This window comes from Microbacterium sp. CSI-V, assembly GCF_001984105.1.
In the GTDB taxonomy this organism is placed as follows: Bacteria; Actinomycetota; Actinomycetes; order Actinomycetales; family Microbacteriaceae; genus Microbacterium.
On record NZ_MTQM01000005.1, the window covers coordinates 115206 to 297987 of the forward strand.

166 protein-coding genes, 1 pseudogene and 2 riboswitches (1 of these 169 running past the window's edge) are annotated in these 182782 nt (G+C 71.3%); of the genes and pseudogenes, 68 read left to right on the top strand and 99 right to left on the bottom strand.

The genetic code is table 11. The features are described 5' to 3' along the window. Both CSIV_RS01705 and pgm read left to right on the top strand, forming a co-directional pair. On the top strand, positions 1 to 536 hold the 3' portion of the coding sequence (locus tag CSIV_RS01705; protein ID WP_077049697.1) for a LysR family transcriptional regulator. 382 nt of this gene lie to the left of the window's left edge; the window shows 536 of its 918 coding nt (coding positions 383-918); its start codon lies off the left edge, out of view; it ends in the stop codon at positions 534 to 536. A gap of 94 nt (positions 537 to 630) precedes the next feature. Beyond that, on the top strand, positions 631 to 2274 hold the full coding sequence (gene pgm / locus CSIV_RS01710) for a phosphoglucomutase (alpha-D-glucose-1,6-bisphosphate-dependent) (RefSeq protein WP_077049698.1): 1644 nt from the start codon (positions 631 to 633) through the stop codon (positions 2272 to 2274). 314 nt (positions 2275 to 2588) lie between these two features. On the opposite strand, the gene CSIV_RS01715 is transcribed toward pgm, so the two are convergent. The 3 genes from CSIV_RS01715 to CSIV_RS01725 form a co-directional block, all read right to left on the bottom strand. Beyond that, positions 2589 to 3629, bottom strand: a complete 1041-nt coding sequence (locus CSIV_RS01715; RefSeq protein WP_077049699.1) for an NAD(P)-dependent alcohol dehydrogenase — start codon at positions 3627 to 3629, stop codon at positions 2589 to 2591. A gap of 189 nt (positions 3630 to 3818) precedes the next feature. After that, positions 3819 to 7667 carry an RICIN domain-containing protein gene (locus CSIV_RS01720; RefSeq protein ID WP_237488766.1) on the bottom strand — a complete coding sequence of 1283 codons (3849 nt, stop codon included), beginning with the start codon at positions 7665 to 7667 and terminating at the stop codon, positions 3819 to 3821. Positions 7668 to 8048: 381 nt separating this feature from the next. Then, a complete protein-coding gene (locus CSIV_RS01725) occupies positions 8049 to 9032 on the bottom strand; it encodes a LacI family DNA-binding transcriptional regulator (RefSeq protein WP_139340583.1) in 984 nt (327 codons plus the stop codon). A gap of 174 nt (positions 9033 to 9206) precedes the next feature. Between CSIV_RS01725 and CSIV_RS01730 the strand changes: the two genes are divergently transcribed. The 5 genes from CSIV_RS01730 to CSIV_RS01750 all read left to right on the top strand — a co-directional run bounded on the left by CSIV_RS01730 (position 9207) and on the right by CSIV_RS01750 (position 15817). Beyond that, positions 9207 to 10130, top strand: coding sequence for a carbohydrate ABC transporter permease (locus CSIV_RS01730; protein ID WP_077049701.1), 924 nt, complete (start codon positions 9207 to 9209; stop codon positions 10128 to 10130). Further along, entirely contained in the window at positions 10127 to 11062 is a 936-nt protein-coding gene (locus CSIV_RS01735) for a carbohydrate ABC transporter permease (RefSeq protein WP_202400988.1), read from the top strand. The genes CSIV_RS01730 and CSIV_RS01735 overlap by 4 nt, the downstream gene beginning before the upstream one ends. Before the next feature lie 82 nt (positions 11063 to 11144). Then, positions 11145 to 12497 (top strand): ABC transporter substrate-binding protein, encoded by a 1353-nt coding sequence (locus tag CSIV_RS01740; RefSeq protein ID WP_139340572.1) that lies wholly within the window; start codon positions 11145 to 11147, stop codon positions 12495 to 12497. Positions 12498 to 12570: 73 nt separating this feature from the next. Next, complete coding sequence (locus CSIV_RS01745; protein ID WP_077049702.1) at positions 12571 to 14088, top strand: alpha-N-arabinofuranosidase; 1518 nt, start codon at positions 12571 to 12573, stop codon at positions 14086 to 14088. A 13-nt stretch (positions 14089 to 14101) separates the two neighbouring features. Next, positions 14102 to 15817 carry a glycoside hydrolase family 35 protein gene (locus tag CSIV_RS01750; RefSeq protein ID WP_077049703.1) on the top strand — a complete coding sequence of 572 codons (1716 nt, stop codon included), beginning with the start codon at positions 14102 to 14104 and terminating at the stop codon, positions 15815 to 15817. A 126-nt stretch (positions 15818 to 15943) separates the two neighbouring features. Here CSIV_RS01750 and CSIV_RS01755 read toward each other — a convergent pair whose 3' ends face one another. Continuing rightward, positions 15944 to 16900 (bottom strand): LacI family DNA-binding transcriptional regulator, encoded by a 957-nt coding sequence (locus tag CSIV_RS01755; protein WP_139340573.1) that lies wholly within the window; start codon positions 16898 to 16900, stop codon positions 15944 to 15946. 50 nt (positions 16901 to 16950) lie between these two features. On the opposite strand from CSIV_RS01755, the gene galT reads away from it, so the two are divergent. The 4 genes from galT to CSIV_RS01775 all read left to right on the top strand — a co-directional run bounded on the left by galT (position 16951) and on the right by CSIV_RS01775 (position 22025). Beyond that, positions 16951 to 18126: a galactose-1-phosphate uridylyltransferase gene (galT, locus tag CSIV_RS01760; protein ID WP_077049705.1), complete on the top strand. Its 1176-nt coding sequence runs from the start codon at positions 16951 to 16953 to the stop codon at positions 18124 to 18126. After that, positions 18123 to 19286, top strand: coding sequence for a galactokinase (gene galK, locus CSIV_RS01765; protein ID WP_077049706.1), 1164 nt, complete (start codon positions 18123 to 18125; stop codon positions 19284 to 19286). Before galT ends, galK begins: the two co-directional genes overlap by 4 nt. Before the next feature lie 243 nt (positions 19287 to 19529). Beyond that, the gene (locus CSIV_RS01770; RefSeq protein WP_077049707.1) at positions 19530 to 20483 is read left to right on the top strand and encodes a squalene cyclase; all 954 of its coding nucleotides are present in this window, start codon (positions 19530 to 19532) and stop codon (positions 20481 to 20483) included. Between the two features lie 81 nt (positions 20484 to 20564). Further along, complete coding sequence (locus CSIV_RS01775) at positions 20565 to 22025, top strand: carboxylesterase/lipase family protein (RefSeq protein WP_077049708.1); 1461 nt, start codon at positions 20565 to 20567, stop codon at positions 22023 to 22025. A 24-nt stretch (positions 22026 to 22049) separates the two neighbouring features. On the opposite strand, the gene CSIV_RS01780 is transcribed toward CSIV_RS01775, so the two are convergent. From CSIV_RS01780 to CSIV_RS01805, 6 genes are read right to left on the bottom strand one after another with little or no spacing between them, the layout of a single operon-like run. Continuing rightward, positions 22050 to 23036 (bottom strand): LLM class F420-dependent oxidoreductase, encoded by a 987-nt coding sequence (locus tag CSIV_RS01780; RefSeq protein ID WP_077049709.1) that lies wholly within the window; start codon positions 23034 to 23036, stop codon positions 22050 to 22052. A gap of 10 nt (positions 23037 to 23046) precedes the next feature. Next, positions 23047 to 24282, bottom strand: coding sequence for a hypothetical protein (locus CSIV_RS01785; protein WP_139340574.1), 1236 nt, complete (start codon positions 24280 to 24282; stop codon positions 23047 to 23049). Continuing rightward, the gene (locus tag CSIV_RS01790) at positions 24279 to 25415 is read right to left on the bottom strand and encodes a hypothetical protein (RefSeq protein WP_077049711.1); all 1137 of its coding nucleotides are present in this window, start codon (positions 25413 to 25415) and stop codon (positions 24279 to 24281) included. The genes CSIV_RS01785 and CSIV_RS01790 overlap by 4 nt, the downstream gene beginning before the upstream one ends. Next, positions 25412 to 26215 (bottom strand): heme ABC transporter ATP-binding protein, encoded by an 804-nt coding sequence (locus CSIV_RS01795; RefSeq protein ID WP_139340575.1) that lies wholly within the window; start codon positions 26213 to 26215, stop codon positions 25412 to 25414. Before CSIV_RS01795 ends, CSIV_RS01790 begins: the two co-directional genes overlap by 4 nt. Next, a complete protein-coding gene (locus tag CSIV_RS01800; protein ID WP_083734938.1) occupies positions 26212 to 27327 on the bottom strand; it encodes a FecCD family ABC transporter permease in 1116 nt (371 codons plus the stop codon). The genes CSIV_RS01795 and CSIV_RS01800 overlap by 4 nt, the downstream gene beginning before the upstream one ends. Continuing rightward, the gene (locus CSIV_RS01805) at positions 27324 to 28418 is read right to left on the bottom strand and encodes a heme/hemin ABC transporter substrate-binding protein (RefSeq protein WP_077049713.1); all 1095 of its coding nucleotides are present in this window, start codon (positions 28416 to 28418) and stop codon (positions 27324 to 27326) included. Before CSIV_RS01805 ends, CSIV_RS01800 begins: the two co-directional genes overlap by 4 nt. A gap of 152 nt (positions 28419 to 28570) precedes the next feature. Between CSIV_RS01805 and CSIV_RS01810 the strand changes: the two genes are divergently transcribed. Beyond that, positions 28571 to 30388, top strand: coding sequence for a hypothetical protein (locus CSIV_RS01810; RefSeq protein ID WP_077049714.1), 1818 nt, complete (start codon positions 28571 to 28573; stop codon positions 30386 to 30388). Positions 30389 to 30453: 65 nt separating this feature from the next. Then, positions 30454 to 31458 (top strand): hypothetical protein, encoded by a 1005-nt coding sequence (locus CSIV_RS01815; protein WP_083734939.1) that lies wholly within the window; start codon positions 30454 to 30456, stop codon positions 31456 to 31458. Here CSIV_RS01815 and CSIV_RS01820 read toward each other — a convergent pair. The 5 genes from CSIV_RS01820 to CSIV_RS01840 all read right to left on the bottom strand — a co-directional run bounded on the left by CSIV_RS01820 (position 31446) and on the right by CSIV_RS01840 (position 35529). Further along, positions 31446 to 32099, bottom strand: coding sequence for a biliverdin-producing heme oxygenase (locus tag CSIV_RS01820; protein WP_077049715.1), 654 nt, complete (start codon positions 32097 to 32099; stop codon positions 31446 to 31448). The genes CSIV_RS01815 and CSIV_RS01820 overlap by 13 nt on opposite strands. A 49-nt stretch (positions 32100 to 32148) precedes the next feature. Next, positions 32149 to 32448 carry a DUF2470 domain-containing protein gene (locus tag CSIV_RS01825; RefSeq protein ID WP_077049716.1) on the bottom strand — a complete coding sequence of 100 codons (300 nt, stop codon included), beginning with the start codon at positions 32446 to 32448 and terminating at the stop codon, positions 32149 to 32151. Positions 32449 to 32504: 56 nt separating this feature from the next. Then, complete coding sequence (locus CSIV_RS01830) at positions 32505 to 33464, bottom strand: DNA-methyltransferase (protein ID WP_139340576.1); 960 nt, start codon at positions 33462 to 33464, stop codon at positions 32505 to 32507. After that, positions 33461 to 34510, bottom strand: coding sequence for a lipoate--protein ligase family protein (locus tag CSIV_RS01835; protein ID WP_077049717.1), 1050 nt, complete (start codon positions 34508 to 34510; stop codon positions 33461 to 33463). Before CSIV_RS01835 ends, CSIV_RS01830 begins: the two co-directional genes overlap by 4 nt. 170 nt (positions 34511 to 34680) lie before the next feature. Continuing rightward, positions 34681 to 35529 (bottom strand): alpha/beta fold hydrolase, encoded by an 849-nt coding sequence (locus CSIV_RS01840; RefSeq protein WP_077049718.1) that lies wholly within the window; start codon positions 35527 to 35529, stop codon positions 34681 to 34683. An 88-nt stretch (positions 35530 to 35617) separates the two neighbouring features. Between CSIV_RS01840 and CSIV_RS01845 the strand changes: the two genes are divergently transcribed. Both CSIV_RS01845 and CSIV_RS01850 read left to right on the top strand, forming a co-directional pair. Beyond that, on the top strand, positions 35618 to 36079 hold the full coding sequence (locus tag CSIV_RS01845) for a MarR family transcriptional regulator (RefSeq protein ID WP_083734940.1): 462 nt from the start codon (positions 35618 to 35620) through the stop codon (positions 36077 to 36079). Further along, positions 36076 to 37488 (top strand): MFS transporter, encoded by a 1413-nt coding sequence (locus tag CSIV_RS01850; RefSeq protein WP_077049719.1) that lies wholly within the window; start codon positions 36076 to 36078, stop codon positions 37486 to 37488. The genes CSIV_RS01845 and CSIV_RS01850 overlap by 4 nt, the downstream gene beginning before the upstream one ends. Before the next feature lie 14 nt (positions 37489 to 37502). Here CSIV_RS01850 and CSIV_RS01855 read toward each other — a convergent pair whose 3' ends face one another. Beyond that, the gene (locus tag CSIV_RS01855; RefSeq protein ID WP_077049720.1) at positions 37503 to 38936 is read right to left on the bottom strand and encodes a helix-turn-helix transcriptional regulator; all 1434 of its coding nucleotides are present in this window, start codon (positions 38934 to 38936) and stop codon (positions 37503 to 37505) included. 107 nt (positions 38937 to 39043) lie between these two features. On the opposite strand from CSIV_RS01855, the gene CSIV_RS01860 reads away from it, so the two are divergent. Then, positions 39044 to 40657, top strand: coding sequence for an MFS transporter (locus CSIV_RS01860; protein WP_237488765.1), 1614 nt, complete (start codon positions 39044 to 39046; stop codon positions 40655 to 40657). Positions 40658 to 40754: 97 nt separating this feature from the next. Here the strand turns inward: CSIV_RS01860 and CSIV_RS01865 are convergent, their stop codons facing one another. From CSIV_RS01865 to rhaI, 4 genes are all read right to left on the bottom strand, one after another. Beyond that, the gene (locus tag CSIV_RS01865) at positions 40755 to 42008 is read right to left on the bottom strand and encodes an alpha-hydroxy acid oxidase (protein WP_077049395.1); all 1254 of its coding nucleotides are present in this window, start codon (positions 42006 to 42008) and stop codon (positions 40755 to 40757) included. 32 nt (positions 42009 to 42040) lie between these two features. Next, positions 42041 to 43492, bottom strand: a complete 1452-nt coding sequence (locus CSIV_RS01870; protein ID WP_077049722.1) for a rhamnulokinase — start codon at positions 43490 to 43492, stop codon at positions 42041 to 42043. After that, entirely contained in the window at positions 43489 to 45525 is a 2037-nt protein-coding gene (locus CSIV_RS01875; RefSeq protein WP_077049723.1) for a bifunctional rhamnulose-1-phosphate aldolase/short-chain dehydrogenase, read from the bottom strand. Before CSIV_RS01875 ends, CSIV_RS01870 begins: the two co-directional genes overlap by 4 nt. A gap of 121 nt (positions 45526 to 45646) precedes the next feature. Then, complete coding sequence (gene rhaI / locus CSIV_RS01880; protein ID WP_077049724.1) at positions 45647 to 46813, bottom strand: L-rhamnose isomerase; 1167 nt, start codon at positions 46811 to 46813, stop codon at positions 45647 to 45649. 115 nt (positions 46814 to 46928) lie between these two features. Here rhaI and CSIV_RS01885 point away from each other — a divergent pair, with 115 nt between their 5' ends. Next, positions 46929 to 47924 carry a LacI family DNA-binding transcriptional regulator gene (locus CSIV_RS01885; protein ID WP_077049725.1) on the top strand — a complete coding sequence of 332 codons (996 nt, stop codon included), beginning with the start codon at positions 46929 to 46931 and terminating at the stop codon, positions 47922 to 47924. Positions 47925 to 47929: 5 nt separating this feature from the next. Here CSIV_RS01885 and CSIV_RS01890 read toward each other — a convergent pair whose 3' ends face one another. Continuing rightward, complete coding sequence (locus CSIV_RS01890) at positions 47930 to 49372, bottom strand: L-fucose/L-arabinose isomerase family protein (RefSeq protein WP_077049726.1); 1443 nt, start codon at positions 49370 to 49372, stop codon at positions 47930 to 47932. A 127-nt stretch (positions 49373 to 49499) separates the two neighbouring features. Between CSIV_RS01890 and CSIV_RS01895 the strand changes: the two genes are divergently transcribed. Beyond that, positions 49500 to 50495 (top strand): LacI family DNA-binding transcriptional regulator, encoded by a 996-nt coding sequence (locus CSIV_RS01895; RefSeq protein ID WP_077049727.1) that lies wholly within the window; start codon positions 49500 to 49502, stop codon positions 50493 to 50495. A gap of 138 nt (positions 50496 to 50633) precedes the next feature. Here CSIV_RS01895 and CSIV_RS01900 read toward each other — a convergent pair whose 3' ends face one another. From CSIV_RS01900 to CSIV_RS01910, 3 genes are read right to left on the bottom strand one after another with little or no spacing between them, the layout of a single operon-like run. Next, the gene (locus CSIV_RS01900; protein WP_077049728.1) at positions 50634 to 51479 is read right to left on the bottom strand and encodes a transglutaminase family protein; all 846 of its coding nucleotides are present in this window, start codon (positions 51477 to 51479) and stop codon (positions 50634 to 50636) included. Next, positions 51476 to 52408, bottom strand: a complete 933-nt coding sequence (locus CSIV_RS01905; RefSeq protein WP_077049729.1) for an alpha-E domain-containing protein — start codon at positions 52406 to 52408, stop codon at positions 51476 to 51478. The genes CSIV_RS01900 and CSIV_RS01905 overlap by 4 nt, the downstream gene beginning before the upstream one ends. Further along, positions 52402 to 54126, bottom strand: a complete 1725-nt coding sequence (locus tag CSIV_RS01910) for a circularly permuted type 2 ATP-grasp protein (RefSeq protein ID WP_077049730.1) — start codon at positions 54124 to 54126, stop codon at positions 52402 to 52404. The genes CSIV_RS01905 and CSIV_RS01910 overlap by 7 nt, the downstream gene beginning before the upstream one ends. A 104-nt stretch (positions 54127 to 54230) precedes the next feature. Between CSIV_RS01910 and CSIV_RS01915 the strand changes: the two genes are divergently transcribed. Then, the gene (locus CSIV_RS01915; protein WP_077049731.1) at positions 54231 to 55454 is read left to right on the top strand and encodes a carbamoyl-phosphate synthase large subunit; all 1224 of its coding nucleotides are present in this window, start codon (positions 54231 to 54233) and stop codon (positions 55452 to 55454) included. Positions 55455 to 55527: 73 nt separating this feature from the next. On the opposite strand, the gene CSIV_RS01920 is transcribed toward CSIV_RS01915, so the two are convergent. The 3 genes from CSIV_RS01920 to CSIV_RS01930 all read right to left on the bottom strand — a co-directional run bounded on the left by CSIV_RS01920 (position 55528) and on the right by CSIV_RS01930 (position 58917). Continuing rightward, positions 55528 to 56703 (bottom strand): alcohol dehydrogenase catalytic domain-containing protein, encoded by a 1176-nt coding sequence (locus CSIV_RS01920; RefSeq protein ID WP_077049732.1) that lies wholly within the window; start codon positions 56701 to 56703, stop codon positions 55528 to 55530. A 114-nt stretch (positions 56704 to 56817) separates the two neighbouring features. Then, positions 56818 to 57975, bottom strand: a complete 1158-nt coding sequence (locus CSIV_RS01925; RefSeq protein WP_077049733.1) for an alpha/beta fold hydrolase — start codon at positions 57973 to 57975, stop codon at positions 56818 to 56820. A gap of 102 nt (positions 57976 to 58077) precedes the next feature. Continuing rightward, entirely contained in the window at positions 58078 to 58917 is an 840-nt protein-coding gene (locus CSIV_RS01930) for a helix-turn-helix transcriptional regulator (protein WP_077049734.1), read from the bottom strand. Between the two features lie 150 nt (positions 58918 to 59067). Between CSIV_RS01930 and CSIV_RS01935 the strand changes: the two genes are divergently transcribed. Continuing rightward, entirely contained in the window at positions 59068 to 60000 is a 933-nt protein-coding gene (locus CSIV_RS01935; protein ID WP_077049735.1) for an SDR family oxidoreductase, read from the top strand. 140 nt (positions 60001 to 60140) lie between these two features. Beyond that, positions 60141 to 61703, top strand: coding sequence for a molybdopterin-dependent oxidoreductase (locus tag CSIV_RS01940; RefSeq protein ID WP_083734941.1), 1563 nt, complete (start codon positions 60141 to 60143; stop codon positions 61701 to 61703). 63 nt (positions 61704 to 61766) lie between these two features. Here CSIV_RS01940 and rocD read toward each other — a convergent pair whose 3' ends face one another. The 4 genes from rocD to CSIV_RS01960 form a co-directional block, all read right to left on the bottom strand. Continuing rightward, entirely contained in the window at positions 61767 to 62981 is a 1215-nt protein-coding gene (gene rocD / locus CSIV_RS01945) for an ornithine--oxo-acid transaminase (RefSeq protein ID WP_077049736.1), read from the bottom strand. Beyond that, positions 62978 to 63862 carry a dimethylargininase gene (ddaH, locus tag CSIV_RS01950; RefSeq protein ID WP_077049737.1) on the bottom strand — a complete coding sequence of 295 codons (885 nt, stop codon included), beginning with the start codon at positions 63860 to 63862 and terminating at the stop codon, positions 62978 to 62980. The genes rocD and ddaH overlap by 4 nt, the downstream gene beginning before the upstream one ends. A 284-nt stretch (positions 63863 to 64146) precedes the next feature. Then, positions 64147 to 64881 (bottom strand): CPBP family intramembrane glutamic endopeptidase, encoded by a 735-nt coding sequence (locus tag CSIV_RS01955; RefSeq protein WP_077049738.1) that lies wholly within the window; start codon positions 64879 to 64881, stop codon positions 64147 to 64149. After that, positions 64878 to 65702 (bottom strand): Clp protease N-terminal domain-containing protein, encoded by an 825-nt coding sequence (locus CSIV_RS01960; RefSeq protein WP_160897502.1) that lies wholly within the window; start codon positions 65700 to 65702, stop codon positions 64878 to 64880. The genes CSIV_RS01955 and CSIV_RS01960 overlap by 4 nt, the downstream gene beginning before the upstream one ends. 245 nt (positions 65703 to 65947) lie before the next feature. Here CSIV_RS01960 and CSIV_RS01965 point away from each other — a divergent pair, with 245 nt between their 5' ends. Genes CSIV_RS01965 through mtnB form a run of 3 tightly spaced genes read left to right on the top strand, consistent with a single transcriptional unit; the run spans position 65948 to position 68444 of the window. After that, complete coding sequence (locus CSIV_RS01965) at positions 65948 to 67117, top strand: hypothetical protein (protein WP_077049740.1); 1170 nt, start codon at positions 65948 to 65950, stop codon at positions 67115 to 67117. Then, on the top strand, positions 67114 to 67815 hold the full coding sequence (mtnC, locus tag CSIV_RS01970) for an acireductone synthase (RefSeq protein ID WP_077049741.1): 702 nt from the start codon (positions 67114 to 67116) through the stop codon (positions 67813 to 67815). The genes CSIV_RS01965 and mtnC overlap by 4 nt, the downstream gene beginning before the upstream one ends. Further along, a complete protein-coding gene (gene mtnB, locus CSIV_RS01975) occupies positions 67812 to 68444 on the top strand; it encodes a methylthioribulose 1-phosphate dehydratase (RefSeq protein WP_238592319.1) in 633 nt (210 codons plus the stop codon). The genes mtnC and mtnB overlap by 4 nt, the downstream gene beginning before the upstream one ends. 176 nt (positions 68445 to 68620) lie before the next feature. On the opposite strand, the gene mtnK is transcribed toward mtnB, so the two are convergent. Genes mtnK through CSIV_RS01995 form a run of 4 tightly spaced genes read right to left on the bottom strand, consistent with a single transcriptional unit; the run spans position 68621 to position 73507 of the window. Then, the gene (mtnK, locus tag CSIV_RS01980) at positions 68621 to 69817 is read right to left on the bottom strand and encodes an S-methyl-5-thioribose kinase (protein ID WP_077049742.1); all 1197 of its coding nucleotides are present in this window, start codon (positions 69815 to 69817) and stop codon (positions 68621 to 68623) included. Beyond that, positions 69814 to 70860 (bottom strand): ABC transporter permease, encoded by a 1047-nt coding sequence (locus tag CSIV_RS01985; RefSeq protein WP_077049743.1) that lies wholly within the window; start codon positions 70858 to 70860, stop codon positions 69814 to 69816. Before CSIV_RS01985 ends, mtnK begins: the two co-directional genes overlap by 4 nt. Further along, positions 70857 to 72416 carry a sugar ABC transporter ATP-binding protein gene (locus tag CSIV_RS01990; RefSeq protein ID WP_077049744.1) on the bottom strand — a complete coding sequence of 520 codons (1560 nt, stop codon included), beginning with the start codon at positions 72414 to 72416 and terminating at the stop codon, positions 70857 to 70859. The genes CSIV_RS01985 and CSIV_RS01990 overlap by 4 nt, the downstream gene beginning before the upstream one ends. Then, positions 72413 to 73507: a substrate-binding domain-containing protein gene (locus CSIV_RS01995; protein WP_077049745.1), complete on the bottom strand. Its 1095-nt coding sequence runs from the start codon at positions 73505 to 73507 to the stop codon at positions 72413 to 72415. The genes CSIV_RS01990 and CSIV_RS01995 overlap by 4 nt, the downstream gene beginning before the upstream one ends. Positions 73508 to 73713: 206 nt before the next feature. Between CSIV_RS01995 and CSIV_RS02000 the strand changes: the two genes are divergently transcribed. After that, entirely contained in the window at positions 73714 to 74295 is a 582-nt protein-coding gene (locus CSIV_RS02000) for a 1,2-dihydroxy-3-keto-5-methylthiopentene dioxygenase (RefSeq protein WP_077049746.1), read from the top strand. Between the two features lie 67 nt (positions 74296 to 74362). Here the strand turns inward: CSIV_RS02000 and arfA are convergent, their stop codons facing one another. The 3 genes from arfA to CSIV_RS02020 all read right to left on the bottom strand — a co-directional run bounded on the left by arfA (position 74363) and on the right by CSIV_RS02020 (position 77875). Beyond that, positions 74363 to 75883: an arabinosylfuranosidase ArfA gene (arfA, locus tag CSIV_RS02005; protein WP_077049747.1), complete on the bottom strand. Its 1521-nt coding sequence runs from the start codon at positions 75881 to 75883 to the stop codon at positions 74363 to 74365. Positions 75884 to 76082: 199 nt separating this feature from the next. After that, positions 76083 to 76928 (bottom strand): carbohydrate ABC transporter permease, encoded by an 846-nt coding sequence (locus CSIV_RS02015; RefSeq protein ID WP_077049749.1) that lies wholly within the window; start codon positions 76926 to 76928, stop codon positions 76083 to 76085. Next, entirely contained in the window at positions 76928 to 77875 is a 948-nt protein-coding gene (locus tag CSIV_RS02020) for a carbohydrate ABC transporter permease (RefSeq protein ID WP_077049750.1), read from the bottom strand. Before CSIV_RS02020 ends, CSIV_RS02015 begins: the two co-directional genes overlap by 1 nt. 234 nt (positions 77876 to 78109) lie before the next feature. Between CSIV_RS02020 and CSIV_RS02025 the strand changes: the two genes are divergently transcribed. The 3 genes from CSIV_RS02025 to CSIV_RS02035 all read left to right on the top strand — a co-directional run bounded on the left by CSIV_RS02025 (position 78110) and on the right by CSIV_RS02035 (position 83000). Further along, positions 78110 to 79363 (top strand): ABC transporter substrate-binding protein, encoded by a 1254-nt coding sequence (locus CSIV_RS02025; protein WP_077049751.1) that lies wholly within the window; start codon positions 78110 to 78112, stop codon positions 79361 to 79363. A gap of 104 nt (positions 79364 to 79467) precedes the next feature. Beyond that, positions 79468 to 80706 (top strand): family 1 glycosylhydrolase, encoded by a 1239-nt coding sequence (locus CSIV_RS02030; RefSeq protein ID WP_077049752.1) that lies wholly within the window; start codon positions 79468 to 79470, stop codon positions 80704 to 80706. A gap of 86 nt (positions 80707 to 80792) precedes the next feature. Next, positions 80793 to 83000, top strand: a complete 2208-nt coding sequence (locus CSIV_RS02035; protein WP_083734959.1) for an RICIN domain-containing protein — start codon at positions 80793 to 80795, stop codon at positions 82998 to 83000. A 55-nt stretch (positions 83001 to 83055) separates the two neighbouring features. Here the strand turns inward: CSIV_RS02035 and CSIV_RS02040 are convergent, their stop codons facing one another. The 3 genes from CSIV_RS02040 to CSIV_RS02050 form a co-directional block, all read right to left on the bottom strand. After that, entirely contained in the window at positions 83056 to 84069 is a 1014-nt protein-coding gene (locus CSIV_RS02040) for a LacI family DNA-binding transcriptional regulator (RefSeq protein WP_077049753.1), read from the bottom strand. Between the two features lie 106 nt (positions 84070 to 84175). Further along, positions 84176 to 85186: a LacI family DNA-binding transcriptional regulator gene (locus CSIV_RS02045; RefSeq protein WP_077049754.1), complete on the bottom strand. Its 1011-nt coding sequence runs from the start codon at positions 85184 to 85186 to the stop codon at positions 84176 to 84178. Between the two features lie 503 nt (positions 85187 to 85689). After that, on the bottom strand, positions 85690 to 89301 hold the full coding sequence (locus CSIV_RS02050) for a proline dehydrogenase family protein (protein WP_077049755.1): 3612 nt from the start codon (positions 89299 to 89301) through the stop codon (positions 85690 to 85692). 194 nt (positions 89302 to 89495) lie between these two features. Between CSIV_RS02050 and CSIV_RS02055 the strand changes: the two genes are divergently transcribed. Beyond that, positions 89496 to 90491 carry an acetylxylan esterase gene (locus CSIV_RS02055; protein ID WP_077049756.1) on the top strand — a complete coding sequence of 332 codons (996 nt, stop codon included), beginning with the start codon at positions 89496 to 89498 and terminating at the stop codon, positions 90489 to 90491. 68 nt (positions 90492 to 90559) lie between these two features. Here CSIV_RS02055 and CSIV_RS02060 read toward each other — a convergent pair whose 3' ends face one another. Both CSIV_RS02060 and CSIV_RS02065 read right to left on the bottom strand, forming a co-directional pair. Continuing rightward, positions 90560 to 91120 carry an acyl-CoA thioesterase gene (locus CSIV_RS02060; protein WP_077049757.1) on the bottom strand — a complete coding sequence of 187 codons (561 nt, stop codon included), beginning with the start codon at positions 91118 to 91120 and terminating at the stop codon, positions 90560 to 90562. 23 nt (positions 91121 to 91143) lie between these two features. After that, complete coding sequence (locus tag CSIV_RS02065) at positions 91144 to 92043, bottom strand: DUF817 domain-containing protein (protein ID WP_077049758.1); 900 nt, start codon at positions 92041 to 92043, stop codon at positions 91144 to 91146. 108 nt (positions 92044 to 92151) lie between these two features. Here CSIV_RS02065 and CSIV_RS02070 point away from each other — a divergent pair, with 108 nt between their 5' ends. Together CSIV_RS02070 and cofE are read left to right on the top strand one after the other, a co-directional pair. Beyond that, positions 92152 to 92658, top strand: a complete 507-nt coding sequence (locus CSIV_RS02070) for a GNAT family N-acetyltransferase (RefSeq protein ID WP_077049759.1) — start codon at positions 92152 to 92154, stop codon at positions 92656 to 92658. A gap of 1 nt (position 92659) precedes the next feature. Next, a complete protein-coding gene (gene cofE / locus CSIV_RS02075; RefSeq protein WP_077049760.1) occupies positions 92660 to 93439 on the top strand; it encodes a coenzyme F420-0:L-glutamate ligase in 780 nt (259 codons plus the stop codon). Positions 93440 to 93772: 333 nt separating this feature from the next. Here cofE and CSIV_RS02080 read toward each other — a convergent pair whose 3' ends face one another. From CSIV_RS02080 to CSIV_RS02100, 5 genes are read right to left on the bottom strand one after another with little or no spacing between them, the layout of a single operon-like run. Continuing rightward, positions 93773 to 94369 (bottom strand): energy-coupling factor transporter transmembrane component T family protein, encoded by a 597-nt coding sequence (locus CSIV_RS02080; RefSeq protein ID WP_077049761.1) that lies wholly within the window; start codon positions 94367 to 94369, stop codon positions 93773 to 93775. After that, a complete protein-coding gene (locus CSIV_RS02085; protein ID WP_077049762.1) occupies positions 94363 to 95052 on the bottom strand; it encodes an energy-coupling factor ABC transporter ATP-binding protein in 690 nt (229 codons plus the stop codon). The genes CSIV_RS02080 and CSIV_RS02085 overlap by 7 nt, the downstream gene beginning before the upstream one ends. After that, positions 95049 to 96149, bottom strand: coding sequence for a thiolase family protein (locus CSIV_RS02090; RefSeq protein WP_077049763.1), 1101 nt, complete (start codon positions 96147 to 96149; stop codon positions 95049 to 95051). The genes CSIV_RS02085 and CSIV_RS02090 overlap by 4 nt, the downstream gene beginning before the upstream one ends. Further along, positions 96142 to 97260, bottom strand: coding sequence for a class I adenylate-forming enzyme family protein (locus tag CSIV_RS02095; RefSeq protein ID WP_077049855.1), 1119 nt, complete (start codon positions 97258 to 97260; stop codon positions 96142 to 96144). Before CSIV_RS02095 ends, CSIV_RS02090 begins: the two co-directional genes overlap by 8 nt. Next, a complete protein-coding gene (locus CSIV_RS02100) occupies positions 97257 to 97856 on the bottom strand; it encodes a biotin transporter BioY (protein WP_077049764.1) in 600 nt (199 codons plus the stop codon). The genes CSIV_RS02095 and CSIV_RS02100 overlap by 4 nt, the downstream gene beginning before the upstream one ends. Positions 97857 to 97911: 55 nt before the next feature. Between CSIV_RS02100 and CSIV_RS02105 the strand changes: the two genes are divergently transcribed. Further along, positions 97912 to 98487 carry a TetR/AcrR family transcriptional regulator C-terminal domain-containing protein gene (locus CSIV_RS02105; protein WP_077049765.1) on the top strand — a complete coding sequence of 192 codons (576 nt, stop codon included), beginning with the start codon at positions 97912 to 97914 and terminating at the stop codon, positions 98485 to 98487. A gap of 243 nt (positions 98488 to 98730) precedes the next feature. Here CSIV_RS02105 and CSIV_RS02110 read toward each other — a convergent pair whose 3' ends face one another. Then, positions 98731 to 99696, bottom strand: a complete 966-nt coding sequence (locus CSIV_RS02110; RefSeq protein WP_083734943.1) for a cytochrome b/b6 domain-containing protein — start codon at positions 99694 to 99696, stop codon at positions 98731 to 98733. 136 nt (positions 99697 to 99832) lie between these two features. On the opposite strand from CSIV_RS02110, the gene CSIV_RS02115 reads away from it, so the two are divergent. Further along, on the top strand, positions 99833 to 100360 hold the full coding sequence (locus CSIV_RS02115; RefSeq protein ID WP_077049766.1) for a MarR family winged helix-turn-helix transcriptional regulator: 528 nt from the start codon (positions 99833 to 99835) through the stop codon (positions 100358 to 100360). Positions 100361 to 100366: 6 nt separating this feature from the next. On the opposite strand, the gene CSIV_RS02120 is transcribed toward CSIV_RS02115, so the two are convergent. From CSIV_RS02120 to CSIV_RS02130, 3 genes are all read right to left on the bottom strand, one after another. After that, complete coding sequence (locus CSIV_RS02120; protein ID WP_077049767.1) at positions 100367 to 101155, bottom strand: enoyl-CoA hydratase-related protein; 789 nt, start codon at positions 101153 to 101155, stop codon at positions 100367 to 100369. A 70-nt stretch (positions 101156 to 101225) separates the two neighbouring features. Beyond that, positions 101226 to 102389, bottom strand: a complete 1164-nt coding sequence (locus CSIV_RS02125; RefSeq protein WP_077049768.1) for an acyl-CoA dehydrogenase family protein — start codon at positions 102387 to 102389, stop codon at positions 101226 to 101228. An 81-nt stretch (positions 102390 to 102470) separates the two neighbouring features. Further along, on the bottom strand, positions 102471 to 103193 hold the full coding sequence (locus tag CSIV_RS02130) for a VIT1/CCC1 transporter family protein (RefSeq protein WP_077049769.1): 723 nt from the start codon (positions 103191 to 103193) through the stop codon (positions 102471 to 102473). A gap of 168 nt (positions 103194 to 103361) precedes the next feature. On the opposite strand from CSIV_RS02130, the pseudogene CSIV_RS18770 reads away from it, so the two are divergent. Both CSIV_RS18770 and CSIV_RS18775 read left to right on the top strand, forming a co-directional pair. Further along, positions 103362 to 105692: pseudogene (locus tag CSIV_RS18770) on the top strand (choice-of-anchor I family protein); the annotation flags it as partial. Between the two features lie 249 nt (positions 105693 to 105941). Continuing rightward, a complete protein-coding gene (locus CSIV_RS18775; RefSeq protein ID WP_443189829.1) occupies positions 105942 to 106853 on the top strand; it encodes a bifunctional metallophosphatase/5'-nucleotidase in 912 nt (303 codons plus the stop codon). A gap of 128 nt (positions 106854 to 106981) precedes the next feature. Here the strand turns inward: CSIV_RS18775 and CSIV_RS02140 are convergent, their stop codons facing one another. Beyond that, entirely contained in the window at positions 106982 to 108172 is a 1191-nt protein-coding gene (locus tag CSIV_RS02140) for a thiolase family protein (RefSeq protein WP_077049770.1), read from the bottom strand. A 65-nt stretch (positions 108173 to 108237) separates the two neighbouring features. Between CSIV_RS02140 and CSIV_RS02145 the strand changes: the two genes are divergently transcribed. Next, on the top strand, positions 108238 to 109131 hold the full coding sequence (locus CSIV_RS02145) for an ABC transporter ATP-binding protein (RefSeq protein ID WP_175627538.1): 894 nt from the start codon (positions 108238 to 108240) through the stop codon (positions 109129 to 109131). Continuing rightward, positions 109128 to 110750, top strand: a complete 1623-nt coding sequence (locus CSIV_RS02150; RefSeq protein ID WP_077049771.1) for an ABC transporter permease — start codon at positions 109128 to 109130, stop codon at positions 110748 to 110750. Before CSIV_RS02145 ends, CSIV_RS02150 begins: the two co-directional genes overlap by 4 nt. 4 nt (positions 110751 to 110754) lie before the next feature. Here the strand turns inward: CSIV_RS02150 and CSIV_RS02155 are convergent, their stop codons facing one another. Further along, positions 110755 to 111333, bottom strand: a complete 579-nt coding sequence (locus CSIV_RS02155) for a TetR/AcrR family transcriptional regulator (protein ID WP_077049772.1) — start codon at positions 111331 to 111333, stop codon at positions 110755 to 110757. Positions 111334 to 111402: 69 nt separating this feature from the next. On the opposite strand from CSIV_RS02155, the gene CSIV_RS02160 reads away from it, so the two are divergent. Then, the gene (locus CSIV_RS02160) at positions 111403 to 112377 is read left to right on the top strand and encodes a zinc-binding dehydrogenase (protein ID WP_077049773.1); all 975 of its coding nucleotides are present in this window, start codon (positions 111403 to 111405) and stop codon (positions 112375 to 112377) included. A gap of 103 nt (positions 112378 to 112480) precedes the next feature. Here CSIV_RS02160 and CSIV_RS02165 read toward each other — a convergent pair whose 3' ends face one another. The 6 genes from CSIV_RS02165 to rlmN all read right to left on the bottom strand — a co-directional run bounded on the left by CSIV_RS02165 (position 112481) and on the right by rlmN (position 117812). Beyond that, entirely contained in the window at positions 112481 to 112945 is a 465-nt protein-coding gene (locus CSIV_RS02165) for an NUDIX domain-containing protein (protein ID WP_077049774.1), read from the bottom strand. After that, positions 112945 to 114615: a DUF4407 domain-containing protein gene (locus CSIV_RS02170; protein WP_077049775.1), complete on the bottom strand. Its 1671-nt coding sequence runs from the start codon at positions 114613 to 114615 to the stop codon at positions 112945 to 112947. The genes CSIV_RS02165 and CSIV_RS02170 overlap by 1 nt, the downstream gene beginning before the upstream one ends. A gap of 78 nt (positions 114616 to 114693) precedes the next feature. Next, positions 114694 to 115707: an aldo/keto reductase family protein gene (locus CSIV_RS02175; protein ID WP_077049776.1), complete on the bottom strand. Its 1014-nt coding sequence runs from the start codon at positions 115705 to 115707 to the stop codon at positions 114694 to 114696. A gap of 61 nt (positions 115708 to 115768) precedes the next feature. Further along, entirely contained in the window at positions 115769 to 116290 is a 522-nt protein-coding gene (locus CSIV_RS02180; protein WP_077049777.1) for a hypothetical protein, read from the bottom strand. Next, entirely contained in the window at positions 116287 to 116514 is a 228-nt protein-coding gene (locus tag CSIV_RS02185; protein ID WP_077049778.1) for a hypothetical protein, read from the bottom strand. The genes CSIV_RS02180 and CSIV_RS02185 overlap by 4 nt, the downstream gene beginning before the upstream one ends. After that, a complete protein-coding gene (gene rlmN / locus CSIV_RS02190; protein ID WP_175627539.1) occupies positions 116514 to 117812 on the bottom strand; it encodes a 23S rRNA (adenine(2503)-C(2))-methyltransferase RlmN in 1299 nt (432 codons plus the stop codon). The genes CSIV_RS02185 and rlmN overlap by 1 nt, the downstream gene beginning before the upstream one ends. Before the next feature lie 172 nt (positions 117813 to 117984). On the opposite strand from rlmN, the gene CSIV_RS02195 reads away from it, so the two are divergent. The 4 genes from CSIV_RS02195 (at position 117985) to CSIV_RS02210 (ending at position 123280) form a co-directional block, all read left to right on the top strand. Continuing rightward, complete coding sequence (locus CSIV_RS02195) at positions 117985 to 118893, top strand: PRD domain-containing protein (protein ID WP_077049779.1); 909 nt, start codon at positions 117985 to 117987, stop codon at positions 118891 to 118893. A 190-nt stretch (positions 118894 to 119083) separates the two neighbouring features. After that, complete coding sequence (locus CSIV_RS02200; RefSeq protein ID WP_077049780.1) at positions 119084 to 120940, top strand: beta-glucoside-specific PTS transporter subunit IIABC; 1857 nt, start codon at positions 119084 to 119086, stop codon at positions 120938 to 120940. A 19-nt stretch (positions 120941 to 120959) separates the two neighbouring features. Further along, positions 120960 to 122375 (top strand): glycoside hydrolase family 1 protein, encoded by a 1416-nt coding sequence (locus CSIV_RS02205; protein WP_077049781.1) that lies wholly within the window; start codon positions 120960 to 120962, stop codon positions 122373 to 122375. Between the two features lie 59 nt (positions 122376 to 122434). Then, the gene (locus CSIV_RS02210; protein WP_077049782.1) at positions 122435 to 123280 is read left to right on the top strand and encodes a Cof-type HAD-IIB family hydrolase; all 846 of its coding nucleotides are present in this window, start codon (positions 122435 to 122437) and stop codon (positions 123278 to 123280) included. 128 nt (positions 123281 to 123408) lie between these two features. Here CSIV_RS02210 and CSIV_RS02215 read toward each other — a convergent pair whose 3' ends face one another. Genes CSIV_RS02215 through CSIV_RS02230 form a run of 4 tightly spaced genes read right to left on the bottom strand, consistent with a single transcriptional unit; the run spans position 123409 to position 126787 of the window. Next, the gene (locus CSIV_RS02215) at positions 123409 to 124242 is read right to left on the bottom strand and encodes an SDR family oxidoreductase (protein ID WP_077049783.1); all 834 of its coding nucleotides are present in this window, start codon (positions 124240 to 124242) and stop codon (positions 123409 to 123411) included. Beyond that, positions 124239 to 125015, bottom strand: a complete 777-nt coding sequence (locus CSIV_RS02220) for an enoyl-CoA hydratase/isomerase family protein (RefSeq protein WP_077049784.1) — start codon at positions 125013 to 125015, stop codon at positions 124239 to 124241. The genes CSIV_RS02215 and CSIV_RS02220 overlap by 4 nt, the downstream gene beginning before the upstream one ends. Further along, entirely contained in the window at positions 125012 to 125773 is a 762-nt protein-coding gene (locus CSIV_RS02225) for an SDR family NAD(P)-dependent oxidoreductase (RefSeq protein WP_077049785.1), read from the bottom strand. The genes CSIV_RS02220 and CSIV_RS02225 overlap by 4 nt, the downstream gene beginning before the upstream one ends. Positions 125774 to 125818: 45 nt before the next feature. Further along, positions 125819 to 126787, bottom strand: a complete 969-nt coding sequence (locus CSIV_RS02230) for a hypothetical protein (protein WP_139340577.1) — start codon at positions 126785 to 126787, stop codon at positions 125819 to 125821. Between the two features lie 133 nt (positions 126788 to 126920). Here CSIV_RS02230 and CSIV_RS02235 point away from each other — a divergent pair, with 133 nt between their 5' ends. After that, positions 126921 to 127406, top strand: coding sequence for a GNAT family N-acetyltransferase (locus CSIV_RS02235; RefSeq protein WP_077049787.1), 486 nt, complete (start codon positions 126921 to 126923; stop codon positions 127404 to 127406). A 40-nt stretch (positions 127407 to 127446) separates the two neighbouring features. Here CSIV_RS02235 and CSIV_RS02240 read toward each other — a convergent pair whose 3' ends face one another. Genes CSIV_RS02240 through CSIV_RS02260 form a run of 5 tightly spaced genes read right to left on the bottom strand, consistent with a single transcriptional unit; the run spans position 127447 to position 132807 of the window. Next, on the bottom strand, positions 127447 to 128328 hold the full coding sequence (locus CSIV_RS02240; RefSeq protein WP_077049788.1) for a 1-phosphofructokinase family hexose kinase: 882 nt from the start codon (positions 128326 to 128328) through the stop codon (positions 127447 to 127449). Further along, complete coding sequence (locus CSIV_RS18210) at positions 128325 to 128771, bottom strand: hypothetical protein (protein WP_175627540.1); 447 nt, start codon at positions 128769 to 128771, stop codon at positions 128325 to 128327. Before CSIV_RS18210 ends, CSIV_RS02240 begins: the two co-directional genes overlap by 4 nt. 25 nt (positions 128772 to 128796) lie before the next feature. Continuing rightward, positions 128797 to 130575, bottom strand: a complete 1779-nt coding sequence (locus tag CSIV_RS02250) for an IlvD/Edd family dehydratase (RefSeq protein WP_238592322.1) — start codon at positions 130573 to 130575, stop codon at positions 128797 to 128799. Then, complete coding sequence (locus CSIV_RS02255; protein WP_077049790.1) at positions 130572 to 131936, bottom strand: family 4 glycosyl hydrolase; 1365 nt, start codon at positions 131934 to 131936, stop codon at positions 130572 to 130574. The genes CSIV_RS02250 and CSIV_RS02255 overlap by 4 nt, the downstream gene beginning before the upstream one ends. A 28-nt stretch (positions 131937 to 131964) precedes the next feature. After that, entirely contained in the window at positions 131965 to 132807 is an 843-nt protein-coding gene (locus tag CSIV_RS02260; protein ID WP_077049791.1) for a fumarylacetoacetate hydrolase family protein, read from the bottom strand. Positions 132808 to 132873: 66 nt separating this feature from the next. Between CSIV_RS02260 and CSIV_RS02265 the strand changes: the two genes are divergently transcribed. Beyond that, the gene (locus CSIV_RS02265) at positions 132874 to 133569 is read left to right on the top strand and encodes a hypothetical protein (protein WP_077049792.1); all 696 of its coding nucleotides are present in this window, start codon (positions 132874 to 132876) and stop codon (positions 133567 to 133569) included. Between the two features lie 15 nt (positions 133570 to 133584). Here the strand turns inward: CSIV_RS02265 and CSIV_RS02270 are convergent, their stop codons facing one another. Genes CSIV_RS02270 through CSIV_RS02305 form a run of 8 tightly spaced genes read right to left on the bottom strand, consistent with a single transcriptional unit; the run spans position 133585 to position 140437 of the window. After that, a complete protein-coding gene (locus CSIV_RS02270; protein ID WP_077049793.1) occupies positions 133585 to 134265 on the bottom strand; it encodes a polysaccharide deacetylase family protein in 681 nt (226 codons plus the stop codon). 1 nt (position 134266) lies between these two features. Further along, positions 134267 to 134638, bottom strand: coding sequence for a hypothetical protein (locus CSIV_RS02275; protein ID WP_077049794.1), 372 nt, complete (start codon positions 134636 to 134638; stop codon positions 134267 to 134269). An 8-nt stretch (positions 134639 to 134646) separates the two neighbouring features. Then, positions 134647 to 135489: a class II fructose-bisphosphate aldolase gene (locus tag CSIV_RS02280; RefSeq protein WP_077049795.1), complete on the bottom strand. Its 843-nt coding sequence runs from the start codon at positions 135487 to 135489 to the stop codon at positions 134647 to 134649. After that, a complete protein-coding gene (locus tag CSIV_RS02285; protein ID WP_077049796.1) occupies positions 135483 to 136241 on the bottom strand; it encodes a DeoR/GlpR family DNA-binding transcription regulator in 759 nt (252 codons plus the stop codon). The genes CSIV_RS02280 and CSIV_RS02285 overlap by 7 nt, the downstream gene beginning before the upstream one ends. Before the next feature lie 4 nt (positions 136242 to 136245). Continuing rightward, positions 136246 to 137271 (bottom strand): D-2-hydroxyacid dehydrogenase, encoded by a 1026-nt coding sequence (locus CSIV_RS02290; RefSeq protein WP_077049797.1) that lies wholly within the window; start codon positions 137269 to 137271, stop codon positions 136246 to 136248. Beyond that, positions 137268 to 138179: a carbohydrate ABC transporter permease gene (locus CSIV_RS02295; RefSeq protein WP_083734947.1), complete on the bottom strand. Its 912-nt coding sequence runs from the start codon at positions 138177 to 138179 to the stop codon at positions 137268 to 137270. Before CSIV_RS02295 ends, CSIV_RS02290 begins: the two co-directional genes overlap by 4 nt. A gap of 3 nt (positions 138180 to 138182) precedes the next feature. Next, positions 138183 to 139130, bottom strand: coding sequence for a carbohydrate ABC transporter permease (locus CSIV_RS02300; protein ID WP_077049798.1), 948 nt, complete (start codon positions 139128 to 139130; stop codon positions 138183 to 138185). Continuing rightward, a complete protein-coding gene (locus CSIV_RS02305) occupies positions 139127 to 140437 on the bottom strand; it encodes an ABC transporter substrate-binding protein (RefSeq protein WP_077049799.1) in 1311 nt (436 codons plus the stop codon). The genes CSIV_RS02300 and CSIV_RS02305 overlap by 4 nt, the downstream gene beginning before the upstream one ends. A 173-nt stretch (positions 140438 to 140610) precedes the next feature. Between CSIV_RS02305 and CSIV_RS02310 the strand changes: the two genes are divergently transcribed. Genes CSIV_RS02310 through CSIV_RS02320 form a run of 3 tightly spaced genes read left to right on the top strand, consistent with a single transcriptional unit; the run spans position 140611 to position 142813 of the window. Continuing rightward, on the top strand, positions 140611 to 141516 hold the full coding sequence (locus CSIV_RS02310) for an SIS domain-containing protein (protein ID WP_077049800.1): 906 nt from the start codon (positions 140611 to 140613) through the stop codon (positions 141514 to 141516). Then, on the top strand, positions 141516 to 141854 hold the full coding sequence (locus tag CSIV_RS18215; protein ID WP_077049801.1) for a hypothetical protein: 339 nt from the start codon (positions 141516 to 141518) through the stop codon (positions 141852 to 141854). Before CSIV_RS02310 ends, CSIV_RS18215 begins: the two co-directional genes overlap by 1 nt. After that, positions 141833 to 142813: a carbohydrate kinase family protein gene (locus tag CSIV_RS02320; RefSeq protein WP_077049802.1), complete on the top strand. Its 981-nt coding sequence runs from the start codon at positions 141833 to 141835 to the stop codon at positions 142811 to 142813. Before CSIV_RS18215 ends, CSIV_RS02320 begins: the two co-directional genes overlap by 22 nt. A 7-nt stretch (positions 142814 to 142820) precedes the next feature. On the opposite strand, the gene CSIV_RS02325 is transcribed toward CSIV_RS02320, so the two are convergent. The 3 genes from CSIV_RS02325 to CSIV_RS02335 all read right to left on the bottom strand — a co-directional run bounded on the left by CSIV_RS02325 (position 142821) and on the right by CSIV_RS02335 (position 145686). After that, positions 142821 to 143609 carry an energy-coupling factor transporter transmembrane component T family protein gene (locus CSIV_RS02325; protein WP_077049803.1) on the bottom strand — a complete coding sequence of 263 codons (789 nt, stop codon included), beginning with the start codon at positions 143607 to 143609 and terminating at the stop codon, positions 142821 to 142823. Further along, positions 143606 to 145057: an ABC transporter ATP-binding protein gene (locus tag CSIV_RS02330; RefSeq protein ID WP_077049804.1), complete on the bottom strand. Its 1452-nt coding sequence runs from the start codon at positions 145055 to 145057 to the stop codon at positions 143606 to 143608. The genes CSIV_RS02325 and CSIV_RS02330 overlap by 4 nt, the downstream gene beginning before the upstream one ends. Further along, positions 145057 to 145686 carry an ECF transporter S component gene (locus CSIV_RS02335; protein ID WP_077049805.1) on the bottom strand — a complete coding sequence of 210 codons (630 nt, stop codon included), beginning with the start codon at positions 145684 to 145686 and terminating at the stop codon, positions 145057 to 145059. The genes CSIV_RS02330 and CSIV_RS02335 overlap by 1 nt, the downstream gene beginning before the upstream one ends. After that, positions 145677 to 145788: riboswitch (TPP riboswitch) on the bottom strand. It overlaps the preceding gene by 10 nt. 37 nt (positions 145789 to 145825) lie before the next feature. Between CSIV_RS02335 and CSIV_RS02340 the strand changes: the two genes are divergently transcribed. The 6 genes from CSIV_RS02340 to thiD all read left to right on the top strand — a co-directional run bounded on the left by CSIV_RS02340 (position 145826) and on the right by thiD (position 152572). Then, positions 145826 to 147355 carry a D-alanyl-D-alanine carboxypeptidase family protein gene (locus CSIV_RS02340; RefSeq protein ID WP_077049806.1) on the top strand — a complete coding sequence of 510 codons (1530 nt, stop codon included), beginning with the start codon at positions 145826 to 145828 and terminating at the stop codon, positions 147353 to 147355. Positions 147356 to 147497: 142 nt separating this feature from the next. Next, positions 147498 to 148835 carry an HNH endonuclease gene (locus CSIV_RS02345; RefSeq protein WP_077049807.1) on the top strand — a complete coding sequence of 446 codons (1338 nt, stop codon included), beginning with the start codon at positions 147498 to 147500 and terminating at the stop codon, positions 148833 to 148835. Positions 148836 to 148904: 69 nt separating this feature from the next. Then, a complete protein-coding gene (locus CSIV_RS02350) occupies positions 148905 to 149570 on the top strand; it encodes an SDR family oxidoreductase (protein ID WP_077049808.1) in 666 nt (221 codons plus the stop codon). A 38-nt stretch (positions 149571 to 149608) separates the two neighbouring features. Next, positions 149609 to 149700, top strand: a riboswitch (TPP riboswitch). Then, positions 149692 to 150474 (top strand): hydroxyethylthiazole kinase, encoded by a 783-nt coding sequence (thiM, locus tag CSIV_RS02355; RefSeq protein WP_077049809.1) that lies wholly within the window; start codon positions 149692 to 149694, stop codon positions 150472 to 150474. It overlaps the preceding riboswitch by 9 nt. Further along, positions 150471 to 151112, top strand: coding sequence for a thiamine phosphate synthase (gene thiE / locus CSIV_RS02360; protein WP_238592323.1), 642 nt, complete (start codon positions 150471 to 150473; stop codon positions 151110 to 151112). The genes thiM and thiE overlap by 4 nt, the downstream gene beginning before the upstream one ends. After that, entirely contained in the window at positions 151109 to 152572 is a 1464-nt protein-coding gene (thiD, locus tag CSIV_RS02365; protein WP_077049861.1) for a bifunctional hydroxymethylpyrimidine kinase/phosphomethylpyrimidine kinase, read from the top strand. Before thiE ends, thiD begins: the two co-directional genes overlap by 4 nt. Before the next feature lie 77 nt (positions 152573 to 152649). Here the strand turns inward: thiD and CSIV_RS02370 are convergent, their stop codons facing one another. The 6 genes from CSIV_RS02370 to CSIV_RS02395 form a co-directional block, all read right to left on the bottom strand. Then, on the bottom strand, positions 152650 to 152832 hold the full coding sequence (locus tag CSIV_RS02370; protein ID WP_076493352.1) for a DUF5302 domain-containing protein: 183 nt from the start codon (positions 152830 to 152832) through the stop codon (positions 152650 to 152652). 56 nt (positions 152833 to 152888) lie between these two features. Next, entirely contained in the window at positions 152889 to 154406 is a 1518-nt protein-coding gene (locus CSIV_RS02375) for an SPFH domain-containing protein (RefSeq protein WP_238592324.1), read from the bottom strand. Between the two features lie 103 nt (positions 154407 to 154509). Further along, complete coding sequence (locus CSIV_RS02380) at positions 154510 to 155433, bottom strand: DnaJ domain-containing protein (protein WP_077049863.1); 924 nt, start codon at positions 155431 to 155433, stop codon at positions 154510 to 154512. A 112-nt stretch (positions 155434 to 155545) separates the two neighbouring features. After that, the gene (locus CSIV_RS02385) at positions 155546 to 156067 is read right to left on the bottom strand and encodes a hypothetical protein (RefSeq protein WP_077049810.1); all 522 of its coding nucleotides are present in this window, start codon (positions 156065 to 156067) and stop codon (positions 155546 to 155548) included. After that, complete coding sequence (locus tag CSIV_RS02390) at positions 156064 to 156906, bottom strand: LssY C-terminal domain-containing protein (RefSeq protein ID WP_077049811.1); 843 nt, start codon at positions 156904 to 156906, stop codon at positions 156064 to 156066. The genes CSIV_RS02385 and CSIV_RS02390 overlap by 4 nt, the downstream gene beginning before the upstream one ends. Positions 156907 to 156913: 7 nt before the next feature. Continuing rightward, complete coding sequence (locus tag CSIV_RS02395; protein WP_077049812.1) at positions 156914 to 157978, bottom strand: enoyl-CoA hydratase/isomerase family protein; 1065 nt, start codon at positions 157976 to 157978, stop codon at positions 156914 to 156916. An 87-nt stretch (positions 157979 to 158065) separates the two neighbouring features. On the opposite strand from CSIV_RS02395, the gene CSIV_RS02400 reads away from it, so the two are divergent. Both CSIV_RS02400 and CSIV_RS02405 read left to right on the top strand, forming a co-directional pair. Further along, positions 158066 to 159229 (top strand): ABC transporter ATP-binding protein, encoded by a 1164-nt coding sequence (locus tag CSIV_RS02400; protein WP_077049813.1) that lies wholly within the window; start codon positions 158066 to 158068, stop codon positions 159227 to 159229. Then, a complete protein-coding gene (locus CSIV_RS02405) occupies positions 159226 to 160044 on the top strand; it encodes an ABC transporter permease (protein ID WP_077049814.1) in 819 nt (272 codons plus the stop codon). The genes CSIV_RS02400 and CSIV_RS02405 overlap by 4 nt, the downstream gene beginning before the upstream one ends. A 21-nt stretch (positions 160045 to 160065) precedes the next feature. Here the strand turns inward: CSIV_RS02405 and CSIV_RS02410 are convergent, their stop codons facing one another. Further along, positions 160066 to 160455, bottom strand: coding sequence for a hypothetical protein (locus CSIV_RS02410; RefSeq protein ID WP_077049815.1), 390 nt, complete (start codon positions 160453 to 160455; stop codon positions 160066 to 160068). A gap of 117 nt (positions 160456 to 160572) precedes the next feature. Here CSIV_RS02410 and cofG point away from each other — a divergent pair, with 117 nt between their 5' ends. From cofG to CSIV_RS02440, 6 genes are all read left to right on the top strand, one after another. After that, on the top strand, positions 160573 to 163065 hold the full coding sequence (gene cofG / locus CSIV_RS02415) for a 7,8-didemethyl-8-hydroxy-5-deazariboflavin synthase CofG (RefSeq protein WP_083734951.1): 2493 nt from the start codon (positions 160573 to 160575) through the stop codon (positions 163063 to 163065). After that, a complete protein-coding gene (locus CSIV_RS02420; RefSeq protein WP_139340579.1) occupies positions 163062 to 164552 on the top strand; it encodes a flavin-containing monooxygenase in 1491 nt (496 codons plus the stop codon). Before cofG ends, CSIV_RS02420 begins: the two co-directional genes overlap by 4 nt. Further along, the gene (gene fgd / locus CSIV_RS02425) at positions 164549 to 165559 is read left to right on the top strand and encodes a glucose-6-phosphate dehydrogenase (coenzyme-F420) (protein ID WP_077049816.1); all 1011 of its coding nucleotides are present in this window, start codon (positions 164549 to 164551) and stop codon (positions 165557 to 165559) included. The genes CSIV_RS02420 and fgd overlap by 4 nt, the downstream gene beginning before the upstream one ends. 115 nt (positions 165560 to 165674) lie before the next feature. Further along, a complete protein-coding gene (gene cofC, locus CSIV_RS02430; protein ID WP_077049817.1) occupies positions 165675 to 166313 on the top strand; it encodes a 2-phospho-L-lactate guanylyltransferase in 639 nt (212 codons plus the stop codon). Between the two features lie 79 nt (positions 166314 to 166392). Continuing rightward, complete coding sequence (locus CSIV_RS02435) at positions 166393 to 166974, top strand: RNA polymerase sigma factor (RefSeq protein WP_238592325.1); 582 nt, start codon at positions 166393 to 166395, stop codon at positions 166972 to 166974. Continuing rightward, the gene (locus tag CSIV_RS02440; protein WP_077049818.1) at positions 166967 to 168034 is read left to right on the top strand and encodes a CU044_5270 family protein; all 1068 of its coding nucleotides are present in this window, start codon (positions 166967 to 166969) and stop codon (positions 168032 to 168034) included. Before CSIV_RS02435 ends, CSIV_RS02440 begins: the two co-directional genes overlap by 8 nt. Before the next feature lie 58 nt (positions 168035 to 168092). Here CSIV_RS02440 and cofD read toward each other — a convergent pair whose 3' ends face one another. The 12 genes from cofD to hemE all read right to left on the bottom strand — a co-directional run bounded on the left by cofD (position 168093) and on the right by hemE (position 178813). Then, complete coding sequence (gene cofD / locus CSIV_RS02445) at positions 168093 to 169058, bottom strand: 2-phospho-L-lactate transferase (RefSeq protein ID WP_077049819.1); 966 nt, start codon at positions 169056 to 169058, stop codon at positions 168093 to 168095. Positions 169059 to 169096: 38 nt separating this feature from the next. After that, positions 169097 to 169573, bottom strand: a complete 477-nt coding sequence (locus tag CSIV_RS02450; RefSeq protein ID WP_077049820.1) for a DUF2231 domain-containing protein — start codon at positions 169571 to 169573, stop codon at positions 169097 to 169099. Between the two features lie 263 nt (positions 169574 to 169836). Next, entirely contained in the window at positions 169837 to 171177 is a 1341-nt protein-coding gene (gene hemL, locus CSIV_RS02455) for a glutamate-1-semialdehyde 2,1-aminomutase (RefSeq protein WP_077049821.1), read from the bottom strand. Positions 171178 to 171317: 140 nt separating this feature from the next. Beyond that, positions 171318 to 172301 (bottom strand): porphobilinogen synthase, encoded by a 984-nt coding sequence (gene hemB, locus CSIV_RS02460; protein ID WP_077049822.1) that lies wholly within the window; start codon positions 172299 to 172301, stop codon positions 171318 to 171320. After that, positions 172298 to 173101, bottom strand: coding sequence for a uroporphyrinogen-III synthase (locus tag CSIV_RS02465; protein WP_077049823.1), 804 nt, complete (start codon positions 173099 to 173101; stop codon positions 172298 to 172300). The genes hemB and CSIV_RS02465 overlap by 4 nt, the downstream gene beginning before the upstream one ends. Further along, a complete protein-coding gene (hemC, locus tag CSIV_RS02470; protein WP_077049824.1) occupies positions 173098 to 174096 on the bottom strand; it encodes a hydroxymethylbilane synthase in 999 nt (332 codons plus the stop codon). The genes CSIV_RS02465 and hemC overlap by 4 nt, the downstream gene beginning before the upstream one ends. Further along, complete coding sequence (hemQ, locus tag CSIV_RS02475; RefSeq protein WP_077049825.1) at positions 174093 to 174764, bottom strand: hydrogen peroxide-dependent heme synthase; 672 nt, start codon at positions 174762 to 174764, stop codon at positions 174093 to 174095. The genes hemC and hemQ overlap by 4 nt, the downstream gene beginning before the upstream one ends. Positions 174765 to 175072: 308 nt before the next feature. Beyond that, on the bottom strand, positions 175073 to 175351 hold the full coding sequence (locus CSIV_RS02480) for a hypothetical protein (RefSeq protein WP_077049826.1): 279 nt from the start codon (positions 175349 to 175351) through the stop codon (positions 175073 to 175075). After that, a complete protein-coding gene (locus CSIV_RS02485; protein ID WP_077049827.1) occupies positions 175341 to 175751 on the bottom strand; it encodes a phage holin family protein in 411 nt (136 codons plus the stop codon). The genes CSIV_RS02480 and CSIV_RS02485 overlap by 11 nt, the downstream gene beginning before the upstream one ends. Before the next feature lie 3 nt (positions 175752 to 175754). Next, entirely contained in the window at positions 175755 to 176156 is a 402-nt protein-coding gene (locus CSIV_RS02490; RefSeq protein WP_077049828.1) for a hypothetical protein, read from the bottom strand. Between the two features lie 117 nt (positions 176157 to 176273). After that, on the bottom strand, positions 176274 to 177779 hold the full coding sequence (gene hemG / locus CSIV_RS02495; RefSeq protein WP_077049829.1) for a protoporphyrinogen oxidase: 1506 nt from the start codon (positions 177777 to 177779) through the stop codon (positions 176274 to 176276). Beyond that, complete coding sequence (gene hemE, locus CSIV_RS02500) at positions 177776 to 178813, bottom strand: uroporphyrinogen decarboxylase (protein ID WP_083734953.1); 1038 nt, start codon at positions 178811 to 178813, stop codon at positions 177776 to 177778. The genes hemG and hemE overlap by 4 nt, the downstream gene beginning before the upstream one ends. Before the next feature lie 100 nt (positions 178814 to 178913). On the opposite strand from hemE, the gene CSIV_RS02505 reads away from it, so the two are divergent. The 7 genes from CSIV_RS02505 to CSIV_RS02535 form a co-directional block, all read left to right on the top strand. Beyond that, complete coding sequence (locus CSIV_RS02505) at positions 178914 to 180236, top strand: glutamyl-tRNA reductase (RefSeq protein ID WP_077049831.1); 1323 nt, start codon at positions 178914 to 178916, stop codon at positions 180234 to 180236. A gap of 190 nt (positions 180237 to 180426) precedes the next feature. Beyond that, entirely contained in the window at positions 180427 to 180708 is a 282-nt protein-coding gene (locus tag CSIV_RS02510) for a hypothetical protein (protein WP_077049832.1), read from the top strand. 19 nt (positions 180709 to 180727) lie between these two features. Beyond that, positions 180728 to 181300 carry an HhH-GPD-type base excision DNA repair protein gene (locus tag CSIV_RS02515; protein WP_077049833.1) on the top strand — a complete coding sequence of 191 codons (573 nt, stop codon included), beginning with the start codon at positions 180728 to 180730 and terminating at the stop codon, positions 181298 to 181300. A gap of 122 nt (positions 181301 to 181422) precedes the next feature. After that, positions 181423 to 181755 carry a hypothetical protein gene (locus CSIV_RS02520; RefSeq protein WP_077049834.1) on the top strand — a complete coding sequence of 111 codons (333 nt, stop codon included), beginning with the start codon at positions 181423 to 181425 and terminating at the stop codon, positions 181753 to 181755. Positions 181756 to 181775: 20 nt separating this feature from the next. Continuing rightward, positions 181776 to 182087, top strand: a complete 312-nt coding sequence (locus tag CSIV_RS02525; RefSeq protein ID WP_076493299.1) for a pore-forming ESAT-6 family protein — start codon at positions 181776 to 181778, stop codon at positions 182085 to 182087. A gap of 96 nt (positions 182088 to 182183) precedes the next feature. Then, positions 182184 to 182528, top strand: coding sequence for a DUF6507 family protein (locus CSIV_RS02530; RefSeq protein ID WP_077049835.1), 345 nt, complete (start codon positions 182184 to 182186; stop codon positions 182526 to 182528). After that, on the top strand, positions 182528 to 182782 hold a 255-nt coding region (locus CSIV_RS02535), incomplete at its 3' end, for a hypothetical protein (protein WP_139340580.1). The genes CSIV_RS02530 and CSIV_RS02535, both read left to right, overlap by 1 nt.

Consider the following 182782-nt stretch of genomic DNA (forward strand, 5'->3'; position numbering starts at 1 on the left):
TCCGGGAGAGCGAGCCGTGGGAGACGGTCGCACTGATCGCCTCGGGACAACGCGACCTCGGCATCGCCCACCAGTGGGGCGGGGTCGCGCTCGCGATCCCCGAGAACCTCGTCGTCACCCCGCTGTTCACCGACGTCGCCGACATCATCGTGCACCGCGACCACCCGCTCGCCGGCCGCGACGTCCTGCATCCGCGCGACCTCGCCGACGAGGCGTGGGTCGCGACCTTCGAGACCACCATCTGCCGGCAGTGGCTGCGCCGCCTGTTCGACGGGGTCGGCAACGCGCCGCGGGTCGTGTACGAATCGATGGAGTTCGAGAACCACCTGGAACTCGCCCGCACGGGCGCCGTCGTCGCGCTCGTCCCACGGCTGGGGCGCGCGGCACTCGGTCCCGATCTGGTCGCGATACCGACGATCGACCCCGCCTCCATCCGGGACGTCGTCGCGGTCCACCGGCGCTCGCGGACCGACTCGCCCGCGCTCCGCGCGACGCTGACCGCGCTTCGGGAGCGCGGCGGAGCCCTGCAGACCTGATCGAGTCGACCTCTGGGGAGATTCGCGGGATGTTCTTCGCCCCGAATGCGTCCGTGCGCATGCACGACGGCTCTGCAGCGGGCAGACTGTCGGCATGAGCAGTCGCGCAGGACAGCCCGCCGAGGCATCCGATCTCATCGACATCGACGAACTGATCTCCGCCTACTACGACCGCAAACCGGATGCCGCGGTGCCCGAGCAGCGCGTCGCCTTCGGCACCAGCGGCCACCGCGGATCCTCGCTGAGCACGAGCTTCAACGAGGACCACATCCTCGCCACCACGCAGGCCATCGTCGACTACCGCGCGGCGCAGGGCATCACCGGCCCGCTGTTCCTCGGGCGCGACACGCACGGTCTCTCGCTGCCGGCCGAGCGCAGCGCCATCGAGGTGCTCGTCGCGAACGGCGTCGACGTGCGCGTCGACTCCCGCGACTCGTGGGTGCCGACCCCCGCCCTCAGCCACGCGATCCTCACCTACAACCGCGACCGCGGCGCGGACGACCCCGGTCGCGCCGACGGCATCGTCGTGACGCCGTCGCACAACCCGCCCCGCGACGGTGGCTTCAAGTACAACCCGCCGCACGGCGGTCCCGCCGACACCGACGCGACGGGCTGGATCGCCGACCGCGCGAACGAGCTCATCGCCGCGGGCCTTTCCGGCGTGCAGCGCACGCGTCACGCCGACATCGACCTCGACACCCTGGGCCAGTACGACTTCCGTGACGTGTACGTGCGGGATCTGGCATCCATCATCGACGTCGACGCGATCAAGAACGCCGGCGTCCGCATCGGCGCCGACCCGCTGGGCGGCGCCTCGGTGGAGTACTGGGCGCTCATCGCCGAGGTGTACGGGCTCGACCTCACCGTCGTGAACCCCGAGGTCGACCCGACGTGGAAGTTCATGACGCTCGACTGGGACGAGAAGATCCGCATGGATCCGTCGTCGCCGTCGGCGATGGCCTCGCTCGTCGCCGCGCGCGCCGACTACGACATCCTCACCGGCAACGACGCCGACGCCGACCGCCACGGCATCGTCACCCCCGACGCGGGCCTGATGAACCCCAACCACTACCTGGCCGTCGCGATCGACTATCTCTTCTCGCACCGCGAGGGGTGGCCGACGGATGCCGCGATCGGCAAGACCCTGGTCTCGTCGATGATCATCGACCGGGTGGCATCCGCTCTCGGCAAGACCCTGCTCGAGGTGCCGGTGGGCTTCAAGTGGTTCGTCCCGGGCCTGCTCGACGGCTCGGTCGCGTTCGGCGGCGAGGAGTCGGCCGGCGCCTCGTTCCTGCGCAAGGACGGCACCGTCTGGACCACCGACAAGGACGGCATCCTGCTGTGTCTGCTCGCCGCGGAGATCCTCGCCGTGACCGGCAAGACGCCGTCGCAGCGCTACGCCGAGCTCGAGACCGAGTTCGGCGCGTCGGCCTACCAGCGCGTCGACGCCCCCGCGACGCCCGCGCAGAAGGCGATGCTGTCGAAGCTCTCGCCGGATGCCGTGACCGCCACCGAACTCGCGGGTGAGCCGATCATCGCGAAGCTGTCGCACGCGCCGGGCAACGGCGCCGCGATCGGCGGCCTCAAGGTGCAGACGGAGTCGGCGTGGTTCGCCGCCCGCCCCTCGGGCACCGAAGACGTCTACAAGCTGTACGCCGAGTCGCTCCGCGGCGAGGAGCACCTGCGCGCCGTGCAGGAAGAGGCCCGCGCGGTCGTCTCCGCCGCCCTCGGCGAGTAACGCCTCCGCCCCAGCGGCGCCGCTCCCTCGGGGCGGCGCCGCTGTCGCGTGCGGGGCCGGGTGACGGTTGCGGCGGGGCCGATGTCGCGTGCGGGGCCGGCGGCTGCGGCAGCTGCGGCGGCGGGGCGCGGCATCCATAAACACGATCCGCGCGCATAAACGCGGTGACAGCGCGTTTATGCGCGCAGATCGCGTTTATGCCTGGGGTCGGCGGGATGCCGCGTCCCCGGCGCTCCGGAGAACGGCAGACCGCGCGGGCCGGACATGCCGCGGCCCCGGCGCTCCGGAGAACGTCGGGGCCGTGGCATCCGGGATCAGGCGAAGGTCGCGGCGTCGATGACGAAGCGGTAGCGCACGTCGCTCTTGAGCACGCGCTCGTAGGCCTCATTGATCTTGTCGGCCGAGATGAGCTCGATCTCGGGCGCGATGCCGTTCTCGGCGCAGAAGTCGAGCATCTCCTGGGTCTCGCGGATGCCGCCGATGCCCGAGCCCGCGAACGAGCGGCGATTGGCGAACAGGGTGAAGACCTCGATGGGCAGTGGCTCGGGCGGGGCTCCGACGTTAACCATCGTGCCGTTGCGGGCGAGCAGTCCCAGGTACTTCTTGAGCGCGAGCGGGGCGCTGACGGTGTTGACGATGAGGTCGAACGTGTTCTTCAGCGTCGAGAACGTCTCGTCGTCCTTCGTCGCGTAGTAGTGGTCGGCGCCCATCGCGAGGCCGTCGTCCTTCTTGCTGAGGGTCTGCGACAGCACGGTGACCTCGGCACCCATGGCGTGGGCGATCTTGACGGCCATGTGGCCGAGCCCGCCGAGGCCGACGATCGCGACCTTCTTTCCGGGACCGGCGTTCCAGTGGTTCAGCGGCGAGTAGGTGGTGATGCCGGCGCACAGCAACGGCGCCGCCTTCTCGTATGGGATCGACTCCGGCACCCGCAGCACGAAGTCCTGGTCGACGACGATCTTCTCGCTGTAGCCGCCCTGGGTGATCGTGCCGTCGACGTCCTTCGCGCCGTACGTGCCGATGTTGCCCTTGAGGCAGTACTGCTCCTCGCCGGCCAGGCAGTTCTCGCACTCGCGGCAGGAGTTGACCATGCAGCCGACGCCGACACGGTCACCCACCTTGTGCTTCGTGACGTCAGCGCCGACCTCGGCGACCGTGCCGACGATCTCGTGGCCGACGGTCAGCGGGTAGGGCACCTCGCCCCACTCACCACGGATGGTGTGGATGTCGGAGTGGCAGATGCCGGCGTAGGCGATGTCGATCAGGACGTCCTTCGGGCCGACATCGCGGCGCTCGATGGTCGTCGGTTCAAGGGGCGAGGTCGCGGACGACGCCGCGTAGGCGTTGACGTGCATGGGTCTCCTCGGGGAGGGGGAATCGAACTGGTCAATCATTCCGCGCCGCCGGGCGGGTGAGGGCGGGGTTGCACGGATGTGCGTTTCGGATTTGCGGATGCCGAGGGCGCCCACCCTCGAGTCCCGCTCGGACGACGCGGCCGCGCCGACGCCCGAAGGCGATCGACGCGGCCGCGTGATCTCGAAGGGTCAGCCCTCGGTCGAGCCCGCCCCGCGGCGCCGGCGCCAGAGAACCAGGCCGCCGAGGAGGAGCAGCAGACCGGCACCGGCCCCGAGGACGGCGATGCCTTCCGACTGCAGACCCGTCGTCGCGAGGTCGCGCGCCGAGGAGCTCGTGGACGAGCTCGTCGACGAACCGCTCGAGCCCGAACCGGTCGACGATCCCGAACCGGTGTGTCCGGTGCCCGAACCGCTTCCGCCGGTGCCGGAGCCGTTCCCGCTCCCCGATCCGTCGCCACCGCCGGTGCCCGGGTCGACCGGGGCGGCTGCGGGGACGATGGCCGCGGAGCGTGCCGATCCCGCGGTGAAGCCCTCCGCGGACGCGGTGACCTCGACGGAGATCTCCCGACCCTCGTCGGCGGCGGTCAGCGCGTAGGCGTCGGCCGTGGCATCCGGGATCGGTGAACCGTCGCGCAGCCACACGAACGTCTGCGCGGCGTCGGCGGGATCGGTCGTCGCCGTCGCCCGCACCGTCGAACCGACGCGCGGCTCACCCGCGAGGGTCGGCGTGTCGACCCCCACCGTGCGCTCGATCGTCACGGTGTAGGTCTGCTCGGTGCCGTCGGGGGCGGTGACCCGCACCGACCCGGTGTCTCCGGCAGCGCGGGCCGCCTCGGACCCTGCACCCGGCTGCGTGATCTGGACCGTGGCATCCTCGTCGACCGCGACCGCGTGCAGTTCCGGCCACGCGGACCCCGTCGACGCGACGGTGTACTCGAACGTCTGCGGGTCGAAACCGACGACGGGCGCGTCACCCACGGTCAGCCGCGCGAGATCGGCGATGCCCGCGGGTGACGCGGAAGCCGCGTAGATCAGCACTTCCGAGACGATCATGTGCGTCTGCGAGCGGGCGTTCAACACGACCCTCACCTCGTCGGCCGTACCCGTCACCGGCACGTCGACCAGGGGCGCGCCGCTGGACGGCGTCGGCACGGTGATGAGGTCGCCCTGCACCCATTCGCCGCCGCTCACCCGGTGATCGACGCGCATCGTCGCCGGCCAGCTCAGGCTGCCGCCGTCCTTGTAGAACTGCACCGCGACGTGCGTCAGCGTCTCGCGCTTTGCCAGCACGTAGCTGAGGGTGTCCTGGTCGTTCTTGGTGCCGCCCCGCCAGTTCGACCACCCCTTGTCGGTGGTGATGCCGTTGATGGTGTTGACGACGGGGTAGCCCGACTCGGTGTAGGTCGCCGAGGGCGCGCTCTGCGGGGCGACGTTGTTCTCCGCCGCCGCTGTGACGATGACCGTCAGCTTCGCGTCGAGACGCTCGCCGGCGGGGCCCGTCGCGACACCGGGGACCGAGACGGTTCCCGGCGCGGCGAACGCGGCGTCCGTCAGGTCGCTCCACGTCCACTCCACCGGCACCCAGTAGCCGCCGCCCGAGGGCGTCAGCTCGGCCTGGACGTCGCGGTCGGCGAGGTCCTTCACGACATCCAGGGCGCTGCCCGCCGGAACCGTCACCGACGCCGGCCGCGTCGCGGTGAACGCACCGACTTCGACCGTCGCCGTGGCCTCGAACTCCGTGCCGAAGAGATCGGTACCCGTGCCGCGCACCTGCACCGTGCCGGGACGCGACCAGTCGACGCCGTCGAGCTGCCAAGTGACGTCAGCGGCGCGCAGCGTTTTGCCTGCATAGCGGATCACGGCCTTGGCCGGCAGCTGCGGGGTGACGTCGACCGCGGTGGCCACCGACACGGGCTCCGTGCCCAGGATGCTCGTCGTCGCGATGCGCCACTGCTGGTTGCCACCGCCGTTGGACGTCCACAGCCCCACGGTCGCGCCGGGGGTCGTGCTGGCCTGATTCACGTCGAGGACGCGCTCGGCGGCCACGTTCAGCAGCGAGTAGTACTCACCGTCCGTGGTCGACGCCATCCACTGCGTCGCAGGGTTGCTCGCGGCCGTGGCGGGATCGGCGTCGACGAGAGCGGTACCCCCGTTGTCGGATGCCAGGAATTGGCCCGATCCGTTCTGGAGCGTGAAGCGGTGGCGGTTGGTGCCCTCGCCGTCGATGGTGCGCACGGTCCAGGTCTGCGCGCGGGCGGCGTCGGCCGTCGTCGCGCTGGGGCGGATCGCGAGGCCTGACGAGGCGTCGAGGGTGAGACCGCTCTGCACCCCGGAGAGCTGCACCTTCTCACCGTCGCGGAACGCGGCGGCATCCTGCGAGACGCCCGAGACGCCGTCGATGACGAACGTCGTGACCGACTTCGCCGGGACGGTCACCGTGGCGGTCTTGGATGCCGCGTCCACGGCGACCTTCGCGCCCTCCTGCAGCGCGTTGACCGTCGGCTGATCGACCGTCGACTGGGTGGTCACGATCGGGGTGACCGTGGCACCGGGGGCGATCGTGCCGAAGTCGCTCAGGTCGATCTGCACGGTCTTCTCGGACGTGTCGGAGTTGACGTGCACGATCGTCGCACCCTGACCGTCGGCGTCGATGGCCGCCGTGGACTGGGCGTTGTCGGTCGACATCAGGCGGTCACCCGGGTGGATGTAGTGCGTGAAGTTCCGGACGGTGTTGTACTTCTCGTTGGTCAGCACCTTGCACGAGGGGTCGGATTCACCGTCGGCGATGCGACGGAGCGACTTGCCCTCGGCGTTGCAGTCGAAGTCGATGTAGACGCTGCCCCAGTTGAGGTTCTCGACCTTCTGCATGTTGTACAGGTCTTCGACGGGCTGCCAGAACACCCAGGCGGTCGGCTCGAGCTCGCGGAGGTCGCCGACGATGTGCTCGGCCATTCCGATGCCGTTGTTGATGTCGTTGGTCGTGAAGCCACCGGCGGTCCAGTTGCCCTCGACCTCGCTCATCCACAGGGGCTTGTCGGCTGCTTTGGCGATGTCGCGCACGACCTGGCGTCCGCCGGTGCCGTACGTGTGGACGTTGAGCTGGTCGACGAGGCTCTTCGACTCCGCCGACCAGGTGTTCCAGTTCGTGGCGAAGATCCCGGGGTTCGTTTCGTCCATCGCCGAGATGACGGCGTCGGTGGTGGTGCTCGGCTGCGCGAGGCGGGCCGCGAGCGCCTTGACCATGGCATCCTGCGCCTGCGGGCCGATGTGCGCACCCTCCTGGCGCCCGCCGGTGGGCCACTGGGCGCCGTTGGGGATCTGCGTCTGCCAGTAGTTCGTGTTCGGCTCGTTGAACGGGTCGATCGTGTCGAAGGTGATGCCGTGCGCCTTCTCGAGCTCGTCGACGACGTTCACGAGGTAGCCGGCGAACTTGTCCATGTCGGCGGGAGCGAGCTGCTCGCTCGTGGCGTTGTTGATGCCGCCCGAGACGTAGCCGCTCTGGGTGAGGAAGTAGGGCGGGGAGTTGCTGAACGCCTCCCAGTGGGTGACCTTTCCCTTGAGCGCGTCGATCCACCACCGCTGGGCGGAGTCGGCGTCGAAGTCGTACGCGTTCGGGTCGTCGGGGTTCCACGCGGCCTTGTACCGGTTGCGGTCGGCGTAGTTCGACGTGATCGCCCCCTGGGAGTCGGTCGCGCCGAGGTCGGGGTTCCAGAACCCGGGGACCGCACCGCCGGGCCGCAGGTACGCCGGCACGTCGGAGGCGTTGCCGCCGCCGATGTTGTACCGGGCGATGTTGAGGTTGAGGCCGTCCTCGCCGAACACGGCGTCGAAGAGCTTCTGACGCACATCCGCGGGGTAGTTGCCGGTGGCGTTGGCGAACCACACCAGGCTCGTGCCCCATCCCTCGAAGGGCTCCGCCGCCGAGGCGGGGTTGGGGGTGATGCGCACCGTGGCGGTGGGCGCGGCAGCGGCGGGCGCTGCGGCGGTGGCGGTCGTCGCCGCGATCCCGCCGGCGGCCAGGGCGACAGCACAGGTCATCGACAACAGTCGAGCTGACTTCATCGTCATTCCGATCCGACCGCGTCGGTGCGGTCTCGTGGGTGGAGATGTTGACGTCAACATGTTGACGTCAACATCGAACCTAGCGGAGGAGGGGACCGCGGCACAACGTCCGGCACGGGCCGCCCTCAGCCCTCAGCCCGCTCTCGAGCGGAGGAGATTGGGCAGAGGGAGGACGGATGCCACGGCTTCGGTCCTCCGCCCGGCGATTCCCCTCCGCTCGGCACGGCGAGCCGCGGGCGCACATCTCCAGTCGGCGCGGCGAGCCGCGCGGGCACAGCTCCACTCGGCGCAGCGAGCCGCGGGCGCACAGCGGCACTCGGCGCAGCGAGCCGCGAGCCAACCACCCGCCAGCGGGGCTCAGGCGCGCGGGCCGGAGCTCTCGCGCACCACGAGGGAGGTGGGGACCAGCGTGCGCGCGTGCTCTCCGCCGGCGCCCTCGATGTCGGCGATCAGAGCGCTCATCGCCTCTTCGCCGACACGCTCGAAGCGCTGTCGCACGGTCGTCAACGGGGGCCAGAAGTTCGCCGACTCGGGCATGTCGTCGTACCCGACGACGCTGACGTCACCGGGGACCGCGCGTCCGGCCTCGTGCAGCGCCCGGATGACCCCGAGCGCCATCTGGTCGTTGGCCGCGAAGACGGCCGTCACGCTCGGATCTTCCGCGAGCGTCGCACCGATGCGGTGCCCCGACTCGGCGGTCCAGTCGCCGATCTGCAGCGGCGGCACGCGGCATCCGCGTTCCTCGAGGGCGGCGCGCCACGCGTCGCGGCGGCGCTCGGCGGCGAAGGACTCGGGCGGACCCGACACGTGCCAGACGGTCTCGTGGCCGAGGTCGAGCAGGTGCTCGGTGGCCAGGCGCGCCCCCTGCGCCTGGTCGTTGTCGACGACGGCGTAGGGGTAGTCGGCGCTGGAGTCGACGACGACGACCGGCAGCCCCGAGGGGATGGACAGTTCGTTCTCGCCGAGGCGGTGCGTCTCGATGAGGATCACGATCCCGTCGACGGCGTGCTCGTGGAGCCGGAGGAAGGCACCCGACACGTCGGACTGCGAGGCGGACTGCACCGTGATGAGGGTGATGGAGTACCCGGATGCCGCGGCCACCGACGCGAGCGCATCGAGCGTGCGGGTGTTGCCGTAGGAACTCAGCGAGAACATGATCACGCCGATGCTGCGGAAGCGTCCGGAGCGGAGGGCCCGTGCGGCGCTGTTCGGTCGGTAGCCGAGGGAGGCCATCGCGTCGAGAACGCGGCGGCGCGTGTCAGGATCGACGTTGGAGCGGTCGTTCGCCACGCGCGACACCGTCTGCCCCGAGACCCCCGCCGCCGCAGCGACATCGGCCATCGACACCTCGCGGCGCCGTGCGCGGCCCCCCGCCGCGGCCGACACCGTCGTCGTCTCGCTCACGTCTGCCTCCTCGGGTGTTGACGTTGACATGCTAACGGGGTGGGAGCTATGTTTACGTCAACATCGCGGCGACCCGCCCGCGTTGCGCACCAATGAAGAGGCATCCGGACGATGACGACCACCGCGGCACCCCCGCCCGCTCTGCGCCCCCCGCGCCGTAAGCGACGCGCCCGTATCGACGACCGCGGCTGGCTGTTCGTCGCCCCGTTCGCCGTCGTGTTCGCGCTGGTCTTCCTCGCGCCCCTCGCGTACTCGCTCTACCTCAGCGTCTTCCGCGACCAGCTGGTCGGCGGCAACGCGTTCGTCGGCTTCGCCAACTACATCGCCGTCTTCGGCGACGGGAAGTTCTGGGACGGCCTCGGCCGCGTCTCGCTCTTCCTCGTCGTGCAGGTGCCCGTCATGCTCCTCCTGGCGCTCGCGGCCGCCCTCGCGATCGACAGCGCGCGCCTGCACGCCGCCGGCTTCTACCGCATCGTGATCTTCCTCCCCTACGCCGTTCCGGCCGTCGTGGCGGTGCTCATGTGGGGGTACATCTACGGCGATCAGTTCGGCCTCACCCGCAACCTCAACGACCTGCTCGGCGGCACCTTCGTGCAGCCGTTCGTGCCCGAGTGGATGCTGGTCTCGATCGGCAACATCGTCACGTGGCAGTTCGTCGGCTACAACATGCTGATCTTCTACTCCTCGCTGAAGACGATCCCCGGCGAACTGTACGAAGCGGCATCCATCGACGGCGCCGGGGCGTGGCGCACGATCTTCTCGATCAAGATCCCCGCGGTGCGCGGCGCGGTCGTCATCGCGACGATCTTCTCGATCATCGGCAGCTTCCAGCTCTTCAACGAGCCCAACATCCTCAAGCCCCTGGCGCCGAACACCATCACGACGTTCTTCACGCCGAACATGTACGCCTACAACCTCTCGTTCGCGGGCCAGCAGTACAACTACGCGGCCACGGTCGCCATCATCATGGGCGTCATCACCGCCGTCATCGCCTACGTCGTGCAGCTGCGCGGCTCACGTCAGGAGGCGCGATGACCACCGCGACCGCACCCCGCACCGACACCGTGGCCGTGACCACCTCCCGCTCGCGCTCGCGCCGCGGCTTCGCCCGCACCTCGCCGACGCAGAGCAAGAAGTCGATCGTCCTCAGCATCGTCATGGCGCTGTACCTCCTGTACACGCTGGTGCCGCTGTTCTGGCTCGTCATCAACGCGACCAAGACCCAGCCCGACCTGTTCTCGACGTTCGGTCTGTGGTTCGGCGACAGCTTCGCCCTGGGCGACAACATCGTCCAGACGCTGACCTACCGCGATGGGATCTTCCTGCGCTGGCTCGGCAACACCCTGCTGTACGTCGTCGTCGGCGCCGGAGGGGCGACCCTGCTGGCGACGCTGGCCGGGTACGGCCTGGCCAAGTACAACTTCCGCGGGCGCAAGGCCGTGTTCGCCGTCGTGCTCGGCGCCATCGCGGTGCCGGGAACGGCCCTCGCCGTGCCGACCTTCCTGCTCTTCAGCCAGCTCGGTCTCACGAACACCCCCTGGGCGATCATCATCCCGTCGCTCATCAGCCCGTTCGGCCTGTACCTCATCTGGGTGTACGCGACGGATGCCATCCCCACCGAGCTGCTGGAGGCCGCCCGGATGGACGGGGCGGGCGAGTTCCGCACGTTCTTCACCATCTCGATCCGGCTCCTCACACCGGGCATCGTGACGGTGCTGCTGTTCGCGGTCGTCGCGACCTGGAACAACTACTTCCTCCCGCTCATCATGCTCAGCGACCCGGCCTGGTACCCCCTGACCGTCGGCCTGAACCAGTGGAACGCGCAGGCGACCGGCGTCGGCGCCCAGCCGATCTACAACCTCGTGATCACCGGCGCGCTCCTCTCGATCATCCCGATCGTCGCCGCGTTCCTCGTCCTGCAGCGCTTCTGGCAGTCCGGTCTGAGTGCCGGAAGCGTCAAGCAGTGATCCTCGACTCCCTCCCGAACCCGGAGCGTCCTGCCCCGGAATCCCGCAACACAATCCACAACAACGAAGTGAAGGAATCCCGATGACATTCATGCGCAAGGGCACCGCCGTGCGGCGGACCGTCTTCGCTCTGGCGGCCACCGCGCTCACGGTGGGCGCGCTGACCGCCTGCTCCGGCGGCAGCACGGGCGGCGGCAGCAACGGCGGCAGTGCCGACGACATCGAGAAGGCGCTCCAGGAGGGTGGCGAGATCACGTACTGGTCGTGGACGCCCTCGGCCGAGGCGCAGGTCGCGGCCTTCCAGAAGAAGTACCCGAACGTGAAGGTCAACCTCGTCAACGCGGGCACCAACACCGAGGAGTACACCAAGCTCCAGAACGCGATCAAGGCCGGCTCGGGCGCCCCCGACGTCGTGCAGATCGAGTACTACGCCTTCCCGCAGTTCGCCCTGTCGGACTCGCTGCTCGACCTCGCGCCGTACGGCTTCGGCGACCTCGAAAGCGCCTACGCGACCGGCCCGTGGGGTGCGGTCGACTTCGACGGCAAGATCTACGGCCTGCCGCAGGACTCGGGCCCCATGGCGCTGTTCTACAACAAGTCCGTCTTCGACGAGTACGGCATCGCCGTCCCGACGACGTGGGACGAGTACTACGCGGCCGCGCAGAAGCTGCACGCCGCCGACCCGACGAAGTACATCACCGCCGACACCGGCGACTCCGGCTTCACCACCAGCATGATCTGGCAGGCCGGCGGCACCCCGTTCAAGGCCGACGGCACGAACGTCACGATCGACCTGCAGGATGCCGGCTCGAAGAAGTTCGCCGACAACTGGAACCGCCTCATCGACGGCGGCCTGCTCTCGGACACCCCGAGCTGGAGCGACGAGTGGTTCAAGGGCCTCGGTGACGGCTCGATCGCCTCGCTCGTCATCGGCGCCTGGATGCCGGGTGTCCTCGAGTCGTCCGTGGAGGACGGCGCGGGCAAGTGGGCCGTCGCCCCGATCCCGACGTACGACGGCAAGGCCGCGACGGCCGAGAACGGCGGCGGCGGACAGGCCGTGACCAAGCAGAGCAAGAACCCGGCTCTGGCCGCGGGCTTCCTCAAGTGGCTGAACAACGACGACGAGAGCCTCACGATCTTCGCGGAGTCGGGCGGCTTCCCCTCGACCACGGCGCAGCTGAGCGACCCCGCCTTCGTCGACAAGAAGTCGGACTACTTCGGCGGCCAGCAGATCAACCAGGTCCTCACGCAGGCGTCGAGCGACGTCGTGAAGGGCTGGAGCTACCTGCCCTTCCAGGTGTACGCCAACAGCATCTTCGGCGACACCGTGGGCCAGGCCTACGCCACCCAGGGCGACCTGAACGAGGGTCTGTCGACGTGGCAGGACCAGCTGGTCCAGTACGGCAACGACCAGGGCTTCAGCGTCAACAAGTAAGCCGATGATCGGGGGCGGGTCGCGCGCACGAGCGAGCGACCCGCCCCTTCCCTTCCCGCTCCAGGAGAGCCGCATGACCTCCCCCACCCGCATCACGCTGGACCCCCGCCGCCCCGGAGCCGAGGTTCCGCGTCGCCTCTTCGGCACGTTCGTCGAGCACATGGGCCGCTGCGTGTACGACGGCATCCATTCGCCCGGACACGCCAGCGCCGACGGGTCCGGCTTCCGCGCCGACGTGCTCGCCCTGGTGCGCGAGCTCGGTGCGACGGTCGTGCGCTATCCCGGCGGCAACTTCGTCTCGGGCTACCGCTGGGAGGACGGCGTGGGACCGCGCGCCGACCGTCCGGTGCGACTGGATGCCGCGTGGCACAGCACCGAGACCAACCAGGTGGGTCTGCACGAGTTCGCCGAGTGGGCGGATGCCGCGGGGCTCGAGGTCATGGAGGCCGTGAACCTCGGCACGCGCGGCGTCGCGGAGGCCGCCGACCTGCTCGAGTACGCCAACCACCCCGCCGGCACCGCGCTGAGCGATCGCCGCCGCGCGAACGGACGCGACGAGCCCTTCGGCATCCGCCTGTGGTGCCTCGGCAACGAGATGGACGGCCCGTGGCAGATCGGGCACAAGACCGCCGACGAGTACGGGCGCCTCGCCGCCGAGACCGCACGCATGATGCGGTTCATCGACCCCACCGTCGAGCTCGTGGCCGCGGGCAGCTCCAACCACGAGATGCCCACGTTCGGCGACTGGGAGCGCACCGTGCTGCGGCACACCGCGGGCCTCGTCGATCACATCTCGGTGCACGCGTACTACGAGGAAGACCCCACCGACCCGCAGAGCTTCCTCGCCAGCGGCGCGGCTCTCGACCGCTACATCGGCGAGGTCGTCGACATCATCGACGAGGTCGACGCCCGCACCCCCCACGGCGCCCCGGTCGGCATCAGCGTCGACGAATGGAACGTCTGGAACCAGACGCGCTGGAACGAGGTCGACAAGCCCCGCGTCTTCACGGGCGACTGGCCGATCGCGCCGCGCCTCATCGAGGACGACTACACCGTCACCGACGCCGTCGTCGTCGGATCGCTCCTCATCACGCTGCTGCGCCGCGCGGACCGCGTCTCCATGGCGAACCTCGCGCAGCTCGTCAACGTCATCGCCCCCATCCGCACCGAGCCCGATGGCGGGCCCGCGTGGCGGCAGACGACGTTCCACCCCTTCCGCCTCACGGCCGAGGCCGCGACCGGGCGGGTCGTCCCCGTCGCGGTCGACGGCGAACGCATCCCCACCGCCCGCCACGGCGAGGTCGACGCGGTGGACGCGATCGCCACCGTCGACGGCGACACCGCCCACGTCTTCCTGGCCCATCGCTCGCTCGACACCGCGACCGAGGTCGAGCTCGACCTCGGGGCCGTGGCATCCGCCGAGGCCGTCGTCATCACCATCCCCGAGGGCGGCGACCGCGACACCACGAATTCCGCCGACGCCGAACCGGTGGCTCCGTCGGACCTGGCCGTCGACGTGGTGGACGGCATCCTGCGCTTCACCCTCCCCCCGCTCGCGTGGGCCCGCGTGCGCGTCCAGCTGGCCTCCTGACCCGAGAGAGAACGTGACCACCTTCACCATCGGCGAGACCGATTTCCTCCTGGACGGCGAACCGTTCCAGGTCATCTCCGGGACTCTGCACTACTTCCGCATCCACCCCGAGCACTGGGCCGACCGCATCCGCACGGCCAAGGCGATGGGCCTCAACACCATCGAGACCTACGTCGCGTGGAACGCGCACGAGCCGGTGCGGGGCGAATGGGATGCCACGGGCTGGAACGACCTCGGCCGCTTCCTCGACCTCGTGGCCGCCGAGGGGCTGCACGCGATCGTGCGTCCGGGACCCTACATCTGCGCCGAGTGGCACAACGGCGGGCTCCCCGTCTGGCTGACGTCCACTCCGGGCATCGGCCTGCGCCGGTCGGAGCCGCAGTACCTCGCCGCCGTCACGGAGTACCTCGAGCGCGTGTACGAGATCGTCGTCCCGCGGCAGATCGACCGCGGCGGCAACGTCGTGCTCGTGCAGATCGAGAACGAGTACGGCGCCTACGGATCCGACAAGGACTACCTGCGCGAACTCGTGCGGATCACCCGCGACGCCGGCATCACCGTGCCGCTGACGACCGTGGATCAGCCGATGCCGTGGATGCTCGAGAACGGCAGCCTGCCCGGCCTCCACCTCACCGGCTCGTTCGGCTCCCGCTCGGAAGAACGCCTCGCGACCCTGCGCGAGCACCAGCCCACCGGTCCGCTCATGTGCTCGGAGTTCTGGGACGGCTGGTTCGACTGGTGGGGCAGCATCCACCACACGACCGACCCCGCCGCCTCCGCCCACGACCTCGACGTGCTGCTCGCGGCGGGCGCGTCCGTGAACATCTACATGGTCCACGGCGGCACGAACTTCGGCACGACGAACGGCGCGAACGACAAGGGCCGCTTCGACCCCATCGTCACCTCGTACGACTACGACGCCCCCATCGACGAGGCGGGGCACCCGACCGCGAAGTTCCACGCCTTCCGCGAGGTGATCGCGAAGTACGCCCCCGTGCCCGACCTCGAGCCCGCGCCGCGGCCGGATGCGCCGGTGTTCGAGGTGCCGCTCTCGGGCGAGGGCGAGTGGATGCCGGCATCCACCGGTTCCGTCTCGGACGACCCCGCGACGTTCGAGGAGCTCGGACACCTCGGGCCCCTCCTCCGGTACGACGTCGACCTGCCCGCGAACGCTCCCGCCGTGCTCGCGTTCGGCGAGGTCCGCGACCTCGCGTGGGTGCACGTCGACGGCACGTTCGTCGGGCGCCTCTCCCGCACGCTGCACGAGCGCGCGCTCGCGATCCCCGCGGGCTCGCGCCTCACGGTGCTCGTCGAAGATCAGGGTCGCGTGAACTACGGCCACCGGCTCGGTGAGGAGAAAGGCCTGATCGGCGACGCGACGCTCGACGGCGCCCCGCTGACCGGCTGGACGGCGACGCCTATCGACCTCGCCGCCGCCGCCGGTGCGGGCGCCGGCACCCTCGGCCGCGCGCTGCTCCGCGGCACGTTCGAGATCGACGCGGCCACCGACCTGTTCCTGGACACCTCGGCGTGGGGCAAGGGCTTCGCCTTCGTCAACGGCTTCTTCCTCGGCCGGTACTGGCGGAACGTTCCGCAGGAGACGCTGTACGTCCCCGCACCGGTCCTGCGTGCGGGCGCGAACGAGATCGTCGCGCTCGAACTGGAGCAGGCCCTGGCCCCGGTCGCGCGGTTCGTCGCGCAGCCGTCGTTGGGGCAGCTCGAGGAGTAGACCGCGTCGGCGTCCTGTCCGGTTTGGGGCGTGTTCTTGCGTTTGGGGCGTGAATACGACGCCCCAAACAGCGAAATGCGCCCCAAACCCGGCAATGGCGGGGGCAGGGGCGGGGGCAGCGAGAACTCAGCGCGCGCTGTCGCGGACGACGAGGGGCGCCGGCACCGTCTCGGCGACGTGCGTGCCGCCCTCGATCGCGGCGACGAGGGCCTCGACGGTCCGCGCGCCGAGAACGTCGAAATCCTGGCGCACGGTCGTGAGGGGCGGGCGGTACTCGGCGGCATCCACGATGTCGTCGAATCCGACGACCGCCACATCCTCGGGGACGCGACGACCGGCGTCGGCGAACGCGCGCAGCGCGCCGAGCGCCATCTGGTCGTTCGCCACGAACACCGCCGTCGCATCGGTCAAGGCCGAGACGGCGGCGTGACCGGATGCCGATGTCCAGTCGCCGCGCACGGGCTCGGGCACGCGCCGACCGGCGTCGGCGAGCGTGGCACGCCAGGCCCGCTCGCGCTCAGCCGCGGCGAAGGAACGCGCGGGACCCGCGACGTGGTGCACCGTGTCGTGGCCGAGCCCGAGCAGGTGCTCGACGGCCGCGCGGGCGCCACCGGCGTGGTCGGTCTGCACGATCGAGAAGCGCTCGTCGGGCGGTGAGTCGACGACGACGAGGTGAAGATCCGCCGGCGGGGCGTCACGCACCAGCTCGGTCGCCTCGTTGAGCACCACGGCACCGTCGACCCCCTGCGAGCGAAGGCGGGCGAAGGCCTCGCGGATGCCGCGCTCCCCCACCGTGACCACGGCGAGGGCGTAGTCGCGCGCGGCGGCCGCCTCGGAGATCGCCTGCAGCATGCGGGAGTTGCCGACGGTTGCCAGCGTCGACACGACCAGCCCGATCGTGGAGGTCTGTCCGGTGCGGAGCGCGCGGGCGGCGCGGTGCATGCGGTACCCGAGGTCGCCCATCGCCTTCTCGACGCGGGCGCGGGTGGTGGGATCGACCCGGGGACTCCCGTTCGCGACGCGCGAGACCGTCTGGGCCGAAACCCCGGCCGCCGCGGCCACATCGGCCATCGATACGCGCATGCCACCCCCTCGGTGTTGACGATATCACGGCTGATCTGTAGCGTGTTATCGTGAACACGGACAGCCCCACCGCAGTGGCCCTCGGCGCCGGAGTCGTCAAGCGCCCCACGCGCCTGGCCGACGGCCGCGAACTGATCTACTTCGACGACGCCGGCACGGCGCTCGGCCCCGAGCGCGCGATCGACGCCCGCGAGCTCGACCCCCGCCCCGCCACCGCGACCATGCGACAGGACGTCCTCACGGGCGACTGGATCACCGTGGCATCCAATCGCCAGAACCGGGCGTTCCTGCCCCCCGCGCACCTCGATCCGCTCGCCCCGCAGACGCCGACCAACCCGTCGGAGATCCCGTCGCGCTACGACGTCGCGGTGTTCGAGAACAAGTCGCCGTCCTTCGGTCCCGCGCTCGACGTCGCCCACGGCGACGCCCCCGCCGCCGTCGACCCGCCGCGCGGCGACGACGACCTCGAACACCTCGGACTCGGCCGCACCCGCACCTCCGTCGGGCGCTGCGAGGTCGTCTGCTTCAGCCCCGAGCACGAGGGATCCTTCGGCACGCTGTCGCGCACCCGCGCCCGCACCGTCATCGAAGCGTGGGCCGACCGCACGGCCGCACTGTCGGCCCTCCCCGGCATCCGTCAGGTGTTCCCGTTCGAGAACCGCGGGCAGGAGATCGGCGTCACCCTCCCCCACCCGCACGGGCAGATCTACGCCTACCCGTACGTCACCCCGCGGACGCAGCGCCTGCTCGACACCGTCTCGCGCACCTCGCCCGACCTGTTCGCGCGGATCCTCGAGTTCGAGGCATCCGGCCCCCGCGTGGTGCTGCGCGGCGAGCACTGGACGGCGTTCGTGCCGTTCGCGGCGCGCTGGCCGATCGAGGTGCACGTGCTGCCGCACCGTCACGTCGCCGACCTCGCCGAGACGACGGATGCCGAGCGCGACGAGCTCGCCCCGTTCTACCTGCGGTTGCTGCGCGGCATCGACGCGCTCTACGACACGCCCACGCCGTACATCGCCGCGTGGCACCAGGCGCCCGTCGCCCGGGCCCGCGACAGCGTGCGACTCAACCTGCAGATCACGTCGCCGCGCCGCGCGGCCGACAAGCTCAAGTACCTCGCCGGGTCCGAAGCCGCCATGGGCGCCTGGATCGGCGACGTCACCCCCGAGTCGCAGGCCGAACGCCTGCGCGCCGCCCTCGACACCGTTCCGGAGGTGACGGCATGACCGCCGTCGACGACGCCCGCGCCCTGCTCACCACCCTGACCGACGCGCCCGCCGCGGGGGTGTGGTCCGCCCCCGGCCGCGCCAACCTCATCGGCGAGCACACCGACTACAACGAGGGCTTCGTCCTGCCGTTCGCGATCGCGCAGCGCACCGCCGCCGCCGTCACGCTGCGCGACGACGACGTGATCCGCGTGCGTTCCACCTTCTCCGACGACGCGGTCGAGGTATCGCTCGCCGACCTCGACGCCCGCATCGCCGCCGGCGGCCTCGACTGGGCCGGATACCCGCTGGGCGTGGCGTGGGCGCTGCGCGCGGCGGCCCCGGATGCCACACCTCGAGGGGTCGACATCGCCCTGGCGTCGGAGGTGCCGGTGGGAGCGGGCCTCTCGTCGTCCGCCGCGATCGAGGGGGCCGTGGCCTCCGCCCTCAACGACGTGTGGGGCGCCGGGCTCGACAAGGTCGCCCTCGCGCGCGTCGGTCGCACCGCCGAGAACGACGCGGTCGGGGCGCCCACCGGGATCATGGACCAGATGGCATCCATGTTGGGCGAGGCCGATGCCGCGACCTTCCTGGACTGCCGCACGCTCGAGACACGACCGGTCGCCCTGGGCTTCGCGGAGGCCGGCCTCGCGATCCTCGTCGTGGACACGCTCGTCGAGCACGCGCACTCCTCGGGCGGGTACCGCGAGCGCCGCGCCTCGTGCGAGAAGGGCGCCGCGGCCTTCGGCGTGCCGGCGCTGCGCGACCTCACCGTCGACGACCTGCCCCGCGCCGCGGAGATCCTCGACGACGTGACCTTCCGCCGTGTGCGGCACATCGTGACCGAGAACCAGCGCGTCCTCGACACCGTCGCCGCCCTCGACACCGACGGGCCCCGCGCGATCGGCGACCTGCTGACCGCGTCGCACGCGTCGATGCGCGACGACTTCGAGATCTCGGTGCCCGAGCTCGACCTCGCCGTCGAGACGGCCCTGGCCGCGGGAGCGCTCGGCGCCCGGATGACCGGCGGCGGCTTCGGCGGCGCCGCGATCGCGCTCATCCCCACGGAGCTGGTGCCGGCGGCGACCGAGGCCGTGCACGCCGCGTTCGCGGCATCCGGATTCCGCGCCCCGAACGTGTTCACGGTGACGCCGTCGGAGGGTGCGCGCCGCGACGCGTGACGCTGCCGGCCGGGCCGAGCCGCCCGCAGCCCCGAGGGCGCCGATGCTGCGCATCCTCCCCGATAAACGCGATTCGCGACGAGAAACGCCATGTCACCCCGTTTCTCGCCGCCGATCGCGTTTATCGGTGTGACAGCACCGCGGGCGTGACGCCGCGGAGTGACAGCACCGTGGGCGGGACGCCGCGGAGTGACAGCACCGCGGGCGCTGTACGGGGCGACCGTGGGCGCGTAGCGTGCGGGAATGGCATCCGACGACGGCGTCCTCGACTGGCTGCACGACAGCGACCCCGCGCTGCGGTGGAAGGTCGAGCGCGATCTGCTCGACGCACCCGCCGCCGAGTGGCAGGCGACCCGCGCCCGGGTCGCGCGCGAGGGCTTCGGCGCGCAGCTACTCGCCCGGCAGGACCCGGACGGGCAGTGGGCCGGCGGCGCGCACTTCCCCGCCGACTTCGACGGCAACGACCCGCAGCCCTGGACGGCCACGTCGTGGTCGCTCATGGCGCTGCGCGAATGGGGCGTGGATGCCACGGCCCTCCGCCCCGACACCGCGGGGCTCCTCGAGCGCCACGCCCGCTGGGAGTACGAGGATCTTCCGTTCTGGGACGGCGAAGTGGATGCCTGCATCAACTCCTTCACCCTCGCGAGCGGTGCGTGGCTCGGGGCCGACGTGAGTGGCATCCGGGGCTGGTTCGTCGAGCACCGCCTGCCCGACGGCGGCTGGAACTGCGAGTGGGTGGAGGGTTCGACGCGGTCGTCGTTCCACTCGACCCTGAACTCGGTGATCGGGATCCTCGACGACGAGTGGCGCACGGGCGGCACCCCCGCCCTGCACGACGCCCGGCGCGGGGCCGAGGAGTACCTGCTCGAGCGGCGGTTGCTGTTCCGCCTCTCCACCGGCGAGAAGCACCGGTGGGCGGACCACCTGGGGTACCCGTTCCGGTTCCGCTACAGCGCGCTCCGCGCCCTCGACCACTTCCGCGCGGCCGCCCTGCACGACGGAACCGCTCCCGATCCGCGGCTCGCCGAGGCGATCGAGCGGGTGCGCGCGACCCGCGACCCCGACGGCACGTGGCATCAGGCCTACCCGCCCGAGGGCCGCGAGTGGTTCCCGGTGGACGTCCCGGCGGGCGAGCCGTCGCGGTGGCTGACGTTCTTCGCGCTGCGCGTCCTGCGGTGGTGGGACACCCCCGCGTGAGTCGCCAGGATTTGTCGCCGTGAGCGCCCGCCAGGCGACAAATCCTGGCGACTCGCCCGGGTGGGACGACAGGATGGGGCGATGGATGCCACGGAACCCGTCGTCGCCACCACCCGCGGCCGCGTGCGCGGGTTCACCCGCGGAGGGACGGCGGTGTTCCTCGGCATCCCGTTCGCGCAGGCACCCGTCGGACGGTTGCGGTTCGCCACCCCGGAACCCCCGGAGCCGTGGGAGGGCGAGCGCGCCTCGACGACCTACGGTGCGACCGCACAGCGCGGTGACACCGGGATCACGCTCATCCCCGAACCGAGCGTGCCCGGCGACGCCACGCTGAACGTCAACGTCTTCGCGCCGCGGGACGCGACCCCGGATGCCGCCCTCCCGGTGCTCGTCTGGATCCACGGCGGCGGATTCGTGTCGGGGTCGCCCGCGAGCCGCTGGTACGACGGCGACGCGTTCGCGCGCGACGGCGTGGTGACGGTGGTGATCTCGTACCGGCTGGGGTTCGACGGCTTCGGCGCGATCGACGGCGTCCCGTCGAACCGCGGGCTCCGCGACCAGATCGCCGCGCTCGAGTGGGTGCGCGACGAGATCCGCGCCTTCGGGGGCGATCCCGGCCGCGTGACGATCGCGGGCCAGTCGGCGGGCGGCGGATCCGTGCTCGCGCTGCTGGCGAGCCCCGCGGCATCCGGTCTGTTCCAGCGCGCCATGGCCCTGTCGCCCGCGCTGGGGGCCGTCGCCGCGCCCGACGCGCGCCGGTTCGCCGACCGTCTCGCGGCCCTCGCGGGCGTGCGCCCCGACCGCGACGGCTTCACCACCCTGCCCGAGGAGCGTGTGCTCGAGCTGCAGCGGCAGGCGCAGAAGCCCGAACGTCGCGCCCGGCTCGCCGGACTCACCGCGCTGCTCGACGACGGCCTGCCGCTCGGGCCGGTGGTGGACGGGGAGCTGCTCCTGCGACCGCCGCTCGACGCCCTCGCCGACGGGGCGTCGGCCGACATCCCCCTGGTGGTGGGCGCGACCGACGACGAGTTCACGATGGTCACGGCCCGCCGGCGGAAGCCGCTGCGGCTGGTCCCGGTCGCGCTCGCCCTCGCCGTCCTGGGGCTCGGTCGCTCCCGGCGGCGGGCCTACCTCGCGCGGTCCCGACGGCGGGGTGCTGCCGCCCGGCTCGGCGGCTACGTCTCGGACCGGATCATCCGCTCCGTCGTGCTGCGCACCGCCCGCGCCCGCGGTGGCGACGCGACGTGGGTGTACCGCTTCGCGTGGCCGTCCCCGCCGATCGGGTTCGCGTGCCACTGCCTCGACGTGTCGTTCTGGTTCGACCACCTCGACGCCGACGGCGTCACCGCGATCGCCGGCGACGCGCCACCCACCGACCTCGCCGGCGAGATGCATGCCGCCGCGGTCGGTTTCATCCGGGACGGCGACCCGGGATGGCCGACCTGGGATGCCACGACCCGCCGCGGGCGCGTGTTCGGCGCCCCGGCATCCACCCCGCCCGTCGAGCCCGACACGTACGCCGAGGTCGCCCCGCTGGTCTGAGCGGCCGCGCGTGAGGGGCGGAGCTCACGCGAGCGCGGGAACCACCTCGCGCTCGAACAGCGTGAGGCCCGAGGTGTCGTACGCGGCCTCGGGGAAGTAGTGGATGGCGTAGCCGAGGCCGTGCTCGGCGCGGGCGCGCAGGCGCTCGACGATCTGCTCGGGGGTGCCGAACGCGTCGGAGGCGCGGTAGTCGGCCTCGATGGCATCCGCCCGCTCGTCGCCCACGTGGGGCCGGAGACGCGCCACGACAGCGGCGAGACGCTCGTCGGCCTCGGCCTCGGTGGCCGCGACGATCGTGTTGAAGTTCGTGGACCGCGTGATCTCGCCGAAATTGCGGCCCTGTGCCTCGCAGTGCCCGCGCAGCACGTCGGACTTGTGGTCGAACTCCTCGAGCGAACCGCCGAAGTTCGTGTACGAGGCGTAGGTCGCGGCGATCTTGAGCGTGACCTTCTCGCCGCCGCCGGCGATCCACAGCGGGATGCCGCCGGGCTGCAGTGGCTGCGGCTGCACGATCGCGCCGTCGACCTCGTAGTACTTCCCGGCGAGCGTTGCCGAACCGGTGGTCCACGCCTGGTGCATGATCTCGACGCCCTCGCGGAGGCGCCCGAGACGCTCGGCGATCGGCGGGAACCCGTAGCCGTACGCGCGCCACTCGTGCTCGTACCAGCCGCCGCCGATGCCCATCTCGGCGCGACCGCCCGAGATGAGGTCGACCGTCGCCGCGACCTTCGCGAGGTAGGCCGGGTTGCGGTAGCCCATGCACGTGCACATCTGCCCGAGGCGCACCCGGTCGGTGACGGCGGCGAAGGCGGCCATGAGCGTCCACGCCTCGTGCGTCGCCTCGGTGCTCGGCACCGGGGTGGTGTGGAAGTGGTCGTAGACCCAGATGGACGACCACGGCCCCTCGTCAGCGCTCTGGGCGAGCGAGCTCATCGCCCGCCACTGCTCGGCGGGGTCGATGCCCACCAGATCGAAGCGCCAACCCTGCGGGACGAAGATGCCGAATTCCATGGGCTTCACCTTAGGCCCGAGCGACCCGCGACGGGCCGGTCGAGGGCGAGCTGCTCTGCCAGGGCAGGGCCTGCATCATGCTCAGGACGGCGACGATCGCGATGCCGAGCGCCGCGGCGGAGCCGAGCAGGGGCAGCACCACCGGCGAGAGCGCGCGGCTCACCTCGGGGACCAGACCCGCGGCCTGCGGCTGGGTCGTGATCGGGGCGTTCGCGGCGAAGAACGCGCGCGCCGACTCCGCCGGGTCGATCTCGGCAGGCGCTCGGCGCAGCGCATTCACCGGCGCGGCGGCGGCGGCTGAACCGCCCCCGGTGGCGACCGGCACCGTGACCGGCGCTGCGGCCGAGTAGCTCACCGTGAGCGGCGACGCCGGCTTGGCGGCATCCCGGACTCCGCCGGTCGTGAGCCAGTACCCCTGCTGCCCCGTCTGACGGTGGAAGTCGACGAAGGACTGCGGGAACGACCCCCAGAACGCCTGGGTGGTGGCGGTGCGGGCCGCCTGGCCCCCGCCCGTGGTCGTCACGCCGAGATACCGCGGCGTGACCATGAAGCCACCGACGCCGGCGACGTCCGCGCCGTCGATGTCGGCCAGCACGACGGTCTGCGGCGCGATCGGGTTCCACGTCGTCGTATCGTCCATCGAGGTGCCGTATCCGCTCGCGGTGCCCACGAGCCGCCCGTCACCGGAGGCGTCGAGGGTCAGTCGCGGGTCGGACACGCTCCAGTACGTCATCCCGCCGTAGAAGACGACCGTGAACGATCCCGACCACGAGATCTCGACGACCCCGTCGCGGCGGGTGCCCGTCCCTCCGTCGATCACGACCTGGTTGCCCGAGGCGCTCGCGGTCGACGACACCGACACCGGGGCACCCGTCGGGTCCTGGCACTTCGTCGCCCAGGATGCCGTGGTCCAGCCGCCGTCCGCGGTCGGCTTCTCGATCCGCACGTTCGCGTCCTGCGCGCGGTACAGCCCGTCGCCCTCCGTCCACACCCGGGAGCCCCCGGCATCGCCGGCGGCGCCGGCGCTGAGGAAGTTGCATCCCCCGGCGAACGCTCCCCCGCCCGCCTCTGCGTTGAGTCCCCACCGCAGCTGAGCGTCAGTGATCTCGCCGTCGAATCCGGCGTCGCCTGCGCCCGGGACGGTCACCACGATGTCGTCCGGACCGGCGGCCGCCGCGGGTGCGGCGGCGAGTCCGAGCACGACGGCCAGCGCGAGACCCGCCCGCAGCAGCACCCCGGGCCTCACGAGGACACCCCCGCCGTCGCCCGCTCGACCACGGGAGTCGCGGATCGCTCGGGCACAGGAGTCACGGCCGCAGCGGTCTCCGCCTTCCGCGCCTGTCGGCGCGACCGGGCGCGCACGACCGCGGTAACGAGGCTCGTCACCACCAGCGCGGCCGCCAGCGCGACGCAGACCAGCAGCAGCACGAGCACCCAGGTGGGCGCGCTCGACCCATCGGAGACGGATGCCGCGACGCTGCCGCCGCTCACCGTGACCTCGGCCTCGGCCACCGCCCCGGAACCCGCGCCGCGCAACGTGAGCAGGTGCGTGCCGTCGCGGATCTCGCGCGGGACGGGCAGCGCCGCCGCCACCTCGCCCTGCGCGCCCGCGGTGAGCGGGCCGACGGCCGTCAGGCCGTCGTCGAGCGAGGCCACGACCTGCTCGCCGGGGGTGAACCCCTGCCCGGTGAAGACGATCGAGGTGCCGGCGGCGACCGATGCCGACTCGACTCCCACCCGGACGGCCCCGGCGGATCCTTCGGTCGAAGCAGAGGCCGGCGTCGATGCGGCCGGCGCGGCGGCCCCCGCGAACGACACGGGGGTGAACGTCTCGTTGTTCGCGTTCTTCACGCCGTGCGCCCCGATGGTGATGATCCCGCAGGTCACCGTGCGGCAGTCGACCTCCGAGACCCGTCCGTCGCGGTCGTGGCTCTCGAACACGGCTCCCGGGATCACCATGCTCACCGACCACGACCCGTCCGCGCCGAGGACGCCGTTCGCGGCGCTCTCGGTCTGACCGCCCGGGAACGCCAAAAAGCGCTGATACCCGTTGTTCTCGGCCGACTCCGCGTCGGGCACGTACCGGTAGTCCTCGCCGACGACGCCCCCGGCGCTCGGTCGCCACGAGCCGCCCTCGGGGTCGTCGACCCAGCCGAAGAGCACGTAGACGCCGCCGAAGCCGTTCGGGATCGCCTGGAAGCCCGACCCCGACACGGTCACGTCGGTGGCGTACTCGGCATCCGCGGATGCCGTGCCCTGGGGACCGGTGACCGTCACGGTTCCGGCGGCCCACGCCGGGGCCGCGGCGACCACCGCACCGGCGGCGGTCAGGGCGAGGACGACCGCGGCGGCGGACAGGCGGAGGGACAGACGTTTCATGCGAGGGCTCCGGGGGTGGGGGATGTCGACGGGGCGGGGTCGGCGACGACGAGCAGCGTTCCGCGGGGTCCGTCGACGACGGCGATCGGATGCCGATAGACCCGCGTGAGCACCTCGGGGTTGAGGACGCGGCGCGGAGGACCGACGGCCACCAGACGGCCGCCCTCGAGGAGGGCGATGCGGTCCGCGTACGCGGCGGCGAGCCCGAGGTCGTGCAGGACCACGACGGCGGCTCCCCCGGCATCCACCCGCTCTCGTGTCCTGGCGAGCACACGGTGCTGATGTCGGATGTCGAGGCTCGCGGTGGGTTCGTCGAGCAGTGCGATCGCGCACTCCTGCGCGTACGCGCGCGCGAACGCGGTACGGGCCCGTTCGCCGCCCGACAACCCCGTGACCGGGCGATCGGCGAACGCGTGCACCTCGCCGGCCGCGAGCGCCTCGGCCACCGCGACGTCATCGCGGGACGCCTCCGGATGCCGCCGCCACGGCGCGCGGCCCATCCGCACGACATCGCGGACGACGAAGGGGAACGACACCTCGTTGCTCTGCGTGAGAACCGACCGACGTCGGGCGCGCTCGGCGACGGGTCGGGAATCCAGGACCGCGCCGTCGAGCTCGACGACGCCGGCCGCGGGAACACGGTCGCCCGCGAGCACCGACAGCAGCGTCGACTTGCCCGCCCCGTTGGGTCCGACGAGCACGACCAGCTCGCCCGCGGCGAGATCGAGGTCGACCGCGTCGAGCACGCGCCGACCCGCGACGTCGACGGAGATCCCGCGGGCGCGGAGCACCACCGTCATCCCCATCCTCCCGACCGACGACGCGTGCGGCGCAGGAGCCAGAAGAAGAACGGTCCGCCGATGAGGGCGGTGAGCATGCCGATCGGCAGTTCCGAGCCCGACACCGCGGTGCGCGCGGCCAGGTCGGCGGCGAGCAGCAGCACCGCACCCCCGAGCGCACTGGCGGGGAGCAGCAGCCGGTGTCCCGGCCCGAGCACCATGCGCATGAGGTGGGGCACGACGAGTCCGACGAAACCGATGATCCCACAGAAGGCCACGGCCGCGCACGTGAGCAGGGCGATCACGACGATCGCGACGACGCGGAGCCGCTCCACCCGCACTCCCAGGTGCTCCGCCTGCCGCTCCCCGAGCGCGAGGAGGTCGAGGCTGCCGGCGAAGAAGAGGCACACGGCGATGCCGACGACGGCCAACGGCGCCACGACGGCGAGGTCGTCCCAGCGCGTGCCGTTGAGCGACCCGAGCTGCCAGAAGACGATCTGCTCCCGCTGCTGCGTCGACCCGAGGTACGTGAACAGCGCGATCGCCGCCCCGCCGACCGCGTTGACCGCGATGCCCGTGAGCACGAGGGTCACGACCTCTGTGCGTCCGTCCGACCGCGCGGAGACGTAGACGATCACGGTGGCGGCGAGCCCGCCCGCGAAGGCGAGCGCGGGGAGGGTGAGGGGCCCGAGGAAGCCGAGCCCGAAGACGATGGATGCCGATGCCCCCACCGCCGCACCCGAGGAGACGCCGATGACACCCGGCTCGGCGAGCGGATTGCGGAACACCCCCTGCATGACGACCCCGGCCGTGGCGAGCGTCGCCCCGACGAGGACCGCCATCAGGATCCGGGGCAGACGGATGAGCCATAGCGTCGCCTCGCCGTTGACGTGCTCCATGGCAGCGCCCGGCGCGACGGACAGGAAGCCCACGCCCAGGGCGCGCACCGCGTCGTTCCACGCCCGCGCGAACGCCCCCAGCACCTGATCGGGCGGGATCGACAGCTGCCCACTGCCGGCCGACACGACCGCGAGCACCACGAGCGCGACGGCGAGCGACGAGAACACGGCCGGGACGCGGATCGAGACCCGGGACCGCGGCGCCGCGACCGGCGCGGCCGCGACGGCCGTCATCCGGCGGCCTCGGGCCCGTACACGGCGACGGCGAGCGCGTCGAGCACGTCGGCCGCGGCAGGGCCGAAGCTCAGCACCGTGGTGTCGGACATGTCGACGATGCGGCGGTGGCGTCCGGCATCCGTCTGGGCGACCGCGGGGAGGTGCTCGACGAGCCCGTCCACCCCGCCGACGGACTCGAGGCCCTTCGTCATCATGATGAGCAGGTCGGGGTTCGCGTCGACGAGGGCCTCGTCGGTGATCGGCCGCATTCCCGTCCAGCCGATCTCTCCGGCCACGTCGACGCCCCCGAGCGCCTCGATCAGGCTGTCGGCGCCGGACTCCTCGCCGAACAGGTAGTACACCCCCGACTGGCCGCGGACGTAGAGGAACATCATGCGCACCTTGCGCGCGGGGTCGGTCGGTGCGACGTCGGCGATCTGCGCGATCTTGGCGTCCACCGCCGCGGTGGTGCGCGCGGCGAGCGCGGCGGCGCGCGAGGGGACACCGAGGGCCGCGCCGACCTGTTCGATGAGCGACCCGATGTTCTCGAGCGAGCGGTGCGAATCGACGACCACGACGGGGATGCCGGCATCCCGCATCTGCAGGATGGTGTCCCACGGTCCGAGGCTCGTGTCGGTCAGGATCACCGTGGGGGCGGCGTCGAGGATCGCCTCGGCGTTGAGGTCGTGGCCGTTCTCGGTGACCACGGGCAGGTGGGCGGCCTCGGGGAAATCGGTGGAGACGTCGCGCGCCACGACCTGGTCGCCCAGGCCGAGCTCGAAGACGATGCGCGAGAGCGATCCGTAGATGTCGAGCGTGAGGATGCGCGTGGTGTCGGTGATCGTCACGGCGGTGCCCTGCGAGTCGGTGAGCGTCACGGGCAGCGTCTGGGCCCCGTCGGTGACGGGCGTCACGGGCGCCGCGGCCGCGATCGCCGTCGACGGACCCTCCCACGCCAACGGGTCGGCGAGGGGTGTCACCTCGGCCAACGGCGGCGTGGCCGCGGCGGTCTCCCCGTGTCCGGGGGCGGCGGTGCAGGCGCTCAGGCCGAGCGCCACGGTCAGCGCGAGCGCGAGCGCGGCGGGGCCGCGCGTCGTTCGACGGATCATGAAACGAACCTCCAAGTAAGGTAAGCCTACCCTTAACATTGCCTGAGATCCGACTTCATGGTTAGGTAACCCTAACCTGCCTTCCAGCACCTCACCGGGGTGCGCCGCGGCCTGCCCGCGGGACTCGTCGGAGGGCGGAGAAGGGAACGAACGTGGACTCCTCCACGCACAGATACCGGTTCGCCCGCGTCACCGCCGCCAGCCTCGCGGCGGCGGCGCTGGCCCTCGGCGGCGCGCTCGTCGCCGCCCCCGCGCACGCCGTCGGGACGACCATCGACGACGCCGTCTTCCGCTGGGGACTGAACGCCGAGGCGAACGCGGCCGCGTTCGCCCCCGGGACGGTCAACCTGCTGTCGGCCGGAATCGTCACCGCCGACTCGTCGGCCGACCGCGTCACGGCGACGAACTGGAAGCAGAGCGACGGCAACACGCGGATCCTGAAGCTGCAGGCCGACGGCAGCTACGCCGCCGCCACCTTCGCGGGCCTGCGCACCGACGCGAACGGCACCACCCTCACCACCGGCAACGGCCTGAACTCGGGGCACATCGCCGAGATCACCGGCGGCACCGGGACGGTCGACGTGGATGCCCGCACCGCCGAGATCCAGTGGACCGGGTCGTTCACCTCGGCGTTCTACTCGGGCATGACCCGTTCGTGGATCACCGACCCGAAGCTGACCGTCGCGAGCGACGGCACCGGCACCGTCACCGCCACGCTCGGCGGCTACGGCACCTCGATGGACGACCCCGACAAGTTCGAGGCGCTGACCCCGGTGGCGAACGTGGTCATCGCGACCCTCACGGGCGTGGATGTCACACCGACCGGCTTCACCGTGACCCCCGACTACCTCGGTCGCACCGTCACCCTGCCGGCCGGATCGGTCGCGCAGGTGACCACGGGCACCACCGCCGGCGCGTTCCCGCAGTCGTTCGTCGACTTCCAGATCGCGACCGGCCAGGGCTCGTACTGGTACTCCTCGGGCGGGTCCGCCGACTCGCGCAAGCCCGCGAGCGCGCTCTCGGTCGCCTATGCGGCAGCGCCCGCGGCATCCACGCCCACCGTCACCGTGTCGAAGACCACAGGAATCGCTCAGGGCGAGACCGTCACCGTCACGGGAAGCGGGTTCCTCCCGTCGGGCACCGCCACTAACGGGGTGCGCCCGCCCCTGGCCGGACAGTTCAGCGGCACGTACGTCGTGTTCGGCAAGTTCGCCGACACGCGGCAGCCCTCGGCCGGGGCCGCGTCGTCGGCGCGTTCCGTGATCGCGCAGAAGTGGGCGGTCCCCGCCGCGAGCATGGCCACGATCGGCGGCGCCGGCAGCGGAGCGATCGAGCTGACGGCCGACGGCACGTTCTCGGTCGACCTCGCCCTCACCACCACCGAGGCGCAGAACCTCGCCGCGGGACGCTTCGGCATCTACACGTATGCCGGCAGCGGCACCGTGTACGCCCCGTTCGAGACGTTCACGCCGATCTCGTTCGCGTCCTCCTCCGACGTGATCGTCGAGGTGCCGGCGTGGGTCGACGCCCCGACCGGCTCGTTCGGCTGGGCGTTCGACGGCTCCTCCCCGGCCAGCCTCGGCACGGCGGTGCAGGACGGCGAGAACTTCACGGCATCCGGGACGCTGACGAACATCGTCGTGACCGACACGCGCGCCGGAGGCACCGCCCCGTACTCGTGGAGCATCTCGGGGCAGGTCGGCGACTTCGCCTCCCCCGCGGGCGACTCGTTCGCCGGTGACCTGCTCGGGTGGAAGCCCAAGGTCGTGACGGCCGGACAGAGCGTCGCCGCCGGCGCAGAGATCGCGTCGACCCGCCTCGGCGGCACGGGCCTCGGAGCGTCGCGCGTGCTCGCGTCGTCGACCGCGGCAGCCAGCGCCACCATCGGAGCCGACCTGACGCTCGTGATCCCCGGCACGACCCCCGCGGGCGACTACACCGCGAAGCTCACCATCACCGCCCTGCAGTGACCCTCACGACGGGGACTCCGGCACGCGCCGGCGTCCCCGTCGTCCGTTCCCGAGAAAGCCCGCCCGTGCTCCGACGCCTCCCCCTTCCCGCCGCCCTCATCGGCACCCTGCTGCTCGGCCTCGCGTTCGCCGGGCCGACGCCCGCGACCGCTGCCGCCGGCGGCGTCGCCTGGACCGTCCAGACCGCCGACAACGACCACGGCACGGGCCGCGCGAACTTCACGTACGACGCCGTCGACCCCGGAACCGTGATCTCCGACGCCATGACCGTGGTCAACACCGGCACCGAGCCCCTCCCCCTCGCCGTGTACGCGGCCGACGCCTTCACGGCATCCACGGGCGAGATCGACGTCCTCGTCGACGGGCAGCCGTCGCGCGACGCGGGGACGTGGGTGTCGGTCGACGCGAGTTCGCTCTCCCTGTCCCCGGGCGAGTCCGCGGTGGTGCCTTTCACCATCGCGGTGCCCGCCGACGCGCGCCCCGGCGATCACGCCGCGGGCATCGTCACCTCGCTCACGAGCACCGACCCCGCGTCGACCCTGTCCGTCGACCGGCGTCTCGGGACCCGCATCAACCTCCGCGTCACCGGTGAGCTGGCCCCCGCGGCGGTGGTGTCAGCGGCGTCCGCGCGGTACAAGGCCTCCTGGAACCCGTTCGAATCGGGCCGCCTCGTGGTCGAGTACACCCTCGAGAACACCGGCAACACGCGGCTGACGGGCTCGGAGACGATCGCGACGGCGGGCCTGTTCGGGGCCCGCAGCGCTCCGGCCCAGCTGACCGAAGTGCTCCCCGGATCGACCGTGGAGATCGCCCGCGAGATCCCGGTGTTCTCCCTCGGGTGGGTCGGCGGCTCGGTCGAGCTGACGCCCGAGGCGGTCGGCCTCGGCGCCGCTTCGCTCGCTCCGGTGACGGCCGCGTTCTCGGCCGCCGCCCCGCCGTGGAGCCTCTACGCGCTGCTGGCCGCGATCCTCGCCGCCGCGCTCACGACCGTGCTCATCGTGCGGCGACGGCGGAACGCGGCGGGGAGCGCCGCGGTGTCCGTGGGCGACGCGCCGGCTCAGGCCGACTGAGCCGCCTTCGCGCGCGACAGGTCGACGAAGAGCTCGGTGTTGAACCGGTAGGCCACGAGCACTTCGTCGATGACGCGTTCCTTCTCGGCCGCGTCCCAGGGCGCGGCATCCAGCTGCTCGCGGTAGACGTTCTTGAAGGCCTCGGGGTCGGCGATGTCGCCGAACAGGTAGAACCCGACGCCGTTCGTGCCGAAGCCGAAGCGGCGCTGCATGAGCCGGCCGATGAACTGCCCGCCGGAGAGGTCGCCGAGGTACCGCGTGTAGTGGTGCGCCACGAATCCGCCCGGCCACGTGACGGCGACTCGGCGGATCCGCGCGACGTACGCCTGGGTCGTCGGCAGCGGCAAGATGCGCTCGCGCCAGTCGGCGCCGATGAGGAACTCCAGGTCGGCCTCGAGCGCGGGGAGGCGCGTGAGCTTGTCGCTGAGGAACACGGATGCCACCGGGTCGACACGCATGCGCTCGGTGGCCGCTTCGAGCGCCTCGTAGATGAACCAGTGCTGGGCGACGAGGGCGACGTAGTCCTCTCGCGTGCCCGAGCCGTTCATGAGGTCCGTCATGAAATCCGCACCCTCGCTCGAGGAGTGCGCGGTGCGCGAGCGCTCGCGCAGGGCGGTGGAGAAGGAGAGGACGTCGCTCATGCGGCCATCATACGCAAAAGGTTAGGTAAGCTCACCTTTATTCGAGCGGTCAGTGCGGTCGCGGGACGACACCGAGGCGCCGACATGCCTCGTCGTACAGGGCCACGATCTCCCGGCGCACCTCCGCACGTTCGGTGATCGTCCCGCCGAGCCACCCGACCCGCAGCGCCACCGCGTCGGCACCCACGGTCCACTCCCCGCCGTCGCCGTCGAAGCCGGTCATGACGGCCATGTCCACCGCCGGATCGGGGCCGAACGCCCGGGCGATGAGGACGTTGTCGTCGCGGTGGTCGTCGTTCATGTGCGCGAGGACCGCACGGCGGACCTCCGGGGCGAATCCGTGGCTCATTAGGCAACCCTAACTTCACTGGCCCCTCCGCGCGGTCGGCGCCGAGCCCGCCTCGCTCAGCCCCGGAACGCGGCCAGCCGCTGGTGCATCACCGCGACGGCGTCGGCGTTGTCGTCGATGAGCACGCTGTGTCGTCCCAGCGGAGCGGCGACGGCACCCAACGTGCCGCTGCCGGCGAACATGTCCAGCACCCGGTCACCCGGACGACTGGATGCCTGGACCATCCGCCGCAGCACACCCTCCGGCTTCTGCGTCGGGTAGCCCGTCTTCTCGCGGCCCGTGGTCGGCACGATCGTGTGCCACCAGACATCGGTCGGGAGCTTGCCGCGCGCCGCCTTCTCGGGGGTCACGAGGCCGGGCGCCATGTACGGCTCGCGGTCCACGGCATCCGAGTCGAAGAAATAGGCGGCCGGGTTCTTCACGTAGACGAGGATCGTCTCGTGCTTCGTCGGCCAGCGGCGCCGGGTCTTCGCGCCGTAGTCGTACGCCCAGATGAGCTCGTTGAGGAACCGATCGCGGCCGAACAGCGCGTCGCACATGACCTTGGCGTAGTGCACCTCGCGGTAGTCCAGGTGCAGGTACAGGGTGCCGTCCTCGGCGAGCAGCCGCCACGCCTCCTCGAGACGCGGCTCCAGGAACGCCCAGTAGTCGTCGAAGCGGTCGTCGTACGTGCGCAGGTCGCCGCGCAGCCGCGCGTACTCGCGACCGTGGAACCCGCGGTGGACCACCGGCACCGGCGCCGGCTCCTCGCCGGGGAAGACGAGCATCGCCGGATCGTGGGGCGGCTCGGATGCCAGGACCAGGGGTTCCTCGGCATCCGGGGTCCCGTCCGCCGCGGGAGCCCGGAGCGCCGACTCGACCGCCTTGGAACGCGTACGCCCGGTGTTGAACGGCGGGTCGAGGTACACGAGGGTGAAGGAGCCGTCCGCCAGGGCCGGGGTCACCGCGAGATTGTCGGCGTGGTGGATGTCGACGGTGCCGTGATCGAGCACGCCGTCCAGGGTCGTTTCGCTCACGGAACGCGCTGCAGCCACGCGTCGGTGTCGAACTTCGACGCCACGAGAGCTTCGGCCTCGGCGTACTCCTCGTCGGTGACATGCCCGGTGGTCGCCCCGTACAGAGTGGTGAAGGTGTCGATGAACCGCTGGATCACGGCATCCCGGGCCAGGCCCGTCTGACTGCGGAGCGGGTCGACGCGCTTCGCCGCCGAGACGGTGCCCTTGTCGCTGAGCTTCTCGCGGCCGATGCGCAGCACCTCGGTCAGCACCTGGCCGTCCATGTCGTAGCTGAGGGTCGCGTGGTGGAGGACGCCACCGTTGGCCAGGCGCTTCTGCGCGGCGCCGCCGATCTTGCCGTGGGGACCGGCGATGTCGTTGAGCGGCTGGTAGACCGCGTCGATGCCGAGCGAGCGCAGCGCCTGCAGCACCCAGTCGTCGAGGAACGCGTAGGAGTCGGCGAAGGTCATCCCCGCCACCAGCGACGCGGGGACGTACAACGAGTACGTCACGATCGAGTTGGCCGCCATGAGCATCGCTCCGCCGCCGGAGATCCGGCGCACGACGTCGAAGCCGTGCTTCGCGGCGCCCTCGGGGTCGACCTCGTTGCGCAGCGACTGGAACGAGCCGATGACGACGGCGTTCTCGTTCCACTCCCACAGGCGCAGCGTGGGCTTGCGCAGGCCCGCGCCCACGCGGGCGGTGAGCACCTCGTCGAGCGCCAGGTTCATGCGCGGCGACACGGGCGCGTCGTGCACGACCTCCCACTCGAAGTCGCCCCAGCCGGGCGCGGTGACGAGCGCGCGGCGGATCGCCGTGGCCACCGACTCGGGCGTGAAGCCGAGGAGCTGGGCGCCCTCCGGGAGCGCGGCCCGGATCGCCGCGGCGATCGTGGGGACGTCCGACTCGACGGGCAGGCCGTTGACGGCCGCGTCGATGTCATCCAGTGCGTCGTCGGGCTCGAGGAAGAAGTCGCCTGCGAGGTGGAAGCCGGCGATGCGACCGTCGCGCTCCTCGAGGTCGACCACGACCAGCTTTCCCCCGGGGACCTTGTACTCGCCGTGCATGCCTCCAGCCTACGGCGGGCCCGCACCGTCCGCGGCGGCGCGGGAACAGGGCCTGCGCCGGCAACAGGCGGATCCGGCGCGAATCGGCCTGTTCCCGCGGCATCCCCTGTTCTCGGAACATGGATGCCGCGCGCTCATCGCGGCACCGGGACCACCGATGCACGCCCGGTTCAGTCGCGCGACGGGAACCGCGCGTCGAGCCACGCGGCCAGGTCCGCGCGCACCTCGGCCTGCTGGGCTTCGGCGAAGATCTCGTGCCGCGCGCCGGGGTAGACGAGGGTCGTGACGTCGGTGAAGCCCGACCGGTTCCGGTACGCGTCGGCCAGGAGGTGCACGCTGCGGGGGCCGCCGACGGTGTCGTCGCGTCCGACCAGCAGAAGGGTCGGGATGTCTCGCCCGAGGTCGCGCCGGGGCTTTCCGATCAGCTTCGCGGTCTCGATCGGGCCGAACAGGCGCAACAGCGGCGTCGAGGTCGTCAGGGGGTCGGCGAGGAAGTCCCGGCCCACCTGCTCGACGCTGGACAGCCATTCCATCCCCGTGCCCTTCAGGTGCTTCCACGGGGCGTTCAGGTCGCCGGAGTTCAGGGCACCGGGCCAGCGGAGCGCGGATCCGCTCAGGACGAGGGCGTCATAGGCATCCGGATGCCGGTCCACGAGCATCTGCGCGAGGAACGAACCCCACGAGTGCCCGAGGAGGATCAGCGGCAGATCGGGGTGGGTCTCGCGGATGATCTGGGTGAGGGTCCACACCGCGTCGCGGGCGGCGCCGAGCCCGCCGGGTCCGAGGCGGCCGAGCTTGCCGTGGTCGCCGTTCCACTGCCGGAGGCCGGTGCGACCGTGACCGCGGTGGTCGTCGGCGTAGACGGTGTAGCCGTCGGCGACGAGGGCGTCGATCAGCGCGCCGTAGCGCCCGGCGTGTTCACCCACCCCGTGCAGCAGCTGGACGACGGCCCGCGGGGACTCCGCCTCGTGGACGTCGTACACGATGGGGATGCCGTAGGCGTCGACGAACTCGGGCATGCGCAGAGTCTAGGGGCGCGATCCCGGCCGGAAAACGATCGAACGAACCGTTAGCAAGACTAATGAGCTATGCTAACTATCGAGCATCATGAACGAACGCGTCGACGAATCCCCCCGATCCGGCCCGCGTGACGAGCTCCACAGCCCGACCTCCGAGCTGCGGATGGCCACGTTCCGCCTCGCCCGCCGTCTGCGCGCCCAGCGCGCGGTCGACACCATGAGCGACGGGCAGTTCGCGGTGCTCGCGGCGCTCTCCATCCACGGCGAGCACACGCTCGGCCAGCTCGCGGATCGTGAGCGCGTGACCGCTCCCTCGATGAACCGCACGGTGTCGCTCCTCGAGGAGGCGGGCTACCTCACCCGCACCCCCGACGACGACGACCGCCGCAAGGTGACGATCGCACTGACGGATGCCGGTCGCCTCGTCGTCGCCGAGACCGTGCGGCGCCGCGACGCCTGGCTCGAGGAGGCCCTCGCCGCCCTCGACGAGGACGAACGGCGGACACTGGCGGCCGCGGCCGAGATCATGCGAAAGGTGGCAGACACATGAGTGCGATGTTCCGCTCGTTCTCGGTCTACAACTACCGCGTCTGGTTCATCGGCGCCCTCGTGTCGAACATCGGCGCGTGGATGCAGTCCACCGCCCAGAACTGGGTCGTCCTCACCGAGCTCACCCCGGGCGACGCGGCCGCGATGGGCGTGACCATGGCGCTGCAGTTCGCGCCGCCCCTGCTGCTCGTCGGCGTCACCGGATGGGTCGCCGACCGCTTCGACCGCCGCAAGCTCATCATGTGCACGCAGAGCGCCATGCTGCTCCTGGCCATCGCGCTCGGCACCCTCCTGCTCACTGGCGTCATGACGCTGCCGCTGATGTTCGGGTTCGCCCTGGCACTCGGCCTCATCACCGCCTTCGACAACCCCGCGCGGCAGGCCTTCGTCTCCGACCTGGTCGCCCGGGAGAACGCCTCCAACGCCGTGGCCCTCAACGCCGCGTCGTTCAACACCGCACGGTTGATCGGCCCCGCCGTCGCGGGTCTCATGATCGTCGCGGTCGGAACGGGCTGGGTCTTCCTCGCCAACGCCGTGACCTTCCTCGGGATGATCACCGCTCTGCTCCTCATGCGCCCGCACGAGCTGGTCACCCACCACCGCGGCGGGGGCCCCGCGCGACTCGCGGATGGATTCCGCTACGTCGCGAAGCGGCCCGACCTCGTGGTCACGTTCGCGATGGTGTTCCTCCTCGGCGCCTTCGGCATGAACTTCCCGATCTTCGCCTCCACCATGGCCCTCGAGTTCGGACGCGGAGCCGACGGCTTCGGCGTCCTCAGTTCGTTCGTCGCGATCGGCTCGCTCGCGGGCGCCCTCCTCGCGGCCCGCCGTGAGCGCGCCCGCTTGCGCGTCGTGATCGTGGGCGCAGGCGGTTTCGCGGTGGCATCCACGCTGTCCGTCCTCGCTCCGAGCTACGAGACGTACGCGGCGACGCTCGTCCTCACCGGGTTCTGCGTCGTGACCATGCTCACCACGGCGAACGGGTACGTGCAGACCACCACCGATCCGGCGCTCCGTGGACGCGTGCTCGCGCTGTACATGGCGATCCTGCTCGGCGGGACGCCCGTGGGCGCACCGATCGTGGGGTGGGTCGCCGAGGCGTTCGGCCCGCGTTACGCGATCGCCCTGGCCGCGATCGTCGCGTTCCTCGCGTGCGGCATCGGCGTCGCGTGGACGCTCGCGTCGGGCCGTGTGCACAAGCACGAGACGAAGCGGTTCCGGTTGACGCTCGACGAGACGCGCCCGATCACGACCGTCGCGCCCGAACCGGAGGACTTCAGCGACGAGATCGCCGGCACGACGCCGATCCCGCTGCCGGCAGAGCGCTCACCGCGCTCCTCCGCTCCGGGACGACCGGCGGGTCCGGGACGCCCGGTGGGGGCGGCACCGCACGCCCGCCCCTCGGCCTGAGCACCGCGCCGCGCTCAGACGTAGAAGCCGTGCGCCTCGAGAACGGCGACCGCGGCCTCGCGCCCCGAGACCTGCAGCTTCGCGTAGATCGACCGGAGCTGCGACTTCACGGTGTTCAGCGACACCTCGAGCTCCTCGGCGATCTGCGGCAGGCTGCGCGGACCGCGCAGCGCCAGCGCCAGCCGCTCCTCCCGGGGGCTCAGGTTGGGAAGCGGTGGCCGGTGGTCGTGCGTCGGCACGAGGGCGAGCATCCCCGCCACGCGGGCGACCCTGTCCTCGGAGCCCGGGTGCTGCGTCGCCATGCGGTCCAGCAGCACGAGCAGATCCGCCTGGGGAAGAGTGAGGTACGGCGTGAGCGAACCGCCCAACGACTCGGAGAGGTGGAAACCCTCGGAGAATGCGGCGTCGGCCGCGGTGTCGTTGCCCAGGCGCGCGTGCGCCACGGCGCGGCGCAGCAGCAGCGGCGTGAGCGTACGGACGCAGTGCTGCGTGCCCATGCGAATGCACGGATCCGTCGACTCGAGCACCTCCCGCTCACGGCCGAGCGCGATGAGGGCGGCGGCGCGCTGCATGTCGAAGCACAGCGCGTGCCCGGGCGGTGAGATACGCCCCTCCAGAACCGCCAGGGCGCGGCGCGGCTCACCGCGGGCCAGCAGCAGGTCGGCGTACACCCCCTGCGCGAACCCCCGCACCATGCTGTGCCCGGAGTGCGACTCGGTCCCGCCGGCCAGGGCGGCCACCAGCACCATCCCCTCGGCGTATTCGCGTCGGATGAGAGCGCTCATAGCCCGGGCGGTCCGGGCCGAGTACTGCCAGTACGGATCGTGGGGTGCGCCGTCGCGCAGGTCCTCCGCCGTCCGGTCCATGGCCTCGGCATCGAGGGCCGCCGAGGCGACGAGGATGCGCGCGAGCAGCTGATCGTAGTCGGGGTGCACGGTCTCCCACCCGGACCCGGATGCCAGCTCCTCGCACACGCGCAGGCTCTCGCTCGCCAGGATGTACTCGCCGTTGATGGCGGCGGCGAGACTGCGCACCGCGTGGGCACGGAACGTGCTCTCGGCGTCGTCGGAGTAGGCGAGGGCGGAGGCGGCGTACTCCCCGGCCCGGCGCGGCCACCCCGCCGCGGCGTAGACCTCGGCGACGGCCGAGAAGAGGCGCGACCGTGTCGTCGGGTCGACCCGGCCCGGCGCCCGCATCCGACCGTCCGCGAAATGCCGGTCGATGAGGCGGAGGCCGTCGTCGATGCGATCGAGCCGTGCGCGGGCGATCAGCAGCCCCTCGAGCGTTTGCGCGCTGGCATCCACCCAGACGCGGGGGGCGGGGCCGGCCTCGATATCGGCGAGGAAACGCAGGTCGGCGACGTCGGGCGCCGGAGCGGTGGGGAGGACCCCCCGGACCACCCGCTCCGCCACGGCTTTGACGTTCATCAGGGACGACGATGCGATCACGACCTGCTCCCCATTTTCCGATGCTAAATCACGCCGACGGATGGTTCGGCCGGATCGCACCACGAATGCCTCTTCCGGCGCGGGTTTTCGCTAGATAAGCTAGCGATATGGACGAACGCATGGCCGGCCGCCGTTGGGCGGGACTCGTTTTCATCAGCATCGCCGTCTCGCTGATCATCGTCGACTCGACGATCGTCAACGTCGCCGTCCCCTCGATCGTCGAGGACCTCGGGATCTCCTCGACCGAGGTCCAATGGGTGCAGGAGGCGTACACCCTCGTCTTCGCCTCCCTGCTGCTGGTGTTCGGCAGCCTGGCCGATCGATTCGGCCGACGACGGCTCATGCTGCTCGGCGTGGCGATCTTCGTCGTCGCCTCGATCGCCGCGGCCGTCGCGCCCACCGGCGGGCTGCTCATCCTGTCGCGGCTCGTCCAGGGCGTCGGCGGATCGATGATCCTCCCCACGACCCTGTCGCTCATCAACGCGACATTCCGCGGGCGTGAGCGCGGCATCGCGTTCGCCGTGTGGGGATCCACGATCGGAGGCATGGCGGCCGTCGGGCCGCTGCTCGGCGGCTGGCTGACCACCTCGTTCTCGTGGCGCTGGGCGTTCGGGATCAACATCCCCCTCGGCATCCTCATCGTCATCGGCGTGCTCTTCACGGTGGCGGAATCGCGCAGCGACCGGCGCGAGACCATCGACGGCGTCGGAGCCCTCCTGTCGGTGCTCACGATGGCGCCCCTGGTCTTCGGCCTGATCGAGGGCCGAACCTACGGCTGGTGGACGGTCGACCAGACGCTCCAGGTCGGCGACTGGCAGTGGCCGTGGTCGCTCTCCCCCGTGCCGATCGCCTTCGCGGTCGCGCTGGTCGCCCTGGCGGCCTTCATCGCGTGGGGAGTCCACCGCCGGCGGCGCGGGCGCTCGACACTCCTCGCCCTCGGCCTGTTCCGCATCGCGTCTTTCCGAAACGGCAACATCGCCGCCGCGGTCGTCTCCCTCGGGGAGTTCGGCATCATCCTCGCCCTTCCCCTCTGGCTGCAGTTCGTCGTCGGCTTCGACGCACTGCAGACCGGCCTCCTCCTGCTCTCGCTGGCCATCGGGTCGTTCGTGGCGAGCGGGATCGCCGGCGCCCTGAGCGGTCGCGTCGCACCGGTGTGGATCGTTCGCGCGGGTCTCCTCGCGGAGATCATCGGAGTCGCCGGCGTCGCCTTCACGATCGGACCGGATGCCACGTGGGGACCCCTCATCCCCTTCCTGTTCGTCTACGGCGTCGGGGTGGGCCTGGCCACCGCGCAGCTCACGGGCGTCGTGCTGGCGGAGGTCCCGCCCGCAGAGAGCGGCGCCGCGTCCGGCACGCAGTCCACCTCCCGCCAACTCGGCGCGGCGCTCGGCGTCGCCATCCTCGGGACCGTCCTGTTCTCGACCACCTCGAGCGTGCTGACCTCCGCCCTCGACGACCGGGGGCTGCCCGCCGATCAGCGGGATCAGGTCGTGTCGCAGGTGGTCGACAGCGCGGGCGCGGCGATCGTCGGGCTCGAGCAGTCGCCGCAGACGCAGGACCTCGCGGCGGACGCGCGGACGGCGTTCAGCGACGGAACGAAGGCCGCCGCCTTCACCGCAGCCGGATTCCTGACGCTCGGACTCGTGTCGACGCTCACGCTCGGCGCCGCCGCGAGCGGGCGCGGCAGCCGCCAGGAGGAAGAGGAGCAGGCGCGCCGCTGAGCGGGCGCGACAGAACCTCAGCGATCCGCGCCGGATCAGCGGCATCCACGCGGTTCGGACTGAGGTTGCGCGGAGCACTGACGCTGCGCGCCCCGCGTCAGACGCGGGCATCCACCCCGTCGGCGACCGGCACCAGGCGCGTCAGCTGCGTGACGTGCCGGGGCTCGAGCTCGGCGAGGCTCGAGACGCCGAGCAGCGCCATCGTGCGCTCGATCTCGCTGCGGAGGATCGCGATCGTCCGGTCGACGCCCTGACGACCCCCGGCCATGAGGCCATAGAGGTAGGCGCGGCCGATGAGCGTGAACTTCGCGCCGAGGGCGATGGATGCCACGATGTCGGCGCCGTTCATGATGCCGGTGTCGACCATGACCGTCGCGTCCTTGCCGACCTCGCGCACGACGTGCGGCAGGAGCCGGAAGGGGATCGGCGCGCGGTCGAGCTGGCGTCCGCCGTGGTTCGAGAGGACGATGCCGTCGACACCGAGGTCGACCAGGCGGGCCGCGTCGGTGACGTTCTGCACGCCCTTCACGACGAGCTTGCCCGGCCACATGCCGCGGATGATGTCGAGGTCGTCGTAGCTGATCGTCGGGTCCATCGCGGCGTTCAGCAGCTCGCCGACGGTGCCGCCGGTCGTGCTGAGGGAGGCGAACTCGAGCTTGGGCGTGGTGAGGAAGTCGTACCACCACCACGGACGCGGAATGGCGTTGACGATCGTGCCGAGCGTGAGCTGCGGCGGGATCGAGAAGCCGTTGCGCTTGTCGCGGAGGCGGGCCCCGGCGATGGGGGTGTCGACCGTGAACTGCAGGGTGTCGAACCCGGCCGCAGCCGCCCGCTCGACGAGACCGTACGAGATCTCGCGCTGCTTCATGACGTAGAGCTGGAACCAGTTGCGTCCGACGGGGTTCGCCGCCTTCACGCCCTCGATCGAGGTCGTCCCGAGGGTCGAGAGGGTGAACGGGATGCCGGCGGCCGCCGCCGCGGAGGCCCCGGCGGTCTCGCCCTCGGTCTGCATCAGGCGCGTGAACCCGGTCGGGGCGATGCCGAACGGCAGGGCCGACGGGCCGCCGAGGATTTCGCAGGACGTGTCGACGTTCGCCGCCGGCCGCAGGATGTCGGGGTGGAACTCGACGTCCTCGAAGGCGCGGCGGGCGCGGTCGAGCGAGAGCTCGCCCTCAGCGGCACCGTCGGTGTAGTCGAACGCGGCCTTGGGCGTGCGACGCTTCGCGATCGTGCGGAGATCGGCGATCGTCAGCGCCGCGTCGAGACGGCGCTTGCGGGCGTCGAGCTCGGGCTTCTTGAACTGCATGAGCTCGAGGAGCTCGCCGACCTTGGGCAGCTGGCGCTGAACCATGGAGTCTCGCTTTCGTGTGGTCTGACCACAGACTACGCCGGTTCCGCGACGACGGAGCCGCGGGGCGTGTATCGGACAGGGGGGAACGCGTGCGCGACGCGCACGCGCAGATCTTCGAGGGTCGCGTCGGCGCCGAAGCACCCGAGCGCGCGGGCCTGCACGAGGACGTTGCCGAGCGCCGTGGCCTCCACGGGCCCGGCCAGCACGGGCACGCCCGCACGGTCGGCGGTCGCCTGGCACAGCAGCGCGTTGCGCGCGCCACCGCCCACGAGGTGGATGACGTCGACCTCGCGGCCCGCCAACCCGCCCGCGGTGCGCACGGCCCGAGCGAACGCGGCCGCGATGCTCTCGACGATGATGCGCGCGAACATCGGCCGCCCGGCACGGCCCGGGCGATCGGCGCCGATCAGCGCCGCGATGCGTCCGGGCATGTCGCCCGGGGCCGCGAGCTCGGGGGCGTTCGCGTCGAACAGGCGCGCGGGCGGCGACACCGCGCCGGCCGAGGCGAGGAGCAGCGGGAGGTCGATCGGGGCACCGTCCTCCTCCTCCCACGCGCGCACGGTCTCGCTCAGCAGCCACAGTCCGGTGACGTTGTGGAGGAAGCGTACGCGCCCGTCGACGCCGCCCTCGTTGGTGAAGTTCGCCTCGCGGGCGGCATCCGTCACGATCGGCTCCGGGAGTTCGAGCCCCACGAGCCCCCACGTGCCGCACGAGATGTAGGCGGCGTTCGGCGTCGACAGCGGCACCGCGACGATCGCCGACGCCGTGTCGTGCGATCCGACCGCGACGACCGGGATCGCCCCGAGCTCGGCGGGGGTCTCCCCGATCACCTGACCCGGGTTGACCAGCGGAGGCAGAACGGATGCCGGGATGCCGAGCGCCTCGGCGAGGGCCGAGTCCCACTCCCCTGTGCGCACGTCGAGGAGCCCCGTCGTCGAGGCGTTGGTGCGTTCGGCGACCGCGCGGCCCGTGAGGCGCTCCGCGATGAGATCGGGGATGAGGACGCTCACCTCCGCTTCGCCGACGCGCGGGTCGGCGGCGTACTGGTAGAGGGTGTTGAACGGCAGGAACTGCAGGCCGTTGCGCCGGTACAGCTCCTCGAACGGAATCGCCGCGTGAACGGCATCCACTCCCCGCGCGGTGCGCGCATCACGGTAGTGGAACGGCTCGGCGAGCATCTCCCCGCCGCGCAGCAGGCCGTAGTCGACCGCCCACGAGTCGATGCCCACGCTCTCGATCGCCGGCTCCCGCTTCAGTGCCTCGACGAGCCCCGCGCGCACGTGCCCCCACAGCGCCTCGACGTCCCAGTGCCAGCCGTCGGCGCGCTCGACCGGTCCGTTCGGGAAGCGCGCGACCTCCTCGAGCGTGAGCGTGTCGTCGCCGACCCGGCCGATCATCACCCGCCCGCTCGTCGCGCCGAGGTCGACGGCCGCGACGGCGCGGACGGTGCCCGGCACCCCCGCGACCGACACGGAACCGCTCATCGCAGGAACGCCGCGGCGACGCCCGAGTCCACGGGGATGTGGAGACCTGTCGTGCGGGACAGCTCGGGCCCGGTGAGCACGTACACCGCGTCGGCGACGTTCTCGGGCACGACCTCGCGCTTGAGGATCGTGCGGTTGGCGTAGAACTGGCCGAGGTCCTCTTCCTTCACGCCGTACGTCGCGGCGCGATTCGCGCCCCAGCCGGCGGCGAAGATGCCCGAGCCGCGTACGACACCGTCGGGGTTGATGCCGTTCACCCGCACGCCGTGCTCGCCGAGCTCGACCGCGAGGAGGCGCACCTGGTGCGCCTGGTCGGCCTTGGTCGCGGAGTACGCGATGTTGTTCGGACCCGCGAAGACGCTGTTCTTCGACGAGATGTAGATGACGTCGCCGCCCATCTTCTGCTCGATGAGCGCCTTCGCGGCCGCCTTCGAGACGAGGAACGACCCCTTCGCCATCACATCGTGCTGCAGGTCCCAGTCCTTCTCGGTGGTCTCCAGCAGCGGCTTCGACAGCGAGAGCCCCGCGTTGTTGACGACGAGGTCGATGCCGCCGAACGCCAGCAGCGTCGCGTCGATCGCGGCCTGGACACCCGCGGCATCCGCCACGTTCGCCGCGACACCGATCGCGACGTCGGTGCCGCCGAGCTCGGCGGCCGCGGCTTGCGCCTTCTCGAGGTCGAGATCGGCGACGACGACGCACGCGCCCTCCGCCGCGAGACGGGTGGCGATGGCCTTGCCGATCCCGGATGCCGCGCCCGTCACGAACGCGATGCGCCCCTGGTGCGTTTTCGGCTTCGGCATCCGCTGGAGCTTGGCCTCTTCGAGCGCCCAGTACTCGATGCGGAACTTCTCGGCATCCGAGATCGGCGCGTACGTCGACAGCGCCTCGGCCCCGCGCATGACGTTGATCGCGTTGACGTAGAACTCCCCCGCGACGCGCGCGGTCTGCTTGTTGGCGCCGTACGAGAACATGCCGACGCCCGGCACGAGCACGATGAGCGGGTCGGCGCCGCGGATGGCCGGGGAGTCGGCATCCGCGTGCGCGTCGTAGTACGCCTGGTAGTCGGCGCGGTACTCCTGGTGGAGTTCCTGCAGTCGGGCGATCGCATCCTCGACCGAGGCGTCGGCGGGCAGGTCGAGGATCAGCGGCTTGACCTTGGTGCGCAGGAAGTGATCGGGGCAGCTCGTGCCGAGCGCGGCGAGGGCGGGGGCCTTCTCGGATGCCAGGAAGTCCAGCACCACGTCGGAATCGGTGAAGTGGCCGACCATCGGCTTGTCGGTGGACGCGAGTCCGCGGATCGTCGCCGCGAGGGCCGCGGCCTTCGCCCGGCGCTCGGCCTCGGGCAGCGCCGCGAAGCCCGCACGGACGCCACCGAAAGGCTCGGCCGCACCGTTCGCGTCGACGTACGCCTGGGCGGTGTCGATGATCCAGAGGCTGTTGCGCTCGGCCTCCTCGGACGTGTCACCCCACGCGGTGATGCCGTGTCCGCCGAGGATCGTGCCGATCGCCTGCGGGTTCGCGGCCTTGATCGCGGCGATGTCGAGACCGAGCTGGAAGCCGGGGCGACGCCACGGCACCCACACGACCTTGTCGCCGAAGATCTTCGTCGTCAGCTCCTCGCCGTCGGCCGCCGTCGCGATCGCGATGCCGGCGTCGGGGTGCAGGTGGTCGACGTGTGCGGCATCCACGAGTCCGTGCATGGCGGTGTCGATCGACGGGGCAGCACCCCCCTTGCCGTGCAGGCAGTAATCGAACGCGGCGACCATCTCGTCCTCGCGGTCGATGCCGGGGTAGACGTCGACGAGGGCGCGCATGCGGTCGAGGCGCAGCACCGCGAGGCCCTTCTCGGTGAGCGTGCCGAGGTCGCCGCCGGAGCCCTTGACCCACAGCAGCTCGACCGGCTCTCCGGTGACGGGATCGATGTCGGTGCCCTTGGCGGAGGTGTTGCCGCCGGCGTAGTTGGTGACCTTCGGGTCGGAGCCGAGGCGATTGCTGCGCGCGACGAGGTCGGCGGCGGTGGAGCTGGTCATGCGAGGAGGTTCCTTTCACCATTCGGTGTCCAGGACACGCGGATGCCGGCGGGGCGCATCCGCGTGTCTTGGACACTCAAGCCATGTGGGGGCCGCCCGGCGCGGGCGGCGTGGGTAGGGGTCAGGCGCCCCAGCCGGCCTGGGTGCCGCCGACACGCTCTGCGGCGATGCGGGGCAGGTAGCCGGATGCCGCGAACGCGGCCATCGGGTCGGCGGGAAGGCCGCGCGACTCGCGCCACTCGGCGAGGGCGGGACGCACGTCGGTGTAGAAGGCATCCATCAGCACCGCGTTCGCGGCGAGGACGTCGTTCGCCTGCTGCGCGGCGGTCAGCGCGTCACGGTCGACGAGCAGGGCACGGGCGGTCATCTCCTGGACGTTCAGCACCGAGCGGATCTGGCCCGGGATCTTGTCCTCGATGTTGTGGCACTGGTCGAGCATGAACGCGACGTCGGGGTTGTTGAGACCCCCGCCGCGGACGACCTCGGTGAGGATGCGGAACAGCTGGAACGGGTCGGCGGCCCCCACGATGAGGTCGTCGTCGGCATAGAACCGCGAGTTGAAGTCGAACGAGCCGAGCTTCCCGAGGCGCAGCAGCTGCATGACGATGAACTCGATGTTCGTGCCGGGCGCGTGGTGGCCGGTGTCGAGGCACACCAGAGCCTTGTCGCCGAGGGCGGCGACCTGGGCGTAGGACGTCCCCCAGTCGGGAACGTCGGTGTGGTAGAACGACGGCTCGAAGAACTTGTACTCCAGCACCAGGCGCTGGTCGTCGCCGAGACGCGCGTAGATCTGCTGCAGCGAGTCCTGCAGGCGGTCCTGGCGGCCGCGCATGTCGTTCTGGCCGGGGTAGTTCGACCCCTCGGCGAGCCAGATCTTCAGGTCGCGCGAGCCCGTGGCATCCATCACGTCGATACACGCGAGGTGGTGGTCGATGGCCTTGCGGCGGACGCGCTCGTCGTGGTGGGTGAGGGCGCCGAACTTGTAGTCCTCGTCCTGGAAGGTGTTGGAGTTGACCGTCCCGAGCTTCACACCGAGGTCTTCGGCGTGACGGCGGAGGGCCGTGTAGTCGTCGACGAGATCCCACGGGATGTGCAGGGCCACCGTGGGGGCGAGTGCGGTCAGGCGATTGACCTCGGCGGCATCCGCGATCTTCTCGAACGGATCGCGGGGAGTGCCCGCGGTCGGGAAGACGCGGAAGCGGGTGCCGGAGTTGCCGAACGCCCAGGAGGGCAGCTCGATCGCCTGGCTCTCGAGGGTCGCGAGGATTTCGGGGCTGAGGGTGCTCATGGGGGCGGTCCTTCTCCACGGCGGTGGGGCTCTGCGAACACGTGAATCGTTTCACAACTTGAATCGTTTCAGACAGTAGTGTGGGGAAAGCGGTTCGTCAAGAGGAGGAGCACCGGTGTCAGCGAGCATCAAAGACGTTGCGGCGGCCGCCGGCGTCTCGGTGGGCACCGTGTCGAACGTGCTGAACCGTCCCGAGAAGGTCTCCCCCGCCACCGTCGAGCGCGTGCACGCCACGATCGAAGACCTGGGGTTCGTGCGCAACGACGCGGCCCGACAGCTGCGCGCGGGACAGAGCCGATCGGTCGGCTTCATCGTCCTCGACACCGCGAATCCGTTCTTCGCCGAGGTCGCGCGCGGAGCGGAGGAGCGAGCGGATGCCGAGGGGCTCGCGGTCCTGCTCGGCAGCAGCGGGCAAGACGGCGCGCGCGAGAGGACGTATCTCGAGCTGTTCCGCGAACAGCGCGTCCGCGGCGTGCTCCTGACGCCGAGCGACCCCGCCGCGGCCGCCGTCGCCCAGGCCGGCATCCCGCTCGTCCTCGTCGATGGCGAGTCACCCGACGGGAGCGTGCCCTCCGTCGCCGTCGACGACGTCGAGGGCGGATACCTCGCCGCCCGCCACCTGCTCGAGCGCGGCCGTCGACGCCTCGCCTTCGTGGGCGGCCCGCTCGCCGTACGACAGGTGACCGACCGCCTCACGGGCGCGCGGCGCGCCCTGGCCGAGGTGCCGGGCGCCCGCCTCGAGATCGTCGAGATGCCGACCCTGACCGTGCTCGCCGGACGTCAGGTCGGCGAGGAGTTCGCCGCGCGACGCCCCGAGGACCGCCCCGACGCCGCTTTCTGCGCCAACGACCTGCTCGCGGTCGGTCTGCTGCAGGGGTCGGCGATCCTCGGAACCATCCGCGTCCCGGAGGACCTCGCGATCATCGGGTACGACGACATCGACTTCGCGCAGTCGACGGTGGTGCCGCTGTCCTCCGTGCGGCAACCGGCGCACGAGATTGGCGCGACCGCCATCGACGTGCTGCGGGAGCTGCTCGACGACCCGCCCGCGACACCCCGCCGGGTGCGCTTCCGTCCCGAGCTCGTCATCCGCGCCTCGACCGGCGGCTGAAACCCTCAGACCGCCCGGAACTCGATCCCGAGCAGGGATGCCGCCGCGCGGTACGTCTCCGCGCGGTGGCCGAGCGACAGGCTCCAGTGGTGGCCGATCCCCGTGGCCGACCACGCGTCGACCCACTCTCCCGGGTCGCGCCCGAAGTCGACGCGGCTCGTCGTGTTGCCGATCTCCAGCAACGGGCCGCGCACCACCGCCCCCTCCGAGGCCACGAACACGAGCGACCCGTCACGATCCTGACCGAGCCCGAGCAGCGTCACTGGCCCGGCTTGCACGTCGAACTCGACGGAGACGCCCCATCCGCGCTTGCCGTGGAAGACGCCGAGCCCGCGCAGGAGCGGGTCCCGCGACGACACCGCGAGGTGTGCGGGGCCGTCGTGCCCCATCTCGACGACGTCGTCCTCGAAGTTGAGCGCTTGGATCTCACAGAAGGAACCGCCCGCACCGATGACCTGCGTGGCCAGCTGCGCGACGGTCGTGCGTAGTTCGAACTCCCCGGTTGCGGGGATGCCGCGGGCGGTCAGGAGCGAGGCCCCCAGGATCATCCCCGCGCCCAGACGCTCGTGGAGTTCGCCCCCCAGACCCCGGTGGTAGTACGCGAGCGAGTCGAGTCCGAAGTCGTCCACCAGTCTGTCGAGACCCACCGAAACTCGAGCGCCCCAGAGGAAGTCCTCCTCTTCCACGGAGTCGTCGATGACGAAGACCTCGGATGCCAGTCGCAGGCGTTCGCGCGCTTCGGCATCCGTGACCTCGTCCACGCGCACACGCAGATCGTCGAACTCCAGAACCTCGACGTGGGAGCCGAAGGTCGCAGGGAGCAGGGTCAGATCTGTCGAGACGTCCAGCATGCCCGGGTAGAGGTGCCCCATGAGTCCGTGGCGGGCGTGCCGGAGTGCGGCGCGGACGTGCGCCGCGTGGATCCACCGTTCGATCCGCACCCAGGCGGATTCCTGACGAAGCCAGCCCGACACCGACCGGAAGGGGATGCCGGCGCGCCGGAACACGTTGCCGACCTCCGGCACGGGGCACTGGCCGCAGTACGCCAGCCACGCCCCGGTGTCGAAGGACGCGTGGTCCATGCGCTCGGTCGGCTGGAGGTCGATCACGAGGATGGGCGCGTCGGCCCGTTGCGCGATCGGCAGCACCATGGAGCTGGTGAGATACGTCGTCAGGAAGAGCACGATGAGGTCGCAGTCCGCCTGACGGAGACGCTCCGCTGCCGCGGCGCCCTGCTGGGCGTCGGAGATGAAACCGACGTCGGTGACATCGGCATCCATTGCCGCGAACCGCTCGGACACGTAGCGCGCGGACTCCTGCAACTGCGGCAGCAGGTCGGGGAACTGCGGCCAATAGGTGCCCAGGCCGCCCGCGACGAGGCCGATACGCGGCTTGCGACGCGGCGCGGGGGGCAGGAGGGCCCCGAGGGAGGAGGGAGTGGATGCCATGAGAGTTCGCCTTCGAGCCTTCGCGGGATGCGCGTCGACCCGGAGGCTCGCGCATTTAATCGATTAAAACAGCACTACTCTTGATCAGAGGAGACGTTCGCGTCAAGCCCGGACCGAGAGGAGCCCCATGAAGGGCATCGGCCTGTCCCGCGTCGCGGCAGACGCGGGCGTCTCGGTGGCGACCGTCTCCAACACCATCAATCGTCCGCACATGGTGTCCGAGACCACGCGGAAGCGGGTGGAGGACGCCATGCGGCGCCTCGATTTCGTCCCCAACCGCGCGGCGGCGACCCTGCGCAGCGGGTACAACCGTCTCCTCGGGGTGGTGGTTCCGGAACTCGTGAACCCCTTCTACGCGGCGATCACCGAGGCGATCGCGGTGGCCGCCGCCGCACGCGGCTACGCCGTCGCCCTCTGCGTGAGTCACGACGACGCCGCCGTGGAACTGTCCCACTTCGAGATGCTCGCGGAACAGCGCGCGGCCGGCGCCATCGTCGTGCCGTACAGCGCGTCCGGCCCGCGACTGCGTCAGCTCCGCATGGTGGGTACGCACCTCGTGCTCGTGGACCGCGCGGCGGACGAGCACGACGGGTGCGCGGTCGCCGTCGACGACGTCGCCGGTGGCACGCTCGCGGCACGCCATCTGCTCGAAAGCCCGGGCCGGGGACTCACCCTGGTCAACGGCCCGACCTCGATCCCCCAGTGCCGAGACCGACGACGGGGTTTCATCGACGCCGACGCCGGAGCGGAGCTCACCGAATTCACCAGTGCGCACATGACGGTCGACGACGGGGTCGAGATCGGTCGCCGAATCGCCGATGGCGGCGCGCCTCGCCGCATCTTCTGCACGAACGACCAGCTCGCCCTCGGGGTCGTCCGTGGGCTGCGCGAGCGCGGCGTCTCCATCCCGCGCGATGCCGTGGTCGTCGGCTACGGCGACCTCGCACTCGCCGTCGAAGGCGACATCCGACTCACGAGCGTGGCTCAGCCCAAAGAGAAGCTCGGCGAAGAAGCCGTGACGAAGGTGCTGAGCGAGATCGAGGACGCCGGGGGCCACCGGCATTCCACGACCGTCCTCGCACCGCGCCTGGTCGTGCGGGAATCCGCCCCGGCCGCCCCGTAGCTCCGCCCCGCATCAGTGCCGCGCCGGCACCCCTTCGACCCGCTTCGGGTCCGCCACGACCGCGGCGAGACCCGCAGCCTCGTCGACCTGCACCGCGAGGTGCAGCAGCTGCTGGGCCGCGCCGCCGGGGCGTGAGCGTCACGTCTCGCGCGTGATCGTCACCTTCACCTTGAGCTGGCTCTTGCCCGGACCTGCGTACACGCCGCGCAGCGGCGGCACGTCGTTGTAGTCACGTCCCCGGCCGACGAGCACGTGGCGGTCGCCGATCTCGATGTTGTTCGTCGGATCGAAGCCCTGCCAGTCCCCCGCGAACCACTCCACCCACGCGTGCGACTCGCCCGTGACGGCCTCACCCACCTCGGCGGAGGGCTTGGGGTGGAGGTAACCCGACACGTAGCGGGCGGGGATGCCGACCTCGCGCAGCGCGCCGAGGGTGATGTGCGCGATGTCCTGGCACACGCCCTTGCGGGCCTCCCACGCGTCCACCGCGGTGGAGTGCACGCCCGTGACGCCCTGCATGTACTCGATGGCATTGCCGACGGCCTCGGCGATGGCGTGCGCCGCCGGTCCGGGCCGGTCGTGGTCCGCCGCGATCTCGCGCGCGAGCGCGACCACCTCGGGGTGGGGCGTCGTGCGTCGCGTCTGCGTCAACTGCTCGACCGTGGTGATCGACCGGGACGCCTCCGCACGCAGCTCGTCCCACGTGATGTCGGCGTGCTCGATCGGACGCGGGCGCACCTCCACGAGCGAGCGCGCCGTGATGGTGAGCGCCGCGTGGGGCGAAAGCACGTCGAAGGCGGCGACCCGGGTGCCGAAGTAGTCGACGTACTGGTTGACCGAGGTGGAGGGCTCGATGTCGAGCGACGAACTCAGCACGAACTGGCTGTCGGTCGACCCGGGCAGCATCCGGGCCTCGTTGTACGAGGCGACGACGTCGCCCGGATACGCGAACCCGGTCTGGTGCTCGATGCGCAGGCGCTTCACGAGATCTCTCCGATCCACGCGGGCTCGGCCTGCGTCGGGAAGAACCGCGACCGGATGGCCTCGGATGCCTCACGGGTCACCGTCTGCACGCGCTGCATGTGCTCGGGCAGCTCGGCGAGGATGTCGCTGATGGGGCGGTACTCCAGGTCGTTGCGGATCTGCCCGAGGGCCCGCAGCACCGTGTTGGAGTGGCCGACGCGGTCGGCACGGGGATCGATGGCGCTCATGCAGTCCTCGGCGCGCTGGATGGAGTAGATGATCGACCGCGGGAACAGGCGGTCCAGCAGCAGGAACTCGGCCGCATTGCGGGCGCTCGGCATCCCGCGATACGTCCGGAGGTATGCCTCGTACGCGCCGCACGAGCGGAGGATCGTCGTCCACGACGGACCGGACACCTCGGTGAGCGACCGGGTCGCGAGCAGACGCGCCGTCATGTCGGTGCGCTCGATGCTGCGACCCAGGGTGAAGAACTGCCAGGCCTCGTCGCGGTTCGTCGAGGAGTCGACGATGCCGATCGCCAGCGCGGCGCGCTCGCGCACCCACTGGAAGAACTCGTGCACCTTCTCGGTCTGCAGACGCCGCGGCATCCGCGAGTTCGTCGTGTTGAGGGTCTCCCACAGTTCGGTCGAGACGATCTCGCGCGCACGGCGGGCGTTCTCGCGCGCCGCGGTAAGCGAGTAGGCGATGCTCGACGGGTTCATGCGGTCGACCGCCAGGCGGGCGAGGACGTCGTCGCGCCGCACGGTGTCGACGTTCTCGGGGAACGCCGAGCCCATGACGCTCAGCAGCGACCGGCACGCGGTGTCCTCGTCGATCCACGGGTCTTCCAGGAGGAGCTGCAGGTGGACGTCGAGGATGCGGGCGGTGCCGTCGGACCGCTCGATGTAACGGCCGATCCAGAACAGCGACTCGGCGATGCGACTCAGCACGAGGGCACCTCCCCGTCGCTCTGCTGCTGTTGCTGCTCCGCCTGCGGGCCGTGCTGCACGCTCGCGTCGGCCTGCTGCTGCTGCTCCTGCTGGTCGCGGTCGGCGCGGTGGTCGCGCGGGGCCGTGGCGGGGGCGGGCTGACCGTCGTAGATGATCGGGATCGCCTCGGTCACCGCCGCCTGGTCGGCCACGAGACCCGAAACGCCGTTCCCCTGGCCGTACTCCACGTGCGACGGGGCGGAACCGCCGACGACCCACGTATCCTTCGAGCCGCCGCCCTGGCTGGAATTGACCACGAGCTGCCCCTCCGGCAGGGCCACGCGGGTGAGGCCGCCGGGCAGCACCCAGATGTCGTCGCCGTCGTTCACGGCGAACGGCCGCAGGTCGGCGTGGCGGGGGCGCATGCCGTCCTCGACCAGGGTGGGGATCGTCGAGAGCATCACGACCGGCTGCGCGATCCACCCGCGCGGGTCGGCGAGCAGCCGCTTGCGGAGCTTCTCGAGCTCGGCGGGAGAGGCATCCGGACCGACGACGAGCCCCTTGCCGCCGGAGCCGTCGACGGGCTTCACGACGAGTTCGGGCAGTCGGTCGAGCACCTCTTCGAGCGCGTCCGGATCCTCGAGCCGCCACGTGTCGACGTTCTTCAGGATCGGCTCCTCGGCGAGGTAGTACCGGATGAGGTCGGGCACGTACGTGTAGAGGAGCTTGTCGTCGGCGACGCCGTTGCCCACGGCGTTGGCGATCGTGACGTTCCCGAGCCGCGCGGCGAGCATGAGGCCGGGTGCGCCGAGCATCGAGTCGGCGCGGAACTGCATCGGGTCGAGGAAGTCGTCGTCGACGCGACGGTAGATGACGTCGACGCGCTGCGGACCGCGGGTCGTGCGCATGAAGACCTTGCCGCCGACGCACAGCAGGTCGCGGCCCTCGACCAGCTCGACACCCATCAGACGCGCGAGCAGCGTGTGCTCGTAGTACGCCGAGTTGTAGACGCCCGGGGTGAGCACCACGATGTTCGGGTCGTCGATCCCGGGCGGGGCGGACGCCCGGAGAGCGGCGAGCAGCTTGTTGGGGTAGTCGCCGACCGGGCGCACCCGCATCGAGACGAACAGTTCGGGCAGGGTCTGCGCCATGACCCGTCGGTTGGAGATGACGTACGACACTCCGGAAGGCACGCGCACGTTGTCCTCGAGGACCCGCATCTCGCCGTGCTCATCGCGGATCAGGTCGATGCCCGACACCTGGATGCGCACGCCGTTGGCACTGCGGATGCCGGCGGCCTGGCGATAGAAGTACTGCGACGACGCGATGAGTCCCGCCGGGAGCACCCCGTCGCGCACGCAGTGCTGATTGCCGTAGGCGTCGTCGAGGAACGCCTCGAGCGCCCGCACCCGCTGCTTCACGCCCGCTTCGATGCGCGACCATTCGTCGTAGGCGATGACGCGGGGGACGGCATCCAGGGGGAAGGGACGCTCCTCCCCCGCGAAGTCGAACGTCACGCCCTGGGCGAGGTAGGAACTGGCGAGCGAGTCGGTGCGCCCGCGAAGCTCCTCCTGCGTCATCTGCGCCAACGCCTGGTACAGCTCCCGATACGCCTCGCGCGAGGGCGCCGCGTCACCGGGGGTGGCCGGGACACCGAACATCTCGTCGAACGCCGGGATGCCGGATACGGTCTTGCGCGGCGCCAACGTGGAGCCGTAACCGTCGAACAGGTCACCCATGCCCTGAGCCTACCCACGCCCGTGTTGCGGAGGTGTTTCCCCCGCGCGCAGAGCGGCGTGGCTAGGCTGGCCCGACATCCGCCGCCTCGACCGAAGGTGCCTCCATGCGCGCGCTCGTCACCAGTTCCCGCAACACCTTCGCTCTCGATCTGGTGCGAAAGCTCGGCAGCGTCGGGCACACCGTCTTCGCGAGCGACACGTACGACGGCGCCGTCGGCAACCACTCGCGCTTCCTCGCCGGGCACCTCGTCACACCGTCTCCCCGATTCGAGACGGATGCCTTCATCGAGACGGTCGGCGCGTACGTGCGCGCGCACGACATCGACGTGATCATCCCCACGTTCGAGGAGGTCTTCTACCTCGCCGCCCGCGTCGCCGACCTCCCCGAGGGCGTCGAGCTGTACGCCGGCAGCTTCCCCGACCTCGCGCGCCTCCACGACAAGGCGAGCTTCCAGCGGTTGGCTCAGGATGCCGGAGTGCCGATCCCCGAGACGGTCGTGGTGACCTCCCCCGAGGAGTTGCGCACCGCGATCAACGCGTTCCCCCGGTACTTCGCCCGCGCGGCGTTCTCGCGCGGCGGCGTGGGGCTGCTCACCAACACGGGCCCCCTCGCGGGGAAGGTGCCGATCGACGACTGCGTTCCGACCCCGGACCAGCCCTGGCTCGTGCAGCCCTTCGTGGACGGCCCGATGGTCTGCACGTACAGCGTCGTCGTCGACGGACGCGTCACCGCGCACACCACGTACAAGGCGGGCGAGCAGTGGGCGCACAGCACCGCGATCGCCTTCGTCGCCGTCGACAGCACCAACACCCTCCGCTTCACGCAGCAGATCATCGACACGCTCGACCCGACGTTCACGGGGCAGATCTCGTTCGACTTCGTCGACCACGGCACCGACGGGACACCCGACTACAAGATCATCGAGTGCAACCCGCGGCCCACCAACGGCGTGATCCTCCTCGAGGCCGAGGACGTCTCGCGCGCGATCGAGGGGACGGTCGAGCACACGATCGTCGCCGTTCCGGGGACTCAGCGCCAGATCACCCTCGCCGTCCTCGCCGACGCGTTCACCGAACCGCTGCAGCACCTGCCGAAGACGCTCCACGACCTCGTGCACGTGCGCGACGTCGGAGCCGGGTGGTGGGACGACGCCGCGATGCTGTGGAGCCCCGCGACCATCGTCCACGGCGCCAAGATCTCCCACGGCGAGCGCAAGGAGGTGCTGGCCGCCCTCGGCGACGACATCGTCTGGAACGGCGAGCCGATCCAGGGCATGTCCCCCGCCGACGCTGCGGCTCTGGAGGCCGTGCACGCCGGCCGCGTCTAGCCGCGTGAGGGGTCAATATTTGTCGCCTGGCGGAGCCAGAAGCGACAAATATTGACCCCTCACGCGATGAGAATCAGGGCCGCAGCACGACCTTGATGCAGCCGTCCTCCTTCTTCTGGAACGTCTTGTAGAGGGCGGGCGCGTCCGCCAGCGGCGCGTGGTGCGTGACCAGGTCCATGACGCCGAGCGGGTCGGCGGGGTCCTCGACCAGCGGCAGGAGGTCGTCGATCCAGCGCTTGACGTTGCACTGCCCCATCCGAAGGTTCAGCTGCTGGTCGAACATCGTCTTCATCGGCAGGATGTCGGCTTCGCCGGCGTACACGCCGCTGAGCGACACGGTCCCTCCGCGGCGGACGACGTCGATCGAGGCGTGCATCGCGGCGAGGCGGTCGAGGCCGGCCGTGTCCATGAGCTTCTGCGCGAGGGCATCCGGGAGGAGGCCGATGGCATCCTGCGCGAACTTGATCCCGCTGTTGCCGTGCGCCTCCATGCCCACCGCGTCGACCACGCCGTCGGCCCCGCGACCCTCGGTGAGGTCGCGCAGCTCGTCGATGACCGTGTTGGTGAGGTCGAAGGTCTGGACGCCGTGGCGCTCGGCCATGGCACGTCGCTCCGCCACGGGTTCCACGGCCAGCACCCGGTAGCCCAGGTGCACGCCGATGCGCGACACGAACTGTCCGACCGGGCCGAGGCCCATGACCGCGAGCGTGCCGCCGTCCGGAACGTTCGCGTACTGCACGCCCTGCCACGCCGTCGGCACGATGTCGCTGAGGAAGAGGTAGCGGTCGTCGGGCAGGTCGGTGCCGACCTTGATGTGGTTGTAGTCCGCGAGCGGCACCCGCAGGTACTCCGCCTGGCCGCCCGGGACCTGGCCGTACAGCTTCGTGTAGCCGAACAGCGCCGCACCACTGCCGTACTCGCGCACCTGCGTGGTCTCGCACTGCGACTGGAGCCCCCGGCGGCACATGAAGCAGTGACCGCACGAGATGTTGAACGGGACGACGACACGGTCGCCCACGGCGAGGTTCGTGACGCCCGAGCCGACCTCGACGACCACGCCCATCGGCTCGTGCCCGAGGACGTCGCCGGGATCGATGAACGGCCCGAAGATCTCGTAGAGGTGGAGGTCGGAGCCGCAGATCGCCGTGGAGGTGATCTTCACGATCGCGTCGGTCGGTTCGAGGATCCGCGGGTCGGGGACCTCCTCGACGCTCACGTCGCGCTTGCCCTGCCAGGTCAGTGCCTTCATGGTGGTGCCTCTCGTCGGGGGGAACGAGCGGCCAGTGTCATCCGCACGCCTCGATTCCCCGACCCCATTGACGAGCCCACCCCCGAGAGGCAGGGGCGGAACGGATGCCAGGCCTCAGCGCCGCGGACGCACCGCGGTGTCGGCGTGCGCCAGGGTCTGCAACAGGTGCGGGAAGCGCGCCGAGACGCCCGTGCGGCGCAGGCGGTCCAGCGCCGGTTCCTCGGCGGGAAGGCGGTGGTGCTCGCCGCGGACGAGCCGTCGCGTGGCGTTGAGCAGGGCCATCGGGTGGGTGTCCAGAGCGCTGTGGCCGTTGTGGAGCCGGACGAGGGTGGCATCCGGGGCCGTCCGGGCGACCCGCTCGGCGATCTCGGGCGGCGTCCGCAGGTCGCGGTCGCCGGAGAGGAGGACCATCGGCCACGGGAATTCCGCGACGGCGGCGGTCAGGTCGTACGGCTCGCCCTCGAACGCCGGATACCGTTCGGCGAGCGGGGCGTAGGTCAGCGCCGGGTCGAGCGGAAGCCCGTCGGGCGCGGCGCCGTAGTGCAGCTCGCGGAACGCGATCGTGCCGACGACGTCGAACTCGTAGATGCCCGGGATCCGGGCGATCGAGGCGTCGCGGGAGGCGTACGCGGCGAGCGCGTGCCACGCGAGACCGGGACGGTGCCGGACGAGCGGACGCAGGAGGTCGGGGCCCGCGAGCTCGTAGGCCGCCCGGACGACGTCGAGCACCACGCGTTCGTCGATCCCGTCGGACACGAGGCGGCGCACGCCGCGGGACAGATCGTCGTCGGCATCCCAGAAGAGGGTCCGCAGGCGGTCGCGCTCGAGCGCCAGATCCTCGGTGGACTGCAGGGCCGAGTCGAGCAGCATCCCCGCCACACGGTCAGGATGCCGGGCCCCGAAGCTCGAGGCGAGGTAGCTGCCGTAGGACGACCCGATCAGGTACGCCCGGTCGACCCCCTCGGCGTCGAGCACGGCGGCCAGGTCGTCGAGGACCGCGGTGAGGCGCATCGCGTCGGCGGGGAGCACGCGTCCGGCGAGGTCGTGTCGCGACCGGCCGACGCCGCGGTGCTCGACCATCAGGACGTCGAGGCCGCCCTCGGCGGCTCGGCGACGCAGTCCCCGGTACGGCAGGAGGGATGCCAGCCCCGGGCCGCCCGGGATGATCAGGGCCGGGGTGGCGGTGCGCGGACCGGTGCGCACGTAGCTCAGCTCGAACGGGGGCGCCCCGCCGGCGGCCGGGCGCCGCAGCTCCCTGACGTTCTCACCCATCCCTGCACCGTACCCCCGCACTCCACGCGCGAGTCGCCAAGATCTGTCGCCTCACAGCGGGTCCAGGCGACATTATTTGGCGACTCACGCGGGTCACCGCCCTCAGGCGGGGACCGACGGACCCAGGACCGCCAGCAGGCGCAGTTTCTCCGCGCTCTCGCTGCCGGGGACCGCCGTGTAGACGAGGAGCGAGTGCGATGTCTCGGGATCGATGAGGGACTGGCAGTGCAGCTCGAGCAACCCCACCGCGGGATGGACGAACCGCTTCGTCGCGCTCGGCCGCAGCCCCACCTCGTGCGCCGCCCACAGGGTCCGGAACTCCGGGCTCCGCGCCAGCAGGTCGTCGGCGAGCGCCGCCGCGCGCGAGCCGGGTCCGCGGCGGCCCGCGAGTTCGCGCAGGCCCGCAGCGAAGAGCCGACTGAGGAACCCGTGCTCCTCGGGCGCGTAGAGCGCCCGCGCGCCGGGGTCGCTGAACCACCGGTAGCCGAGGCTCCGCTCCGGCCCCGACCGCAGCGACGCATCGCCGGTGAGCGCGGCACCCAGCGGCGACTGCCGCAGCGTCTCACCCAGTTCGGTCACGATCTCGGCGGGGGTGTCGTCGAGGCGGTCGAGGATGCGGAGGAGCCCGGGGCTGACATGCTCGCCCGCGGCGGAGCGTTCGTCCGGCACGTGACCGGCGAGTCGGAACAGGTGGTCGCGCTCGGCGCGGGTGAGGTGGAAGCCCTGGGCGATGGCCGCGAGCATCTGCGGCGACGGCTGCGGTCCGCGCTCCCGCTCCAGCCGCGCATAGTAGTCGGCCGACATGTGGGCGAGCGCGGCGGCCTCCTCGCGCCGAAGCCCGGGCGTCCGGCGGCGCGCGCCCCGTGGCATCCCGACGTCCTCGGGTTGGAGCGCCTCGCGACGGGTGCGGAGGAAGTCCGCGAGGGCCGTTCGGTCGATCATGGTCCCTGTCTACCCGCCGGACGGTGGCGGATCCAGGACGCGGCGATCCCCCTCTCGCGAGACGCGGTCCGCTCAGCCGGGGATCGACGGGTCCTGGTTCGGATCCGTCTCCCGGCGCACGCTGGGACCCACCCCGACCGAGGAGTCACCATGACCGACACCGACATCCCCCTCCCCTCCCTCGCCGGCCGACGCGCCGTGCTGACCGGCGGCAGCGACGGCATGGGCCTCGTGATCGCCGAGCGTCTGGCCGCGGCGGGCGCCGAGGTCGTCCTCCCCGTCCGCAACCGGGCGAAGGGCGACCGCGCCGCCCGGACGATCCGTGAGCGGGTCCCCGGCGCCCGCCTCGAGCTGCACGATCTCGACCTGTCGTCGCTGACGAGCGTCGCGGACTTCGCCGGGGTCCTGCGCGCCGACGGACGACCGGTGCACCTGCTCGTCAACAACGCCGGGGTCATGACACCGCCCGAGCGGCAGACGACCACCGACGGGTTCGAGCTGCAGTTCGGCACGAACCACCTCGGTCATGTGGCGCTCGTCGGTGGCATCCTGCCCCTGCTCACCGCGGGGAGCGCGCGGGTCGTGACGCAGCTCAGCATCGCCGCCCGCAGCGGACGCATCGCCTGGGACGACCTCCCGGCCGAGCGCGCGTACGACGGTCAGCGCGTGTACTCGGCGTCGAAGATCGCGCTGGGGTTGTTCGCGCGCGAACTCGACCGGCGCAGCACCGACGGCGGTTGGGGCCTCCGGAGCGTCGTCTCCCACCCCGGCGTCGCGCCGTCGAACCTCCTCGCCGCCCGGCCGGAGATCGGCCGCACCACCGACGTCCCCGCGGTGCGCGCCATCCGCTGGATGTCGCGTCACGGCATCCTGCTCGGCACCGTCCGTTCCGCCGCCCAGCCGGCGCTCCTCGCGGCGACGACGACCGACCCGCGCAGCGACGTGCTGTACGGCCCGCGCGGCCCGATGAACCTCGGCGGCGCCCCGACGACCCACGCGCTGTACCGCCCGCTCCGCGACCTCGACGAGGCCCGCCGCGTGTGGGACGAGTCGCAGCGCCTCACCGGGGTGTCCCTGGGCTGAGCCTCCGGCGCGTGAGGGGTCAAGAATCGTCGCCTGCGCGCGGGTCGAGGCGACAATTCTTGACCCCTCACGCGTTCCGGTTGGCTGTGAGTTCGGGATGCCAGCGCCCCCGGGCCTCGCGACCTCCTTATGCTCCGAACGTGGCCTCTGCTCCCCGCACTCTCGACCTGCTCGCGGCCGGCGCCGGCGTGGCGGCCGCCGTCCTGGGCGCCGGACTCGGCGAGCTGACCGCGGCCGTCGTCGCCCCGTCGGCGAGCCCGTTCGCCGTCATCGGCGGCGGGATGATCGACATCGCACCGCCGTGGGGGAAAGACCTCGCGATCAGCCTGTTCGGCACCAACGACAAGGCCGCCCTGCTGGTCGGCATCGCGATCCTCCTCCTGGCGGTCGCCGGCGCCGCCGGGGTGCTCGAGCGTCGTCGTCCGCCGTGGGGGCGCATGATCCTGGCCGGGCTCGGCGTGGTCGGCGCGGTCGTGTCGATGACGCGGGCCGACGCCGACGTGCTGTCGCCCCTCCCCTCGTTCGTCGCGGGCGCGGTCGCCGTGATCGTGGGGGCGCTGCTGATCGCGCGCCTCCGCCGCCCGGCGGACGCCGCCGGAGACGCTGCCGGAACCGCCGCCGCCCCCGAGACCCCCGGGCCGACGCGGCGCAACGTCCTCGTCCTCTCCGGCCTCGCGGTCGTCGCGGGGGCTCTCGCCGCGGTGGGGTCCGCCGCCGTCCGCGGAGGCGCGCAGGCCGCGACCGTGGTGCGCTCCGCCCTCCGCCTGCCGACCCCCGCGACCACCACGCCGGTCCCGGCGACGGCGGAGCTGGGCATCGACGGTCTCACCCCCGTCATCACGCCGTCGGCGGACTTCTACCGCATCGACACCGCGCTGGTGGTACCGCAGGTCGACCTGTCTTCGTGGTCGCTCCGCATCCACGGCCTGGTCGAGGAAGAGGTCGTGGTGACGTGGGACGACCTCGTCGCCCTCCCCCAGCGCGAGACCGTCGCGACCCTCGTGTGCGTGTCGAACGAGGTCGGCGGCGACCTGATCGGAACCGCGCGCTGGCTGGGCGTCCCGATCCGCGACCTGCTCGCCCGGGCGAAACCGACGGCGGATGCCGACATGGTGCTGTCGCACTCGATCGACGGGTTCACCGCCTCGACGCCGCTGGAGGCGCTGACCGACGAACGCGACGCGCTCCTCGCGATCGGCATGAACGGCGAGCCGCTCCCGATCGAGCACGGCTTCCCCGTCCGGATGGTCGTCCCCGGCCTCTACGGCTACGTCTCGGCCACCAAGTGGGTCACCGAACTCGAGGTGACGCAGTACGCCGTGGCCGAGGGGTACTGGACCTCGCGCGGCTGGTCGGCCCGCGGCCCGGTGAAACCGGCATCCCGGATCGACGTTCCGCGCGCCGGCGCGCGTGTCGCCGCGCGCTCGACGGTCATCGCCGGAGTCGCGTGGCACAACCACGTCGGCGTCGCGGGCGTCGAGGTGCAGATCGACGACGGGGCGTGGATCCCCGCGAAGCTGGCGACGGCGATCTCGGCCGACACGTGGGTGCAGTGGAGCGTGCCGTGGGATGCCACGTCGGGAACGCACACGATCCGCTGCCGCGCGACGTCCGCCACCGGCGAGACCCAGACGGAGCAGCGCGCCGCCCCCGCCCCCGACGGCGCGACGGGCTGGGACGAGCTGACGCTCACCGTGGCGTGAGTCGCCAAGATTTGTCGCCGCCGGTCTGGCCGAGGCGACAAATCCTGGCGACTCGCGCCGGGGTCAGGACAGGACGTGCCGGAGCTGCTCGATCGCCCAGTCGATCTCGGTCGCCCGGATCGTGAGGGGCGGCGCGATGCGGATCGTCTGCCCGTGGGTGTCCTTCACCAGCACGCCGCGGGCGAGGAGCTTCTCGGCGATCTCGCGACCGCGGCCCGCGGCCGGGTCGATGTCGACGCCGGCCCACAGCCCGGCGACGCGCACCGCGGTCACGCCGTGGCCGACGAGCGACTCGAGCCCCTGGGCGAGGTGCTCGCCGAGCGCCTTCGCGCGGGTCTGGAACTCCCCGGATGCCAGCATCTCGACGACGCGGAGGCCGACGGCGGCCGCCAGCGGGTTGCCGCCGAACGTCGAGCCGTGCTCACCGGGGCGGATGACGCCGAGCACGTCCTCGTTCGCGACGACCGCCGACAGCGGCAGGATGCCACCGCCCAGCGCCTTGCCGAGGAGGTAGACGTCGGGCACGACGCCCTCGCGGTCGCACGCGAACGTCTCGCCCACGCGGCCGAGGCCCGACTGGATCTCGTCGGCGATGAACAGCACGTTGTTCTCGGTGCAGATCTCGCGCACCCGGCGGAGGAAGCCGTCCGGCGGGATCACGACACCGGCCTCGCCCTGGATCGGCTCCAGCAGCACCGCGGCGGTGTTCTCGTCGATCGCCGCGGCGATGGCATCCGCGTCGCCGTAGGGAACGTGGACGAAACCGGGCGCGTACGGACCGAAGTCGTCGTGCGCGGTCGGGTCGTCGCTGAAACCGACAATGGTCGTCGTGCGGCCGTGGAAATTGCCGTTCGCGACGACGATGGTCGCGGCATCCGGGGCGATGCCCTTCGTCCGGTAACCCCAGGCGCGGGCGACCTTGATGCCGGTCTCCACCGCCTCGGCGCCCGTGTTCATCGGCAGGACGAGGTCCTTGCCGCACAGCTGCGCGAGGGCGGTGGCGAACGGACCGAGCCGGTCGTTGTGGAACGCGCGACTCGTGAGCGTGAGGCGTTCGAGCTGCTCGCGGGCGGCGGCGAGGATCGCCGGGTGCCCGTGACCGAAGTTCAGCGCCGAGTACGCCGACAGCAGGTCGAGGTAGCGCTTGCCCTCGACGTCGGTGACCCACACGCCCTCGGCGCGCGCGGCGACGACCGGCAGCGGGTGGTAGTTGTGCGCGACGTGCGCGCTCTCGGCGGCGATGAGCTGCGCGCCGAGGTCGTCGACGGTGGTGCTCATCGGGTGCCCCCGCGCAGCTCGAGCGTGCAGCACTTGATCCCGCCACCGCCGAGAAGCAGCTCGGACAGGTCGACGAGGACGGGCGTGTACCCGCGCTCGCGCAGCTGCGCCTCGAAGCCCTTCGCGCGGGGAGAGATGATGACGTTCTTGCCGTCGCTGGCGGAGTTCAGGCCGAACACGGCGCCGTCGGCATCCGAGACCCGGATGGCATCGGGGTAGCGCTCGCGGAGGATCGCCTGGCTGCGCTCGTCGAACGCGTTCGGCAGGTACGCGATGTTCGCCTTCTCGACGCCGCCGGGGCCCTCGACGGGGTCGAGAACGGCGATCGCGGTGTCGAGGTGGTAGAACCGCGGGTCGGTGAGCGTCAGCGACACGACCTCGCGGGAGAAGACCTCGCCGACCTCGCGGTGGCTGTCGCCGGTGGAGCGGAAGCCGGTGCCGGCGAGGATCGTGTTCCCGACGAGCAGGAAGTCGCCCTCGCCCTCGTTCACCTCGACCGGCTCGGCGACCTCGAAGCCGGACGCTGCGAACCAGTCGATGAACGCGGGGGCCTCGTCGGCGCGCTCGCGGAAGCGGAACTTCGGGCCGTACGCGACGCCGTCGATGACGAAGCCGCCGTTGGCCGTGTAGACCATGTCGGGCAGACCCTCGACGGGATCGATGAGCTCGATCTCGTGGCCGAGCTCGGTGTAGGTGTCGTACAGCGACTGCCACTGCTGCAGGGCGAGGTTCGTGTCGGTGGGGCGCGAGGGCTCCATCCACGGGTTGATGCTGTAGCTCACCGTGAAGTGCTCGGGCCGGCACATGAGGTATCGACGGTGCTGCTGGACACGGCCGTTCGTCTCGGACTCGACGGCGGCAGCGGCGGGGGTAGCGGACATCTCTGCTCCTTGGGAGGAAAGGTGCGGCGGAACGCTGTCCTGGGGCCCGGTGGCCCTTCGACCCGGCGGCGCCTGTCGCGCCGTGCGGGGAAAGGTCGGTCCGGGCACGCCGTGGCCATTGTCTCACGCCGGCGCGCGGGGGCGCGAGCGGCGCGGGCGGAGCGGCGTTTTGGCTTGGCCGCCGCGGTGCGAGCTCAGCGATCCGCGCCGGATCAGTGGCATCCGGCCCCAGCCGACTGAGGTTGCGCGGATCGCTCAGCGCACGGGGATGGATGCCGAGAGCCTCAGGCTGCGCGGAACTCCGCCAGCGCCTGGCGCAACCGACGAAGGCGGCGAGCGCGCACGATCTCGGGCAGGACGACCACCACCACCAGGTCGCAGACGGCGTGCGCGACGATGGCCGAGATCAGTCCGCCCTCGGCGATGACGAGGACCATCATCGTGAGCCCGAAGAGTGCCGGCATCGGGAGGCTGCGGAACGTCCGATCAGCGTGCGCGACGGCGAAGAGCAGGAGCGGCACACCCCAGGCGACGAGTGGGGAGTGCGTGAGGAGCATCAGCAACGCGGGGCCCGACCACCGGTAGACCAGCTCGCTCGAGACCGCGATGAGCGGCGCGCCCCAGAGCCCGAAGATCAGTCGTTCGGCGCGACCCGTCGCGGGCCAGACGTGGTCGACGCGCATCCACGGAGACCGCGCGCTCCACGGCCGGAACCTCGCGAGACCCCACCCGACACCGACGACGAGCCCGAGCGGAATCAGGATGCCGAGACCCAGCGCGGGGAGGGGGACGACCGCCCGGGTGGTGGCGATGAGCTCGGCGAACGCATCCGTCGTCTGCGGGCGGGCGATCGCCACCGGGAGCAGGGCGATGCCCAGGGCGCACGGGGGCCAGTTGATCTGCTGCCAGAGTCGCTGTCGGCGCACGTCCCCCAGGTTGGGCCGCAGCCATCTCGTGACGAGAGCGAGAGCGGGCAGCATCAGCAGAGCGATCACGACCTCGCCGGTGGGTGCCGTCACGGACGCACCTCCGCGGCATCCGGACGCGGACCCTCCGGCACGACCAAGCGCTTCAGCAGCTCGCCGACCTGCCGCGACCGCTCGTCGAGCTTGGATTCCGCGTCGGCGACGAGATTCTCCCGGTGGCGGGAGGAGTACACCGTCACCCGCAGGGAAACCATCCATTCGATCGTCGTGTCCAGTGCATCCTCCAGTCGGAAGCACAGCGCGAACTCACCTGCTCCCTCGTGCGTCCGCGCGACCTCGACGACCCCATCCGGCGCGACAGCCATCGAGATCGCCGGATCCGCCGCGGACCGACGCGCGAATGCGGTACGTACCCGCGACGGAGGCACGGGCAGTGTCTCGTTCCCCAACGACACGAGCTCCTCCTCGAGCCCCCGCTCGTCGAGGGCGCCGGCCGCGCGGGCCGCGTCGAGGTGCGCACGGGTTCTCGCCACGAGATGGCGACGCTCAACGCCCAGAGCTTGAAGGACGAGCATCGCCACGCCATCGAGTTCGTCGAGTATGCCGAGGAGCAGATGGCCGGTGCTGGCTGCGGGGTGGCCGAACGTGTCCGCGTAGGCGCTCGCGCTCCTGACCGAGCGAATCGCGAAGGCACTCATCGAACCCCGCGGACCGCGTTCGTTGGAGTGAAAGAGGAGGTGGGCGAAGGCAGTGAGATCGATGCCCTCGGCGGCGAGCACCCCGGAGGCGATCGATCCGCGGGATGCGGCGAGCGCGAGGAGGAGCCGGCCCGTATCCACGACGGAGTCGGGGGCCTCCTCCCCCGCCTCCCACACGACGACCTGCGTCCGCGCGTTGAACGAAGTCCACCTCACGCCGTCCGATCGCCCTGCCCCCATGCGAGGGCATGATCCGGCTCCCGCGCGAACTCGGCAGAGCCAACGCCTGATCCAGGGGTGGATGCCGCGTGAACAGCCGCCGCGGCACTACCTCCGCGATACGCGCCGGGTCAGTGGCATCCACACGGATCCGACTGAGGCAGCGCGGATCGCCGACCGGGCAGCGTCGCACGCCGTCACCGACGCCACCGACGTCCGAGGCCCGTGGGAGAATCGTCGCGATGTCTGCCACCCTCGAGAATTCCGTCGTCCTCGACGAGTCGGCGGGTGTCGTGCGCATCCTCGATCGCCGCGTGTTCCCCGCACGGGTGGAATGGGTGGATGCCACGACCCCCGACGAGGTCGCTTCGGCGATCCGCGACATGGTGACCCAGAGCTCGGGACCGCTGTACGCGGCGACCGCCGGCATGGGCCTCGCCGCTCTGCAGGCACGGGGACTGCCGCTCGGCGAGGCGCGGACGGCGCTGGGTCGCGCGGGCCGCGCACTGGCCACCGCCCGGCCCACCAACGCGCACCCGCGCGATGCCGTGGCACGGATCCTCGCGGCCGGACGGGATGCCGACGACACCGACACCCTGGTGTCGGTGACGCTCGAGACGGCGGCCGCGGTCGACCGTGACTACCGCGAGGCCAGCCTGCGCCTGGGCCGCGCGACGCTGTCGCTGCTGCCCGAGTCGCCGCGGATCCTCACGCACTGCTGGGCCGACGCGTACCTGTTCGGCCTCGTCGCCGCCGCCCGCGAGGCCGGCCGCGAGATCGAGTGGATCGCGACCGAGACCCGGCCGTACCTGCAGGGCGCGAGGCTCACCGCGCACTCGCTGCGCGAGCTCGACCAGAAGGTCACGCTCATCACCGACGGCATGGCCGCCGCGGCGCTCGCCTCGCCCCGGGGCGTGGGGTCCGGACCGATCGACGCCGTCGTCACCGCCGCCGACCGCGTCGCACTCGACGGTTCGGTGGTGAACAAGGTAGGCACGCTCGCGCACGCGGCCGCGGCGGCGGCGTTCGGCATCCCGTACTACGCGATGGTCGAGGCGCCCGATCCCGGTGCTCCGACGGGCGCCGACGTCGTGATCGAGGACCGCGACCCGCGCGAGGTGCTCGAAGTCCTGGGGCGGCGCACCGCCAGCCCGCTCGTGACCGACGCCTGGTACCCCGCGTTCGACGTCACCCCGCCGCGCCTGGTGACCCGCATCGCGACGAGCCGCGGCACGTTCGCCCCGGCCGACGTCGGCGCCCACTTCACGACCGATCCGGATTCCGAAGCCCCCGCCCCGGCGCTCCGGCGCCGCCGCTCCCCCGCCGAGCCCGCCCCGGTCGCCGCGACCGTGCAACCCGACACCGTCGCCTTCCGCCCCATGACCGCTTCCCCCGACGAGGACCCTTCATGACCGCCATCTCCGCCGACGTCGTCGTGCTCGACATCGAGGGCACCACCAGTGCCGCCGGCTTCATCCTGGGCGACCTGTACGACTACGCCCGCCCCCGCCTCGACGAGGTGCTCGGGCGCGACGACGACACCGTGCGCGCCGCCCGCGCCGACGCGATCGCCGAGACCGGGCTGGATGCCGACGCCACCGACGCCGAGGTCGCCGATGCGCTCCGCGGGCTCATGGCATCCGACGTGAAGTCGACGCCGTTGAAGACGCTGCAGGGGATCATCTGGGCCGAGGGCTTCGCCGCGGGCGAGATCCACTCGCAGTTCTTCGAGGACGTGCCGCCGCGCCTCCGCGCGTGGCACGAGGCCGGCATCCGGCTCGCGGTGTACTCCTCAGGGTCGGTCGCCTCCCAGGTGCCGTGGTTCCGGCACGCCCCGCAGGGCGACCTGACGCCGCTCGTCGAGGACTTCTTCGACACCGTCAGCGCGGGGCCGAAGAAGGAGTCCGGATCGTACGACCGCATCGCCGCGGCCCTCGGCGTCGCCCCCGAGCGTGCGCTGTTCCTCACGGACCACCCCGACGAGGTCGCCGCGGCTCTGGCTGCCGACTGGCAGGTCGTCGCCCTCGACCGCGCTGGCGAGCCGTGGCACGGAGCCGATTTCGCGTCGCCGTCCGTGGCATCCTTCGACGAGATCGAGCTGTCGCGGTGAGCCTTCCCCTGACCGCACGCGTGCAGGAGGCCGGTGCCGCCCTCGCCGCGGAAGCCTCGCGCTTCTCGGGGTACGGCTGGATGCGCGGCACGTCCGGCAACCTCTCGATCGTGATCGACCGCGATCCGCTCGTGCTCGCGGTCACGGCATCCGGTCTGGAGAAGTCGGAGCTCACCGATCGCGACGTCGTGCTCATCGGTGCCGACGGTGGGGCGCTCGACCCCGACGACCCGCGGCCGCCGTCCGCCGAGGCCGGGCTCCACGCGCACATCGCCGCGCGGACCGGAGCGGGCGCGGTGTTCCACGTGCACGCGTTCGACGCGGTCGTCGCGGGGCACCGGTGGCCGGGCGGCGTCGAGATCCGCGACATGGAGATGCTCAAGGGCATCGGCCACCGCGCGCACGACGAAACCGTCACGATCCCCGTCATCACGAACGACCAGGACATGGCGGTCGAAGCCGCCCGCTTCGACGAGGTCTACGTCCCGGCCACCGCCGAGGTGCCCGAGGTCCCCGCGCTGATCGTCGCGAGCCACGGCATGTACGCCTGGGGCGTCGACGTCGCCGCCGCGCGCCGCCACCTCGAGATCGCCGAGTGGCTGCTGCGCTTCACCGTCGCCACGCGCTGAGCGCCACCGGCGGCCGCGCGCCGGCGGCCGCGCGCCGGCCGGGTCCCGCGCCGAACGCACACGTTCCGGTCGAGCGCACACGTTGCGGGCGGCCAGTGCGTGTGCGTTCGACCCGAACGTGTGTCCGCGGCGGGGATGCCACGCCCCCGGCGCCCGGCGCGGCGGGCAGCCCCGCGTCAGCCGAGCAGCGCCACCGTCCGCGCGGTGAGCGCCCGCGGGTCGGCGTCGTCGAGGCGCGCGGTTCCCAGCGTCCGCGCGGCGCGCAGGACGAAACGCGCCGCGACGGCGCGCTCCGGCTCGGGAAGCGTCTGGATGTCGGCGACCTTGGAGAACCCGACGATGCGGCGCACGGCCTTCGCGGCGCCGTAGATCGCGGCATCCGACCGCACGACCGCGAGCGTGTGCTCGAGCACCTCGTCGCCGTACACACGGGGGTCGACGCGGTCGGGCCAGCGGCGGCGGAATTCGGCCTCGAACGCGTCGACCAATTCGACGGGCAGCGTCAGCAGCGTCTCGGCATCCGCGGAACGCCCGAGCACGTGCGCGCGGGCGGCCGCGATCACGAGGTTCGCCCACACGGCACCGAGGTCGAAGCCCGTGGGGCCGTACGTGCCGAACTCCGAGTCGAACGCCCGCACCGACTCCCCCTCGGCGCGCACGAACACCGACCCGGTGTGCAGGTCGCCGTGCAGCAGGCTCTGCGTGCTCTCCTGGAACCGCAGCTTGGCCAGGCCGATCTCGCGCACGAACGTCCGGTCGGCGCGCAGTTCCCGCACGTCGTCGTCGTTCGCGGGCAGCCAGCCGTTGTGCTCGTGGTCGACGTACGGCTCGGTGAACACCAGGTCTTCGGTGATCTCGCTCAGCTCCGGGTTCGTCGCGGCGGCGATCGCACGGCGGCGCTCCGGCCCCGGCGTCCCGAACACGCTCGTCGCGAAGCCCACGGCCCCGACGTACTCGCCGAGCTGCGCCGCGGCGTACGTGTGCAGCCGACCGGCGTTGAGCTCGCCGCGCCACACCGCGTGGTCGCTGAGGTCCTCGATCGACAGGGCGAGGTTCTCGGCGTCGAAGCCGTGGAACGCCGGCACGTGCGCCGGGTCGATCCGCTCGTGCACGCCGAGCACGACGGCCTCGCGCGCCGCCCGCTCGCGCGTCAGCGGCCACGACGGGTCCACGCGCACGTGCGGCAGCGACTGCTTCACCACGACGCCGCTCCCGGCGGCATCCTTCACGATGAAGACGAGGTTCAGGTTGCCGTCGCCGACCTCCTCGACGGACACGATGGATGCCGGATCCACCGGCCCCGCCAGGTGCGGGCGCGCGACGAGGTAGGCGGGGACCGTGGCGACGGTCAGCTGATCGGTGAGGAGGGTCATGATGCGGTGGTGCTCCCGGCGACGATGGTGGTCTTGCGACGGCGGAACGTGAAGCTGAACAGCAGGGCCACGAGCAGCACGAGGCCCTTCCCGAAGTCCTGGATGTAGTACGGCAGGCCCATCATCGAGAACCCGGTGACCATCACGGCCACGAGCACCGCGCCCAGCGCCGTGCCCCACGCGTTCGGACGCCCGATGCCCAGCACCGACACGCCCACGAGCGCGACGGCCACGGCATCCAGCAGCAGGCTGTTTCCGGCCGAGACGTCGCCCTGCCCGATGCGGGCGGCGAGGACGAGACCGGCGATGGATGCCAGGATGCCGCAGCCGATGTACGCGGCGGCGCGGTAGGCGCGGACGCGGACGCCGGCGAGGCGCGCGGCCTCGGGGTTCGACCCCACGGCGGCGAGCGCGCGGCCCCAGCGGGTGCGGTCGAGGACGAACCACAGCACGACCGTGAGTCCGAGGAAGAGCACGACCGGCACCGAGAGGGGGCCGATGAACCCGCGGTCGAACCACAGGAAGTCGGGCGTGAACCGGCCGGGGGCGGTGGTGCCGTCGTCGAGGGTCATCTGCGACGAGATGGACTTGCCGTCGACGATGATGAGCTTGAGTCCCACGACGGTGAACATCGTCGCGAGCGTCGCCAGCAGGTCGGGGATGCGCGCGAACACGATGAGCGCGGCGTTGACAGCGCCGATGAGCGCACCCGAGAGCAGCACGACGCCGACCGCGATCCCGCCGACCTGATTGCCGATGACCATCGTCCAGGCGGCGATCGACACCGCGAATCCGGCGTTCGCGCCGACCGACAGGTCGAGGCCGCCGACGGTCATCGCGAGCGTCACACCGAGACCGGCGATGCCGATCGGGGCGATGTACTTCAGCATCCCCACGATGTTCTCGGGCGTCGCGAACGCGGGCTGGGTCACGGCGAAGAACGCGATGAGCAGCACGGTGACGGCGACGAAGCCCCACTTCGCGATGGCATCCACGATCCGGGATCCGGCACTCGGTCGCGCGGGAGCGAGAGCGGTGGTCATGCGGTTTCCTTCCGGTGGCCGGGGTCGTCGAGCAGGGCGGCGACGATGCGCGCGCGGTCGAGGACTCCGGCGGGGGTGTCCAGGACGATGCGCCCCGAGACGAGGACGACGATGCGGTCGGCGACGTCGAGGATCTCGTCGACGTCGCTGGAGAGCACGAGCACGGCGGCCCCCTCGGCCGCGCGGTCGCGGGCGGCGTCGCCGATGCGGCGGCGCGCCCCGATGTCGACGCCGCGGAACGGCTCGTCGAGCACGGCGAGGCGCGGGCCCGTGCGCAGCCACCGCCCCACGACGACCTTCTGCTGGTTGCCGCCCGACAGATCGTCGACACGAGTGTCCGCGGACGGCGCGACGACGCCGTACGCGTCGATCACGTCGTCGGCGGCGGCGCGCTCGCGTGCGGGCGAGACGACGCCCCAGCGCGAGATCTGCCGCAGCACCGGGAGTCCGACGGTGCGCCCGATCGACCAGCCAGGCTGGATGCCCTGCCGCTGACGGTCCTCGGGCACGAGCACGACGCCGGCGTCCTTGGCCGCCGCGGGCGACGCGGGGCGGTAGGGCGCGCCGTCGAGTCGCAAGCGGGCGGTGCCAGCGGGGCGCACCCCGGCGATGATCTCGGCGAGTTCGGTCTTGCCGGCTCCGAGCAGACCCAGGATGCCGGTCACCTGGCCCGCGGCGACCGAAAGGGCCAGCGGTGCCGCCCCGGGCAGGAGGACCGCGTCGTCGACGGCGAGCACCTCGGCGTGCGCGGGGAGCGGGTCGGTGATGTGCTGCTGCAGTTCGGTCGGGACGCCGAGCATCGCCTCCAGGGCCGCCTGCCAGTCGAACGGACGGAGGGCCTCGAGCTCGAGGCGTCCGTCGCGGAGGACGACGATGCGATCGGCGAGTCGCTCGATCTCCCCGAAACGATGGCTGACGAACAGGATCGACAGGCCCTCGTCGCGCAGCACCCGCAGCACGGCGAACAGGCGATCCGCCTCCGCGGCCGTCAGCGCCGAGGTCGGCTCGTCGAGGATCAGCAGACGCGGGGTGGACCGCAGGGCGCGGGCGAGCACGAGCAGCTGGGCGTCGGATGTGCCCAGGCGCGCGGCATCCGCCCGCAGGACCTCGTCGGACCACGACAGCCCGAGGCGCTCGAGCGCCGCGCGGGCGACGCGCTCCGCCTCCGCCCGGCGCACGAGACGGTGCCCGCCGGTCGCGAGATCGGTGAGGGCGAGGTTGTCGGCGACGCTCAAGCCGGGCACGATGCCGTCGGCGATCCGCTGGTGAACGGTCTCGATGCCGGCGCGACGGGCGCGGGCGGGCGAGGTCAGACGGACGTCGGTGCCCGCGACCGCGATCTCGCCCGTGTACCCGGCATTGGCCCCCGAGATCGCCCCGATCAGCGTGGACTTGCCGGCGCCGTTGGTGCCGAGGAGCGCGGTGATGCTGCCGGGGAACAGATCCAGCGACACGTCGCGGAGCACCTGGTTGGTGCCGAACCGCACGCCGACGCCGCCCAGGCGGACGACGGGGGCGTCGTTCACCTGAGCGGCGTGAGAGAGCGGAAACGTCATCCGGAGACGGCGGGCAGCCAGTCGGCGACGACCGTGTCGTTCAGCAGCAGCGATGGCTCGGCCTCGCGCAGCTGGGCGACGTTGGTGATGCCCTTCTCGATGAGGAAGTCGCGCGTGATGGTGACGGCGGGGAACTGGACGGTGTTCTCGGTGAGCTGGCCGGCCAGCTTCAGCGCGAGAGCGCGCACGACACCGGCGCCCACGGCCGACGGGTCGGTCGCGCTCGTGGCGACCCAGGGGCTGCCGTCGGCGGTGATGACCTCGATGTCGGCGTTGGAGATGTCGATGCCGTAGACCTTGACCTTGTCCTGCAGGTTGTTCTGCAGCACCGCCTGGACGACACCCTTGGTGATCTCGTCGTACGGGGCGAAGATCGCCTGCACGCCCGGGTTCGCCTTGAGGGCCGCGTCGACGAGAGGGATGTTGTCGGTCGCGGTCGACTCGGTGACCTTGCCGGTGAAGAAGAGCTGGTCGAGACCGTTCTTCGCGACGACCTCGTCCCACACCTTCTTGCGGCGATCGAGCGGCGCGAAGCCCTCGGCGCTGACGAGGCCCACCTTCGCGCCCTCGCCGTTGTCCTTCACGAGCTGGTCGAGGACGCCCTGCGCCATCGAGGCATCCGACTGCGAGGTCACGACGACACCGTCGGTGTCCTCGAGCGCCAGGTCGTACACGATGACCGGGATGCCGGCATCCACTGCCTCGCGCACGCGCGGCTCGATCGTGTCGGTCTGACCGTGGTCGACGATGATCGCGTCGGGCTTGGCGGCGATCGCCTGCTCGAGGTCGGAGGCCTGCTTGGCGTTGTCGTTACGGGCGTCGTAGACGGTGAGGTCGATGTTGACCGCGGCGGCCTGCGCCTTGGCTCCGGCGGTCCACGCCGTGAAGAAGTCACCGGCGCCGGACTGCTGCACGAGGGCGACCTCGAGCGGCTCGCCGTCGAACGGGGCCGGGAGGTTCTCGGCCTTCTGCACGGGGGCGGACGAGGCGGCCGGAGCAGCGGTGTTCTGCTGCGCGCAGCCGGTGAGGGCGAGGGCGGCGATACCGGCGGTGGCGACGAGGGCCGCCCAACGGTGGGAGCGAACGGACACGGGGTCCCCTTCGAAAGGAGTCGGGTGCGAATGGCCCTCTCGGGTGCTGTGGGGCGAGGGCCGTCGAGCAGTCAAGCAGGGCTCCACGTTCCGGACCGTTCGAGGTTGCGGTTTGTTACGGGTCGCATCAGCGCGAACACCCCAGGACCGTGCCGCGGGCGAGACAATCGACACGTCCCGACCGAACCCGTCCGAGAGGAGGAGCCATGACGCTCCTGACCGTCTGGAAAGAGACCGACCCGACCAGCCCCGTCCTCGAGACGACCGACGAGGACGAGATCCGCGCGGCCCTCGCCGAGCTCGGCGCCCGCTTCTCCCGGTGGGACGTGCACGAGGTCGCCTCCGACGCCGCCCTCGACGACGTGCTCGCGCTCTACGCCGACCAGGTCGAGAAGGTGAAGCAGGACGAGGGCTACACGCTCGTCGACATCGTGGGCCTCTCGCCCGCGCAGGACAACTACGACGAGGTCAAGGTCGCCTCGCGCGAGCGCTTCCTGTCGGAGCACCGTCACGACGACGACGAGGACCGCTTCTTCGCCAAGGGCGCCGGCGTCTTCTACCTGCACGTGAACGAGAAGGTGCACGCCCTCTACTGCGAGGCCGGCGACCTCGTCTCGGTTCCGGCGAACACCACCCACTGGTTCGACATGGGCACGACCCCCGAGTTCGTCAGCATCCGTTTCTTCCACGACGACGACGGCTGGGTCGGTCACTTCACCGGCAACCCGATCGCCGAGACGTTCGCGACGTTCGACGAGCTGCACGCGCGCCGGGCGCAGTTGGCCTGACGCCGCTTCTTCGCAGAAGGGCCCCTGCCTCGCGTGAGTTCGCGAGGCAGGGGCGTTTTCGTGCGTTTCAGCCGACGCGGCGCAGTCCCAGCGCGGCCCACGCGATCGGAGGCAGGCTCACGCGCAGGATGCCGTCCTCGATCCGCGCGCCCTCGAGCGCGCGCGGCTGCACACGATCGGGGTGCTCGAGGGTGTTGCTGGCGTACGGGTCGTCGTCGTGCAGCAGGTGCGTCTCGACCAGCTCGACGTTCCCGAAGCCCGTGACGTCGATCGCGACCTCGACGGCCTCGTGCCGTCCGCGGTGGACCAGGAAGACCGCGGCCTCCCCCGTCTCGGAATCGTGGGTCGCGACGGCATCCACCGCGGGAACCGTCCCGTGCTTCGCCGTGTCGATCGTGGCGGCCTCGATCCCCACGCGCAGGGCCTCGCCGCGCGCGAGTCGGGACGTGATCGAGAACGGGTAGAACGTCGTCTGCCGCCAGGCGGGTCCGCCGGGCTCCGTCATGATCGGCGCGATCACGTTCACCAGCTGGGCCAGAGACGCGGATGCCACGCGGTCGGCGTGCGTGAGCAGCGAGATCATGAGGCTGCCGAAGACGACGGCATCCACCGCCGAATACACGTCCTCGAGAAGGCGCGGAGCGACGGGCCAGTTGTCGATGCCGCTGAGCTGATCGACGTCGTGGAACCGCGTCTGGTACCAGATGTTCCACTCGTCGAACGAGATGTCGATCCTCTTGTCGCTGCCTCGGACCGCGCCGACGTGGTCGGCGGTCGCGACGACGGCCTCGATGAACCGGTCGGTGTCGACCGATGACGCCAGGAACGAGTCGATGTCGCCGTCGTGCTCCTGGTAGTAGGCGTGGCACGAGATCATGTCGACCTCGTCGTACGTGTGCGTGAGCACGACGCGCTCCCACTCACCGAACGTCGGCATCTGCGCGCCGGAGGATCCGCACACCACGAGCTCGATGGACGGGTCGAGCTGGCGCATGCCCTTGGCCGTCTGCGCGGCGATCTTGCCGTAGTCGTCGGCGGAGCGGTGGCCGAGCTGCCACGGCCCGTCCATCTCGTTGCCGAGGCACCACACGCGCACGTCGAACGGCGCCTCGCGTCCGTTGTCGATGCGCTGCTGCGACAGGGCGGTGCCGCCGGGCAGGTTGCTGTACTCGAGGAGGTCGATCGCTTCGAGCGTGCCGCGCGTGCCGAGGTTCACCGCGAGCATCAGCTCGCTGCCGGCCTTCTCGAGCCAGTCGGAGAACTCGTGCAGCCCGACCTCGTTCGTCTCGGTGGAGTGCCACGCGAGGTCGAGGCGGCGCGGGCGCTGCTCGCGCGGGCCGACGCTGTCCTCCCAGCGGAAACCTGAGACGAAGTTGCCGCCGGGATACCGGATCATGCTCACCCCCAGCTCGCGCACGAGCTCGAGGACGTCGCGGCGGAACCCCTGCTCGTCGGCCTCGGGGTGGCCGGGTTCGTAGATGCCGTCGTAGACATGGCGTCCGAGGTGCTCGACGAAGCCGCCGAAGAGGCGGCGCCGCACGGCCCCGATGGGGAAGCGGGGGTCGACGGTCAGGCGTGCGGTGGTCATCGTGCTCCTCGGGATGCGTGTGCGGCGAATCGGTCGGCGACCGGGTTACGCCGGCGCGCCAGGGTGGTCGGGGTCTCCACGAGGTCGTGGAGGCCCATGGTCAGAAGGTGGGGCCGCACGGCGCTCGGGACGAACCGGGCGAGCGCGTACCGAATGCGATCGGTGCGGTCGGCTTTGCAGCCTGCGGGCGTAAGGCTGATCATTTGAGTCCGGTGCTGGCGACGCTCTGAATGAACCGCCGCTGGAGCACGAGGAAGAGGACGGCGAGGGGCGCCAGGGCGATGAGCGAGCCGGCCATCATGACGCCGTAGGGAATGATCCCGTCCGGGCCGGTGAGCAGAGTCAGACCCGACGTGATCGTGCCCATCTGCTGGTCGGTCGTGAGGACGAGCGGCCACAGCAGGTCGTTCCAGTTGTTGACGAACGTGTAGATGCCGAGCGTCACGAGAGCGGGAACGGCATTGGGCAGCACGACACTCCTGAAGATCCGGAGTTCGGAGGCGCCGTCGATTCGCGCCGCATTGTCCAGGTCACGAGGAAGCGACAGGAAGAACTGTCGGAGGAAGAAGATCCCGAATGCGTCGGCGGCGCGCGGAGCGATCAACCCCGTGTACGAGTTGATCCATCCAAAATCCGCGATGAGCTGATAGACGGGGATGAGGGTTGCCTGGAAGGGCACCATGAGACTCGCCACGATCGCGATGAGAAGCACCCTGCTTCCCCGGAAGTCGACCCTGGCCAGCACGTAGGCTGCGAGCGAATCGAACACCAGGGCGAAGACCGTCACGCCTCCGGCAAAGATGAAGCTGTTCAGCACGAGCCGGGCGAACGGCAGATCCGTGAAGATCCGTGCGAAGTTGTCGAGCGTCCACGACCCCGGGACGAGCGTCGGCGGGAAGGCGTTGACCTCCGCGACCGGCTTGAACGCGGTGAAGACGATGATCGCGATCGGCAGCAGCACGAGGAAGGCGACGATCACCATGCCGCCGAACGAGGCCAGACGAATTAGACGGTCCGACGCGGCGCGAGTTCTCCTTTCGATCATCAGCCCGCGTCCTTCTCACCGCGCGACGTGATCGCGAACTGGACGAGGCTCAGCAGAAGCGTCGCGACGAGCAATACATACGACAGCGCGGAGGCGAACCCGAGCTCGAGGTCCTTGAATCCGGACTTGTAGATCTGCATCACGACGGTCTGGGTGCTCTGGTACGGGCCGCCGCCGGTGAGGATGTAGATCTGGTCGAAAGCCTGCAGGGCGGCGATGGTGGCGATCACGAGGACGAACCCGATCGTGTTGCCGAGGAGCGGAACCGTGACATTGCGGAATCGTGCGATCGGGCCGGCGCCATCCATCCGCGCGGCTTCATAGAGGCTTTGCGGGATCTCCTGGACCCCCGCGAGGAAGACGATCATGTAGAACGGGAAGTTCTTCCACACGGCGATGAGCACCACCGCCGGCATCGCGAGCGTCGGATCTTGGAGGACATCGCCGATGCGGATGCCGAACGACTGCAGCCAGAAGTTGAGGAGTCCCACCTGCGGATCGAGCAGGTATTGCCAGGCGAAGGCCGCGACGGCCAGCGAGACGATGAACGGCAGGAACAGGGCGGTGCGGAAGACGCCTCGCCACGGAAGGTGCGGGCTGTTCAGAGCGAGAGCGAGCGCGAGGGCGAAGACGACCACGATCGGCGTGAACATGATCGTGTACGTCGCCGTGTTGCCCATCGCGCGGATGATGTCGGGATCGGTGAAGACCCGCGCATAGTTGTCGAAGCCGACGAACTCCTCGAGCCCGAAACCGCTGGCATCCGTGAACGAGAGACGCAGGGCTGCGACCATCGGCCAGAAGACGAACGTGACGAGCACGGCCATCGCCGGCAGTAGGAAGGCGACGATCGTGAGGCGACGTCGCGCACCGCCGCGTAGCGGCCCGCGGCCACCGATCTGAGGCGGCGGCCGGAACCGTCGCGTGCTGGTCAGCGTCATTGCCATTCCTGTCCCTGCGCGACCCTCGGGCCGCTTCTCCAACGTTGTAAATGACAATAGGGTCACCATCGGAAGGGCGTCAAGCGGTCACCTGACGCGCCCCGCGAGAGGCTGTTGACAATCGCGGAGGGAAGATCCACTATGTGATCACAGCGCACTTACAACGTTGTATAAACCCGGAATGACGGCGTTTCTGCCGTTCCATCGACAGTGGAGTCGACTCGTGGAGGTCCAGCACCAATGAAGAAAGCAATCACCGCCGTCGTCGTCGGCGCTCTCGCGCTCGCGACATCCGGATGCGCCGCGACGGCGTCCGCCCCCGACGGTCCCGTCAAGATCGATTTCTGGCACGGCTACACCGAAGCCGATGGCAAGGTCCTCGACGACCTCGTCGCCCAGTTCAACGCGTCCCAGGACGACATCGAGATCACTCCGTCCGTGAAGCCGTGGGCCACTCTGCTGGACACCGCGCTCCCCGCCCTGAGTTCCAAGACCGGCCCCGAACTGGTGGCGCTGCCCGCCGAGAACGTTCCGGTCTGGGCGTCCAAGGGTGCACTGCACGACCTCGAGGACTGGTACGGCTCCGCAGACAGCGGCGCCGCAACCCTGAACGAGGGCGCGGTCGCGACCGGGATCGTCGAAGGCAAGCACTACGCCACACCGCTCAGCTTCACCCCGTTGACCATGTTCTACAACACGGCGATGTTCGAGAAGGCCGGCGTGCAGGTGCCGACGACCTGGGACGAGTGGGTCACCGCGGCGACCGCGCTCACGGTCGACGAGAACGGTGACGGCACCCCCGAGCAGTACGGGCTGGCGCTGCAGGATCATGGCACCGTCGGCAACGGCGTCTGGCCGTCCCTGTTCCAGAGCGGTGGCGGCGAGGTCGTCACCGCCGACGGCGATGCCGTCATCGATTCACCGGAGAACGTGAAGACGCTCACGTACTGGAAGGACGCCTTGGCCAAGGGCGGATTCTCGCCGACGGGCCTCGCCGGCGCGGATGCCGACGGGCTGTTCAGCTCCGGCAAGGTGGCGATGACCCTGGCCGGTCCGTGGATGGCGACGGTCGCCGAATCCTCCGGGGTCCCGTACGGGATCGCGCCGCTCCCCGCCGGCCCCGCCGGCATCAAGGCCTCGGCATTGGCCGTCGATCTCAGCATCACCTCGCAAGCGACCGACGCCGAGAAGGCAGCCATCCAGACCTTCTTCACGTGGTTCTACCAGAAGCAGAACATGGTCACGTGGTCGCTGGCCTCGGGGTGGCCCCCGCTCACGACCGACGTCAGCGCAGCCGACGTCGCCGAGAACACGGTCGTCGCCGCTCTCACCGAGCAGTCGCAGTATGGTGTGGCACTGCTTCCCGGAGTGATCCCCTCGACCGATGTCCTGACGGCGATGGACACCGCCACCCAGAAGGCCCTCACCGGGGGCGACGTGGAAGAGGTGCTCACCACCGCCCAGAAGGAGATCGAGTCGGCTCTGGCCGGCTGAACGATCCCGGTCGGGAAGTCGGATCTGCGCACTGCCCTCGCGGTCCGCAGGTCCGACTTCGCCAGCCCCCTCCCACCCCGAACGACGTGACCGAAGGACGATTGATGCGCTGGTTCGAAGACGGACGCCTGCGATTCGCCATGGGTGTCGAAGACACCTTCATCCCCCAGACCCGACCCGGGGAGAGGTCGCTCGACGAGTACGACCTGATGCAGCACTACCGCTTCTGGCGAGAAGACCTGGAGCACTGCGCGACGGCCGGGAGCGAGATGGTTCGATGGGGCATCCCGTGGTATCGCATCCAGCCGGCACCGGGGACCTGGGACTGGGAGTGGCTGGACCGCGTCATCGACGCTTTCGACGAACTCGGGCTCACGCTGCTCACAGATCTCATCCACTACGGGACACCGCTGTGGCTGGACGACCAGTTCGTGAACCCGGACTACCCCTCGCGCGTGGCCGAATACGCAGCGGCCGTCGCAGACCGATATCGCGGCCGCATCCGCCACTACACCCCGCTCAACGAACCCCTCTTGAACGTCATGTACTGCGGGGAGTTCGGGCAGTGGCCGCCGTACCGGACGGGCCATGACGGTTTCGTCGACGTCCTCCGTGGGATCACCCGCGGCATCGTCGAGACCCAGACGGCGATCGCTCAGACCGTCGCGGACGCCGACTTCCTGCACGTGGAGGCGTCGTTCCGTTTCGCGGGCGACGTCGAGGCCCATGCCGAGACCCACCGACACCTCCAAGACAGGAGATTCCTGATCCAGGACCTGGTGATGGGGCGAGTCGGCGAGGAGCACCCGCTCGTCCCGTACCTGCGCGAGCACGGGTTCCGCGACGACGACCTGGAATGGGCGCGTACCCACACCGCGCAGCCGGACGTCGTCGGGGTGAACTACTATCCGCAGCACTCGACCGAGGTGTTCGAGCGCGGGGTCACGCGCTCCGGGGGGCCGCGCGACCTTCGACCGCGCCTCGATGCGGGAGTCGAGGGGATGAAGGACGTCCTGCGATCCTTCGCGGAGCGCTACGGCAAGCCCGTCTTCCTGACCGAGACGAGCTACACCGGCACGGTGGAGCAGCGGATCTCGTGGATGCAGCGTTCCGCCGCGGGGGTCCGGGAGTTGCGAGCCGAGGGAGTCGACGTCGTCGGCTACACCTGGTGGTGCATCACCGACATGATCGAGTGGACCTACCGCACCGGTGACAAGTCGGCGATGGAGTACCTGCTGCCGATGGGCCTGTGGGCACTGGAAGAGGACCCCGACGGGACGCTCCGCCGCGTGAGGACACCCGTGGCGGACGCCTTCCGCGAGCTCGCGACGGGACACATCTGAGTCCTCGGGATCGGCACTGTGGAGCATGCACTCGCTCTGATTGTACAACGTTGTATATCTACCAATCCGCTTGAAAGGACGCAATGATGCGACACACCCACACCCACTCCGCCGCCGGTAGACGGGCGGGCACCCTCGCGCTGGCGACGACTCTGATCCTCCTGGGGTCAGCTCTGACAGCCGCACCTGCGCACGCGGTGACCACCGGGAACGGATCGCTCGTCTACGCGCCGCCCGATGGATCGTCGTTCAATGACGAAGGCGGCGACGCGACCGGCACGGCGTATGCCAAGATCGTCGCGCTCAAGCACAGCGGGTCGGCCAACGGCACGCTCGTCGTGACCTTCGACGACGGCCGGCTGATCAAGGACGTCAGCCCGAGTTCCAACCCGACCACTGACACCCAGGCATGCCTGGCTACCCCGAGTCTCCCCTGCCATCAGGAATGGCCGATCTTCCGTAGCTCCGATGGAGGCGCGTCGTGGACGAAGATCGCCGCGGTGAATCCTGGGCTGCAGTTCCCCGGGATCCCGGGTCAGGAGGATCTGACTCAGCTCGACCGCCTCGCCCAGCCGTTCCTGTACGAACTTCCCCAAGCCACCGGCGGTCTCGCCGCCGGCACCCTGTTGCTCACGGGCCAGATCCGCCCCGCAGACCGCGACGACCCGGCCTCGATCACCAAATTGGTCGTCTACAAGAGCACCGACCAAGGGGCGAACTGGACCTATCTGAGCACGATCGACAGCGGCGGCCCGGCCGTGTACGACCCGTCATCCTCGTCGACGACGACGACGGTGTGGGAACCCACGCTGATCGTTGACGGAAACGGAGGGCTGACCGCCTACTTCTCAGACGAGCGGCAGAAAGCGAACAACGTCCTCCAGGCGGTTTCGTATCGACGCTCGACAGACGGCGGGCTGACCTGGGGTGCACTGTCCAACGTGTCGGCTCCGACAGACAAGCGGCACCGCCCCGGCATGATCACTGTGACAAAGCTTCCCGACAACAGCTATCTCGCGACCTATGAGGTCGTGAATGCCGCCGGCTACGCGTTCGCCAATGCCTCCCCCGTCTTCTACAAGAAGTCGCCGGACGGGTTGAACTGGGGCACGACGACGTCGTTGGGTACGCCGGTCGAGTTGGCCGACGGGCGCGGGATCGGGTCTTCCCCCACCGTGACCTGGGTCCCCACGGGCGGCCCTCAGGGCATGGTCGTCGTGGCGTCGAAGTGGGGGCTCGACCCCGCCGGCAACCTGACCAGCGGTCAGAACTTCTTCGTCAACTACAACCTGGGAGTGGGGCCGTGGGAACGACTCCCATTCGCCACGACGTTCGACGGCCAAAGTTCGATCACGGGGTTCGCTCAAGGCATCGACTACAGTCCGGACGGTCGAACCCTCTATCAGGCGACGAACGTCGACAACTACCGGCCCGGCAATCTCTACAACGACATCCGCGTGGGCACCATCCCCCTCAATGCCACGACCTATGAGGCGGAGAACGCCACCCGGGTGAATGCGTCGCTCGTGACGCACGCGGATGCCACGAATGGGTCGAAGGTCGGCAACATCAACTACTCGAACAGCACCGTCACGTTCACCGTCAGGGTTCCCGCTGCCGGCACCTACACGATGAACGTCCGTTATGCGAACGGCACGACCGGCACCAGCGCTCACGACGTTTCAGTGAACGGAGCATCCGCGACGTCCATCAGTTACCCGCGGACGGCGGACTGGGGTCGCTATCTCTGGGCGCAGAAGAGCGTCTCATTGAACGCCGGCACCAACACCATCCGGTTCTCCTACACGGGAACGTACGCCGAGCTCGATGCGATCCAGGTGTTCGACGCGTCGACCACTCCTGCCCCTGAGTTCCGAATCGTGAACCGGAGCAGTGGGAAGCTGCTCGAGATCTTCTCCGCGGCGACCGCCGACGGGGCAGCCGCCGGGCAGTGGGGACCGACGGGCAACCCCACCCAGATCTGGCAGGTCACGACGGCTGCGGGAGGGACCTTCTCACTGATCAACAAGAACAGCGGCAAGCTGTTGGAGATCCCCAGCGCCTCTCTGGCCGACGGCACCGATGCGGTCCAGTGGGGACCGACCGGCAATGCAACGCAGAGGTGGAATCTCACCCCCAACGCGGCCGGGTACTGGGCGATCACGAACGCCAACAGCGGGAAATACCTCGAGATCGCGTCCTGCGCCAGCGCCGACGGGGCCGTCGCTCAGCAGTGGGGTCCGACGAGCGGACTGTGCCAGCAGTGGCGACTGGTCAAGGAGGGTATCCAGTAGCGGATGCCGTCGGGGCGGGCCGTCATCGGCGCCCGCCCCGACGCCACGCGCCACGCTAGGCCGGAGCCGACTCGCGCACGACCAGATCGAAGGAAGCCGTCTCCGTCGCGGGCCGAGACGGCCTGCTCTTTCCCGACTCGATCCGCTGAACGAGCAGATCGACAGCCCGCTGGGCGATCTGGTCCCTCCCGGGATCGATCGTCGTCAGGCTCGGCACCGCGTATTGCGATTCCTCGATGTTGTCGAAGCCGACCACCGCGACATCCACCGGAATCCGTAAGCCCGCCTCCTGCAGGGACCGCATCGCCCCCAGGGTGAGCGCGTCATTGAGACCGAAGAGGGCATCGAACACCACTCCCTCGTCGATCATCTCGCGGGTGGCGTCCGCACCGTTCGCTCGATGCCACAGGGTGGTCGCTCTCACGAGCGCCCGATCAACGTCGATACCCGCGGTCTCCAGAGCCTCCTCGTAGCCTCGAAGACGGAGCGCTGCCGAGCCGAGTTCCTCGTCCGGATGGGCGCCGATCAAAGCGATCCGGCGGCGACCCGAAGCCAGCAGGAAATCCGTGGCAGCGCGGGCGGCCTCCACGTTGCGCATCGTCACGTGGTCCACGGGCCCGTCGAAGATCCGCTCTCCGAGGAGAACGAGAGGGAAGTCCACCTCGAGCAGAGAGGCATCCTCCTGCCCCATTCCCAGCGGGCTGAAGATCACACCATCCGTCATCCTCATCCGGGGACTGGAGAGCGCGGCGAGCTCCCGCGCGCGGTCCGCGCCGGTCCGCTCGACGATGACGACCAACCCGTGGCTCTCGGCGCGGGTGATGACGGCGTCCGCGAGCTCCGCGAAGTAGCTCAGACTGAGCTCGGGGAGAACGAGACCGATGACACCGCTACGACCCGAACGGAGACTACGGGCGGAGAGGTTGGGCTGGTACCCCAGCCGGTCGATGGCCGCTTGCACGCGCTCACGCGTGGCCGGGCGCACGTGAGGGTAATCGTTCACGACGTTCGATACGGTCTTGATCGAAACGCCCGCCAGCCGGGCCACGTCATGGAGCGTCGCAGCCATGGACCCCCCCCTCTCCGCCGACGACGCCTCACACTACAACCGCAACGGCGATCCACGGCGACAGATCATGCGCTCCCTCTCCCGCCCTGCGCCGACGAGTCGCGATTCACGACCGCGTCGACTCGCGCTCCACGAGGTGGAAATCGGCCAGGAACTCCCGCGGAGCGATCTCGCCGGCACCCGTGATGCGTTCGACGAGAAGGTCCACCGCCACTCGGGCGATCTCCGACCGCCCGGGGTCGATCGTCGTCAACGCGGGCAGCGAATACCGCGTCTCGTCGAGGTCGTCGAAGCCGATGATCGCCACCTCTTCGGGAATGCGCACCCCGCGCTCCAACAGCACCCTCATCGCGCCGAGGGCGAGGGAATCGTTGAAGCCGACGACCCCGTCGAACTGCACCCCCGAATACAGGACGGCACGCATGGCCTCCGCGCCGTCGATCCGGTGCCATCGGTCCACCGGCACGACGAGCCTCGGGTCGAGCTCGCGCCCCGCCTCGGCCAGGGCCGCTTCGTAACCGCGAAGACGCAGCCCCGCTGAGCCGACGACCTCACCGGGGTGCGACCCCAGCGCGAGGATGCGTCGGCGTCCGGTCGCGATCAAATGAGCCGTCGCAGCGTACGCGGCTTCGGTGTTCCGCATGGTGACGTGGTCGTGCGCGGAGTGGAAGATCCGCTCCCCCAGCAGCACCATCGGCATCCCGACCTCGTCCAGAAGAGCCGCATCGTCCTCACCGAGCGAGAGCACCGAGTAGAGCACGCCGTCAAGGCCTCGGCGTCGCGCGCCGCGCAGGGCCGCGAGCTCGCTGTCGCGCTCCGCGTCGAACTGCTCGATGAGCACGGAGAAGCCGTGCGCGCGCGCCGCGCGCATGACGTCGTCCGCCAATTCGGCGAAGTAGGGGTTCCGCAGATCCGGGACGATGAGCCCGATCATGTCGGCCCGGCCCGACCGGAGGCTCCGCGCCGCCTGGTTCGGGCGGTACTGCAGTTCGTCGATCGCGGCCTCGACCCGCTCGCGGGTCGCCGACCGCACGTGCGGATAGTTGTTGATCACGTTCGAGACCGTCTTGATCGACACCCCGGCCGCGCGTGCCACATCGTGCAGCGTTGCGCTCATGGCATCCCTCCCCCACCTCTGTGCGCCGACTCTACAACGTTGCAGACGCGGGCGCCCGCGCCGCCGTGCGCCCAGACCACGCGACCTGGCCGAGATCACACGCCGCAAACACGCCACGGCGGGTGCGCTCGCCCAGATCACGCGACCTGGATGCCGGCCCGGCGGCCCGGGCCCCGCGAGCGCACACGATCCGGCCGAGCGCGCACGTTCCGGACGCCCCGATCATGTGCGTTCGACCGGGGCGTGTGCGCTCGGCGACGGGCAGGCGGTCGGGGGCGGGCGCGCGCGAGGGGCGCGAGATCACGCGACCTGGCCGAGATCACGTGGCGCAAGCGCGTCACGGCGGGTGCGCTCGCCCAGATCACGTGAACTGGATGCCGCGATGCACCGGCCACGGCGCCGCCCGCGCCGGCACCGGCCGCGACGCCCGCGCCGGCACCGGCCACGGCGCCGCTCACACCGGCCGCCACCCGCCCCGCCCCGCCCCGCCCCGCCCGCGGGCGTCAGATGACCTCGGCGCTCCAGGGGTCGGGGCGGCCGAAGCGGAACGCCTCGATCGAGATCGCCTGCTCGCGCAGGAACGGCAGCAGCTCGATGCGGCCCGCGGTGGTGACCTCGCCGGAGTACACCGTCAGGGACGGGTCGCCGCCGAGCGCTTCGGCCAGCGCGACGCGCAGAGTCTCCGCCGTCTCGGCCGTGCCGACGAGCCGCACGCGCGACGGTCGCGGCAGGGGGGAGATCACCGCATCGCCCGCGGGCTCGGCATCCGGGATGCCACCCGCCATACGCTGCAGCCACTCCTCGTCGGTCTCGACCGACACGGGCACCGCGCTCTCGCCGAGCAGGTGCCGTACTGCGGCGGGGAGCCCCACCGGCGTGCTGAGGCTGAAGTCGGAACCCGAGCGCACGGCCGCGACGAGCACGCGGAGCACCGCCTGCCACGGGGCGTCGGCGGTGGCGCGGATCGCGACGTCGGTGGGGCGGTAGCGCAGCAGGTTCCGCTCGAGGCCGAGGCGCGAGGCGTCCTTCACCCGTGCGAAGTCGCGGTCCCACGCGACGGCGTCCGACAGCGCGCCGCGCCGCAGCCACTCGAACGCGGCGTAGTCGAGCGTCGGCTGCGCCGCTTCGATGAGCGAGGAGATGCGCGTGTCGAGGCCGCGCAGATGCAGCGTCGACGACGCCGGACCCCCCGACGACGGCCGCCACGACCCGAGCGCGACGAGTCGGTTCGGGCCGCCCGACATCGCACCGGGGCCCACGCCCGAAACCCCCCGACCGCCGAGGGGCTCGCGCTGCACGACCCCGCCCGTCGTGGGGCGGTTCACCCGCAGCACGGCGGCATCGACGGTGTCGAGCCAGAGGTCGAGGTCGGCGGCGTCGCGGGTGTGGAGGCCCGCCACGAACCCGGACCCGACGACGTTCTGCAGTTCGATCGCCCGGCCCAGGGTCGGCGCGTGCAGGATGCCGAGCACCGGCGCCGCCACAGCGGTGCGGGTCAGGTGCGAACCGGCGTGGACGCCCGTGCGGACGCCCGGGGTCCAGAAGCGGCCCGCCGTCTCGGGACCGAGGTCGAGTTCGCGCGGCTCGACGAGCCAGCGCTCCCCGTCGGCGAGGACGGTGAGGGCGCGGCGCACGTCGCCCTGCGGCTCCTCGACGAGCGGTCCGACGTCGGAGAGCGGGTCGTCGGCGGGACCCACGCGCAGCGACGCCACGGCATCCTTCAGCTGTTCCAGGAAGCGTGTCGACCGCGCCGCAGCGCCGACGAGGATCACCAGTGACGATGCGGTCGCGGCCTGCCCCGCTCGGGCGAAGGCCCCGGCCACGATGTCGGCGACGGCGCGGTCGAGGTCGGCCGACGGGGCGACGACCACCGCGTTGCGGCCGGCCGTCAGCGCCTGCAGGGGCAGGCTGGGGCGCCATTCGAGGAACCGTTCGGCGGTCGCCCGCGCGCCCGCGAGCAGCACCCGGTCGACGCCGGGGTGGACCAGCAGCGCTCGACCGGATGCCTCCTCGTTCAGATCGACGTAAGCGAAGGCGTCCCGCGGAACCCCCGCCGCCCAGAGCGCCTCGGCGACGACCGCGCCCGCCCGCCGCGCGCGCGGCGACGGCGTGAGGATGACACCCGATCCGGCGGCGAGCGCCGCGAGCGTCTCGGCGGCGCAGAGACCCACCGACGAGTTCCAGCGGGGGGCGACGACCGTGAGGCAGTCCGGCACGAACACCGCACCGGCGACCCGGTCGAGCTCCTTCACGGTCAGCGCGTAGTACGCGGCTGCGTCGACGGCCTCGTCGACCTCGGCGTCCGCCTCGGCGAACAGCGCACCGCCCTCGGACGCGAGCACCTCGACCAGCTCGGCGCGGCGTTCGGCGAGCGCGCGGGATGCCGCCTCGATCACCGCTGCGCGCTCGGTCGCCGCGCGGCTCCCCCACTCCTCCGCGGCCTCGCGGACGCGCGAGACGACGGCATCCAGGCCGGCCTCGTCGTCGATGCGACCGGCCGCGGCCGTCGCGTCTCCGGCGGTGGAGCCGCTCACCGCGGCGAGGACGTCATGGGCCCAGGCCCGGTCCGCGGCGACGGTGGGATCGGCGGCCGAGGTGTTGCGGAACCCGGGGGCGGCTCCCGAGAGCTCGGCGGTCTCGCGCACCGAGAACACCGCGGTGTCGACGAACGCCTGCCCGCCGAAGAGCATCTGCTGGACATCGGGGCCGAGGGCCTGCGTGTCGCCGGGGGCCGCGTCGCGGGCGATGCCGAGGACGGCCTGCGTCAGACCGGGCTCGGGTGAGTCGTCGGCGGCGGGCTCGCGCAGGATCGGGGGCGTCGGGACGGTTCCGCGCTGCGGCTCGCGCGGCGGGGCCGGTGAGAGCTCGGGCGTCGCGAGGGCCGTCGTCACCCGGGCGTGGACGTCGTCATCGGACGCGCGTCGCTCCGCCGCCTGCGCAGCGAGCGGTGCCACCACGGCATCCGCGTCGTCCGGGTGCACCACAGGTGCGAGCACGATGTGGGCACCCTCCACGCTCCAGGCCACGCCGAGCGGCAGGGCGAGGTCGATCGGGACGTCGGCGGTGTCGGCCAGGACCCGCACGATCGCCGCCCGTACCGGATCGCCCGTCGCGAAAGCCACGCGCAGCCCCTCGGCGGCCCGGCGGCCGAGGGCCTCGCGCACGGCGGCGACGGCGAGCGCGTCGAGGTCGGCGGTCGCGGTGACGGCGGGGGCGCGCCAGCCGTGCCGCGCGGCGCGGAGCGCGTCGTCGGTGGCCGGGATCGCGTCGTCGAGGCGCACCGCGAGGGGCGCTCCCCCGGCGACGCCCCGCACCCGCGCCCAGGCGGCGAGCTCGCGCAGGGCGCCGAGCGCCTCGGGGACGGCGATCGGCAGCGCGATGCCGGCGTCGGCGGCCGACAGGCTCGACTCCTCGAGCACACGGGTCAGAACGGCGACGGTGAGGTCGAGGTCGTCGCGCCCCTCGGCGACGAGCGTGACGCGCGTGCCCGCGCCGGCGGCATCCCGGAACAGCGGCAGCAGCCGCTCCGCGGCGTGCTCAACATCCGCCTCGAACGCCCACCGCGAGAGCCCGGTGACGACCTCGCGCACCGCGACCGAGACCCGGGCGACGTCGTCGCGGGCGGCCAGGGCACGGATGCCGTCGAGCCGGTGCCGTGCGGCCGACTCGCCCCGGACGGTCGGTGCCGTGAGCCGCAGGTCGGCGACGGCATCGGCGCCGAGCGCGACGAGCGCGGGGCCGAGACGATCGGTGCGCGCGTCGAGGGACAGGGGCGAGAGCGCATCCGAGAGGGCACGGCGGGCGAGCGGCACCGCCGGGCTCGGGAGCACGGGAGCGATCGCACCGCCCAGCTGGACCGCACCGCGCACCCTCCACGGGAGCGCCGCCGGGACGTCGCCGGCGAGGCGGTGCAGTGCGGCCGCGGGCGCCGTCGTGCCCTCCGGTCGCAGCACGCCGTCCGCGGCGCGCGCGAGGAAGTCCAGGGCCTCGGGGGACGCGACGGGCGACGAGAGGGTCGGGGTGGAGGCGGCGAAGGTCGCGGCCAGGGCCGTGGCGCGCTCGACCGCGTCGGCGGAGAGCAGGGGACCGTGCGCGTGCGGGTCGTTCTCGCTCATGCTCCACAGCCTAGGCACGGCGCCCGCGAGCCCCGGGCGGCCCCGCCGCGCGGCCCCGAATCGACACGGAAAGGGGCCGGCCGCGCGTCATGCCGTGGGACCCATGTCCCACCGCGTCGCGGTGACCCCGCGTCGCGTTCCTCGCGCGAGCGCTCTTTCGCTACTGTCGATTCGCCCCGACCCTGGAGACCCCCATGGCTCAGACCTTCACCGACATGCCCCTCGAGCTTCTGCGCGAGTACCGCCCGGAGCTCGTCGAGCCCGACGGGTTGGACGCGTTCTGGTCCGACACGCTGGCAGAAGCCCGTGCCGCCGCGCGGCCCGCGACGCTGACGCGCGTCGACGGACCGGTGCGCGCTCTCTCGATCCAGGACCTCACGTTCACCGGATTCGCCGGCGACGAGATCCGCGGCTGGGTCGTGCGCCCGCACGGCGGCGAACAGCTCCCGGCCGTCGTCGAGTTCATCGGCTACGGCGGCGGTCGCGGGCTCCCCGGCGACAAGATCGCCTGGGCGGCCGCCGGCTACGTGCACGTCATCATGGACACGCGCGGCCAGGGATCCGGCTGGAGCATCGGCGACACCCCCGACCCCCACGGCTCCACCGCCGCCTACCCCGGCGTGATGACCCGTGGCATCCACGACCCGCACGAGTACTACTACCGCCGTCTCTTCACCGACGCCGCGCGTCTGGTCGACGTGGTCCGCGAGCTCCCCGGAGTGGATGCCACGCGCATCGCCGTCACCGGGGGCAGCCAGGGCGGTGCGCTCGCGATCGCCGCCGCGGCACTGTCGGGCGACGCGGTGGCCGCGGTCCTCCCGGACGTGCCGTTCCTGTGCGACATCCCGAACGCCATCGTGCGCACGCCCTCCGCCCCGTTCACCGAGGTCACGCGATGGCTGTCCATCCACCGCGACGACACCGCCGCGGCGCTGCACACGCTGTCGCACATCGACGGGGCGATCCTCGCCCGCCGCATCCAGGCGCCGGCGTTCTTCTCGGTCGCGCTGATGGATGACATCGTGCTGCCGTCGGGGGTGTTCGCGGCGTTCCACGCCCTGGCATCCGAGGATGCCGCGATCGAGGTCTACCCGTACAACGGCCACGAGGGCGGGGGCACGCGCCACTGGGCGCGTCAGGTCGCGTGGCTCGACGCGCGCTTCGGCGTTTCGGACGCCCCGGACGCGTGAGTCGCCACGATTTGTCGCCTGGCCGTGGCCCGAGGCGACAAATCGTGGCGACTCACGCAACAGGCGGCTCAGCGCCAGTCGCTCGGCGCGGGGCGCTTCGTCGAGGGCAGCGCGGACGCCGCGGCCCACTCGTGCACCCACGGCTCGACGTCGGGCACGCCCTCGGGGCGCCCGACCGCGGCGAACAGCTCCTCGTGCGGCACGGTTCCGCCCGAGCGCCGCAGGATGCGCGCGCGGATGATCGCCCGCGCGAAGATCTCGCCGTCGACGACCGCGCGGTGTTCGAGGTAGACGGCGCGATCGTCGTGTCCGAGCAGCCGCGTCTCGAGCTCGAACCGCTGCCACAGCTCCAGCGAACGGCGGAACGTGATCGTCTCGGCGGCCACCACGGCGTACCAGCCGTGCGAGGTCATCGCACCCGCGATCCCGGTGCGCGTCAGCAGATCCCATCGCCCCAGATCGAACAGCGACAGGTAGCGCCCGTTGTTGAGGTGGCGGAGCAGGTCGATGTCGGTGGGCAGCACGCGCAGTCGCATCCGCCCGACCGCGCTCGGATCGAGGGGGCCTTCGCGACGCAGTCGCCGCCGCGCGCGGAAGAGGACCAGCAGGGTGCGCCACAGAACGTTCACGACCGGCGAGCGTAGTGATCTTCCTATGGAACGACGATTTGTTTGTCCCCTGCCGACAATGCGACGGGGTCCGGCTCGCGCGGCGGATACACCCAGGTCACCAGGACGACCGAGACGATCATCAGCAGGAACCACGACGACAGCTTCGACGCGTCGACCGGATGCCACCCGCCCACCTGCGACGGGTAGAGCCACGCCCCGGCGTACGTGGCGATGTTCTCGGCGAGCCAGATGAACACCGCGACACCCGCGAACGCGAGGAGGAGCGGCATCCGGAACGTCCCCCGGAAGAAGCGGAACCGCATCGTCGTGCGCCCCCACAGGACCACGACCGCCACCACCAGCGCCCAGCGGAGGTCGACGATCCAGTGGTGGGTGAAGAAGTTCGCGTAGATCGCCGCGGCCACGATCGCGGTGAGCCACCGCCGCGGATAGCGCGAGAACCGCAGGTCGAACAGGCGGTACACCCGCACCATGTAGCTGCCGACCGCGGCGTACATGAAGCCGCTGTACAGCGGCACGCCCCCGATCCGCAGCACTCCGTCGGCCGCGTACATCCAGGAGCCGACGTCGGTCTTGAACAGCTCCATGACCGTGCCGACGACGTGGAACAGCACGACCACGCGCAGTTCGCGCAGCGTCTCGAGCCGCGCGGCCACCATCACGACCTGGATCGCCACGGCGGCGATCGTCAGCGCATCGTTGCGGGCCAGTGCGGCGTCGTCGGGGTACCAGAGCTTCGCGGCGACGACGACCGCGAGGAACGTCGCGCCGAAGACGCACGCCCACGCCTGCTTCAGCACGAAGACGGCGAACTCCACCAGGCGCGCCCGCGCGCCGGTCGCCGGCGCCGAGCGGAGGAGGCGGTTCGCGAAAGCGTCGATGCGCGCCTCGACCGAGGTGAGGGCGGGGCGCGCGATCATGCCCGGGATCGTGGCACGCGACCCTGGCAGGATGCCCGGGTCCTACCGCATCGCCGGGTCGTCCGAGGTCGATTTCCCGGTGGCGGAAGGGCCGCGTAGAGTCGCGCCATGACTGCGGAAACCCGAACCGACATCGTCGTCCGTCCGGTGCGAGATGTGGATGCCGAGGCCCTCGGCCGCGTGCACGCGACGTGCTGGCACGAGACGTACGACCACCTGATCAGCACGGCCGCCCTCGAGGCGGTCTCCCCCAAGCGCATGGCCGAGCTCTGGACCCACTGGGCCGCCCAGGGCGATGACTACCGCATGAGTGCGGCCCTCGTCGACGGCGAGATCGTCGGCTTCGTCGGCTCGGGCCCTGCCCGCGACGAGGACGCCCCGCGCCCGCGCGAGCTCTACTTCATCTATCTGCTCGACCAGTTCCACGGCACGGGCATCGGGCAGCAGCTCTTCGACGCCGCCGTCGAAGGCGACGAAGGCCTGTACCTGTGGGTCGCCGAGGACAACCCTCGCGCGCACCGCTTCTACGCGCGCAACGGGTTCGCGCTCGACGGCGCCTCGCACGTGGAGCCCTTCCTCGGTGAAGAACTCACCGAGGTGCGTTTCGTCCGCTGACGTGCTGCAGATCTGGGCCCTCGCCGGCATCGGTGAGATCTCGCCGGGCGCAGACCTGGTCGAGGTGATCGCGGATGCCGCCGGAGACACCCTGCGCGACGGCGACATCGTCGTCGTCACCAGCAAGATCGTGTCCAAAGCCGAGGGCCGCATCCTCCGCGCCGACGACCGCGAAGACGCGATCACCCGCGAGACCGTGCGGCTCGTGGCATCCCGCACCTCCCCCGCCGGACACGTGACCCGCATCGTCGAGAACCGCCTCGGCATCGTGGCGGCCGCGGCCGGGGTCGACGCCAGCAACACCCCCGAGGGCACGGTGCTGCTGCTGCCCGAGGATCCCGACGCGTCGGCGCGCGCGATCGCCTCCGGGCTCCGCCTCGCCACCGGCGCGCACGTCGGCGTGCTCATCACCGACACGCTCGGCCGCGCCTGGCGCGAGGGTCAGACCGACCACGCGATCGGCGCCGCGGGCGTGCACGTGTTCGAGGATCTGCGCGGGACGACGGATGCCGAGGGCCGCCCCCTCGTCGTCACGCTGCCGTGCGTCGCCGACGAACTGGCGGCGGCCACCGACCTCGTCAAGGGCAAGGCGGCGCGTCTGCCCGTCGCGTTCGTGCGCGGCCGCGCCGACCTCGTGGGCGACCTCGACCTCCCCGGCGCCCGCTCGATCGTGCGCCCCGCGGAGCGCGACATGTTCGCCCTCGGGTCCGACGAGGCGTATTCCGCCGGGTTCGCCGCGGGCCGCGCGGCCGGCGACTCCGCTGCCGAATCCGCCGACTGAGCGGCGGCGTCCCCTCGTCCCACTTATGGCGGCGCATGCCCCAGTACTGGCTGTTCAGGCGGCCGCTGAGCGACAAGAAGTGGGACATGGTTCTCAGCGGCGGCGCGCGGCCTCGCGATTGGAGAGCCTCGGCAGTCAGCGGCGCAGCGCACCCTCGTCCCACTTGTGGCGGCCTGCGTCCCAGTAGTTGCTGGCGAGAGGGCCTCTGAACGACCCGAAGTGGGACATGGTCGCGCCTCGCGGACACGGTCGCGCCTCGCGGACACGGTCGCGCCTCGCGGCCGTGGCGCACTTCGCAGCCGTGGCGCGCGCGCGGGACACAGGACCCCGCGCTCAGCGGACGCCGCGGGCCGCGAGCGCCTCGCCCAGCTGGTCGGCGTGGCGGAGCGACAGCACGACGAACGGGATGATCCCCGCGCGCAGCGACGGGCGGGCACCCCGGGCGCGCTGCGCCTCGCGCACCTCGGCGGCCAGTCGCGCGAGGACGGGGATCGTCGTGATCGTCACCGCCAGCAGGAGCGCGGCGCGCTCGGCATCCACCCCGATCCCCCGGAGCGGCCCGAGGCCGCGTTCGAGAGCGTCGAGCATGTCGTCCACGCGGGTGGTGAGCGGGAGCAGGGCGCCGACGAGGAGCGCCGCCGCGACGCGCGCCGTGTTCGCCAGGGCGGGTTCGGGGCCGAGGAAGACGAGCTGGCCGATCACGGTGATCGCGAGGATCCAGCGGAGCCCCCATACCTGCCGCCCGAGCTCCCGCACGCCGATGCCCGACACGACGTAAGCGAGGAGCACGGCCACCCCGCAGACGGCCGCCACCCACGCGGCGGTCGGCAGCGCCGCCAGCCCGACCGCGACGACCGCGAGCAGCAGCATCTTGGGGCCCGCCGGCATCCGGTGCAGGAGCCCGTCACCGGGGCGGTACAGGGTCAGCACCGCAGGGCCCGTTCGTAGGCGTCGACGACGTCGGATGCCGCACCCGCGGCGCTCACCACACCGTCGGCGAACAGCACGGCGGCGTCGCAGCGCCGCGCGAGGGCGAGGTCGTGCGTCACGAGGAGGAGCGCGTGGCCGGTGTCGGCGAGCAGGTGATCCGCGACGCGGCGCGCGTTGCGCGCGTCGAGGTACGCCGTGGGCTCGTCGGCGACGACGAGGTCGGGGGCGCGGACGAACGCCCCGCACAGGGCCAGCAGCTGCTTCTGCCCGCCGGAGAGGTCGTGCGCCGGCCGCTCGGCGAGCTCGGTGAGCCCGAACCGCTCGAGGGTGCGCGCCACCCGCTCGGCACGCTCCGCTCTGGGCAGACGCTCCGCGCGCAGCGAGAATCCGACGTCGTCGCCGACCACCGGCATCACGATCTGCGCGTCGGGGTTGCTGAGCACCAGGGCGACGCGACGCCGGAGCTCCGCGGCATCCCGGTCGGGGTCGAGGCCCAGAACCTCGACGTCGCCGGCGTCTCGACGGACGAGACCGGCGACGACCCGCGCGAACGTCGACTTGCCCGACCCGTTGTCACCGATCACCGCGATGGTGCGAGCGTCCAGGTCGAGGTCAACCCCGCTCAGCACGGCGCGTCCGTCGAGCCGCACGGTCAGGTCGCGGCAGCGCAGCACTCCGGTCATCGGACCACCTCCACGAGCGCGGCGACTCCCATACCCCCGCCGATGGATGCCGCGGCGACACCCATCGTCCCCGCCGGCGCCCCGCCGCGCACCAGGCGCGAGAACAGGCGCACGACGGCGACGGCGCCGCTCGCTCCCCACGGGTGGCCGAGCGCCAGGGCCCCGCCGTCCGCGCACACGCGCGGGTCGTCGTCGGCGATCCCCAGCCGCGAGAGCACAGCGATGCTCTGGGCGGCGAACGCCTCGACGAGCTCGATCGCGGCGATGTCGTGGATCGAGGCCCCCGCCGCAGCCAGGACGGCCTCGATCGCCGGCGCGGCACCGATGCCCGGGAGCGCCGGATCGACCCCCACCACGGCGCCCGCGCGGATCGCGAGTCCGGATCCGGCCGCGGCCACGACGACCGCGGCGGCGCCGTCGCCGATGCGGGTCGACGTCCCGGCGGTGACCGTGCCCCCGGCGAACAGTGCGGGCAGCCGTTCCCGCACGGCCGCGTTCGGTGCGATCGCGTCGTCGCGGCGCGCGGCGCCGATCGCCACGATCTCGGCGTCGAAGCGTCCGGCCGCGACCGCGGCCGTGGCGTGGAGGTGGCTGCGGGCCGCGTGCGCGTCCTGGCGCGCCCGGTCGATTCCGTCGCACGCCGCGAGGTCCTCGGCTGCGCGGAGCATGTCGGGGTCGGCGAAGCCGGGCGGGGTGAACGGCGCACGCGTGTAGGCGACGCCGTCGCGCGAACGCTCGGGCGCCGTGGATGCGCTCTCGACTCCCCCGGCCACGCGCGGCCTCCCGTCGGCGCGGACGGACGCCGCGGCATCCAGGATCGCCGCCAGCCCGCTGCCGCACTGGCGGTCGACCGTGCCACCGGGCACCGCGGGTCCGAGCCCGGCGGCGAGCGCGGCGATGCGCCCGGGGTTGCCGCCCGGCCCCACGCAGTTGCCGAGCACCACGTCGGCGATGTCCCCGCCGTGCGCGAGACCGGCATCGGCGACGACCGCGGCCACGACCGCACCCCCGAGCACCCCGACGTCGGCACCGGCGAGCGCCCGTCCGCGCAGCGCGAGGGGCGTACGCCGGGCGGCAACGATCACCGGATCAGGCACGACGGGTCCCTCGATCGAGGACCTCGGTCGCGAGACGCACCGCGTCGGCGCGGGCGGGCTTTCCAGACGGCGTGCGCGGCAGCGCACCCGTCACCCAGCGACGGGGTCGATGCGCGGGTCCGAGCCCGCGCGCGACCGCGGCGCGCAGCGGCTCCGGGACCGCACCGCTCGTCGGCGCGCCGCCGACGGAGGAGTCGTCCAACTCGACGAACGCGGCGACGAGGGCTCCGACCCCGGGATGCGGCATCCCGAAGACGACCGCGTCGCGCACACCGGGGATCGATCGCAGCGCGCGCTCCACCTCGTCGGGGATGACGGTCGCCGACGCGGTGAGGATCGCGTCATCGGCGCGCCCGCGCAGGACGAGGCGGCCGTCGCGCACCTCCGCGCGGTCGCCGACGCTCGCCCACGCGCCGTCGCGGCGCAGGGGTCCTCCGTCGCCCAGATACCCGGATGCCACGAACCCCGACCGCACCCACACCTCACCGTCGCGCAGCTCGACGTCGACGCCGGGGAACGCGCGCAGTCCGTCTCCCTCGTCGACCGCGACGAACGAGAGTTCCGCGGCCCCGTAGTACGACACGACCCGGATGCCGGCGGACTCGGCGCGGGCGCGCAGTGCCGGGCCGAGGTGCGATCCGCCCACGAGCGCGGTGCGCAGGGTCGGCGGGACTCCGCGATCGAGGAGCGCCCGCAGAGCCTCGGGCGTGCCGTGGAAGCAGGTCGCCTCCGAGAAGTCGTCGCGGGCGGGGCGCGGACCGCCCGCGAGGGCGTGAGCCAGCGAGAACAGCGTGATAGACGCGGCGGGCGGGGCGGGGAGCGCGACGACGGCGCCCGGACCGGCGTCGAGGAACCCGGCGACCGCGGCGAAGGATTCCGCCCAGGAGGCGGCAGACCGCAGCACAATCCGCGGCGCGCCGCTGCTGCCGGAGGTGAGCGCCGCCCACCCCGTGTCATCGGGCACCTCGGCCCTCTCGGCCGTCCGCCGAACGGCCGCGAGCTGCTCGGCCGACCACCGCGGATCGGTCACGAGCGGTACGGCACCGGCGGTCCGCAGCTCGGCCAGGTGCCCGAGCAGGTCGGGCCGGTCGCCGTCGACGACCGCGATCACGCGGAGACGGTGGCCGGTTCCGCGGCGGGCGCCCGCCACTGGCGGCGGAAGCCGCGCGGATACGACCGCACCAGCAGCGTCACCACGATCGTCGCGATCGCCGCCTTGATGAGGTCTCCCGGGACGAACACGAGGCTCGTCAGCGCGGTCTCGGCGAGCGGCAGACGCGTCACGAGACTCTGGACAGGGATGCCGAGCGCGTAGATCGCCACGATCCCTCCCGCGACCATCGCGATCGCCGTGCGCCACCACACGGGGCGTCGATTGCCGGCGTGCACGATGAGGCCGATGACGATCGCGCCGAGGATCCACCCGATCGCGTATCCCGCCGACGGGCCGAGGAACACCGCGAAGCCGCCGCGCCCGCCGGCAAGGAGCGGCAGCCCGACGGCGACCAGAACGAGCAGGACCGTCACCGACAGCGCACCGAGCCACGGACCGAGGATCGCACCCGCGAGCATGACGCCGAGCGTCTGCGCGGTGATGGGCACGCCGCCGAAGAGCGAGAATCCGCCGGGCAGGCCGAGCACCGCGATCAGCGCGGCGAAAACGGCCACGCGTGCGAGGTCGGTGGCATCCGGAGTGCGAGCGGTCATGTCGATCCTTACCTGAACAGCGTTCACCTGAACGGTGTTCACTATAGTCAGAACCGTGACTCCTCCCGCACGCGGCCGCGGCCACTCCGCCGACGACGTCGCGCGGACCGCCCTGCGCATCCTCGACGACGACGGCCTCGCCGACCTCACCATGCGTCGGCTCGCGACGCGGCTCGAGGTGCAACCGAGCGCGCTCTACTGGCACTTCCCGAACAAGCAGTCGCTGCTCGCCGAGCTCTCCGACCGGATCGTCGGGCGAGCGGCATCCCTCCTGCACGGGTCGGGGGTGGTCGCCGAAGCACGCGCGCTGCGCGACGCCCTGCTCGCCTACCGCGATGGCGCCGAGGTGGTCTCCAGCACCCTCGCGCTCGGCCTCGGCTCGCCCGCGGCACTCGACCGCCTGACCGCCGCGGTGGCCGCCGAGGGATTCTCGCCCGACGTCGCGACCCGCGCGGGGACGACGCTGCTGCACTTCGTCCTGGGGCACGTGTGGCACGAGCAGCAGCGACTGCAGTACGACAGCGTCGGTGTCGTCGCCCCGGGCGCGACCCCTGTCTCCGATGCCGACTTCGCCTTCGGCGTCGACCTCATCCACCGCGGGCTGTACGCGTCCGCCTCGCGCCCGGCGTAGGCCGCGGCGCGTCCGGCGTAGGCCGCGGCGTCCGGCGTAGGCCGCGGCATCCTGCGCCATTTCACGTGATCTGGCCGAGCGCACACAATCCGGCCGAGAGCACACGTTGGGGACGACCGCAGCGTGTGCGTTCGACCGGATCACGTGATCTCGACGCCCGCGGGGCTCGGCGGACGCGGCGGCGGACACGGCGCCGGGCGCGGCGGCGGCGCGGGCACGGCGCCGGGCGCGGGCAGACCCGCGTCAGCGCTGCTTCACGTCGCCGAAGAGGCGCGCCACCGGAATGAGCAGGCTCGGGCGCGCGGCGATCCAGGCCGCTGCCATCACCAGCAGGGATGCCGCGAACAGCAGCAGCCCGGTCGGGTCGGTGGCGAAGGCGTCGGGGTCGACCGAGCCGCGGGCCGCGTACATGTGGTTCAGGTTGCGCAGCGCCCCGGTGGCGAGCACGAGGAACACGTGCACGGCGATGAACACGACGAAGAACAGCATCACCGGGAAGTGGATGCGACGCGCCCACTCCGCGGGGAACGCGCGGTTAAGGCGAGCGGCATCCTTCGGCCAGACCCCCGACAGCCGCACGCCCGTGACGATCGCGAGGGGGGCGGCGAGGAACGTGATCGCGAAGTACGACAGCTGCTGCAGGCTGTTGTAGTTGACCCAGCCGTTCTCGGTCGGCCAGTCGAGCGCGGCGTACTGCAGCGCCGCCGACACCGCGTTCGGGAACACGTCCCACGACGTCGGCACGACCCGCATCCACTGGCCCGTGGCGAACAGCAGCACGATGTAGATCACGCCGTTGGCGATCCAGAGCATGTCGATCGCCTGGTGGAACCACAGCGCCAGGCTGATGCGGCGCCGCTTGTTGCCCCGCGGCGACCAGAAGGCATCCGGTCGCTTCTGACGACGGAACTGCAGCCCCGAGCGGATGACGAGCAGCAGGAACAGGCTGTTCAGGAAATGCTGCCAGCCGAGCCACGCCGGGATGCCGACGGGCGCCGCCGCGGGCAACTCGGACGACCCGGAGTAGACGTCGAGGAAGCCCCGGACGGGCCCGAGCGACACGAGCACCCGTGCGATCAGCACGATGAAGACCGCCAGCACGAGCGCCGCGAAGCCCAGCAGCAGCACGGAGCCAATCCATTGCGCGGGAGTCAGCGCGCCGAAGACGCGCGACGACCCGCGCTGCGGGGTGCGGGGTGTGGACGCCATCAACTTCTTCGGGCCGGAGCGAGGACTGACCTCCCGACGATACCGAAACCGGCTGTCCTTCGACCGCGAGCACCACGCGCTTGGTCGACGACCCGCAGGATGGTAGGCCCGGTACGGTGAGGCGGGAGGAGGACGGATGCCGAGACGCCTACCGGTCGACCCGATCGCCGAAGCAAAGCGCCAGTGGATCGCGCACGGCTGGGACGACGCCGCCGATGGCATGACCGTGGTGACGTCGGTGATCCGCGCCCACCAGTTGCTCACGGCATCCATCGAGCACGCTCTCAAGCCGCTGGACCTGTCGTTCTCGCGCTTCGAAATGCTCCGGCTCCTGGCCTTCACCCGGGAGGGACGGATGCCGATGGCCAGCGCCATCGCGCGACTCCAGGTTCACCCCACCAGCGTCACGAACACGGTCGAACGTCTCGCCCGCGACGGTCTGCTGTCGCGCGAACCTCACCCGACCGACGGTCGCGCCGCGCTGCTCGTGCTGACGGAGGCCGGCCGTCGCCGCGTCGACGACGCCACGGACGCACTGAACGCGGTCTTCCGCGAACCGGGGCTCGCCGCCGACGACGCGACCGAACTCGTGCGGATCATCGCCCGATTCCGCAAGGCCGCAGGCGACTTCGCCGACCCGTCGCCGACGCCCGAGCCGCTGTGACGCGACTCAGCGGTTCGTGAAGTTCGGCGGCCGCTTCTCGCGGAACGCCGCCATGCCCTCTTTCTGGTCGGCGGTGTCGAACAGCGCGAAGAACGCCTGCCGCTCGAATCGGAGCCCTTCGGCGAGCGTCGACTCGAGTGCGACATCGAGCGCCGCCTTCGCCGCGTACAGCGCGGGAAGGGGCTTCTCGGCGATCGTCCGGGCCACGGCATCCGCTTCGTCGAGGAGGTCGGCGGCGGGCACCACGCGTGAGACGAGTCCTACCCGCTCGGCCTCGGCCGCGTCGATCATGCGTCCGGTGAGCACCAGCTCGGCGGCTTTGTAGTACCCGAGCGCCCGCACCAGGCGCTGCGTGCCGCCCATGCCGGGGATGACCCCGAGCTGGATCTCGGGCTGCCCGAACTTCGCGCGATCGGAGGCCAGGATGATGTCGCACATGAGGGCGAGCTCGCACCCGCCGCCGAGGGCGTACCCCGACACCGCGGCGATCACGGGCGTCCGCACCGCGGCGAAGCGGCCCCACGCCCCGAAATGGTCGGAGAGCGACATCTCGAGCCCGGACTTGCCCTCCATCTCTTTGATGTCGGCCCCCGCGGCGAACGCCTTCTCGGAGCCCGTGACCACGATCGCCCCGACGTCGGGGGCGTCGTCGAACGCCGTCGCCGCGGCCACGACCTCGGTCATGGACCGCGTGTTCAGCGCGTTGAGCGCCTCGGGCCGGTCGAGGGTGATCCACCCCACCCGCCCGCGCTGCTCGACCCGGATCGTCTCGTACTCGACGGCGTGATCGGCCATGCCGCTCCCCTCGTGGTGTCCTTCCAGCATCGTCGCACGCGCCCCCGACATCTCCGAGGGGTTCCGGACCTCAGGCGGCCAGCACGCTCCGCCCGACGATGAGCCGCATGATCTCGTTCGTGCCCTCGAGGATCTGGTGCACGCGCAGGTCGCGCACGACCTTCTCGATGCCGTACTCCTGCAGGTACCCGTAGCCGCCGTGCAGCTGCAGCGCCTCGTTCGCGACGCGGAAGCCGACGTCGGTCGCGAAACGCTTGGCCATGGCGCAGCGGGTCGCGGCGTCGGGGGCTTTGGCATCCAGGTGCTCCGCCGCCGAGTGCACGAGGAGCCGCGCCGCCTCCAGCTCGGTGGCCATGTCGGCGACGGCGAACACGACCGACTGCTTCTCGGCGAGCGGTTCGCCGAACGTGAAGCGCTCATGTACGTACGCGACCGCGCGTTCCATGGCCCAGCGCGCCCCGCCGAGCGAGCACGCGGCGATGTTGAGGCGACCGCCGTTGAGCGCCGCCATCGCGATCCCGAAACCGCGGCCCTCGCCGCCGAGCAGGTTCTCGGCAGGCACGCGCACCTCGTCTAGCACGACCTGCCGCGTGGGCTGGGCGTTCCAGCCCATCTTCTTCTCGTTCGGCCCGAACGACAGTCCCGCAGCGTCCGCCGGAACGAGGAACGCACTGATCCCCCGTGCCCCGGGCTCGCCCGTCCGTGCCATGACGACATAGACGGATGCCTCGCCGGCACCCGAGATGAACTGCTTGACGCCCGTGAGCACGAACGTGTCGCCGTGCCGGATGGCCGAGGTGGTGATCGCCGCGGCATCCGATCCGGCGCCCGGCTCGGTGAGGCAGTAGGCGCCGAGCTGCTCCATGGCGGTGAGCCCCGGGAGCCACCGCTCGCGCTGGGCGTCGTCGCCGTACGCGTCGATCATCCACGCGACCATGTTGTGGATCGTCAGGTACGCGGTGACCGTCGGGTCGCCCGCGGCGAGCTCCTCGAAGATCTCGACGGCGAAACGGCGAGGGAAGCCGGCGCCGCCGGACTCCTCGCGGACGCACACGCCCCCGAGGCCCAGCTCACCGGCGCGACGCAGGACGTCGCGCGGGAAGTGCTTCGCGGCATCCCACTCCAGGGCGTGGGGGGTCAGCTCGGTCGCGGCGAACTCGCGGACGGCGTCGAGGATGGCGGCGCGGTCGTCAGCGGTCAGAGCGTCGAGCGCGGGGGCAGGGGTGGCGTCCATGCGGCTCTCCATTTCGGCGACGTCGTCGTCGCGAGAGCGATTTTAGTTGGACGTCCTTGTAATTACTAGGATGCCGAAGAATCAGCCCGCCGCGACCCCGAACAACGCACCCACCGCGTACGTCGCGCCGAGCGCGAGCGCACCGCCGATCACGGTCCGCAGGATCGCGCGACCGCGGCGCGCGCCCCCGATCCACGCCGCGAGATACCCGGTGACGGCGAGCGCGATGAGCACCGCGACGAAGGTGAGCGGCACGCGCACCTCGACCGGCGCGAGCAGGATCGTCAGCATCGGCAGGATCGCGCCGACCGTGAACGCCACGGCCGAGGCGAGTGCCGCCGCCCACGGGCTGACCACGTCGTCGGCGTCGATGTTGAGCTCGACGGCGAGGTGGGCCTTGAGGGCGTCGGATGCCGTGAGCTCGGTCGCCACGCGCGTCGCGGTGTCGCGGCTGAGCCCCTGCGCCTCGTACAGCCCGACGAGTTCGGCGAGCTCCGCCTCGGGGTCCTCCGCGAGCTCGCGGCGCTCCTTCTGAATGAGCGCGTGCTCGCTGTCGCGCTGGCTGGACACCGAGACGTACTCCCCCAGCGCCATGGAGATCGCGCCACCGACGAGAGCAGCCAACCCGGCGATGAGCACGGGTCCGACCTCGCTCGTCGCCCCCGCGACACCGACGACCACGGCGGCAGTCGACACGATGCCGTCGTTCGCGCCGAGCACGCCGGCACGCAGCCAGTTCAAGCGCTGGGCGAGTCCCTGGCGGTGCGGTTCATCGGGGTGGGCTCCGGCGGGCGAATCGGTCACGCCGCAAGGTTAGCCCGGTGCGCGGGGGGACGGATCGCCAGGTGAGATCGGCGACACAGAACCCCGTGTCTTCCCACCCCGTTCACCGGACCGTCACCGCCGATCGACAGAGTGGCGGGGATCCGCGCCCCCGCACGGATCCTCTCCCCGACACCCGAGGACACAGCCATGCCTTCGTCGTTCCTTCGCCGCGCCGTCGCGTTCACCGCGACGACCGCGGCGGTGTGCGCGCTCGCCCTCACGAGCGCGACGGCGGCTTCCGCCGCCATCGTCCCCACGCCCGTCTCCGACAGCGCGCCCGGCGCGGCCATCGGCCTGACCCCGGTGGGCTCCTACGACACGAACGTGTACAAGGAGTCCGCCGCGGAGATCGTGCAGGCGTACCGCGACCGCCTGTTCGTCGTCAACGCGCAGGCGGGCACCGTGACGGTGCTCGACAACAGCGACCCGAAGAACCCGACGAAGCTGTACGACATCGCCTCGGACGGCGTCGCCAACTCCATCGCCGTGCGCGACGACGGCCTGGGTGTCGTCGCCTTCGAGGCGGAGGACAAGACCGCCCCCGGTCACCTCCTGTTCTTCGACGCGAACAAGGACGATGCGGCGAGCGCCACGCTCGGCGAGGTCACGGTCGGAGCACTGCCCGACATGGTCACGTTCTCCAAGGACGGCACCTACGCCGTCGTCGCCAACGAGGGCGAGCCGAACGACGCCTTCACCGTCGACCCCGAGGGTTCGGTGAGCGTCGTCACGCTGGCATCCACTGTCTCGGCTCCAGCGCAGACCGCCGTCAAGACCGCCGGGTTCCGCGCGTTCGAGCAGGGCGGTTCGAAGACGCTCGACCCGAAGGTGCGCGTGTTCGGCCCCGACGTCGCCGCGCCCGACCAGGGCTCCACGCCCCTGTCGGCCAACCGCGTCTCGCGCAACCTCGAACCCGAGTACATCACCGTCGACGGGACGGTCGCGTATGTCGCGCTGCAGGAGGCCAACGCCATCGCGACGGTGGACCTGACCAAGGCCGAGGTCACCGGCATCCTCCCCCTCGGCTACAAGGACTGGGGCGCGAGCGCGCTGGACACCAGCGACAAGGACGGCGGGATCAACATCCGCAGCGTCGCCGGCCTGAAGGGCCTGTACATGCCCGACGGCATCGCGTCGTACTCGGCGAGCGTCGCCGGCAAGGCCACGACCTACCTCGTCACCGCGAACGAGGGCGACGGCCGCGAGTGGGGCTCGTTCATCGACGAGGCCCGCATCAAGGACCTCGGCAAGAAGGACCTGGCCCCCATCTGCGAGACCTCGCCGCTCGCGGGTCGCTCGGCGGATGCCGACCTCGGACGCCTCAAGGTCGTCACCGACCTCGGCACGACGGCCGACGGCTGCTACAGCGAGCTCTATGCCTACGGCGGCCGCTCGTTCTCGATCTGGGACACCAAGGGCGCGCTCGTCTTCGACTCCGGCGACGACTTCGAGTAGAAGCTCAAGGAGGTCGCCCCCGAGCTGTTCAACGTCTCGAACGACAACAACACCGTCGACGACCGCAGCGATGACAAGGGCCCCGAGCCCGAGGGCGTGGCCATCGGCGTGGTCGACGGCCGCACCTACGCCTTCATCGGCCTCGAGCGGGCCGGCGGCGTGATGGTCTACGACATCACCGACCCGACCAACGCGACGTACGTCACGTACGTGAACAACCGCGACGCCTCCGCCGACGTCAAGACGGCCGCCGCGGGCGACCTCGGCCCCGAGGGCATCACGTTCGTCTCGGCGCTGCGTTCGCCCACCGGCATCCCGCTGCTGACCACCGGCAACGAGGTCTCGGGCTCGACCACCGTCTTCGAGGTGCGTCCGACGCAGCCGAAGACCCCCGACCTGCAGATCCTGACGATCAACGACTTCCACGGGCGCCTGCTGCAGGAGTCCGGCGGCGTGGCGGGCGCGGGCGTGCTCGCCGGTGCGGTCGAGAAGTACCGCCAGCAGAACCCGAACACGCTGTTCGTCTCGGCCGGCGACAACATCGGTGCGAGCGCGTTCGAGTCGTTCATCGACCAGGACACCCCGACGATCAAGGCCCTCACGGCCGCGACGCTCGACGTCAGCACGGTCGGCAACCACGAGTTCGACCGCGGCTTCGCCGATCTGACCGACCGTGTCATCCCCGAGTACGAGGGCGACCCGGATGCCGACCAGTTCAGCGACTTCGCACTCGGCGCCAACGTGTACGAGAAGGGCACGAAGACCCCCGCCCTGAAGCCGTACACGATCAAGGACGTCAACGGCACGAAGGTCGCTTTCGTCGGCACCGTCACGGAGCAGACGGCCGGAATGGTCGACCCGTCGAAGATCACGTCGATCGAGTTCGGCGACCAGGTCGAGGCGGCCAACCGCGAGGCGAAGAACGCCCGGGCGGCCGGCGCCGACATCGTCATCCTCCTCGCCCACGAGGGTTCGGAGGGCACCGACTGCACGAAGATCGCCACGGAGTCGGGAGACTTCGGCGACCTCGTCCGCAACGCCTCGAGCGACGTGGATGCCATCGTCTCGGCGCACACGCACCAGAAGTACGCGTGCGAGATCGGCGGACGCTCCGTCATCCAGACCGGCCAGTACGGCACGAACCTCGGCACGCTCGACATCGACCTCGACGGAGCCGGAAAGCTCGTCTCGATCACGCCGGGCGTGCGTGCGCTGTACGACTCGACCGTCTCCCAGTGGGTCGCGTACCCGCAGACGCAGGTCGCGAAGATCGTGGCGGATGCCAAGGCCACCGCCGACGTCAAGGGTCAGGTCGAGGTCGGCACGATCACGACCGACATCAAGCGCGCCGTCAACGGTTCGGGCGGCGAGGACCGCGGCGCCTACTCGACGCTCGGCAACACCGTCGCCGACGTGTACCTGTGGGCCGCGAGCGAGAACCCCTCGTTCAACGGCGAGGACGCGCAGATCGCGTTCATGAACCCCGGCGGACTGCGCGCCGACCTGCTGTACGGCACCGACGACGGCTCGGTCTCGTACCGCGAGGCGGCGAACGTGCAGCCGTTCGGCAACACGCTCGTGACGCTGTCGCTCACGGGTGCGCAGCTGAAGTCGGTGCTCGAGGAGCAGTGGCAGCCCGCGGAGGCGTCGCGTCCGGTCCTCGCGCTCGGCGTGTCGAAGGGCTTCGCCTTCGAGTACGACCCGACGGCGGCGAAGGGTTCGCGCATCGGCGCCATCGCGCTGAACGGTACGCCGATCGACCCGGCCGCGACCTACCGCGTCGTGACCAACTCGTTCCTCGCGGCGGGCGGAGACAACTTCTTCACCTTCGCGCAGGGCACGGGCAAGGCCGACTCGGGCCAGATCGACCTCCAGGCCACGGCGGAGTTCTTCGCCGCGAAGGGCACGGTGGCACCGTCGCCGCTCGGCCGCGCGTATCTGAAGGGCGCGCAGCCGATCGATGAGGGCACCGGCCCCACGCCGACGCCCACCCCGACGCCGACCCCGACCGCGACGCCGACCGAAACGCCGGTCCCTGCGCCGTCGTCGAGCGCGGGCGCCGGGTCGCAGGGAGCACTGGCCACGACGGGTACCGAGGTTCCGTGGGGCCTCGCCCTCGGCGGCGCGTTCCTGCTGGTCGCCGGTGGTCTGGCCTTCGCCCTCCGCAAGCGCCGCACGGTCTGACCCTCCCGCCCGGCAACGGCCCTCACCCCTTGGGTGGGGGCCGTTGCCTTTCGCGTGAGATGCCAGGATTTGTCGCTCGGAGACGGCCCGAGGCGACAATTCCTGGCGACTCGCGCGAGCTCCCCCGGCTAGAAACGGCGGAGCAGCGCGGCCAGCGCCTGTCCGCCGCCGATGCACATCGTCACCACGGCGTACTCGAGGTCGCGGCGTTGCAGGTCGAGGGCGGCGCGGACGGTCAGGATCGCGCCCGTCGCCCCGACCGGGTGCCCGAGGGCGATCGCGCCGCCGTACGGGTTGACCTTCTCGGGGTCGAGGCCGGCGTCGCGGATCACGGCGACGGCCTGCGCCGCGAACGCCTCGTTCAGCTCGACGACGTCGACGTCGGCCGGTGTCAGCCCGGTCCGCTGCCAGAGCCGTTGCAGCGCGAGGACGGGGGCGTACCCCATGATCTCGGGGTCGACACCCGCGGTCGTCACGGCTTCGAGGGTGGCGAGGCCGGTGAGCCCGCGCTCGCGCACGTCCTCCTCCCGCATGAGGACGGCCGCGGCGGCGCCGTCGTTGATCCCCGAGGAGTTGCCGGCCGTGACGGACCCCTCTGCGGCGAACGCGGGACGCAGCCCGGCGAGCACCTCGAGCGTCGTGCCGGGACGCGGGTGCTCGTCGACCGACACCTCGATCTGTCGCTTGCCGCCGGTCGTCACGGGCACGATCTCCTCCGCGAACGCCGCACGGCTGGCATCCAGGGCGGCCCTGCGCTGACTCTCGACGGCGAAGGCATCCTGCTCGGCCCGGGAGACGGAGTACCGGGATGCCACGGTCTCGGCGGTCGTGCCCATGTGCCGGCCGCTGAACGGGTCGGTGAGGATCGCGAGCGTGCCGTCGAGGAGCGTCCGGTCGCCGAGCCGGGCGTTGCCGCGCGCGCCGTAGTCGAGGAACGGCGTGCGCGACATGCTCTCGTCGCCGCCCGCGACGACGACGTCGGCGCCTCCCCAGCGGAGCTCCTGAGCGCCCGACCAGATCGCCTGGAGCCCCGACCCGCACAGGCGGTTCACGGTGAAGGCAGGGACCCGGGTCGGCAGCCCCGCGGCGAGCGCGACGCGGCGGGCGTTGTACGCGTCGGGTCCATTCTGCGCGATGCAGCCCATGACGACTTCGTCCACGGCATCCTTCGGCACGCCCGCGCGCTCGAGGGCGGCCGACACGGCGACGGCGCCGAGTTCGTGCGCGTCGACGCTCGACAACGCGCCGCCGAAGGAGCCGATCGGGGTGCGCGCGCCCGCGACCAGGACGATGCGGGACTGTGCCGGGGCGACCGTCATGGGGATCCTCCAGGGGTGGAACGGAAGGGTGGCAACGGTACGCCGCGGGGCGTAATCTCCGCCACATGGACGCGGTGATCCGCACGGTGGGGCTGCGTAAGTCCTACGGTCGCACGAATGCCCTCGACGGTCTCGACCTCGAGGTCGGGCCGGGCGAGATCCACGGCTTCCTCGGCCCGAACGGCGCCGGGAAGTCGACGACGATCCGCATCCTCCTCGGGCTCGCGCGGGCCACCGGGGGGACGGCCGCGGTGTTCGGCGCCGATCCGTGGCGCGACGCGGCGCGGCTGCACCGGCGGATCGCCTACGTCCCGGGCGACGTGAACCTGTGGCCCGGCCTCTCGGGCGGGGAGGCGATCGACCTGCTCGCGCGCCTCCGCGGGGGCGGGCGGACCGTCGCGTATCGCGCGGAGCGTGCGCGGCTCCTCGAGGCGTTCGAACTCGATCCGCGCAAGAAGGGCCGCTCGTATTCGAAGGGCAACCGGCAGAAGGTGGCGCTGGTCGCGGCGTTGTCCGTGCCGGCCGATCTGCTCGTGCTCGACGAGCCGACGAGCGGCCTCGATCCGCTCATGGAGGTCGTCTTCCAACGCGAGGTGCGGCGCGCCCGCGACCGCGGCGCGGCCGTGCTGCTGTCCAGCCACATCCTGTCCGAGGTCGAGCAGGTGTGCGACCGCGTGAGCATCATCCGCGCCGGCCGCATCGTCGACGACGGCACCCTCGACGACCTCCGGCATCTCACCCGCACCCAGGTCTCGTTCGCCGACCCCGGCGGCGACCTCCCCGTGCTCCCCGGCGCGCACGAGGTCGAACGCCGCGACGGGCGCGTGCACCTCACCGTCGACACCGCCGAGGTGGCATCCCTCCTCCCCGCGCTCGGGACCGCGCGCGTCACGTCGCTCCGGATCGAACCGGCCTCGCTCGAGGAACTGTTCCTCCGGCACTACGGAACGCAGCCGTGAGCGGCTTCGGGCCCGTCCTGCGGGCGCGATGGCGACGGGATGCCGTGCAGCTGACGATCTGGATCGTCAGCGCCCTGCTGCTCGCCGCCTCGGCGGTCACGGGGGTGCGGGGGACGTTCCCGACCGAGACCGACCGCGCGACGCTGCTCGCGACGGCCGTGGCGAATCCGGTGGTGCTGCTCTTCCGCGGCTTGCCGTCGGGGACGGACGAAGCAGCGTTCACCGCGTTCCTCATCCTCCCGTTCGTCGCGCTGCTGGCCGCGCTCATGAGCACGTTCCTCGCCGTGCGGCACACCCGCGGCGACGAGGATTCCGGGCGCGCCGAGCTCATCGCCGCCACCCCCGCGGCGCGGACCGTTCCACTGGCCGCGACGGTGGTGCACGGCATCCTGGCCAACGTCGTCCTGGGCGCGCTCGTGACCCTGACGTACGTCGCGATCGGGTTCCCCCCGACCGGGAGCGTCCTGATGGGCGCCGCTTCGGCGCTGACGGGCATCGCGTTCCTCGGCGTCGGACTCGTCGCCGCGCAGCTGGCGGCATCCGCGCGGACGGCGAACGCGATCGGCGTCTGGGCCGTGCTGCTCACCTACCTCGCGTGCGGGCTCGGCAACGCCCTCGGAACGCCCAGCGCGGACCTGCGACGGATGACGAGTGCGCCCCTGGCGTGGGTGTCGCCGTTCGGGTGGGCCGAGAACACGCGCCCGTACGACTCGGACGCGGCGGGCACGCTGATCCCGTTCGCCGGGCTGATCGCCGTCACCCTCGTGCTCGCGTTCGTCCTCTCGGGCGCGCGGGACGTGGGCGGCTCGCTCCTGCCCGCACGCCGCGGGCGAGCCGTCGCAAGCGTCGCCCTCTCTGGGCCGATCGGACTCGTCTGGCGCGAAGCCCGAGGATCCCTCCTCGGGTGGGCGGTGGGCGGAGCGATCGTCGGGGTGATGTCGACGCGTCTCGCGACCGCGATCTCGCAGATCGGCGACACGATCCCCTCGGTGCAGGCCCTGCTGCAGTCCCTCGCGTCTCAGGGGTCGCTCGCGCAGGGAGCCATCGAGGTGTTCTTCACCCTGGCCGGGGTGCTCGCCGCGTGCGCCGGCATCCAGACCGTCCTTCGCGCGCGGCAGGACGAGGCCGCCGGCCTCGCCGAACCCGTGCGCGCGGCGGGGGTCGGCCCGGTCCGGTGGGTGGGGGCGTACCTGGTCGTGGCCGTGGGCGCCGTGCTCGCGTGCCTCGCCGCCGCGACGGCGGGGGCGACCGCCGGCCAGCTCGCGACCGATTCGTCGAAGACGGACCTCATCCGGGATGCCGCGGTGGCGGCGGCCGGGCAGGCGGTCGCCGCCGTGACGCTCGTGGTCATCGCGACACTGGTCGTCGTGATCGCGCCCCGACTGTCGCTGCCCGTCGGGTGGGCCCTCGTCGGAGTCGCGACCGTCGTGGGATTGTTCGGCCCGTTGCTCGGACTCTCGGATGCCGCCGTCCACGTCTCGCCGTTCGCGTCGGCGCCGCGCGTCGACGGCGATGCCCTCGACCTGCGCGGCGGCGTGTGGCTCGTGGTCGCGGTCGTCGCCGCCGCCGCGCTCGCCGGCGTGGCGGCACGGCGCCGCGAGCTCGCGCCGGAGCGCTGAGGCCCTACCCCCAGGACTCCAGCGTCGCCGGGACGGATGCCAGCGTGGCCACGGCCGCGTCCCGATCGGCGCGGGCGAGGGTCAGCGCCGCCACCACGAGCGACGCGCACACCGCCGACAGGGAGTCCACGGCATCCGGGACGAGATCCGGCCGCCGGTCGGCCACGGCCGCGCGGATGGCGGCGCGCATCTCGGCGGCGTACCCCGACACCAGGCTGCGCACGTCGGCGTCGTCCGACGCGAGCGGGGACGATCCGGCGTTCAGCAGCAGACAGCCGAGACGGGCACGGGGGCTGTCGGCCGCGATGGCCGCGCGCATGTCTTCGACGTACGCCTCGAGAGCGCTCGGGTCGCCGCCGCCGAGGGGGCGGAGGCGCGTGCGCACGATGTCGTCGAGATACTGCGCGAGCACCGCGTCGAAGAGCCCGCGCTTGCTGCCGAACGCGTTGTAGAGGCTCGAACGGGTGAGTCCGGTGGCCTCCTCGAGCTCGGTGATGCCCGCCTCGGCGTACCCGCGCTGCCAGAACACGTCACGAGCGGCGTCGACGACGGCGCGGCGGTCGAACGTCGGCATCCTGCCCATGGGTTTCCTTCTTCCCGGTCCACGACTATATTAGACCGGTCGTTACAAAATAACCACGCAAGGAGAGACATGCGCGCGATCGTGCACCCCCGATTCGGCGAACCGACCGACGTCCTCGACGTCGCCGAGGTCGAGACCCCCGAGCCCGGCCCCGGCCAGGTGCGGCTGCGCATCCTCCTGTCGCCGATCCACAACCACGACCTGTGGACCATCCGCGGCACCTACGGCTTCAAGCCCGAGCTCCCCGCCCGCGCCGGAACCGAGGCCGTCGGCGTCATCGACGCGCTCGGCGAGGGCGTCGAGGGGCTCGAGGTCGGCCAGCGCGTCGCCACCGGCGGAACCTTCGGCGTGTGGGCCGAGTACGTCGTCGCCCCCGCCGCGGGTCTCATCCGCGTCGCTGACGCGCTCCCCGACGAGATGGCCGCGCAGCTGGTCTCCATGCCGTTCAGCGCGATCAGCCTGCTGCACTCGCTCGACCTGCAGGCCGGCGACTGGCTTGTGCAGAACACCGCCAACGGCGCCGTGGGACGCATGGTCGCGCAGATCGCGAAGGCCCGTGGCGTCCACGTCCTGGGTCTGGTCCGTCGTCAGAGCGCCGTCGACGAGCTCGCGCAGCAGGGCATCACGAACGTCGTGTCGACCGACAGCAGCGACTGGCGCGAGAAGGCCGCCGAGATCATCGACGGTGCACGCGTCGTCGCCGGCGTCGACTCGGTCGGCGGATCGGCGGCCAACGACGTGCTGTCGCTGCTCTCCGAGAACGGCACGCTCGTCATCTTCGGCTCGATGGGCGACGCCAAGCTCGAGCTGTCGGCGGGCGACATCATCTTCCGCCAGGCGACCGTGAAGGGATTCTGGGGCAGCGTCGTCAGCAAGACGATGGATGCCGAGACCCGCGGCGCCCTGTTCGGAGAGCTGTCCCGCTACCTCGCCGACGGCACCGTGACCCTTCCCGTCGCCGCGACCTTCGCCCTCGAGGACGTTCGCGACGCCGCCGCCGCGAGCTTCTCGCCGCGCGTCGGCAAGGTGCTGCTGCGCCCGTAAGCCCCTCCCGCTCAAGTGTCCAAGACACGCCGTTGCGCCCCACCCGCATACGGCGTGTCCTGGACACTCGGCGTTTCGGGGCGGGGGCACCACGGCGCGGGCCTCAGGCGAGCAGGCGCTCCAGCGCGTCGAGCACGGGGCGCTGACCCTTCACGAGGCGTTCGCGGGCGGCATCCAGGTCCGTCCACTCGGCCCGGTCGACCTCGGGGAACGCGGCCGTGCGACCCGACCGCGGCGGCCATTCCATCTCGAACTCGCCGAACACGAATCCGGATGCCTCGAACCCGGTGCCGTCGCCGGCGAACACGACGAGCTTCTTGCTCGAGGTCGCCGCGAACGTCCCGAGCTCGGCCCACTCGCCCGTCGGGGGTTCGAGCCCGAGCTCCTCGACGAACTCGCGACGGGCGGCGTCGCGCGGCTCCTCGGCGCCCGGCTCGAACTCGCCCTTCGGGATCGACCATGCGCCGGAGTCCTTGCGGGCCCAGAACGGTCCGCCCATGTGCGCGATGAGCACCTCGAGCGCGGGATGCCGCCGGTACAGCAGCAGTCCCGCACTCCAGGCGACCATCAGGCGCTCGCCGGGACGCGCGCGGCTTCGTCGGCGATCACGTCGGCGCGCTTGCGGAACGTGCGGGCGGTGACCCGGTCGAGCGCGATCTGACCGCGCATGCGCTCGGCCTTCTCGTACAACGAGGGGCCGCCGAACCCGGTGAGCACCTTCACGAGCACCGGCAGCAGCTCGATCATGAAGAACAGCGCCGCGATGAGCCAGTGGGCCCAGCGGAGCGTCGGCTCACGCTCGGACAGCCGCTCGAGCGCCGAGATCTGGCTCAGTAGACCGACCGCTCCCGCGTTGCCGTCCGCCACGGAAGCGGCGCGTTCGTTGTAGGCCGCGAGCGCCGCCTCGTACTGGGCGCGGGCCGCGGGAAGCTGGTCCTCGGCCTGCTGCTTGTTCTGGTCGGCCGACGCAGCGGCGGCGTCGGCGCCGGCGGAGTTGGCCGCGGCCAGCGACGACTGCGCCTGCTGCAGCTGCGCCGCGAGCGCGTCGTACGACGACTGCGCCTGCGCGAGCTGCGCCTGCGCGGCCTCGGAGCTCGCACCGTCGCCGGCGACCCCGGTGCATCCGGCGACCTCCCCGGCGCCCTGGCCGGTCAATTCGCACTGGTACACCGCGCGTGCCTGGTCGATGACGGCCTGCTGGGCGGCGAGCTGCTGCGTCAGCTGATCGACGGTCTGCTGGGCGGCTGCGGCTGCGGCCGACGTCGACGAGGTTCCGGCCACGATCCCGGTGGCCGCCTGGTTCTCGAGGGCCGCGACCTGAGCGCTCGCGGCATCCAGGGCCTGCTTCTCGGGACCGTTCGTCACGGCATCCTGATCGGTGAGCGCCTGCGTGACGTTGGTGGAATTCACCTCGCGGTTGATGTCGTTCTGGAACACCTGCAGCACGAGCGGCTCGGCCACGACGATGCCGATGAGCGCCGCCATGATGATGCGGGGGAAGGCCAGACCGAGCAGCCGGAAGATGTTCTTCGTCGACCGCATCGTGGATGTCAGGAAGCGGTCCAGGTTGAAGATGATGAGGCCCCACACCAGCGCGAGCGGGATCGCCAGGAAGATGCTGATCCGCACACCCGTGAGCAGCGCGAACATCATCGACAGCGCCGAGACGAGCGCCGTGCCGGCCAGCACGAGGAACATCTGAACGAAGCGCGGCACCTCTTCGGGCACCTCGTCGAGGACGTCGTTGTCGGCGCCGCCGAGCACGGCCAGGCGCCGCACGAGCGACAGGCTGGGGCGCCGGGGGTCGGCACGTCGCAGCCGGGGCGGACGGGGATCGGATGCCACGGGCGCGGGGAACGGCGCAGCTTCGGGCACCACGCGCTCGGGCTCGGCCACCGGCTGCGGCTCGGCGGCAGCCTCGGGCTCGGGCTCCGGGGCGGGCTCGGGCTGCGGCTCGGCGGAAGCCTCGGGCTCCGGGGCAGGCTCGGGCTCCGGGGCGGGCTCGGGCTCGAGGTTCTCGGGCCACTCGAACGGAGCGGTGTCGTCATCACCGGCGGGCGGTGCACCCCAGGGCTCGGTGGGGTCGTCGAGCGTCACGGCGTCGGCCGACGCGTCGGCGTCGTCACGCTGCTGGGCGAGGATGTCGTCGAGGTATTGAGGCTCGCGATCGTCGTCCGTCGTGAACTCGATACGGCCGTCGGAGCCGAAGCGACCCGGCCGGTGAGCGGAAAAAGACATTCGCACAGGGTACGACGTGAGTCCTACCCGCTCCTGAGCGGGGCCTGTGGCCTGGCCGAGGCCCCGCTCAGCGCCGGATCAGACCAGACGTGCCTTCGGCGACACCTCGTAGGTGTTCTCGGGGTCGGAGAAGACCGCGTCGCCGAGAGCCGTGTCGATCGCGGCGAGCGTGTCGGCATCGAGCGTCACACCGGACGCCTTGACGGTGTCGGCGAGCTGCTCCGGACGCGACGCGCCCACGAGCGCGGCCGCGATGTTCGGGTTCTGCAGCACCCACGCGATCGCGAGCTGCGGCATGCTCAGCCCCGCCTCTTCGGCGATCGGCTTCAGTCGCTGGACGGCCTCGAGCACGTCGTCGCGGAGGAACCGCTTGATGAAGTTCGCCCCGCTCTTCTCGTCGGTCGCGCGCGAACCGTCGGGCACCGGCTGACCCGGCAGGTACTTGCCGCTGAGCACGCCCTGCGCCATCGGCGACCAGACGATCTGCGAGATGCCGAGCTCCTCGCTGGTCGGCACGACCTTGCCCTCGATGACGCGCCACAGCATCGAGTACTGCGGCTGGTTCGAGATGAGCTGGATGCCGAGCTGCTTCGCGAGCGCGTGTCCTTCGCGCAGCTGCTCGGCGGTCCACTCGGAGACGCCGATGTAGAGCGCCTTGCCCTGGCGCACGATGTCGGCGAACGCCTGGAAGGTCTCTTCGAGCGGGGTCTCGTAGTCGAAGCGGTGCGCCTGGTACAGGTCGACGTAGTCGGTGCCGAGGCGCTTCAGGGAGCCGTTGATCGAGTCGAGGATGTGCTTCCGGCTGAGACCGGTGTCGTTGGGGCCCATGGGGCCGGTGGGGAAGTAGACCTTGGTGAAGATCTCGAGCGACTCGCGCCGCTGCCCCTCGAGGGCCTTGCCCAGCACCGTTTCGGCCGCCGTGTTGGCGTACGTGTCGGCGGTGTCGAATGTCGTGATGCCCGCGTCGAGCGCGGCGTGCACGGTCTGGATCGCGGCGTCGTCACCGACCTGCGAGCCGTGGGTCACCCAGTTGCCGAGGGTGATCTCCGAGATCTTGAATCCACTGTTTCCGAGGTAGCGATAACCGACCATGACTCAACGCTATCGGCGGCATCCGACATCGAGGGCCGCTCGGGTCGGACGAACCCACACGTCAGACGTCGGTGGGGCGGCCCTCTGCGAGGGCCCGGTCCAGGAGCGCGATGGAGCGGCGCACCATGGACTGCGCGGACCCGAACTCGCGTGCGCTCCACGCGGGGGCGGCATCGGCATCCGCGAACGCCCAGGGCACCGCCGCGGCGACGAACCGGCGGTACGCCCCTCGATGCGCACCCACGCGCGGATCCCACGACCGACCGGTCGAGGCGGCGACGTCGATGGCCATGTTGACCACGCCGAGGGCCTCGGCGAGATCGATCGTCGGTGTCGCGCGGTCCAGCCACGGGCGCACGGCATCCAGGTCGACGACCTCGGTCTCGGCCCGCTCGTCGCGCGACGAACCGGCTTCGCCCGCCCACGCCAGGCACGACTCCGGCGACGCGAACAGGAGCACCCGAGACTCCACGACCGCGACCCGGTCCATACCCTCGGCACCGGGTCCCCACCACACGAACGCCGTCGCGCCCCGCGAGCGGATCCCCTGCGGCGAACCGACGGGGATCCGAGGAACGCTCACGCGTCCTCGGTGAGGTGATCCAGGCATCCGTCGTCCGGGTGGTGACGGAATCGCAGCTCGGTCGCCAGGGCGTTGACCGTGCGCTGCAACGCGGTGGGAGCCTGCTGTCCGAGCTCACCGAACTCCAGCCAGCCCTCTTCCGCGGCCTGCTCGACGACCTCGTGCGCGAGCGTCTCGATCAGACGCAGGTACTCGATCTCGGTCGGACGCCGGGGAGCGGACATCAGCCGACCGGCGTCTCCGCGGCGGCCGCTTCGTCTTCCTCGGTCGCGACGAGCTGACCGCACGCCCCGTCGATCTCCTTGCCGCGGGTGTCGCGGAGCGTCGTCGGGATGCCGGCGTCGTTGAGGCGACGCACGAACTCGTTCTGCACGGGCACCTCCGACGCCGTCCAGATCGAGCCGGGCGTCGGGTTCAGCGGGATGGGGTTCACGTGCACCCAGCCGCGACCGCGGGCGTTGAGCTTCTCGGCCAGCAGGTCGGCGCGCCACGCGTGGTCGTTCATGTCCTTGATGAGCGCGTACTCGATGGAGACGCGGCGCCCGGTCTTGTCGAAGTAGGCGCGGGCGGCATCCAGGGCCTCGTCGACCTTCCAGCGGGAGTTCACCGGGATCAGCTCGTCGCGCAGGCCGTCGTCGGGCGCGTGCAGCGACAGCGCGAAGGTCACGGGGATGTCCTCGTTCGACAGTTTCGTGATCGCCGGGACGAGCCCCACCGTCGACACCGTGATGCCGCGGGCGCTCATGCCGAGGCCGTGTTCCTTGTCGACCATGACGCGCACGGCCTGCATGAGCCGCGCGTAGTTGGCGAGCGGCTCGCCCATGCCCATGAACACGATGTTCGACACGCGGTCGAGCGAGTGATCGTCGCGCTTCTTGCCTCCGAGGCCACCGGCGGCGATGAGGGCGTTGGCCCGCACGACCTGCTCGATGATCTCGGCGGCCGACATGTTGCGGGTGAGGCCGGCCTGCCCGGTCGCGCAGAACGGGCAGTTCATGCCGCAGCCGGCCTGGCTCGACACGCACAGGGTGATGCGCCCGGGGTAGCGCATGAGGACCGACTCGACGAGCGCGCCGTCGTGCAGCTTCCACAGGAACTTGATCGTGTCGCCGCGGTCGGTCTCGAGACGGCGCACCTCGGTCAGCAGCGGCGGGAGGAGTCCCGCGACGAGCTCTTCACGACCGGATGCCGGCAGGTCGGTCATCGCGGCCGCGTCCGACGTGTAGTGGGTGAAGTAGTGCTTCTCGAGCTGCTTCGCTCGGAAGCCGGGGAGCCCCAGCTCCTTCACCTTGGCGACGCGCTCCTCGGCGGTGAGGTCGGCGAGATGCACGGGCGGCTTGCCCCGCTTGGGGCTGGCGAACTGCAGCAGCGGACGCCCGGTCTCGTCCTTGGCCTGCTGCCAGCCCTCGGTCTTCGGCCGCACCTGGCGGGGCTTCGTCTCGCGGATGCCGGTGTCGGCCGGGGCCCCCGCGGGACGCACCTGCCGGGGCTTGGTCTCGCGCACGGGGGTCTGATCGGTCATGGGTTCCAGGGTACCGGCGGCCGCCTGCGGCGAGGCTGGACGCGGGCTCCGCCCTCAGGACGCCGGCGGCACCGCCCCGCCGTGCGGCGATCCGACGGACACCCCGGCTCTGCGGGAGGGGCGAGACCGGATGCCGCGCAGCCTCCGACACGGCAGCCCTAAACTGCATCCCATGCCCGGTGCCGGTGACGTCCCCCTCCCGCCCGGCGGCGTTCACAAGCTCCTGAACAACAACGTCGTCGTGTCGATCGACGCCGACGGCCGCGAGCGGGTGCTGATGGGTCGGGGCATCGGGTTCCAGCTCAAGCACGACGGCCGGATCGACCTCGCGAAGGTCGAGAAGACGTTCGTCCTCGACCAGGCCACCGACACCGCCCACGCCCGGAAGCTCCTCACCGACGCGCCCTACACGCTCGTGCAGGCCGTGCTGCACGCGGTCGACGAAGCCGAGCGCGAACTCGGGCGCGACCTCGGCCGCCGGTTCCCCCTCGCGGTCATCGACCACGTCCACTACGTCGTCGAGCGCCTCGACCAGGGCATCCGGATCCCCGGCACTTCCATGCCCGAGCTGCGCATCCTCCACCCCGACGAGTCGCGCGTGGCCGAGCACATGGCCGCCTCGATCGCGGCATCCCTGAATCGGGAACTGCCGCCCGAGGAGGGCGTGTTCCTCACGATGCACCTGCTCAACGCGACGCGCGACGAACCGAACGGCACGGCGGCACTGCTCTTCCGTCGGGTGCAGCACGTCGTCCGCACCGTGGAGACGGGTCTCGGCACCACGCTCGACACCGACAGCGCCGACTACGCGCGGTTCATCCTGCACGTGCGTTTCCTGCTCCAGCGACTCGTCGATCGCACGATGCTCGCCAGCGGCGACTCGTCGTTCTTCGAGTTCGCCAAGCAGCGCTATCCGCGTTCGTTCGGCATCGCCGAGGCGGTGAAGGCGTACGTTCTCGCGGCGACGAGCTCGACGCTCACCGACGAGGAAGTGCTGTACCTGATCGTGCACGTCGAGCGGATCGCGACGAGCATGGGCCGCGGCGACGCCGGTGGCGACCCCTCTGCACCGGTGCTATAGTCGCCACCGCAGGCGTCACACCCTGCCGACGATTTCCGGATTGTTACCGCGCGAGCGGGCAAGACCTGAATCCACATCGCTGACGAGCGATGAACGGATTCGGGTCTTTTTTATTGCCCGAAACCCTCCGGAGCGTCGCCGAACATCTCGAAGAGGCCGCACAGCAGCGGCGAAAGGCAGGCGGATTCCGATGGCGGATCACGCGAAGACGGCGGCGGGGGTTCTCGCCGGTGTCGGTGGAGAGAGCAACGTCCAGTCCCTCGTGCATTGCGCGACGAGGCTCCGGTTCGTCCTGAAGGACGAAGGCAAAGCGGATGCCACGGCGATCCGCGCCGTACCCGGCGTCATCACCACGGCCCAGGCGGGCGGCCAGTATCAGGTGGTCATCGGCAACGACGTCCCGGACGTCTACGCGGCGATCCACGCCCAGACGAAACTCGGCGCGGGCACGACCCCGACCGAGGAGGGGCCGAAGGGCAACCTCTTCAACCGCTTCATCAAGATGATCTCGGCGATCTTCACCCCGATCCTGTGGGCCCTCGCGGGCACGGGCCTGCTCAAGGCGTTCGTCGCCGCGGCCGTCACCTTCGGCTGGCTGGATGCCACGAGCACCACGTACGTGATCCTCAACGCGCTCTCCGACGCGCTGATCAACTTCCTCCCGATGGCCCTCGCCATCACCGCGGCGCGGTACTTCAAGGCATCCGAGTTCACGTCGTTCGCGATCGCCGGCGCCCTCGTCTACCCCTCGATCGTGGCGCTCAACGGCCAGCCCGACATCACCTTCTTCGGCATCCCGGTGACGATGGTCAGCTACGTCTCGAGCGTCATCCCGATCATCGTGATCGTGTGGCTGCAGAGCCACGCGGAGCGGTTCCTGCTGAAGGTGCTGCCCGGTGCCGTGAAGCGGTTCCTCACGCCGATGATCGTCGTCGCCCTCGCCGTTCCGCTGGTCTTCCTCGCGATCGGTCCGATCTCCAGCCTCATCGGCGGAGGCCTCGCGGCCGCGATCGGCTGGGTCTTCGAGACCGTGCCGTGGCTGGGTGGCGCGATCATGGGCGGCCTGTGGCAGGTCTTCGTGATCTTCGGTCTGCACTGGGGTCTCGTTCCGCTGTTCCAGCTCGAGCTGCAGACCACGGGACAGATGCTCCTCATCGGACCCGTGTTCGCCGCGGTTCTCGCCCAGGCCGCCGCGGTCGCCGGCGTGCTCGTGCGCTCGCGCAACAAGAACCTCCGTTCGCTCGCGGCCCCCGCGACCCTGTCGGGCTTCCTCGCCGGCATCACCGAGCCCGCGATCTACGGCATCAACCTGCCGCTCAAGCGCCCCTTCGCCTTCGGCATCGTCGGCGGTGCGCTCGGTGGCGCGCTCATCGCGATGGGCGGCGTCTTCTCGAAGGCGTTCGTCGTCCCCTCGGGCCTCGCGCTCCCCGCGCTGCTCGGCAACGGCAACATGGTCATGCTGGGCATCGGTCTCGCGGTCGCGATCATCGTGCCGTTCCTCCTCACCGTCATCGTCGGCTTCACGGACCCGGTCGACGCCGCCGCCCCGGCGGCTCCCGCCGCGGCGACCGACACGGTCGTGCTGAGCCCGGTCGACGGCACCGTCGTTGCCCTCTCGGAGGTTCCGGATGCCGCGTTCGCCGATGCCTCGCTCGGCAAGGGCGTCGCGATCCGTCCGACCTCCGGCGCGGTCTACGCCCCCTTCGACGGCACCGTCGTGGCCGCGTTCCCGACCGGGCACGCCCTCGGGCTCCGCGGGGTCGACGGTGTGGAGCTGCTCCTCCACGTAGGCCTCGACACCGTGAAGCTCGGCGGCGAGCACTTCTCGCTGAAGGTCTCGTCGGGTCAGCAGGTCACGGCCGGCGACCTCCTCCTGGAGTTCGACGGCGACGCGATCGAACGCGCCGGTTACGACCTCGTCACCCCCGTCATCGTGACGAACGGCGACCTCTACCCCGACGTCGCCGAGGTGGCATCCGGCCCGCTCTCGCACGGCGAGACGCTGTTCCGGGCCGTCTCGGTCGACTCCCTGTCCACCACCCGCTGATCCCCCAGGAGACGCACGCATGAGCAACACCCCCTTCCCCGACGGCTTCCTCTGGGGCGGCGCGACCGCCGCCAACCAGATCGAGGGCGCCCACGACGAGGACGGCAAGGGCCTCTCGGTGCAGGACGTGATGCCCCGGGGTATCTCGGGCCCGCGCACCGAGCGGCCGACGCCGGACAACCTCAAGCTCGTCGGCATTGACCACTACCACCGCTACGCGGAGGACATCGCGCTCTTCGCCGAGATGGGTTTCGGCGTCTATCGCTTCTCGATCGCGTGGAGCCGCATCTTCCCGAACGGCGACGAGACCGAGCCGAACGAGGCCGGCCTCGCGTTCTACGACCGCGTGCTCGACGAGCTCGAGAAGCACGGCATCGAGCCGCTCGTGACTATCTCGCACTACGAGACGCCGCTGCACCTGGCCGAGCAGTACGGCGGGTGGACGAACCGCGCGCTCATCGGGTTCTACGAGCGCTACGCGCGCACCCTGTTCGAGCGTTACGGCTCACGCGTGAAGTACTGGCTCACGTTCAACGAGATCAACTCGCTCCTGCACGCCCCGTTCATGAGCGGCGGCATCCCGATCCCCGAGGGCGGCGTGCCCACGGGCGAGCTGTACCAGGCCATGCACCACGAGCTCGTGGCATCCGCCCGGGCCACGCGCATCGCGCGCGAGGTCGCCCCCGCGGCGCAGGTCGGGTGCATGGTGCTCTCGATGCCGATCTACCAGCTGACGCCGTCGCCGGCCGATGCGGTGGCGGTGATGGATGCCGACCACGGCAACCTCGTCTACGGCGACGTGCACACCCGCGGCGAGTACCCCGGCTACTTCCTCCGCCGTCTGCGCGAGCAGGGCATCAGCCTCGACATCACCGACGAGGACCGCGCGGATCTGAAGAACACGGTCGACTTCGTGTCGTTCAGCTACTACATGTCGATCGCCGAGACCGCCGACCCGACGAAGCGCGCGGCCGGTGAGGGCAACATCATGGGCGGCGTACCCAACCCCACGCTGCCGGCGAGCGAGTGGGGCTGGCAGATCGACCCGGTCGGCCTGCGGCTCGTGCTGAACCAGTTCTGGGACCGCTGGCAGAAGCCGCTGTTCATCGTCGAGAACGGCCTGGGCGCGCGCGACCGGCTCGTCGAGGTGGACGGGGAGAAGACGGTCGTCGACGACTACCGCATCGCCTACCTCAACGACCACCTCGTGCAGGTCGGCGAGGCGCTCGAAGACGGCGTCGACGTCCTCGGGTACACCTCGTGGGGCTGCATCGACATCGTCAGCGCCAGCACGGCGCAGCTGAGCAAGCGATACGGTTTCATCTACGTCGACCGCAACGACGACGGCTCCGGAACCCTCGATCGGTACCGGAAGAAGTCGTTCCACTGGTACGCCGACGTCATCCGGACCAACGGCGCGTCCCTGACCCGCTGATCCCCATCGATCGGGTCGGCCCCGAGCCCTCGCGGTTCGGGGCCGACCCGCGGAGAACCATGACCCGCATCGCCTTTCTCGACGTCGACGGCACGATCCTCGAGCACGGCTCGCTGATCGCCCCCTCGACCGTCACCGCCATCCGACAGGCTCGCGCCAACGGTCACCTCGTGTGGCTGTGCACCGGGCGGGCCGACGGCGACATCCACCCCGACGTCCGGGCCATCGGCTTCGACGGCGCGATCAGCAACGGCGGCGCCTACGCCACACGCGACGGCGAACTCGTCGTGCAGCACCCGATGCACCGCGACGACGTGGCAGCGATCGAGCAGTACTTCCAGGCGCACGGCATCCACTACTTCCTGCAGACGCACGAAGCGGTGTTCGCCTCTGCGGGCATCGAGTCGATGATGCGCGAGTACGTGCGCGAGCGTCTCGCCCGTCGGGCCGCCGAGATCGCGGCGCTGGGTCACGACGTCGAGCCGACGACGTCGATCCCGCGCGCCCGGCCGCTGGCCGACATCGACCGCGACCGCGTCGCCAAAGCGGTGTTCGTCAGCCCCGCGCCCGACACCGTGACCCACGGCGCCGCGGAACTGGGCGAGCGCTTCCACGTCATCCCGGGGTCGATCCCGCTGCCCGGCGGCTCGAACGGCGAGATCGGGCTCGCGGGCGTCACGAAGGGGTCGGCGATCCTCGAGGTGCTCGCGCTGCTCGACCTCGATCCGGCGGATGCCATCGGCATCGGCGACTCCTGGAACGACGTCGAGATGTTCGGGGTCGTCGGCACCCCCGTCGCGATGGGCAACGCGGTGCCCGAGCTGCAGCGCCTCGCCGGCCGTGTCACCACGTCGGTGCTGGAGGACGGCGTGCACAACGCCTTCGCCGAGCTCGGCCTGATCTGACGGGCACCCCGCACGCATAAACGCGATCGACGCGCATAAACACGCGCGCACCGCGTTTATGAACGCGGATCGCGTTTATGTGTCGAAAGCCGCGCGACTCATGAAGCGGCACCCCGAAGAGCCCGACCTCAGTCCAGGAAGATGTCGGGGTACAGCGCGGCGTCGGGGGTGCCGGGGACCGCGGCGTAGCCGGAGAAGTCCGTCACACCGGCGGCCTCGAGGACGTCCTCGACGATCAGCGTCCGCCCGGTCCGCTCGCGCGACGGGGACGTCAGCACCTCGTAGGCGGCATCCGCGTAGATCTCGGGCGTCCGCGAAACCCGCATGAGCCGGTCGCCGCCGATGACGTTCTGCACCGCCGCGGTCGCGATCGTCGTGCGCGGCCACAGGGTGTTGGCCGCGATCCCGGCGCTGGCGAATTCCGCGGCGAGACCGAGGGTCGCCATCGTCATGCCGAACTTCGCGAGGCTGTAGCCGGTGTGCGCCCCGAGCCACTTCGGCGTGACGTTCAGCGGCGGCGAGAGCGACAGGATGTGCGGGTTCGCCGCCTCGCGGAGCTGCGGCACGGCGGCGCGCGAGAGCAGGAACGTGCCGCGGACGTTGACGTCCTGCATGAGGTCGTACTTCTTCGTCGCGAGGTCGAGCGAACCCGACAGGTCGATGACGCTGGCGTTGTTCACCACGATGTCGACGCCGCCGAACTCGCCCACCGTGCGGAGGACGGCCTCGGTGATCGACCCCTCGTCGCGGACGTCGCCGACGATCGGAAGCGCCTGCCCGCCCGCGGCGCGGATCGCGTCGGCCGCCGTGTGGACGGTCCCCTCGAGCTTCGGGTGCGGGGTGTCGGTCTTGGCCAGCAGCGCGACGTTCGCGCCGTCGCGCGCGGCGCGCAGCGCGATCGCGAGGCCGATGCCGCGGCTGCCGCCCGACATCAGGATGGTCTTACCGGCGAGCGTGGTCATGAGCGTCCTTTCGCGGAGGCGGCGGCGAACGCCGCAACCCGGGCGCGCGCGTCGGGGGTCTCGAACGCGGCGCCGATCGTGGCGGCCTCGTCGGCCAGATTCTCGGCGAACGTACGCCCCGCGCCGACGCGCACGAGACGCGTCGCCTGACCGAACGCGGCGGTCGCCCCGGCCAGCCAGAACCGGGCGATCTCCTCGACCCGCGCCGCCAGATCGGTGGATGCCACGACCTCGGCGACGAGACCCCACTCGAGGGCCTCCGCGGCGTCGATCATGCGGTCCTGGAGGAGCAGTTGCAGCGCACGGCGCTGACCGATCGCCGCGGGGAGCAGGGTGGAGACGCCGAGGTCGGGGGTGAGACCGATGTTCGCGTAGCGGCTCACGAAGCGGGCGTTCTCGCTCGCGACGACGTAGTCGGCGGTGAGCATGAGGCCGAGCCCGCCACCCGCGACCGCCCCCTGGACGGCCGCGACCATCGGCAGCGGCGCTTCGACGAAGGTGCGGATGCCGTCGTGGATGGCCGTCGCGGTCTCGATCACGTCCGCGCCCGACGCCCCGGTCGTCGCCATCGCCACGACGTCGCCGCCGGCGCAGAACGCGGGGCCCGTGGCATCCAGGATGACGGCTCCGACGGAGGCGTCGGAGGTGACCTCGTGCGCGACCTCGCGCCAGCGGCGGGCCATCGGGAAGTCCATCGCGTTGAGCGACGCCGGGCGGTCGAACGTGACGCGGGCGAGCCCCGCGTCGATCGAGAGCAGGATGCCGTCGGTCATTTCGGTGCCATCCGGATCGCGCCGTCGAGGCGGATCGTCTCGCCGTTCAGGTAGCCGTTGTCGACGATCGCGAGGACGAGTCGCGCGTACTCGTCGGGGGCGCCGAGGCGCGAGGGGTAGGGCACCTGCTGCCCGAGCGAGTCCTGCGCCGCCTGCGGCAGGCCCTTGAGCATCGGCGTCTCCATGATGCCGGGAGCGATTGTGACGACTCGGATGCCGTGGCGGGCGAGCTCGCGCGCGATCGGCAGGGTCATCGCGTGGACGCCGCCCTTGCTCGCGGAATAGGCGGGCTGACCGATCTGCCCGTCGAACGCCGCGACGCTGGCGGTGTTCACGATGACGCCGCGGTCGCCGCCCTCGGCCGGCTCGGACGCAGCCATGATCGCCGAGGCCTGCGCGATCACGTTGTAGGTGCCCACGAGGTTGATGCGGACGAGCCGCTCGAAGTCCGCCAGCGGCGTCGGCTTCAGATCCCGGTCGAGGACCTTCGCGGGCGGTGCGATGCCGGCGCAGTTCACGACGACACGGAGCGGCCCCGCCTCGGCGGCGCGGGCTGCGGCGGCCGCGACCTGCGCGGGGTCGGTGACGTCCGCGGCCGCGAACGTGCCGCCGAACTCGTCCGCGACGGCCGCACCCGCGGAGGACGGCAGATCGATGATCGTCACGTGGGCGCCGGCGGCCGCGAGGCGACGCGCGGTGGCGAGACCGAGCCCCGAGGCCCCTCCGGTGACGAGGGCGGATGCACCCGCGATGTCCATGCGTTCTCCTTCGAAGCAGAAACTCAGTGTCACTCTACCCGGGACTCAGGTTCGGGGTGGACGGACGCGAGGGGGGCGCGAGGAGCGCAGGATCGGAAGTCGCACCGTGCCCGTCGGGACGGCGTCCGACAGGAGCGCGACCTCGTCGGGATTCCATCCGTACGCGTCGCGCACGCGGGCTCCGAGGGTGGCGACGGGCGAGGGCAGGACGACCTCGACGCCCCGGGGCACACCGACGGCGTTCGGATCGAGATCCCGCGCCGCCGCCTGAAGCTGGACGACGAGCATGCGGACGCGCTCCTGACCGTAGGCGGCGGTCGCCAACCGCCAGTCGCCGACGACCACGAGGGTGCCGGCCGAGCGGCGGCGTGCCGCGTCCAGGCGCGCGCGGGCGACGATCAGCCAGCCCGCGCACGCGGTGACGACGGCCGCGGCCACGACACCGGTGATCATCGCGGGGACGAAGAAGAACCCCGCCAGGACGGTGGCCGAGTCCCACCCCGCGCCCACCCCGATCAGCATCCGCACAATTGAGTAGACCGCGTACCCGGCACTGACGATCGCGATGACGAGGAGTGGCCGCGTGGGTTCCGCGGGTGCTCGCAGAGCCGCCCAGGCGCAGGCGGTGCAGGCCACCGCGACCGCGACGCCCTTCACCGCCAACGGCGTGGGCTGGGGCACGGTCGTGGACACGACCGCGACGGCCACCGTCAGGGCGAACGCCAGCACACCGGGCTCGAGGGCGCGACGTTCGGTGAGCACGCACAGGCCGACGAACAGCAGCGAGGGGGCGAGGACCATCGCCGTGTCGCCGACGATCTGGAAGACCACGCCGCCCCCGGCGCGCGAGATCACGTAGAGCACGCAGGCGCTCACGGCGCAGACCAGGAAAGCGAGCGTGAACCGGAGGAAGAGCCGCATCGTGCTCGGCCCGCCGAGGTGGGGGATGGCGACGAGGAGGACGCTCGCGACGACGGCGATACTGATCGCGAGCAGCGTCACCGAAAGAGCCACGGCACCCTCACCCCCTGTGTCGCCGCCCGGACCGGAGGCGAGGATTCAGCGTAGCCCGCACGATGGACGCTCACGTGCCGCTCGCCCGGGTCTTGACCTGGGTCGCCCGCGCTGTTCGCTCTACGCTCGTCGGATGGACTTCACGCTCGAACGGGTCGAGGTCGACGATCCGCGGGCCGTCGCCCTGCGCGGCATCCTCGATATCGATCTGGACGACCGCTACCGCGACGCGGATGCGGACGATCCCCCCGGAATGGCCGAGGAGCGCGCCGAGGCCCTCGCCGTTCACGAGGACCAGGTGGTCGCGACCTTCCTGGCGCTGGATGCCGACGGCACCGCGCTCGGCCACGCGATGCTGCGTCGCCTCGGCGAGGAGTGGGAGCTCAAGCGACTGATCGTCACGACGGCCGCGCGCCGACGGGGTGTGGGCCGCGCGCTCACCGGAGCGGTCGTGGCGCGGGCGCGGGAGGGCGGCGCTCGGCGGGTCATCCTCCAGAGCGGGCGGATGCAACCGGAGTCGCTCGCACTGTATGCGGGAGCGGGCTTCACACCGATCCCCGTGTACGAGCCCTACGTCGCGACGATGCCCGACTCCCTGTGCTTCGAGCGGGTGCTGTGAGCATTCCCGACACCCGTTTCGAGGCACCCGACGTCGTCCCTCATGCGCCCGCGAGGATGCCCTGCCCGGGCACACGGGAGTTGCGCTCGGCCGCATCCCGCGCAGTGCGAAGAGCCGCCTCGATATCGTCCCCCCGTTCGATCCCGGACAGCAGCCCGCCGAGGAACGCGTCACCACTGCCCGCGGGAAAGCGCCCCGCCCGGGTGGGCGCGGGAACGCCCATCGTCCGGCCGTTCCAGATCGCGACCGCACCCCGGACACCGTCGGTGACGATGACATCGCACCCCAGCTCGCTCGAGAGCGCAGAGCACGCCGATTCCGCGTCGGGGAACGAACGCTTCAGCAACTCCCCCGCCTCCGCACGGTTGACCTTCACGAGGTCGGCCAGGTGGGCGGTCGCGCCGAGCCCCGCGCCCGAACCGTCGATGACGATGCGCCCGCCTCGTGCGCGTGACGAGCGAAGGAGCGCGGGCACGGTCTCCAGCGCGCGCTTCCCCGGCGGCAATGAGCCGGACAGGACGATCGTGGCGTCGTCTGCGGGGAGCAGCGCGACCGCCGCCTCGAAGCGATTCCAGTCCTCGACGTCGAAGGCAGGCGCCGGCTCGTAGACATCGGTGCTGGTCACCGCCGAGCCGGATTCCACGATGGCGGTACACGTGCGAGTCGCGGACGAGAGCTCGACGATCGTGCACGGCACACGCTCCGCGCGCAGCAGATCGCGCACCCACCTTCCACTGTGCCCGCCGAGCGCGGCGACCGCGTGCACCGAACCGCCCAGGGCATGCGCGACCCGCAATGCGTTGAGAGTCTTCCCGCCGGCGACGCGGGTCACACGTGAAGGACGCGTGATTCCCCCGATCGCGAGCCGGTCGACCTCGCAGGTGACATCGAGCGCGGGGGTCAGCGCGAGACCGACGATCATGACCCCGGCCGTCTCGCGTCGACGATGCCCAGGACGCGGTCCACACCGTCGTCCAGCACGGCGAGTGCAGCCGCGGAGATCTCCTGGGGCGAATGCCACGGCCGAGCGTCGTCGCCGGTGCGGCCGAGTTGCAGGCGACTGAGGGCGTACCTGCCGCCGGATCCGACATCGGTCAGAGTGCGCACGTGCACGGTGCGCCCGGGTGTCCTCTCCTGGAGAACGGCCAGCGATCCCTCGCTCGTCGCCCCCGAATACACCAGGGCGTCGACCCATCGCAGCGGTGCGATCGCGTCACGGAGCGCGCCCGCGTCGCGCGCATCGACCGCGACCTCGGCGACACCCGAGGGCATCGGATGCACGCCCCGCCCGACCCCGACCACGACTCGTCCCCGGTCGCGCAGAATCTCCGCCGCGGGACGCAGCACACCGGAAGCCCCGACCACGAGCACCACCCGACCCGGCGACATCTCAGAACGCCTGCGGACCCACCGGATGGCCGGTGCGCCCCTGCAAGAAGTCCAGGTCGCAGCCTTCGTCCGCCTGGAGGACATGCTCGCGGTACAACCAGATCCATCCGCGTTCGGCGTGGGGAACGTGCGGCTCGGACCACTCCGCTCGCCGACGCTCGAGCTCGACCTCGTCCACTTCCATGTGAAGGCGCCGGGCGGGCACATCGAGCTCGACGACGTCGCCGGTGCGCACGAGCGCGAGCGGACCACCCGCGGCCGCCTCGGGGGCGACATGAAGGACGACGGTGCCGTACGACGTGCCACTCATGCGCGCATCGGATATTCGGACCATGTCCGACACCCCGGACTGAAGTATTTTGCGGGGCAGCGGCATGTTCCCTACCTCGGGCATGCCCGGATACCCCCGCGGCCCGACATTGCGGACGATCAGGACGTCGTCGGGGTGGACGTCGAGTCCGGGGTCGTCGGCGTCCGCGAGGTACTGCTGCAGGCTGTCCCAGACCAGCGCCCGTCCGCGGTGGACCATGAGCTCCGGGGTGGCGGCGGACTGCTTGATCACCGCGCCGCGGGGCGCGAGGTTACCGCGTAGCACTGCGATACCCGAGCCTGCCGGCTTGACGGGGTCGTCGACGGAGCGGATCACCTCGCGGTTCCACACCTGGGCACCGAGATAGTTCTCGCCCAGCGTCCGCCCCGTCACCGTCAGCGTGTCACGGTGCAGGAGGTCGCCGAGAGTCTCGGCAAGACCCGCCGTCCCACCGGCATCCTGGAACTCGTTCATGAGGAAGCGACCGGACGGCATGAGATCGGCGAGAACCGGGACGTCGCGGACCAGCTCGTCGAAGTCATCGAGGGTGAGCTCCACCCCCACACGCCGCGCGAGGGCGAGCAGGTGGATGACCGCGTTCGTCGATCCCCCGAGGGCCGCGTTGGCGCGGACGCCGTTCTCGAACGCCTCCCGCGTGAGGATGCGGGAGGGTCGGAGATCCTCGGCCACCATCTCGACGATGCGGCGTCCCGCCAGGTGCGCGGCCGTGCCGCGACGCGAATCGCCCGCCAGCAGGGCCGCCGTGCCGGGGAGCTGCATGCCCATGTACTCCGACACGCACGCCATGGTGGACGCCGTGCCCATCGTCATGCAATGCCCCTGGCTGCGGGCCATGCAGCCCTCCGCCTCGCGAACCTCATCGGCGGATATCCGACCCGCGCGGTAGGCCTCGGTGAAGCGCCACACCGAGGTGCCCGAGCCGATGTCGGTGCCGCGGTACTGCCCGTTCATCATCGGTCCGCCGGTGATCAGCAGCGCGGGCAGATCGACCGAGGCTGCGCCCATGAGGTACGCGGGCGTGGTCTTGTCGCATCCGGCCAGGAGCACAACCCCGTCGAGCGGGTTCATCCGCAACGTCTCCTCGAGGTCCATGGCCATGAGGTTGCGCAACAGCATCGCCGTCGGTCGCACGAGCGGTTCCCCCGCCGACGTGGTGGGGAACTCGAAGGGCACGCCTCCCGCCTGCCAGATCCCACGCTTGACGTGTTCGGCGAGAGCGCGCAGGTGCACATTGCAGCTGGTGAGCTCGGACCAGCTGTTGGCGATGCCGATGACGGGCCGTCCCTCGAAGCTGTCGTCCGGCAGCCCCTCGCTCCGTAGCCAGGACCGATGCATGAACCCGGTCTTGCCGGCATCCCCGAACCATGTCTGGCTCCGCAGGGGCGATCGCTCGATCCCCGCCGTCGTCATGTCGGCGCGGCCCGTCGAGCCGAGGTTCACCGCGCTCACGAGAACCTCGGGAGGTACTCGGCCTGTGCGGTGAGGAGCTCGGCGGTGAGCGTCGCCGCGACGTCACTGCGCGAAACAGCCCCGTCGGCGAGCATCGCCTCGACCACGAGGTCGCGATCGCCCCGCAGCGCCGCCTCGACGGCGATGTCGACCGAGGAGAGCCGACGGGCAAGGATCGCCGTCAGGGGCTTGCCGAGATCCGGCACCGACAGCGGCCGGATGCCGCGCCCCGTCGCCACACCGGGGATCTCGACCGCTGACCAGTCCGGCAGGCCCGGTACCAGTCCCTTGTTGACGACGTTGCAGCTGAACATCTCGCGCGAGTCGAAAGTGATGGAGCGGATGATCGCGATCAGCTGCTCCTGCTCGCCACCGCTGCGATCGAAGATCGTCGGGTCGAGGGGTTCCTCTCCGGTGGCCTGGCGACGCATCCCCTGGTATCTGGCCTCGCCCCATTCGAGGATCTCGGGCAGCGAGAAAGCGTCGATGCCGAGCTTCTTGCCGTAGTAGTCGCCACCGGCGAAGCGCTCGGGGAAGAACTCGACGACGTGCCGATCGCCCGCGGCCGCGAATGCGCCGTATCTATCGAACAGCTCCCAGGCGAACGGATTGTGCCAGGCGGTCGGGGTGTCGTAGAAGATGTTCCCGATGTCGGCGGCGTCGGGCGCCTCTGCCAGCTCTCTGCGCACCCTGTCCCGTACGAGGGGCCACGCGTCTTTCCCATCCAGGCGGAAGTCATAGATGAATGTCAGGTGATTTATCCCCGCGTACAGCGTCGATGTCCGCTCGAAGGGCGCGTCGATGAGTTGCGCGAGCTCCCGCTGGATGTGATGCATGCCGTGGCAAAGGCCCACGACTTCCAGTCCGGTCTCCTGGTGGATGGCCTGGATGTTGGCCGTCATCGGATTCGAGTAGTTGAAGAAGAAGGCCCGCGGCGCCAGCTCGGCGATGTCGCGGGCGATCTCCACCAGCACCGGGGTGGTCCGCAGCAGACGCGAGATCCCCCCGGGCAGGATCGAGTCGCCGACGGGCTGGAAGATGCCGTGGCGCTGAACGATCTCGTGGTCCCGTTGCCATGCGACGCGACCACCGACCCCGACGCACGTGACGACGAAGTCGGCACCGGCGAGGACGGAGCGTCGATCCGTGCTCCGCGACACACGGATCTTGTCGGACACGCCGCGGGCCTCGACCATGGCATCCGCCAGATCGGCGGCGATGTTGAGATTCACCTCGTCGACGTCGACGAGACGGATGTCCCACCCGCCGAGGTCGTCGGCGCCGATGAGGTCGGCCAGGAGCCCGCGGGTGAAGACCGCGGATCCGGCACCGATGAGCACGAGCACTCGCTGATCGGTCATACGTGCGTCCTTCCGCTCGAGGTCCGGTTCACGCCGGGTTCCGGGTTGTGACGACCACGCGGTTGCGGAGCTCCCCGATGCCGTCGATCCCGCACACGACGATGTCGCCGTCGGCGAGGTAGCGAGCCGGCGTGCGGAAGCCCCCCGCACCGGAGGGAGTCCCCGTGAGGACGATGTCTCCCGGTTCCAGGGTGACGCCGTCACCGATGAAGGACAGCAGTCGGGGCACATCGAAGATCAACGACGCCGTCGTGTCGTCCTGCAGAGCCTCCTCCGACTCCCCCGAGATGACTGTCGTCCAGATGTGATGCCCGACGCTCACGTCGAACTGGTCCGCGGAGACGAGCCACGGACCCAAGGGCGTGAACGTGTCGAACGACTTGCCGCGTGTCCACTGCGTGTCGGAGAACTGCACGTCGCGCGCGGAGACGTCGTTGGCGACGGTGTAGCCGGCGACGTCGTCCAAGGTCACCGCCGCGGACCCGCCGCAGCGTCGGCCGATGACGAGGGCCAGTTCGACCTCGAAGTCGACCTGCTGGGTGAGGTGGCCCGGCACGCGGATGTCGCCGGCGGGTCCGTTGAGCGACGTGGCGTACTTCGCGAATGTCAGGGGCACGGCCGGTGGCGTGAATCCCGTCTCGTCGATGTGCTCGACGTAGTTCAGGCCGACCGCGATGATCTTGCCGGCGCCGGCGACCGGGGCCAGGAACGTGAGCGACGACCCGTCGACGGCCGGCCATCCGGACACCTCGGTGCTCCGCAGGGCGAGGAGAGCGTCGTCGGGATGGTCTGCCGGCGCAAGACGCGGCCCCGATCCGTCGTCTGCGACGATTCGCGGCTGTCCGTCGATCAGGGTGCGGGCGATGCGCATGTCTCTCCTTCGTGACTGATACCCGCATTCTTCCATGAGTGCGCATAAATGAGCAAGAATGATCACATGCGTTCAGAACCCCAGACTGTAGGAGCCCTCCGGACGACCGTCGGTGCCGCGGCGACCATCCAGGGTGTCTACGGCACCCACGGGAACCTCGAGCTGCTGGCGTGCGACGAGCGTGACGGGCTGTGGGTCTTCTGGTTCAACTCGGATGCCCCCGGGAGCGCGCCTTCGGGGGGCGTCCAGCCCGGTCGTTGGAGCGAGGGGCTCGCCTTCGCGCGCGGAATGCGGTTCGTTCAGGCGCAGATCCTCCAGTCCGCACTCGGCCCCGACCACCTCGAGGTGCTCGCTCTGGACGCGCGAGGAACACTGCAGAGTTGGTACTGGGCACCCGAAGCCGGTTTCCGCCGACGCGCGACCGACGTCGGACAGGGGGTCCGGCGGTTCGCCGCGGAGCACGACGACGGCGTGCTCCGAGTGGTCGTCGACGCGGACTCGATCTCGACGCGCGTCTCGGATGCCACGGGCTACCCGGTGCGCTCGTGGCGACAGCGCGCCGCGACCCCGTGGGAGCGGGCGTCGCTCGAACTCGGCGCGCACGCTCACGAGACGCTCGTACGCGCCGGCGTCGACGAGCGGGAGATCACCCCGGGCACCGCGCGCTCGGCGCGATCGACGCGAGACGGCGGCACGGACGAACTCACCTGGCGCGGGACGGACGGCGTCCTTCGCCACGTCGGCGTACCGTGGGGCGCCTGAGCCGAGGACGATCGCTCAGTTGACGCGGTGGATCATCGTGTTCGCGAATTGATACCTGTAGCCGGCGGCGCGAACGGCGGCGTCGTGACGTGGGTTCTGACCGTACGACGAGCCGTGCAGCCAGACGAAAGCAGGTGCGACCTGCCCGGTCACCGCTTCCAGCGCGCGCTTCGACTCGACGACCTCGCGCGCGATGTCGGCATCCGAAGTCACGGTGTCGAACCCTTCGTGGTGCGCCGTGTGCGGGTAGACGACGTGCGAGCGCGAGAGGTCGTGGACCTCGTCCCAGTTCATGGCGATCCGCCCTCCACGCGTGTCCTCCTCGACGAGCGAGATCCAGTGAGCTCGGGCGAAAGCCTCTTGATATCGCGGATCGCAATCGACGAACGATGTCGCGATCGGAAACCATCCGGTGAGCCCGATCTCGTCGCACAGGGGCGCGGCCACCGTCGCCGAGTTCCGATAGCCCTCGTAGAAGACGGGGATGAGGCCGGGCTTGTCCTTGTGCCATGTGCCGGTCTCGAAAAGGCGGTCCAGGTCTTCCAGGGTGACCGGCGAGTAGTCGCGGGCGTAGCCCGCCAGCTCGCGCGCGAGCTCGTCTCGTGCACTGCGAGGTGTCGAGTGGTAGTTGACGACGCGGATGAAATGACCGCGGCGCAGCTGCTCGCGTTGCGCATCGAAGGATGGCTCGGTCACATCAGACCCCTTCCGTGGGTGCAGGATCGGCCAGGGGCGCAGCTCCCGGCGCGAAATGGGTGTAGGCCACGACCTGCATGGCGGTGATCACGGCGCCCTCGTCGTCGGAGCGCGCCCACGGCACGAGTGCCGAGGCATATTCGTCGAAGAGCCGCGCGTACGCTTCCCCCTCCGCCTGTTGGACCTGCGTGGGCGCGACCGGAATCGAACGACGCTCGTCGACGATGCCGAGCACCATCGGGATGCCTTCGCGTTCGAGCCGCCGGTCGTGGCAGGCGCGCATCAGGCCGACGATGTCACCCGCAGCCAGCAGACGCGCGGGCGAGGGGAGAAGGACGTCGGGGGTGGACGGTTGCGGCGGGGTGTCAGACACGGGGATCCTCAGCGAACGGTCGGCGCGACGGCCGAGATGACGGGCAGGAGGTGGGCGACGACGTCGGCGACCGACTCGCGCGCCATTGTGAGAGCCGGCCGAGGATCGGCGGAGCCTCGGCCGGCGTTCGCGATGGCTGCGCTGTAAGCGGCCGCCAGCGCGGTGCCGACGTTGACCTTCCGGATGCCGGCATCCACCGCTGCACGCAGCCCGTCATCGTCGACGCCCGACGAGCCGTGCAAGACCAGCGGCACGGGGAGCGCGTCGGCCAGGCGGCCGATCAAGGACGTGTCCGGATGGGCGTTGCGGGTCGTCATGGCGTGGGAGGTGCCCACAGCCACGGCGAGCGCGTCCACGCCGGTGGCGGCGACGAAGGCGGCCGCCTCGGTCGGGTCGGTGCGAACACCCGGGGCGTGGGCGCCGTCCTTCCCGCCGATCTCGCCGAGCTCCGCCTCGATCCACAGCCCGAGATCGTGGCCCGCCGCAACCACCGCTGCGGTGGCGCGGACGTTCTCCTCGTAGTCCAGGAGCGAGGCGTCGAACATGGCGGACCCGAAGCCGTGATCGGCGGCCACGGCGACGAGCTCCGGATCCTCGCAATGGTCCAGATGCAACCCGACCGGGACACCGGCGCGTTCGGCGACGGCACGACACCCGGCCGCGATCGGGCCGAGCGCGCCGTGGAAGCGGACGGCATTGTGCGACACCGAGAGGAGGACGGGCAGTCCGACGCGCTCGGCGCCGAGCACGATGCCCTCGGCGAACTCGAGCGTGATGACGTTGAACGCGGCGATTGCGGGCAGGCTCGCGCCACGCTCCGTCGGTACGAGACGGGCGGTGTCGATCAGCATGTCTCGACGATCACCCCCGCTTCACGGAAACGCTGAAGGACATCCGCGTCGGCGCCGTCGTCGGTGATGAGGGTCGAGACCGCGGTGGTCGGCACCAGACGTGCGGGGCCCCGTTGAGTGAGCTTGCTGTGATCGGCCAGCATGATGAGCTCCCGCGCCGACGACGCCAACGAACGGTCGGTCTGCGTCTCACTGAGGTTCGTCCCGGTCACACCGATCTCGGGATCGATGCCGAACGCCCCCGAGAACACCTGGTCGATGCCGAACTCGTCCAGGCCGGCGATCGTGAGATGTCCGAGAAGACTCATCTCCTGACGTCGGAGAAGCCCGCCGAGGACGATCAGGGCGATGTCGCTGTACTGGGCGAGACGGTTGACCACCATCAGGCTGTTGGTGAGCACGGTCAGCCCGCGCACCGCGCCCAAGAAGGGCAGCATGGCCTCGGTCGTGGTGCCGCCGAGGATGAGCACGGTGGAATGGTCCGCGATGTGGGACGCGGCCGCCTGTCCGATCCGACGCTTCTCGTCGGAGAACGCGACCTCGCGCAGAGGTCTCAACGGTTCCACGTCGTCGGTGAGGGGCGCCGCGCCCCCGTGGATGCGCTCCACGAGTCCACGCTCCTGCAACTCGTTGAGGTCGCGACGTACGGTCGAGGCGCTCACCCCGAGGATCTTGGCCATCTCCGTGACCGACCCCGTCCCGTAGGCGCGGATGTAGTTCAGCAGCTCGCGCTGACGCTTGGGCCCCAACAAGGGTTCAGTAGCCGGCGACACGATTCACCTCGTTCAACAGCGGACGCCCTTCGGCGATCCGGTTCAGGTTCTCGACCACCAGGTCGAGGGTCTGGGAATGGTAGTGGGGGGCGAGACCGGCGACGTGGGGGGTGACCAGCACGCCGGGCTCGTCCCACCAGGGCGACGATGCCGGGAGAGGCTCGTCATCGAACACGTCGAGCGCGGCGCCGGCGAGGCGTCCACTGCGCAGACGCTCACGCAGGGCCGATTCGTCGACGATCCCTCCGCGCGCGATATTGATCACGTAGGCGCCCTCCGGAAGTCGGTCCAGCTGTTCCGGCCCGATCATCCCCCGTGTGAGGTCGGTCAGCGGGACGACCACGACCAAGAAGTCGCTCTGGGTCAAGACCTCGTCGAGTCGTTCCAGGGGAACGACCCCCGCCGCGTGGTCCACCCCGCCGGCGCGTCCGGTGTCGAACTTCTCTGCGGACGAGCCGGCCGCGAGGCTCTCATCGGTGCGACGGACCCCGAGGACGCGCAGACCGAACGGAGCAGCCAGCCGTGAGATCTCTCTCCCGATCCGGCCGTATCCCACGATTCCGACGGTTGCGCCGGCAATGGCTCGGGGGGTCAGGTCCGCGAGGCGGTCCTTGGCGCCCGGCCAGGCACGCTCGTCGCGCAGACGGTGGATGCTCGGCATCCGATGCGCGAGTTCCAGGATCGACATCAGGGCGTATTCGGCCATGGGCACGGGCGCGATCCCGCCCAGCGTGGCGATCGGCACGTCACTCGCCCACAGCGACGTTCCGCGCACATGATCGACCCCTGAGGTGTCGAGCTGGATGCCGCGCAACGCCGGCGCACTCGTCGCGTCCGGGAACCAGTCGCTGGTGTGCAGCAGGTGGGCGCGGGCGAGGAGCTCGGGCTCGGGCGCGACGCCGGAGGAACCCATGGGGAAGCGGTGGATGCGCACCTCGGGCAACCGCCGTGCGAGCTCGTCGAACCAGGCATCGGGCAGGTCGAGCGTGGAGAGGTAGACGAGGCTCATCGGATGCCGCTCCGAGCGAAGCCCTGCACGAAGTAGCGCTGGAAGAACAGGAAGAGCAACACCATCGGCACGACCGAGATCAGGGCGAGGGCCATGATGGCGTTGTAGTCGGGCGTCGTCTGACCCTTCAGGTACAGCAGACCGATCGGCAGGGTGAACAAGTCGGGATCCTTCAGAGCGATGAGCGGCCAGGCGAAGTCGTTCCAGCTTCCCATCAGTGTCAGCAGGATCAGGACCGCGATGAGCGGCTTGCACAGCGGCAACACGATCTGCAGGAAGACCCGCAACTGACCGGCACCGTCGATGCGGGCGGCCTCGATGAGCTCGTCCGGGATCGCCAGGAAGAACTGACGGGCGAGGAAGATGCCGAATGCGGCGGCGGCCCCCGGGAGGATCACGCCCCAATAGGTGCCGTAGATCCCGAGTCCGGCGATGAGACGGAATTGGGCCACCATGATCGCCTGGACCGGGATCATCATCGTCGCCAGCGCAAGCAGGAAAACGACGTTCCGCCCGCGGAACCGGAGCCGCGCGAAGGCGTAGCCGGCCAGCAGGTTCACCACGACGGTGAACACAGTGACGAAGACGCCGATCACGAGCGAGTTCCCGAACCAGGTGGCCACGGGGTACCGGTCGAACACGCTCTGGAAGTTCTCCCACGTGAAGGTGCTCGGCCACAGGCGAAGGCCCGGTTCGAAAACCTCCCCGCGAGGAGAGAACGCCACGACGAGCATCCAGTAAAGGGGGAAGAGGACGATGATGCTCGCGATGACAGCGATGAGCGTCCGCCAGATGATGCCCCGGCGTTCGCCTCGCACGGCCGCTCGGCGTCGCCGCAGACGTTCGGCGCGGCGGGCGCCGAGAACCTCCGCCTCGGAGATCTCCAGCAGTGTCGTCGTCTGGGTCATGCCTCACCCCACCTGGTCTCTGGTTCGGCTCGTCTTCCACTGGATGAAGGTGAAGGCGAGTGTGATGAGAAGGATGACGACGCCGATCGCGGCACCGTATCCCTGCTCGCGGATCTGGAATCCGTTGCGGTACGCGTAGGTCACGAGCACCGATGTCGCGTCTCCCGGTCCACCTCCGGTCATGACGAAGATGACGTCGAAGACCTGGAACGAGGCGATCACGTTCATGATCAGGAGGAAGAACGTGCTCGGACCCACCAGCGGGACCGTGATCGAGCGGAACTGCTGCCAGCGATCGGCTCCATCGATACGGGCCGCCTCGTAGAGCTCGGGCGAAACGCCCTGCAGTCCCGCGAGGTAGATGACCATGTTGAAACCCGTCCGCAACCAGATCGAGACGACCATGACCGAGATGAGTGCGGGAATGCCCTCGGACTGCCACCCGACGGGGCTGAGACCCGCCGCGGTGAGGATCTTGTTGAACAGTCCATTGGATTGGTAGAAGAGGATCACTGCGATCATCCCCGAGGCGACGCCCGAGATCACCATCGGCAGCACGATCGCCGTGCGCCACACGCCCCGCGCGGGAAGCAGCGAGTTCAGCAGCACCGCCAACCCCAGCCCCAATCCCATCTCGATGGGGACGGTGACGACGGTGAAGACCAGTGTGTTGATCAGGCTCCGCCAGAAGGTCGGGTCGCCGACCATCGTGACGTAGTTGTCGAGACCCACCCACTCCGGGGAACCGAAACCCTTGGTCTCCTGGAACGACAGCTGCACCGCCCAGAGGATGGGGATGAAGAGGAACACGCTGAGGAGGATGAGGTTCGGCGAGACGAACGCCCACCCCACGAGGGACTCTTTGAGGCGCGCGGTGCGGCGCGCCGCCCGCGGGGCGGTGGCGGGCGCCGAAGCCCTCGCCTCCGACCCGCGGGCGGTCGCCGTGGTCATTTCTTCGTCGCGTCCGTGACGGCGGCGGAAAGGTTCTTCAGTGTGTCGGCCGTGGACTGACCGTTGAGGAAGGCGGCCTCGAGCTGATCCTGCAGCGCGGTGGAGATCGCCGCCATGGCGGGCGAGGTGAGCTGCTTCACGTCGGAAGGCTCGATGGTCGTGGCCTGATCGACGAACACGGGCATCACGTCCGGCCGGACGGCGAACGGGATGTCCGCCCCGGAGAGGTCCGTGCGGGTGGGGAGCTCATTGGTCGCCGCGCAGAAGGCGGACATCGCGTCCTTGGATGCCATGAACTTCAGAAACTCCGCGGCCAGCTCGGGATTGGCCGTGTCCTTCGTCGCCACGAGCGCGTTGCCGCCGAGATCCGTGGCACCTCGCTCGTCCTTCGGCATCGGCACGCTCGTCCAGTTGAACTGGTTGAGGGAGTCCATGTCGGGGACGAGGAACGATCCGATGAAGGCCATCGCGACGCTTCCCTCGCTGAAGAACGAGTCCGCGTAGGTCGTGGCCTTCGTGGAGCTGGCCGGTGGGACCCACTGGTTGTCGAAGAAGCTCTTGGTGAAGTCGAGCGCCTTCGTCCCGGCGGCCGAATCGATCTGCGCCGAGGTTCCGTCCGGACCGATCAGCGCGCCGTCCGCTTGGAACAGCCAGCTGAGCCAGCGCGGAGCGCCACCCAGCTGCCAGTTGTACACGAACGGGTACTTGTCCGACGGGAGGGAGGCCCGCAGCTTGGTCGCGACGTCGGCGAACTGCTCCCAGGTCCAGGCGTCGGCCTGCGTCTTGGGGAGCGTGGACGGGTCAATTCCCGCCGCCTGGAGCATGTCGGTGTTCACCAACAGCGCCGAGACGTCTGTCTGGTGGGGAACCCCGTAGGGCTTGCCGTCATAGGACACGGCTTCCCACATGGCGGGTACGAAAGAATCGATCTCGGCTTGGTCCACGTAGGGGCTGAGGTCGAGCAACTGGCCCTGGCTGGAGTAGACGCCGAGGTTGCCGTAGTCGACGCGGAAGATGTCCGGCGCGTCGCCTGATGACAGCTGTGCGTCGATGTTGGAGAACATCTGGTCGTAGGGAACGACGTTCAGCGTGATCTCCGTCCCGGCGTGCTCACTCTGGAACTGGTCGATGAGCTGCTGCATCGCTGCCTGCTCACTCTCGCTCGCCCATGTGGTGAAGGTCAGTTTTCCGCCGTTGGACGAGTCGTCGCTACTGGTCCCTCCGAAACCGGCGCAGCCGGCGAGAAGAAGAATGCCGCTGCTGAGGACAGCGGCGCCGGCGAGAAGTCGGCTCTTGCGATGTGTCACGCTGCGATCCTTTCGGGTCGGGGCGCCCCCGGGTGCTGCGGTGCGCCGTCGGTGAATCGAGTATCCATTCGCGCAGTGAAATAGTCAAGAACTTCCACACCGTGCTCATTTCTGCTTGTATATGAACACATCTGATCTTGGGCGTCAGGGAGACGCCAGAGGAGGTTCCAAGGATGGACGAGCGTTCGAGTCGACTGGGCACCGTCACGGAGAGCGAGCTGACCAGTCAGCCCGAGATCTGGCAGCAGGCGCGGGAGATCGACCGACAGCAGAAGGCACAGTTGCCGACGGCCGGCGAGCGCGTGCTCGTCATCGGCTGCGGCACGTCGTACTACGTCGGCGATGCCTACGCCTACCTCCGCAACGACGCGGGGATCGGGCGGACTCGCGCGGCCATCCCGTCGGAGCTCACCTGGGTCGACGACGACGAGCACATCGTGGTCGTGTCGCGTTCGGGGACCACGGCCGATGTCGTCGAGGTCGTCCGTCGCTACCGTGATTCGCACACGATCACGGCGATCCTGGGCGACGCGGATACCCCTCTCGGCGATCTCTGCGAACGGGTGGTCCACCTCGGGTTCGCCGATGAGAAGTCCATCGTGCAGACGCGTTTCGCCACGACCGTGCTGACCGTCCTCCGCGACTCGATCGACGCGGTGCCGGACACCCTCCTCGCGGATGCGCGGCGCGCCCTCGCGCTTCCTCTCCCGATGCCACCCGCGGACATCCGACAGGTGGTCTTCCTGGGCCACCGCTTCAGCGTCGGAATCGCACAGGAGGCGGCGTTGAAGGTCAGGGAGTCGGCGGGCGCCTGGACCGAGGCGTATCCGGTGTGGGAGTACCAGCACGGGCCGATCTCCTGCGCGGGGCCCGGATCACTGGTGTGGGCGCTGGGCGACCTGCCCGAGACCGTCGCCGCCGACGTCCGCGCGACGGGCGCGCAGGTGTACCACGATGACCTCGACCCCCAGGCCGGCCTCGTGCTGGCGCATCGACTGGCTCTGGCATTGGCGCGGGAGGTCGGACGGAATCCCGACACCCCGCCGTACCTGAACCGCTCCGTGCTGTCCGTCGGCTGATGCCCGTCGTCCTCGTACACACGCCTCCGCATGCCGCCCTCGCCGCACTCCTGCAGGCGACAGCGGACACGGTGGGGGAAACCCTCGGGCTGGGACCGGGTGACGTCGTGGCGACCCACGTGCCGACCGGCGGCAGCACCACGAGTGCACGGCCCGCCCCCGTCGGCGTGTGGACGACCGCGACGTGGCCGGTGCTCTGTCTGCTCGGCGGGCCTCGGGAAGCGAGCACAATGGACGCGGCGCGACGTGCCGCCGAGCGCGCGGTGATCCGCTGGTGCGAGGAGAACGACGTGACCACGGGAGGGGTGTGGGTGCAGTGGCTGACACGGACGCCGTGATCGACCTTCTCGTCGTCGGCGAGCTGTGCGTGGACGTCATCGTGTCGCTCGATGACACCCCCGTGCGTTTCGGCCAGCACGAGCGGATCGTCGATTCGACACTGTTGACGATGGGGAGCTCGTCCGCCATCACGGCGTGCGGTGCCGCCGCGCTCGGCGCACGCGTCAGCCTGGTCGGAGTGCGCGGAGAGGACTCTTTCGGCGAGTACATCGCGCGTCAGCTGAAGGAACTCGGAGTCGATACCACCTCCATCCGCATCGACCCGAGCGTTCCCACGGGGTCGTCGGTCCACCTCACCAGACCGGATGGCGACCGCGCGATCCTGACGGCGCTGGGCTCCATCGGACGGACCGTCGCGGCCGACGTGCCGACGTCGCTTCTGCGTCGGTCGCGGCACCTCCACATCGGCAGCTACTTCCTCCAGAGCGGCCTTTGGTCGGACGCGGCGGCTCTGCTGTCCGAGGCCCGGGGGCTCGGGGTCACCACCTCTCTCGACGGCAACTTCGATCCCGCCGAGGAGTGGGACTCCGGCATCCGCGACGTGCTGACGGAAGTCGAGGTCTTCTTCGGCAACGAAGAGGAGCTGATGGCCGTGGCGGACGTCTCGGACGTAGACGATGCGGTCCGCAGCCTGCTCGCCCTCATGCCGGTCGGCGCCACCGTCGTCTGCAAGCGCGGCGCCTCGGGCGCGACCGCCTTCACCCGACTGGCCGATGAGGTGACCTCCATCCACGCCGGGGTACCCGATGCCCCCGGGCCGGTGATCGACACGGTCGGCGCCGGCGACACCCTCGCCGCGGGGTACCTCGTCGCCCGCATCGGGGGTGCCGACTCCGCGATGGCACTCGCCCTCGGCGTGGCCAGCGGAACCGCCTCGACGCGCGGCGCCGGTGGGGTGTCGGCGCAGCCCGACCGCGACGTCGCGGAGGGTTTGGCCGCGGCGGTACAGCTTGCCTGAGGCCTCCTCAGCCCCCGACGAAACGGAACGCGCCGGTCGCCACGGCGACGGTGAGCGCGGCGGCGATCAGCGCGATCGCTCCGGCGAGCGCGGCGCCGTCGCGCGGGTGCAGGCGCGAGGGCCGCGACCACGTGCGGTCGACCGGGGCGCCGAAGCCGCGGGCCTCCATCGCGGTCGCGAGGGTCGTCCCGCGGCGGACCGCGAACACCAGCAGCACGAACGCCATGCCGAGGAAGCGCCGCACGGCCCCCCGGTCGCCGAGGCCGCGGGCGCGGCGGGCGAGGGTCATCGTGCGCCAGTCGTCGACGAACAGGCCGACGGTGCGCGCACCGGCGAGCACGCCGAGCACGAACCGGCTGGGGAGCTTCGCGACCTGCGCGAGCGCGTCGGCGAGCTCGGTCGGGTCGGTGCGGCCGAACAGCAGGATGGTGGGCAGCCCCAGGGCGAGCACGCGCAGCATGACCGCGAGCGACAGCGCGATCGAGTCGTCGCTCACGGTGGCGAACAGGAACCGGCCGTAGACGGTTCCTCCCGGCTTGGCGTAGAGCAGCATGCTGAGCCCGGCGACGGGGGCGAACACGACCACGGGCACGAGCCGCCGCAGGACCGTCGCGACCGAGAGTCCGGTCAGGGGCACGCACGCGAGTTCGAGCACGATCGCGACCGACGCGCTCACGGGGTCCAGCGTCGCGAACAGCGGTACCGACAGCACCAGGGCGATGAGGATCTTCGTGACCGGATTGACCCCGTCGAGCCACGCCGCGGTCCGTCCGGCCACGGACACCGCCGCGCTCACGCGGCCCCCCGCAGTTCGATGCGGTGCTGCCCGAGGTGGCGGACGACGTCGGCGTCGTGCGTGACGGCCACGACCGTCCGTCCGCGCGCGATCTCCCGTTGCAGCAGGGAGACCAGCTCGCTCCAGCCGCGGCGATCCTGACCGAAGGTCGGCTCGTCGAGCACGATCACGGCGGGCGCGGATGCCAGGACCGTCGCGACCGACAGCCGCCGCTTCTGTCCGCCCGAGAGCGTGAACGGGTGGGCTTCGGCGAGGGAGGCCAGGTCGAGCCGCTCGAGCAGTTCGTCGACGATCGCGTCGACCTCGGCCTCCGGCATCCGGAGGGCCCGGGGTCCGACGGCGAGCTCAGCGCGCAGCGTCGAGGCGAGGAACTGGTGTTCGGGCTCCTGGAACACGGTGCCGATGCGCGTGAGGAGCTCCGTCGACCGCCAGCGCGAGGGACGGCGGACGCCGCGCGTGGTCAGCGCGGGAGCGGCGACGACCTCCCCCGCGACCTCCGGCAGGAGCCCCGCGAGGGTCAGGGCGAGCGTCGACTTGCCCGCGCCGTTCGGGCCGGTGACGACCGTGCCCGCCCCCTCCGGAACGACGACGTCGAGCCCCGCGAGCACGGGCGTGCGGCGGTCACGGCCGATCGTGAGACCGGATGCCGAGAGCACGGCATCCATCGACGGCGAAGCGGGAGCGAGCACAGGCAGGTCGACCGGACGCCCCGGCACCCACACGCCCGCGGCGGCGAGCGCCTCACCGTGCTCGGCGAACACCCACGCGGGCGGGCCGTCGGCGAGCAGCCCGCCGCCCGGCGCCAGGACGATCACCCGCGTGACGAGGTCGGCCCACACCGCGGTGCGGTGCTCGATGAGGACCAGGGTCGTCTCGTCGCGGGAGACGACGCGTTCCACCGCGGCGCGCACTTCGCGCACGCCGTCGGGGTCGAGGTTCGCGGTGGGTTCGTCCAGCAGCAGCAGTCCCGGGCGCATCGCCAGCACCCCGGCGAGCGCGAGTCGCTGCTTCTGCCCTCCCGACAACGCCTTCGTGGGGCGATCGAGCGGCACATCCAGACCCACGGATGCCAGCGCCTCGGAGACGCGCGAGGGGATGGCATCCGCCGGCAGCCCGAGGTTCTCGCAGCCGAAGGCGACGTCGTCGCCGACCTTCGACAGCACGACCCCCGACTCCGGATCCTGGAGGACGAGGCCGATGCGGCCGCGCTGCGCCTCGGGCGGATGCCCGTCGACGAGGATGCGGCCCGTGGCCTCGCCCTCGTCGCTGCCCCCGAGGAGGCCGGCGAGCCCGGCGAGCAGCGTCGACTTCCCCGCCCCGGACGCACCGAGGAGCAGCACCCGCTCCCCCGGCTCGATCGTGAGCTCGACGTCGCGGGTCGCGGGCAGGCGGCGACCGGCGTAGCGCCACCCCCAGCCGCCGATCTCGACGCGGGCCGGATGCGGCATCAGACCTCGCGACGGCGTTCGCGTCCCGCGGCGAAGCGGCTGAGCGCACCGCTCGCGGCAAGAGCGCGCACGAGCAGCCACCCCACGACGCCGCCGAGCACCGCACCCGAGACGATGAGCGTGCCGAGGTAGAGGAGGTTGAACTCCGCGGTCTTGACGATGTTGCCGGTGAAGAACTCCAGCACCCACGCGCCGACACCGGCGCCGGCGCCGGCGAGCATCGCGACCGGGAGCGAGAAGCGGAGGTAGAGGAACGCGAGGAAGATCAGCTCGGCGCCGAGGCCCTGCGCGAGGCCCGAGTAGATCGTGCTGATCCCCCACGCGTTGCCGATGAGGGCCGACACGACCGCAGCGATCACTTCGACGAGGAGCGCCGCACCGGGCTTGCGGATGATCAGGCCGCCGACGACACCGCCGAGCAGCCAGATGCCGACGGCGATCCCGCCGAGACCGGGCGTGAGCCCGTCCATCGCGGCGAACCACAGGCCGCCGACGGTGTTCCAGCCCCAGAAGACGAGGCCGATCGCGACACCGAGGACGGCGGCGACGACGATGTCGACAACGCGCCAGCGGAACCGGTCGGACGTGGCCACGACCGGGGTCGTCCGGGCAGACGTGGACGTGTGCATTTCTACTCCTCCCTGCGCCGGCATGATCCGGATCAGGTTCGACGGTCGAAGCGTGGATCGCTTCCTCTCAGCCCGGCTCACCGGACTCCCGTGGTTGTGGTTCCCGAGTATAGGCCGGTGCCCGAGGTAGCGTGGGCGAGTGCACGACCAGACACCGGCCACACGGCGCGAGCTGCGTGACCGGGTCGATCCGCCCGACGAAGCGGATGCCGCGGACGCGGCGCCCTCGGCATCCATCGACGACGAGGTCGCCACCGACGCAGCCCCGCGCGCCGAGGCAGCGGCGCCCGCCGCGCCGGACGCGCCGGCCGCACCGGCGCCCGAGCGCGTCCTGATCGGCGCCCCGATCGCGCTGGGCTGGGTCGACCCCGCGTCGGCGACGGCCCCGCGGCCCGCGCCGCAGTTCGCGCTGACCCCGGCGGGACCGCGCCCACCCGACCTCCTCGCCGGCCGCCGCCGACGGGCCCTCCGCCCGGGCACGGTCGTCCCGCCGCTGCTCCTGCTGCTGCTCGTCGCGGTGTACGCCGCCGTCACGCTGCTGTGGCCGTTGAACGCGGTGACGCCGCGCGTCACCCCGCTCGTGGTGCAGCCCGTCGCCGCACCGGCGGCCTCCCCCGCGTGGCCCGCTCAGGGCGAGGCCGCCGTCGCCGTGCAGGGGATGCCCGACGTGCTGTCGTCGGCCGAAGCCCCCGAGTCGATCGCCAGCATCACCAAGGTCGTGACGGCGCTGCTCGTGCTCGAGCGGCTGCCGCTGGCTCCCGGCGAGCAGGGCCCGACCTACGCGTTCACGCAGGCCGACAGCGACGACTACTGGCAGTACCGTTTCCGCGGCGAGTCCTCGCTCGACGTGCCCGTCGACGGCACCCTCACCGAGCTGCAGATGCTCCAGGGCATGCTCATCGCCTCGGCCAACAACTACGCCCAGCGACTGGCATCCGATCTCTGGCCCTCGAACGCCGATTTCGCCGCGGCGGCGAACCGGTACCTGAGCGACCGGGGCATCTCGGGCGTGACGATCGTCAACCCCACCGGGATCGAGGCCGGCAACACCGCGACGCCCGCGGCCCTCATCGCCCTCGCCGAGAAGGCGCTGCAGAATCCCGTGATCGCCGACATCGTGCGCACCACCGAGATGTCGCTGCCGGGCGCCGGAACGTTCAAGAACGGCAACCCCCTCCTCGCCGACCCCGGGGTCGTCGGGATCAAGACCGGCACCCTGGATGCCTGGAACCTGCTGTCGGCGAAAGACCTCACGGTCGGCGGGGTCACGGTGCGCACGTACGCGGCGGTGCTCGGACAGCCCGGCCCCGACGAGCGCGATCAGGCCAGCCGCGACCTGTACACGCGCCTGGCCGAAGAGGTGCAGCTGCGCACCTCGGTTCCGGCGGGGACCGTCGTGGGCAAGGTCTCGACGCTGTGGGGCGAGGACGTCTCGCTCGTCACGGCGGCGGACGCGCAGAACATCCTGTGGAACGGCGCGAGCGCGACGCCCGGCACGTCGTTCACGCTCGGCGACGCGCGCGACGAGGGCGAGACCGTCGGAGAGCTCATCACGACCGGACCCCTGGATGCCGCCACCGTCGACGTGCAATTGCAGACCGACATCGAACCGCCGAGCCCCTGGTGGCGGCTGACCCACCCGCTCGATCTGTTCGGCCTCAACGACTGACGGTCGCCCTCGTACGGCGGCGAGGCGGCGCGCGTGCAGGCGCGGGGGCGCCCCTCCTCCACACCCCTCGTGCGGTGGGATCCCTCCCCGGATACGCCCGCGGGATCGGCGCGATGTCGGAGGCCCTCGCTAGCATGCACACATGTCCTCCGACAGCTCCCCGGCAGCCCCTACGGGCGGGCCGCCCGCCCTGCGTGCGGTGCTCGACGAGGTGCTGCGTACCGGTGCCGCGCTCGCCTCGGTGGAGGTGGCGCGCACGCGCGCTCTGGCCGCGGCGGGACACCTCGCACTCGATGTCCTGACCGATCGGGGCGCGACCGGTCGCGCCTCGGAGATGGCGCTGCGCGAAGTCGCCTCCGAACTCGCGGCCGCCGAGAACCTCTCCGACCGCTCGGTCCAGGCGCAGATCGGCCGCGCCATGACCCTCGTCGACGACTGTCCGCAGACCCTCGCCGCGTGGGAGGCGGGGGTCATCACGCGGGCGCACGTCCACGCGATCGTCGACGTCGGGTCCCCGCTCCCCCTCGACGCGCGCGCGGAATTCGATCTGCTCGCCGTCGCGACCGCCGAGGGGCTCAGCCCCGGCCGACTGCGGTCGCGACTCGCCGCCCTCGCCGAACGTCTGCAGCCGACCACCCTGACCGAACGGCACCGGCGCGGTCGCGATGCACGGTGCGTCCGCGTCGTGACCGGGCAGGACGGCATGTCCGACCTGGTCGCGACGCTGCCGACGGTCCTCGCCGTGGGCATCCACGACCGCCTCACCCAACAAGCCCACGCGGTCGTCGACGCGCGCAACGAGACTCCCGCGACGGGCACGGACGAGCGCACCACCGCCCAACTGCGCGCCGACATCCTCGCCGACCTGCTGCTGACCGCCGCTCCCGATGCCGACCCCACCCGCGTCGATGACGGCCCGGGCGCGCTGGGCGCGATCCGCGCCCAGGTGCAGGTCGTCGTGCCGGCGTTGACGATGCTGCGGCCGGGGGAGGAGAACCGCGACCCCGCCGAACTCGTCGGCCGCGGTCCCGTCGACGCCGACACCGCCCGCGCCCTCGCTGAGACGACCCCGCTCCCGTGGGACCGGGTCGTCACCCACCCCGTCACCGGCGCGGTGCTGCACACCGATGTCTACGCCCGCACCGCCGCGATCGACCGGTACCTCCGCGCCCGCGACCGCCACTGCCGCTGGCCGGGCTGCACCGTTCCCGCGATCCGCGCCGAGGTGGACCACACCCGCGACCATGCCCTCGGCGGCGCGACCCACGTCGCGAACCTCGCCCACCTCTGCCAACGGCACCACACGCAGAAGCAGTTCACCCGCTGGAGGGTGGACCAGCTCCCCCGCGGTCTCCTCCGCTGGACCAGTCCGACCGGTCGCACCTACACCGACGAGCCGCTCCCGTACTCGCCCGCCGTCCGCTTCCTCCCCGACGACCCGCCTCCGCCCGAGCCGGACGACTCACCGCCACCGTTCTGATGACCACGACCCTCCCCCTGCCGAATCGCCGTCCGGCGTGGACGCACGCGCGCCGCGTAGCCTCGACGCATGCCCCAGGTCCTCGTCACCGGCGCCGAGCGCCCGAACAGCATCGCCGCCGCGATCATCCCCCGGCTGGAAGCAGACGGCTGGGACGTCGTCACCAGCGAGCTGCGCTCCGGCGACTACCCCTGCGACCTCGCGAGCCCCACCGCCCCGACCGAACTCGTCGAACGTGTCTCCCGCGACCGCGGACCGATCCACGCTCTCGTCCTGAGCCACGCGCACGACGAGGAGTCCGGCATCCTCGACACCACCGCCGAGAGCTTCGATCGCCACCTCGCCGTCAACGCCCGCGCGACCCTGCTCCTGATCTCGGCGTTCGCCCGACAGGTCGACGAGACGGGCGGCGCGATCGTCGCGTTCACGAGCGACCACACCACCGGCAATCTCCCCTACGGCGCATCGAAGGGCGCCCTCGACCGCATCGTCATCTCGGCCGCCCGAGAACTCGGACCGCGGGGCATCTCGGCCAACGTCGTGAATCCGGGTCCGATCGACACCGGGTGGATGGATGCCGAGACCCGCGAGTCCCTGACCGCGCACCACCCGCTCGGCCGGTTGGGGACACCGCGCGACATCGCCGGGATCACGGCGTTCCTCCTGTCGGACGAGGGCCGCTGGATCAGCGGACAGCTCCTCCACACCGACGGCGGGTTCTCCGCGCGGTACTGAGCGCGCGGCGCGCCGACGTCCGCCGTGCTAGCGTCGCCCGCAGTGACACGGGGTGCCCCACGGGGCTGAGAACACACCCGTCGAACCTGATCTAGTTCGTACTAGCGAAGGGATGTCGCGAATGGTCGTTCGCACGTCGTCGTCTCCGTCCACCGTCCTCGCCGACCTGCGGGGAGCGCCGCCGCTCGTGCAGTGCATCACCAACGCGGTGGTGACGAACTTCACCGCCAACGCCCTGCTGGCCCTCGGCGCCTCCCCCGCGATGTGCGACATCCCCGGCGAGGCCGGGCTCTTCGCGAGCGTCGCCGGAGGCGTGCTGGTGAACCTCGGCACCCCGACCGCCGAGCAGCGCGACGCGGCGCGTGAGGCCGTCGCCGCGGGCACGCCGTGGGTGCTCGACCCGGTCGCCGTGGGCGCGCTGCCCGTGCGCACCGCCCTGGCCCACGAGCTCCTCGAGGCGCGGCCCGCGGTCGTCCGCGGCAACGCCTCGGAGATCCTCGCGCTCGCCGGGGCCGGTGCCGGGGGTCGCGGCGTCGACTCGACCGATTCCCCGGAAGCCGCGCTCGACGCCGCCCGCGCGCTCGCGATCCGCACGGGCGGGACGGTCGCCGTCTCCGGCCCGGTCGACCTGATCGTGGATGCCGACCGTGTCGCGCGCGTGTCCGGCGGCAGCGTCCTCCTCACCCGCGTCACGGGCGGCGGCTGCGCCCTCGGCGCCGCGATGGCCGCCCTGCTGTCCGTAACCGACGGCTTCGAGGCCGCGACGACGGCGAGCGCGATCTGGGCCGTGGCATCCGAGCGGGCCGAGGCCGCCTCGAGCGGACCGGGGTCGTTCGCCGTGGCGTTCCTCGACGCCCTGGCCGCGATCGAACCGGCGGATCTCGACGGCCGGGTCGACGCGTGAGCGCGCATGACCTGTCGCTGCACCTCGTCACCGACCACCGGATGCCGTTCGCCGACGTCGTCGACATCGTGGACGCCGCCGCGGATTCCGGGGCGAGCATCGTGCAGTTCCGCGACAAGGAGGCGAGCGGCCACGATCTCTTCGATCGCGTGACGGCCCTCGCCGACGTCATCGCGGGACGCGCGGTCTTCGTCGTCGACGACCGCGTCGACGTGGCCCTCGCCGCCCGGGCCGCGGGTGCCCGCGTCGACGGCGTCCACCTCGGGCAGAGCGACCTCCCCGTGGTCGCGGCGCGTCGGCTGCTCGGACCCGATGCGCTGATCGGCTGGACGGCGAACACCCCGGCGCACTTCGCCGCCGCGGCAGCCCTGCGGGAGGGCACCGTGGACTACCTCGGTGTGGGGGTGATCCGCGCGACCGCGACCAAGCCCGACCACCCGCAGCCCCTCGGCGTGGGCGGGTTCGCCGGGCTCGTGGCATCCGCTCCCCTGCCGTGCGTCGCGATCGGGGGCATCGAGGTGGGCGACGTCGCCGCGCTCCGCCGCGCGGGGGCCGCGGGTGTGGCCGTCGTGTCGGCGGTGAGCGCTGCCGAGGATCCCGCGGCGGCGACCCGCGCGCTGCGGGAGGCGTGGGCATGATCCCCCGCGTGCTGAGCATCGCCGGGACCGACCCGACCGGGGGTGCCGGCATCCATGCGGATCTGAAGAGCATCTCGGCATTCGGCGGGTACGGCATGGCGGCCGTGACCGCGCTTGTCGCACAGAACACCCTCGGTGTCCGCGAGGTGCACGTGCCACCCACGGAGTTCCTGTCGGCGCAGCTGCGGGCGGTCAGCGACGACGTCGAGATCGACGCGGTCAAGATCGGGATGCTGGGGTCGGCCGAGGTCGTCGACGTCGTGTCCGCGTGGCTCGCCGAGGTCCGACCGCCGGCGGTCGTGCTCGACCCCGTGATGATCGCGACGAGCGGCGACCGGCTGCTCGACGCCGACGCCGAAGCGGCCATCCGCGGCCTGTGCCGCTACGCCGACCTCGTGACCCCGAACCTGCCGGAGCTGGCCGTGCTCGTGGACGAACCGGTCGCCCACGACTGGGACGCCGCGGTCGCGCAGGCGCGCACGCTCGCCGCGCGCGCCGACACCGCGGTTCTGCTGAAGGGCGGGCACCTGCGGGGGCCGGAGAGTCCGGATGCCATCGTCGACACGGCCGGCATCCACCCGGTGTCGGGCCGCCGCGTCGACACCCCGCACACGCACGGCACGGGATGCTCGCTGTCGTCCGCGATGGCGACCCTCGCCGCGCACGGGCTCGCGTGGCCCGCCGCACTCGAGCGCGCGAAGCCGTGGCTCACCGGCGCTCTCGAGCACGCCGGCGACCTGCGGGTGGGACGCGGCAACGGCCCCATCGACCATCTCCACGAGCTGCGGCCGCACCTCGACGTCGGACCGGCGTGGAGCACCGCCGCGTGGGCCGAGGCGGCGCCGGTGCGCGCCGACGTCGACGCCTGCGCGTTCGTGCGCGGGCTGGCATCCGGCGACCTGGATCGCGCCGCGTTCACCTGGTACCTCGAGCAGGACCTGCTGTACCTGCGCGAGTACGCCCGCGTGCTCGCCCGCGCCGCCGCTCTCGCCCCCACCACCGAGGAGCAGCGTTTCTGGGCGGCGGCGTCCGCGTCCTGCCTGGTCGAAGAGGCACGTCTGCACGAGAGCCACGTGGATGCCACCGGCCTCGAGCCCGCGCCCGACACCGCCGCCTACACCGACCACCTGCACGCCGTGTCGGCGGGCGGATCGTACGCGGTGCTGGTCGCGGCCGTTCTGCCGTGCTTCGTGCTCTACACCGACATCGGCGCGCGCTGGCGCGGCACCTTCGCCCCCGACCATGCGTACGCCGACTGGCTCACGGCCTACGGCGACGAGGTGTTCGCCGCGTCATCCGCCGAGGCCTCCCGGATCGCGGATGCCGCAGCCCGATCGGCCTCCTCCGCCGTCCGCGCCGCGATGTCGGCCGCGTACGCCCGGTCGATGCGGTGGGAGCGGGCGTTCTTCGAGGCACCGCTGCGGCGCCCGTTCCGGCGGGGAGGCGGGCCGAACTCCTGAGTTTTCGGCGTCGCGGCCGCCTCCCGGCGTCGTGGGGGCCGCGGGGTGTCAAGATCTCAGGAGTCCGGCCCGGCCGATCAGCCGCTCTTGCGGCGGAACTCGCGCTTCGTCACGGCTCCGTGGGTGCCCTGCACGGCCGAGTGGCCGTCCAGGTGAGCCTGACCCGACCGCTGCTGCCCGTTCTTCTTCGCCAGGGCTTCCTTGAACTTGCGCTTCATGTCGTCGGATGCCGTGGCATCCGGGGTCTCGTCGGTACTCATGCCCCCACCCTAGGCACGTCCGGGCCGCCGCGCGCGGTCCGGACGCCGACGCCCGCTCATCGCGTCGGAGCGGGCTGTCCGTCGTCGGCCGCGTGGTGACCGTTCGCGGCGTCACTGACGGACGCGACGCCGCGACCGAACGCCTGTCCCTGCAGGATGGCGCCCAGGTCGACGCCGGTCGCCGACTTGACGCTGTGGAACGTCGCGGCGAGGCCCGCGGCCTGCTCGCGGGCGATGTGGGTGCCGGCCGTGTCGCCGCCGACGAGCGTGACGCTGCCCACGTTCTGGTAGCCCTTGGCGAACTCGGCCATAAGGGCGGGGAGCTGCCCGATGAGCTCGCGCCCCAGGATGGCCTCCTGGTTCTCGCGCAGCGCTTCGGCTTCGGCCTTGATCGCCGCGGCGCTGGCCTCACCCTTCGCGCGGATCGCTTCGGCCTCGGCGACGGCCTTCGCCCGCAGGGCCTCCGCCTCCGCTCCGGACTGGGCGCGCAACGCTTCCGCTTCGGCCTCGGCACGTGCGCGCACGGCGGCGGCTTCCGCGGCGGCGGACGCCTGCCGCGCCTCGGCCTGACGCTGCACGGCGTAGGCCTCGGCGTCCGACTCCTGCTGCGCGACCTGACGGTCGGTCTCGGCCTTCTTCTGCCGCGCGTAGGACTCGGCATCCGCCTCGGTCTGCTTGCGGTACTTCTCGGCATCCGCGACGCGCTTGACGTCGGCGTCGAGTTCGGCCTGGCGGTTCTCGGCGCGCTGCACGAGGACCGCCTGCTCGCGTTCGGCTCGGGCGAGGTTCTCGGCCTGCTCCGCCTCGGCGTTCGCGCGTCCGATCTGGGACTTCGACGCCGCCCTGTTCTTGTCGAACGCCGTCTGCTCGACGAGGTTCGCCTCCTCGGTGGCGAGCTGGCGGGCCTTCACCTCGCGGGCGGCCTCGATCCGCGCGACCTCGGCCTCGCGCTTGACGCGCGCGACCTCCTGCGCGCCGAGGGCGTCGATGTACCCGTTGCGGTCGGTGACGCCCTGGATGGCGAAGGAGTCCAGCACCAGGCCCTGCGCGAGCAGGTCGCCCTTGATGCCCTCGGCGATCTCGTCGCCGAGCTTCTGGCGGTCCTGCATGACCTCTTCGACGTTGAGCTTGGCCACGACCCCGCGCAGTGCTCCCTCGAGCTGCTCGGTGGTGAAGACGTCGATCGCCTGGTCCTGCGAGGCGAACCGCTCGGCGGCCGCGCGCACCTGATCGGGCAGCGACCCGATCTTCACGAGCGCGACCCCGGCGAGATGGATCGTCACGCCGTTCTTGGTCTGCGCGACGGGCTCCATCTTGATCTGCCGCGAGCGCAACGAGATCCGATCGGACCGCTGCGTCAGCTTGTTGACGAACGCGCCGCCGCCGGTGATCACCGTCATGTTCGAGGTGAGGCCGTCGGCGCCCCGCTGCTTCTTACCGACGATGACGATCGCCTCGTCGGCCTGCGGCACCTGATACCAGGCGCGGAAGATGAAGAAGCCGATCACGAGGACCGCCAGAATCACCCCGATCAGGACGACCAGACCGGCGATCCCCCAAATGTCACTTTCCACCACAGCCCCCAAGCACCGGGTTCGCAGGCCCCCATCGAGCCCCCTGCGAACACGTTATCGGGCGGGAGGGCGTCGCCGCGCGGGCGGCGAGGCCAAGCCCGCGTCAGACGTGCCGGACCCGCTGCTGCAACCGGGTGCGGATGTCGAACAGCTCGGTGCCACCGACCTCGCGCGCCCCCGGGATGCCGCGGCGGAGCAGCGTCGTGAGGGCGCTGCGCTGCACCAGCACGACCGGGGTTCCGCGGACCTTGCCGAGGTCGGTGACCGCGTCGAGGATCGCGTCGTCGGGCAGCACCACCATCGCGCCGCTGAAGCGCACCCCCGCGGCGCGCGCGATCACGCGCGCCCGCGAGACGAGCTGGGTGACCGGGGAGCCGATGACGTTCGGACCGCTGATCTCACCGCGGCGGACCCCCACCGGGCCGCCGAAGTCCTCGCTGAGCATCGCGTACAGGCCGCTGGGTCCGAGCACGAGGTGGTCGATCTTCTGCTCGGGGTCGACCCCGTCGCGGTCGGCGAACACGTCGTGCCACACGGTGTACCCCATGCCGAGGTCGGCGACCAGGCGCGCGGTCTCCTCCTCGGCGAGCGCATCGGCGAGGATGTGCCGGATCTCCGGCGGCGCCGACCGCACCAGCGCGGGGTCGTACGGATCGCCGACGTCGACGCCGCGCCCCACCCACTCGCGGATCAGCGACAGGTAGCGCTCGCGCCGCCAGCCGCCGGGCTGGCCGTACGCGCGGGCGCGGGGCCGCGTGTCGGGACGGGGAGGAGCGGATGCCGCCGCCGCGCCGCCCCACTCGGCCGACGCGTGTCCGCGACCGCGGTCGTAGGCGGCCCGGGCCTCGGGCGTACCGACGAGCTCCCACGCGCGCTGCACCTGGACGAAGAGGGCGGCGTCACCGCCGGTGTCGGGGTGCGTCTCGCGCAGGCGGACGCGGTACGCACGGCGGAGGCCTTCGTCGTCGACGTCGACATCGACGCGGAGCACCTCGTAGGCCGAAACCGACATGGGGCTGTCGAACACGTCCGTCATCCGTTCCGCCGCTCGGGTGCGGCACCTTTCAGGCTATCCGCCGCCGTCTGTGCAACCCCCGGGATCCGCCCGAGGTTTCGCTGACGGCGGCACGACTCCCGCGTCAGCGGCGCTCGTTGCGGCGGGCGTAGGCGGCGGCATCCCGGCTCGAGAGGGCGAGGAGCACCAGGATGTCGAGGCTGACCGTGACGAGGGTCGTGCCGACGGTGATCTCCTGCCCCAGCTCCCACCACCCGGCGAACGCCGTGGCGATCGACATCGTCGACACGATCATGACGATCACACGGGCGACGTTGCTTCCGCGCAGGAGCAGGATGCCGAAGACCGCCTGGACGAGGGTGATGGCCCCCAGGACGCCGAAGAAGATCCCGGCGTCGAGGCCGAGGTCGGAGAGGGTCAGGGTCGACTCTTCGCCGGAGCCGTCCGCCGCGCCCGCCACCGCCTGCAGCCACGGCGGCAGGGGGAAGACGACCGTGAGGGTCCAGACGATGCCCGCGACCGCGCGGAGGAGCACGAGGACCCCACCGGCGACGGTCGCGGCGGGACGGCGCATCGCGGAGTCGCGGACGACCGGTGCGGCGATCGGTTCGAACGCCGCCCTCTTGCGGGGATGCCTCTCGCTCACGACCGGCCCTCCGCTCGGGCGCCGGCCGCCGTGGCATCCGGGACCCCGCGCACGTCGAGGATCGGCAGGTCGCCGTCGGTGGTGATGCTGTCGCCCCCGCCGTTGCGCGCGTGGTAGCCGGTCGAGAAGTCGCGGATGACGTCGACCGCGACACCGGGCAGCTCCTGCACGGTCGCGACGATGTGGTCGCGCTCGATGTCGGTGTCGGCGTCGATGCGGTGCGTGACCTGGAGCGTGAACAGCGAGAGTCCGACGGCGCGGTCGAACGTGCCGGCGGCGAGCCAGTCGACCCGTCGTCCACCGGGGAGCAGCCACCCGTCGGGGCAGCGCCAGAGTCGCACGTGGTGGCGCTGTGCCGGGGATCCCGCGACCTCCTGCTGGTAGGCGAGGTCCTGCATCCGGCCGAACAGGAACAGGGGGCTGACCGGCGCGGTCGGGTAGCTGCGACGGCGAAGCGTCGACGTGACGATGCGCCACGACGAGCCGAGGCCGACGGGGTCGGCGGGGATCCACCCGGCCGCGGCCATCACGGCCTCGACCTGCGCACGCTCGCCCTGGAAGGCGAGGTTCACCGGGTCGCCGAGCAGTCCGTCGGACGTGCGGGTGCGCCCCATGAAGTAGTCAGGCACGTAGACGGCGGTCAGGATGCGATGCAGCCGCGGGAGCACCAGGTAGGCGAGGAGCCCCCAGAAGAAGATCGCCATGACGATCCCCGCCCAGCCGAGAGTGAACGTCTGGGTGAAGCTCAGGTACGCGAGCCACACGGCGGCGAGCCCGGCGAAGACGAAGAAGAACCCGTCGAGCAGCCGCCCGAACGACCAACGCCTGCGTCCGCCCATGTCGCCGCTACCAGAGAGCCGGTTCGGGTTCGTGGGCGAACGCCTCGGCGACGCGGCCCGGGGGCAGCTCGAACCGATGCGCGGGCGACCAGGACGGCGACCGGTCCTTGTCGACCAGCTGCGCGCGGATCCCCTCGGCCAGGTCGGGCTGCGTCGTGGCGAACCACATCACCAGCCCGTACTCCTGCGCGAGGGCGGCGTGCAGCGACGGCAGCGCACGCGCCCGTCGGACGGCCTCGAGCGTCACCGACACCGCCGTCGGGGCGGAGGACTCGAGCAGGTCGGCGGTCGCGTGCGCCTCCGGTTCCCAGCGCCGGCGGAGCCGATGCAGGATGCCGTCGAGATCGTCGGCCGAGAAGGCGTCGTCGATCCACGGACGCCAGGTCTCGAGATTCGATCGCTCGGGGCTCTCGTCGAACAGCAGCACCAGCTCCGTGGGGCTCGAGGGGTCGGCGCGGTACTCCAGCGCTTCGTGGAGCGCCGAGAGGTGGGCGACGGGGACGAGATGGTCGGCGAAGCCCGCGTACAGCGCGTCCGCGGCATCCATCGTGGCCCCGGTGAGACCGAGGTATTCACCCAGTCGGCCGGGCGCGCGACCGAGCAGCCACGATCCGCCCACGTCGGGGGTGAACCCGATGCGCGTCTCGGGCATCGCGAGCTGCGAACGTTCGGTGACGATGCGGATGCGCGCGTGTCCGGCCAGCCCGATCCCGCCGCCCATCGTCACCCCGTCGGCGATCGCGACGATCGGCTTCGGATAGGTCGCGATGCGGTGGTTGAGGGCGTACTCCTCGCGGAAGAAGGTGTGGACCTCGTCGACGCGTCCCTGGACGACGAAGTCGTAGAGCGCCCGCACGTCGCCGCCGGCGCAGAACCCGCGCTCCCCCGCGCCGTCGAGCAGCACCAGGTCGACGTCGGTGTCGCGCTCCCAGCGGTCGAGGGCGGCCGAGAGCAGCCGGATCATGCCGAGGTCGAGCGCGTTGATCGCGCGGGGACGGTTGAGCGTCAGGTGCCCCACTCCGCGCCAGGCTCGCGCGTAGACCGCGTCGTCGTCGGATCGCTGTGCGTTCACGCTGCCACGTTACACAGGGCGCGAGATGTGTTTTCGGCCTCGGATCGGGGAAGATGGGGAGAACGCCCGCCGAACGAGAGGTACTCGATGCCCCAAGGACAGGTGCTGGAATTCTCCGGGCTGACCAAGCGCTTCGGCGCGGTGTCGGCCGTCGACGGCCTGACCGCTCGCGTGGAGCCGGGCCTGGTGACGGGATTCCTCGGCCCCAACGGTGCGGGCAAGACCACGTCGCTGCGCATGCTGCTGGGCCTCGTGCGCCCGACGTCCGGATCCGCGACGATCGGCGGCCGCCGCTACGCCGACATCGACCGTCCGCTGCAGACCGTGGGCGCCGCTCTCGAGGCATCCAGCTTCCACCCGGGACGCTCGGCGGCGAACCATCTGAAGGCCTACGCCCGCGCGGCGCGGCTGCCCCTGTCGCGCATCGACGAGGTGCTCGGGCTCGTGGGTCTGGCCGACGTCGCCGGACGCCGGGTCGGCGGTTACTCGCTCGGCATGCGTCAGCGACTGGGCCTGGCGACGGCCCTGCTCGGCGACCCCGGCGTCCTCGTGCTCGACGAGCCGTCCAACGGTCTCGACCCCGAGGGCATCCGATGGATGCGTTCGCTGCTGCGTCACCTCGCCGAGGAGGGCCGCACCGTGCTCATCTCGTCGCACCTGCTGGCCGAGGTGCAGCAGACGGTCGACGCGCTGCTGATCATCTCGCGCGGCACGCTCGTCTTCCAGGGCGGCACCGAAGACCTCGCCGACCCCGACGAGTACTCCACCGTCGTGGACTCCCCCGACCGCGAGGCACTGTCTCGGCTGCTCGAGGAACGCGGCATCGCCTTCCAGCTGCTGCGCAACGGCTTCACGATCCGGCACGTCGAACCGCTCGAGATCGGCACCCTCGCCGCCGGCGCCGGCATCGCGCTGTCGCACCTGCAGAGCAAGGGCGCGAGCTTGGAGGACATCTTCCTCGAGCTCGTCAGCGGCGTGCGGACGCACGCGAGCGCAGCCGGCCCGGTCGTCGCCGCGCCCCCCGCCGCGCCGGCGGAAGCGGAGACGGTGGATGCCGAGGCCCCCGCGCCCGCGCCGGAACCCGCACCGTCGACCGATCTCGTCCCCGTCCTCGCCGCCCCGCGGCGCGCCGCCGCTCCGGTGGAGCCCGACCCCGAGCCCCGCTCCTCGTACGCGGTCGCCTCGACAGGGGTCATCGACATCGTGCCCATCGACGACGCCCGCGCCGCAGACACGGAGGTGCCGCGATGAGCCTGGTGGCATCCACTCGCTCCGAGTACACGAAGCAGTTCAGCACCGCCGGATGGTGGGTGCTGGGCATCGTGCTCATCGTCTACGTCGGCTTCACGGCGGGCGTGCTCGCACTGGCGTTCGGGGGCGTGGCATCCGGCAAGCTGCCGGGCGCCTCCGGACCGGCGCTGCCCACGGACGGTCTCGCCGCCCTGGTCTACAGCTCGGCGAGCGCCGTGGGGTACGTCTTCCCGCTGCTGGCCGGGACGCTCATGGTCACGACCGAGTTCCGGCACAAGACCCTGACCCCGACGTTCCTGGCCACACCCCGCCGCGGCGTGGTGCTCGTCGGGAAGTTCGCGATCGGCATCCTCGTCGGCATCCTGTACGGCGTGCTCGGGTCGATCGCGGCGATCGGTGCGGGCGCCGGCGTCTTCGCGGCGTTCGGACTCGGCACCGAGCTCGGTTCATCGGACACGTGGGTGCTCGTGGGCCGCATGCTGCTGGCCTTCGCCCTGTGGGCGGTCGTCGGGATCGGCGTGGGCACCGTGGTGCGCAACCAGGTCGCCGCGATCGTGATCGTGCTGGCGGTGACCCTGTTCGTCGAGCCGATCGTGCGCACGATCGCCGGTGTCGTCGACGGCCTCGGCGAGGTCGCGCGGTGGTTCCCGAGCGCCGCGAGCGACGCGCTCGTCGGCAAGACGATCTTCGGCGCCGTGGGGGCGGGCGGTGCCGAGCCTCTGGAGTGGTGGCTCGGCGGCCTCGTGCTGCTCGGCTACGCCGTGGTGCTGGTGCTCATCGGCCTCGCCACGACCTGGCGCCGCGACATCGACTGACGCGGGGCGGGGGGCCTGGCGTCAGGACACGAGATCGGCGACGTCCTCGGGCTCGGATGCCACCTCGAGACGCAGCGCCTTGAGCAGGGCCACACCGTGCTTGGTCGTCAGGACCAGCCGCTCGAACTCGTCGTGGCCGCTGAGGTCGATCACGACGCTGGACTTGCGGCGACGGATGACGACGAAGTCATTGCCGCCGGCCGACTTCCACGTGCCCGCGGCCACGACGACGGGGAGGTTCGTGCCCGGATTCGGGACGCCGCGGAGCCACGTCCACGCGTCATCGGTCAGTTGCACGCGGTCGATCGTCGCGCGCGGCACGACGATGTTGCGCTTGCGGAACGACAGCGCACGCTCGGTCGGCGAGAGCACGACCTCGAGCTGCGCCTGATCGAGCAGCAGGGTCACCATGGCATCCATCCTGCCAGCGGCGATGGATGCCGACCGCCCCGGCGCCTCACGAGAGCGCAACGATCCGGGGCGACGCAGCTCGGCCCGCGTGTCGGAGCGGAGGGATAGCCTGGAGCGATGAGTACGGGCAGCGCTGCGCCGCAGGCCGCACCGGCCCGGGGCGACTCGATCGACGACCTCCTCGCCCGCGTGCGCGACGGACACCGGCCCGATGTCAACGAGACCGAGCGGCTGCTGCACGCCCCTCTCGACGTGCTGTCCCGCGCGGCCGGCCTGCTCCGCGACGAGGGGCTGAAGCGCGCCGGTCGACCTCGGATCATCACGTACTCGCGCAAGGTCTTCGTGCCGCTCACGACCCTCTGCCGCGACCGCTGCCACTACTGCATCTTCGTCGACACCCCCGGCCAGCTCGCGCTCCTCCGCAAGCCCGCCTACATGAGCCCCGAACAGGTGCTCACGGTCGTCCGACAGGGACAGGCGCTCGGCTGCAAAGAGGCGCTCCTGACCCTCGGCGACCGCCCCGAAGAGCGCTGGCCCGAAGCCCGAGCGTGGCTCGACGAGCACGGCTTCGCCTCCACGATCGACTACGTCGCGCACATCGCCCGCCTCATCACCGCCGAGACCGGCATGCTCGTGCATGCCAACCCCGGCGTGATGCACCCAGACGAGCTCGCCGCGCTGCGCCCGGTCTCCCCGTCGATGGGCATGATGCTCGAGACCACCTCGCGCCGCCTGTACGAGGAGCCCGGTCAGGTGCACTTCGGGTCGCCCGACAAAGACCCCGACCTGCGTCTGCGCGTCATCGACGACGCGGGAGCCGCCGGCATCCCGTTCACGACCGGCATCCTGGTCGGCATCGGCGAGACCTTCCGCGACCGCGCCGAGTCGCTGATCACCCTGCGCGACCTCGACGATCGGCACGGTCACGTGCAAGAGGTCATCGTGCAGAACTTCCGCGCGAAGCCCCGCACCGCCATGCAGGGAGCCCCGGATGCCGACATGCACGAGTACCTCGCCACGGTCGCCGTCGCGCGACTCGTGTTCGGGTCCGACATGCGCATCCAGGTTCCGCCGAACCTCTCCGATCCGCGCGAGCTCGGGCTGCTGATCGAGGCCGGGATCGATGACTGGGGCGGGGTCTCGCCGCTCACGGCCGACCACGTGAACCCCGAGCGTCCGTGGCCGCACATCGACGACCTCGCCGCGTCCACCGCGGCGCACGGCTACACCCTGCGCGAGCGCCTGACCGCGCACCCGGAGTTCGTTCGGGATGCCGAGACCTGGATCGACCTGGCCCTCCACGCCCCCGTCCGGGCTCTGGCGGATGCCGAGGGGCTCGCGGCCGAGGTCGTGCCGAGCGGTCACCGGGTCCCGGGTGACGCCGGCCGCACGGACGCCCTCGACGACGACCCGATCGACCGCACGGCGACCTCCTCACTCGTGACGACAGGCGGGCGCGCCGACGCGTCCGCCCCGAGGGGCTCGACCACCGCCGACCCCGGCATCCGTCGCCTGGCCGAGACGGCGGCATCCGCCCCCCTCTCCCTCGACGACGCCGATTGGACGCGCCTGCTTCACGCCACGGGGGCGGAGCTCGACGAGCTCACCGCCGTCGCCGACGACGCGCGCCGCTACACCGTCGGCGAACCGGTCACGCTCGTGCAGAACCGCAACCTCACCTCGACCGGCCTCCGCCGCGCCGGCCGCACGGCCCCGGGCGAGTTCGACCTCGACGACGCCGCGGCGATCGCGACGGATGCCGTCGACCTCGGCGCCACCGAGATCTGCATCCAGGGTGCGCTGCCCGCCGGCGAAGACCCCGCCGGGTATCTCGACCTCGTGCGCGCCGTGAAGCGGGCCGCCCCCGGCATCCACGTGCACGCCTACCGCCCGCTCGACGTGCGCGACCTCGCCGATCGTGGCGGGCTCGGTCTCGGTGGCGCCCTCGCCGCGATGCACCACGCGGGAGTCGACACGGTGCCCGGCACGGGCGTCAAGGTGCTCAGCGAGCGCGTGCGCGCCCTGGTCGCGCCGGGCGACCTCGAGATCGACGCGTGGATCGAAACCATCACGGCCGCCCACCTGACCGGCTTCCGCTCGACCTCGGTGCTGTTCTACGGCCACGTCGAGACGGCCGGGGAGCGCATCGCCCACCTGCGGCGGCTGCGCCGGATCCAGGATCAGACCCGTGGTTTCGCCGAGTTCGTGCCGATCCCCCTCCCCGGCGGCGACGTGCCGCTGGTGGCGGGGCGCGCACCGATCGACGAGCACCGGGCGATGGTCGCGGTGTCGCGGCTGCTGCTGTCGGGCAGCATCGCGCACGTGCAGATCCCCTGGACCCGCGTGGGCCGCGAGACCGCGGCGGTGCTGTTGCGCTCCGGCGGCGACGACCTGGGCGGCACGCTCTACGACGGACGGGTGCTCCCCGACACCGGGATCGAGCAGGGCCTCGAGCTGCCCGTCCCCGCCGCCGAGCGGCTCGCCCGCAGCCTGATGCGGCCGTTCCGACTGCGCACGACCGACTATCGCGTCACCGATGCCTCGTCCCCGTACATCGAGACCAGCGGCGGCACCCGATTCCCGCTCCCCGCCGACGGAGCACGCGCGTGAGGGTGATCGACGTCGCCATAGTCGGCGCCGGTTTCGCGGGCCTCGCCATGGCCGGGGCCCTGCGGCGCGCCGGCCGCGACGACATCGTGGTGCTCGAACGCGCAGCCGACGTCGGCGGCACATGGCGCGACAACACCTACCCCGGTGTCGCGTGCGACGTGCCCGCGCACCTCTACAGCCTCGCCGCGCACCCCCACCCGCACTGGACGCGGACGTTCGCGCCGGGCGGCGAGATCCAGCAATATCTGCGCGAGGTCGCCGTGCGTGAGAACCTCGGCGACCGCTTGCGGCTGCGCACCCCGCTCCTCGGGGCGCGGTGGGATGCTGATGGCGCGCTCTGGCAGCTCGACACGGGCGCCGAGCCCCTCGCCGCCCGTTCCCTCGTGCTCGCCTGCGGACGCCTGACCGAGCCGTACGTCCCCGCGATCGACGGCCTCGAGTCGTTCTCCGGCCCCCTGTTCCACTCCGCGCGGTGGGACCACGACGTCGACCTCACGGGTAAACGCGTCGCCGTGGTGGGAACCGGCGCGAGCGCCGTGCAGCTCGTCCCCGAGCTCGCCCGCCGAGCCGCCCACGTGACGCTGTTCCAGCGCACGCCCGCGTGGATCGTCCCGCGCGGGGGCGGGGAGATCCCCCTCGCCGAGCGCGAGCGTCTCGCCGCGCACCCCGGCGATCTCGCGCGGTTGCGGGCCGACCTCTACGCCGAGGGCGAGCGGCGTTTCGCCTCCCGCTCGGGCGAGGCCGCGGCATCCGCCGCCGCCCGGAAGATCGCGCTCGACCACCTGCACGCCCAGGTCGCCGACCCCGCGCTGCGGGAAGCCCTCACACCCGACTACGCCTTCGGGTGCAAGCGCGTGCTGCTGTCCGACGCGTTCTATCCCGCCGTGGCCTCGGATGCCGTCACCCTCGAACCCACGGCCCTGGTCGCAGTAGAGGGCTCGGGGCTGACCGCCGCGAGCGGAGCGCGCCACGAGGCCGATGCGCTCGTGCTGGCGACCGGCTTCGCCTCGGCCCAGCAGCCCTACGCCGACCTCGTGCACGGCGAGGAGGGCACGCTGGCGGCGCACTGGTCCGACGGCATGACGTCGTTCGGGTCCACGGTCGTGGCCGGGTTCCCCAACCTGTTCGTACTGAACGGTCCCAACGCGAGCCTCGGTCACAACTCGGCCGTGCTCATGGCCGAGGAGCAGGCCGCCTACGTCGTCCGTGCGCTCTCCGAGCGCGACCGGCGCCCCGATCACGTGCTTCGGGTGCGCCCGGATGCCGAGGCGGCGTACACCGAGGAGATCGCCGCGGCCGCGGCATCCACCCCCTGGCTCACCGGCGGATGCCGCAACTGGTACGTCGACCCCCGATCGGGGCGTCTGACGCTGTTGTGGCCCGGCACGGTGCAGGCGTTCCATGAGCGACTCGTCGCCACCGACGGGTCGGAGTTCGAACCCGCGCACACCCCCGTGCGCGGTTGCGAGGTCGGAGGAGAGAAATGACCATTCCCTTGCGTTTCGGATACAAGGCCTCGAGCGAGCAGTTCGGGCCGAACGAGCTGCTCGACTTCAGCGTGCTGGCCGAGGAGGTCGGGTTCGACTCCGTCTTCCTCTCCGACCACCTGCAGCCGTGGCGGCACGAGGGCGGGCACGCCCCGAACGCCCTGCCCTGGCTCGGTGCGCTCGGTGCCCGCACGCAGCGCGTGATCCTCGGGACGTCGGTGCTGACCCCCACGTTCCGCTATCACCCGGGCGTCATCGCGCAGGTGTTCGCGACGCTCGGCGTGATGTTCCCCGGACGCGTCGCGCTGGGCGTCGGCACCGGCGAGGCCCTCAACGAGGTCACCCTCGGCCTCGAGTGGCCCGAGCCGCCCGAGCGCTTCCAGCGCCTCAAAGAGGCGATCACGCTCATCGACAAGCTCTGGACCGAAGACCGGGTCACCTTCGAGGGCACCTACTACTCGGTGAAGGATGCCACGATCTACGACCGCCCCGAACAGAAGGTGCCGATCTACATCGGCGCCTCGGGTCCCGCGGCGACGCGGCTCGCCGGACGCATCGCCGAGGGGTACATCACCACGAGCGGCAAGGACCCGGCTCTGTACACCGAGAAGCTGCTGCCCGCGCTCGACGAGGGTCTTGCCAAGGAGGGGCGCACGCGCGACGACATCGACACACTCATGGAGGTGAAGGTCTCGTACCACCCCGATCGCGAGACCGCGCTCGAGAAGACGCGCTTCTGGGCACCGCTCGCGCTCTCGGCGGAAGAGAAGATGAGCGTGCACGACCCCCTCGAGATGGCGCGTCTCGCCGATGAACTGCCGATCGAGCGGGCGGCGTCCCGGTTCATCGTGTCGACCGACATCGACGAGCACGTCGAGCGCATCGCGCACTACGTCGACCTGGGCTTCCGTCACCTCGTGTTCCACGACCCGGGGCACGACCAGGAGGAGTTCCTGCGCACGTACGGCGCCGAGGTCCTGCCGCGGCTGCGGGCCCGGTTCAGCTGAGGCCTCGCGGACCCGCGTGCCGTGCTCCGGATGCTCTTCGTCTTCGCAGCACGATTCGCGGGCGCACCGCTACCCCCGGACGGAAATGTCCGGAGTCCGGCACACAATGGAGCCGATGAGCATTCCTGAGATCCGTGACGGCTGGACGATCGTCGTGCCGGTGAAGCCCGCTGCGCTCGGCAAGACGCGGTTGACCGCCGTGACCGCCGATCGCGAGGCCTTGGCGCGGGCGATCGCGCTCGACACGATCGCGGCCGTCGCCGCGACCCCGCGCGTGTCGCACGTGCTGGTGGTGACCGACGACGCCGAGGTGTCCGCGCTCGTGTCGCAGTGGCCCGCGGTCGACGTGATCGCCGAGGGCGACGTGCGCGGCCTCGATGCCGCCATCGCCCTGGGCGCCGACGCGGCGGGCCAGGGGGCGCCCCGCGCGGCGCTGCTGGGCGACGTCCCCGCGCTCACGCCGCAGGACCTCGACGCCGCACTGAAGCTCGCGGGCGAGGTCGAGCGGGGCCTGGTCCCGGATGCCGAGGGCACCGGCTCCACCCTCGTCACCGCCCGCCCCGGCGCCGTGTGGGTCTCGGCCTTCGGCGCCGACTCCGCGGCCCGACACCGGCTCCTGGGGTGCACAGACCTCGCCGTTCCGCGGGGGTCGTCCCTCCGCCGCGACGTCGACACCGCCGCGCAGCTCGCCGAGGCCGTGGCCCTCGGCGTGGGCCCGCGGACCGCGGCGGTACTGGCGGCCGCGGCGGCCTGACGCGGCGTGGGGCGACACGCGCGACCCGACGTATTTCCGGCATCCGAGAACTTTTTCCGCGGATCGGACAATACCCAGTGTGAGCACGAACGACGGCGACATCATCGTCCGGTCCTTGACCCACAGGGCGGCGTTCGCCGAGCTCTACGACCGCCACGAACGCATCGTCCACCGCTACGCCAGTCGCCGCCTCGGCTCCGCGCACGCGGAGGACATCACCTCCGAGACGTTCCTCGTCGCGTTCTCCCGCCGTTCGTCGTTCCTCGGGGGCGTCGACGCACGCCCGTGGCTCCTCGGCATCGCCACGGTGCTGATGCAGAAGCACACGCGCCTCGAGGCGCGAGCCTGGCGCGGCATGCAGGCCGCCGACCTCGCACGCATCGACATCGACGACATCGCCGACGCCGACGAGCGCCTGGATGCCGACGGCCTCGCGACTCCGCTGGGCACCGCACTCGCCGACCTCTCACGTGGCGACCGCGACGTGCTGCTCCTCCACACGTTCGGCGACCTCGACTACGCGGGGATCGCCGAGGCCCTCGGCATCCCGCTGGGGACCGTCCGCTCCCGCCTCAGCCGTGCACGACGCAGAGTGCGCGCGGCTCTCGCCCCGCACGTCCACCCGGCCCCGCGCCGAGAAAGAGAGACCTCGCATGGATGACCTCGCCCTCCTCACCCGCCTCCGCGAGGACGTGCCCGACCGGTCCCCGGCCGACGTCGTGCGGGGCCGCGCCGCCCTGCTGCGCGCCATCGAGACACCTCCCGCCCGCCCGGCTCGCACGCGGCGTTCGTGGATCTGGATCGGCTCGGCGGCCGCGGCGACCTGCGGCCTCGCGGGTGCCCTCGTCGTCGCCGGCCTCCCCGGCACTCCCGGCAGCGCCGATCCGGCCGCCGCGGCGGTGCTGACCTCCGCCGCGACGGCGGCGCGCACCGTGACCGACCCGGTCGTGGGCCCGGGCCAGTACCTGCAGGTGCGGACGGATGCCGTGTACGGGGCGACCGGCACGACCGAAGCCGACGCCGAAGTGGCCCGGCGGGAACGCGATGGCAATGTGATCGCGGAGGACGTGACGTCGTACCTGGAAAGCCAGGTGGGCGCCGTCTGGGTGCCGTCCGACCGTGCCGGTGACTGGATCGAGGTCAGATGCGCTCGCATCCCGGTCCAGACCTTCGGTCCGCGCTCCGAGACGTTCGCGGCAGAGCAGGGAATCCTCGGTTCGGACATGCGCCAGGTGTTCCCGGGAGGCGCTACCGAGAGCGGGTACGCCCTCGGAATGCTCGACGACGCCCAGGCAGCGGCCCTCCCCCGCGACCCCGCCCAACTGCTGCAGGAGATCTACCGCCAGAACGGCAACGCCGGCCCGTCCCGCGATGGCGAGGCGCTCGTGTGGATCGCCGACCGCCTGCGCTCGGGCACTCTGTCTGCCGACATCCGCTCGCTGTTCTACGACACGGCGGCGTTGATCCCCGGCGTCACCATCACGGAGGAGCAGGCCACGCTGAACGGCCGCACGGGCACGGCGATCGGCCGCGACGAGGAGAACAACGGCTTCCGCCAGGACATCATCATCGACCCCACGACCGGTGCCTTCATCGGTGAGCGCGAGGTACTGCTGCGCCCCAGCGCCGACATGCCGGCCGGCACCGCCATCGGCTCGACGTCGGTGACGACGACGGTCGTGGACGCCGTACCCGAGGGAACCTCGCTGTGCGCGGCGTGACCGGGTGCGGCCCCGCCGACCTCGTGCTTCCGCCGACGCGGAGCGTGACCGTGTCCGCCTACGCCCCCAGCGCCACCTCGGCGATCGCCGCCGACGCCTCCTCGTCGCGCATCCACAGCGGCGCGACCACCGCGCGGATCCCCGCCGACTCCACCTCGGGAGCCGCGGCGGCATCCTCCTCGGCGAGCAGCCAGGCGTCCAGCAGACCCTCGGCCGACCGCGCGCCGTAGTGCCGGGCGACGGCCGCGGCAGACGTCTCGACGCCGATCGCCGTCAGGCACACGTCGGCCATCCCGCGCACGACCCGGCCACCGATGATCGGTGACACACCGACCACCCGCGCCGAGGTCGCACGAAGCGCCTCCCGGATGCCGGGAACCGCGAGGATCGGGCCGATCGACACGACCGGGTTCGACGGGGCCAGCAGCACCACGTCGGCCTGCGCGATCGCCTCGACGACGCCCGGGGCGGGGCTGGCATCCACGATTCCGGGGTTCTCGAACCGCGTCGGAGTCAGAGCGGCGCGGTAGCGCGTCCACCACTCCTGGAAGTGCAGACGCCGCCCGTCCTCGACGTGCACGTGCGTGTCGACCTCGCTGTCGGTCATCGGAAGCAGATGGATGCCGAGCGGCCACCGCTGCGCCATCCGAGCGAGGACCTCGGTCGGGGTGAGGCCCTCGCGCAGCCATCCGGTGCGCGCGAGGTGCGTCCCGAGGTCGAGGTCGCCGAGCGTGAACCACGGCCACCCGGCGCCCCACGCCTGCAGCTCTTCGTTCACCCGCTCGGTGTCGCCCGCGCGACCCCAGCCGCGAACGGTGTCATTGACTCCGGCGAGCGCGTACGTGATCGAGTCGACGTCGGGCTGGAGCCTCACGCCCGAGAGCCACAGGTCGTCGCCGGTGTTGACGACGACGGTCGCCTCGGGCGCCCCGAGCCGCCGCAGAGCGGCGCGGACGCCGAGGGTGAACTTCGATCCGCCGACACCGCCGGCGAGCACGACGACGCGGGGCTGAGGATTCGGCATCCGTCCAGTCTTCCACCGCGGCGGGGCGGCGCGATGCGTCAGGCGCCGCCGAGTGCGGACCACACCGCGCGGGCACCGCTGTCGCCCACGAGCACGAGGTCGACGGTCGTGCCGATCGCCACCGCGACGGCGACGACGGCGATGACGGCCGTGATGATCCGCGCACCGCCGATGGGGCGGTCAGCGCGCCGAGCGCGCCACCAGAACCACGCCCACTGCCCGACAGCGACCACGATCAGGAAGAACGCCCAGATCACGGGACCGTTGCCCATCTCGGTGTGCGCCTCGACGAGCGCTGTTTCCGGCACCTGCCGTTCAAGCGCCTCGCCCGCCTCCTTCGCCAGCAGCGCGAACCCGCCGCCGACGATCGCGACGATCGGGGTCAGGATGCCGAGCCGCCGACGCGCCGCCGGCCAGACGCTGCCGACGATGAGCATGAGCGCCGCGAGGGGCAGCAGCACGACGACGCCGTGGACGAGGAGGGGGTGAAGCGGGAGGCCCGCGAACTGCCACATGCGCCGATCACAGCACATCCGCGGCATCCGGGTCCAGGCAGGCCATGCTGCCCTTCCTCCGTGGCAGAATCCGGCGGCGCGCATGCGGCACGGTGCGCGGCGATTCTGCCTGCATAAACGCGATCCACGCGCATAAACAGGTGCACACCGCGTTTCTGCGCGCCGATCGTGTTTATGCAGGGCTGCACCAGGGGCCGCCGCCCCGGCACACGCAGCCCCGACGCCGCGCCCCGCAACAGCGCGAACGGCCCCGCCCGCCCCGCCTACTGCGCGAGCAGCGTCGGGTCCGCCGCCCCGGCCGCGGCACGCGCGGCGCCGGGCAGCGCCTCGAGCACGCGCTCGAGCGCGGAGTCGTCGTGGGCGGCGGTGAGGAACCACGCCTCGAACACGCTCGGCGGCAGCGAGATACCGGCATCCAGCATCGCGTGGAAGAAGGGGGCGTAGCGCCACGACTGCTGCGTCAGCGCCGTGGCGTAGTCGCGCGGCACCTCGGGGAGGAACGCGACGCCGAACAGGGAACCGGCACGCGGAACGGCGTGCACGACGCCCTCTGCGGTCAGGGCGTCGTCGAGGGCATCGGCGATGCGGGATGCCGACGCGTCGACCGCGGCGTACACCTCGGGCGTCGCGAGCCGCAGCGTCGCCAGGCCCGCGGCGACCGACAGCGGGTTCCCCGACAGCGTGCCCGCCTGGTACACCGGGCCGAGGGGCGCGAGCTGGTCCATGACGTCGGCGCGGCCACCGAGGGCGGCGAGTGGCATCCCTCCGCCGACGACCTTGCCGAACGTGAGGATGTCGGGCAGGTACGTCTCTCCGTGGGAAGCCTGCAGGCCCCAGAATCCGGCGGGATGCACGCGGAATCCGGTGAGCACCTCGTCCATGATGAGCAGCGCGCCGTGACTGTGCGCGATGTCGGCGAGGGCCGCGTTGAAGCCGGGCAGCGGCGGGACGACACCCATGTTCGCGGATGCCGCCTCGACGATGATCGCGGCGATGTTCTCGCCGTGCACCGCGAACGCCTCGCGCACCGCGTCGAGGTCGTTGTAGGGCAGCACGAGCGTCTGCGCGGCGATCGGCGCCGGCACACCGGCGGAGCCGGGGAGCGCGAGCGTCGCGACGCCCGACCCGGCGGCCGCCAGCAGCCCGTCGGAGTGCCCGTGGTAGTGGCCGGCGAACTTGATCAGCAGGTCGCGGCCGGTCGCGCCGCGCGCGAGACGGATCGCCGTCATCGTCGCCTCGGTGCCCGTCGACACGAGGCGCACCTTCTCGACGGGCGCCAGATCCCCGACGCGCACGCGGTGGGCGATCAGGTCGGCGAGCTCCACCTCGGCTCCGGTCGGCGCGCCGAAGGACAGCCCCCTGGATGCCGCCGACTGCACGGCCCCGACCACCTCGGGGTGCGCGTGGCCGAGGAGCGCCGGGCCCCACGAGGCGACGAGGTCGACGTATTCGCGGCCCGTGGCATCCGTGATCCGGGCGCCCGCGGCGGACTGCACGAACCGCGGCGTCCCGCCGACGGATCCGTACGCCCGGACGGGGGAGTTCACGCCGCCCGGAATGACGTCCTTCGCGCGCGCGAACCACCGTTCGTTGAGGTCAGTCATGTCTTCCATTCTCCCGTCCCTACGTGCGCGAGTCGCCAAGATTTGTCGCCAACAGGGCGGCCGAAGCGACAAATTCTGGCGACTCACGCCACCGCGCGGGACGCGCGGGCGCACAGCAACCACGCGGGCGGAACGCGGGGTTACAGGTCGGCGCGCAGCCAGTGCGCGGCCTCGAGGGCCCAGTACGTCAGGATCGCATCGGCGCCGGCGCGACGGATGCCGAGCAGGCTCTCGAGCACGGCTCCGCGGCGGTCGATCCAACCGTGGGCCGCGGCAGCCTCAACCATCGCGTACTCGCCCGACACCTGGTACGCCCACACCGGCACGTCGACGGCCGCGCGGACGTCGGCGAGCACGTCGAGGTACGGCAGCGCCGGCTTGACCATCACGACGTCGGCGCCCTCCTCGACATCGAGCAGCGCTTCGCGCACGCCCTCGCGTCCGTTGCCGGGGTCGAGCTGGTACGAGCGGCGGTCGCCCTTCAGCTGCGAGTCCACGGCCTCGCGGAACGGACCGTAGAACGCCCCCGCGTACTTCGCGGAGTACGCCAGGATCAGCGTGTCGGTGAAACCCTCGGCATCCAGCGCCTGACGCACCGCGCCGACCTGGCCGTCCATCATCCCGGAGAGGCCCAGCATCGCCGAGCCCGCCCGTGCCTGCGCGAGACCCATCGCGGTGTACCGCTCGAGGGTCGCGTCGTTGTCGACGGTGCCGTCGGCGCTCAGCACGCCGCAGTGCCCATGGTCGGTGAACTCGTCGAGGCACAGATCGGTCTGCACGACCAGGGCGTCGCCGACCTCGGAGATCACCGTCTCGGTCGCGACGTTCAGGATGCCGTTCGGGTCGTCGGCGCCGGACCCGACCGCGTCGCGGTGCTCGGGGACGCCGAAGAGCATGACACCGCCGATGCGGGCCGCCGCGGCCTCGGCGACGACCCGCCGCACCGAGTCGAGCGAGTGCTGCACGACGCCCGGCATCGAACCGATGGGAACCTGCTCGCTGATGCCCTCGCGGACGAACAGCGGCAGAACCAACTGCGACGGCACGAGATGCGTCTCGCGGGCGAGGCGTCGGATGGCGGGGGTGCGGCGCAGGCGCCGCGGGCGGTACTCGGGGAAGCTCATGCGGGGGTCTCGGACTCCGGGGGGAGGGTGAAGCGGGCGACGGCGTCGATCAGGGAGTCGACGGTCTGCCGTTCGGCGACGACGTCGACGGTGAGTCCCGCACGCTTGGCATCCTTCGCCGTGCGCGGACCGATCGCGGCGATGACGGTGGATGCCGGGATCTCGGGGAACTGCTCCACGACCTGTTCGGCGACCGAACCGCTCGTGATCAGGATGGCGTTGATGCGACCGGAGTGGACGTCGGTGGCGATCTTCTCGGTGACCGGGACGCCGACGGTGCGATACGCCACGACGCTGCGCACGTGGTGCCCGGCCTCGATGAGCAGCCGGGTCAGCACGGGCTTGGCGATCTCGCTGCGCAGGGTGAGGACGCTGCGCGGCTCGGACTCGAGGTCGATCATCTGCTCGGCCATGCCCTGCGCGGAGTTGTCGCGCTCGGGCACGAGGTCGACGCGGTAGCCGACGGCCTGCATCGCCGCCGCCGTGGTCTCACCGACGGCGGCGACCTTCGTCGTCGCCGGGATCACGGCACGGTAGGCGTAGAGCACGTCGACGGTGGTCGCGCTCGTGAGGGTGAGCCAGTCGAACGCGCCGGCGGCGAGGTCGGCGAGCGCCTGCTCGAGGGTCGCCTGGTCGTTCGTGGGGGCGAAGTTGATCAGCGGCGCGATGACCGGGACGGCTCCGCGCTGACGAAGGCTCGCGGCGACACCGTCGCCCCACGGGCCGCCGCGGGGCACGAGGACGCGCCGGCCGGCGAGCGGCTTCTCTGGGGTCGGCGTGTGCCGATGGCCTTCATTCATGTGGTCGACTCTCGTGGTACCAGGTCGGCCGCCCCGCGTTCGAGCAACCGACGCGCGGCTTCTTGGCCCGCACGCGTCGCACGCGCGATGGGTCCCCCGTCGTCGGCAGCATTCGCACCGTTGCCACTGCCAGGTTCCCCACCATACCCCGGCTCCACGCGCACGGTCCGATCGATACCGATCCGATGCGAGCCGTCGAGCGCGTACACGATGGCCCGCAGGCGCAGGTCACCGCCGTGGAGGGCGGCGTGCGTGGCGACGGGGGCGTGGCATCCGGCATCCAGGACGGAGAGGACCGTGCGCTCCGCCGTGATCGCGACGCGGGTGTCGACGTCGTCGAGCGTGACGAGAGCCGCGAGGATCGCGGGGTCGATGTCAGCGCGCGTCTCGATCGCGAGCGACCCCTGACCCGGGGCCGTGGGCCACTCCGCGAGTCCCAGGTACTCGGCCTCCAGGCCGCCCAGGTCGCCGCCGAGGCGCGCGATGCCCGCGGCGGCGAGGATCACGGCATCCAGGTCTCCGTCGCGGACGCGCGCGAGACGCGAGTCGACGTTGCCCCGGATGTCGCGGACGTCCAGGCCCGGGTTCTTCCGCAGGACCTGGGCGATGCGACGCGGCGACCCGGTGCCGACGCGCGCCCCGGCGGGGAGGGCCGAGAGGGCGGTGCCGTCGCGCGTGACGACGACGTCGCGGGCGTCCTCGCGGGACGGTGTCGCGGCGATCACGAGACCGTCGGGCTGCACCGTGGGCAGGTCCTTGAGCGAATGCACGAGGAAGTCGCAGCGGTCGGCCGCCAGCGCCTCGCGCAGACCGTTGGCGAACACGCCGCGACCGCCGAGCTGCGACAGCGACGCGCGGTTGACGTCGCCCTCGGACACGATCGGCACGAGCTCGACCGGACGACCGGATGCCGCGGCCACCGCATCGGCGACCATCTGCGACTGCGCCATCGCCAGCGCGCTGCGCCGCGTGCCCAGGCGCAGAGCGGCGCTCACTGGAGGATCTCGGGGATCTCGTCGAGGGTGACGAGACGCCCGGTGTAGAAGGGCACCTCTTCGCGGACGTGGCGACGCGCCTCGGTGTAGCGGAGGTCGCGCATCATGTCGACGAGGTCGGTGAGGTCGTCCGCCTCCATCGGGAGCAGCCACTCGTAGTCGCCCAGAGCGAAGGATGCCACGGTGTTGGCGATCACGCCCTTGTACTCCGAGCCCTTCTTCCCGTGCTCGATGAGCATCTCGCGGCGCTCGGCCTCGGGCAGCAGGTACCACTCGTAGCTGCGGACGAACGGGTACAGGCAGAGCCAGTCCTTCGCGTCGATGCCGCGAAGGAAGCCGGGCACGTGCGACCGGTTGAACTCGGCATCCCGGTGCACGCCCATGGCGTTCCACGTCGGGAGCAGGTTCTTCAGCAGCTCGGTGCGGCGCAGGCGCCGCAGGTCGCGCTGCAGGGCCTGGGGGTCGGCGCCGTGCAGCCAGACCATGAGGTCGGCGTCGGCGCGCAGTCCGCTCACGTCGTAGAACCCGCGGACGGTCACGCCGTCCGCCTCGATCAGATCGACGAGGTCGGAGAGCTCGGTGGCATCGGCCTCGGTGACGGGGTTCTCGGGATCGCGGCGGAGGACCGCCCACAGGGTGTAGATGGAGGAGGAGTCATCGTGGGCCATGCGTCAAGTCTCGCCCTCCCGGCGCGCCCCTCCAAACCGGTTGACTCGCCGCCGAATCACCGGCGGCGTCCGGCGGTGTGCGGGTGCGGGTGCGGGTGCGCCAGATCACGTGAACTGGTCGAGCGCGCATGTCGTGACGGCGCACAAGCCGTACGTTCGGCCAGATCACGTGAACTGGCTGCCCACTGCAGCACGCGGACGCGGCACCGACCCGGCACGACGAACGCCCGCGGCCCGAGCGCGTGCTCGGAACGCGGGCGTTCGAGGAATGGGATGCCGGGACGGCGACGCCGCGACGGACGTGGAGGTCAGCGCGTGTAGGCGCGGACCAGGGCCCACACCGTGAGCCCCACGACGGCGGCGACACCGGCGACCGCGGCGGCCGCCGCAGCGGGGTTGCGCCGCGCGGACTCTCGCACTTCGGCGACGCGCACGTCGACGGCGTCGCTCAGCCGACGCGGGACGTTGGCCTTGACCTCGATCGCGGCCAGCGCCGCCTTCAGCTCGGCGCGGGCCTGCTCGACGGGATCGGCGATGCCGAGCGGCACGGCGGTCTTCGGCACGGGAACGGGACGATCAATACTCATCGCCGGCCTCCTTCACGATGCGGACGTCCTGGGCGATGGCCTGCCCGGGGTTCTCGCGGCCCGAGAGCTTTTTGAAACGCAGGTAGCCCAGCAGCGCCAGGATCGCGGTGATCACGATCATGACCCCGAAGACGACCAGCGCCGACAGCCACACGGGCCACCACGACGACAGCCCGGCGATGACGAACGCGAAGAACACCGGGACGGCCCAGAAGACGACGATCAGGGCGCCGACGAACCAGCCCGCGCCGATTCCGGCATCCTTGGCGGTCTTCGCCGCCCACGCCTTAGCGCCGTTGATCTCGGCGATGACGAGGTTGCGGACGAGCTCGGGGATGTCACCCAGGAGGGTGAACAGGCTGTCATCAGCGCGGTCACGGAAACCGCGGGGAGTGGTCATGCGTCAGCTCTCCGACGACGTGGAGCTGCTCTTGTTCGCCTTGGCCCGTGCGGTGGCGCGCTTCTCGGCGTGCTCGGCGTCATCGACGGAATCCTCGACGGCGTCGGCGACCTCGTGCGCCGAGGCCTTCGCAGCACGGCCGGCGCGCTCGGCGCGCTCGGAGACCGTGCCCGACTGCGATGCGGCGCCGGTGACCGACTTCGCGCCCTTCCACACCACGCCGGGTACGGACTTCAGAGCGGACACACCGAACGCCTTCACCTTCTCGACCTGCCCCTGGACGACGGGCTGGTCCCAGACCTTCTCGGCCTGCGCCTTGATCTGCTCGTACCGTTCGCGGCCCGCGCGTGCTCCGAGCACGTAGCCCGCCACGAGTCCGACGACGAGTGCTGCTTTGCCCCTCATGGGGTCTCCTCACGCTCGATCAGTGCTGGTCGGATCTCACGATAGCGATGTATTCCTGTTCCGGCATCCACCCTTGACAGGATCGCGCTCGGCGCCGACGATCCGGGTCCGAGCGACTCAGCCGCGACGCCACAGGGCGGCGCTGCGCACCCGGTCGGCCTCGGCCCGGGCGTCGGGAATCACCTGCGCCAGCCCTGTTCCCGACAACCATGCGCCCGTGGCCCCGAGCCCCGGAACGGCGTGGACCGCGGCGCGCGCGGCGGCGGTCTGCGCGGCGCGTCCGATCGCTGCTCCGGGCTGGGACTGCACGTAGCGCACGCGGTGGGCGGCGCGCAGCGCGGACGGGGCGAGCACGACCCCGAGCAGAGCCGCCGCTTCCGACAGCGCGAGGGCCGCCGCGGCACCGTCGTCGAGCGTCGCCGTCGCGGGCTCTTCACCCTGAGCTCCGAACGAGACCCGGATGACATGGATGCCGGGCTCGGTGGCATCCCGGACCCAATCCCACTTGGCGGTCGAGTGCGTCAGCGCCTTCGCGACGTGGCTGCCCGGGACGGTCAGGACGCCGGTCCCGCGCGGCGCCGCGTCCAGGGCGGGTGCGTGCACGACGAGCGTCACGACCTCGACGACGGGCGCGATCGGATCGGTGCGGTCGAGGTTCGGAACGACCGGAGCCAGCAGGTCGCGGGCCGCCCCTTCGGGCAGGGCCACGATGACGGCGTCCGCGTGGAGGCCGTCGCCGTCGGTGCGGACGTCCCAGCCGTTCCCCTCGCGGGAGAGGCCTTCGACCGAGACACCGGTGCGCAGTTCCGCACCGAGGTCGCCGAGACGCGCGACGAGCGCGTCGACGAGCCGCGACATCCCGCCGATGATCCCCTCGACCGCGCCGCCGGGCGCCGGGGTGCGGGGAGCGGCACCGGAGACGACCGGAACATCGGATGCCGGAGCGTCCGCCGGTGCGGGAGTCGCGCGCGACGCGCGCAGTTCAGCGACGGCGCCGCTCAGCGAACCCGTCCGCGTCAGCGCGGCGTTCAGGCCCGGTGCGGCGAGGTCGACGTCGACGTCGTCCGGTCGTGCGGAGTAGACGCCGCTCGTGACGGGAGCGACGAGGCGGTCGAGCACGCGCGCACCCATCCGCGAGCGCACCAGGGCGCCAAGGCTGTGCTGGTGGCCGATCGTCAGCGGCGGCCGGAGCCGGTCGACGTACGCCCGCCAGGCACCCGCCCAGCCGATGACCCGCCGCACGTCCGGAGCCCACGGATTGTCCGGGATGCCGAGCACCCCGCCCTTCGGCAACGGGGCGGCCCCGACGCCGGGCACGCCCGCCACCCACGCTCCCGCGGCGTTCGGGGCCACGACCTGGTCGGCGAGGCCGAGCTCTGCGAGCAGCCCGCGGACGATCCCGCCCCGCGTCGCGAAGCTCTCCGCGCCGACGTCGAGCCTGAGCCCGCCGACCTCCGCGGAGCGCACGACGCCCCCGAAGGCATCCGAGGCTTCGAGCACGGTCACTCGGATGCCGACCTTGGCGCACTCCAGCGCCGCGACGAGCCCCGAGACGCCACCGCCGACGACGACGATACGACTCTCGTGCGCGTGCTCGGCGAGGCGTTCGAGCGGATCGCTCATTCCCCCTCCCCGTGCGCGCGGGCGACGATGCGCGTGAGCACCGTCGGGTCGGTGTCGGGAGGCACGCCGTGGCCGAGGTTCAGCACGTGGGCGCGCGCGGCGCGTCCGCGGGAGAGCACGTCGTCGACGTGCGCGGCGAGCACCGGCCAGGGCGCGCCGAGGAGGGCCGGGTCGATGTTCCCCTGCAGCGTGGTGTCGGGGCCGACGATCGCGGCCGCTTCGTCCAGCGGCATCCGCCAGTCCACGCCGACCGCGTCGGCGATCCCGCCGAGGCGCATGTCGGCGAGGAACGGGCCGGTACCGACACCGAAGTGGATGCGAGGGACGTCGACGCCCTCGAGGGCCGTCCGCGAGTGGGGGGCGACGTACTCCAGGAACGCCGCGCGCGAGAGCGAACCGGCCCACGAGTCGAAGAGCTGCACGGCCTGCGCGCCCCCGTCGATCTGCGCGGCGAGGAACGCACGCGACACCTCGGCGAGCCAGCCCGCGAGGCGGTGCCACGACTCGGGGTCGGCGTGCATCATTCCGCGGGCCCGGAGGTGCTCCTTCGACGGACCGCCCTCGACGAGGTAGGCGGCGAGGGTGAACGGGGCTCCGGCGAAGCCGATCAGCGGCACCGCGTCGTCGAGTTCGGCGGTGACCAGCCGCACGGCCTCGCGGATCGGCTCGGCGGCGGCGGCCACCCCGGCGGGATCGATCGAGGTGACCCGCGCGACGTCGTCGGCGGTGCGCACCGGCTCGGCGAACACCGGTCCGCGGCCCGGCTCGATCTCGACCGCGACCCCGGCGAGCCGCAGCGGCACGACGATGTCGCTGAAGAAGATCGCGGCATCCACGCCGTGTCGACGGATGGGCTGGAGCGTGACCTCGGCGGCAAGGTCGGGCGTCAGGCACGCGTCGAGCATGCGGGTGCCCACGCGCAGTTCGCGGTACTCCGGCAGCGAGCGCCCCGCCTGCCGCATGAACCACACCGGCTGCCGCTCGGGGCGGTCGCCACGGAGGGCGCGGAGAAGGGGAGCATCGGGAGAGGCCATGGCATCCATCCTCCCATTCGCCTTCTGGGAGAGAGGGGGATGCCTCGACGTCGAGAGGCGACTCGGAATACTCGGAGAGGGTCGGGCGTAGAATCTCTCCGTGCTGCTCTGCGTGAGCGCGAGTCACAAGACCGCGTCCTTCGACCTCCTCGAGCGGCTCAGCGTACCCACCACCCCCGTCGCCCCCCTGATCGCCGCGCACGACGAATGCGTGCAGGGAGCGGTCGTCGTGGCCACCTGCAACCGCTTCGAGGCCTACGTCGACATGGACGAGCCCGTCACGGCCGCCGTCGCGGTGGGCGTGGAAGCCACGCTGAGCGCCATCGAGGCGGCCACCGGCGTGCCCGCGAGCGAGCTCGAAGGCTCGTACACCGTGCTGGGCGGCGGCGACGTCGCCGAACACCTGTTCTCGGTGGCATCCGGTCTCGAATCCGTCGTCGTCGGCGAGGGCGAGATCGCCGGACAGGTGCGCCGCGCGCTCACCGAATCCCGGCAGCTCGGCACCACGTCCGGAGAGCTCGAGCGCCTGTTCCAGCGCGCGTCCGAGGCGCAGCGCGGCGTCAAGAACTCCACCGCCATCGGCCGCGCCGGCCGCTCGCTCGTGCGCCTCGGCCTCGAGCTGGCCGACAGCCGCATCGCCGACTGGTCGACGCAGCGCGTGCTGCTGGTGGGCACGGGCGCCTACGCGGCCGCGACGGTCGCGGCCCTGCGCGATCAGGGCGCCGAGGACATCTCGGTCCACTCCCCCTCGGGGCGCGCCGCGAAGTTCGCCGCCAAGCACGGGCTGCGGGCCGTGTCCGCCGAGACCTTCCCCGCCGCCGTGGCCCATGCCGACCTCGTGATCACGTGCACCACGAGCGAGACCCACGTGGTGAGCGCCGCGACGTTCGCGGCGGGTCGCACGGCCGCTGAAGCCGCCGCCCCGGCGTCCGTCGGCTGCCCCGTCGACCACTCCGGCCGTCGCCTCGTCATCGACCTCGGCCTTCCCCGCAACGTCGATCCCGACGTCGCCACCGTTCCCGGCGTCGACCTGCTCGACCTCGAGACCATCCGCCTCCACGCCCCGCTGGAGGAGCTCCAGGCGACGGATGCCGCGCGCGACCTGGTCCGCGACGCCGCCCGCCGGTTCGCCTCGGTCGGGGAGCGCAAGAACATCACCCCCGCCGTCGTCGCGCTGCGCGCCCACGTGTTCGGCGTCCTCGACGCCGAGGTGGAGCGCGTGCGCGCCCGCGGCGACGAGGGCGGGCAGACCGAGCAGGCTCTGCGCCACCTCGTCGGCGTGCTCCTGCATACCCCCACGACCCGCGCGCACGAGCTGGCGGAGTCCGGTCGCGGCGACGAATACGTCTCGGCCCTGTCGGCGCTGTTCGGCATCGAGGTCGCGCCGGAGACGCCCGCGTCCCGCATCGCCGACGCCGGCTGAGCCCGCGCAGCTGACCCCGCGCGAGCGGAGGCGATTCCGCGAGCGGAGGACCCGCGCCCCGGCATCCGTCCTCCCTCCGCCGAATCCCCTCCCGCCGACGCGGCACAGGCGCACCACCCCGCGGCACAGACGCCCCACCCCGCGGGGCGAACCGACGGCGCAGGACTCGACGGTCGGGCAGTATGTGCGCATGAGCACTCCCGCATCCGAGGTGTACCGCGTCGCCGGCGAGGATCGCCCCCGCAACGGCCTGCGTTGGGCGGCCACCATCGTGATGGGCCTGCTCGACTCGCGTTCGGATGCGCCGTCGACGAGCGAGGTCGTGATCCGGAGGGTCGACGGGTCGGTCGTGACGCGTCTGAAGCCCGGTAGCGTCGAGGACTTCGAGCGGCAGCTCACCGAGGTGACCGACGATCTGCACTATCTCGCCGCGGTGTCGTTCGCCGAGAAGTGGATCGCTCCGCGCGCGTGACCCGCGCGAGAATGGACGGATGAGCCTGCACATCACCGACGACCCGGCCGCCGACGAGCTGCTGTCGACGAATCCCCTCGCGCTGCTGATCGGCATGCTGCTCGACCAGCAGGTCGCGATGGAGACGGCTTTCGCGGGGCCGCTGAAGATCCGGGAGCGGATCGGATCAGTGGATGCCGAGACCCTGGCGCACGAGGACCCCGAGGCGTTCGCAGCGGCGTTCTCCCAGTCCCCGGCGGTGCACCGCTTCCCCGGGTCCATGGCGAAGCGCGTGCAGTCGCTGTGCACCGCGATCGAGGAGGACTGGGGCGGGGATGCCGCAGAGCTGTGGACCCGCGACGACCCCGACGGTGCGACGGTGCTGAAGCGGCTCAAGGCGCTCCCGGGCTTCGGCGAGCAGAAGGCGAAGATCTTCCTCGCACTGCTCGGCAAGCAGTACGGCTACGACGGGGCGGGATGGCGTGCGGCGTCGGCACCGTACGGCGAGGACGGGTCGTTCCGGTCGGTCGCCGACATCACGAGCCCCGACTCGCTGGCGAAGGTCCGCGAGCACAAGCGCGCGGCGAAAGCCGCGGCCAAAGCGGGCTCCTGACCCCTCCTACACCATGTGAGAGAAAAAGGAGAGTTCTCTCATCTTCGTTCCGCGACGGCTGCCCCGTGGTTAGGGTTTCAAAGTTCGTTGCAGGTTTATTCGCGATCGAAGGGTGGGCTCTCGTGAAGTTCGCAATGGGTTCGGACACTCTGGGTGTGCTGGGTAAGGCCACCTCGGGGTCAAGTGATGAGCTGTCGCTGCTGGTTCGCCAGCTGCTCGAGGCGGCCGAGCCGCTCGAGGGACAGTTCCAGGGCGCGGGACGTGCCGCGTTCGACCGTTTCAAGTCGCGCACCGACGCGATCTCCTCCGAGTTGAAGCTGGCCCTCGACGGCGTGCTCGGCGGAATCTCGGGCATGGACCGCTCCTTCCAGGAGGGCGAGTCGTCCATGGTCGACCAGACCACGAGCCTTGAAGCCGGATCGTCGTTCGACGCCGCCCGCTTCGGCGGCCGCTGAGATCAGGAAGGGACTGACTCATGGTGAACCAGGGAGACCGTCGCGACTACTCGATCGCGGCCTCGCAGAACGCTCAGGACAACTTCAACCGCGTCGCCGCGCAGCTCGAGTCGTTGATCGACCAGCGCGACCGCGACGTCCAGGCCGCGATGGCGGACTACTCCGCCGACGGCGTGTCCGAGGACTACCGCGGCAAGGAGACCCGCTGGAAGAACGCCGCCGCCGAGGTGCGCGGCATCATCCAGACGCTCCGCTCGTCGCTGGAGCGCAACGACGAGTCCGCCCAGACCGCGCTGAGCAAGGCTCGCGCGGCGGTGGAGTCGATCGGCTGACGATCGCCGCTGGATGCCGGGTGCGCTCTGCACCCGGCATCGGTGGCGCTCGCGCGCGGGGCCGCGCGGGTCTGACGACATGAAGGGGGACGGGCGATGACGAGCTGGAGCATTCAGCCATCGGGCGTCGTAGCCGTGCTGCAGGACGTCAACGTGGATGCCGAGGCCCTCGGCACCGCGCTGAACTCGTTGAGTCCTGCGCTCGAGGGGGCCGTGACGGCGACCAACTCCGGCGCGATCTCGGAAGCCGTGCAGGCCTACTTCCAGCAGGAGGAAGGCCCCCGCATCCAGGGCATGAGTGCCCGCATCGGCGCGGCGGCGCAGGGCGTCGTCAGCGCCACCGAAGCCTACGTCGCGGGCGACATGGAGATGGCGGCGAACGCGCAGACCGCGGCCGTCTCCGCCGTGTATCCGCCCTCTCTGCCGCACGGGGTGATGTGATGCCGGACGCTATCAAGGTCGGTGAGATCCCGGGTGACGAGATCAAGCCGGAGCTCATCGAGGAGAACGCCCGCACGATCGGGACGATCTCGGGTCAGGTGTCCGAGCACGGATCGAACGTCCACTTCAAGTGGCAGGGCATGGCCGGGGTCTACGAGGCTCCGGAATCGCCCACCCTGCTGGGACTGATGGCCCCGGTCAGTTCGCAGGCGACCCAGGTCAGCGACAACCTGGCCGAGGTGTCGGCAGCCCTC

Excerpts from the sequence above, each read along its gene's own strand:
- pgm (WP_077049698.1), top strand. The coding sequence starts at position 631 with ATGAGCAGTCGCGCAGGACAGCCCGCCGAGGCATCCGATCTCATCGAC.
- CSIV_RS01715 (WP_077049699.1), bottom strand. The coding sequence starts at position 3,629 with ATGCACGTCAACGCCTACGCGGCGTCGTCCGCGACCTCGCCCCTTGAA.
- CSIV_RS01720 (WP_237488766.1), bottom strand. The coding sequence starts at position 7,667 with ATGACCTGTGCTGTCGCCCTGGCCGCCGGCGGGATCGCGGCGACGACC.
- CSIV_RS01725 (WP_139340583.1), bottom strand. The coding sequence starts at position 9,032 with ATGGCCGATGTCGCTGCGGCGGCGGGGGTCTCGGGGCAGACGGTGTCG.
- CSIV_RS01730 (WP_077049701.1), top strand. The coding sequence starts at position 9,207 with ATGACGACCACCGCGGCACCCCCGCCCGCTCTGCGCCCCCCGCGCCGT.
- CSIV_RS01735 (WP_202400988.1), top strand. The coding sequence starts at position 10,127 with ATGACCACCGCGACCGCACCCCGCACCGACACCGTGGCCGTGACCACC.
- CSIV_RS01740 (WP_139340572.1), top strand. The coding sequence starts at position 11,145 with ATGACATTCATGCGCAAGGGCACCGCCGTGCGGCGGACCGTCTTCGCT.
- CSIV_RS01745 (WP_077049702.1), top strand. The coding sequence starts at position 12,571 with ATGACCTCCCCCACCCGCATCACGCTGGACCCCCGCCGCCCCGGAGCC.
- CSIV_RS01755 (WP_139340573.1), bottom strand. The coding sequence starts at position 16,900 with ATGCGCGTATCGATGGCCGATGTGGCCGCGGCGGCCGGGGTTTCGGCC.
- galK (WP_077049706.1), top strand. The coding sequence starts at position 18,123 with ATGACCGCCGTCGACGACGCCCGCGCCCTGCTCACCACCCTGACCGAC.
- CSIV_RS01770 (WP_077049707.1), top strand. The coding sequence starts at position 19,530 with ATGGCATCCGACGACGGCGTCCTCGACTGGCTGCACGACAGCGACCCC.
- CSIV_RS01775 (WP_077049708.1), top strand. The coding sequence starts at position 20,565 with ATGGATGCCACGGAACCCGTCGTCGCCACCACCCGCGGCCGCGTGCGC.
- CSIV_RS01780 (WP_077049709.1), bottom strand. The coding sequence starts at position 23,036 with ATGGAATTCGGCATCTTCGTCCCGCAGGGTTGGCGCTTCGATCTGGTG.
- CSIV_RS01790 (WP_077049711.1), bottom strand. The coding sequence starts at position 25,415 with ATGAAACGTCTGTCCCTCCGCCTGTCCGCCGCCGCGGTCGTCCTCGCC.
- CSIV_RS01795 (WP_139340575.1), bottom strand. The coding sequence starts at position 26,215 with ATGACGGTGGTGCTCCGCGCCCGCGGGATCTCCGTCGACGTCGCGGGT.
- CSIV_RS01800 (WP_083734938.1), bottom strand. The coding sequence starts at position 27,327 with ATGACGGCCGTCGCGGCCGCGCCGGTCGCGGCGCCGCGGTCCCGGGTC.
- CSIV_RS01805 (WP_077049713.1), bottom strand. The coding sequence starts at position 28,418 with ATGATCCGTCGAACGACGCGCGGCCCCGCCGCGCTCGCGCTCGCGCTG.
- CSIV_RS01820 (WP_077049715.1), bottom strand. The coding sequence starts at position 32,099 with ATGAGCGACGTCCTCTCCTTCTCCACCGCCCTGCGCGAGCGCTCGCGC.
- CSIV_RS01825 (WP_077049716.1), bottom strand. The coding sequence starts at position 32,448 with ATGAGCCACGGATTCGCCCCGGAGGTCCGCCGTGCGGTCCTCGCGCAC.
- CSIV_RS01835 (WP_077049717.1), bottom strand. The coding sequence starts at position 34,510 with ATGCACGGCGAGTACAAGGTCCCCGGGGGAAAGCTGGTCGTGGTCGAC.
- CSIV_RS01840 (WP_077049718.1), bottom strand. The coding sequence starts at position 35,529 with ATGCCCGAGTTCGTCGACGCCTACGGCATCCCCATCGTGTACGACGTC.
- CSIV_RS01845 (WP_083734940.1), top strand. The coding sequence starts at position 35,618 with ATGAACGAACGCGTCGACGAATCCCCCCGATCCGGCCCGCGTGACGAG.
- CSIV_RS01850 (WP_077049719.1), top strand. The coding sequence starts at position 36,076 with ATGAGTGCGATGTTCCGCTCGTTCTCGGTCTACAACTACCGCGTCTGG.
- CSIV_RS01860 (WP_237488765.1), top strand. The coding sequence starts at position 39,044 with ATGGACGAACGCATGGCCGGCCGCCGTTGGGCGGGACTCGTTTTCATC.
- CSIV_RS01865 (WP_077049395.1), bottom strand. The coding sequence starts at position 42,008 with ATGGTTCAGCGCCAGCTGCCCAAGGTCGGCGAGCTCCTCGAGCTCATG.
- CSIV_RS01870 (WP_077049722.1), bottom strand. The coding sequence starts at position 43,492 with ATGAGCGGTTCCGTGTCGGTCGCGGGGGTGCCGGGCACCGTCCGCGCC.
- CSIV_RS01875 (WP_077049723.1), bottom strand. The coding sequence starts at position 45,525 with ATGACCAGCTCCACCGCCGCCGACCTCGTCGCGCGCAGCAATCGCCTC.
- rhaI (WP_077049724.1), bottom strand. The coding sequence starts at position 46,813 with ATGAGCACCCTCAGCCCCGAAATCCTCGCGACCCTCGAGAGCCAGGCG.
- CSIV_RS01890 (WP_077049726.1), bottom strand. The coding sequence starts at position 49,372 with ATGGCATCCACTCCCTCCTCCCTCGGGGCCCTCCTGCCCCCCGCGCCG.
- CSIV_RS01895 (WP_077049727.1), top strand. The coding sequence starts at position 49,500 with ATGAAGGGCATCGGCCTGTCCCGCGTCGCGGCAGACGCGGGCGTCTCG.
- CSIV_RS01910 (WP_077049730.1), bottom strand. The coding sequence starts at position 54,126 with ATGGGTGACCTGTTCGACGGTTACGGCTCCACGTTGGCGCCGCGCAAG.
- CSIV_RS01915 (WP_077049731.1), top strand. The coding sequence starts at position 54,231 with ATGCGCGCGCTCGTCACCAGTTCCCGCAACACCTTCGCTCTCGATCTG.
- CSIV_RS01920 (WP_077049732.1), bottom strand. The coding sequence starts at position 56,703 with ATGAAGGCACTGACCTGGCAGGGCAAGCGCGACGTGAGCGTCGAGGAG.
- CSIV_RS01925 (WP_077049733.1), bottom strand. The coding sequence starts at position 57,975 with ATGGGTGAGAACGTCAGGGAGCTGCGGCGCCCGGCCGCCGGCGGGGCG.
- CSIV_RS01930 (WP_077049734.1), bottom strand. The coding sequence starts at position 58,917 with ATGATCGACCGAACGGCCCTCGCGGACTTCCTCCGCACCCGTCGCGAG.
- CSIV_RS01935 (WP_077049735.1), top strand. The coding sequence starts at position 59,068 with ATGACCGACACCGACATCCCCCTCCCCTCCCTCGCCGGCCGACGCGCC.
- rocD (WP_077049736.1), bottom strand. The coding sequence starts at position 62,981 with ATGAGCACCACCGTCGACGACCTCGGCGCGCAGCTCATCGCCGCCGAG.
- ddaH (WP_077049737.1), bottom strand. The coding sequence starts at position 63,862 with ATGTCCGCTACCCCCGCCGCTGCCGCCGTCGAGTCCGAGACGAACGGC.
- CSIV_RS01965 (WP_077049740.1), top strand. The coding sequence starts at position 65,948 with ATGTCTGCCACCCTCGAGAATTCCGTCGTCCTCGACGAGTCGGCGGGT.
- mtnC (WP_077049741.1), top strand. The coding sequence starts at position 67,114 with ATGACCGCCATCTCCGCCGACGTCGTCGTGCTCGACATCGAGGGCACC.
- mtnK (WP_077049742.1), bottom strand. The coding sequence starts at position 69,817 with ATGACCCTCCTCACCGATCAGCTGACCGTCGCCACGGTCCCCGCCTAC.
- CSIV_RS01985 (WP_077049743.1), bottom strand. The coding sequence starts at position 70,860 with ATGACCACCGCTCTCGCTCCCGCGCGACCGAGTGCCGGATCCCGGATC.
- CSIV_RS01990 (WP_077049744.1), bottom strand. The coding sequence starts at position 72,416 with ATGACGTTTCCGCTCTCTCACGCCGCTCAGGTGAACGACGCCCCCGTC.
- CSIV_RS02000 (WP_077049746.1), top strand. The coding sequence starts at position 73,714 with ATGACGCTCCTGACCGTCTGGAAAGAGACCGACCCGACCAGCCCCGTC.
- arfA (WP_077049747.1), bottom strand. The coding sequence starts at position 75,883 with ATGACCACCGCACGCCTGACCGTCGACCCCCGCTTCCCCATCGGGGCC.
- CSIV_RS02015 (WP_077049749.1), bottom strand. The coding sequence starts at position 76,928 with ATGATCGAAAGGAGAACTCGCGCCGCGTCGGACCGTCTAATTCGTCTG.
- CSIV_RS02020 (WP_077049750.1), bottom strand. The coding sequence starts at position 77,875 with ATGGCAATGACGCTGACCAGCACGCGACGGTTCCGGCCGCCGCCTCAG.
- CSIV_RS02025 (WP_077049751.1), top strand. The coding sequence starts at position 78,110 with ATGAAGAAAGCAATCACCGCCGTCGTCGTCGGCGCTCTCGCGCTCGCG.
- CSIV_RS02030 (WP_077049752.1), top strand. The coding sequence starts at position 79,468 with ATGCGCTGGTTCGAAGACGGACGCCTGCGATTCGCCATGGGTGTCGAA.
- CSIV_RS02035 (WP_083734959.1), top strand. The coding sequence starts at position 80,793 with ATGCGACACACCCACACCCACTCCGCCGCCGGTAGACGGGCGGGCACC.
- CSIV_RS02040 (WP_077049753.1), bottom strand. The coding sequence starts at position 84,069 with ATGGCTGCGACGCTCCATGACGTGGCCCGGCTGGCGGGCGTTTCGATC.
- CSIV_RS02045 (WP_077049754.1), bottom strand. The coding sequence starts at position 85,186 with ATGAGCGCAACGCTGCACGATGTGGCACGCGCGGCCGGGGTGTCGATC.
- CSIV_RS02050 (WP_077049755.1), bottom strand. The coding sequence starts at position 89,301 with ATGAGCGAGAACGACCCGCACGCGCACGGTCCCCTGCTCTCCGCCGAC.
- CSIV_RS02055 (WP_077049756.1), top strand. The coding sequence starts at position 89,496 with ATGGCTCAGACCTTCACCGACATGCCCCTCGAGCTTCTGCGCGAGTAC.
- CSIV_RS02065 (WP_077049758.1), bottom strand. The coding sequence starts at position 92,043 with ATGATCGCGCGCCCCGCCCTCACCTCGGTCGAGGCGCGCATCGACGCT.
- CSIV_RS02070 (WP_077049759.1), top strand. The coding sequence starts at position 92,152 with ATGACTGCGGAAACCCGAACCGACATCGTCGTCCGTCCGGTGCGAGAT.
- CSIV_RS02085 (WP_077049762.1), bottom strand. The coding sequence starts at position 95,052 with ATGACCGGAGTGCTGCGCTGCCGCGACCTGACCGTGCGGCTCGACGGA.
- CSIV_RS02100 (WP_077049764.1), bottom strand. The coding sequence starts at position 97,856 with ATGACCGCTCGCACTCCGGATGCCACCGACCTCGCACGCGTGGCCGTT.
- CSIV_RS02110 (WP_083734943.1), bottom strand. The coding sequence starts at position 99,696 with ATGGCGTCCACACCCCGCACCCCGCAGCGCGGGTCGTCGCGCGTCTTC.
- CSIV_RS02115 (WP_077049766.1), top strand. The coding sequence starts at position 99,833 with ATGCCGAGACGCCTACCGGTCGACCCGATCGCCGAAGCAAAGCGCCAG.
- CSIV_RS02120 (WP_077049767.1), bottom strand. The coding sequence starts at position 101,155 with ATGGCCGATCACGCCGTCGAGTACGAGACGATCCGGGTCGAGCAGCGC.
- CSIV_RS02125 (WP_077049768.1), bottom strand. The coding sequence starts at position 102,389 with ATGGACGCCACCCCTGCCCCCGCGCTCGACGCTCTGACCGCTGACGAC.
- CSIV_RS02140 (WP_077049770.1), bottom strand. The coding sequence starts at position 108,172 with ATGACGGTCGCCCCGGCACAGTCCCGCATCGTCCTGGTCGCGGGCGCG.
- CSIV_RS02145 (WP_175627538.1), top strand. The coding sequence starts at position 108,238 with ATGGACGCGGTGATCCGCACGGTGGGGCTGCGTAAGTCCTACGGTCGC.
- CSIV_RS02155 (WP_077049772.1), bottom strand. The coding sequence starts at position 111,333 with ATGGGCAGGATGCCGACGTTCGACCGCCGCGCCGTCGTCGACGCCGCT.
- CSIV_RS02160 (WP_077049773.1), top strand. The coding sequence starts at position 111,403 with ATGCGCGCGATCGTGCACCCCCGATTCGGCGAACCGACCGACGTCCTC.
- CSIV_RS02165 (WP_077049774.1), bottom strand. The coding sequence starts at position 112,945 with ATGGTCGCCTGGAGTGCGGGACTGCTGCTGTACCGGCGGCATCCCGCG.
- CSIV_RS02170 (WP_077049775.1), bottom strand. The coding sequence starts at position 114,615 with ATGTCTTTTTCCGCTCACCGGCCGGGTCGCTTCGGCTCCGACGGCCGT.
- CSIV_RS02175 (WP_077049776.1), bottom strand. The coding sequence starts at position 115,707 with ATGGTCGGTTATCGCTACCTCGGAAACAGTGGATTCAAGATCTCGGAG.
- CSIV_RS02185 (WP_077049778.1), bottom strand. The coding sequence starts at position 116,514 with ATGTCCGCTCCCCGGCGTCCGACCGAGATCGAGTACCTGCGTCTGATC.
- rlmN (WP_175627539.1), bottom strand. The coding sequence starts at position 117,812 with ATGACCGATCAGACCCCCGTGCGCGAGACCAAGCCCCGGCAGGTGCGT.
- CSIV_RS02195 (WP_077049779.1), top strand. The coding sequence starts at position 117,985 with ATGCCCGGTGCCGGTGACGTCCCCCTCCCGCCCGGCGGCGTTCACAAG.
- CSIV_RS02200 (WP_077049780.1), top strand. The coding sequence starts at position 119,084 with ATGGCGGATCACGCGAAGACGGCGGCGGGGGTTCTCGCCGGTGTCGGT.
- CSIV_RS02205 (WP_077049781.1), top strand. The coding sequence starts at position 120,960 with ATGAGCAACACCCCCTTCCCCGACGGCTTCCTCTGGGGCGGCGCGACC.
- CSIV_RS02210 (WP_077049782.1), top strand. The coding sequence starts at position 122,435 with ATGACCCGCATCGCCTTTCTCGACGTCGACGGCACGATCCTCGAGCAC.
- CSIV_RS02215 (WP_077049783.1), bottom strand. The coding sequence starts at position 124,242 with ATGACCACGCTCGCCGGTAAGACCATCCTGATGTCGGGCGGCAGCCGC.
- CSIV_RS02220 (WP_077049784.1), bottom strand. The coding sequence starts at position 125,015 with ATGACCGACGGCATCCTGCTCTCGATCGACGCGGGGCTCGCCCGCGTC.
- CSIV_RS02225 (WP_077049785.1), bottom strand. The coding sequence starts at position 125,773 with ATGGACATCGCGGGTGCATCCGCCCTCGTCACCGGAGGGGCCTCGGGG.
- CSIV_RS02235 (WP_077049787.1), top strand. The coding sequence starts at position 126,921 with ATGGACTTCACGCTCGAACGGGTCGAGGTCGACGATCCGCGGGCCGTC.
- CSIV_RS02240 (WP_077049788.1), bottom strand. The coding sequence starts at position 128,328 with ATGATCGTCGGTCTCGCGCTGACCCCCGCGCTCGATGTCACCTGCGAG.
- CSIV_RS02255 (WP_077049790.1), bottom strand. The coding sequence starts at position 131,936 with ATGACCGATCAGCGAGTGCTCGTGCTCATCGGTGCCGGATCCGCGGTC.
- CSIV_RS02260 (WP_077049791.1), bottom strand. The coding sequence starts at position 132,807 with ATGCGCATCGCCCGCACCCTGATCGACGGACAGCCGCGAATCGTCGCA.
- CSIV_RS02265 (WP_077049792.1), top strand. The coding sequence starts at position 132,874 with ATGCGTTCAGAACCCCAGACTGTAGGAGCCCTCCGGACGACCGTCGGT.
- CSIV_RS02280 (WP_077049795.1), bottom strand. The coding sequence starts at position 135,489 with ATGCTGATCGACACCGCCCGTCTCGTACCGACGGAGCGTGGCGCGAGC.
- CSIV_RS02290 (WP_077049797.1), bottom strand. The coding sequence starts at position 137,271 with ATGAGCCTCGTCTACCTCTCCACGCTCGACCTGCCCGATGCCTGGTTC.
- CSIV_RS02295 (WP_083734947.1), bottom strand. The coding sequence starts at position 138,179 with ATGACCCAGACGACGACACTGCTGGAGATCTCCGAGGCGGAGGTTCTC.
- CSIV_RS02300 (WP_077049798.1), bottom strand. The coding sequence starts at position 139,130 with ATGACCACGGCGACCGCCCGCGGGTCGGAGGCGAGGGCTTCGGCGCCC.
- CSIV_RS02310 (WP_077049800.1), top strand. The coding sequence starts at position 140,611 with ATGGACGAGCGTTCGAGTCGACTGGGCACCGTCACGGAGAGCGAGCTG.
- CSIV_RS18215 (WP_077049801.1), top strand. The coding sequence starts at position 141,516 with ATGCCCGTCGTCCTCGTACACACGCCTCCGCATGCCGCCCTCGCCGCA.
- CSIV_RS02330 (WP_077049804.1), bottom strand. The coding sequence starts at position 145,057 with ATGCCGCATCCGGCCCGCGTCGAGATCGGCGGCTGGGGGTGGCGCTAC.
- CSIV_RS02335 (WP_077049805.1), bottom strand. The coding sequence starts at position 145,686 with ATGCACACGTCCACGTCTGCCCGGACGACCCCGGTCGTGGCCACGTCC.
- CSIV_RS02345 (WP_077049807.1), top strand. The coding sequence starts at position 147,498 with ATGTCCTCCGACAGCTCCCCGGCAGCCCCTACGGGCGGGCCGCCCGCC.
- CSIV_RS02350 (WP_077049808.1), top strand. The coding sequence starts at position 148,905 with ATGCCCCAGGTCCTCGTCACCGGCGCCGAGCGCCCGAACAGCATCGCC.
- thiM (WP_077049809.1), top strand. The coding sequence starts at position 149,692 with ATGGTCGTTCGCACGTCGTCGTCTCCGTCCACCGTCCTCGCCGACCTG.
- thiD (WP_077049861.1), top strand. The coding sequence starts at position 151,109 with ATGATCCCCCGCGTGCTGAGCATCGCCGGGACCGACCCGACCGGGGGT.
- CSIV_RS02370 (WP_076493352.1), bottom strand. The coding sequence starts at position 152,832 with ATGAGTACCGACGAGACCCCGGATGCCACGGCATCCGACGACATGAAG.
- CSIV_RS02390 (WP_077049811.1), bottom strand. The coding sequence starts at position 156,906 with ATGGGCGGACGCAGGCGTTGGTCGTTCGGGCGGCTGCTCGACGGGTTC.
- CSIV_RS02400 (WP_077049813.1), top strand. The coding sequence starts at position 158,066 with ATGCCCCAAGGACAGGTGCTGGAATTCTCCGGGCTGACCAAGCGCTTC.
- CSIV_RS02405 (WP_077049814.1), top strand. The coding sequence starts at position 159,226 with ATGAGCCTGGTGGCATCCACTCGCTCCGAGTACACGAAGCAGTTCAGC.
- CSIV_RS02410 (WP_077049815.1), bottom strand. The coding sequence starts at position 160,455 with ATGGTGACCCTGCTGCTCGATCAGGCGCAGCTCGAGGTCGTGCTCTCG.
- cofG (WP_083734951.1), top strand. The coding sequence starts at position 160,573 with ATGAGTACGGGCAGCGCTGCGCCGCAGGCCGCACCGGCCCGGGGCGAC.
- fgd (WP_077049816.1), top strand. The coding sequence starts at position 164,549 with ATGACCATTCCCTTGCGTTTCGGATACAAGGCCTCGAGCGAGCAGTTC.
- cofC (WP_077049817.1), top strand. The coding sequence starts at position 165,675 with ATGAGCATTCCTGAGATCCGTGACGGCTGGACGATCGTCGTGCCGGTG.
- CSIV_RS02440 (WP_077049818.1), top strand. The coding sequence starts at position 166,967 with ATGGATGACCTCGCCCTCCTCACCCGCCTCCGCGAGGACGTGCCCGAC.
- cofD (WP_077049819.1), bottom strand. The coding sequence starts at position 169,058 with ATGCCGAATCCTCAGCCCCGCGTCGTCGTGCTCGCCGGCGGTGTCGGC.
- CSIV_RS02450 (WP_077049820.1), bottom strand. The coding sequence starts at position 169,573 with ATGTGGCAGTTCGCGGGCCTCCCGCTTCACCCCCTCCTCGTCCACGGC.
- hemL (WP_077049821.1), bottom strand. The coding sequence starts at position 171,177 with ATGACTGACCTCAACGAACGGTGGTTCGCGCGCGCGAAGGACGTCATT.
- hemB (WP_077049822.1), bottom strand. The coding sequence starts at position 172,301 with ATGAGCTTCCCCGAGTACCGCCCGCGGCGCCTGCGCCGCACCCCCGCC.
- CSIV_RS02465 (WP_077049823.1), bottom strand. The coding sequence starts at position 173,101 with ATGAATGAAGGCCATCGGCACACGCCGACCCCAGAGAAGCCGCTCGCC.
- hemQ (WP_077049825.1), bottom strand. The coding sequence starts at position 174,764 with ATGGCCCACGATGACTCCTCCTCCATCTACACCCTGTGGGCGGTCCTC.
- CSIV_RS02480 (WP_077049826.1), bottom strand. The coding sequence starts at position 175,351 with ATGAGTATTGATCGTCCCGTTCCCGTGCCGAAGACCGCCGTGCCGCTC.
- CSIV_RS02485 (WP_077049827.1), bottom strand. The coding sequence starts at position 175,751 with ATGACCACTCCCCGCGGTTTCCGTGACCGCGCTGATGACAGCCTGTTC.
- CSIV_RS02490 (WP_077049828.1), bottom strand. The coding sequence starts at position 176,156 with ATGAGGGGCAAAGCAGCACTCGTCGTCGGACTCGTGGCGGGCTACGTG.
- hemG (WP_077049829.1), bottom strand. The coding sequence starts at position 177,779 with ATGAGCGATCCGCTCGAACGCCTCGCCGAGCACGCGCACGAGAGTCGT.
- hemE (WP_083734953.1), bottom strand. The coding sequence starts at position 178,813 with ATGGCCTCTCCCGATGCTCCCCTTCTCCGCGCCCTCCGTGGCGACCGC.
- CSIV_RS02510 (WP_077049832.1), top strand. The coding sequence starts at position 180,427 with ATGAGCACTCCCGCATCCGAGGTGTACCGCGTCGCCGGCGAGGATCGC.
- CSIV_RS02515 (WP_077049833.1), top strand. The coding sequence starts at position 180,728 with ATGAGCCTGCACATCACCGACGACCCGGCCGCCGACGAGCTGCTGTCG.
- CSIV_RS02525 (WP_076493299.1), top strand. The coding sequence starts at position 181,776 with ATGGTGAACCAGGGAGACCGTCGCGACTACTCGATCGCGGCCTCGCAG.
- CSIV_RS02530 (WP_077049835.1), top strand. The coding sequence starts at position 182,184 with ATGACGAGCTGGAGCATTCAGCCATCGGGCGTCGTAGCCGTGCTGCAG.